The organism is Bradyrhizobium sp. C9 (assembly GCF_002532045.1).
GTDB lineage: Bacteria > Pseudomonadota > Alphaproteobacteria > Rhizobiales > Xanthobacteraceae > Bradyrhizobium.
The window spans coordinates 114,025-331,149 of sequence record NZ_NWTG01000004.1 but is presented as its reverse complement, the minus strand read 5'-3'; the positions used below and the strand labels follow the sequence as shown (position 1 = coordinate 331,149).

Below are 217,125 nucleotides of genomic sequence, written 5' to 3'. Positions count from 1 at the left end.
CGAGGTCGAGGACGAGGACCTGATCCAGCGCGAGGACATGGTCGTCACCGTGTCGCATGCGGGCTACGTCAAGCGCGTGCCGCTGTCGACCTACCGGGCGCAGCGCCGCGGCGGCAAGGGCCGCGCCGGCATGCAGACCCGCGACGAGGATTTCGTCGCGCGGTTGTTCGTGGCCTCGACCCACACGCCGGTGCTGTTCTTCTCGTCACGCGGCCAGGTCTACAAGGAGAAGGTCTGGCGGCTGCCGATGGCCGCTCCCAACGCGCGCGGCAAGGCGCTGATCAACATCCTGCCGCTGGAGCAGGGCGAGCGCATCACCACGATCATGCCGCTGCCGGAGGATGAATCCTCCTGGGGCAATCTCGACGTGATGTTCGCGACCACCAGCGGCACCGTTCGCCGCAACAAGCTGTCCGATTTCGTCGACGTCCGCCGCTCCGGCATCATCGCGATGAAGCTCGGCGAGGGCGAGGCGATCGTCGACGTGCAGATCTGCACCGAGCGCGACGACGTGCTGCTGACCGCCGCCGGCGGGCAGTGCATCCGCTTCCCGGTCACCGATGTGCGCGTCTTCACCGGCCGCACCTCGATGGGCGTGCGCGGCATCGCGCTGGCCGAGGCCGACAAGCTGATCTCGCTGGCGATTTTGCGCCATGTCGAGACCACCTCGGACGAGCGCTCGGCCTACCTGAAGATGCGCCGCGCGGTGGCCGGCGAGGCGACCGCCGAGGAGCCCGCCGATGCCGAGGGCGAGGAGACCACGAATGCGATCCAGCTGTCGCAGGAGCGCTACGCCGAGCTGTCGGCGGCCGAGCAGGTGGTGCTCACCGTCTCCGTTAATGGCTTCGGCAAGCGGACCTCGTCGTACGAGTACCGCACCACCGGCCGCGGCGGCAAAGGCATCGTCGCGATGAGCGTCAACAACCGCAACGGCAATCTGGTGGCGTCGTTCCCGGTCGAGGACGCCGACCAGATCATGCTGGTCACCGACAAGGGCCAGCTGATCCGCTGCCCGGTGGCCGACATCCGCGTCGCCGGCCGCTCGACCCAGGGCGTCATCGTGTTCGACACCGCCGAGGACGAGCATGTTGTCTCGGTCGAGCACATTCCGGAGGAAGAGAACGGCGCGAACGGGAACGGCGAGTAGGGCCGTTCCCGGACGTGGTTCGTTGCAGGCGGCTCGAGGTTGGGGCGCCACGCCAGGTTGACTGATGCTTGGGCACGCAGCGCTGCGCCCATACGTCGTTTCGCCGAGCTTCGCGAACGTGCGTCTCCGTTCGTCGAAGGGCGACCCGCTCAGGGCGTCTGGGGGACGGATAGCATTGTGAACAGAACGCTATCGCCGTCCCGTTGCGCTGTTTCGCGTGATGTCGCGTAGCCGTGCACGAGCTCCAAACCGCCTGCGGAAACATGCCATTTCCAGCGAGTCGGCTCTTTCTGCGCACTCACGATAACCTCGAGAAGGCGAACGCGGGTTTGTTTGGCCATCTTGCCGACATGCGTCTGAGTTGGCATTTGCCGATGCGCCCGATCTGGTCGCGCAGGAGCTATTTCTTCTTCCTCGGCGGCGGAGGATTGATCTCGGCGATCTTGCGCAGGCAATCGGCTTCGGTGTCATGCGGGCCGGTCACGAATGTTCCGCTGACTTTTGTGGAATACCAACCGGACGTCACGCCGAGGCGCACAGACTCTTCAGTCTTGACGTGACGAGGCGAGAGATTTTGCATGAAGCTCTTTCGGTGAGTGCGTTCGAATCTTTCTCGAACGCACGGAGGAGGCTTTCAACCACCCGGCTGGAACTTCGTCGGGTTCGCCTCGCGCTGGAAAGCCGCGCCAGTCGGCAAGCGTCGTCGTTCCTGCGCGCGATTGCAGCAAATAGCCAGCACTTTCTCGCGCGATACGGGTATTTGTCCGATCAGGCCGATCGTACCTTGTATTCGACCGCACAGTCGCCATGTCGGGAGGACAACCAGGAACGTATTTCGAATGAAGCTTCGCGTCGGATTCGAAATGCACTACGAGTTCCCGCAGCCGACGCCCATGATCATGGTGCTGGGCACGCACTTCACGCGCGCGTCCGATATCATTGTCCCCGACCACCTGACCACCACTCCCGCGGTGCCGATCACGCCGTACCGTGACGGATTCGGCAATTGGTGCAGCCGTATCGTTGCGCAGGCCGGTCCGATGCGCCTGGCGGCCGATGGCGTCGTGCGCGACAGCGGCGAGCCTGATCCGGTGTTTGCTTCGGCCGGTCAGCACGCGGTCGAGGACTTGCCGGCGGACACGCTGGTCTATCTGCTGGGCAGCCGCTATTGCGAGACCGACCGGCTTTCGGAAATCGCGTGGAAGTTGTTCGAGGGCACGCCGCCGGGCTGGCCACGGGTCCAGGCCATTTGCGATTTCGTCCATCACCACATCGTTTTCGGCTATGAGCACGCCCGCGCCACCAAGACGGCTCGGGAGGTGTTCGACGAAGGCAAGGGCGTGTGTCGCGACTACGCGCATCTCGCTATTGCCTTCTGCCGCTGCATGAACATTCCGGCGCGCTATTGCACCGGCTATCTCAGCGACATCGGGACCCCGCTGCCTTGGGCGGCCGGTGATTTCGCCGGCTGGTTCGAGGCCTATATCGGCGGCCGCTGGCATATGTTCGATCCGCGCAACAACGTGCCGAGGATCGGCCGGGTTCTGATCGCACAGGGACGGGATGCCTCCGACGTTCCGATCACCCAGACGTTTGGGCCAAACACGCTGGTTTCGTTCAAGGTCTGGACCGACGAGGTCGCGTCATGACGGATGATCCCCAAGTCCTCAGTTCGGACGAGTTCGCGTCCCTGGTTGAGGTCGGCAAGGGCGAGGCGCAACGGGAGATTCCCCAGTTGCATGGGGAGCGCCTGGTCGGTCTCGGCTACGCAGTCAGACGGCTCGGTGAACTCGGCCTGACCGCGGCCGGCGTTCGTCGTCTCGCGGCGGGCGAATAGGCCGTCCAGGTTCTCGGATGTCTGTGTCCGATTTGGGTCAATGAGCCACATCCTGGCCGGTCGAATTATCGAGTTCTCTGGTGAGGCCAGCCAGCGCATCCGCTTTGCCGACCTGAGCGAACCAGCACCACAGCTCCAGCGTCGAGGCGAGCCGGTAGAGCGCGATCGTCGCTTGCCAGTCGGGGCGGTCGAGCGCGCCATAGCCGGCGAGCAATCCTTCACGCCGCGCCGCATCTTTCGGGGTGAAGTAGTACAGCGCCTTGGCGATATCCATCAGGGGATCGCCGGCCGTCGCGTTCTCGAAATCAACGATGCCGCTAAGTTGCGGCGTGCCATCCGGCGTCACCAGCACGTTGCCGGCATGGAGATCGTAGTGGCAGAGGCGGGGCCGGTCGGCTGCGTCGAGCAGATGCGCGCGGGCAGCGATGCCGGCCCGGAGCCGCTCGGCCAGTGCAGCGTCTCCACCCCGGGCACAAAACTCGGTCAGCTTGCGGTCGAACTGCGTGGACATATAGGCGCGGTTCGTCTTGTGCGAGGTCCAGACCCCGTTCGGGCCGATATAGCCGAAGCTGTCGAGCGTGATGTCGTTGATCCTGCGCAACGCCGCGCCCATCTCGGCGAAGATCGCAAACTGTTCCTGATCGCCGAGCTCGGGATCGCGACGGCTCAGCTCGACGCCGTCGAGCTTGCTCATCAGCACGAAGCTCAGATCGATCACCGAACCGGTGTCGTCGGCGAGCAGAATGCGCGGGACGAGGATATCGACGTCGCGCAATAGCCCGTGGACGTAGACCTCCTTCGCCATCTTCCAGTGCAGCTGGGCGGGATAGACTTTGAGGATGCAGTCTGGCGCGTCGGCCAGCGCGATCTCGAGGATCGTGCTGATCTCGCCGCCGCGCAGCTCGACGACGTTGCGCACGGTCGCGCCCGGCGCGGCGCGGTTGACGATTGCCTGCGCCTGGCCGATCGAGACCGACAGCCGCGGCTTCAGCTGAAGAGGCGGATCGTCTGACATTGTCGGTTATCGTGGCCCGGATACAGCGGAACGAAATCCGGGCTTGTTGGCGATGTGGTGCAGGTTGTCCCGGATTGCGCTTCGCTTCATCCGGGCTAGGCGAGCCGTTCGATCAAATCTCGATCTCGGTGCCGAACTCCACGACCTGACCGGTCGGCACGCCGAAGAAGGCTGCCGAGCGCTCGGCGTTGCGCTGCAGGAAGGCGAACAGCGATTCACGCCACACCCACATGCCCGGAACGTCCTCGCGCGGGATGATGGTTTCACGGCCGATGTAGTAGGTCACGTCTGAGAGATCGATGCCGGGCAGCTTGCTCTGCCGGCAGGCGAGCTGCAGCCCCTCGTAGATCGTCGGATACTGCATGAAGCCGTAGTGCAGGATGATCCGGGTAATCCCCGGGCTGATCTCGATCACGTCGACGCGTTCCTCGTCGGGAATCCGCGGCCGCTCCTCGATCTGCACGGTGACCAACAGCACCCGCTCATGCAGCACGTGATTGTGTTTGACGAACTGGGTCAGCGCGAGCGGTACCCCGTTGGGAGCCGAGGCCAGGAATACGGCGGTGCCGGGCAGGCGGGCGCTGCACTTGTTGACCGCGGTCTCGATCAGATCCTCTTCGGGCTGGCGCAGCTTGGCGCGCGCCTTTTCGACCAGCTTGACGCCGCCGCGCCAGGTCATCATCAGGAACGCCACAGCCGCGGCAAGCAGCAGCGGGAACCAGCCGCCTTCAAAGAGTTTCTCGGTGTTCGCCGCAAAGAAGATCGCGTCGATGATGAAGAAGAAGCCGTTCACCGCGATCACGATGATCGGCGAATAGCCCCACTGGATCGCAACCAGCGCGGCGAGCAGTGTGGTGATCGCCATCAACAGCGACACGGCGATGCCGTAGGCGCCGGCGAGCGCGTCGGAGGTGCCGAACGCCAGCACTGCGCCGAGCGTGCCGGCCGCGAGCAGCCAGTTCACCAGAGGCACATAGATCTGCCCGATCGCGTCGCTCGTGGTGTGTTGGATATGCATGCGCGGCAGGAAGCCGAGCTGGATCGATTGCTGGGTCAGCGAGAACACGCCGGAGATGATGGCCTGCGAGGCAATCACGGTGGCGAGGGTGGCGAGCAAGACCAGTGGGTAGTGTGCCCAGTCGGGCGCGAGCTGGAAGAACGGGTTGTCGATCGAATTCGGGTCGTTGATCAATTCGCCGGCTTGGCCGAAATAGTTCAGCACCAGCGCGGGCAGGCAGATGGCGAACCAGGCGAGCCGGATCGGGAAGCGGCCGAAATGCCCCATGTCGGCGTACATCGCCTCACCGCCGGTGACCGCGAGGAATGCGGCGCCGAGGATGGCAAAGCTAACGTGGAAATCCTGGTGGATCAGGAAATCGAATGCATAGAACGGGCTCAGTGCGACCAGCACGCCGGGTGCTTTGACGATGCCGTGGATGCCGAGCGCTGCGAGCACGGCGAACCAGAACAGCATCACCGGGCCGAAGATCTTGCCGATGAAGCCGGTGCCCTGCTTCTGCATGAAGAACAGGCCGATCAGGATCACGACCGTGAGCGGCACCACCGCCGGCGTCAGCGAGGGTGCGTCGACCTTCAAGCCTTCGATCGCCGACAACACGGAAATGGCCGGCGTGATCGCTCCGTCGCCATAGAGCAGGGCCGCGCCAATCAGGCCGACGACCAGCAGATGGGCGCGCCAGGTGCCGGGCGCCGCGTTGCGTGCCGAGAGCAGCGCCAGCAGCGCGACGATGCCGCCTTCACCGCGGTTGTCCGCACGCAGTATCAGCATGGCGTATTTGACTGAAATGATGAGGATCAGCGCCCACAGGATCAGCGAGACCACTCCGAGCACTGCACTTTGCGTCAGCGGTCCGCCATGGGCGGCGGCCTTGGCGGCTTCCTTCAGGGCGTAAAGGGGGCTGGTGCCGATGTCGCCATAGACGACGCCGAGGGCACCGAGCGTGACGGCAACCGGAATCGGGCTGGTTGGAGGGTGGCCGGAAGAAACGACGGCGGGCGTACTGGTCACGGCAATCCCCTGATGGCTTGCGCCCGCCGGGTCATCCGGTTGGGCGCCTTAGACGATAGTCTGCGACGGGACGTCGCAAATTACCATTGGGTTTTGTGTGACGGACTGGGCTTACACCGAACTGACGGCGGGTTTCCGGGCCGGCGGCGCCGGAGCGGGAAGGGCAATCGCTTCGAGTTGCCGCGATGCGCGGCTACTTTGCATGGGGTTGTTTTCGAAATTTTTGGCAGCGCCGCCGATGCAAGTTGTCGGATTCGTCGTCTGCACCTGGAGCCAAACCTGGACCAGCGCCGAGTGTCCTCAAATCACCTACGGGGTGCGGTCGGCCGTGACGAGGCGGGCTTCGCGAACCACCGTCTTGTTACCCGCGCTGCGCAGGCAGGAGGCCTCGAAATTCGGCCAGGCCTGCTGCGAGCAGTCCTTGCCGACCGGGTGGACATCGAGACGATCGCTCTTGGCCAGCGGCTGCGGGGTGGAGGCTGCGACCTGCGGTGCAAAGCCCGGCAGAACGGTGAGCGCGGCGGCAATGAACGCGGCAACGGTGATAGCGGAAAGTGCCTTGATCATGACGGTCCCCATATGATCGGGCCCCCCGGGCCCGTCGTTTCGTTGTCCAATGTCTACCGGCCGCGCGTTTCCTGGCGTCTTCGCCAGGCTGGAAAATGGTTTCATCGCCGGCCGGTTTTGTTTCGTCCGCCAGCGGCCGACGAAACATTCACCCACGTAGACGCTGGCATCCCAGAACTCGTTCACTGGACGAGGTGCGATTTATTTCGTTCGACGGGTGGAACCCGGGCGGCTTGCCGGGGAGAGCCGGGCGGGTTAGGAGGGACCATGTCCCGTATCGCGCTCTATCCCGGCTCCTTCGATCCCGTCACCAACGGCCATCTGGACGTGGTCCGGCAGGCCGTCGGCCTGTGCGACCGCCTGGTCGTCGCCGTCGCCATCCACGCCGGCAAAAAGCCGCTGTTCACGACCGAGGAACGGCTGGACATGCTGCGCGAGGTGTGCGGCCCGATCGCCCAGCAGGCGGGCTGCGCCTTCGATTGCACCACCTATGACAATCTGACGGTGACGGCGGCGCGCAAGCTCGGCGCCACCATCATGATTCGCGGCCTGCGCGACGGCACCGACCTCGACTACGAGATGCAGCTCGCCGGCATGAACGAGGCGATGGCGCCCGAGGTGCATACCGTGTTCGTTCCGGCGTCGGTCGCGGTCCGCCCGATCACCGCCACACTGGTGCGCCAAATCGCCCAGATGGGCGGCGACTTCTCTGCATTCGTGCCGTCATCAGTCGCCGCTAGCCTGAAGGCCAAGTTCGCCGGCTGATGCCGGCGGCCTGCCACACCCAGAACGCCCAGAGGTCCGGAGTTTCCATGATCCGCATTCTTGCATTCGTTGCCGCGCTGCTCTTTGTCGTGCCTGCGGTCGCGCAGCCGCTGCCTGCCAATCTCGACAAGGCCAATGCGATCGTGATCGACACCACCAAGGGCCGCATCGTCATCAAGCTGCGCACCGACATCGCGCCCAAGCATGCCGAGCGGATCAAGCAGCTGGCGCGCGAGGGATTCTACAACAACGTGCCGTTCCATCGCGTGATGGATGGCTTCATGGCGCAGACCGGCGACGGCCAGAACTTCAACGGCACCGGCGGCTCGAAATATCCGAACCTGAAGCAGGAATTCTCGCAGGTCCCGTTCAAGCGCGGCATCGTCGGCATGGCCCGGCGCGGCGACTCTGTCGACAGCGCCAATTCGCAGTTCTTCATCATGTTCGCCGACGGATCGAGCCTCAATGGCCAGTACACCGTGGTCGGCGAGGTGGTGTCGGGCATGGACGTGGTCGACAAGCTGAAGAAGGCTCCCGCGGGCTCGCCCGGCGGCGCCGTCACCGATCCCGACAAGATGGTGAAGGTGCAGGTCGCATCCGACATCAAGTGATCGGCGATGGCGGCGCGCAGCAAGCCACTTGCCTGGTTCGCCGCGCCGCTGATGCTGTGGCTCGCGCTGACCGGATCGGCGGCGGCGGAGCCGGAGCAACTCAATACGATCCGGGACGTTGTTCTGGCGATCCATCGTTGCTGGCGGCCGCCGCCGGCGGACAAGGCCGGCCCGATCGACATTACCGTGATCGTCAGCTTCAACCGTGAGGGCGCGATCCTCGGGCATCCCAGGATCAGCTATGAATCGCAGGAAGCGACCGACAACGACCGGATCGCGTACCGGGTCGCGGTGATGGAGGCGTTGCAACGCTGCACGCCGATGCCATTTACCGAGAGCCTGGGCGGTGCGGTTGCGGGCCGTCCATTCGCGATCCCTTTCAGGAACAAGAAATATCCACCCCGAAGCCAGGAGAAGCGAGCATGGCTGCTACCGAAAATACTCTGATCCTCGAAACCACGCAGGGCCCGGTCACAATCGAGATGCGCCCGGATCTTGCGCCCGGTCACGTCGCGCGGATCAAGGAGCTGGTGCGCGAAGGCTTCTACGACGGCATCGTGTTCCATCGCGTGATCGATGGCTTCATGGCGCAGACCGGCTGCCCGCAGGGCACTGGCATGGGCGGCTCCGGCAAGAAGTTGAAGGCAGAGTTCAACAAGGAGCCGCATGTCCGCGGCACCGCCTCGATGGCCCGCGCCGCCAATCCGGATTCCGGCGACAGCCAGTTCTTCATTTGCTTCGACGACGCCTCCTTCCTCAACGGCCAGTACACGGTCTGGGGCAAGGTCACCGAGGGCATGGAGAACGTCGACAAGATCAAGCGCGGCGAGCCGGTGAAGGATCCGGACAAGATCGTCAAGGCGCGCATGGCCGCCGACGCGGCGTAAGTCACTCGGCGTCATTCCGGGGCACGCGGAGCGTGAACCCGGAATCTCGCGCCGCAATCTCGAGGTTCCGGGTTCGATGCTGCGCATCGCCCCGGAACGACGTGGCGGGTATGCCATGCGCACCGATCTCTTCGATTTCGAACTGCCGCCCGAGAGCATCGCGCTTCGCCCCGCGAGCCCGCGCGATTCCGCGCGGATGCTGGTGGTGCATCCGGACGGCGTGCTGCGCGACGCCACCATTGCCGACCTACCGCATTGGCTCGAGGCGGGTGATCAGATCGTGGTCAACGACACCAAGGTGATCGCGGCTCAGCTCAAGGGCCGCCGGATCGGGCGCGAGACCGAGCCGAAGATCGAGGCGACCCTGATCAAGCGGCTAGACGGCTCGCGCTGGCAGGCGCTGGTGAAGCCGGCGAAGAAGCTCAGTCCCGGCGACACCATCCGCTTCGGCAATGAGGGCAAGGTCTGCCTGCTCGGCAATCTCGATGCAGAGGTTGAGGCCAAGGGGCAGGAGGGCGAGGTGACGCTGTCATTCTCATTCCATGGTCCGGTGCTCGACCAGGCCATCGCCGATGTCGGCGCCACGCCACTGCCGCCCTACATCGCCTCCAAGCGCACGCCCGACGAGAAGGACGCCAGCGACTACCAGACCATGTTCGCCGCCAATGAAGGCGCGGTCGCAGCACCGACGGCGGGGCTGCATTTCACGCCGGCGCTGGAAGCCACGCTGAAGAGCCACGGCGTCGCGCTGCATCGCCTGACGCTGCATGTCGGGGCAGGGACTTTCCTGCCGGTCAAAGTGGACGAAACCTCCGAGCACAGGATGCATGCCGAATGGGGCTGCATCACCGCCGAGACCGCTGCTGCCTTGAACGCTGCGCGCGCAAAGGGCGGCCGGATCGTCGCGATCGGCACCACATCGCTGCGGCTGCTGGAGAGTGCCGCCAATGCCGACGGCACCATCCAGCCGTTTGCCGCGGAAACCTCGATCTTCATCACGCCGGGCTATCGTTTCCGTGCGGTTGATATTCTGCTGACGAACTTCCACCTGCCGCGCTCGACGCTGTTCATGCTGGTCTCGGCCTTCTCCGGCCTCGAGACGATGCAGAATGCCTACGCGCACGCGATCAGCGACGGCTACCGGTTCTATTCATACGGCGATGCGTGCCTGTTGTTTCGGGCGCGTGAGCCGCGCGGAGACTCAGATTTGTAGCGGCGCAGGTGGGTTATACGGCTTCGCCTAACCCACCCTACGAACCCGACAAGCCCCTCACGCCATCGCGCGCTCGGGCAACAGCTCGGCGATCTGCACCGCGTTCAGCGCAGCGCCCTTGAGCAGCTGATCTGCCGCGACGAACATCGAGATCGAGTGCCCGGAGGGATCGCTGAGATCCTTGCGGATGCGGCCGACCAGCACATCGTCCTGGCCGGAAGCGTCGATCGGCATCGGGAAGTAGTTCTTGGCGCGATCGTCGACGATCTTGACGCCCGGCGCCTGCGCCATGATCGCGCGCACCTGGTCCTCGGTGATCGGCTTCTCGCATTCGAAGGTGATCGCCTCGCAATGCGCGCGCAGCACCGGCACCCGCACGCAGGTGACGCCGACCGCGATCTTGTCGTCCTCGAAGATCTTGTGGGTCTCCTTGATGACCTTGGTCTCTTCGTCGTTGTAGCCGGTCTCCGGATCGATGGCCGTGTTGTGGTTGAACAGGTTGAAGGCGTAGGGGTGCGGCATCACCTTCGGGGTGTAGACCTGTCCGTTGAGATTGGCACGGGTGGATTCGACGAGCTCCTCCATCGCGGCAGCTCCCGCACCGCTCGCGGCCTGGTAGGTCGAGATGATCACGCGCTTGATGCGGTTCTTCCGGTGGATCGGCCACAGCGGCACCAGCGCGGTGATGGCGGCGCAGTTCGGGTTGGCGATGATGCCCTTGTGGTCGCGGATGCGGTTGGCGTTGATCTCGGGGATCACCAGCGGCACGTTCGGATCCATCCGGAAGGCCGACGAATTGTCGACCACGACGGCGCCGGACTTCACGGCAACCGGTGCGAACTTCTTCGAGATGCCGCTGCCGGCCGAGAACAGCGCGATGTCGACGCCCTCGAAGGCGCGCTCGGTCAGTTCCTCGATCACGACCGGCTTGCCGCGGAAGCTGACGGTCTTGCCGGCCGAGCGGGCGCTTGCCAGCGCCTTCAGCTTGCCGACACGGAAGCCGCGCTTGTCCATGGTGGCGATGAATTCGGCGCCGACTGCGCCGGTGACGCCGACAATCGCGACGACGGGATCGTTACTCACTTTGTCCTCCATTCGAGTTTGAGCGTGACGCACGCAACAAAAAAGCCCCGGACCTTCATCAGGCGGGGCTTCGGGTAGAGATGATGCTGTACGACCGACTACGCGCGCACGCCTCCCGAGGCCCCAGAGGGCTTGGTGGTTTTGGTGGTGCGTTTGGTCGCGGTGATCATGGTGCGGACTTATGCGGCAGAGATCGGCGTCCGTCAACGGCTTTTAGGCGAAAACTTGGCAAGGGAGAACCAGGCAAGCCCTGCGACGCCCTCAGCGCCTGCGCGCGCCGGGCGGCTCGAGGATCACCTCTTTCAGATCGCTGCCCGTCAGCACCACGATGACGAAATTGAGCTTGCCGCGTTCGCGCATCAGGCCGCCGCTGATCGCCTTGCCCGAGGTGGTGTGCTCGGCGACGCGCACCGCATCGGCGAGGCGATGCCGGAGCGCCCTGAGCACGACGAGGTTGTCGCGGTCTTCAGCGCCGAGGGAGGCCAGCGGCGAAGGCGGCTCGCCGCCGACCACTTGGCCCGTCGAGGCGTCGATCGCATGCTGCCAGATCCGGTTCTGCTGCATGGTCTTGACCCGATAGACTGCGGGATCCGACGCGCCGTCGAAGCTGATGTCGGCGGTGATCGAGCCCGAGTGCAGCGCCTCGGCAATCGCCATCGCCTTGCGCAGCGAGATCTGGGCGGATTGGAAGCTGTCGAGCTCACGGCGAACCGCATGCACATCGAGCGCGCTGTCACTGTCCTGCGGGGTGAGGGCTGCGGCAGCCGAGCTCGTGATCGCATGGGCCGGCGACGCGAAGGGAAAGGCCAGCAGAGCGGTTGCCAGCAGCCGCGTTCCCAATGCCCAATGCCTCAGTGCGCGCAATCGTCCTGTCCTCATCGTCGAACCTGTATTGACATGTGCACGCGTATGACCCGCGTTCGCAGAGCGAGGAGGCGGGTCGAGAAAGGTGCGGCCGACCTTTGTTGGTCACAGGTCGGCCGCCGAACGTTCAGACGGTGCAATGGCGGCAGCTCCGTCGTGACGGTCGAAGTTTACAAGGCGACGCAGAACCCTTGGGGGGCTGATCCGGGCTGAGCGTCTCTTTGCAACTAAACAATACGGTTTCGTTCTGTTTATTCAAGACTCATCACGGCAACGTGTAAGACGACGAAACGATCCTATAAAAACGGTCAGCGCGCCGGCCGGCGACGTGTCTTGGCGGCGTCCCGCAGCCGGTCCCGCGGTCCCACGGCACCGGCGAGGAACAGCCGGATCGAGACTTCCATCCGCGTCACGGCGGCCTTCATGTCGATCGGAATCCCGAATGTCGCCATCCGGTGGGTGTGGCCGACCACCATGTTGAGGAAGGTCTCGGCCGCTATCGTCGTGTCCTCGAGGTCGAGGGCGCCATTGTCGACCAGATGGTCGAAGAAATCCGCTGTGGTCGACACCGCTTTCGACCAACCTTCGTCGACGGCCAGCTTGGCGACCTCGGGGAAATTGATCGCCTGCGCGGTCAGGATCCGGCTGAAGGCGATCGAGTCGGCGCTGCAGTTCAGCACCAGGAGCTGGCGCCCGAGCTCGATCAACCGTTCCTCGACCGAACCGTCGCAGCTACCGCCAGCCTGCGCTTCGGCCGCCGCGGCGGCGAGCGGGGCGAGCCAGCGGGCGATCTCGCGCCTGAGCACCGCGGTGAACAGGCCGCGCTTGTCGCCATACTGTCCGTAGACGGTGGGCTTGCTGACGCGGGCTGCCTCTGCCACGGCGTCGATCGACGTCGCGTCGAAGCCGCGCTCAAGGAACAGGCGCGTCGCGACCTCGATCAGCCGCTGGTCCCGCTCGATCGCAGCATCCCTGGTCGGCCGTCCGCCGCGTGACTTGATCACGCCGCGCTTGGCCACCTTGGCCTTGGTTGCCGTCAATCCCATTGCCCATTCATCTCGTTGTGCGTTCGGACGGGTCTGTCCGGTCTATAACCCGCGCAATGCGGATTCGTCCATTCGGCGGTACCAGGAGCTGGCCGCTTTAGGGCGGCGTCGCGGTCCAGGCCTGCCCCGCGGCGGCCTTCTGGTAGCCGTGCTGGTAGAGCGCGCGCATATAGGCGGTATCGAAGCCCTGGGTCTCCGGCGCAGGATAGTCGCGCTCGATGTAGGACAGATGGAAGCCCAGCCGGTTGCGGCGGGCGAAATCATAGGTCGAGAGAATAACCGAGCGCGTCTGCGCCTGCGTGATCGCGGAAATGCTGCGCGAGGCGACGTCGATCGTCGAGTTCGACACCAGCTCGAAATTGCCCTCGAGCTTCTTGTTGACGAGGATGTAGATGCTCATGTGGCCGTTGGCGGGCCAGGCACGCTCGCGGAACAGCAGTGCGTCCGGCAGCGTCAGGACCGGCGCCGTCACGCCGCCGTCGACATGCATCTCCTGGAAGCGGCGGCCCTGGCCCTCGGCGTCGATCATGATCGGCGGAAACACCAGCGGGATGCTGGCGGAGGCCGCCATCACGTCGCGAAACAGCTGCAGCGCCTCCGGCGTTCCGACGGCAGCGATCCGTCCCATGTCCCAGATCACCGTGCGCTGGGTGTCGAGATCGGTGGTGACGATCAGGAGCTTCCGGCCCTTGGCGTTTTCGCGCGCCACCTCGCTCAGGATGCCCTGGCCGACGTAACGGGCCACCAGCTCGCGCAGCCGCTTGTTGCCGAACAGGCCGGAGCCGAACAGCACCCGCATCAGGCTCGCGTCCTGCAGCAGGCTTTCGGCGATGCCCGACGTGTAGACCTCCTTCAGCGTATCGTCGTAGCGCGGGCCGAGGAATGCAAAGGGGGCGATCAGTCCGCCGGTGCTGACACCGGAGACGACCGAGAAGCTCGGGCGGTTGCCGGCAGCGGTCCAGCCGTTGAGGACGCCGACGCCATAGGCCCCATCGGCGCCGCCGCCGGAGAGGGCGAGATAGGTTTTGATCGGGGCAACGGTATTCTTCTCGAGCCGGAATTTGGACGCCGGCTCGTCGGCGTAGCGGCGCAGCCCGTCGAGATCGAGCACCCGCGAATTGGCGGCATCCGCAACCGTGTAGGGCATACGCGGCAGCGAACTGCAGGCCGCCAGCGCGAAGGCGAGCCCGCACAGCAGCACGGCTTGCCGGATCGCATGAGCGGGCGTCATCCGATGGCGGACGCCGTCAGGCCGGGCGCTGGAGGGTGGGAACATCTCGGCCAGTCAGGTCTCGCGCGGATTGCTGTCGCGGCGGGACGACCCGCTGCCTTATTCTCGACATAAAACGATACGGTTTCGTTTTGTTTAGCGGAAGGACCGTCCCTCGGCAAGCATCCGTCCGGTCGTTGGCGTTCACGAAGTCGCGCGAAGACCGTTACCTCGACGGGTTGATCGGGCATCGGCGACACGCAATAAGCAGCCACATGACTCTTCCCAATCATTTCGAGCTGCTGGCCACTGACGGTGCTGCCCGCACCGGGCGCCTGACCACGCCGCATGGCGTCGTCCGGACACCCGCATTCATGCCGGTCGGTACCGCAGGTGCGATGAAAGGCATGCATTGGCGCGAGGTGCGCGATGCCGGCGCCGATATCGTGCTCGGCAACACCTATCACTTGATGCTGCGGCCGGGCGCGGAGCGGATCGCAGGGCTTGGCGGCCTGCAGCGCTTCACCGGGTGGGGTGGCCCGATGCTGACGGATTCCGGCGGCTTCCAGGTGATGTCGCTCTCCGAGCTGCGCAAGGTGACCGAGAAGGCCGTGACCTTCCGCTCACATATCGACGGCGCCAAGGTCGAGCTGTCGCCGGAGCGCTCGATCGAGGTGCAACGGCTGCTCGGCTCCGACATCGCAATGCAGATGGACGAGTGCGTGCGGTTGCCGGCCGAGCGCGCCGACATCGAGCGCGCGATGCAGCTGTCGCTGCGCTGGGCCGAACGCTCCAAGCGTGCCTTCGAGAGCGCGCCGGACGGCTACATGCTGTTCGGTATCGTCCAGGGCGGCGATATCCCTGATCTGCGCCACGCCAGCGCCCGCGGGCTGACCGAGGTCGGCTTTCACGGCTACGCGATCGGCGGGCTGGCGGTCGGCGAGCCGCAGGCGGTGATGCTCTCGATGATCGAGGAGACCGCGCCGGCGCTGCCGTCCGATCGGCCGCGCTATCTGATGGGCGTCGGCACGCCGGAGGACATTCTTGAGGCGGTGGCGCGCGGCGTCGACATGTTCGACTGTGTGATGCCGACACGGAACGGCCGCCACGGCATGGCGTTCACCAGGTTCGGGCAGATCAACCTGCGCAACGCCCGGCACATCGACGATCCGCGTCCGCTCGATGAGGAGAGTTCGTGGCCAGGCGCGCGCAACACTTCGCGCGCCTATCTGCACCATCTCGTACGTGCCGGCGAGACACTTGGGGCAATGCTGCTGTCCGAAATCAACGTCGCCTATTACCAGGAGCTGATGCAGGGCATCCGTGACGCGGTGGCAAACGGCACCTTCGAGGATTTCAAAACGAAAACGCGCGCCGGTTGGGCGCGCGGTGACATCGCTCCGAGGTGAGCTTATGTGATCAGTTGCACACGATCGGTTTCACCGTGTGCTTGGTCACGAACCCGTAACCGCAATTGTCGCAGGTCCAGAGATAGCTGATCAAATTGTCGAACAGGTACGCAGACGCTTCCGCCGCTACCATGGAGTCAGCACACACGGGACAGGTCGGCAGATGGCTGCCGCGCGGATCGGGCCTGGACGCTGCGGTCGACCGGACTTCAGCAAGTGCTGGCATGTGCGCCTCCCTTTGCGTTCTGAGCTGCACCTGACGAAAGTATATAGACGCACTTGTTTGACCTTGTCGCAACACAAATGCGTAGGTTTTACGTTATTTGCGCAGGTTCTAGTTTTTGCGATGCAACGAATTGGCGCCTCGGCGGTTTCTCACTTGCGCGTCATGATGCGCTGCTTCTAATGAAAGAAGACCGCATATTTCCAGCATATCCCGCAACAGGAGCCACTTGATGGACGCGCCGTCGACAACGAGTGCAGTGCAACCCGGACGCGGTCGCGTCTTCGACTCCATCGTCGATGCGATCGGCTCGACGCCGATCGTGCGGCTGCGCAGGCTGCCGCAGGCCAATGGCGTCAACGCCACGATCCTTGCCAAGCTGGAATACTTCAACCCGGCGGCCAGTGTGAAGGATCGCATCGGCGCGGCGATGATCGTGGCGATGGAGAAGGCCGGCATCATCAACGCCGACACCGTGCTGATCGAGCCGACCTCGGGCAACACCGGGATTGCGCTTGCCTACGTCGCGGCATCGCGCGGCTATCGGCTGAAGCTCGTGATGCCGGAGTCGATGTCGATCGAGCGGCGGCGGATGCTCGCCTTCCTCGGCGCCGAGATCGTGCTGACCCCGGCGGCGCAGGGCATGAAGGGCTCGATCGCGACCGCGGAAGAACTCGTGCGTACGACGCCCAACGCCGTCATGCCGCAGCAGTTCAAGAACCTCGCCAATCCCGAAATCCATCGCCGCACCACGGCGGAGGAAATCTGGAACGACACCGGCGGCAACATCGACTATTTCGTCGCTGGCGTCGGCACCGGCGGCACCATCACCGGCGTCGGGCAGGTGCTAAAGCCGCGCAAGCCGTCCTTGCGCGTCGTCGCGGTGGAGCCGGAGGAGAGCCCGGTGCTGTCGGGCGGCCAGCATACGCCGCACAAGATCCAGGGCATCGGTGCGGGCTTCATTCCTGACATCCTCGACCGCTCGGTGATCGACGAGATCGTCAAGGTCAACAGCGCGACCGCGATCGAGACCGCGCGCGCGCTGGCGCGCAACGAGGGAATTCCCGGCGGTATTTCGTCGGGGGCGGCGATCGCGGCCGCCTTGCAGATCGGCAAGCGGCCGGAGGCTGCGGGCAAGACCATCCTTGCGATTGTGCCGTCGTTCTCGGAGCGCTATCTGTCGACAGTACTGTTTGAAGGAATTTGAGACACAGGAATCCAGAACATGGCCGACCAGCCGAGACGACCGCGAACCCTGAACGATGCCCGTAGCGAAGCCGAGGCGGCATTCAAACGGGCCACTACCAAGGTCGCGGATGCGCTGCCAAAGACTGCGGCCGTCCCGGTCCCCGGCGTCCGGGAGCAGGTCACGCTGCGGATCGATCAGGACGTGCTGGCATATTTCCAGGAGGGCGGCCCGGGCTGGCAGGACCGCATCAACGCGGCGCTGCGCAAGGCCGCCGGCAAGTAACTCGCTTTCGAAGCAGAGAAGCCCGGGATGATCCCCGGGCTTTTTGGTCGAGCGGCGCGGTGTAACGCTGCGTGGCCGTCACTTTACACGCGCCGGCAGCTTTGCCCCGGGCTTCAGGTTCAGGAGGTTGCCGGTCAGAATCATGGCGGCGCCAAGCAGCGTATAGGCGTCGAGCTGCTCGGCATAGATCAGCCACCCGACGATCGCGGTGAGCGGTACCCGGACGAAATCCATCGGGATCACAACGGTCGCATCGGCATGGAGCAGGGCGCGCGCCATGCAGTAATGCGAGAAGGTGCCGCAGAATGCGATCACCGCAAGCCAGCCCCAGGTGGACAGCGGCGGCCAGGTCCAGACGTAGAGCGCAGGCCCGATGCTGGCCAGCGACTGCACCACCAGCATCCAGAAGATGATCGTCAGCGCCTGCTCGGTTCGCGTCAGCGATTTGACCACGACGATCGAGACTCCGAAGCCCATGGCAGCGGCAAGCGCGATCAGCTGCCCCGGATTGATCGCACCGGTCGCCGGTCGCACGATCACGATGACGCCGACCAGGCCAAGCACGATTGCAACGATCTTCCAGGATGTCATGCGTTCGCCGAGGAAGCCTGCCGCGAGGATCGCGGTCCAGATCGGCATCGTGAACTCGATCGCGACCACCTGACCGATCGGGATCAGTGTCAGCGCATAGAACCAGCCGAGCTGCGCGCAGAAGTGGATCAGGTTGCGCGCAATGTGCAGGTGCACGCGTGCGGTCTTCACGATCGCAAAGCCGCCATTGATGTGGACCAGCGGATACAGCATCACGAAGCCGAGCACGCCGCGCACGGCCATCAGCTGGAAGACGTTGACCTCGCGCGTCGCCTCGCGGCCAGCCACCGCCACGATCAGCATCAGCGCGAGCCAACCGGACATCCACAGTGCTGCGCGGGTCTTTGAGGGCGTGCGATCCATGATCGGAGTGTGATGAGGAGGGATTCTCGGTATCGGCGAGCCGATATGAATTTGCAACGCGCAATTCTGCCGATGCGTGGTGCGCTGGCCGCGTGATCTCTGCTAAGCAGGGCACCACTAATCACATCAGGAGGATCTGCTCATGCGCGTCTTGCAACCGGCCGAGTGGTCGAAACCCCGCGGCTTCTCGCACGGTGTCGCGTTCGACGCGCCCGGCAAATGGATCGTGCTCGCAGGGCAGACCGGTGGCGACGAGAAGAGCGAGTACGCGCCCGAGATGGCTGCCCAGGTCGGCACGGCGCTGAAGCGCATTGTCAAGCTGTTGAACGAAGCCGGCGCCGGTCCCGAGCACATCGTCCGCCTGACCTGGTACCTGACCAGCCGCAGCGAATACGAGGCCGCGGGCGCCGGTATCGGCGCGGTGTGGAAGGAGACGCTCGGACGCAATTTCCCGCCGTCCACGCTGCTCTATATCGACGGGCTGGTCGATCAACGCGCCAAGGTCGAGATCGAGGTCACCGCGTTCGTGCCTGCCGCCTAGTCTTGCGCCATTGGGAGGTGTGCGAGTGATTGCTGCGCGGGCAGCAAAAAGCCCTCGGGGATAAACCGAGGGCTTTTCTTGTCGGCGTACCGATCGACTATTTCGACAGCGTGATGTTGGCGGCGCGGAACTGATTGTCAGCCTTGATCGCGACGGACTGCCGATTGCCGCTGGTGCGCATCGAGATATTCGCATCGAACCCCGGTGCGCTCGCAGCGACCTGGAAGTTGCCACCGCCGCCGCGGCCTTGCAGGGTGCCACTGACATTGCGGCTCGACTCCGTCCACGACCCGCTGACGGAGTTGCCTTCGGCCTGCACGTCGGCCGCCAGGTTGAACTTGTAGGCGTCGCTGGCGCAGATGAGGTTCATGGTCATCCTGGGCCCGCCGACATGATAGGTCGCACGGCAACGGATCCGCTCGCTGGAGCCGTCGTCCAGGGTGACCGAGCCGCCACCCGACCAGGTACCCGCCATGCCGGCGAACGGGCCGGACTGGGCATGGCCCGCGCTGCTTGCCAAGGCGGTCACGAAAAACGCGACGGCTGCAAATGCTGGCCGCCGCGCTATGACGAACAAACTTGATACTCTGCTGATCTTACTGACGGGACGCTTCCCATCGGCCGCTGCACGGTACGCCAGCTGATGCCCCATTCCACTTCCCCGATCCGGAGTTGCCACTGAGTTGTCCGTTCGCATATGCACCATTGATCGAGACTCGCACAAGGCCTCCGCTGCCGACGGTGCCGGAGATCGCCGCGCCCTGCGCCGAGATCTTTCCGTCGACGACATTCACCGTCGAACTGGACGACGGCTCGCAGCTGCCGGTCTTGGTGACGACGGTGACGCTCCAAAGGCCGTCATAAGGCTGCTGGGCGGACACGGGAGCAGCGGTGAGGGCGGCAGCCGAAGCGACCGAAGTGACCAAAATCAGGTCGCGGATGCGGATCGAACGCATGAATCAAATCCCTGTCATTTCGTGTGATGACGCGGCTTATCCTGTCACAATGTGTTCAAAATTTGCTGCGTCGCGAGAGCCCCGGATGTTCCTGTGAACTCAAACACATCATGGTGAATTCGGTTCCGGATCAGGAACGGAGAATCTGGCTCACTCTTTCGAGTCATTGGTGTTTTGATACCGTAGTAGCGGATTAGTGCTTGCCGGGGCTGAGGTTAGGCGCCTTGGTCGCAAACTGCTCATCCTGGGGCTTGGCCGGCAGCGAGCCGTTGACCTTGCCGTAGTCGATGACCTCGCCGAGCAGACGCAGCCCGAGCGGCGCCAGCGCGCGCTCCCACAATTCGCGTGCGGTCTCGCCCTTCTTGACGAACACCCAGTCCTGCGCGGCGATAGCGCCGGCGTCCATGCGGTCGGCGAGGTGATAGATGCTGCCGCCGGCGATCGGATCGCCCTCCTTGATGGTCCATTCCACCGCTGCGATGCCGCGGTGACGCGGCAGCAGCGACGGGTGGTATCCGATGCCGCCAAGCTTGGCCACGGCAAGGGCTTCCTTGCTGACCCGGGCATGGCTGTGGGCGGTCACGATCAGGTCGGTGCCCGGCGCGATCTCGGCGGCCGTCACCAGCTTGGGATCGGCCTGGACAACGACCTCGATGCCGGCCGCCCGGGCCGCCGCCGCCAGCCGGTCCTCGCCGTCATGGACGACCACCCTGACCAGCGTGACGTGGTGCTCGCGCAGCATGTTCAAGGTCGTCACGCCGAAATGGCGGGAACCGACGAGGGTAAGGCGCATGGGATCAATTCCGTGGGGGTTACGCGGGATTTGCTTGGGCTGCCGCTATGCCGATAGCACACCGCGGTGGCCTGTTTCGTTGTCCTGCCCGTTATCAACAGGCCGGCCGGCTGGCAACCTCAGGCCGCCGGCTGCTTGCTCGCCAGCACCTTGTCGATGCGCCGGCCGTCGAGATCGACGATCTCGAAGTCCCAGCCCTGCGCCGTGGTTTTCGCTCCGGTGTCGGGGATCGCGCCGAACGCATGTAGCAGGAAGCCGGCGGCGGTCTGGTAGGGCCGCGGCGAGGGCAGCACGATGCCGAGCAGTTCGCTGAACTCGAGCGCCGGCATCCAGCCCGAGATCAGATAGGAGCCGTCGTTGCGCCTGACATAGGCGGGCTCGGCCGGACCCTCCTCGGTATGGAAGGCGCCGACGATAGCCTCGAGGATGTCGGCGCTGGTGACGACGCCCTGGAAGGTGCCGTACTCATCGTGCACGAGGCCGATATGCACCGCGGAGTCGCGCAGGATTGCGACCACGTCGCGGGCGTCGACGGTCTCCGGAATGATCGGCGCATCGCGCGTCAGCGCGCGGATATCGGGCGTCTGGCCGGCGAGGTAGACGTCGAGCACGTCCTTGGCCTGCACGATGCCGAGCGCATGATCGCGGTTGCCGTCGAACACCACGCAGCGCGAGTGACTGCTCTTTTGCAGCGTTGCCAGGATCTCGGCCGCGGGGGCGGCGAGGTCGATCAGGCTGACCTCGTGGCGCGGCGTCATGACGGCGCCGACCGGCAGATCGCCGAGCCGCATCACGCCAGCGATCATCTCCTTTTCGCCGGGCTCCAGCACGCCGGCGTTCTCGGCTTCCACCACCAGCGTCTTGATCTCGTCCTCGCTGACGCGGTCCTGCGCATCCTCGCGATGGCCCAGCAGCCACAGCAATGATTTGCCGGAGCGGTCGAGCAGCCACACCACCGGCAGCGACAGTCTTGCCATCACCGTCATCGCCGGGGCGGCCCGCACCGCGATCGCCTCCGGATCGCGCAGCGCGATCTGCTTCGGCACCAGCTCGCCGACGATCAGCGAGGCATAGGTGATCACGCCGACCACGATGCCGACACCGGCAGCGTCGGCGACGTTGGCCGGCACGCCAACCTCGAACAGCCATTGCGAAAGCCGCTGGCCCAGCGTCGCGCCCGAGAAGGCGCCCGACAGCACGCCGATCAGCGTGATGCCGATCTGCACCGTGGAGAGGAATTTTCCGGGATCGGAGGCCAGTGCGAGCGCGCGGCGCGAGCCGCTGACGCCTTTCTCGACCAGCGCGGCGAGGCGCGCCGGGCGGGAGGAGACGATCGCGAGCTCCGACATCGACAACAGACCGTTGACGACGATCAAGACCGCCACGATCGCAAGTTCCAGATATAACACGGGAGTCCCTGAGGTTTGGCGGCATCGGCCGCTCTGCGACGCCCTATATAGGCATACCGGGGCGGTTTTGCTGCGCCTTGTCGGGCATTCCTGCACAAGCAGAGGGTGCGTATGGCGCGCATGCAGCAGCAGATCGCGGCATTTTGGCGCGCCGCCGATTATGACAGCGGCGCGTTCCCTTCGCGCCAAGCCGGAGCGGTCTGACCACGCTGCTAGGCGAGTATCCGCAGCTCAGGCCTTGCAAACGTCTTGCCCGTTCCAGCCGGCTGACTCAGCATCTGCTTGGAAGCGGCTTGCAGCTGCACGCGCAGATCGGCGTGACATTGCCTCATCTGGTTGCGCAGCTCGCGACGGGAGAAGGCTGTGAGCGAGGGGTCCGCAAGCTGCTGCCAGGCGTTGCGGAGCCATTCCTGCAGCTCGCGAATGTTCTGATCCAAAATCTTCTGATCCAGAATCTTCTGATCAAGGACGCTGGGCTGGGTCATGCAGCCAAATCCCACGAAGTGATCAGTTGCAAAGTAACGCTGATTCGCGTCGCTTCACCTAGCGCTATGTTGCGCGGGCGCATGGACGGCAGGGGAGATCCGATGTGGCAGGTCCGCCGTTGTCGGGCTCAGCGCGCGTTGCCGGGGCCGGTGCGCAGGAAATCCAGCGCGATCGGCAGCGCGAGGAACAGCGCAGCCACCATCGAGAAATGGCGCGTCTGCGCTGCGGTCAGGCCGAGATCGTGTTGGGCGAGATAGGCGAGCATGATCGCGGTGTAGGCGGCGACGCAGATCGCGACGGCGATGCTCCCGAAATCGATCTTGCCGTCGGTCTCACAGTCCATGGCGACACCACGTCGTTGCGAGAGTGGTGTAGCCCGGCTCGCGTTCAGCGACTATGAGCTGGATCACGGGCGCGAGCCTGCCGACCGGCGTCGCGCGCTGCGGCGATCGGTGAGGCTTGCTCGCGGCAAGGCGCCTAGCGAGGGAGCTTGCGTTCCGGCTGGCTCTCCTGTGGAAGCTTGACCGGGACGTGGGGTGACGTGCTCACCACACGCGGGCTGCCGTCGGAGTGGGTCTGGCCGTTGAGCAATGTCTCGAGAACCAAAAAGAATTTTTCAGAAAGCATGGGCGTAGCCCTCGTCGTCTAATGTCCTTATGTCGCCGCGCGCGGCGGAAAATTCGATCAACTAAAAGCGAGTCGCGCCGCCATGGCGATGCTGCGGCGGGGGTCTACCCTGTGCAATCCGGGAGATTACCGGCGCCGAACCTTCAGGCTGCGCGCCGATGGTTGCCAAATTCCTAACGGCGGCTGGCGCAGCGCGTGATTGCGTCACACCGTTCCTTCAACGAATCGACGTTAACGAGAGCGGCATGGATCGGGACCAGGACATCGACGAGGGATTTGGGTCGGCGCTGCGCCGCAGCTACGGGCGGTTTGCCTGGTGGATTGTGCGGCTCAACCGCGTGCTTGAGCCGTCGCGCCCGGCCGAGCCACCGCGCACCCAATTGCCGCCGCGCGCCGCCGTGCCGCCACGACGATCCATCCCGCCGCGCCCGGAATAGACCTCACCGGAATACCGCCGCCTCCTGTATCGGCCGTTCGGCCAGACTGCTATGCATGCGCCATCCGCGGGCCCCGGGGGTCCGCCGTTTTTGACGATGCGGCCGCGAGGCGGCGCAAGCGACGAGAAGGGACAGACACAATGATCGAGACGGTTGGCATCATCGGCGCCGGAACCATGGGCAACGGTATCGCGCAAATCTGCGCGGCGGCGGGGCTTGCCGTGACCATGGTGGACATCTCGGACGCGGCGGTGCAACGCGGCCTGAAGACGGTCGGGTCCAGTCTCGACCGCCTGGTGTCCAAGGAGAAGATGACGGCGGCCGATCGCGACGCGACGCTCGCGCGGATCAACGCGACCACGGACAAGTCAAAGCTTGCCGCCTGCGATCTGGTGATCGAAGCGGCCACCGAGAACGAGGACCTGAAGGTCAAGATCCTGAAGGACCTCTGCGCCGGGCTGAAGCCGAGCGCGCTGGTCGCGACCAACACCTCGTCGATCTCGATCACCCGCCTTGCGGCCTCGACCGATCGTCCCGACCGCTTCATCGGGATGCACTTCTTCAATCCGGTCCCGGTGATGGCGCTGCTCGAACTGATCCGCGGCCTGCAGACCTCGGACGACACGGTCGCCAAGGCCGAAGCGTTTGCCAAGCGTGTCGGCAAGGTCGCGATCACCGCCAAGAACAGCCCGGGCTTTGCAGTAAACCGCATCCTGTGCCCGATGATCAACGAGGCGATCTTCGCGCTGCAGGAAGGTATTGCGACCGCAGAAGAGATCGATGCCGGCATGAAGCTCGGCTGCAACCATCCGATCGGCCCGCTCGCGCTGGCCGACCTGATCGGGCTCGACACCATGCTGTCGGTGATGGAGGTGTTCTACACCGGCTTCAACGATCCCAAGTACCGGCCGGCGCCGCTCTTGAAGGAGATGGTCGATGCCGGCCATCTCGGCCGCAAGACCGGGCAGGGGTTCTACAGCTACAGCAAGTGAAATCTGCGTGCGCCCGACCCCGTAGTCATCCGGGATGGATCGCGCGGACAAGCTCGCGTAACCAAAATGCCTGATCCGCCACTGAGGCGGGGGACATCAGACACGAGGCCCGGGCTCCTAGGCACACCGGGCCTCGTGTTTTTTGTATGTCCCGCGCGCATCGAGGGCGCCCTGGCTTGCGATGCGCTGCTCCGCGCGCGGGTCACACCTTCTTGAGGCGGTGAGCGGAAACCTCGCAGATCTTCCCGGCGTACCTAGATCAACGGCTAGGTGCCGATCGAGAAGGAAGCAGGCTCATGCGCAGGTCAAATTTGGCGATTCTGGCGTTCGCGGCGCTCGGCACGAGCTGGATTGTCGGCTCCGCACAGCCGGCGGCGGCCGATCCCTACGACTATCCCTGGTGCATCCAGGGCAGGGACGAGGGATATCCCGGCTATTGCGGCTACCAGACCTACGAGCAGTGCCAGGCGTCGGCGTCAGGCCGTGATGCCTATTGCGGCATCAATCCGCGCGTCGCGTTCAGCCAGCAGCGGATAGCACCGCGGCGGATCCGGTAAGCGGCGCGAGTCCATCGGCCGCGCGGCCGTCAGGCACGATGGTTGCATTGCCGATGGACGGAGAATTCCCCCTGCGTTGGAGAGCACATGGGCGAGATCATCAGGTTCATCTCGAAGTCGGAACGCGAGCGTGCGCGTCTGATTCGCGAGGCCCGAGCCAATTACGAGCGCATCTTTCCATCGGCCGATTCGGCTGACGTGGAAGGCGCCGCGATTGAGGGCGACGGCGGCGAGGCGGCGTCGAAGCCATAGCCACCAGTATTGGCCCAAGAGGACGCGGACGCTGCGATGTGGAAACGGAACTGGCGGCAGTTTTGGCAGACATTCTGGCAGACTTGGACGATCGACAAGCCGGCCGCGCTCGGCGACTGGCTCTGGCTGGTCTTGGTCGTTGAGCTCGCAGCCCTGCTGGACCGCCTGACGTTGCGGAAGCTGATTGCGCTGATCCCGGTCGTGATCCTGATCGGGGCCTATCTGCACCGGATTCCGCTTCCTCCCGAATTGATGCTGGTCGGCGACGTGCTGGCCTATATCGACGTCTTCTCAATGGTGTTCCTGATCGGCCTGTTCACGCGCGTGGCGACCGTCATGGCCGTCGTGCGGCAGGTCATCGAGTTCGCCCAAAGCCTCGCGCGGCGCGTGCCGATGGCGCTACGCCGGTTTGACACGCGTCATCGTCGCGCCAGGGACAGCGCGCGCCGCAGGCGCCTCAGCGGTGCGAGGACCGACGATGATGAGCCCGCCGTCGTCGCGGGCCTGGCGTGGGCATAGATCGGGGCGATACGGCGGTGAGCAACGCAAGTGCGCCAGCTATCGCGGCTGCCGAGCCTGTTCGTCGCTGTCGGCGGCCGCGGGATGGGCAGGGCTACCTGCAGAAGAGCTGCTCTGAGAGCCGACTTGAGCGCCGTCTTGGCTACGGCGGTGCGAGCTGGAGAGATCGGTTGGGCCATGCTGCCAGGAGCGATGAAACGCGATCCCCATCTGGAAACTCCAGATACCGAACAGCAACGCGCCGGCCGCACAGGCGGCCACGAAGGCCCAATCGCGTTTCTTCATCTGATACAACAACGCCAGCTCAAGGATGCGCCGGCCGCTGGCCCGCGCCAACCACTCCCCCAAACGCCTCGCCACCGCAATCCGCGCGAAGATGCCCCAACACTGCGGTCAAGGCGTTGCTGCGTCCGAAGCAAGACTCAACGCATAGTGATGCGATCGGGCGCGCTTGTCGATCCGCGCAGCTCACGGAGCGGTGATTATCAAATCATGCCTCCAGCAACACTCCGACCAGATCATCCCGTGTCCGCAACAATCTTGCCAAACTTTCACTAGGCCGTCGGCGCACTGAGTTCGAAGATGCAAATGAAATCGGACGAATCGCAATGACCGAACTTGAGGAGCTTCGCTACTTCGAGCATCAGTGCCTGGAGATGGCCAGGCAGTCCACGCTGCCGGATGCTCGTCGCGCGCTCCAGATCCTGGCACGCAACTACGCCTCGGCGGCCGAAATCCTCGAACGGCGCGCACAATCCGCCAACACGGCGCTCGCCCGATTGCTTCGATGCCTGAGGCTCTGACCTAAGGCCCGTCGAGGTCCTGCTGTCTGACCAGATCCGTCATCAGGACGAGCAGTTCGCGGTCCATCTGATCGCCGTCGATCTCGGACGGGTTTGCAAGCAGGCCTTCCATCTTGCGCGTCCAGTCCGGGCCGGCAGTGGCGCCGGCATAAGCCATCGACCAATCGGAGAAGCGCCGCGGCGTCGCTGGCCTGAAGGTCAGGAGGGTGACGTCGCGATGCCTCGGATCGGACTCGATGGCGCTGAATATCTCTTCGACGGCGGCCCGCTCACCTTCGAGGACTTGGCAGAAGTAACCCTCACTGAACAGCAGGACGCCGGTCACGCCGAGCCGCGCATTCTTCGAGCGTGACTGCGCGAGGACGCTGCGAATGATCTCATTCGCGGAATTGTCCTGGACGTTGCTGTTGCTACGACTGACATAGATCAGGGCATGCTCGGTGAACGACATCCTCAAATTGCCTCGGTGCGTCGAAGGACGAAGCCGGCAACGGACCTGCGGTCCGAATGAAAAGGGGCCGCGTCACGCTAACGGCCCCTACCGGCGAATTTGGAGATTTCGATCTTGATGCAATAGCCCAAGTTCCCCGCTGCTAGCGCGGTTCCCGACTAAAGGGGAATCCGGAGAAACACGGGACGGCGGGCGGCGCTGTCGGTCGCTGTCCGAGAATGAGCGCAGCGCGTCGAACTCATCACGATGTTGAACAGGCGTTCAGGAAAGTTCCGAACTTGTTCCTGCAACATGCGTGGCAGCCAGTCGTTAGCAACGGGTACTGCAAAGGAGGATGTCATGACGAAGCTTGCTTACGCGCTTGCCGCAGCGGCGGCCCTCACGATAACGGCACCGACCATTGCCAGCGCGCAGGGTGTCGGCGTCTATTTCGGCAGCAGCCCCGGCTACTACGGCGATCGATATGACGGTCCGCGCGTCTACCGTGAGCACGATCGCGGCTGGCACCACGGCTGGTATCATCACCGCGATTACTATCGCGACCGTGGCGTCGTGATCCGCGGTCGTGACTGGGACGACGACTAGCGGATGCCGAACGCATCTGCACAATCAAAGGAAGGGCCTTGCTTCGGCGGGGCCCTTCTTTGTTGGTGGCGTCGGCAAGCTCCACGCATGGATGCCGCTGCCGTACGAGCAACGTTTCATTAACCCGACTCGCCCAGGCTCATGTTGGGCCGTCTGGATGGGCCGCTATGCAGAAGGCCGCCACGACAAGCTCCGTGGCGGCCTTTTGCGTTTTAACAGTGCTGAGGGAGACGACCGATGGACTACGGCGCCTTCACCGACGCCAGCCTGAAGATGATGTACGAAGCCATCCGCGGCGCGCTCAAGGCCGACGATGAATTCGAGGCCAACGGCGAAGAGCCGAAATTCCGTGTCCGCGCGACGCCCGAATGGAAACGCCACGCCGGCAGCCTCGAGGCCGAGATGCTGAAGCGTGGGCTGCAACTCGATATCATCGACTGGACCGGCGGTCAGGGCGAGTTGCCGCTGACGGTGGACCCCTCGTGAGCGTGCAGCGGTGCCGGCATTTGCGGGGGCTGGCGGAGCGCGGACACCGCCGCGGCGGCCGCATCCAGATCGCTTACAGCGGGTCGTGGAGGCGATGAGAGACCAAAGCTCGATCTATCCCTTGGGAATGGGTTTCCCTCCCGCAGGGCCTATTGGCTTGGGACCGGCCAGGGGCGGAGGGCTTATGGATGGAAAAGGAATCTGATCCGCTTCGTTGGTAGATTTTTCCGGTCGTTTCCTGGGGCGAATCTCATCATCCGATGATGGGCAAATCCTTTCCCAGCCTGGACCATAGGCCGTGTTCAGAAAATCGATCTGATCTGTCTCGAAGGTCTGAACAATCCGCTGTCTACTGCATGCGGGGACGGTTGCGCTTCTTGCCTCTTTTCCGAGAGGACCCGTCAGCGAATAGCGCAGTGTGACCGGTGCGCCGCAGTAATTGACGACAGTCCACGTCTGCAAGGAGCCGTCCTTGGTTTTGATGGGGCTCATGAGGCAGCTTTGTGCATTTGCAGTTGCGGCAAGTACGCAAGGCACGAACCAAACCGCGACTGTCCTGGCAAGTTTCATGGGCCGGCTCCTGGCATCGCATTCTGCACACGGAAAGAAGGATGGCCACCCGCTAGCAAGTTCGCCCATGGAGTGCGGGATTTGCGCTAGAGAACGCCGGACGGGCGTGGAATCCGCCAGAGACAACACTTTTCGAGTCAGTCTGCGCATTGATCACGCACGGAGAACCACGGAAACAATCCGTGTGCTCATGTTTGCCGGATTGCTCGTGCTGTTGCCACGGCGATACAGAGATACCCGTGCAACAATGCTAATCAACCTGCATCTGAACCAGGATGGGGTTGCGTCGTGTCGGGATCTGATCATTGGAACGGTGCAAATAGTCCTTACTCGTCTGGCGAAGCGCCGCAGTTGCGCGATGAGCAACAGCTGTTCGACCGCTATCACAAGTTCGACGATGCGATCTCGCGATCGACACAGAGTGTCTCGAGAACCGTAATCTGGGATCGCTACAACCCGCCGGTTCGTTGATCTGGTCAGCCGCCGGGCGAAGCGCGATATCCATTGTTGAAGCGCTGACGCCACACCGCTGAATAGCGGCGATGGCGCCTGGCCAAAATGGGACCTGCAGCCGACTTCCTTGCCCGCGATTTCAATGGTCTCATCGGTGAATGAATTCGTCGATGAGCTTGGTCGTCGAAGATGGGCTGTAAAGTATTGAATTTGCTTGGTGAGCGCGGACGCGGGATGCGGCGGGCACGTTGGCATGTGCTCTAGAAGCAGATGCCGGGTATCCGCGGCGATCTCATCGCGCCTGATTGGGCTACTCTCCGCATAGAACGGCTGCATCTTTGTCGCGAATTTGCGGGCAATTTCGAGCGGCTGTCGCTTGAGCATTGCCAAAAGACAGGCGTTCCGTGCAGCCTTTGTGAATATCGAGACGATGGCCGTAGAAACACGGGAATCTCGGGCGGGGAGAATAGGGTAAAATGCAGATGTGCGATAAGCGCTTCGAGGAGTTTTTACGTGCAAGTCATACGAGATGGATTTTTATCGCTTCTGGCCTTGGGAGCATTGACCCTGGAAGGTCACGCGCAAACTGTGGTCGCAGCATTGGAGTGCGATTTTCCGCCAGCTTCGAGTGATGATTGGAACATGGCCGCGGCGACCCTGCAGTATTACGTTGATCCCGCAGGAGGCTGGAAGGTGGAGCAAGATTCCTTCTCCTTCGACGGCCCGACAAACATCACCATCGGTGGAAAAGATCACTCAGCTTCGCTTTCGATCACTATTTCTCGACAGTCAGGCAAAGCTACCAAGACCCTGTCGTCGGAACAGAAATCCCTTACGATAAGTGGGGAATGCAGAAAGATGGACTCTTCCGGACGCAAGTTTTAGGCGACCCACCGGCTCAAATGCTCGAGGCGGCGAGCGGAGAAGCGGCCAAACTAGTTGCAAGTCGTGATGGATCCCGCGGTCCGCATGGCGTTGCAGATGACAGGATCGACCCCGGGCGCGACATAGGCGGCGCAGCGGCGTGAGTGCAAGACGAAATCTGTAAGTCTGTCCGGAGGTCGATAAAGTCGCTTGGCTATTGAATTTAGTTTGGTGAGCGCGGAGGGACTCGAACCCTCGACCCCATGATTAAAAGAAAGATCTTCAGGCACTTTTCTTGAATGATTTCAGCGATCGCGGTTGGCAACGCACGCGCCGAATCCTGCTCGAACGTGCTGCAAAAAACGGGGGTTTGCCAACCACTACGCATCGCTTTTCCGAGCCCCCAAAACGTGCACGCGCTGCGCTTCCCAGCCGGTCTCCAGCAGCTTCATTGCCGACCGAGCAAGGCGGAATTTCGAAACCTCCTTGGCGTAGTGCCGCACCATCGCCGCCGACATGCCGACGATCGCACCGACTTGGTCCTCGGTGCAGCCGACTTCGAGGAGCATGCAGACCGCATTCTTCCGGAGCCCGTGGAACGTCCAGCGCTTCTCCTGAAGGATGGCGAGCGGCTTCGAGCCGTTGACCTCCTTTTCCATCTCCCGGCCCCACGCCGTCTTGAAGCCCTCATAGGTCCACGGTTGGCCGTCGGCCCGGAGGTGGAGGAGGACTTGCGGATTGTCCTTGTCGACCGGGTGGCCGTCGATGATGGTCCGGTACTCGGAATGGATCTGGGTCGGAATCCACGACTTGATCTTCTGGGCATAGACCTGAATTTCGGCCGCGTCGCTCTTCGGCCGGAGCATGTTCAGCACGGTTTCTTTGCGCTGACCGGTAAAGAGGCCGGAGTAGACCGCCATGTGCAGGTCGGCCCGTCCGTACTCAAAGAACAGCTCGAAGGCCTGCGGCGTCCAGGGCGAATAGGTGCCGTCGCTGTCGCGGCGCTCCGTGTGCTCGACCGGATTGTCCTTGCGGTAGCCCCGAGGGATGCCCCAACTGATGATCCTGCCTAGCGTCGAGCGGAACACGCGGCCGGCCGCGGGCGTGTCCTTGAAGGCTTTGTCCAGCACGCTCTGGATGGTGGTCGCCTCGAGGCTATCGACCGGGTCATCGCCCCAAGCGTCCTTGATCATCACCATGTAGCGATCGTACTGGTCGCGTGTGCCTTCCGAGATGTCGTCGGTGTAGGCGGCGTGCTCCTTGAACTCGACAATCAGAGAATTGAAGGTCTTGCGGATGCCGGCTTGCAGTTTCCGGCCGATGTCGTCGGCCTTGTCGACAGCAGCCCAAAAAGCCTCCGCCGGGGTTGCGGCGGGCAGGGGGTGGCGTCGATCGGTCACGTCCAAAAAGAACCAGGACCACTCGCCTGCGGCGTCCTTCGTGGCGTCCAGCCGGGGAATGTAGGCCACGCATTTCGCGAACTCGGCCGAAAGCGGTTCGCCTGGAATTCGGACACGCGGCCACTGTCGGGCAGTACGCCGAAATTTCTCGAAATAATAATAGGTTCTGCCATTCGGCTTATGAACTGGGCGAACGTGTTCAGGGAGTGCCACCGTTCCCCCTCCGACCCTTGGTCTGCCGTTCTTTTGCATTGATGAACCGTTCGGCCATATCCGATTGAGCCTGCGGCTCAGGCTGCGCGGGCGCCGGGGCCGCCGTCAATGGCTGTTCCCGGCCAAATCGCAGCTTTCTCCATTCGTCGATTTGGTCGAGATCGTACATGCCGGTGTCAGGGTCGGCTGGCGGGAAGCCGCGTTTCAGCAGGTTGGGCAGCAGTTCGTTGAACCGGTCCAATGTCAGGTGCAGCCGGCGAGCCGCCTTTTCCGGGGGCACGTCGCCTGGGTCGACCCGGAACCGGATGTCGGCGCCGCGCAGCGCGTCGGCTCCTTCTCGGCGATCAGGGGTCATGGTGCTACCTCGACCTCTACGCCGCGCTCGACCGGGTCGATGCCGGGCCGCATGTCGTGCCTCTCGCCCGAGAGGTGGCGGTGCCAGTTCAGCAGCGCGGCCGCGGTCGAGATGGTGTGGTGTTTGGCCTTCTCGGAATCGCCGGCCGCCGCTGCCGCTGCGGCCTTCTGTGCCAGGTAGCCGATCAGCCAGAACCAATCGAAGGCGGTCTTGCCGGCGTCGTGCTCGGCGGCGTAGCGGATGACCTGGTGACCGGCCTCGAGCCGGGTACCCTCGAACCAGTCTTGGACCTCCGGCGAGAACAACGCCGCCGCGGTGCGAAGCGCCCATGCGTCCATCCCCAGCGTCTCGGCATAGCCGGGGTTGCCCTTCCACCGCTCCGCGATGCGATCCATGGTCTCGGCGCGGGCGAGCAGTTGCTCTTGGGTGTACGGTGCGTTCATGCTGCCGGCCTCATTTCCTTCAGGTTGCCGACGGCGGCTTGGATCTGGTCGAGGAACGGATCCAACCGCTTGACGTCGCGGCCCCAGACCCGCGCGCACAGCCTCGGCATAGAGGTCGATGGTGTCGGCGGTGTAGCGGCGCAGAGCAGCCTTCTGCTTGTCGTACTCGCTGAACGAGCGGCGGCGGCGACCCGGCGCCGGCACATCGAGCTCCGTCTTCGGCATCTGCGCCAGCCTGGCACGGACCACAGGGTGCTGGGCGCCGGCGGCGGTGACGTTGAACAGGTTGCCGGTCTGGATGATGGCGGACTCGTCGCCGGCCCCGACATGCATCGCGATCGCGGCCAGTTGGTCGAGGGCCGGTGTCTTGTCGAAGAAGACGCAGACGTTGGCGAGCCGCGTCCCGTCCTGGGCGCAGAGCTTCACCTCGAGGGCGCCATGCCCGACGGTAGCGATGGAACGGGCCCGGGCCACCTCGATCGAGACGTCGCGACCGGCAAAGGTGATGGCCTCGCCGCGGGCGAAGGCTCCGACCTTGGCTGGGCCGAGGAGTCCGGCGCAGAACGATGCTGCCCGGCGGACGGCGCGGCGATCGCGCTCGATGCTGCCGTTGGAGAAGAACCGGCGGCGCTGCTCGGCCTCGAATTTCTGCCGCGCTCGGTGGTATTCGACCCGGTAGCTTTCGCGCTGTTCGAGCAGCAGGTCGCAGACCAGATCCAGATCTGCCGGCACCGCGGTCGGCAGTTGACGTAGCCGGCTGGCCAGCAGCCGCGCTCGCGGCATCGAGCAATCCTCGAGGCGAGCATAGCGACGGATCGCGCCCGGAGCGTAGAGCTTGCGCCTGGCGCCCGGTGTCGGGTCGTAATTGTCGTCGCAGCGCCAGTGCCGGCGGTACGGTATCGCCGCGCCGCCGCGGGTCTCGTCCTCGAAATTGAAGTGGGCGAGGTATTCCGCGATGTTCAGGAGGTGCTTCGGCTCCCATCGAAGCCCGACGGCCACAAAGGAGCGGCGCTCATGCTCCGGCAGTTCGGCGATGATCTCGTGGGCATAGGCGTCGAGCTCGTGGCATCGGGATTGCCGGCAGTGCAGCAGGTGGCCAATCTTCCGCTTCTCGATGAGCTCGGGCACCAGTTTCCTGCTGCCGAGGAGAGTCAGGACGGCGTGCGCGAAGGCGCCGAGCTCGTCGTGCTCCACAGCGCTGTCGAGGAAATACTCGATCTCGGCAGGGAAGGGTGACCGCTGGAACTGCATCAGCCGCCCCGCATCTGCTGGACACCGACAGACTCGCGCGTGGCGACCTCGCGCGCGGTGCAGGCCTTGCGCACGGTGCGGGCCGGCGCCGCGGGCGTCTGAACGAGCTCGGCCTTGCCTTCGGCCACCATCGCTTCGAAGTCCTGATCCTTCATCGAGAGGGCTCGATGCTTGAGAGCGTCTTTGACCTTCTTCAGTTGCTTGCTGGTGTCTGGCGCCACCAGGCCGCCCATGCGCGGCTCGATCAGGAAGAACGTCACGCCGGCCTTCATCTTCCGCTCGATGATCTCGACCATGCGTTCGTCGTTCTCCGCCTCCCAGGTGATGGTGACGTCGCCGGTTTCATTCAAGATTGTCAGTGCGCGAGTCATGGGAAAAGGATCTCCCCGGCTTTGGCTGTGCCGCTCGATGGGTAGGAGACAAAGCCGAGCGTCGACAGGCGAGAGAGCGCCTTCGCGAAGCCGGTGCTCCTGACGTTCTGATAGCCGGATCGCTCGGCCAAGAGTGCGCGATCCATGACCCCGGGATAGGCCGTGATCAGATGGCCGAGGATCTTCCCTGCGGTCTCGCCGAGAATTCTGATGACCTGCGCTTGGACATCTTCAGTCGTCAGAGCCGCGGGGCGAGGGCGAGCCTGCTTTAGGCCCGCGTCGGTCAGCCCAACCGTTCCGCTGTCGGGATAGGAGACCAGGCCCCCTGCAGACAGCCCAGACAAGGCCTTCGCGAACCCAGTGCTTCTCACGTTCTTGTAGCCGGCCACCATCGCGACCAACTGCCTCGGCGGTGCCAAGCCGCAGAGCCGCTGCATTTCGGCAACCGAGTTCAGTATCTTCTGCTGCACGCCGCCGATTGGCCCATCGCCGCCCGCCGCCGGCGATGGTGGAGGCGCTGCCGGCCGCACCGGTGCGCGAGCAGGGGCGTTCACGGATCGCGAGCCCGGTTTCAGCAGGGAGCGATGATTGCGCAGTTCTCGTGCGTGCGGCGGAGCGTGATCGGCGGAGCTTTGATGCTTCGATTGGACCTCTGCGACACGAGCAAGCAGATTTTGCACGCCAGCCCCGATCACCTTGAAGTCTTCGAACAAGTCGAGGAAGGGATGCAGACCGTCCCACAGCCCTTCCTGATATGCGGCGTCAATTTCCTCCCGCGAGGCAGCCGCTGGCGGCGCACCGCCCTTCGCCAACTCGGCGTTGAGGCGCGTGATCTCGGCCCGGAGCGCCGCGACGTCAGCCGTGTCCGGGTCCACCGTCTTTGCCGCCTTCGCAGCGGCATTCAGTTGCGCCAGCATCCGCTGCATGGCGGCGGGGGCAGGCGGAGTCGGCACGGCGGCCTGGCCCGCCTTGATGACCGTGGTCGCGGCATCGCCGATCATCATCTGTGTCGGCTCGATGCAAAGTGCAGGCCCAAAGGCCCAGAACTGCCGCGTCCGAAGTCTTAGCAGCCCGCGGGCTTCCTCGGAATTGGCCCGAAAGCCGAGGGCGTCGGCGGTCGACCGGCGGTCCGTCGGCTGCCCGATCCGGCCCATCAGCCAGTTGTTCACCGGGCCGGTTGCGTCCTTGTTGATGCTGGAGATCCGAGGCGTGGCCAGGACTCCTGTAAATCCGCGCTTGCGGCCGAGCGTCATGAGCGACGTCACGGCCGCCGAGCTCCCGACCAGGCCGACCTGGGGTGCATACATCTGCGCCTCGTCCAAGACGACGAGCGCGGGATGCCAAAGGTCCTTCGGTGCCGCGATGAGAGCGTCCAGAAACAGCGCGATGAATTCGCGCCGCTCGTCGATCGGGAGGCCGTTGATCTGGATGATCGCCGAAAAGCCGGTCTTCAAGATCGTTAGCGCCAGCGCCGCGGCGTTGTGGACGCTTGCCTCGCAGTCGCCATTGTCACCGCCGGCGATCAGGTACTCGAACTTTTCGCGCAGCGTGTAGAACTCGTCCTCGACGTCGATGACAATGTGCTGGACGAAGCCGTGCGTGGTCTCGAGCAGTTTGCGGATTGCTCCTGATTTGCCGGCGCCGCTATTGCCCTGGATACAGAGATGCGACCCGATCAGCTTGTCGAGCTCGAGCGTGACGTCGGTGCCGTCCGCATAGGTGCCGATGACGGCATGCAATGGCTTGGTCAAATGAGCGGTCAAACTGGTATCCCCTGAAATTCAACGAGCGGCGTGTCGCCCCGGACGTAGAGCGGGTGCTTGGGCGTGCCGCCCTTGTTGAGGCCAAGACACCACAATTTGTGCTGGTCCCGGCGCAAAGCGTCCTCGGCATCCACCGCGAAATGAACGAGGTTGCGGTGAAGGTTGCCCCAGGCGCAGACGATCTTGGCTGCTTGCTTCGCAGTGTCCCGGATCAGCGGCAGATTCCCCTTGCTCCGCGGCACGACGCCGGGCTTGAGGAGCGCGGCCGGCTCCGTTGCGCGGAAGTCGCAGACGTTCATCATGGCGAGGCCGTCGAAACCCCACTCCATCGAGAAGTCGATCACCTTGTTCATAGTGGGGTCGTCGACGTTGGCATCGGCGACCGACGGGTTCATGCCGATCCAAAGGACGAAATTGTTAGGCAGCCTTGTGCCGGCAGTGAACAGGTTCACCCACTTCCGTGTCAGCATCGGCCGATAGCAATCGTTCTCGCCCCAGAACATGGCGTCACCGGCGACGCCATCGGCGAGCCGCAGCTTGACCTTGCCGCCCGGATTGTGGAGCGCCGCGTTCATGACGTCGCACCAAACTGCGGCTGCCCGCCTTCGATCAGGGCCTTCTTCCGTGCCGCGCAGGCTTGGATCAGCGTGTCGTATTCGGGTGAGCCGATCAGGATGGCGTGCTTCGCCAGATAGGGGCCCGACCCGTGGTACCAGTTCTCGAGATCCGTAACGCTGGCAGCGCCGGCGATCGCGGGCAGCATCAGATCAAGCGCTTCCTTCCGCTTAGCGGTGATGCGACGCTCGATCTCGCGCCTGATGTTCCACTTCCAGTCGTCGCTGAAGTCCTTGTCCAGCATCCAGGTGAGGAAGCCGTCATCGGCGGCCGATAGAGGCTTGCCGCTGAACTTGCCGAAATCGAACTTGGAGAAGACGGCTGGCTCCTCGCTCCACTGGATCAGTATCTCGATCGGTTGGTGCTTCAGGAGCTCGATCACCAAGAAGCCGCAGAGATAGGCGTCGGGGAGGGCGCGGTGCGGTGGCATCGCCAGTGCCGGCATCGCCTTCGGATGGTCGAGCAGCCGCAGCGAATAGCGCAGCTCCTGCAGCTTATGGCCGTCGAGTTCGGGCCATTGCCGGAGTGCGCATTTCCATGTGTCGATCCAGCGCGCCTTGACCAGTGGGTCGAAGAACTGGCGCTCGTACTGAGCAAAATGCGCCGCGAAGATGAGTTCTTCGCCTTCATACTCCGGATCAAGTTCGACAAGCTTCCGCCAAGCCACGTTCCATGCCGGGGCGTCGGCGACGTCGGCATCGGTGAGATGGTGCACGGCGGACGACGCCGGCGGGATCGGCGCCGCTGGCTTCACGAAGGTGTGGTAGCCGGTGGTGTAGAGGTGTCCGTCGCGGATATCGTAGGCGCCGATTTCGATCACCTCGGCGTCGGGTTCTGTGCTGGTTGCTTCGACATCGCAGGGTCGGATGATCATGCTGCGCTCCATTGTCCGCGACCAACCCGCACGCCGGCGCCCAACTGGAGCACCTGCCGGATCTTGGCCTGGTAGTTCGGGTTGGCCGCGGTCTTCGGGTGAGACGCGAAGGCGCGGTAGATATCGGCGAGGGCAACGGGACCGCGTTGTGCCCGCAGCCAGTCGGCGATGGCGTCGCGCCAGGTTGTCGCCAGCGCCAGGACGATGACGCTCCGCGGCAGGCGCAGAGGCACGAACTGGCCGAAGTCTCGATCGACGGAAGCCAGCACCTCGGCATGTCGATCGCCATAGGCGCAGAGAACCGACGGCGCGCCGGAGTCGCCGGCGGTGCCACCGTCCGGCGTGCAGAAGTCGATCCGGCCGCGCGGGAAGAGAACCGCCGAGGCGCGGTCCCAGACATTCCGGAAGAACGTCGCGGTCTCGGTGCGCGCGAAGATCAGCGCGATACCGCGCCCGTGGTCTGCCATCCTCGCCATGAACCGGCCGAGCAGCCCGCGCAAATATGGCGGGTTGAGCCAGACGTCACCCTCCCACGGCAGGATCAGCCCGTTGTCGACGACCGTGTAGTGACGGCGGGCCGTCCGCCATGGCTGGCCAACCATCGCGCTCGGATCCAAATCGAAGGCTTCCCAGCCACCGAGCATGCGCAGAAGCCAGGGTGGTGTCAGCCAGTTGTCCGTCCGGCCGCGCCGCGGAGTTTGGTGGCCGCCGATGCCGGCGAAGAGAGGGGCGCTATGCATCCGCCGCCTCCTTCACTGCGCGCCGCTCGCGTCGATCGGTCCGCCGGCCGATCCTGAGAAAGCCGAATGGGAGATGGATCTCGATGTTTGGTCCGCCGAAACAGACGTGAAGCCCAAACGAAATGTGGTCCCAGCCGGAGCGCCAGAAGTAGCAGACCCAGGTTTCACCTTCCCAACCGAACTGTCGGGTGCGGCGCATTTGCTCCCAGCGAGACCAGTTCTGCTTTGCGCGTCGCGTCTTCTCTCGCTCTTCGGACGCAACCATGAACGCCACGCCGTCGTTCATGCCATCGCGATACGATGGATCGTTGACGAAGCGGTCGCGGTCGTAATCGACTTCCTGCGGGCAACTGCTGCTCACGGCGCCATCCTCACTCCTGTGGATTTCCGAATTAATCGTCGTAGTCGCCGTAGCGGTCGAGCTCTGCGCGGTCGCGTTCTTCGCGACGTTTTCTGCATGCGCCGCAGACCTCGTAGACGGGTCCGGACATGCCTTCCTCGTAGTCGCGCGTGGGAGCCAGGTCCGTTGCCGGTCCCTTGCACCAGTCGCAAGTGCCGGTTCGAGCCTCTGCCGACTGCGCGTAGTCGCGCTCCGCCTTCAGACACTCCTCGCAGAGATCATTCATCTCGCAGCCGAAGGAGTCGGTCTCGCCTTGCACGCGAGCGACGGCCGGACGATCCGGGTGCTGGTCGCACATCGTGCCGTCGGGCAGGTCGTGGCGAGATCCTGGCAGGCTTGAGATCGGGCCGGTGACGTCAGCCATGAGCCGCCTCCCGTTTCAGAGCGTCGGCGATCTCCGGGGAAACCGCGCCGCCCGTCTTGGCGAGGTACGCGGCCATGAGAGCGCCGGTGAGGTTGTCGCCCTCGAACCGACGTTCGCTCCAGTCGGTAAAATCGCCGCAAACCTCGACCGCGCTGTTCGGCCCCATGTTGAAGTCGGGGTTGTCGCAAATCAGGGTCACGCTGTAGCCTTCGTCCGCGCGCAGGGCCTCGACGAGTAACCATGCCGCTGGCGGCGCCGGCTTCCGCGCCGACCATGCCTCGACGGTGGCCTCGCAGCGGCAGTCTGTGCACTGGACTTTTGGGGTCTCGATCATCTGGCCACGCCAACCGGTCCATTGGCTGAACAGGTTCAACTTGGCCGAATGGCAAAGGGGACACGGCCCGAGTATGGTGACCTTACTCATGCCGTTTTGCCCTTCTGCTTGACCTGGGCGTAGTGCCAGTCCCGGACAGTCCGATAGGTCAGTCCGGCCAGGATCTCGGTCGCGCGCTGGCACTGCTCGAGCGTGAACATGCCAAAGTGGCAGTCGTCGCGATCGATCCCGAGGTGGTGCGCAAGGTAGCGATACAGACGCGTGCGCGCGGCTTTCTTGATCTTGTTTTCGGCTTGATGATCCTCCGGATTGTATTGGCCGGATGACAGTGCGCCCTTCCAGATCGGATCGAAGACGTTGTCGTGCAGGTTCGATCGCGCCGCTCCGGTCGCGGCATTCGCCGGCGTGCCGAGACTTTTCGTGGTGCCGGGATGGCAGCCGCAGTAAGCACCGCAGCGGTCGCACTTATAGAAGTGCTTCCAGTGAAGGTCGCGCCGGTGCGGATAGATCTCTTGTCCGGTCGTGAGCCTGGTGGTCCTGCCGCAGCAATTGGGAACGGTGTCTGTCATGCGGCCTCGCGCTGTTCTTCTTCGGGGACAAACCAGATGGTGCCAGGCACCAGCCGGATTAGCTTCGGGCGCGGCACATCATCGGGAAGGATCTCGCCCCACTTCTCGGTGAACCGCTGCGCAAGCGCCGCTTCGGCTTCCTGATCTGGCGCGCCGGGCCGGACGAGGACGGTGCCAAACAGGAATTCCTTTTTGCTTGGCCACTGATAGACGGCGCACCAAGCGCGCATTGGAGTTCCGGTCATCATGCCGCGCGCGCCTCCGGAGCATCCACGTTGGCCTTGATGACGCGCGCCGAGATCGCGACCACCTCGGGGTTCTTGTCCCAAGAGCCCATGCCGTGCAGCGACAACCAGAGCGCCGAGAAGCACGCGACAGCGTCTGTCCCGCGGTTCAGCCCAGCCCAGTAGTCGCGGTCACCGCGGCGCTCCACGCCCTCAGCAAGGGCATCAGCCTCGCTGATCGCGGTCAGCCGCTCGATTTTCGTCGCCGTGACGATCATCGTGATCCGCGAAAACCGGCGCGGCATATGGATCGAGACGATGGGCTTCGTCCAATCTCCGTCGTCCGGATTGCCGTCGGCCCAGTACCAGACGTCGGTATCGGTGATCAGGCTCGGTTTCGTCCCGGCCCAACGATGCTCCGCGCTGGTGGTCTCTCGCACCCAGAGGCGGTCGCCGACTTTGACGGATTGCCACGGTGAGGGCGGCCAAGCGAGGCGCATGCCGGTGTCATCGGGGCCGCTGACCTTGTAGCCTTCGACGCGGAGTCGCTTCGCCTTGTGACCATCCTCGTCATCATAGACGCTGAACGGTGCACCCCAGGCCAACCGCCTGGTCATGGTCTTGCCGGTCCCCGGAACTTTGATCTCTCGGAGCAGGCCCTGCACCATCGGAGCGCTGAAGATGATCGGAACGTCCTTCATTTGCCGAACACCGCCTCGCAAGCGGCACGGCACTTCGCGATGTCGAACCGATCGTCGGTTCGGACTCCGCTTTCCATGTCGATCCAGTAGCGGCCCGGCATTTGCTCGAGCTCGGACATGACGCCGCCGATGTTGTCCGGGGAGATGCCGCCGGCATACCCGACGAGCCGGTCGCCGCCGGGATGCATCGGCCAGGCCGTCGGTGCGACGCCGGCGCCGCCGCTGCGGTCGAACAGCCAGTCCACAGAGGTGTCGGTCGGGAATGCGTCGGCCCGGGTCTGCGCGATCGCGCGCATGTCGCCCCAGCCGTTGCGGAACTGAATGATCTTCGTCGGGGCCGGTTCGGCGTGATTCACCTGAATGCGGGCGAAATACCCGAGATCGACCGGAATGGTGTCGATGATTGACTCGCCCGCCATGATGCGGCGGCTGTAGTCGCCGCAGAGGTGCGCCGACATACGAAGCCCGCTCCACATGAACCGGGACAGCGCGTCACCATCGGGATAACGCGGATCGGTGCCCTGACGCTTCGGGCTGAACAAGATCCCGAACTCGACCGGATACTTCAGCGACAGGACGTGGATGTCGTGGAGCTCGGTCCAGTTGTCGATGCCGGTGAAGGTGATGAACTCGGGCTTCATGCTGCTCTCCTCGGCATTTCGCCGTATGTGGTGCCATCCAACAGTCGTCCCGCGCGCGCCTTGCCGAGGCGAGCCATCTCGTAGTTGCCCGAGGGAGCCAGTTGCGATCGATCGCGACAAACGTGTCCATCCGGTCGCAGCAAAGCTCCAGTGCTGGCGGCATGCACCCAACCGACTGGTGCCCAAGCCCCCCACTGCTTGAAGAAAAAGGCCACGCCGGCAGCGGTGCATTGATCGCGCAGCGCGCGCGCCCAATCCGGATGCATCGGACGGGCGTCCTTGCCGGACTCGCCGCCGACGATCACCCAATCAAGCTTCGGTCCGTAGGATCCGCCACACCCGTTGGAGACGAATCCATCCAAGGCGTTGTCAACGAAGGCGCCATTAATGCCCTCGCGGATGATCTGCCGAAGGTCGATGCGGCCGAGCAGCGGCTCCGCCGAGATGAAGCGAACGGCCGCCGGTGTAGCGAGGAGATCGGGTATCCGCTCGTTTGCTTCTTGCTGGCGCTCGGTCGAAACGCCTAGCCAGACGTTCTTCAATGGTGAGCGCGCTGGATCGTCGATGCCGATCCCCCTGAGCTCCGGGCGCCAGGCCCGCAGGGAATTGTCCGCGAAGAAGAGGACGCGGCGATAGAGATCCGGCCGCTGGAAGTACGCACGCATCCTGGCGGAGCGTTTCGTCAGGACCTGATAGGTGTGCTGCGGCGAAAGCGCCATGACAGCGAAGACAAGGTCAATCCAATCGTCGGGAAGGTCCTCGTGGAACAAGTCCGACATCGAATTGACGAAATAGGTCGTCGGCTTCTTCCGGCGCAACGGCTCAAAGATCGTTTCCTCTGGAGCCTGAACCATCTTGCCGGTCCAAACGACCTGCCCCTTTACCTTCTTGACGGTGCCGCGATAGCGCGCTTGGCCCATCGCGATCAGACGCCACGCGAGCCTCATGGCGTAACAATGGATGCAGCCCGGCGATTTGATGGAGCAACCGACAACCGGATTCCATGTCTTGCCGCGCGACCCGTCGACATTTCGTGCCCATTCGATATCGGTCATTGGTCGGCTGGCTCCGGAATGTCGATCGGGCAGGACTGGCCGTCGTACATCTCGGTCAAGACTTCGACGACGAGTGGCAGGAACTTGCGGTACGCATGCAGCACGGTGGTGTGATCGCGGCCGCCGAAGCTGCGACCGATCTCGTTGTGGCTGGTCGAGGTCAACAGCTTCGAGAGACACATCGCGATCTGGCGAGCGCGGGTGACGCCGTGTCGGCGGGAAGGGTGAGCGAAGCCGTTCGGGTCTATTTTGAAGGCGCGGCCGACCGCCGCCTGGATCAGGGGCATGCGCCGATGCGTGCGCGCAAATTGACGGAGCAGGGCGAGATAGCCGGCGACCGCGCGGCGTACCGCGAGGCGCTCGGCCTCGCTGCTCAACCGGACGACTTCCTCCGGGGCGCGAAGGAATTGCGACGGGATGATATCCTCGACAGTCGCAAACCCGGATAGCGGGGGCAGAAGCCGAGCACAGGGGCGCGGCAACGCCAGATAGTCGCGGCGCAACTGCGGCACCACCACCGGCATCCGCGCGCGGACCGCCCGATAGTGGGCGGCCATATCGGCCGCCGAACCGAATTCAGGGGTAGCTGCCATCACGGAACTCATCCGAACCTCCGGACCTTTCGTTTTGGGAACGATGACCGTCCACCGATCTTGCGCTTGGGCTTTGCCGGGCTCGGCCGGGGCTCGTCGGAGCCCTTCGCCGTCATCGTGGCCTTATGCTCGGCGTGGCCGCGCGCGATCCGGCGCGTCCGGGCACGTTCGCCGGTGTCGGAGCCACGCGTCGTGATCCGCTTCGTCCCGCCAGGCCCGTTGGTCCGGCGGTCGTGCTGCTCGACAGTGATGGCCTCGATATGCGTGGGATCGTTCGCCGGCGGGATTGTGTCCCATGCCTCGGTGTCGAACTTCCGTGCTTCGAGCGCCGGCCGGTGATCGAAATGCGTGTTTTCGATCCGGCCCAGCTTTTCGCCGCCGATTGTGCTGCGCCCTTCCTGATTGATCAGCACCTGCAGCTTGACATTGCAGGGTGTCGTCGGACGCTTCCATTCCGGTGGCGGGCGATCGAGGATGGTCATCGCGCGATGATCCCGTCGACCTGCTTGGTGCAAGCTGCCAAGTCGATTTCACCCGCAACGCGCTTGGTATGAGCCAGCAGGATTTCTTTCGCCTTCGCGTGGCTGGCATCGTCGAATGCGGTTTCCTTGCCGTTCTTCTCATACCAGGCGAGCGACATTTTCCCGAGCTTCGCCGGGCCGCCGTTCTCGATCGTCGAGAGCGCCTTGTGGTACGACCGAAGTTGATCGGGAGCGGACGCGGCGCCATTGCCACGGGTCGCGTCCGCTCCGTCTGCAGCCGAGCCTTGGGGAATGCTCGACTGCGCTTTGCCGTCCTGGGCGGAGGTTGGGCCGGACAGCAAATCAGGTTGGGACGAGCCACTGGCGGTGCGCTCCTGGCTCGTCCCTTCATCGGCGGGGGCTGGCTTCGCCGATGACTGCGCCGAGGTGGCAGCGTTGTCCGATCCGGCCGCGGGTTGATGTCCCGCCGCGTGGCCAGATGGATGCGCTGCCTCCGCCGCGGCGGAATCCGTGGCCGGCTTCTCACCGGCGGATTGGTGTTGGTCGCTAGCCGCTGCATTCGCGCCGGCGGCGGTATCCTTCCTCGTCAGGGGGTTGTAGTCGGGATCGGCCTGAGACGGCTTCTCCTTGGCGAACATCTCTTCGACCGTGGCTTCGCCGTTCTTGATCGACATGAACATGCCGCGCAGCGTCGCGATGTGCTCAAGACGGATATCGGCTTCGCCCTGGACGTCCAGAGCTTCAAAGATCTGATCGGGTGTGACGCCGTAAGCCGCGAAGGCCTTGATAGCCTTGTCGCGGTTCTGCGAAAGCGTAGCCGCAGTACCGGCCACAACCTCGCGCGCAGCATGATAAGCCGGGCGGTAGACGCCACGCGGAATGCCAGCGAGGATCGCGTTACGCTTGGCAATCGAACAGGCGGCGTTGCCAGTGACGGTGATCATGTCTTCGGAGAAGAGATTGCCGCTTGACGTCGAGATCCGGCGCCGCACAGTCGCGGTCGATGCCATGTTGGTCTCGAGATCGTGGAACGTGCCAACGGCCTCGACCCACTTGTCCTTCTTATTGACCGTGACGACGTGGGCTTCGATCCGGCAGTTGCCCCAACATTGGGCCGCAATCTCCGCAAGGCGAATGCTCGGACCCTCGATTGCCGCATTGGCAGTGTCCGCGGAGTCGTTGCCGCCGCGGCTCTGCTGCTTCTTCTTACGGACGAGCGCGTAAAGCGACTCCGCGGCGGTCTCCTCGTCGAGGGTCGCCAGGCTCTTGATGTTGCCGATCGCACGCGAGACGTTCCGCGGATAGGCCTTGGCGGTCGCAATCTGACCGTCGATCTCCGCGCGCAGCATCGCGGGCATGGCACTTTCTACCACTACGGCGGGCAGTGTTTGGCGTTCCTGGTCGCGCGGGTCGCCTTCGACAATCATATTCATCGTCAGTCCTCAGTGGTTCAGGTGAAAGCCCATGACGGAAAGTCGGTATCGCCCCAGACCTCGGCCGGGATCTCCGGCACCCAGTCCTGGTCAAGGCCGAACTTCTCGACGTAGAGGCGGTAGTTCTTGATGGCGTCGTCGATATCGACGGCCGCCTGGCGGAAGATCATGCTGCCGAGATCGAACTCAGCGACGACCGGTTGCGGCGCGCCCGAGGCCTTGATCAGCACCCACACCCATTTCAGTGCCTCTTCGGATCGCGGATCGCGCTCCGCCACCTTCAGCGCTGCAAACACGGACTCGAGGAAGGCTGGCGAGTAGGGACAATCGAAAATCTTGCCCTCGGCAAACAGCTTGGCGGCAACCTTCAGCGCGCGGATGTATGCTGCGGCCTGCAGGTCGTACCGCATGCGCGAGATCGCCTTCTTCGCGCCTTCTCTCAGTCGCTCCTGCAGGAAGGGCCGGAAGGACTTCAGGTCGACGACCGCGTGCGAAAGCAGATGGTCAATGCGTGCCTTCAGCCGAACGCCGTTCTCCTCGTAAAAGATAGAGACTTCGGACGCGCCGGCGGTGAAGGTGCCGCCCTCCATGACGGGTGCCAGCTTCGGCTCCCGCTGCATCCATTCCACGGCGCGCTCGATGTGCTCGATCGCCTCGCGCGGGATGATGGTCTTGCCAGCGTGCTCATTTTCGAACCGAGCCATGATCTCGTCCCAGATGGGGATAGTCTGGTCGAATTCGCGGATCGCGGTGGCGACCAATGCTTTGGTATTGCCGATCTTGGTGAGGCCAAGTTTCTTGGCGTGGTCGCGCAGGTGATCCATTGTCACGAGCGCTTTGGGATAGTCGGCCAGGGATGGCGCGATCGGGAAACGCTCGCACAGGAACTGCTTTCCCTCGAGCGCGCGGCAGTGGATCGCGCGGCCCCATTTCAGCTGAAACGTCTCTTTCTGCTCGGCGCCGTGCAAGCGGCCGTGCTGGTACTCGATCGGGTCGATCACCAGTTCCTTCAGCTTCGTGGATCCGAGCGAGGTGTCCTGGTGGTACTTGTCCTCGGGCACGCCGAAGTAGATGCCGGGCGCGAATTTCACGGGCTCGGCGGCAGCGACGTCAGCGGTGGGGACAGCGGCGTTCATGGTGATTTCCGGAGAAGAGGCCGCGCGAGCCGAAACCCGCGCGGCAAGTTGGGGAGGAGCCGTCTTCCGGTCAGGAAGTCGGCGGGGTCGCGTTCGGGTCGGTGACAGGCGGGACGTCGATCGAGGGTGGCGCGACATCGGCCTGGGTGCCGCCGGTATCGACCGACGGCGGGCTGGCCGGCGGCGTCACCGTGGTCGCTGCCGGGATCGCAGCAGTGAGGGCGGCGGCATCCTGCGCCATCTTCTGGGAGACGCCCTGGATGTTCGCGATCTGCTGAATGATCGCGGCATTGCCGTTGGCGTTGTCGGCGATGATCTGCAGCGCCGGCACGAGCGCGGTATGCAGGTCGCTGTAGCCTTTCACGAGCACGCCTACGGCGGCGTTGAGATCGTCTTGGGCAGACATCTGTTGGTCCTCTTTGTTCAGAACTCGCTCCTGTATGTGCTTCAGTTCCAGCGCCCAGGGCGGAGCAGAATCCCAGGGCGAAGAGCGGCGAGGGCGGAAGAAACGGAGAAGGCTGTCGAACATGGCGATCACTCCGCGGCTTGCTGGGCGGCACCGCGGACGTGGCCGTCTTCGATGACCACCGCGGTGGGCCGGTTGGAATTGACGGTTTCCGCGATGACGAGCAGATCCTGCTGATCGGCGAGCTGGACGAGAGCCGCCCAGGACTCGTCGTCCAGCAGCGCGGCGTGCTTGGTCGTCAGGAAGCGGAGCCGCGGCTGCAGCTTCATCGCGATTGCGACGGCAAGGCTGAGCTTCTGCGCCTGGCTGGCCTGGGCGAGCGGATGGCCGTCGAGCAGAATGGTGCCGTCTCCAAAGGACAGGCCCGGCACCGGCATCTCGGCGCGCGCGATCGCTTCCTGCTTCTCGGTTTCGCGGGCGGCGATCGCCTTGCTGAGGGCGTCAGACCGTTCCTCGAGGGCGGCGGCTTCGCCGGCTAGACGCTCCTTCTCGGTCCGAGCTCGAGCCGCGGCGGCCACCTTCGCGTTCGTGTCCCGAGCCGCGTTGATCCTGGCCTGCAATTCCTGGGTATCGACGGTCGGCGGCTCGTCGCCGGCGCTGCTAATCTCAAGGCGGATATCCGACGCCGACTGTTCATGGCCGTCGGCTTGAGAATTGAGCACTGCAATTCGCTGAGAAAGCTGTTGGATCTCAGCTTCCAGTTCCTTCACACGAGCGCGATTGGCTTCGGCCTCGCGGTCGAGACCGTCTGCGTTCGCTTTCCGAGCGGCCTGCTCAGCCCGAAACCGTCCCACCAGGCCATTCTTGGTAGCGGCTTCCGCGAGTTCCTGTACCAACGCAGCCTCGTCGACCTGCTCGGTCGGCGCGGTCTCGTCGACGACGATCGCATTGGCACGGGTGCGCAGAGCCTTGGCATCGCGATTGACCACGGTCCTGGCGTCGAAGTCCGCTTCATTGGCGTCCGCGATCGCGTCGAAATCGACCCCAGACACGAACGTCTTAAGAAGATCGAACTGTTCTTTCGGCCCCTTGTTGATGAAGTCGAGCGGGTCGCAGCTGAGGGCCCCGATTAGGGTGTTCAGGATCTGCTGCGGCTTGTCGGATCGAAAGCCATCCTCGTTCTCGATCGTAAGGCTGGTGGACCAGTCACCATCATCCTTCTTCTTGATCCGGCGAGTGACACGGTACTTCAGGCCTGTGGCGTCGCCGATATCGACAACGATGTTGCCTATCTTCGCGCCGTCGTGGACGGGATCGGCCGGTATCTTCTTCTCGCCGCCGAGCGCGGCCCAGAGCGCGTCGATGACGCTGCTCTTTCCCTGCCGGTTGCGACCGGTGAGCTCGAGCACGTTGCCTTTCGGCGTGATCCTGACCGCGCGGACGCGCAACACGTTCTCGACGTCGAGGGAAAGGATCTTGAGCGGTGAAGCCTGCGGCGCGTTCATGGGAAACCTACGGTGTGACGGTTGGGAGCGGTGTTCTGAGGAACTGCGGTTTGCCCGGCGGCAGGCCGGTGCCGTCGTCTTCGGCGTCCGCGGCCAGGTTCTCGCGGCGGACGTCTTCCAGCGTGCGTGGGCGCGTCGGAGCCGGTTGGATCGGAGCCGAGACCTTCGGCGCCGCGACCACGATTGGCCGCGGCGCCGTGGTGCCATCGGCGCGCACCGGAGTCGCGCCAGTCGGCGCCCCCGCGGGCGCGTGGCGCGCGACATCGACGGCAGACTCGGCCAGCGACTTCATGCTGTCGCCGACATTGTGGGCAGTCTCGAACAGGCGCTGGGTGTGGGCCTCGAGGAAGGCGTTCCGCTGGAGCAGCCGTTGAACCTCGGACCGGCTCGCAGTGAGATCGGCCTGAAGGTTTGACACGCGGTCGTCCGCTTGATCGAGCTCGCGCCTCAGCATCTGGATCTGGTCGCGTGCCGTGTTCAGTTCGTCGACGTCGGCCTGCCAGGCCTGGCCGATGGTCTCCATGTTGGTGCCGAGCCGGGTCAGCACCGATGGATCAAGCTCGACCCGCCGTTCGTGCTCAGCCATGGCCAATCCCCATCGCTGGGGCCGCCGTGACGATGCAGCCAAAGATCATCGCCGCGATCGCGAGGAACGCCGCAACTTCACGCGCGAAGGTTCGGACAGCATTCATCTCGAGGTCGGCTCCTTGTTCGGACGATCAGTGACAAAGGCGGCGCCCACGGGAGCGCCAAGCACCAGGCCGACGAGCAGCCCGATGCCGAAGCCCTCAACCGTGTTGCCGCCGACAAGCAGGGCAATGATCAAAGCCAGCAAAATTACAATGACCGCGCGTTCGAGCGTCATGCCGCCACCGTGCTGAGGATGATGGTGCCGTCGCGGCGCGCGAGTTCGATCGCGGTGGCCAGCCGTGGCTTGACCTGGGAATAGGGGCGGCCGTCGGCTGGCTTCCAGAGAATCTGGAAGGCGCGGGCTTCGATCTCATCCTCTGTCCCCTCGAACGTCATGCCGCACGCACGAAGGATCACGGCGTAAGCACCGGTGAGGTCGAGGTCGAAGGTGTCCGGCGTGCACCGGGTCATTCCTGGATGCGCCATGGCTACCCCCAATCCTGATTTTCAGCGGCGAGCGCGGTGTCGAAGCGGTCATCGGCCGCCACGTCCTCGGGGGTCTCGTGCCGGAAGCCAAAATCTTCGGGGTTCGCCATCAGCCGCTTGACGAAGTTGTCGTACGCGGCTCGCTCCTCCGGCGTCGCCGCGGCACGTTCCGCCGCCGGCGCGAAGATCAGGCGGGTCCAAGTCGACGGGAGGGATGCCGCGATCATGACTGCCCCCGTTCAACGCGATCGAGGCGGTCCAGCAGGGCTTCGAGGAGCTCAAAGAGGTCGTAGGACGGAGCACATGCTCCGCCTTGCAATGGAAGCGACTCCGCGCCGCTCACAATGACGGTCGGCCTGCCAGGTTGCTCCCGTGCCTCGATCGGCCTGACGCCGAGACGCTCGGCAATCTTGGCGACACCGTGCCAAGGATTGACGGCCGCCGTTTCGAACGCCGCCGGCGTAATGCGCACGATGTATGCTGGGTTCTCCGTCATGACGGCAGAGCCTCCGGCCTTGCTTCAGCGGCAGGCGCCGGGAATTGCAGGATCTTCGCGCACACCTTGGGCGTGGTCGCAGCGTGACGAGCGGCCATCCGCGCGGCCGCACCGACCTGGAGCGCGCCGAGTCCCTTGTGCGTGTCGATAGCGAGCCCGGCGATCGCCAGGCGCAATTCGTCAGCCGTAGCGCCACCGCGAGCGGCAAGCGCTCTCAGCCGCTCAATGGTCTCGATGTGCGCCCGCTCGAGATACCCGGCACGGAAGGCAAGGTCGTCGATGATGGCGGTCGGATCATGCGAAAGGTCGGTCATGCGGACCTCTCCTGGACCGCCTTCGCGATCCCGAACGCCTGCGCGGCTTCCTCGGCGCGGCCAGCCGCCTTCAGCGAGGATCCGGCGTTGAAAAGGGCAAGCAGCAGGTCGCCGCGGTCGCGGACCGCATCCCAGTAGGCGCGAGTGGAGAAAGTCGCGCAGACGACGATGCCGACGCCGGTGAAGGCAATAGCGGTGGCGACGTAGCTGAGCTCCGTCATGGCCGGCGCTCCTCACCGCAGACGTCGCAGGCCAGACGAGCTTCCGTGCAGGCCGAGCAGGGCGGTGCGATGTGACAGGCGCAATCGCCGTCGCGGACCAGCACGACGGTGCCGTCGCAGCCCGCTATCGGGCAGCGCTGCCCTTCCTCGAGGGCGGCCGGATCGGCGATTGGGGCTGTGGTGTTCAAGGCAAGTCTCCCTTGGCATCTGGAAGATAATTCCAGATGCAGAGACGTGTCAATAAAAACCTGGAAATAAATTCCAGACAGGATTATGACCGGCCTTAAGGCATCTCGAAAGCGAAAGAGGACATGAGGGGACATCCGACCGGCCGCACGCACATCAACAGCAGGCATCCGAGTGCTCCCTGCGCGCTCTACATCGTCCGCGCAGGGTGCGGTTCCCTGAAGGTCGGTATCGCGGCGGACCCGGAAAAGCGGCTGGCAGAGTTGCAGGTCGCAAACCCGAGCGAGCTCGTTCTGGTCTTCAAGTCACGCCAGTTCGAGCGAGAGATTTGCGAGCAGGTTGAGGAGCATATCCATCGCGAATTGGTGCACCACCATCTGCGCGGAGAATGGTTTGCGTGCGAGGTCGCCTTTGCAATCGAGACGTTCCATGCGTCTCTGCGATGGGTGAGAGCCCGGCGCGGAGAGCTCGGGCACCGAAAGACCGAGCAGCGATCGCGCAACCTGGGGCGCCCCCGTTTTCGTGAAATGATTGCGGGAGCGCGCTGATGGCACAAGGCGGTTACATCAGGCTCGCTCGCTCAGCGCTAGAGCACCCGTTTTTTCGGCGGGACGAGTATTCCGAATTTGAGGCGTGGGTCTGGTTGTTGAACGAGGCCGCATGGAAGCCGCGTCAGCGCCGGCTCGGCGACCACCTGGTTTCTCTTGACCGCGGGCAGGTGGCTGCATCCGTGCGCCATTTGAGCTCTGTGTGGTCGTGGAGCAAAAGCAAGGTCGAGCGATTTCTAAATCGTCTGAAAACCGAGACAATGATTTCGGTGGCGGTGTCGTCCGGAATTACTGTCATAACCGTTTGCAACTACGGGAAATATCACCCCGAGTATGATGACGTCGAGATGCCCGATAGAGCGGATTTTGAGACAGTGCCGGGACAGCACCGAGACGCGGTCGAGACAGCACCGGGACAGCGCCGGGACAATACAGAAGAAATAAAACATTCAAGAAATGAAGAAGGGGAAGATCATAGGGCGCCCGTTCCCGGGCGCGAACTGATCCCGGCCCAGGGCCTCTTTGGCGATGATCCTTCGGCCGAGGAGCAGCAGCCAAAGCGCGGGGGGCGTCGGACAGTTGGGCGGAGGACGAGGCTTCCTGCCGACTGGCAACTCCCTGAAGCGGGTTGGAAGTATGCCCGCGAGCGCGGATGGAACGATGACCACATCCGATTCCAGGCGGAGAAGTTCAAGAACTTCCACACCAGCAGAGGTAACCTGATGGCCGACTGGGATGCCGCATGGCGGACGTGGGTGGGCAACGATTATGACCGCCGATCGCCTCGAGGCGGCACGCCGACGGCGCCGAGCCGCGCCGACACCGCGATTGAGGGCATGATGACCGGTCTAACCGAGGAGGATTTCCATGCGCGAACTCGTTGAAAGGCCGCGCGGAAACCCGCCGGCTCCGCCGTCATTTTCAGGGCTCGAGCCGGCGCTGCGGGAATTAGCCGCGGCTCGCGAGGCGGCCGCCTTGGCTGACGAACCGAGCGCCGAGCTCCTGGAGCTGGTCGACCGAGCGATCGAGGCGCACGGGAAGAACAGGGCGGCGTTCGACCATGCCATCGCGCCGATACCTGCCGCCGCCGCCGTTGCCTACCTCGGCCTGCTTCTCAAGGCGTTCCCAAACGCCGGTAGCCAGGATGCTGTGGTATTCGGCCAATTCCTCCGCGACGACGTCATGTCGCTGGATCCGTCATTCGGAGCGGTCGAGATGGCTTGCCGGCGCTGGCGGCAGAAGTCCAAGTTCTTGCCGGCGATCGCAGAGATGATGGTCGAGGTAAGGGCGGCCCGCGACGAGCTCGCCGGGGTCGCCGAATTCGTTGATCGGCTTCCCGCAGTCCGCAGCACGATCGCGGCCAAGTTGGCATGCCAGGGCGTGTACACATTAGCGCGTTGACGTTCGCTATCAGGAGCTAAGCGGAAGTGCTCGGCACGGTGAGAGCATTACCGCCTTTGACCCACTTCGGACATGCGCAAGTTCGGGATTTCTGACCGGTTTAAAGGCAGCGGCGTATTTACTCAAAGTAGTGATTTACTTAAAGGAGTGGGCGTGATAATGTTCCCGTTCGGCGATTGCCGCCAGCTGCTCTCTAATTAATTTCAATAGATCGCTCCCACGTGCTCTCGCCACGTCTGGCGGACCTATGAAGAAATCATAGCCAAGGAGGATTTTCAGATGGTTCACTCGCTCCGGTATAAGACTGCCTCGATCATTTGTGGGATTTTCTTTTTTGCCCCGCTTGCCAACGTTGCCTCTGCCGCCGATCCGAAGACCGTTGTGGACACGATACTGGGCGAGGAAATCGCTACGCTCCAAAATCAGATGATGGAGATGAGCAGTGGTTGCTCAGGCAAGGGGAGCGGAGTGCCGCCAGTTAGCTGGGGAGCGTTGCAGGTCCACGGGAACACGGCTGTGAATGCATTCAGCGCTGCAAGAACGGCTTTGGCGACAGACAAGACACCGGTTGCCGTGCAACAGATCAATTCTGGTGTGAGTGCACTCGACGCATTAATCAACGGTTTGCATGATAATTGTTCTGGGGGTCCGAGCGGGGAGGATCCCCCGAGCTATGGCAAGTATGTGGCGTCCCGGGATAAGCTGAAAACGGAACTGAAGACGGCGATGCGTTTTTTATAATGTAGAGAATCGTTTGGCCCGCCGCGCGGCTGCCGTGCTCGTCAAAAGCCGCGCGGGCGGGAGCAAAAGTTGAATGTATTGCTGTCAGTCCGCACCGCTGGAGCCACCGCCGGCTTCACCGCGCAGGGAATGAGGGAAGCTTTTACCAATCCTACATGGCGACTATCCACGAACTCCCATGCGATCGAAGGTCGGGCCGGTAGTTGCGCCGTCACTACTCCAGCATCGACGACGAGGTGATCCAAGTAGTTCATCCTTTTTTTCCGGGAGCAGCAAACGTCGCCCATTGGCCTAACGCGGACGTCCCAGGACTTCCGCTTTCGAGCTGCTATTAGGGGTATAGCGGACGCCAAATGCGCACGCTTTATGAGCACGCGCCCTAGCGAGTGGACTGCATCTTCAACGCTTCGCCGATGGCCTCTCGGATGCGAGTGTCGACGGTGTCTACATAGGTCATATCGGAGGCTTGGCCAACGGCACGAAATGCGCCTTGGATTTCGACAAGTTTTTCCTGCTCCGCGATCACCGTATCGATCGTCCGTTTTCCGCCGAATTCGGTTTGGTATTTGATCAGCGCCGCTTTGCAGGCTTGCTTCACCGTGGCGCTGCGCGATGTCCGGTCGGAGCACTCAGCGAAATAGTTCAGCAGCGATCGCAACTCGGGTTCGCGCATGCGAGCGATCTCGGTGCGAGCGGCGTTGATGGTCTCTTCGGATGGTTGCTCGGCTTCAACCCGCGCGGCGACGCCAAGACTGATCAGGATAAACGCGGCGAGGGTGGATCTCGACGTTCCACCCGCGGCCGCCCTGGCGGCGGCAGCGCGAGCAGTGAAGGTGCTCGCCAAGCTCATCGATCGTAGTCTCCGGAGGAATCCGAAAGGTTTGGAGATCTTCGGCTGTCCAGACGGCAGAATGACCGCAGTCGGAACATAGGATTTGGAGGAAAGGCTCGGAAATAACGGTTTTTGCAGTGTTTTGACGCCGCATCGCTCTTCGCTCATGACGATGTATGCCGGCATCATTGAATCTTTCCGAGCAGGAGTCGACGCCACCAGATGTGGGGCTCCTAAAACTCCATGCCCACAATTCGGTGGATGCTCTCGACCAGGTCGGCGTCGAACCGGAGTTGCTTCGGCGGATTGTACTGCTCGAGCACTAGTTCCTTCCGCGAGAACGACACGAACTCTTTCGCGTAGCCGTCGAATTCGTTCTCCACGCCGGTCTTGATCTGCACGACAACCAACTGACCGCGTCGGTACGGTAGCTTCGGATTGACGTAGAGTTTGTACCCATCCTTGATTGCCGGAGACATCGAGTCTCCGCTTTGCTCAACGCTGTAGCCCTCGGCGACTGCCTCGAGGCTCGGAGGGCGTAAGATTTCCCCGACCTTTTCCCCGTTCAAAACAAATCTTCCCTCACGACCACCCGCGGCTCGACCGTAAATCGGAACGGTCTTCCGCGAAGATTTTGTTTCTATTTGTTCGCCCGTAAGGTTTGGGGTAACCATATTTTCGTCAACGGCAACAATCGTCTCATCCGAGTTATGGTTACCCGAGGTTGTCTTACCGTCGCGCAACCATTCGACACTCACGCCGAGCGCTGCAGCGAGCTGCTCCATCGCTTTACCGCGTGGTTGTTCGACCGGCTTCTGCTTCGCTGAGACCTTCTCGTAGCTGTAGATCCTCTGGATCATTGCCGCGATCGCGTCCGCGTCTTCGTTGCCGACGACGAGGCGGGCGAGATCAGGTACCGACACACCCTTCGATCTGCGAGCAGCACGCAGTCGGTGGTTCCACAGTAGAGGCGGCGTTTCCAAGGTAAGTCCTTTGCCCGGTTCCAGATTCTCCATGGTGCCAGTGTAGGAACTGGAATTATTTTCGGAATGGAATTCGGATGACTTGTCTCCGGAATTAAATTCCAGTAAATTCCAGGGGCCATGACAGATGCCTCCGTAGACACCCCGGCCGCCGATCGTCCCAAGACGGTTCCCGAAATCATCAAGTACGCCGGCGGCGCCGCGGAGATCGCGAAGGCCTCCGATGGGGCTGTCACGATCGAGGCCGTCTACAAGTGGCCGAAGATCGGCATCCCCGACCGCCATTGGGGCGTGATCCGCGGGCTCTGCGACGTCACCGCTGAAGAGCTCTATGCCGCGAACGTCGCGGCTCGGACGCCCGCCGACGCTGCGGCGCGGTGAGGGCGCCGTCATGACACCCCGCCGATCACCGTCTTCAGCGTCGCGGCCTTTCTCGACAACCTCGTTGCCTGGTCGATCAGTTCGGGCATCCGGATCGCCCAGTGCGTTTCGGTGCGTCCTGACGCGTGGAGTAGCAGCCGCTCAGAAAGGCGGTCGAGCATGACCGCGGCGCAGCTCCTCGGCACGAGGCCGGCATCGATCAGCATCTGCAGCATCGCATCGAAGCATTCTTCCGCAATCAGCATTCGTGTTCCGGCCAGGGCGGCGCGCGCCCAGTCGTCATCTTTGTCAGGCGTCTGCACGACGGCGACGCTCGAATTTTGTTTGTGAAAATAGGGAGCATTCATCATGGGAACAGCATCGCTTGCCGCTTCGATCAATGCAAACGGACACCTCCCACGTTCGTACAAACCGATTTCTACGAACGTAAGAGCCGCCAAGATCACCGCTGAAATCATTCGGGTTTGTCGCAACGCGATGACCGGCGGCAGCTTCCGAAAGACAATGGCAGCGCGCGCGAAGTGCTCGATGGGCACCGTCGACAACTGGACCGCAAGCAACCGCGTGATCGACATCGAGCACTTTCTCAATGTCTGCGCCGGGCCCGAGGGCCTCGAGTGCATCGACGCGCTCTGGGCACACATCCCGGAGGAAACGCGTGAACGCTGGCTGACACGTCAGATCCTCGAGCGCCGTCTCGCCGAGGCGGAGGCGGAAGTGAAGCGCGTGCGGCGCGAAGCTGACGAGCGGCAGATCCACATGGAGTTGAGCCGGCGCTGAGTTGCCTGCGGTCAGTCTGAGTACGAGCCGCGCGAATTCGCGGCGCAAAGTTGAAGCGAGCTCCTGCGTGTTTTCATTTTTGGCCGATCAGGCCGTCGCCGTTAGCAATCGCTGCGCATCCTGCGGCGAATGTTTGATTGGTTGGGCGCGCTGGTGGTTCGACGTCTCGAAGTGGCTGGATGGTCGCTGCGAGAAGCCCTTTGCAAAGATCCGCGAAGAACGGCGGAAGGTGGCGCGCTGATGGCTGTCGCCACCTGGTCCGAAGATCGCGTTGAACGGCTCAAGAAGCTTTGGGCGTCCGGCATATCATGCTCGCGGATTGCTGCTGAGCTCGGCGATGTCACCCGCAACGCCGTGATCGGAAAGGTCCACAGGCTTGGGCTGTCTGGCAGGGCAGATGACCGGAAAGCGAAGGCGGTCGCGGCGAAGCGAGCTCCGCGATTGGGGTCGACCACGCCGCAGCGGACCAAGGTGTTGCGTGCAGTCCTTGCCGCGCCACACATCATGGCCCCGTTGGCGACGGCGGAAGAGGCGCCGGCCGGCCACGCCAGTGCCTTCGATGGCAACGTTCCCGCCGAGCGCCGGAAAGGGTTGCTCGACCTCGAGCGCGGGGATTGCCGATGGCCGATCGGTGATCCAACCACGCCCAACTTCTTCTTTTGCGGTGATCCGGCGATATCCGATCTGCCGTACTGCGGTCCCCATTGCCGCGCGGCCTATCAGAGCGCTGGTCATCGCGAGATCCGCATCACGCCCGAGGAGCGCGCCCGGCGGGTCGCCCTGGGGCAGCGCATGGCCGCGATGAACCGCGCGAAGAGGGCGGCCGCATCATGAAGCCCGCTGCCTCGACCATCATGAAAGAGTACGCCCGCAAGGAATGCGTCGTGTCCTTGATGACGGTCGAGCATGCCGGCGGGAAGGACGTCGCCGCCATGGTGGTTGATGCACACCTTCAGGCCATCGCGGCCTATCTCATTGGGTCGATCGGCCGCCAGAAGGCCTACAACGTCTTCGCCCGTTACGCCGATGAGGTGATCAAGCCGACCCTGCCGGCTGGAGGCCCAGAATGATTGGGCTGACCAACGTCCAGGCGCAGTGCGTCGAGTTTGTAAGGCACCGGATCGATGCCTGTGGAGCCTCGCCGTCTTACCGTGAGATTGCGGACCATCTCGGCATCCGAGGCCGCGGCACAATCTCGCACTTGATCGACAGCATCGTGGAACGCGGTGCGCTTATGCGCGAGCCGGGGAAGGCACGGACGCTCAGCCTCCCAGAGCCAGGCGTCGGAGACGGCCTTGTCGTGCACCCGTTGCCCGAGGTTCGCCGCGCGCTGAAGGCCTATGCCCGCCAGCACCGGATATCGGAACGCACCGCGGCCGAGGAAGCTCTGCGCGCATACTTCATGGAGCCGACTGCACCATGAAGGACTTCTTCTTCGACCCGCTGCCGATGTTCGGCTTCGATATCTGCATCGTGGATCCGCCGACGGAATTCGAACTGTATTCGTCGAGGGGCAACAAGAAATCGGCGTCCGCGCAGTACGACATCTTGTCGTGGGACGAGCTCGGACAATTGCCGGTTGGCCACCTGGTCCGCAGCAATGGCGTCGTCGGCCTTTGGGCTTGTCCGCCGACCCTCGACAAATCGATGTGGCTGCTGAAGCGCTGGGGCGCGCTCTACAAGACCGAATTGGTTTGGCCGAAGGGGCGGGTCGGTACCGGATACCGTGCCCGCGGCATGCACGAGTCCGTGTTGGTCGGCGTCTTCGGCAACGGTGAGCAAATCCACGATCCATTCTGGGGTGTGATCAAGGGCAAGGCCCGCGGTCATAGCCAGAAGCCGCGCGAATTCTACGAAATGATCCGCGAGCGTACGCCTGGACTGGCACGCTGTGACCTTTTCTCGCGCGAGACGCATGAAGGGTTTGTCCCTTGGGGAAATGAGGTCGGCAAATACGACGACGGGCGCCGGCCCGAGCGCCGGCAGAAGGAAAAGATAATTGCCCCGACGCCGCTGTTCGACCTCCTCGAGGTCGCGGCATGAGGGCGCGCACGATCAACCATGAACAGGTGAGAGCGCTGCACGCGCAGAGCCTGACAGTTCCGCAAATCAAGGCGCACGTCGGCGGCTCGCTCGCGTATCTCCGCCTCATCATCAAGGGGAAGGTCGGGGTCAAACCCACCAACCATTCGCGGCAGTCCGCGCTGTCCCTCGCCGGCCGGCCGGCGAAGATCCCGGCATTCGACACCCCGGCGATTGTTGAGGGTCGTACGGTCTATCGCTCGACCGTGGTCGACCCGCAGTCATACAGACACGACGTTCTCAAGAGCGGGTTCAACAGTTCGAAAATCGGCAAAGCCGTCACCAAGGGGCGGTGGAGGTGCTTCCCGATCTACACCCTGACGCTCGAGGAGCGCGCGACGTGCCCGCAGTCCTGCCGGCATTGGCGTTCCTGCTACGGCAACTCGATGCAGCACGCGCACCGGCTGGCCCGCGGCGCCGCGCTCGAAGCTCGGCTGGCGCAGGAGGTGCGCGCGCTCGGCCGGAGGCATCGTCGCGGCTTCGTCGTGCGGCTGCATGTCCTGGGCGATTTCTACTCGGTCCCGTATGTCACGCTGTGGCAGCAGCTGCTCGCCGACGTGCCGCAGTTGCATGTCTTCGAGTTCTCGGCGCGCTGGGACGCCAAGCGCGACCCTATCGCCGCGGCGCTGGTGCGTCTGGTGCTGGCGAACTGGGACCGCTTCGCCATCCGCTTCTCTGACGCGCCGATTGACGAGTGCTCGACGGTGTCGGTCGAGACGCCGCTGCAGGCGCCAGCGGAAGCGATCGTTTGCCCACAGCAACTCGGCCGGACCGAGGCCTGCGCGACGTGCGGCCTCTGCTGGCAATCGAAACGTCCCATCGCGTTCATCACTCACTGACAGCAGAAGGAATCCCAATGTCGAAGCCCAACGAACCTGCACAAGCGGCCCTCGATTCCGCGAACCTCTCACGCATTCGGAACGCGCAGGCCGAAGCTGCCGCGCAGAACGAGGTCAACAACACCGCGAAGAACAAGCTGCGCGGGACCTATGCCCAGACCCAGGCGCAGGGTCTGCACAACGAAGCGGCCAAGCTCGCGCTTGAGCTCGTTGCTGGCGGTGACGAGGCCATCGACGCCTTCTGCGAGAAGGTCAGTAAGGCGGGCGTCTATGTCGGGTATCTCGGCAAGGTGTTGAGCCCGCGGCAGTTCGAACTGTTCGGCATGGCCGGCGTGGGTCCGACGCCCGAGGACGAGAGGGCGAAGCTCGAGGGCCGCGCCGCTGGCTTCCGTCTCGATAGCGAGCCGGGCTCGAAGGAAACCGACAACCCGTACGAAATCGGCTCGCTCAAGGGGCAGGCATGGCTTTCCGCCTTCCGCGATGCGCGATCGGAGCGGGACCACGTCCTGTCAATGCCGACGCCGGCGACGGAAGGCGAGAAGTCCGACGGCGGCAATGACGAAGAGGGCAAGGCCTAACACGACCCGCGGCAATTCCGCTGCAGGCAACAAAGAGGACTGAACGTGAAGAACAAGCCGTTTCTGTACGAAATGAAGTCGACCGTGAAGATGGTCGAGAGCAACGAGCAGGGCACCGTCATCGGCCGGGCCGAATTCGAGAGCCACTGCAATAGTTATCAGGTCCGGTACCGCGCCGGCGACGGCCGACAGGTTGAAGCCTGGTTCGACGAGCCGGCGATCGAGGCCGCCTGATCGTGATGAAGATCCTGGGCTTAGATATCGCGACGACAACGGGCATCACGCTGCTCGACGGTGATCGCTATGTCTGGGCCCGGGCCTTTCATTGGGAGGGCAAGACGTCCGGCTACGTCTTCCGGCATTTCCGGAAGACGCTCTACCAGATCATCAAGGACAACCAGGTCCGGCACGTCGCCGCGGAAGAGCCGCTGCGGACCGACATCGAGCTCAAGGGTAAGCCGACAGAGGAAAACCCGGAGCCGGAGCCAACCCGCCCGCCGATGAAGACATTCCAGCGCATCTATGGGCTGTGCGCCATTGCCGAGGAAGTCTGCGCCGCGCACGACGTCCCGTTCATCTACGTCAACCAGGGCACCTGGCGAAAGGCATTCACCGGGAGCGGCCGCGCGAGCAAGGACACGTCGCTCGGCTTCGCCCAATTGATCGACAGGTCGATCACCTCACTCGACGCCGCCGAGAGTCTCGGCGTGGCCTGGTGGCTACGCGGCCACCTCGACCCGCGCTTCGCAGCTCCGCGTGGCGATCTCTTCGAACCGACACTCACCCCAATCCGAAAGGAGACTCCATTTTGACCCAGACATCCTTCAAGGCCGTCGTCGAGCAAGCCGCGCTCGTCAAAGTATTGGCCAAGGTCACGCGTGTTGTGGAGAGGCGCAACACCATTCCGATCCTGAGCAACGTGCTGATTGAAGTCGAGCAGGATGCCGTCCTGCTGAAGGCGACCGATCTGGACCTTGAGGTGATCGATAGGGTGCCGGCCCAGGTCGCAGCGAAGGGAGCGACCACTGTGCCCGCCGGTCTGCTCAATGAGATCGTGCGCAAGGTGCCGGCGGGATCTCAGATCACGTTGGAACAGGATGATGCGAAGAACATCGTGACTGTGAGGGCGGGACGGTTTCGTTCGACGCTGCAGACGCTACCGCCTTCCGACTTCCCCGACGTCAAGGCCGGTGACCTGACGCATTCATTTTCGGTGAAGGGGACCGATCTCCACCGATTGATCCAGCGGGTCGAGTTTGCAATCTCCACGGAAGAGACCCGGTACTACCTCAACGGCATCTACTTGCACACTCGGCGCGAGGGCAACCGGAACACGCTGCGGGGGGTAGCAACCGATGGTCACCGCTTGGCGCGCTTCGATCTCGATTTGCCCGAGGGAGCCACGGGAATGCCGGGCATTATCGTCCCCCGGAAGACGGTCGCCGAGGTGGGCAAACTATTCGGCGGCGCCGACCAGGAAGTCCAGATCGAGCTCAGCCAGGGCAAGATTCGCTTCACCGCAGGTGATCTCACTCTGACTTCGAAGCTGATCGACGGGACCTTTCCGGACTACGATCGCGTCATTCCACAGAACAACGATCGCGTTCTGAAGGTGCCGCGCAGCGAGTTCTCGGCCGCGGCAGACCGGGTCGCGACGATCTCCAGCGAGCGCGGGCGCGCCGTGAAGGTGTCTCTCGCTGGCGGGAAGGTGACACTAACGGTCAGCAATCCGGACGCCGGCAACGCGGTCGACGAACTCGATGCCGAGTATGCTTCGGACAGCATGGAGATCGGTTTCAATAGCCGGTACCTGCACGAAGTTGTTGCCCAGGTGCAGGGTGACACGCTCGAAATCAACCTCGCCGATCCGGGCTCGCCGACGCTGTTCAAGGGCAGCGACGCGGACTCGCTCTACGTCCTCATGCCGATGAGGGTGTAGGACATGCGGATCGATGCAAAGAAGATCGAGACCGTGCTTCCCGGCATTCTGCGGAGGCACGGGGTCCGGACCTCGGATTATCACGGCGTCCAGTACGTTGGCATGTCAGAGACCATCGCGCTGGAGACAGGCGTGAAGGTGCCCAGCATGCCGCAGTCCAAGGTCGTTTCGCTCGCCGAACTCGCCCAGGATATCGCGGAGGCGCTGGCCTGATGCAGATTCAGCCACTCCAGGTCGATATCAATCACCTTCATCTTTTCTGCGGGCTTGGCGGCGGTGCCAAGGGCTTCAACAAGGGGCGTGCGAAAGTCGGCAACCTCTTCGCGCGCTTCCGCTGCATCGGCGGCATCGACAGCGACCCCGCGGCGTGCCGTGACTTCGAGAACCTGACTGGTGCTCAAGCATCGTGCATGGATCTGTTTTCGCGCGAGCAGTATCGCGATTTCCACGGGCACGAGCCGCCCCCGGGCTGGGTTGAGCGCGGTCCAGACGATATTCGTCGAGCCGCCGGCAATCAGCATCCGCACATCGTCTTCCTGTCCGCCCCCTGCAAAGGCTTCTCAGGCCTCTTGTCCGAGAAAATGTCGGGCACGCGGAAGTACCAGGCGCTGAATGGGCTGACGCTTCGCGGCGTCTGGCTGACTCTCGAGGCGCACAAGGACGATCCCGTCGAACTGTACGTCTTTGAGAACGTGCCGCGCATCGCAACGCGCGGCAGGCATCTCCTCGACCAGATCATCGCGCTGTTTCGATCATACGGCTACGCCGTCGCGGAAACGACCCATGACTGCGGCGAGATCGGGCACCTCGGGCAGAGCCGTAAGCGCTTTCTGTTAGTCGCGCGCCATGTCGCCAAGATCCCGACGTTCCTTTACGAGCCGGTCAAGCATCCGCTGCGCGGGGTCGGCGAGATCCTCGAGAAACTGCCGATCCCGGGCATCATCGCGGGTCTAGGCGGTCCAATGCACCGGATGCCGTCGCTGCAATGGAAGACGTGGGTGCGGCTTGCGTTCGTTCGCGCCGGCGCGGACTGGCGTTCGCTGAATGACCTTGCGGTGCAGGACGGCCATCTTCGCGACTTCGGCATTGTTCCGGATGAGGAGTGGCACCGGGGAGTCCTCGGTGTTCGGCGCTGGGACGAGACCTCTGGCACCGTGACGGGGCGGGCGAACCCGACGACAGGCGCATTCAGCGTCGCCGACCCGCGCGAGATCCGTGCCCAGGATTTCCACGGTCTGAGGGTGAACGACTGGAAGGGCACCGCGGCGGCTGTCACCACCCAACGGAGCCCGGGATCAAGCGCTCAATCGGTGGCTGATCCGCGCGTCGACGGTCACGAGAAGAGCGTGCAACTGGGCGTCGGGCACTGGGACCAACCGTCGTCGGTCGTGAAGGGGGACGTCTCAGTCGGGACCGGCCGCTATGCCGTCGCAGACCCTCGGCTGGAGCGAAAGGTCTTCAACTCCGCGTTCCGTATTGTGTCATGGCCGGAGACGTCGCCGGCGGTCGCCGGACCTGGTGGTGCTGGAGGTGGCTTGGCCGTCGCCGATCCGCGTCCGGCGCAGCGCGATGACTACAAGCAGACCAAGTACCGCGTCACCGGGTTCGATGAGGCGACGGGCGCTGTCATCGGCGCCTCGACCACGGGGAACGGCGCCTTCGCCGTTGCCGACCCGCGTCACCTCAACTGGCATCCGGGCGCGTCGAGTTCGAAGGAGCGCGTGACGGGCTGGAACGAGCATGCTCGGCCCGTGACCGGCTCCCAACAGGTAGCCTCGGGCGCCGGCGCCGTTGCGGATCCGCGGCCGGGCTTTGGCGCCAGCACTCACCACCATGTGCTGAAGGTCACAGGCTGGGAGCAGCATGGGGGCACCGTGACGTCCTCGACGCATCCGGCAGGCGGCGCGCTTTCGGTTGCAGACCCGAGGCTGATCGAAGGCGCGCGCAATTCCGCGCTCGGCGTGAAAGGATGGGACGAGAACGCTGGCGTCGTTGCCGGCGAGACGCACCCGACCAACGGTGCCTTTGCGGTGGCAGATCCGCGACCCGAGGCGCTGTCGGATACCAGCCGCGATGCGTACCTTACGGGCGGCCACTACGGCGTTGTGCCGTGGGATGAGCACAGCGGCGCGGTGCCGGCGCACGCAAAGAACAACAACGGCCCGTGGTCTGTTGCAGACCCACGGGAGACCGGCGAGGGGCCTGCGTCCGACCCCGCACCTTGGGACAAGCTTCCGGCTGCCAGTGACAAATTGGTCTGTGTCATCCGTGCTTTGGACGGGACATGGCACCGGCCGTTCACGACGCTCGAGCTCGCTGCGCTGCAGGGCCTCGTCGACCTCGATAATGAAGAGGAGCGGTCTGTGCTGTCGCTCGATCCGCTCGACCCGGAATGGGCCGCGCGCGTCGAGCGCATGAACAATCTGCTGGTGCTCGATGGTGCCTCAGACTCCGCGTGGCGCGAGCGCATCGGCAACATGGTCCCACCACCCGCGGCGCAGGCAATCGCTGACGTCTGCGGCACCACGCTGCTCGCCGCTTGGTCAGGCCAAACATTCATGATGGGGAGCACCCCTATTTGGGTCAGACCGGTTGCTGTCGCGCTCATGGCGTCGCGGGAGGCCTGATGCCGAAGCCGAAGCCGTTCACTTCGGAAGTAGAGCTGTGCAAGCGGTTCATCTCCTCGCTACCCGAGGGATGGACCGCTTACCCGGAGACCTGCGGCTGGGACATCCTGCTGGTGCGCAAGGCGGACGGATTCCAGATTGGCGTAGAGGCGAAGCTTCGACTGAACACCGAAGTCATCAGCCAGGCGCTTGAGGAATACGGATCGTTCTACGCCGATCATCCCGGGCCGGATTGCCGCGCCGTGCTAGTGCCGGCAGATTCACAAGGAGGCTTTGGCCGCATCTGCAAGTACATCGGCCTCACCATCATCTACGTGCGGTCTGAGGAACAAGTCGAGTCTCAGAAGTCCTATTATGGATGGAGGCCCAAGGCCTTCGAACCGGGATTGCCGGGGGATAGGCACGGCACCAATGACGACGAATGGCACGAGTGGGCACCGGCGAAGCGGCATATCCTTCCCGACTACGTGCCCGATGTCGACGCTGGCGCGCCGTCACCGGTCCAACTGACGAGTTGGAAGATCGCCGCCATCAAGATCGCGATCATTCTGCAGAAGCGCGGCTTCCTCGTCCGGGCTGATTTTAAGCACGTCAACATCGATCATCGCCGGTGGCTGCCGTCGGGCGCTGGCTGGCTCATCCTCGATCGGGGCGTCTATCGCGCCGCCGTGGATTTCCCGAACTTCAAGGCGCAGCATCCGCGTGTCTGGGATGAGATAGCTGCCGACTATGAGGCGTGGAAGCCGGCCGATCCGCTGGCGCCGCCACTTACGTCTGCGCCTGAGCCGAAGCAGGAGAGCATGCTGTGACAGATCGGGTGCGATGCTGCGTGCCGTTCTGCCGGCGCACCACAGGTCGGTTCGCTCCTCCGACGGAATGGATTTGCGGGGACCATTGGCGCGCGCTGCCCGTCGATCGGCGCCGCGTCTATGGGCGGCGCAAGCGCGCATGGCGCCGGTATCACCATGAGAACGACGGAACGGCTTGTAACCGGCTTTGGGCGAACTTGAAGCGACAAGCTATCGAGGCGGCTGCAGGCTTGGCATGACGCGAGAAGATACAGCCGAAATCAAGAAGCGCTTGAACGAGCAGCTTGAGCGTGTCCTCGACCATTTCTGGAAGGGATACAAGACGCGCGGCAAGATCGCGTATTGCGCTCCCGGCGTGAAGGGAGATCTCGGTTCTTTTCAGGTCTATCTCGGCACGGTCGGCAAGTACACGCGCGGTTCGTGGGTGCGTAGCTCGGCCAGCATCGGCGGCGACGAGATCAACCTGTTCGCCTATGGGCTGACGGGCAATCACAGGGCCGACGGTGAGGTGTTCGACCGCGCCCGCGAATTTGTCGGGCTCGATCGCGCGCGTGAGGAAACGCCAGAGGAGCGGAGGCGGCGCGAGGACAGGGCAGCCGAGGCCGCGGAGAAGCGTGCCGCAGACGAGCGGCGTGCCGCTGAGCATGTGCAGGCGCGGCAGCGGACCGCGGGCGAGATCTGGATGGAATCTGTTCCGATCGCCGGGACGCACGCCGAGGCCTATCTGCTGGCGCGCGGCATACCGGTGCCTCCCGGCGGCTGGGACGACTGCCTCCGCTTCCACGGCCGCGTTGTCTATGACCTGGACGACCGGCTGGCTTTCATGACGCTGGTCGCCCGCGTCGATGATGTCTTCGGCGATCTAACCGCTATCTGGAAAGTCCATCTCGATCCGTCGAAGCCCGCGAAGGCGCCGGTAGAGGTGGCGAAGATAGGCGCCGGCGCGGCAGCCGGCGGTGCTGTTCGGATCGGCGGGGTCGCGGCGCACATCGGCCTGGGCGAGGGCCTGGAGACCAGTCTCGCTGCGCGCGCGCTGATCAAGTATCGGCGCCCGGTCTGGGCCGGCCTCAGCACCAGCGGCGTTGCCGGGCTCGAGCCGCCGATCGAGGTGGAGAGGATCACGTCTTTCCCGGACGGCGACAAGCCGTGGCGCCGCCAGGACGGCGACCTGGTCCTCGCTGAGCCCGCCGGCCGCGCTGCGGTGCGCAAGCTTCATGAACGCATGGTGGCGATCGGCAAGCTGCACGACAGCCAGCCGGAACCGCGTATGCGTACCGACTATCTCGACATCTGGAATGCGCGGCGGCGCGTGGAGGCCTCAGCTTGACGGTTCGAATTCTCAATGGTGATTGCCGGGCGGTTGTCCGGCTTCTGCCTTCCAACTCGGTGCATGCCTGCGTCTGCTCGCCGCCGTACTTCCGCCTGCGCGATTACAAGATGGCCGGCCAGATCGGGCTCGAGAACTCGCCCGAGGCCTATATCGCGGAGCTCGTCGACCTGTTCCGGGAGATACGGCGCGTTCTGCGGGATGACGGCTCGCTCTGGATCAACATCGGCGATTGCTATGCAGGATCCGGTCGGGGCGGCAATCCGGCCGCCGCATCATCGACGTTGCTCGGCACGCTGCAGTCGCAGGAAGCGTCGATGGTGGTCCGGCAGAACTGGGAGATCGGTGCGAGCTCGAGGACAGCCGCGCAGACCGAGCGCGGCAGCCGTGTGCCGGCCGGCCTCCAAGCGAAAGCCCAGGGTGACGGCGCGATCGGTCGAGCATGGGAGCCGGCGCCCGGCGGCTTGAAGCAGAAGGACCTGATCGGCATCCCGTGGATGCTGGCCTTCGCGCTGCGTGCGGACGGTTGGTGGCTGCGCAAGGACAACATCTGGGCCAAGCCCAACGGGATGCCGGAGAGCACGCGAGACCGGTCGACCTCGGCTCATGAATACGTCTTCCACCTCACGAAGTCGGAGACCTATTACCACGGCTATGAGGACGTCAGGCTGCCGGCAGCGCCGGAGTCGGTGACCAGGCTAGCGCGTGCCATGCGCGACCGCCTCGGCGCCGAGGATGGTGGCCTTGTTGTCAGCGGTGGCGGCTACGCGCCTGACGGGCAGCCACCGCACGCCGGCGCGCGCAAGCGCGATCGCCAACGAGGGCACGGGCGGCGCCATGCGGGCTTCAACGATCGCTGGGACGGCATGTCGGTGGCTGAACAGCGCGCCAACGGCGCGGCTCTTCGGTCGGTCTGGTGGGTCGCGCCGGGCGGCTTCAATGACGAGTTCTGTACGGGGTGCCGTCGGTTCTACCCGAGTGCCGAAGTTGGGCGACTCCGCGCGGAAAAGATCGAACGCGACGGGCGCAAGGTAACGCTCCGATATTGCGAATGTGGCTCGCACGAGGACTGGTTGAACCATTTCGCGGTGATGCCGCCCGAGGTCGCCGCGGTTTGCATCCTGGCCGGCGTGCCGCCCGGCGGTACCGTGCTCGATCCGTTTGCCGGCGCCGGCACCACCGGACTGGTTGCGGACAGGCTGCAGCGTGACGCCATCCTGATCGAGTTGAACGCTGATTACGCCGAGATGGCCGCCAAACGGATCAGCGCGAGCCATCCGATGCTAACCTCGGTCGAGCTCGAGGCGGTGCCGGCATGAGCGTGCAGGTGATCTGCGGCGATTGCCGTGACGTTGTGAACCGCCTCGAGGATGAGTCGGTTGACCTGATCTTGACCGATCCGCCCTATGGATCAACGAAGCTAATATGGGACCGCTGGCCGGTTGGCTGGCCCGCCAGTGTACGGCGAGTGCTCAAAAAAACCGGTAGCATGTGGGTGTTCGGAACGCTCAAGATGTTCCTCGATCGCGCGCCCGAATTTGCAGGTTGGCGCCCAGCTCAGGACGTCGTCTGGGAAAAGCAGAACGGAAGCGGTTTCCATGCCGATCGGTTTCGTCGTGTCCACGAGTCCGCGGTCCAGTTCTACCGTGACGATGCCGCATGGGATCAGGTCTACAAGCTTCCTCAGGTGACCAACGACGCAATCGCACGGACGGTGAGGCGCCGTGGCCGTACGATACACTTGGGCGACATCGAAGAGATGGAGTATCGAACGGTTGACGGAGGCCCACGTCTCATGCGTAGCGTGATTTACGTGCGATCCGAGCATCGGCGCGCGGTGCACGCTACCCAGAAGCCCCTCGGGATCGTCGATCCGCTGCTTCTTTACTCATGTCCACCGGCCGGCGTTGTGTTGGACTGCTTTGCTGGCAGCGGAACAACGGGCATTGCCGCTGCGCGGTACGGCTGTTCCAGCATCCTGATTGAGGCAGACCAGGACATGGTCTTGGTGATGCAGCGACGCCTTTCACAGGATCAATTTCAGTTTGAGGTGCCGGCCTGATGGCTAAAGTCGGAACACTTGGTCCATCGCGAGGAGCCGCGCCCAATAGGCCGACCCAAAATGTTCGCGCTGAGGAAGCCATCATCGGAAAACTTTTGGGGTCGGCCGAGACCTTCTGGGCTGTCTCGGATCGCGTGTCGGCGGACCAGTTCACGGTGCCGCATCACCGTCTGATCTTCGCCGCGGTCGAGGACTGCTGCCTCAATGGAGCCGGCCCGACCCTGTCGCTGCTCGAGGCCAAGCTCCCGACCGAGTTCGAGGGAGTCGGCGATACAGAGGCCGTCCTTCAGATCCTGATCGAGAAGGCGGCGGACGTCAGCAGCGCGCTCGACTTCGTCGACGACGTCATTTTGGCATGGCGGGAACGCGCCCGCATACAACTCGGGAAGATCGCCACGGCGCCCGACAAGACGTTCGATCAAACGCGCCAGGAACTCGACGACATGCTCCGCATCGTCGACGACCACGACCGGGTGCGGCATGCCGTTGCGCTCGGTGAGGCTGCCGGCAGTGCGATGGCCAAGGCGGGTGAGGCCTACGAGCATCAGGGTAAGCGGGCCGTCGGCGTGCTCACCAAGATCCCGGAGTTGGACCAGGTTCTCGGGCCTATGGTTGGCGGCACGACCGTCACTCTGGCGGCACCATCGGGCCACGGCAAATCGGCCTTGATGGCGCAGATCCTACGCGACAATGCGGGACCATCGTTGGACGAGACGAGCATTTTCCCGGGCTTTTCGCTGAGCCTCGAAATGTCCGCGGAGCAGATCGCATATCGCGACATCGCGTCGCTGTCCGGCGTCTCGGTCAAGAAGCAGATCAGCGGCGACTTCAACCAGAAGGAATTCCTCGACATCCGGCGAGCGAAGGAACAGCTCGAGTCGATCAAGGTCTGGGTCCAAGACCGCAGCCGGATGACGATCAAGCAGATCGGCAACGAGTTCCGGAAGGCGAAGCGGCGGTATGGCGTGAAGCAGTTCTGCATCGACCATCTGAAGCTGGTCGAGCCGGAGCAGGAGCATTGGAACGTCGTGCGGACGGTCGAATACGCGTCGGCCTATACGAAAGATCTCGCCAAGGAGCTCGACGGCGTCGTCTGGCAACTCGCGCAGTTGACCCGTGAGGGACAGCGCGCGCCGAGTTGGAAGTTCGGTAGCGGCGACATCTACGGCGGCGGCCTGATTGTCGAAAACAGCGACATCATCATTGGCCTGAGCATTCCAAAGATTTGGCTCCGCGACAACGAGCCGGAGCCTGCCAGCGAAGAGAACCCGAAAGGGCGGGAGCAGCGCGATCGCTGGCTTCGCGAATGGGAGATTTGGAAGGAGAAGGCGGCCTTTGCCGTCTTCAAGAACCGCAGCGGCACCGGCAGCAAGTGGAAGGAAATTGACTTCAACGGACCGAGGATGCTGTTTGGAGGAAACGCTAGCCGAGAGGAGATACCATTTTGACTAATAGTCACCTCCGTCCGACCATGGCGGACCGTGGTCCGCATCGTGTGGGAGCAGGCCAACGGCCCGATCCCGCAAGGGTACGCAATGCAGCCCGGGCCTAGCTTGGGCTTTTTCGTGTCCGGCAGGACGTTGAGCCGTTAACGAATTCGTGCGACGGTTGGCGCGGCCGCAGGGTGGCAGGCCGGCCCGGGAACAGCTAACCGACTGCAATGGAAGCGCTCATCACACCGGAGGTTCTGCGCTGGGCGCGCGAGCGGTCCAAGCTCGCGCCGGAGGACGTGGCGGGAAGGCTCGGCGTGAAGCCGGACCGCCTCGATGCATGGGAGAACGGCGAGGCCAAGCCAACATTCAAGCAGGCGCAGACCCTCGCGAACGTCCTGCGAATCCCATTCGGCTACCTGTTCCTGCAGAGCCCGCCGGCGGAGCAGTTCGCGTTGCCGGATCTGCGGACCGTGGGCAACGCCGAACTGCGGCGGCCTAGTGTCGACTTTAACGACCTGGTCAACGATATCATCCGGAAGCACGAGTGGTATCGGGACTACCGGCAGCAGGAGGGCGCCGAGCCGCTGGGCTTCGTGGGCGCCTACACGATTAGGAGCGACCCGAACGAGGTCGCGCGCAGTATCGCCGAGGTACTCAAGATCGATGAGGCCATGCGGGCGGAGGCGAGCAGCTGGGAGGATTTCCTACGCCTATTCATCCGCCAGGCCGAGGCGGCGGGCGTCATGGTAATGCGCAGCGGGATAGTGGGCAACAACACTCACCGCGCGCTGTCCGTCGACGAATTCCGCGGCTTCGCCATCGCCGACAAGGTGGCGCCGCTCGTATTCATCAACGGCCGAGACGCCAAAGCCGCACAGATATTCACGCTGGCGCACGAGATAGCACACCTGTGGATTGGCGCCACCGGGATATCGAACGTCGAACTGGCGCAGAGCCAGCGGCAAGAGGCGAGGACCGAGCAGTTCTGCAACGCCGTCGCGGCCGAGGTGCTGGTGCCGGCGGAAAGCCTGCGGCGTCACTGGAATTACAAGGTAAGCATCGAGGCCAACATCGGCCATCTGGTGCGGCGCTATCGCGTGAGTTCGCTGGTGCTGCTGCGGCGGGCATCCGATCTGCTCGACGTCGACCAACGCGAAATCGACGAGATGTATCGGCGCGAGTTTGCCCGCTTCCGGCAGCGGGACAGCGGTGGCGATGAAGGCGGCGGCGACTTCTACGTCACCCTTCGCTCGCGTAACGGTTCGCTGTTCACCAGGGCTGTAATCAACGCCACGTTCGAGGGCCGCACCCTGTACCGGGATGCGGCGCGCCTGCTCGGTGTCAAGGTCCCGCTGCTGCGTGCAGTGGCCGACAAGTTGGAGCTGCGGTGATCGATGCCGAAGCCGTACTGTTTGGACAGCAACATTTTCATCCAAGCGCAGAACGGCCCCTACGCCATGGATATCGTGCCCGGATTCTGGACCTGGCTCGACAAGGAGTCAGCGTCTGGCCGGATCGTGTCATGCCGCACCGTCTACGAGGAGATGGTCGGCTTCGGCGATGAACTGGCTGTTTGGGTGAAGGACCGCGACGGCACGCCGTTCTTCCAGCCGCCGGCCGCGCCGGTTCAGGCCGCCTATCAGCCAATCGCGGAATATGTCGTCAAGACGTACCCGCAGCACAACGCCAGCGAATTCCTCAAGGGTGCCGACGCCTGGCTTATCGCCCGAGCCCAGGTGGACGGAATGATCGTCGTGACAGGCGAGCAGCTCGTCGACGCCACATCGAAGAAGCCGAAGATCCCGAATGTCTGCAAGCAGTTCGGCGTCGAGTACATCGGGCCCTACGAAATGCTGCGGCAGCTCGGCGCAAAGTTCATCACGATGTGAAGGCCGCGTTCATCGATCGGCGGCCCATTTGCCGTGATGTACGCCGAGGTCGGCATCAAGGAGAAGCTCCTACCTGCTGGACCACATCACCGGCGGTAGGTCATGGCTGCTCAGCCTCTACAAACGGATCCCGCGAAGGCGAATCGAACGACGATCGAGTGGATTGATCAGTGGCTCTGGCCGTTGACGCTGCACCTTCAACGGACTGGTGGATGACGCTCCAACTTTCTGCTTGCTTTTGTAGACAAATCACCTCCGCGAAATCTATTCGTGATTCTGCGTGGAGGATGGAATGTCTCAAGCACAGATCACGGATGTCGCGGCGGTACACGTCGACAAGGAGCGCGATCGTCGCGCCCGTGCATTCCAGCGTGATATCCGGCGGGCCAAGCCGATGCGCTCCTACGCCGGTCTCTCGTATGAAGCCCAGGTCATGCTTGAGGAAGAGCGCGCAAGCGCCCGTCGTATTGGCGAAGCGGGTATCGAGTGGGCCATGGGCTACGATACGCCGACAACCCGCCTGGTGACGGAGTATCTCCGGACAAACAAGCTGTTCCAGCAGGGGTATCAGCATGCGGCCGCGCGGGCCGCCGATCTATTGAACATTCTCGGCAAGCCGCTGACGAAGAAGGAGCAGAAGGCGGCCGCAGAGGCCGAGCGGCTCGCTAGCGGCCGGCGCAAGCACATCATTCCGGACCCGGAAAACCCGCGGCTCAACGTGATGGTCGACACCGTTCGCGCCTCGCATCTCAATCTGACCGAGTCGAAGAAGCGGGGCGCCGCGGATCCAGAGGACAAGCTGCGCCAGAGCGCCGCGGATCGGTTCCGGCGCGACTTCGATCTCGCGACATTCCACGGAGCGCGCGGTTTCGCGCTGCAAGACAAGGTCGACGGCGGAGGCGGCGGGTCGCCCTCGCACACCATCGCACTCGAGGCCAGCGGGCGTCTCAGGGAGGTCGAGCGTCGTCTCGGCGGGCGGCAGTTCGATATCCTGCTCGTCAGGATTGGACTCGAGTGCAGCAGCGAGGACGTCCGGCTGCATGGCGGCGAGGAGCACCGCACCAACAATTCCGACTTCCGGATCGCGCTGAACGCGCTCGTGAAGCATTACGAGGGCGTCGAGATCATCGACCGGACATGGGACGCCGTGCGGCGGCTCAGGACCGCTGCCGGCATGGGCTTGCGAAAGTAAGGGGCTGATCGATGTCGCTCGGACGGTTCGCTCCCAACACGCGGGAAACACCGCTGGAGACCAAGCAGCGGGTTTGGCGGGAATACGGTCTCCTGCTGCTCGACGTCGACAACGACACCATGACCTGGGACCAGCGGGAGATGGTGCGTGCGATGGGCCGGAAAATGTTCGGTCCGCGACGAGGAGATAAAAAATGAGGCGGTCGCGCATCCCATCTCTCAGCCCACGCGTCCCGACGTTGGACACCAGGAAGGTCAAGCCTCCGCCGAAGCGCGCGGATCCTCACTATCAGACTGCTGAGCATCAGCAGTGGGCGTTGCAGGTCAAGAAGCGAGCAGGTTGGCGCTGCGAATACGTCGAGAACGGCCACCGTTGCGAGCGCAGCCGTGAGAAGGGAGACCAGATGTACGCCGATCACATTCAGGATGTGCGCGATCGGCCAGAATTGGCGCTGGATCTCAGTAATGGCCGCTGCGCCTGCAACTCGCACAACACCCGGGCCGGCATCCAGGCTCGAGCAAACCGCATGAGATCGTAGGAGGGTACAATGGACATTGCGAAGATCGACGGCGCCAACATGACATTGGGCGCCCCGCCGAATTGGGACGAGGAGCGAGACGGGACGTGCTTTGCGCTGCCGATCCGCGCCGAGGTCATCAACAATTCTATGCCGTCCCTAACGTCAGCATGGAAGCCGACGGCAGAGGAGTTGGCTCGGCTGAACGCCGGCGCCCCTGTGCATCTTAGGGTCATCTCGCGGACCCATCCGCCGGTCATGCTCGAGGTCGGCGAGGTGCCGGTTGATGAGGCGGAGGCCGGCTAATGGGGCGCGAACAATCACCGCGCGCCGACCGGCTGCGTCAGCAGCGGGAAGCCCGGTACGAGGAGATGCAAGCGCTGAAACGCAAGCTCGATGCCGAGGACGCAGCGAAGACCCCGGCAGCGGCTCCAGCGGTGAAGCGATCGCCGGCAAAAAAGCGGACAGCCAAGGCAGCAAGGCGCAAGCGGGGTCCGCAAAATCGATCGTAGCCGGGGGCTATTCCTCGATCTCGTCGTCCGCAGGCATCTGCCGCAGCTTCTGGTAGGGGAATTCACCGAGTTCGGGATGCAGCCGGTCCTGCTGGATCATCGCTGCGGCCGCCATGCGCGCGGTCCCGTGGGCGTTCGGTAGCGTCATCATGGTCAGCGCGATCGGCACCCAGGTCGGAATGTCATTCCCGCCATTCGCCCATTTCGTGACCGTCGACAGGTTCTGGCACCAGACCCTTGCGAACGCCGGCACTGACATGCCTTGTTTGGCCAGTTCGGACTTGAAGTCCTCGGCCGAGATCTTGCGGTGAACAAATCGGGGTGGGGACATCTGAGAGTTCCTTTCCGGTTGGGCACAATCGCCCGGAATCGGCCGTAGCCGAGGGGGTAGCACAAAATCGATCGTAGCCGGGAGTCCCGGCCGATCAGGTGTAGTCGAGCGGATTGACCTGGCGCTTGCCGACGGTCATCACCGGCGGGATGACGCCGCCGCGCTTGATCGCGGCCAGCCATTGCGCCTCCGTTCCCGTGAAGCCCGGTGCGGCCTCCACATGGTGGCCGGCCAGCCATTTGGCCAAGGCCTCGGGCGACGGGCAGGGCGGTGATAGCGGCGTCCCGGCGCTGGTGGTCTCGTACAACTGCCAGTGCGTCCGTTCCGCTGCTGGCCAAGCCGGCATATAGCTGGCCGCAGGGTATGGCGCAGGCGCATCCGGAATGGCTTCAGCCAGCGGCACATAGCGGCCGCCGGAGTTGCGGGGGTGCTGCCAGTCTGCGGGAACGCGTCGGACTCTTCGGCTCATGACGCGGCCCCGGCAAAAGGCCACAACCATTGATCGATCCAGGCGAGGGTGGTCCGGTTGGCCTTCGTGGTGTTGCGCTTGTATAGGCTCACGATCCATCGATAGCCGTCGTGCAGTTCCTCCGCGCGCCGTCCTTCGCCGAGCTTGATCAAGGCATCGCCCCACTCGAATAGCATCGAACGACCGTCGCGCTGCGGCATGCCGTTGAGCTCCAGCATTCCGCCACCGCCGATCATCGGCGCTATTGTCCAGGTGAAGAACCGTCCTGACCGGATCGCAGTTTTCAGATCGACCGCGAAGTCTTCGCCCATGGCCGACAACAGGCGGTGGAAAGGTGCCTTCATCTCGTTGTCGATTGGATCGAAGCCGGCGCCGCGCCATTCGCCGCATCCGTGGCTTTGGAAAACGTGGCGGCATTTCGATTCATGGTGCTGGCGCGATCGGCAGACAGTGCAATAGACCGTATCGCTGTCGCAGGTGTCGCACAGCATGTTGTCGCGGAAAACCTCTTCTTGGTTGCCACACCATGCGCAGGTGCCGTGCTTGTAGTCGGATTGCGTCATATCGTTCTCCTATTGTTCAAAATCGATCGTATCCGGGGGATCAGAACAGTGAGCCTTGCGCTGGCGCCGGCGGCTCAGGCTCGAGCCGTCCGAGGTGCTCGACCGTCTCGCCTATGATCTGGTCGCGATCATCATCGATCAGCAGCCAGCCGTCATCGCCGCCGGCCGGGTCGTACACCACGAAGTCGCCGCCCCAACGCTTGAAGATGCGCGCGGCCAACAGGCGAACCCCGGCGGGGACGTCGGACTCGGCGTCGAACTCGGCGCGTGTCGCGATCTTGAGGCCGGCAGCAGCTATGATCTGCTCGGCGTTCATGTGCGAGCGGGCTCCACGCAGAGCAGGTCCCGCATCTCTGACTGCAGCTTGATGCGGCCGTCACCCATGCCGTGGTGATGCCCCGCTTGATAGGCTTGCAAGGCCTCGGGCAAGTACGCGAGCGGGAATTCTGATGAGAGATGCAGAAAGGCGTCGCCACCGGAACCGATAGCCAGGGCGCCGTGCTCGTTGAGCCAAGCATCAAACCTGGTATTGATCCGGCAGTTACCCTCAGCATCGAACGCCACGGGCTGCGCGCGGCCATCTTTGATAAGCCCTTCGGCTTTCTCTCGCCCGAAGTTTTGGTTCGAGTCCTTGCTGAACGTGTGACCATCGACTTTTGCGCCGGCCTTGACGGTGATGAGCATGGTAATTCTCCTTTCAGAATCGGCCGTAGCCGAGGGGATGACGGGAAAACGGTCGTACGCAGGGGCGCAGCCGGGCTACTGCGGTGTCCAGCCCATCCGCCCAGCATAGGCCGCGTAGTACGGCGCTAAGTGCGGCGCCACCGAGAGTTTGAAATCGGACGTTGATGCAGCCGGTCGCCAGCCGGGCCCATAACAGGCAATGCATTCCATGCGGGTGAAGTCGCTGTTTTCATCGGCGCCGATCTCCGGCTTAGCGTCGATCAGGTGCGCGTGCTCCTCGGTGCCGCAGTTTCTGCAGATGATGAAGTCGGTCATGGGGGTCTCCTCTCAAATCGGTCGCAGCCGGGGGGTGGGAAATCGGTCGTAAGCGAGAGGGCGCAGCCGGGGGGCTATCCAGGCGGCGGCCCGTCGATGACGACCAACGCCGTGTTGACCATCGTGCCGGCGGCCTTGAAGGACCCGGCGGGCAAGGCGCGGTACTCCGCTGCGATCGGTTCGAGCTTCGCCCGTTGGCGCGGGCCGTCGGCGCAGATCGCGACCAGCCGGCCGCCAGGTCTCAGAAACCGCCGCGCGTGCTCGATATGCTTGATGTCTGCTCCGCGCTCGAACGGGGGATTCATCACGACGCGGTCAAACATCCACTCGTCGGACGGTTCGAGAGTGAGGAAATCGAGTCGCACCGTCAGGTATATCCGACGATCGAGCCCGAGCGTCCGCGCCAGGACGTCGTTTATCTCAACAGCGGTAACGCTCGCGCCGCGCTCCAGTGCAGGATAGACGAGGGCCCCCGTGCCGGCGTTCGGCTCCAGCACCAGGTGGCCGGGCTGAATGTCTGCCGCCTCGATCACATCGGTCGCCAAGGTGGGCGGGGTCGCGAAGAGTTGCGGGGCTACGACGACCTGCACGCCGCCACCCCTGAGCATCGCCCGCATTGCCTCGAACGTGTCCGCGGCTGTCGGCGCCGGCAAATCGGCCGTATCCGGGAGATGGCGCAGCGATTCCGCGGGCGCAACCGGGACGACTTCCGGCACGGACTCAACCGGCGACGGCTCCGCCATGATCTCGGCGATTGTTCCCAGCGTCGCGTCAAGGTCAACAGCGGGTGGCGCGACATACTCGGCGACGAATTCGGCCGGCTCCTGCGGCTCGGGGGCTGGCACGACCTTGGGCGGGTCGACGCGCTTTGCATCCGTGATGAAAACCCCGGCGTAGGAATGTCGCTTGTTGGGGTCGCAGGTGCCGCGGAACGCATAGGCCCCGATGGCTACGCGGGTACGGTGCGCGCCGACCGTCTCGGTAGCGGCACGCGGTCGATAACCTCGATAGTCCTTCGGAACCTTGTCGTATTCATCCTGAGTCAGGCGGGCGAAGTCATCGCCGGGATAGTTGCAGAGCGGCGGGAGCTTGCTTGCCGCCTTCGCCGCGGCGACGGTCTCCTCGCTCGGCGCCTGATAGTCGCGGACGCTCTCGACTCGCCAACGCGCCAGCTTGTTGCGCGAGCCGGCCGGCGTGGTGGTGGTGATGCTTGAAACCGAACCGTTGGCGCCGCGGTTGACCTTCGTCACGGTCAGCCATTCGTCGTATCGGCCAGCATGCACTTGGCCGCCGACAGCGAAAGCGAAGCGGTCGGCCAGCGGGTTGGCGCTCGCCTCCGTTCCGATCTGCTCGGCCAGCATCGCGCGTTCATAGGCCAGGCGGTTGTCGTAATGAGCAATCCAGCGGGCTTTGCGCGGGGCTGAGCGTTCCAGGCCAGCAATCGCAAGCTCGGCTGCCGTGGCGGCCGTGATGACGTTCCCATCGATAGCCGACCAAAGGCCCATGGGGCCCTCGTACTGCGAGGCCGGCGGATCGCGCGGATAGTCGGCCAGGGGGAAAGACATTGACCAATAGCCGCCGACGTTCGCCACGGTGAGACCGGTTGAGCGCTGCTTCTCGGCGTCGGTGATGCTGGCGACAATCCGCCAAGCTTTGAGCTGACGCTCATTCTCGGCCGTCGACTTTTCCAGCTTTCGCTTGTCGGATTCGATGGTCTTGATGCGGCGATGCCGGACGGCCGGCAGTTCTTTGTATTTCGCGTGAGCGATCGCGCCGGCCGCGCGCGCGGTCCAATAGTTCGAGGTATCCCAGAGCTTGAGAGCTTTGCGCATGCCGTTGTCCATGCGCTCTTTGTCTTTGCGCGCGCTCCTCTCCGAATGGTGGCCCACAAGGATCGGCTGACCCATGTAGAAGCGCTCTGCGATCTCATCGACCGTCTTCCGCGCGCGCTCGGCGTCGGCGAGGCGCTTGTCGCTGTAGTCCTCGAAACGGTCGGCGCGCTGCTCGGCGCGATCCACCAGGCTCGTATCCTCGTCGCCGATCTCGCCAGCGAGATCAATCAGCAGGTCCTCGGCTTCCGGCGACCAGGTCGGCTTGACGAACAGTTCTTGACGCGGCGCCCACTTGAAGCCGGCGGCCTTTACGCGCGCGTACTCCTCGGCGTCGAGGCGGTGCGCGGGATAGAGGCGCAATTTGTTGTCATCGGGCGAATAGGTGGCGGTATGGTTCATGTGATCTTGCTCCTTTTCAGTTGCGCACGATTGCGCCTTGCGAAATCGGTCGTAGCTCGGGGGTGAGGGAAATCGATCGTAGCCGGGGCTATTGCGCGGTGCCGACCCGGGCAAGCGCCGCGATGTGATACTCGCTGCCTTCGGCCGCTTTCGCCTTGACGAAGGCCTCGGCCTCGTCGTCGTGGCTGACGCCGCCCGGGCTGAAAATGTCGGAGTCGCTGTCAGCCTCGATGCGCAGCAGCCCGCCAGCGTCCTCAATCAGACACCAGCCTTCGGCGCGCGCCCGATCATCCTGACCCGGAAATCCGCCAGGTGGCTGCCGCAAGTCGCGGCCGCGCTCCAGCATGGTTGCCATGACAGCTGGCAAGTGCACGTCCGATGCCTCGACGTTGAAGATGTGGCCGACGATTGACACGGCCCTGCCGTCATTCGCGGCGATCTGGAAAACATCGTCGGCGTCGGCGCCTTCGGTGTCATGATCGATCAGCAGCACCGGCGCACCGATCAGCTCGGGATTGTCGGACATGACGCGCGCGACAAGGCCCTGTTCAACCACGACGGCAAGGGGCGAGGGCGCAGCGGGGAGGCACGGCAATTTGTGGCTTTCGATGATGCACGCGCCGTCGTTGGCTTCGGTCCACGCTTCCGGCAAATCAACCGCGGGCAGCGCCCCAAGGTGCTTCAATTGGTTTGGCTTGCAATCCATCCGCAAGTCGTCGCGAACACGCTCCAGCGCCTCCGCTTCCGTGGCGTGAATGGTTGTGGTGAGCGCGCACTCGTCGCCGTCGGTGGTGCAGGTCCAAACCGTTCCGAGCGCAGGCGAGCGCGAAGGCCGTGCGCCAGCGATGGCCTTGCGATAGGACTCCGTCGCGTCATCAGCGTCCGAGACGGCGGCCGCGATCGTTCCGTCCTCGTCATCGAACATGCCGGACATCTGGCCAATCTGATGGCTGCAGGCGTCGAGCGCGCCAGCCAGGTCGCGCGCGATCTCGCGCCAATCGGGCGAAGGCGCAACCGGGGAGTTGAGCCGCATGCAAAGGGCATCGACCTCAGCGGCGCGCATAGGCGCCACGGTGCCGCCGATAGTGGCGATATCGTCCTCCGGGATCACGTTGCGGCTCACGCCGACGCTATCAGCTTGATGGCGCTGCCAGTGGCGTAGAGCGGCCAAAACGGTTGCATGCTCGCGAGCGGAGAGAAGAGGCGCAACCGGGGAATCCGGCGCGGCCGGCATCTGGCGCGGCTCCTCGCCTTCCAGGTGGATCGAATCTTCGGGCCACTCGGTGCCGTCCTGGGCGATGAATAGGGTTTGGCCGCGCTCGTCGGTCTTGGTGATGGCGCCATCCCAGCACATGCGAGTGCCCTCGCTCGAATGGTCCATTTCGAGCGTGCCATCGGCGTTGCGGCCATAGAAAAAGCACATCGCGTTGCCGGGGATCATGTCGGCGGTGGCGACGATTTCGCTACCGGTAGGCGAAAATGCGCGCTTGGTGTTGCTGTCAGTCATCTCGGAAACCTCCTATTCAGTTGCGCACTATTGCGCGGATTTGGAATCGGCCGACGCCGGGGGGGAACGTCATCCACCGTGGAAATCGGTCGTAGCCGGGACGCTACCTAAGCGCCTCGCATTGGGTGATGTGTGCGGCGATCATGTAGAACGGCCGCAACTGCCTGCAGTAGGGGCAGCGCTGTTTGCGGGGTTGAGGCTTTCGCGTCATGGCAGCGGCACCGGCCCGCGGAGGCGCGAGGCCTCAGCAAAGTGTCGGGCTTCCGCAACGCGGCCTTCCCGCAGTCCCTGCCGGAGCACGAACCGGTGGTGAGCGATCATGTTGACGTAGCCGAATGGGTGCGGGCCGTTGTAGCAATTCACCCCGCCCCAAGTGGCCTCAAGGTAAATGCGGCGCGCAAATGTCCCGCATTCGATATAGATCGTTCGGCCGACGCGGCCGGGATGGCGCCGGGCCAGGCGCATGGCTGTTGAGGCCTCGCGCCATTCGGCTTGCGAGCGCGGCGAAGGACGCGACTGCAATGCATCGCAAAGTTGATTGAACGTCGGAGCTTGCTGGCGTTTCATCGGCGCCGTCTCAAGCCGCAAGCCGAATTGCGCAGGAAGGCGCAACCGGGACACGCGCCAAAACTGGCACAAGGCATGATGTCCGCAGGATCCTGCCCGGGATCTTGAAGGAAGGCGCAACCGGGACCGGTACCGCTTCCGGAGTGATCTCCTCAACCGGTTCGGCGGGCTGCCAATCCCAATGCGGAATTTCGATCCGGGCGGCGACGTCCCAGTGGTGCGTTGTGCAGGCGTTTCGGCCGTAGCCGGTGTGAGTTGTCCGCCGCGTGCCAAACTCGACTGCACGGGCGCGCTTGCGCCATTTTCCGGCGGCGTCTGTCACGCCGTCCCAGATGATTAGCGGCGAGGTACCGGACGGGATATCGGCGTTGTCTCGCCGCGCCAGCCAACGCGCGTACTCGATTGCGTGGCGTTCGTTCAAATCGTCAGCGGACACGCCGCCAGCGGTGCGGGTGACTTTCGAGCTACGCCGCACCTTGTGCGGCTTGTCGTTTGCGGCCGGAATCCAGCGCTTTTCCGGCATCGGCCCGTGGATAGTCGGATGGACGAAAAAGTCATAGAACTGCCAAGCCATGTTGAATTGCTCCTCTTTCAGTTGCGCACAATCGCGCGGGTTCGAAACGTCGGCGGGCCAGGCCCGCGCTATTCCAGCATGTCCGCAATGAACCGCACCGCGGCGGGATAACGGCAGAAACTGCGCAGCAGCGCGGCGATTCCGCGGTCCGTGTAGAAGCCAACGGGAATCCCGTGGATGTTGTCGGGAATGAATGTCTCCGCCATCATGCGGGCACCTCGACAGGCCTATAAGCGGTGCACCAATGCGAACCGATGATGTAGCCGCAGTGGACGGCGCGGCCGTTCGCCTTGTCGCGATACATCTTGGCGATGCGCCCGCCGCCGATCTTGCCGCGCAGCTCCGCAACCGTGCTGGCGCCCCAGCGGTTGCCGTATTGGTCGACGTAGAGAGTCCAAATCCCTCGCATATCCAGAGTCCTTTTGAGTTGCGCACAATCGCGCGTTAGTCCGCTTTGGCGTTCCGTGCTGCGCAGGGCCAGGCCTGCGCAGTGTCGCAACGTCAATGAACGGGAAGCCCGGATAGCTCGGAGAGGCGGAGCGCGACCGCGTCAACCTCAGCCCGCGTCTTGCAATCCGTAATGGCCTCGCAACCGCCTTCCTTCAGGCGGCCGTAAACAGTCCAGAATTCGGCAACGTCGTCCGGCTCTCCGCCGTTGGTCCATTCTTGGCCCGTTCGCGCGTCTGTTTCCGTAGTGCAGCCGCCGGTTTCGAGCGCGACGAATTGAGACCAATCCGGCGCAGCGGTGCCGGTACAGCAATTGAAATAGACTGCGCCGTCCAGTTCGATAACAGGCATAGGCCTAGCTCCTCAGAGGCAGGAATTCAGAAAGGCGCGCTTGCCTTGGCTCAGCACGGCGCGGCGAGTCCGCTTGTCGGTTGGCTTGCGGTCGGAATCGTGGCGGCGATACTTCATGGCAATTTTCCCTTTTTCGAGTTGCGCACAATTGCGCGGTTTCCGGCGGTTGCCGATCATGCCCGGGACAAGCCCGGGCATGGGCTGCAATCGCTTAGGCCGCGATGCGAGCCGCGCCTTTGAGCTCCGCCATTTTGGCCGCGAGCGTGAAAAGGGCGCGGTTCAGTTTCACGTCTTGATCAATCCCGTTAACGGCGCGAGTCGTGACGCGACGGCGGCGGCCGTTGGCATCGAGCCCGCGAGCTGACAGCCCGCCACGGATGACGTTTTCCTGAACCACATTGAACGTAGTCCAGAGATCGGCGGCGACGTCGTCGCGGCGACGCGGCTGCAGCAACTGCGCGGGCTGAATCGGCGTATTCGTTTCGCCTTCCGCATCACCGAACCGCAGAACGTGCGCGGCTTCTGCCAGCACCTGCTTTTCGTCGCGGTCGAGTGCCAGGCGCGCCCAGTCCTGCGGCGCCGATAGAGCCTTCTGGGCCTCGCCCAGCACGCGATAGGTGCCCTCAATCACCTTGTGCGAAACATCCTGCGCGGTGCCGGTGTGGCGGACCTTGACGGATTCGACGGTGCCGACCTGCGCCACAAGGCTGTTGAGGCAACGGACACGGAAAAGCCCGGCGATCAAGTCATAGGCCGATGTCCCGTCATTGGCATTCTTGAGGAGAATTTCGCAGACGGTGTCACCGACGGTGTAGGTTGCGGCGTTGTCGAGACGGCGCAGGCGGATCAGATGCTTGGTGAAGTCGCGGCGATCATCGAGCCGGGCAACGCTCTGTTTCGCGCCGACGGGCTGGAAGCCTTCCGCCATCAGCGCGCGCAGCACGTCAAACGTCGGGATAGGCTGGAAGCGTTCGGAACGTGAATGGTGAGCGTCGACCGCGAAAACCGACGGCGCCAGCTTGCGCAATTCGTTCTCGGTGAGAGCGCGGGCGGTACCATCGAAACGGGCGGTTGAGGTGTAGACAGTCATTGCAGTTACTTCCTTTGGAGTTGCGCACAATTGCGCGGGGTTCGGCGATTTGCCGTTTATGCCGCGACGTGCACGGCATAGGCTGCAAATCGTCAGATACAGCAGGCGACGATTACAAGCGTTCCAACGAACGCCACGGCGAGGAAGAGAAGAAAGTCTTTCATCGAGTTTGCCTTTTCAGTTGCGCACGATTGCGCGGGTTGAGCCGCACCGCCTCAGCGGCGCGACAAGCTGGAGCGGCGCGCGCGGCGCCGGATCGAAAGGCGCCGAGACTTGGCGGGCGCGTAAAGGAAGGGGACGAGGGCGGCCCAGCAAGCGGTATAGATCGCTGCGAGCATGGCCAGAGTGAAAGCCGGGTTAGCGATACAAAAGGAAATGAAGGGGATCATTTCGCCGGGCCTTTGAAGTTGCGCACAATCGCGCCGTGGTGATGCGTACATGCGCAGATATCGGCGCGGCCGTCAACTGGCAAAACGCAAAATTGCGAAAAAAAGTTAGAATGGCCCGGCTTGGTATCGCAATATTGAGGCATTAGGCGCCTAGCGCGGCATTGATCCGGCCCAGCAATTCGGCGCGCTGCCGTCCAGTATCCGGCCTTATCCCGGCAATGATCGCCCAAATCTGGCGCGCGATATCCGGCCCCGCACCATTGGCCCGGTACTGCGCCAAGGTATTTTCAGACACGTAGAGCAGGCGCGCAGCTGCGGCATTCGAGAGGCTGGCGCCTTCCTGCCAGGCCCGGAATTCAGCCGCGCTGATTCTCAGTGAAGCATCAGCGGAAGAGAAGGCCCGGCTTGCTGGCTTGCGTTTGGCCGTGCCCTTGCTCGCCTTTGTATCGGTCATTGGACGCCTCAAGATTGAGTTATGCCGCAGTCATCCAGTCCGCAACTATCACGGAATTGAGATGCATCAAGCGCCGTCGGCGCCGTCATCCACTGCCAACCCGTGCGACAGCGGTTTGACAGCCGACTCAATTTGCGATTCAGAACAGGCATTCGGCGCATTGTCGCTGCAAACCAAAGCCCGCCAGGTCGCACCGCCTTGGCGGGTTTCGCATGTCAGGGGCACGGCATGGGCGAGGTAGTCGAGCTACCGCCCAGCGCGCCACGCGGAGCCCGCCGACAACGGCGCCAGCCTGCAACCGTCATTGTGCTGCCAGTCATCCGGGTTGAGCGCAGCACCATCACCAGCGCCGACGCATGGGACGCAATGCCCAGCGATAGCGCGCCGCATGGTGCGGCCTAGCTCGGCGGATCGGCGCGCGCCTGCCACGTCAACAGAACGTCACCACCTAGACAGACAGGCGAGAGAGAGCGCGGACGGTTGCCGCGCGCGGCGCGGCGCCACGGGCGCCAGCATATCGGCTGACACTGATCAGCCAGGCCGAACGCCCCGACCAATCCAGCGCCAGCGCCGACGACACGCCAGCGCGCGCCATGCCGGCCAGCCGCTCGAGGCCAAGGGGTATGGGGTCGAAAAGTCTAGGAACCGGCGGGACCCCCTACCGCACGGGGGCTCATTCGCACAATTTTTTTTGGGCCGACCGGAAATTTCGTCCAGTTCACCCAAAACGGCAAAGAAATTGGAGTTTCGGCATGGCCCGAGGTCGGCCGGCGTTCAAACCGACGAAAGCGCAGCGCACGAAGGTCGAGGAGTGGATCTCGTGCGGAATGTCCCAGGATGAATGCGCTCGAGTGCTCGGGATCTCGACGCCGACGCTGGTGAAGTCCTTCCCCGAAGAGATTGCGACCGGTGTGGCCAAGAAGCGGGCCGAAGTGGTCGGGATGCTCTTCAAGCAGGCGAAGAAGGGCAACGCCACCTGCATCAAGAAGCTCGAGGAGATGACCCGGGTGTCGGCCGCTGCTCAGGCGATCGCCGATCTCGGAAACGCCGGCGTCGAGGTACCGGCTGCACCGCCGGCGCCGGAGAAGGTCGGGAAGAAGGCGGAGCGCAAGGCCGCGGCGGAGCGAGTGGCTTCATCGGGGGCATTTCAGCCGCCTGAGCCACCGAAGATTGGCCTGGTGATCGACAATACCGCGGTCAACGAGTAGCCGGCATGCGCGGGCGGTCGTCGTACGAAGAGCGCCCTGGTCGGCGCATCGTCACCATGCGGATCATGCGTCGCCTGCCGCATTGCCCCCTTGATCGGGCCATCGGCATCCTATCGCGGTGTGGCAAGCGGCGCGCTGAGCCTCTCGTGACGGGCTGGCACAAGGATCTTCGCCGGCGCCATAGGTCTTCGCGATCGCAATGACCCTGGCTTGGTCTACGGCTTGCCCGGACTGGGAACGGAGGATCATTGCGGGCCAGAGCCTGATCCCGTTCGAGCCGCTGTTCCCGAGCGAGGCCGACGCCGCCCTCGAGGTGTTTAAGTCGCTCCGGATCTACGATCTGCCGCGACAACCGACCTTCGGCGAGGTCTGCGAGCCTTGGGTATTCGAATTCGTTCGGGCGATCTTCGGCGCCTATGACCACGGGCAGGCGAAGCGGCTGATCCGCGAATTCTTGCTGCTGATCAGCAAGAAGAACACCAAGTCGACGATCGCTGCCGGCATCATGGTCACCGCGCTGGTGCGGAACTGGCGGCACGGCGCCGAACTGCTGATCCTGGCGCCGACGATCGAGATCGCCAACAACTCGTTCGTGCCGGCGGCAGCCATGGTCCGGCTGCACCCCAAGCTGAAGGATCTGCTGCACGTCCAGGACAACTACCGGCAGATCACGCATCTGACCACCGACGCTGTCCTCAAGGTGGTCGCCGCCGATACCGATGTCGTCGGCGGCAAGAAGGCTGCCTTCGTCCTGATCGACGAGCTCTGGATCTTCGGCAAGCGCGCCAATGCCTCTGCGATGTTCCAGGAGGCGCTCGGCGGCCTGGTATCGAGGCCGGAAGGTTTTGTCATCTTCCTCACGACCCAGTCGGACGCTCCACCGACCGGCGTGTTCAAGGAGAAGCTGGACTACTTCCGCGACGTCCGAGACGGAAAGATCGTGGATCCGACCAGCCTTGGCGTGCTCTACGAATTCCCGGCCGCGCTGCTGGCCAAGAAGGCTTATCTCGATCCGTCGAACTGGCGGATCACGAACCCAAACCTCGACAAGTCCGTCAGCACCGAGTGGTTGCTGGGCGAATTGATCAAGGCCCAGCGCGGCAGCGATCTCGCGCTCAACACCTTCCTAGCCAAGCATCTCAACGTCGAGATCGGCATGAACCTGCGGGCCAACCGCTGGGCTGGTGCCGCGCATTGGCAGAAGCGAGACGACGACAGGATCACGCTTCGGCATCTCTTCAAGGTTTGCGACGTCATCGTCCCCGGCATTGACGGCGGCGGCCTCGACGACTTGTTCGGTCTCAGCCTGATGGGCCGGCACCGCGAAACGCGCGACTGGCTCCTTTGGGTCCACGCCTGGTGCCACCGCGGCGTGCTCGAGCTCAGGCAGTCGATCGCGCCGCGCCTGCTTCAATTCGAGAAGGAGGGCGATCTCACCATCGTCGACGACTCGCTGCAGGACATCTCGAAGATCGTCCGCATCATCAAGCTGGTGAAGGACCGGCGGCTCCTCGGTGGTGTCGCAGTCGACCCGGCCGGTCTCGGCGAGTTCGTCGACGCATTGGCAGACAAGGAAGTCGACATCACCGTCGACAACAAGCTGCTCATCGGCGCCCCGCAGGGGTTCGGCATGATGAACAGCATCAAGACCTGCGAACGCATGCTGGTCTCGGGAAAGCTTCGGCACGCACCGAGCTCGATGATGGATTGGTGCGTCAGCAACCTGAAGATCGAGCCGACGGCAACAGCGATCCGCGCGACGAAGCAAACCGCTGGCGACGCGAAGATCGATCCCGCGATCGCGATGTTCAACTCCGCCTATCTGATGGCGACCAACCCGAAGGCTCATGGCCGCGCAAAGCCGAGGGCCACGGTCCTTTGAGGGGTCTGAATGGGATTTTTCGATTTCTTCAGACCAGGCGGCGGTGTTCCGGTCGAGCAGCGGCGCGAGCCGCGGATCAACGCGTCCGTCGAGGTTTCGGACGTGTTCGACCTCGAGGATCCTCGCGTCTCGGAATGGCTGCGCGGCCGCGGTTATGAAAGCGAGGCAGGCGCGCCGGTTACGCCGCATAATGCGCTGAAGGTCGCGACCGCATATCGCTGTTCCGCCATCATCTGCGGTGCTCTAGCGACGCTCCCGATGGACATCAAGCGGCGCGTCGGCAAGAACCGAGTCGACGCCGAGGACGCTGCGATCTGGAGCGTCCTGAAGACCAAGCCCAACCCTTGGCAGACGCCGAGCGAATTCAAGCGCCTCATGCAGATGATGGTGCTGATGCGCGGCAACGGTTACGCGCTGATCGTCCGCGGCGCGCTCGGCAAGATCAAGTGGCTTATTCCGCTGATCGGCGCAATGCAGGTGAAGCAGAACGCCGACTTTACGCTGACGTATACCTACACACGGCCGGACGGCGGGCAGGTCACGATCGGGCAGGAAGACATCCTGCACCTTCGCGGCATGTCGCTCGACGGCATCAACGGCTTGTCCGTGCTCGGCTTCGCGCGCGAAACGCTTGGCATCTCGATCCAGTCCGAGAAGCGGCTGGCCAAGATGTACAAAAATGGCACTTCGGTTGGGACTGTCCTGTCCACCGAGGGGGAAATGGATGATCCGGATAAGGATCGCCTGAAAGCAAGCCTCGACGAGTATCGCGGTGCCGACAACGCACACAAGACCCTCATCCTCGAGGGTGGGTTGAAGTGGGAGAAGGTCGACCTCAGCAACGAGGATATCCAGTTCATCCAGAACCGCGAGATCACGGCGACCGAGATTTGCATGTTCTTCGGTGTGCCGCCGTTCATGGTCGGCCTGACGACGAAGCAGACCTCGTGGGGATCCGGCATCGAGCAGATGGGCATCGGGTTCGTTGCCTACACGCTCCAGGACTGGTTCACGATGTGGGCGGACGCGATCAAGCGCGACCTTCAGCCTGAGGACGATCCGAATCTATATGTCCGGGTCAATCCGGCCGGGCTTCTGCGGGCCGACATCAAGACGCGTGTGTTGTCGTATGCCGTTGGCCGCCAATGGGGTTGGTGGAACGCTGACGACATCCGCGAGATGGAAGACGAAAATCCGCTGCCTGACGGCATCGGGCAGACGTACCTGCAGGCTGTCAACATGCAGGATGCCAGCAAGGCGACAGATGCCTTGGCCGCGCACGATCCGAACGCTCCGACATCACCATAATCGACGAGAGGGCACATGGCTGATCTCAATCGCGCCGGCCGCGCCTATGCGCGCGACCTCATTGCCGGCGACAACATCGATCGGGACTCGGCGTGGTCGTTCACCGCCGACGACGGCAACGCGCTTCTCGGCGATGCCGGTACCGACTGGGCGAACTACGGCAAGCATCATCTCGGTATCGACACGACCGAGAACTTCGACACCAAAGACCACTGGAAGTACCCCTTCGCCAAGGATGGCAAGATCTACCGCAGTGCGTTGGTCGCGATCAGGCAGCGCTCGAGCTCGCAGAAGGACAAGGCTGTCTATGACGCCGCCGGCGCGCTGCTCGACGAAATCGACGGAGACACGGACTCGAGCCAGGCCGACGGCGGCAAGGGGCCGAACGCGTCGGTGATCGCTGTCGCTAACCGCCCGCCGCGGATTGAGGTGCAGCCGCGATCGGATCTGGCGTCGTCGGCGCCGGCGAGCCCGGATTGCTTCTCTCGCTGGAACCCCGGCATCCGCGCCGCGGCCGCCGACGAGAAGAACGTCATCGAGATCTTCGACGTCATCGGCTACGACTTTTGGACCGGTGGCGGCATCACCGACAAGTCGATCTCTGATCAACTGAAGAGCTTCGGTGGCCAGCCGGTTGAGGTGCAGATCAATTCGCCGGGCGGCGATATGTTCGAGGGCATCTCGATCTACAACCTGCTCAACCAATACCCCGGCAAGGTCACCGTGAAGGTCATGGCGTTGGCGGCGAGCGCCGCGTCCGTGATCGCCATGGCCGGCGACGAAATCCAGATCGGGCAGGGCGCCTTCATCATGATCCACAATTGCTGGGTCATGGCGATCGGCAACCGCAACGACATGCGCGAGGTCGCCGACTATCTCGAGCCTTTCGATCAGGCGCTGAGGGACATCTACGTCGCCCGCACCGGCATGAAGGCCGCCGACGTCGAGACTTATATGGACGACGAGACCTTTATCGGCGCCAAACAGGCGATCGACGAAGGTTTCGCCGATACCGTCCTGTCGCAGGACAAGATCAAGGAAGACAAGGGCGCCGCGGCGAGCTCGAAGTCGAAGATCGCAGCCCTGCATATCGAGGCGGCCCTCGTACGCCGCGGTCATGTGCCGGCGGCTCAGGCCCGCAACATGATCGTGAGCGCGTCGACCCAGGAGGGCACGCCTGCGGTGCGCGAGATCGAGAAGATCTTGACCCGGAAGGACGGCGAGCATGAAGGCATGTCCCGCGGCACGTTCCGTGCGCTCATCCGAGATTTGAAGAGCGGTACGCCGGCGGCGGCCGCTGCTCAAACCGACGTCAAGCCTGGCGCTGACGTCACCACCACCAAGCCTGGCGCTGGTGACGCGGACCTGATCGCAGCCCTCGCAGGGCTGAACCGGTCCTTGAAGTCCTAAACCCCTCACATCTGAAGGAATTGGCTATGCGCCACGTTGACCCGCGCGCGCTGCGCACTGCTGCGCCACGCGCCCTGATGCTTGGTGGTATTCGCGCCGACGGTGCGAATGTTGCCGAGCTCGTCCAGCAGCTCACCACGAATCTGGACCAGTTCAAGGCCTCCCAGAAGGAGACCTATGACAAGCTCCAGAAGACGTTCACCGACTTCAAGGCGGAGAATGACACCGCGCTGAAGGCCAAGGCGGATGTCGTCACTTCCGAGAAGGTCGATCGCGTCAATGCGGCCGTCGACGATCTCGTCAAGGCGAACAAGGAAGTCGACGCGCTCATCAAGAAGGTCCTCGCCGACATCGAGAAGCTCAGCGAGAAGCAGGCGTCGCTGACTGCACTCGGCACCGGCGGTGCCAAGGCCAGCAAGGATCCGCGAGTCTCCAACCCGAACCTGCCGGAGTACGCGAAGGCCTTCAATACGTACTTCCGCCGCGGCGAGAACGCCCTCCAGGGTGGTGCGTCGGCGCTGCGCGAGCTCGAGGTGAAGGCCGCCATGAGCATCGGCTCGGATCCGGACGGCGGCTATACCGTGCTGCCCGAGATCGAGACGATGATCGATGAAGTCGTGCAGCAGATCTCGCCGATGCGCGATCTCGCCACCGTCCGCACGATCGGAACCTCGGAATACCGCAAGCTGGTCAACCAGCACGGTACCGCTTCCGGCTGGGTCGGCGAAGTGGACTCCCGTCCGCAGACCGCCGGCTCGAACCTCAGCGAGCTGAAGTTCCCGGTCATGGAAATGTACGCCATGCCGGCGGCTTCCCAGAGCCTGCTCGACGACGCGTTTGTCGATATCGGCGCATGGATCGCGGGCGAGGTGCAGTTGGAGTTCGCCCGCCAGGAGGGCAACGCCTTCGTGGTCGGAGACGGCCAGAACAAGCCGAACGGCATTGTCGGTGGTTACCAGACTGTCGCGAACGCCGCCTATGCGTGGGGCAAGATCGGCTTCATAACCACCGGCGCCGCCGGCGCGTTCGCAGCCACCAACCCGGCCGACTGTCTGGTGGACCTTCTGCATTCGGTGAAGAGCCCGTACCGCATCAATTCGACCTTCGTGGCGAACCGCGGCACGCTCGGCGCGATCCGGAAGCTCAAGGACGGCCAGGGCAACTATCTCCTCAACATGGTCCTCCGTCAGGAAGGCTTCATCGAGGAAATCCTCGGCCGGCCGTCGGTCGAGATGCCCGACATGCCGGACATGGGCGCCAACTCTCTCTCGGTGGCATACGGCGACTTCAAGCGTGCCTATCTGATCATCGATCGGATCGGTATCCGCGTCCTGCGCGACCCGTACACCGCGAAGCCGTACGTGCTGTTCTACACGACCAAGCGCGTCGGCGGTGGCATCCAGAACTTCGAAGCGATCAAGCTCCTGAAGTTCGCGTAAGCGCCCTTCGAGCAAGATCGAGACCGCGGCTCGGCCCAGCGGGCCGGGCCGCAGCACTCCTCCACCATTTCCTCCAACTTCAGAAGGGACTAACGCTATGAAGCGTGATCTCCGGAGCAACGTTGACGTTGCTCAGACCCTTGCGCCGGCGGCCCGCGTGAACGGCACCGCCAATGGCGCGACTGTCGACCTCCAGGGCTACGAGAGCGTGATGTTTGCGTTCGAGGCGGGCGCCTGGACCGACGGCTCGCATACCCCGTCGATCCAGCACAGCGACGATGGCGCCACCTATGTCGCCGCTGCTGCCCCGGACATCCAGGGAGCATTCGCTCCGGTGACGAGCGCCGCGGGCCAGAACGCTGTTCAGCGCGTCGGCTACGTCGGCAGCAAGCGTTACGTCCGCGGATCGATCGTCACGGCCGGCGCGACCACCGGCATGCTGCAGTCGATGGCTGTCATCCGCTCGCGGGCCCGTGTGTCTCCGCTTCCGTAACCTGAAACCGTAGCGATCGGGCTCGATGCGGCGCCGTTGTCCAAACGGCGCCGCTACCTGAGACCGGGCAAAACTATGGGAGATTTGCCATGAGTGCAGTGGTTGTTACGCCGTTTCCGGGAGTCAGGGATGGTGAGACCAATCCAACCAATTTCGCCGCGGGAGACGTGATCGATGGTGATCTCGCCGACACCGCTTTGAAGTACGGGCTGGCAGTCCTGGAGGGTAGCGAAGGGGCTGACACCGCCGGGGCCGGTGATGGCGGCGGAGACGTGACCGTAATCGACGGCGAGGTCGAGATCCCGGAGAACTGGGCCAAGCTGAAGTGGTTCGCATTGAAGGCGCTGGCGGAGAAGATCTTCGGCAAGCCTGTCGCCGGCACCGACGAGGCCCGGACCATCGTCCAGGCGGAACTCGATCGGCGAGCCAATCCCCAAACTTCGGCAACCGGCGAAGTCGGCAACGCCTCCGAAGGCTCGACCGGTAGTCAGAAGGAGGCAGCCGAGGGCCAGGCGAGCGCCGGCGGCGCGCAGGCCGATGCCGGCGGCAAGACTGCCGGCACCGATGCTGCGGCCGGCACTTCCGCGGCCGGCTGACATCTGGATCGGCTGTGCCGGAGAGGCATAGATGCTGAACACCATCGTTCGAGCCGTTCCGGCAACGCTGACGGCCTTGACGCTTCGGGACACGATCAAGTCAGATCTGAAGATCAGCGGTTCGGCCGAGGATGCCTACATCGACGAAGCCATCGCGCGCGCCAGCGCGATGGTGTGCTCCTACCTCAGGGTGACGATGGCCGATGACGGCACGCGCACCTTGGCGTCCGAGGAGTTGATCCAGACGTTCTTGCTGCGTGAGCATCACCGTCATCTGACGAAGCTGGTATTGGCTCGCCGGCCTGTGACGGCGATCGCCTATATCAAGGAGAACGACGTAGATCTCACCGCCGAGCAGTACGAGCTCGAGGGCCGCAGCGGCGTCCTTACCCGGCTGCGCGGTCTCGGCTTCTATCAGGAATGCTTCTGGCGTTGCCGCGTCAAGATCGAGGTCAGGTTTACTGCAGGGTGGCTGCTGCCGGACCAGGGCGGAGCCGCCCGGACGCTGCCATATGACATCGAGTCCGCGGTCGTCGACATGGTCAAGGGGATGCGGGCGGCTCGGACCCGGGATCCGTTGCTGAAGTCCCTGGACGTCCAGGACATCGATGCCCGCGAATACTGGGTAGGAGGGCTCGCGCAGGGCGGCGGCTTGCCACCGGATATCCAGGCCAAGCTCGCGCCATATCGCTACCGATCGGTGTAGTCACGTGAGCGACCACATCGACGACCTGGACGACTCGCTCGAGAGGGAAGGTGAGGACATCGTCCTTCGCCGCGTCATTGGCGCCCACAAGGACGAGGTCACGGTACGGGCGCATGTCCGGAGCTATCGCCTGAACGCCGAGGCGATTGCGGCCGGAATCTACAAGCAGCCTTTCGTCGTGATCATCTCCATGACGCAGATCAGGGCGGAGGGTTGGCCGCAAAATGCTCCGGCTCCAGCCGCGCCCCCCTTTGACGTTGATCCCGCGATTCCGATTATCGGCGACGTCGCCATAATCAAAGGTGGCCCCAAGACGGTGAAATCGGCCGACGCGATCGCGGTCGACGGCGAAATCGTTCGCGTCAAGATGATCGTCGACGGCTAGAAATGCCTCGCATCTCGACATTTGAGCGGGATCTCAAGTTCGCAACTGCGGGGATCGCACCGGAGAACATCGCGAAGGAAATGGCCGCCTTCGCGCGCTCCGAGTTGTCGAAGGCGATCCAGGAAGGTACCGGCTCGGAGCGGTACGACAAGTACGTCAACGGCCGGCTCGACGCCGAGGAAGAGACCGTCGTTCCTCCGGGACCGATCCTGTACGTCTTCAGATGGTGGCAGGAGATCATTGAGCTAGCGCTGCAGGCCGCAGTCGATCGATCGCCCGAGAAGTCCGGCGACTACAAGAAGTCGTGGTTCATCATGACGCCCGGCGGGATCGTCGCCAACTTCGACAGCATCTCGATCAACTCGACCGTCATCTTGACGAACAACCGTGCATACAGCCGCAAGATCGATGTCGGCCACATGCGGATGTCAGTGCCACCAGGCATCATCGAAGACGTCCGGAAGATGGTCATGTCGAGGTTCGGCAACTTCGTCACGGCGAAGCGGACAATGATCACGCTGCCGGGTGGCTACATCCTCAAGGGCCGTTTCCGGCGCGGCTACCGTCCATTCGCCAGGACGAAGCTGCGCAGCGACACCGCTGCGGGAGCGCAGATGACGTATCCGGCGCTGGTGATGACGATGAAGGTCGAGTGATGGATCTACCGTACGATCCGGTGTTCGACGCGATCCGGCAGTATCTCGGATATGTCGACCTCACCACCAATCAGTTGGTCGCCGGCAACTGGGATTTCACTGTCGCGCCGCTGGTCTACGAGAATGAAGGGGATAGCTCGCCGAGCGGCGAGATCAATCCCTGGGTCCTGGTCGTTCTGAACAGCCAACTGTACGGGCAACAGTCGATCGGTGGTGGCGTAGATCAAGGCGGCAATCGCTGGGACGAAGACGGCACGCTCTGGTTCCACGTCTTCACACCGCGGGGCACAGGATCGCGCGAGGCGCGGCGGATCGCCAAGGGTCTCGCCAATATGTTCCGCGGCATGACGATGCTGAACGATCGGCTCGAGTTCAAGGACGCGGACATGGGCGCCGGCGATCCGGGGGCCGAGAACGCGAACTACTACCTCATGTCCGTCAGCATCGTCTGGGGCCTGACCGAGGCCGAATAGGAGACTCCCGCAATGGATTACGATGTCGAGAAGCCGTTCAGCACCATCAACCGCCGCTTCAAGCCGGATGATGAGCGCAGCAATGTCGTCAGCGACGGCGACCATCTGGAGCCGCACTCCATCGAGACGCTGAAGGCCCGCGGCTTCATCAAGAAACGCAGCGAGGCGGTTGCGTTGCCACCGCCGGTATCCCTTCCGCTGAACAAGCTCGAGCCGAGCCCGCCGGCACCGCCGCCGACCTCCGAGAAGTAGTCCTCAACCCCACATCGCTGACCTCACGCAAGGCGCCCCATCGGGCGCCTTTTTCATTGGGAGAACGCCGTGACCTCATCCAACCGTACGCAACTCGCTCTCGTTCGGGAGACCACGCCCGGCGTCACCCCGACGACGCCGCGCATGCGCAAGGTCAGGATGACCGGCGAGTCGCTCTCCCTGGCGCCGACCTATGTGGACTCGGAAGAGATCCGAGACGACCGCATGCTCGGCGACCCGATCAAGACGAACGAGACGACCAACGGCGGCATCAACGGTGAGATTTCTTTCCCGGATGATGGCTCGCCGCTCTCGGAGCTCCTCATGTCGGCGTTCGAAAATGCCTGGGTGAACACCCCGGCGTTCTTCAACGATGGCACCCCCGATAGTGTCGTCACCGATGCGGGCACGACGGCAAGCACCTATGCAGTGGTGTCGGGCGGGGCCGCGGTGAAGGTCGGCATGCTGGTGCGCGCGAGCGGCTTCGGCCAGGCGGCGAACAACCAGATTTTCCGAGCCACGGCATCCACGGGCACGACAATCGTCGGTGGCTCCGCCTTGGTTGCGGAGGCCGCTCCTCCCGGCACCGCTCGGCTCAAGGTGGTCGGTTTCGCCGGCGTCGCCGGCGACATCACCGCGCTGGTTGACGGTCTCGGATCCACGACGCTCGATTTCACCACGCTCGGCCTCGCCGTAGGGCAGTGGGTGAAGGTCGGTGGTACCGCGGATGCTTCGACGTTCGCGTTCCTGGTCACGGCCGGCGCCAAGGCCCGGAACGCGGCTTACGCGCGCATCGCCGCGATCGCAGCCAACAAGCTGACGTTGGACAATCTGCCGTCGGGCTGGGCGGCCGATCCAGGCACAGGCAAGACGATCTCGGTCTTCGTCAGCGACCAGATCAAGAACGGCGTCACGCCCAACACGATGACGATCGAGAAGGGCTTTCTCGGTATGCAGACGCCGGCCTTCATCACGTATCTCGGCATGCGGGTGAACACCTTCAACGTCGATATGCAGAGCGGCGATAAGCTGAAGTGGCAGGCGGTTTTCCTGGGTCTCGGCGGTGACGAGACGACCGTGACGCTCGACGCGGTACCGGACCCGGTAACGACCGGTGTCGTCATGGCAGCCAATGCGAACGTCGGCCGCCTCGGCGTCAACCAGGCGCAACTCGGCTCGCCGAACTGGGCCAAGGGCTTTTCGGTCCAGATCAACAACAATCTGCAGGCGCTGGACGCCGTCGATTCCGCCGCGCCGGTTGCGCTCGATGATGGTGAATGCACTGTCACTGGCAAGCTCACCACCTATTTTGGCAGCCTGACCGAGGTGTTGGCGTTCCGGAACGGCACCCCCCGCAACATCAACTCGCGGGTTCAGAAGAACGGCCAGGCGCTGATCTGGCAGGTCCCGCGGGCGGTTTATCGCGGCGGTGGCAATCCGCAGGCTACGGCCAAGAATACGCAGGTCATGGCCGACTTCGACTACCAAGCCTCGCAGGACGTCGCGACCAACGCGCACATCCTGCTCGATCGCTTCGAGTACGTCGAATAGGCGCCGGCGGTCGGGCCGGCCGAATTCATCTAAGGGCCGCGCATCACGTGCGGCACTGCGCAATCCCAGCGATCCGGACCGGTTGGTGCCGGTAGAGGATTGGTGTCCTCAGGATCGATGGTCACCCCCTGGCTCCCGCCAGGCTTCCCTTGCTCACCAAGGTGACACCAAGCCATGACTGAATCCCCCGAAAAGACCGTGCGTAAGTTGAAGTTGTCCTCAATGAGGGCAGATAGCCAGAAGGAGCGCGAAGGCGACTGGATACCGGCGATCGATATCGACCCATCCGGCGCCATCCGTTGGTTCGTTCGATCGACGAACTACGCCCCTTTTAAGATCGCCAGGGACGCGATCAGCGCCAAGCTTGCCCGGAAGCACGGCGATAACGTCCCCGACGATGTTCTCGCCGAAGCTCACGGCAGCCTCGCTGTCGAGCATCTTCTGCTCGGCTGGGAGGGCCTGGTCGACGACGATGAGCAGGACATTCCGTTCTCACCGGCGAAGGCGACCGAGATCCTGACCGATCCCGAGTATCGCTATGTCCGCGGCTCGATCTACGGTGCGGCGATGCGAGTTGGCCGCGAAGAGGCGGAGTTCGTTGCGGCCAAAGTAAAAAACTGAGGGCGGCCCTTCGCTACGAGTTCGAGCAGAAGGGCATTGACGACTGGCTTCTCGAATTAGCCGAAGAAGATCCTGACGCCGTAGCGCTTGCGGCGGAGGCGGAGCGGCCCAACGATACCGTAGTGCCGTTCTGGGCAGAAACCTATTGGCGTGCATGGCATGCCCTTCGGTTCGATCGGCAATACGGCGCCATGGGTGGCCAGTCGCCCATCAGCTTCCTTTCCATCGATACCTACGCGCGACGCTACGACATTCGGGGCGTCGAGTTCGAGACCTTCCTGGCGTTCGTGAGCGCCATGGATGAGGAATATCTCGAGCACGTTCAGCGCATGGCCGATCGGGAGAAGGAAGCCGAAGAAAACCGCAAGGCGTTGAGAGAGGGAGGGCACACAAATGGCGGGAGTGGCGCTGTCGTCCCTGCGAGTCACGTCTGACTTGGACGCCTCGGGTTATGTCCGGGGCGCGCAGCAGAAGGTCGACGCCGACAACAAGATGATTGCGAGCGATAAGGCTCGCAATGCGGCGCTTGCGCAGTCCGATGCTGCGCTGGCGAGGATCCCGGGCGGCATGGCCTCGGTCAGCAAATCGCTGCTCGACGGCTACGGCGCCGGCGCGCAGTTCGAGGCCATCATCCGCCGGATCGGCAACGCCGCCGATCGCGGCATGGGCCTCGACCGCGTCAACCTGCTCCTCGACGCCGCCTACCAGAAGTTCGGCCTGACCGCCGACGCTGCGTCGCTGGCCGAGAAGGGATTCGTCTCGATCGCCGGTGCTGTCACGCGATTGAACGAGGAATACTCGCTCCATGCGGAGGTCGCGACCCGCGCGGCGGCTGCTATCGAGCAACTGACCGCGGCGCAGCGGGCCCAGGCCGGGATCAACGCCCAGTTCAACATCGGCGGAGACACCAAGTCGGCTCAGGAGAGCGCGGATGCCTTCCTGGCGCAGTTCGGCGGCCTTGAGGGGATTGCTCGAGCTCAGGCGCAGGAAACCGGGAAAGCATTCTCGCAGGATCTCGATGCCGCATTGATCGCCGGCGTCGCGAAATCCGCCAAGGATTCCGCAAGCGTCTTCGACGCCAACCTGCGGCAGTTGGACGACATCGCCAGAATGCGCGCGGAACAGGCCGGCACCAATTTCCAGCAGAGCCTAACGGCCGCGCTGGGCGGCGGCGGCGCCTCGGCAACGTCGCTAGGCGCTACCTACGAGGCTTTGGCCGCGGAAGTGGCGCGCCTCGACCAGATCGAGCAGGCGCGGGCCGCGCATCTCGCGGCCAGCACGCAGCAATCGATCGCGCAGGCCTACGGCTACGACCAAGTCACCAAATCGGCGAGAGCCTCGGCCGCAGCCTTCATGGATATCGATGCCGCCGGTGCAGCCATGGCGGCCGAGTTCGATGAAGCGATCGCGGCCGAGCAGAAGATGACCGCCGCGGCGGAGCAGTTGCGCGCCAAGATCGCGCCGCTGGAGACCGAGTTCACGCGACTCGGTGCCGAAATGGCCTCCTACAAGAAGCTGCTGAACGATGGCTACATCTCGACCGGCGAGTACGAGCAGGCGCAGGTGATGCTGGCAAAGCGGCTCACCGACGTCCAGCAGCAGTTGAAGAACGCCAGTACCACGGGCCGTGTCGCGTCCGGCGAGCTCGTCAACCTCTCCTATCAGCTGAACGACGTGTTGACCGGCCTCGCGCTCGGGCAGTCCCCGTTCATGATCCTCGCCCAGCAGGGCGGCCAGGTCTTCCAAATCTTCCAGTCGTCGAAGGCCAGCATCGTGGACTTCGCGAGCGTGATCGGGTCGAAGTTCTTGAGCCTGCTCAGCGTTGGCCGTCTGGTGTGGGGCGGCATCGCCGGCGCGATCGGGCTTGGCGTTGCTGCGCTGATCTCGTTTCAGGACAAGCAGCAGGAGGTGAATCGGTCGCTCCTCGGGTCCGGCCGCGCCAGCGGCGCCACCGCGGGCAGCATTAACTCGATCGCTGATGCCGGGTCTTCCCGGTCCGGACTCTCGGTCGCTGAGGCGCGGTCATTCGCGGCGACGCTGGCAGAGACTGGCAAGATCGCCAACGACAACATCCTGCCGATCGTCCAGATGGGCAAGGACATCTCGACAATCTTCGGCGTCGACGCCACGGAAGCGGCAAAGATGCTGGCGCAGGCGTTCGCCGATCCGGTGAAGGGTGCCGAAGACCTCAATCAGCGTCTCGGCTTCCTGGATGCCGCGACGAAGCAGAACATCACGAACCTCGTCGCTCAGAACAAGACCTATGCTGCACAGGTCGTTCTTGCGGCAGGCGTGAAGTCGAGCCTGCTGGACGTCGCGAACACCGTCTCGACAACGCGGACTGCGTGGACGGCGCTTGGCAACACGGTCTCGAATGCATGGGATTCGATCGGCAAGAGCATCTACAATGTCTTGAACCCGGTGCAGACGCTCGACGCGCAACTCCAGGCGGCCCAGCGCAATCTCGAATTTCTGCAGAAGACGGGTGGCCGGACGGTCAATCCGGAGACCGGAACGCTGGGGTACATCGCTGACCCCGCTGCGGTCGCCGCCGCCCAGGCGCAGGTCGACAAGCTCACCGCCGCGCTCCAGCGCCAGAAGACCGCCGCTGACGAAGCGCGCAATGCGCAGCAATCGCTGGCGCAGCAGCAGGCTATCCGGACTGCGCTGCCGATCATCGGCCAGACGCAGGATCTCCAGAACCAACTAAAGCTGCTCCAGGATCTCGCCGCGGCTCCGGACGTCGATCAGAAGCTGGCCAAGGTCGGCCAGACCATGGACCAGCTCCAGCGGTCTATCGCGGCGACCAGCGCCGCGCTGGCGGCCCTGCCGAAGAATGCCCTCGTCGAATTCCTCGGCGCCGCGGCCAGCCCCGCGGAACGCCTTGCCGCCGGGCTCGAGCAGATCCGTACCAAGGCGGCCCAGATCAATGCTTCACCGGCCGACACCGGCCGCGCGACGTCGGCCCTCCAACTCGACATCGCGTCCAGCGTCCAGTCGGCGCGGATGTCGGCGCTCGGCCAGTCGGCCAGCGTCTTGGACAGCGTCAAGCAGAAGACGCTCGAGCTCCAGCGGGCCCAGGAAGCCGGTGCCGGGCTGACCGACAAGCAGATCAAGGACCAATTGGCGCTCTCCCGCGCACAGGCCGACGGCTCGCTCCAGATCAAGGCGCAAGCGGACGCGACCACGATTCAGACCGCGACGATCGGCATGTCCGCCGGTGCCGCGGCCGAATATACCGCCCGGATGACCGCGCTCACCGATGCGGTCCGCAACCACAAGGAACTGACCGACCAGGACAAAGCCGCGATCGATGCTCAGGCCAAGGCCTTGGGCGCCGCGGCGCAGGCGAACGCCCTGAGGCAGGTCCAGAACGACATCCGGATCGGCCGGCAGACCGCGCTGTTGTCGCCCGATGACGTTCAGATCGCACAGCAGTTGAAGACGGTCTATCCGGATGTCGCGACGGCGTTGGCTTCGGTCGAGGCGCAAGGGCTGCGCACCAATGCGGCGTTGAGCCAGGTCTCCTCGACGGTTTCCAGCGATCTAGTGACCGGGTTCACCGATGCGATCGACGGCACCAAGAGCTTCGGCCAGGCTATTTCGGACACCTCGAAGCTGGTGATCCGAGCGATCGAAGAGATGATCATCAAATTGATGGTCGTCGGTCCGCTGATGCGCAGCCTCCAGAGCTCGTTCAGCGGTCTCGGCGGCGGCGCCGACTTCGGGTCGCTCCTCGGTTCCGCTGGCGTCACCTTCGGCTCGCCCGGCACCGCCGGCAGCAACCTGTTCGGCCCGGTGGCGCCGAGCGCGCTGGGCAACATCTTCGCCCGCGGCAACATCGTGCCGTTCGCGCGCGGCGGCGTCGTCACCCGGCCGGTGCTCTTCCCGATGGCGAACGGCGGCACCGGCTTGATGGGCGAGGCCGGCCCGGAGGCCGTGATGCCGCTGCGACGCGGCCCCGACGGCCGCCTCGGTGTCACCGCCGGCGGGATCGGAGGCGCCGCGAACGACAACGCCGCCTCGGGCAATGTCGTCGTGAACATCTACAACGCGCCGTCGGGCTCGGATCCTCAAACCAGCGTCAGCCGAACCAACAACGGCACGCAAGTCGACGTCGTGTTCAAGAACGCTGTCACCGGTCTCATGGTCGACGACGCGGCAAGAAATGGCCCGATCTCTCAGGCCATTTCGTCACGCCAAAAGGGTTTCGGGAGTTAGTTCATGGCTCTTCCGTCGTGGCCCGCTGTCAACAGCCGACCGCAGAAAAGCGGTTTCCAGATCCAGAAGCGGTTCCTCGATCCGATCGCGACGGATATGGAAGGTGGCAATACCCGCGAGCGGCCGCGGCCTGGCGACAACGTCGGGACCGTCGTGCAGACGATCAGCCTCACCAACGCCGAGCACGACGTTTTCGTGGCTTGGGTGCGCGACACGCTCAACAACGGCTCCGGCAGGTTCACGGCGCCAGTTTGGCTCGGCTCCGCGTACGTCACGAAGACCTGCAAGTTCGCAAAGGGTGGCAAGCCGAGCTACGTGCCGACCTCGTCGCAGCGCATCGCCGCCACCATGACCCTCATGGTGTTTGACCTCTGATGGCGACGCATAACGAAGCGCTCCTCGAGGCCTATGCGTCGTGCCCGCCGAGCGCGCGGGTCTACCACACGCTCGAGATCTGGCAGTCATCGTTCGATGTCGCGGCGCGGGTTGTCGCGAATGTCGGCGACGACATGACATTCGGCATCGAGTTGGCCGCGCCGCGCAATGCCGGCGAGACGGTGACGTTCATCGCGTGCCCGTTCGAGTCGACGTATCCGGAACAGCGGCAGGGACAGCCGCCGCAGACCAACATCAAGATCGACAACGTCAATCGCGAGTTGCTCCCGAAGATCCGAGCGGCGCTCGGGTACCGCGAATACATCTCGGTCCTGTACCGCGAATATCTCGCCTCGGATCTCACGCAGCCGTCGTATGGCGCCGTGGAGTTCGAGCTCCGCAACGTCAAGGTGGTAGGCACCTCGATCACCGGCACCGTGATGGTGAAGAACCTGCAGAACAAACGGTTTCCGCGCCTCACGAAAAACTACGACTACATCCAGTTCCCGAGCCTGCTGCCCTCATGACGCGTTCCGAGTTTTTGGCGCCGCTCATCGGCGAGCCGTGGGCATGGCAGACGCGAAACTGCTGGGATTTTGCCTGCCACGTCGAAAAGGAACTGTTCGGGCGCGATCTTCCGCACGTCTCAGTGCCGAGCGGCTTCTCGAAGCGCTGGGTGCTGGAATCCTTCGAGGGGCATCCCGAGCGGGGCTTGTGGCGAGAAGTGCCAGAGGGGCCCGGCGGTCTTGTCGTCGCTGCGGATGGCGCGCTCGTCCTCATGGCCCACCTGCGGGTGCCGGCGCATATCGGCGTCTGGCTGCAGTCGGAGCAGCGGGTCATCCACTGCGATGAGAGGCAGGGCGTCGCCTGCGAAACCGTTCTGGCCCTGCGGCAAATGGGCTGGAAGAAGCTCACGTTTTTCGAACCAATGGAGACATGACATGCGCCGTCGTTCGTTCCTTTCAGCGCTGTTTGCAGTCCCTGTTTTTGGGCCGGCCTTGTTCAGGACGGCTCCAGCATCGCAGGCCGCGGCGCCGCGTGCTGTTGATGCAAATCTGGGTACCGTGACCGCTGGAATATTGCGTTCTGCCGATGGCAGCCTGTCCATCGATTTGGCGTCCGGCACTTTCACGATCCGAGATTCCAAGGTCCGGCGCTGACACGAAGACTTTCTGACTGACATGCATGGATCGCTGAAGCCAGTTCTGGCCCCTCGCGCGCCGGTGCCGCGGCCGCGTGACCGCCGTCGGCGTGAGCGCGGTACCCGCAATCCAGCCCTGCATCTCGTGATGCCGGGTCTCGAGGTCGCGCGCGCGCAACCGCGCTCACGCGAGACCGTGACGTCCTTCCTGCGCCGGACTAACTGGGCTTGGCGCGATCGCACCTATGGTTGGCAGTTCGCGAAGGGCCTGCCGACCATCCTCGAGATCAACGGCGAGGCGGTGCTGAGGAAGGAATGGCGTCACCGCCGGATCGGTCCCGACGACCAGGTCCGCTTCCTCAGCTTCCCGCGCGGTGGCGGGCAGGGCGGGAATGCCGTCAAGCAGATCATCGGCATCGTCGCCCTGGTGGCGGTGTCCGCATTCGCGCTTTGGGCGCCGGTCGGCCTGTTCGGTCTCACCGCCGGCAGCTTCGGCGCCACGGCCCTCGGCGCCGGTCTCGCCATCGGCGGCACACTGCTCGTCAATGCCCTGATCCTGCCGAAGGCTGGCGCGACCAACTCGCCGAACGCGACGCCGGACCAGATCTATTCGGTGACGGCGCAGGGCAACGTCGCGAAACTGGGGCAGCCGCTGCCGGTTTGGTACGGCCGCCTGAAGGCGTTCCCCGACTTCGCGGCGACGCCATGGGCCGAATTCGTCGGCAACGACCAATACCTCAACCTGCTGCTGTCGGTCTCGATGGGCAGCATGTCCTACGAGAAGATCTACGTCGACGACACGATCTTCTGGGATCCGGTCAGCGGTGTTTCGGCGTCATTCGCCGGCGCGCAGGTGGCGTTCTACGAGCCAGGCGCGACTGTCACGCTATTTCCAACCAACGTCGACCAGTCGATCGAGGTCAACGGTCAGCAACTGCCTTCAGGAACCGGTACGTCAGGCGGTCAATACGATGCCATGGGTGCGCCGCTACCGCCCTCGGCCACGGCACCAGGCGCCTGGGCCGGGCCGTTTGTCGCCAACCCTGCCGGCACGCTTTCTCAGTCGATCGCCGTGGACTTCGCGTTCCCGGCCGGCTGCTTCACCATCAGCGGCAAGGACAACTCGATCGGGTACTCGAACGTCGGGCTTACGGCCGAATATGCCACCTGCGACGACGCCGGCAACCAAACCGGTCCGTTCGTTACGCTGTTCTCGCAGTCGTTTCAGTACGCATCGCAGGCGCCAGTCCGCAACAGCGTGAAGGTAGACGTCGTCCCGGGGCGGTACCTGGTCCGCTTCAGGCGCGAGGACGCCGAGCTCGCCGGCACCGGTGGCTCCAACTCGGTGATCTGGGCCGGTCTGAGATCATTCCTGAAAGGCAACAATTCGTTCCCGGACGTCTCGACCATTGCGATCCGGATTAAGGCGTCACAGTCGACGCAGGGCTCGTACAAGTTCGGCGTGCTGGCAACCCGGAAACTGCAGGTCTGGAACGGATCCGCCTTCGTGTTGCAAGCCACGAGGAATCCGGGCTGGGCCTTCTTCGACAGTGTCACGAGCACCCAATACGGTTCGGGTCTCGGCATTTCGAAAGTCGATTTCAACGCCGTCGTGAACTTTGCGGCAGGCTGCACCAGCCGAGGCGACACGTTCGATTTCCGCTTCGACTCCGCTGTCGCGGTGCCGGACGCCTTCGACAAGATCCTTGCCGTTGCGCGCGCAAAGCACTTCTGGCTGGGGGATACCGTCTCCATCGTTCGCGATGAGTGGCGCGATGTCCCGACAATGCTCCTCACCGATCGCGAGATCGTGCGGGACTCGATCGCGATCGACTTCACGATGCTCGGCGAGGAGGATCCGGATGCGGTCATCCTCGAATATGTCGACGAGAACACCTGGCTGGCGGCGCAAGTCCAGTACCCGCCGAACAGCGACACTTTCACCTCGCTCAACGCCACCACGATCCGAATTGACGGCATCGTCAATCGCCTGCAGGCCTTCCGCGAGTGCGCGTTCACCTATTTGCAGTCGTTCTATCGCCGCGAGAACGTCACCATCGGCGTCGAGTACGAGGGCAGGGCGATCACCCTCGGCTCCGTGATCCGTGTGCAGTCCGAGCTGCCGCAGGCATATGGATATGGTGGTGCGGTCGTCGCCGTCGCCGGCAATGCCCTAACGCTGGATCCGGCGCCGAACTGGGATAGCGGACCGTTCTACATCCGGTTGCGCATGCCGAACGGCAAGTTCTTCGGTCCCGTCGTGTGCTCCGAGGGCGCCAACCCTGCGATCGCGAACCTCGACCCGACCAGCCTGGCGGCGGCACAAACGGCGCAGTCGACCACATTGGCCGCGGTTCTGGCGCGAGAGGATGGTGGTGAGCCCCCATCCTTCGAACTCGGCACTGGCGAGAGCGCGTCGAAGCTCTGCCTGGTTCTGAACGGAACGCCGAATGGTGACACCTGCTCGCTCAGTCTGGTTGTTGATGACGAGCGCGTCCATGCGACCGATCTCGGCACGCCGCCAACCCTGCCGAGCCCGCAGTATCCGTCCAATGCCAAGGTTCCGCTGGTTTACGGCCTCAACGCATACATCAGCCAGGGCACCGCCGAGCCGCGGCTATTCGCTAGCTGGTTTCCGACCGAAGGCGCCATCTACTACGTTGCCGGCATCACCTACGACGGCGGCAAGAATTGGACCCAGGTCTACGAGGGCGCCGAGAACCAGTTCGACGTCATCGTCAGCCTGGCGGCCGCGACGCTTCGGGTGCAGGCCGTCAACGCGACAATGCGCGGCGCCTATTCGACCGTCGATCTCGATGCTCCGACGGTCAAGCTGTCGCCTGGTCTCGTGACGCTCGAGTCGTTTAACGAGGCCCTGAAGAAGCAGGTCACCGACGTCACCGATCAACTAAACCAGGCGATCAACGACGCGCTGCAGGTGATCACGGGCATCGTCGCCAATCAGGATGCACGCAACTGGCTGGATAAGAAGGAAGTTAGGTCTGAACTGTCATCCAGATCGGCTGCCGCGTTCGCCAGCATCAGCAGCCTCCAGCAGGTGATGACGGAGGCGGACGCTGCGCTGGCGACCAGCATCGACACGGTGCAAACGCAGTTGGGGCCGGGCTTTTCGAGCGCACAGACGGTGGCGAAGTCGTTCACAGATCTCGATACGAGCCTGGCCTCATATCAAAGCCAGGTTGCTGCAACGTTCGGTCCCAGCTTCTCGACGGTCAATACGGTCTCAAACGCGGTCGCGACGCTGAATGGCTATGCCGCCGCACAGTACGGCGTGACGTTGAATGTCAACGGCTATGCGACCGGCTTCAACTTGATCAATGGCGGCGCTGGCGTCTCGAGCTTCATCGTCGTCGCAGACAAATTCCAGATCCAGTTGCCGGGTTACAACGGCGGAGCCCCTCAGCCTGTCTTTACGGTCGGCACCATCGCCGGCGTCGCGTCGCTCGGGTTCACCGGCAATATGTATCTCGACGGCACCGTTACCGCGCGCATGATGAATATCGGGACTCTAAGCGCCATCACGGGAAACGTCGGAACGCTGACGGCCGGCATCATCCAGAGCTCGGATGGCAAAGTTGTCTTCAATCTCACGACCGGCACGCTCACAATTTCGGAGTGACGCCGCGTGGCCGTTAGGATCTACATCGACGCCACGAGGGTCACCGTATCCAAGCCAGGGTACGACGCGCAGTTTCCGCCCGCTGTCGATTACAAGTATCTGTCGCTTGATAGCCGGCTGAACCAAGGCAGGCCGCTAGAGGTCGGACTCATTCCCGCCTACACGTTCCTGAGCGGTGCCAAGGTGTTTTACTCAGGAACGTACCCAACGCCGCCGGCCGTCGACATCGTTCCATATAGCCTCACCTCGGGGATAGCAGGGTATGGCCAGGCTCTCGTCATGAGGGACGCGAACAGTTCGACTGCGATCCAGCGATCACCCTATGCCATACTCTGCGAGAGGAATGGTTTCACGCCAGCTGATTCAGGTCTGGTATTCGCCAGGTACTCGCAGATGCACGGGCGCGTGTACAATCTGTACTATATCGCCTGGAAGGTCTGGTAAGTGACCCGCCGTTTTTTGATGGGGGCGAACCCGACCCTCGGTCAGTACGGAGTGTGGCTGTCAATCCCTGGGGCGGATGTCGCCACGGCGACGGCTGCCGCCAGCTTCCTGCTCAAGTCTGACATCAAGAACGAGCAGGTAATTTACTCGGGAAGCATCTATTTGCCACCGCTCCGCGGAGACGTCGCGATACCTTACCCGGCGACGTTGCCGCAGAACCCTTTCGTTGCGTTCCGAACTTACATCGACTCTGGTCTTGTCTCGTACCCATACCGGCTTGATATGGCGATACCGCGCGACCTCACCATCAGCGGCGTCCTTTGGTACGAAATCTCGAACGGCTTCCGAATCTACAACAACCAAATGATCTTCAACAATGCGGTCAGCGAAGCTTACGGCATCTACGTTGACTACATGATCTTCAACCGGAGCCTCGGATGATCCAGCGCGTGCTCATGGTGGGAGGCGCCAATGCCAAGCTCGTCGTCAGCAAGCCGGGCATCGACGCATCGGTCGCGAACCTTGATCAGACTGTGTTTGATTCTCGGTGGTCCGGCCATCAGTTCTATTTGAGTGGAACGCTGGACAGCATCAACAATAGCATCGCGACGCAGTCCTTCGGAGAAACATTGCCGGAGGTGCCATTCATGCTCGGATACTGTGATCCGAGCATTTTGCTCAATCCCGGTGCGCAGTACCTCCAGTGCGAAGCTTATCGGGGTGGTGGCACTGATTTCTGGATTTTCGCAGCGGTCTCCGCTTCTGCCATTCAGTTCCGGTTTAAGTTCGGCAATCAGCAGGGCCGCCTGTATTACTCCCTTTTTAGAAGGATCGCGGGATGACTGGGGTGACGCTCGACAATACGTGGGCTGTTCCTGGGTTCGTTCCGGGCGGTGCGTCGGTGCCAGCGACCACCGGCGGCGCCGAGCCGGTCACCCTCGAGGAGCCGGAGGCGCTAAACAAGACGAAGACGCTCGTCAGGCATGATGCCAATGGCTTCATCACACAGATCATTCTTCAAGCCGCTCGACCGATGGACGAAATTTCGAAGTCGTTCACCGAGGCCGGCATCGACCACATTCTTTACGACGGCCCAGTGGACATCAAAGAGGCCTATGTCGATCTAACGAAGGAGCGGCCAGAGGTTTTGCCGAAACCGGAAGTGATCATCACGGGCGAGATCCGGCCGATCAAGGCGGACGGAGTCGATACGCTTCACCTCACCGTGCAGCCGGAGAAGTTCACGGTCTATGTCTGGTACGACAACAAGCTGGTCCACCAGGAGGACGTCACGGACGGCAAAATCGAGTTCGCGAGCGACCAAGTCGGGACATTCCGGGTGACGGTCGTCCCAGGCCAGCCCTACAAGGTCGGCGCTTTCGAGGTGGGGGCGCAATGAAGATCAGCATCTCTCCGCTCGTCCAGGAGAAGAAGCGGGCGGAACGCAGGATCAACACGTTCCTGATGGTCGACGGTCACGACGTCGCGCATGCCCGGAAGCACATGCTGGCGCTGTCCGTCCAAGGCGGAGCGGCGCCGACCGCAGAGTTTGAAGAGGCAGCCAAGATCGAGGGGAAGACCGTGCAGGAGCTCGCGGCCACCATCCTGGCAAAGCCTGACGACCTCATGGTCAAAGAGAACAAGCGCAGGAGCCTCATAGTTGCGGCTCGGAACGCGCAGACCTTGGACGAGCTGAACAAGATCCTAGAGGACAACAACGTCCCGGCTCACTACGAGGACCAACGGCTGGCGCTCCTGCCTTAGCCCGATGCTCCGGGGCCGTCGTTCGCTCCAACCTAGAAAACATAGTGAAGCTTTGATCGAGAGGTTCTCGAGATGACGGCGCTTGCCAGCTATTCAACCGGGACGGTTTCCGTTGCCGCCAACGGAACCACTGTGACCGGGGCAGCGACGATTTGGTCGAGCACGAACGTGAGGCCCGGCGACGTTCTCCAGATTGGAAATTTCCACACGATCATCACGGACGTTACAGATCCGACCCATCTCGTCATCACGCCGTGGGGTGGAGGCGCACAGGCCAACGTGGCCTATGTCATTTGGCAAATATCTCTCCAGCGGATTGTCGGTGCGCAGGCCATGTCTGACGTGTCAACGCTCGTCGCGGCGTTGAACACTGATGGCTTCTACATCTTTGTTGCTTCATCTCTTACTGCGCCGGACCCGTCCTACGGCAAAGACGGTCAGTACGGATTCCAGGCCAGCACCGGTAAGCTTTGGGTGAAAACCGAAGGCGCGTGGTCGTTCCTCGGAATCTACAAGGGCTTCGCATTCAGGGGCAATTACGATTCTGGCGTTAACTACTCGGTTAACGATGTGGTCTCGTCCGGGGGCAGTGCGTACATCTATGGTTACGGCACACCAACGGCCGGCAACGCTCCGCCAAATCCAGCTTACTGGACCCTGTTGGCTGGCAAGGGAGACAAGGGCGACAAGGGCGATAGAGGTTCTGGATACGGAGGCACCTCGGACTGGTCGCTGACAATCGGGCTAGGAAATCACGACTTCCAGACGCAAGCGGGGCTAGCCTACACGAATGGCGCGCGTATTCGCCTCACGGCCGATCCAGCGAACTGGATGGAAGGCATCGGGTATTACGTCTCCGCCACAGGTGCGATGACGGTAGTCGTTGATAAGATCGCCGGTGCAGGAACATTTGAGTTCTGGAATATCAACGTCGCTGGTGAACCGGGGGTAGGCTATGGCGGCACCTCGACCACGTCCCTGACAATTGGGACAGGAAATCAGAATTTCTCTACCCAGGCAGAGCTTGCCTACAAGAACGGTGCTCGCGCTCGCATCACCGCCGATTCAGGAGATTACTCGAATTGGATGGAAGGCGTTGCGTACTACAACCCCGTTAGCGGTGCGATGACGGTGGTCGCCGACAAGTTCAGCGGCGCGGGAACGTTTGCTAGTTGGAATATAAACGTCGCTGGTCAGCCCGGTGCCGGTGACGTGTCATCGGTCAACTATGCGTCCGAATATGCTGCGAACACGCCGCTGGTCCGCGTCAACATCGGAGCCCAGACCGATTGCAACAAAGATTTTTCGCACCTCTTGCGGTACCACGGAAAAAACATCGTCGTCACTGGCGACAGCCTCAGCTTCAACGCCTATGATTTTCCTATTCCGGGCGGTTCACCCGTTAACGCTTATGACTTCTATCCGGGGATGATGTCATGGTCGTTCATGTTGAGGGACTTCGCGCATAGGCTTGATCCTGCCTGGGAGCATGCGGACAATCTGGATTGGATTTTGGACGTCGATGCAGGGACGCCAGCGCCGGCATACTCGCAAGCGGCATATGTCACGCCGTTCAATTCGAGATATGTCGGCATCAACGCAACGAAGTCCACCGACCGTGCATGGTTCATGCATCGATTTAATAGCGTCGACAGCAGCGGCAAGGCATTTCTGCACTGGCTCAACAACCCAAACGCGGGCTCGAACAATCAACGTTGTCAGCTATCCTATTCGCTCTACCCGTACACGACTGAGGTAGACGTTGCTCTGTTGACCAACCAAGCGACGACAAGCTGGGCTGGTTTTCAGACCCACCAGACAGAAATCGATTGCGGTGCGAACAACCAGCACCCGGTCAAGATCATCCTGAAGAATTTCAGCAATGCGGATGGCTCGGCCCTCACCGGGAACATGACGATGTTCATCCAGGGAATTAGTTCGAAGTTGACCAACTTCCAGCTAACCGGGCATGGGGGCTACACGACTGCGCAGATCAATGCGGAATACGCGGCTCGCATCGGTAACTACAACCCCGATCTGCTGATCATCATCACGGGTGCAAACGACCGTGCGAGCAAGACGAAAGAGCAGTTCGCGGCCGATCTGACGAGTCTCATCAACAACACCAGAGCGACGAACCCGCATTGTGAGATCGTCGTGATGGCACCAACGCCAAACAGCGCGGCGGGTTATGGGCCTACCGATGTCCTGAACGGATCGACAATGCGGGATTTCCTCGCCTTGGAGCGGGTTACTGCGGAAAGTCTGAATTGTCTGTTCTTCGATACGCAAGCGCTGTTCGCAACGCTCGATCCTGCATACTGGCGTTATGACAACATCCACATGACGAAGCGTGGCAATAAGGTTCTCTTTGACGCGCTGGTTCAGAGGCATTTCAGCGGTGGCCGCGAGCAGCGGCTCGATCCCCGATACTATGACCCGATGTATACTTCGGTCGCCACGACCCAGGCCGTCAACTTCAACGATAAGCGGAGAGAGGTGATCCACGGCTCATGCGCGCTGACGTACTCCCAATCAACGGGACTGTTTACCATCAGCGACTTGAAGGACAATTTCGATGCGCTCGACTCGGTTGCGACAACTTCGTTTCCCTATGAGGTTGTCTGCAAGTTTCGGTACCGCGTCAAATCGTTGTTCGATAATCCGGGCGTGATCCGCGCGTCGTTCGACCACTCCGGTAGTTCGGGGCAATGGTTTCAGGCGCGCGTGAGCACTGTCGGAGACAATTCGATTACGTTCTATCTTTGGAATATGGTGGGCGGCAGCATCGCTACCGCCGCGCAGATGGACGGCGCGACATTTTCGTTGCGGTGGTGATTGTCACAGGGTTTCTGTCTAGTTACCCCAACCCGACACGTCACCTTCACCTATAGACCGGAGCGCTTCTTGGCGCTCCGGAAGGCTCATCCGCCTATATTTGATGAGCCAATCGATCAGCACGACTATCTTTAGCATTGCGATTGCGGCCCCGACTGAGACCAAGACCCATATGCCAGCGCTCATGGGATCTTCCAGCGAACGCATTGCGGTTCCGACAGCGCCTTGCCGTCGAAGGGTTCGCAAATAAAGTGCGGCGTGCGCGGGCCTAGCAGGTCAGGGTAGTAGCTCGAAATCAGCTTCAGCCCGATGAACAGTGCAATGAACGCACCGTAAAAAGCGAAGTTCTTGGTCCTGGTGACCACAAGCAGCCCTCTACGCTGCCCCAGGCTGGTGCCGGGGTGGGTTGAAACTCAGCAGTAGAGGTGCTGACCCCAGGTATTGGCACATCTTGCGCCAGGAGCTACCCGGCGCGGTCGACGGCGTATTTGCTGGGCCCCCCCGGCATGGGGCCGGTAGCCTCTACTACGGTGATCCGCCATTCCGAGGTTTCAAGCTCAAAACGGCGCGCCTATTAGGCACAGAAATACCGACGAAACAACAGATGGGACCTCGATCGACAGGGCGCAGGGACCAGTGACCCGGCCCTCGCTAGCCCCTGTCGACGGCGATGCGTTTCAAGACACCGCACACGCGAACTATCCTCGACGCAACCTGAAGTAAAGCCGGCAAATTGGCTGACCGGCCATTCGGGTTCGGACTGAGTCCTGACGCCACCGCGGCCTGAACAGCCGTCTGACCCACGTAAGCCGCCGATTTCGGCGGCTTTTTTCGTACCACAAGGAGAAACGAGATGACGATCGCAGCTCTCGTAGCGGCGAAACCCTTGCGCTTGGGCGCGCAGGGCGACGTTGTGAAGCAGGTCCAGCTTGCGCTGAGATCTATTGGTTACGCGCTCAACGGTACCGGGTGGTTTGGACCGGCAACCGATACCGCCGTCGAGGCTTTCCAGAAGCGGGCAGGCCTTACGGTTGACGGCGAGGTCGGCCCCCTGACGGCGGCGGCTCTGGATACCGCTCTGGCGAACAAGGTTCCGGTTCCGGCTCCGGCAACCGAGATCGGCCGCCCGCTTTGGCTCGAAGCCGGCATCAAGCTGATTGGGACCAAGGAGGGGGCTGGCTCCAAAGACAACCCCGTCATCATCCAGTGGGCGAAGGACGAGGGCGGCGATATCGCAGCCGAATATACCCACGACTCGATCCCGTGGTGTGCGCTCTTCGCCAACCACATCCTGACCAAGGTCGGTCTCAAGGGCACCGAGACCCTGTGGGCGCTCGATTTCGCCGGCCACTGGCCAGCCGTGAAGCTCGCCGGGCCTGCCGTCGGCGCCTTCGCTCCGATGAAGCGGAGCGGCGGGGGCCACATCACGGTCGTGGTCGGCAAGGATCAGCATGGCAACGTCATGGGGCTTGGCGGCAACCAGTCGGACGCCGTCAACATCGAGCCCTTCGCGACGTCGCGGCTCAACCAAGGCTTTTGGTGGCCGAAGGACGTTGCGCCGCCGCCAGCGAGTCAGATCGGTTTCAGTCATCTGCCGATCGTTCGCAGCGACGGCCGTGTGTCCACGAACGAGGCCTGAAGGCCATGGACCAGGACCGTCACGCCGGTCTCGATCCGGCTTTCGACTTGTCGCCGTTCCAGTATTTCCTCGACTTCCTGCTGGTGCCGTGGGCGGTCTGCTCGTTGGTCGCCTTCGCGGTCCTGGGCGGGCTACGGTTTTCCGCGATCGCCGGCTGGCTCACAGCCGGAGCCGTCACTTGGACGCTCGCGGAATACTGGATCCACCGCGCGATCTTCCACGGCAACAATCGCTTCGCGCCGATGCACGACATGCACCATCGGCTTCCCCGCGACATGATCGGGATCTCGAGCATCGGCACCTTCTCGGCATTTGCAGCGGCGTGGCTGATCGTAACGGCGATTGTCGGCGAGGATCGCTCGTCGGTCTTCGTCGCGGGCGTGATGATTGGCTACCTGGCCTACTGCGGCATCCATGTCCGTTTTCATCATCACGGACCGAAGGCGAGGCTGTCATGGTACGTCGCCTTCATGAACGAACACCACTCCGGTCATCATCGGGGCGGGAAGGGTAATTTCGGCGTCACGACGCCGGTCTGGGACTTCGTGTTCGGCACCTATCGCCGGGCATCTTGAAGAACGCCGCGCGACGGTAATCGCGCATTTCCACATCGAAAAGGTGAAACATGAACCGCATCTACAGCGCGGCTTTTGCCGTGCCGATTCTGCTCGCGCCGAGTCTCGCACTGGCAGGCTCCTTCAACTCGACCTTTTTCGCCGACGCCGGGCCTGCCTTCGACCCGACCGGCACCCTGATCGTCGCACTGCTCGGCCTGGTGCTGGCTACCATCGTTCTGCCGCGGAGCGTGCGGCCGTTCGCACTGGGGTTCGCCGTGCTCGTCGGCGCCTCGCTCGCGATCGATGTCGCCTTTGCCGCGGATGCGGCGGCGCCGGAGACCGTCGCGCAGGCGACCAGCGAGACCACCAAGGTGACGTGGGCATACGGCGCCACGATCGCGCAGTGGGCCGGCGCGATCGGCACGCTGATCTTTGCGTTCGTGACCTGGCTTCTCCGGAAGCTACCGGCTCAGGTCTACGCCATCGTGGTGTCGGTCCGCGCCGATCAGTTGCTCCAGAAGGGTATCGACTACGCCATCAACATGGTGCAGGGCGCGACGAAGGATAAGGCGCTCACGGTCGACGTGCACAACGCCGTGCTCGCCCAGGCTCTCCAGTACGTCATCGACCACTCGCCGGACTGGCTGACCTCCTGGATGGGCGGGCCCGACGCCATCGCCCAGAAGATCATCGCGCGTCTGAACTTGGCGCCGGACGCCGTTCCGGACGTCAACGCCGCGGTCTCGAGCGTTACCAAGACCTAAGGCGGCATCATGTTCAGCGGGGCAACACTCGCCGCCGTTCTGACCGCGCTGCAGCCGCTCCTGGAGGCGTTCTTCAACGCCTTCGGGAGCTCGCTGAACGATTACTTGGCGCGGCAGCGGGCCGACCAGAACGCCAAGGATCTCGGTGCGGCTCAGGCCACCGTCCAGCAGCAGAACGCCACCATTGAGGCTCAGCAGGCCGAGCTCGAGGCGCAAGCCAACGCCCCGAAGTCGGTCGACGACGCCATCAAGCGGCTCGAGGAGGGATCAGCGTGACGTTCACCTGCACCGGCTGGGCCTTCATTGCGGTCCAGCTTACCTGCACGATGCCCGATCCGGCGCCGACGGTTGTCTGTCCGTCGGTCCGGGCATGGTCTCAGGACGTCCAGAAACAGGTCGCCGCCGAGATGAGGGCGGCGCCGAACAGCGCGCTCGCCGCGGTAGCCGTTCAGGCGATCGGTGACCGCGACGTCGCCCGGGCTTGCTCGCGGCGCAAGAAGGCGGGGAAGCGTTGATGGGCGCCGCCGGCACGCCGGAGATCGTTGCCCAAACCCTCGCGGGCTGGGGACCAGCTGGCGCCGTGATCGCGGTGTTGCTGACAACCATTCCCGTCTTGGCTGGGGCCATCGTTGTGCTCTTCAAAGCGAACAACCGTCTCCATATCGAGCGGAAGGAAGAGCTCGCGCGGTTCAGCAAACTGGTCGAGGCCAACAACGCGGCGCTGACCAAGGTCGCTGAATCGACCGAGGAGCGGAACCGCGTCACCGAGGCGCTTGCCGAGGCCATCAAAGTGCAGGCCACGGCATTCGAGATGGTGAACCAGAGGATCGAGTTCTACCACGAAGGCAACATCGAGAAGCTGAAGGATCTGATCAGCGCATTTGCAGCGCACGCTGAAGCAATCCGAGTCCTCACCGGGTCGGTGACCCTCGCGAGGGACAGCAGCGCGGCAGCCGCTACTGCGGCTACGGAACTGAAGGTCAAGATTGACAGCATTGCCTCGAAGATTGATGGGGCCCTTTTGCGGAGGCCGCGATGAGCTTCCTCCGAAACATATTGCGTCAATTCCGTCTCATCGAACCGTTCGATGAAGAGGAGATCGAAAAAGCGTCTGCCGAAAATGCATTGCATGACCTCGATGCCACGATGCGCCGCCTCGATACCGCAGATCGAGAAATCAGCCAGGCCCAAGACCGGTTGCGTGAAGCAGTAATCCTTTCGCGTTCTTCGAGCGAGTCCGCGCAGGCATCGCCACGGCACGACGAGATTGCGCAGCTCGTCCATCACATGCGGTCATTCGGCCAGAGGCAGGGAAATTGAAATGTTGAAATTGCTCGAGGGAGCGAACGGCACGCTGGCGTTCCTGCTGATCTTTGCCTGCTTCATGTTAGGCATCTACATGGCCCGCGAGATCCTGGAGAACGGCGTCAAGCGCGTCCGCCTTCAGGCCGCGATTTCCCTGTTCGTCGCTTTCGCACCAGAGGCGGCGTCTCGGATATGGATCTGGTGGTGGCGTCATCTCGACAACGGCGGGGTGGACGCGGATTCGATGCTGCACAGCCCGGTGCTGCTTGTCACCGCACTGGTCCAGATCCTCGGCGTCGCCTGTGTCATTCGGGTGTTTGCACCCGATCGCTGGGGCAGGCGAGTCTGGATATTCACCACCATCGTTGCGGCCGCGATCGCGGTCACACTTTCCCTCGTCGCCTAGGCCGCAGCAATGGACTTGATGGTCACGATTGCCGCTGCCGCCGGCGTCGTCGCTGTGCTCGCCGGATTCGTGATGGTGAATATCGCAAAGTCGGTCGACGAGACGAACATGGGCTTCGGTGTCGCATTCATCGGGCTCCTGGTCGTGGCGCTTTGCTTCATCCTCGCGTCAATCCCTCAATAACCTCGCGGAGGCACCATGACTCGGCTCACGCCGAAGCTGCTCAGCTTCGACGAATACAAGGCGCTGGGCGACAAAGCCGTCGTTGACGGCTTCTGGCGCAATGACCGACGCATCTTTCTGCCCGGCATGGGCTGGTACTGCGACTGGCAACTGGAGGAGGGACGCGGCTTTCAGCTTTCGGTCACTACAATCGCGACTGGCGCGGAAAGCGCCCACCGATTTGCGTGGTTTGCCCGAACGGCTCGATGTGGAACATCGACCACAAGTCATCGAACGGCGATGGCTGGCAGGTCACGGGCGAATGGCCGAACATCACCTGCGCGCCGTCGATCATCGCAGACGACTACCACGGCTTCCTGCGCAATGGTGAATTCACGGCCGATCTGGACGGTAAGACCTGGCGGGTGCCGAATATCGGCCCGGACTACGGCCGGAAAAGCTGATGGGCGCGATCGGCAAGAAGCTCAGGTCGGCATCCGGCGCCGATGGATATCGCGCGATCCTGCATTGGTGTCCTGGTTGCGATGAGGTGCACGGCATCAAAATCGCCGGACCGGGGGCGTCGTGGTCGTTCAATGGCGACTACGAGCGCCCGACGTTCAACCCTTCCGTCCTGATCTGGACGAACCATGATGGCCAGAAGCGCTTGCCTGAAGGTCAGCGACGGACCGAGTGCCACTATTTCATCCGTGATGGTCGAATCGAGTTCTGTGCGGATAGCCCGCACAAGCTATCCGGTCAGACCGTCGAACTGTCGGACTGGCCGTACGCGCCCGGCACCTACGGCGGCGTCGACGAGTAGGGAGAACTGATCCAGCGCATGCCCGCGCTGCGATAGACCGTCGTCGGCCCTCCAAGTTGCGACGGTGACCAAGGGTTGTCGCGGAGAAATCCGCGGCTTCCCGAACTTGCGACCCAAAACGCAACTTGCCCGGCTGTCCCGAAAGGGATGGCCGGGCTTTTTGCGTTTCTGGACCTTGCTCCGTATCAGTCCGGATATGATCAGCGAGCGGTCAAGACTATGTACGGTTGCATGAGCGACATCGCGATTTCCGCGCCGAGGCGCACGTCACTGTTTCCGGCCGCGATGATCTCGCTGGTAGCCGTGAGCCTGCTCATGCTCGCATATTGGATCGGCGCCCTCATCGGACAAACCGCCGGCGGCTGAAAATCAATTCCGCACCGCAAATTGCAGTGAGCGTCGAGCCCTGCCATACTGCCCGTTTTAGGGAGTATTGCGTGAAAGTATTGGGATACGAGCCTGCTGAGCTCCTGCGTCTGCTGAAGCTGCGGCGCGAGATAATAGGGCTTACGGAGCAACATCGCCGGCCGGAGGAGGTTCTCGCGATGTGGAAACTGCGCCGGGCTGCTGAAGAACTGCGGAGCCGACCGATCCGGAACGATCGGCCGCCAAGCTAGGCGAGCGCGCGGAAATGACAGTCAGCAAGTACGAGTTTCAGGTTGAGCTGCGGCGTTTAGTCGACAAGTACCTCACGCCTGCCGCAACACCCGAGGATTTCGTCCTGATCACCACGGTGTCGGAGGAAGAGCTTCACCGACGCGACATGCAAGGTCAGAAGTTCCCCGAGAAGGACTGGGAGAGATACGACGAAGACCAGGTCGACGAGCCCCCAGATTGATCAACACTTCGACAATAGAGCGAAGACCTGTGCTGACTAAACGATCCAGTCTTCGGAGGGCAGCTCTTTCCAAGCTGTTTTTCCTCTGCCAATGTCGTAGTTGAACGCAAGATCGAGTTCTTGCAATTCCAGACCAAAGTCGATCGGGTCTCGCAGCGCGATGGAGGCGTTGAAGTACTCATACGGCATCGTGCAGGCCTGCCACAGCATGTGCAGATAGACCCGCTCAACGTAAACGGTGGTATCGAACAAGCCGGTGCGAAACATCCGAAACAAGTTCTTCGGTCCACCAGCTTGGACGTGAGAGACGCAGATCCGCCCCGCAACCTGGTGTCCATCAATCGGTTCGGAAATCGCTGAGAGCCGTACCTGCGGAGACGAATCTCCAAATTGAATTACGCTGGCTGCGAGTTCGAGGCTGACAGAGGTCACCTTGAGTTCTTTAAGAGCGGTCAAATGAAGCATGAACAACCCCAGGTTCCACCGATCAACCTAGACGGGGCGTAATGGACTGACAAGCTGTGCGCTACCCGAACTGATCAGCTACGCGGCGATAGGCGGGGTGCGCCCGGTTCTTGACCTTCACCCAATCGCAGAGCTTCGGCCGGTACCCGCGGTCGCGGCGCTTCGAGACGATCCCTTCCAGGTCCATACCACAGGCGGCCTCGAACAGCTGCGGACCGATCTCGCCGCGCTCGAACCGCGCCACGAAGATGCCCTCAGGTCGGCGATCGAGCAGCTTGGCCAGTTTCGACTTGCGCTGGTCGAGCGGCAGGCGCCGCAGGTCCTCGCCATCGAGCGCGATGATGTCGAATGCGTAGAGCTGGGCGTCGTCGTTGTATCTGCCGGAGTGCAGCCAGTCGAATTGCGAGATTCCGCGGACATCGAGCACGCAGATCTCGCCATCGATTACGAACTGCTTGTTCCTGATCTTCCGGGCCGCCTCGACGATCATGGGGTAGCGATAAGTCAGATCAAGGCCGGCTTTCGAGCGCACCTGCACCACGTCGCCGTCGCGGATTACGCGCCCGCGGTAGCCGTCGTATTTGACCTCGTGGATCCAATCGGGGCCGGTCGGAACTACCTGTTTCGGGACCGGCTTGCAGAACTCGAACTGTTTGATCATAGCCGGCATCTATGCAGCGCTGGGCCAAATGCGAGTCTTGGCTCAAAGGAGGGACCTCAATCCGACCCGTTGGCTTGGCACCGTACATTGTTCGCGATATCGTGTTCTTTTTGGCGGCGCTCAAATTGGAGGCGCTATATGGACGTTCTAATTCTACTTGGGGTTTCGATCTGTATTTATTTCATACCAACCTTCGTCGCTTCTGAACGTAAACATCAGAATTTTGCGGCAATAGTGATCGTCAACATCTTCCTAGGCTGGACTTTCATCGGCTGGGTTGCTGCACTTGTCTGGGCCTTTACTCAGGTTTCGGCTAAGGGACCGGAGGTTCAACTCGGCGCTTTGCCGCCTCCATTGCCGGCCGCCGCGAGGCTAGCGGGGCCAGCCTTCGAACCCGATGGCGTGCTTGCTAGCGTACCCTATCGCGTAGCGGACGACGGATCGATAGAAGCCGTGATGCAAGGCATGATGGTGAGATTTGGGGATTTCGATAAGTTTACAAACGCGGTTAATCGTAGTTCGTAGCGAGATACTAATTGCGAATTCCAGAATCGTCGTCCTCGACGAAGCCGGGCGGCAAAATCGGATGCGTGAACCCGTCTGCCGGATTACAATCCGGACAGATCATGCCGGCGCCGGCACCGCAATATTCGCAACCGGTGTCAGCGCTCCACGGCCGATCGGGATGGTTCTCGCAGACCCAGCGGGCACCGCGGCAGCGCTTGCAGGTCGGCGCCGGCGTCAATCTGGCCTCTCGAATTCGAACGGCTCGACCAACCGGCCTGTTTCCGTGATGCGCGTATAGGTGCCACTTTCGTGCATCTTCTCCAGCCAGCCGGCATCCTTCGCGTATTGCATCCCCGCCGTGTATTGCGCTGGGGTCGCGCGATCTCGGTCGATGAAGGGATAATTGAGCACCTCGGTGTAGATGCGGCCGTCCTGGATCGGCTTGAATTCCTGGGCATACTTGATCAGCCGTCGCGCAGCCTTTTCGGGGTCCGACCAAGGCAGATCTTCCTTCATCTTCCTCATCGTGCGATCCGGTCCCGCCTCTGCGCGGCAGTGATGTGAGGTACGTGGGCCAGGTTGTCGGCGAGTACGTGGCTGTCGAACTCAACGCCGCAGGGGCAGCGCATCTTGGAAGACGGGATTTGAGACGGCAGCTTTTCGCCGCGCGCCCACATCGCGTATTTCCGTTCTGTCCAATCACGCTGATCTCGCCATTCCTGCAGATTGGTCTCGGTGAGGACACCGGCCAGATCGCGCCAGGCGACCTCAAAGCGAGCTCGAGCTTGCTCGAAGTCGACGGCGGTGCCGTCGCGCTCGGCGTGTTGGGGAGCACCCGGATAAAACCCGCACGACCACGCCCACTGATCGGATTCGTGAGGGACGCCGGCGCGGGCGGCGATCCATCCGATGCAGACGTCGGTGTAGTAGACGTGCCAGCCGGTGCGCTCCTCCATCGGCCGACGCGTCAATCCGGAGGCATCTGGCGAAATTTTTTCGGTCATGATGCCGCAGTGAATGCAGTGTGCTCCGCTGGAGTCAAATCGTCCATATGTTGAGGGAGTTACCCGAGACGCCATACTGCCCATGGCGGCCTGGAACGGACGCCTCGCTCAGCGATTGTGTGGAGCAGGGGACTTGACGGATTCGCGAACTTCTGCGCATACCGCTGCCCCATCAAATCCGCCGGCAAATGATTTGCCCGCGCTCTTAGGACCGAAGCCCGTGTTGCGCATAGCTGCACATATCGTCGCCGCCGCCATCGAACGACCGTTTACCCGGTCGAGCGATTGGGCGTGCATGCGCGTGACGAAGCAAGGTTCGAATTATCTGCTCGGTACGTCCGGGCTACCCACACCAGCAAGAGCGTAACCGGCGGCAGGAATCGTCCTCCGCCACACCAGGCGGAGAAGGGCGATGTCCCGGACCAACACCACCACAGGACTCGAGAACCGCGCCCAGCAGAGGATCTTTGCCTCGCCGGTAGCGCTCGCCTTCGTGCGGACCGTTGTCGCCCGCCGCGGTGTCACCGAGGCCCAGGCTCGCAAGATCTACCTCGATTACCTAAACCGAGCGCAGCCGCATCGTCGCGGCGCGCGCACGGCTGCATGACGTGAATTTCGAATACGGGATGGTCGCCCCCGCAAGGACATAAGGCGATCTCGCTGACCGGTACCGGTCTCCTTCAGTGGAGCGGCAAACGGTGGTTTCAGGCAGCGATGTTTTTTCTATTGGCCGGGCCTGTTCCGGCCGTTTGTGAATTTACTCTCGCCGGCGTGGCGCAGCGGTAGCGCAGCGCACTCGTAACGCGAAGGTCGCCAGTTCAAATCTGGCCGCCGGCACCACGCCCGCATAGCTCAGCGGTAGCAGCGCTCGCATTGTAGGCGAGAGGTCGCAGGTTCGATCCCATGCTGCGGGCACCAACGATCCGGGCTTGTTCTAATCGGCCGAGAGGTGCTAGTTTTCGTCACGCCGATGGCTGCAACCCACCGGCGTGACGCCTCAGTTGTCAGAACCAGTTCGTTTAGAACACGTACTGGCAGGCTGTGATCCACGTCAGCACGATAACGAGGACCAAGACGGCATTGCCGGTTTTGCCGGCGATGCCGAACGGTCCGATCGTCAACCGCACTTCTTCGGCAAACATTTTCGCTCCTTTCTGCAGCCGAACATTTCGTCGGCGTAGCGGGTGTCATTTAACACGCGGGCGATACTGAGGCACCCATTTCGGGGCGTAACCCACACCGGGAAATACGCATTACACGAACCCGTGACGACGATATCGCTCACAGCTTTCACGTGAAGCTTTCACGTGAGCCGCCGTAGATCAGTTGGCAGATCGCGTTCTTGGTAAGGACGAGGCCGCGCGTTCGATCCGCGCCGGTGGCACCATCAATGCGGCCGTGGCGGAACGGCAGACGCGCTGGTCTCAGGAACCAGTTCTTCGGAGTGAAGGTTCGAGTCCTTCCGGCCGCACCAAGACAATGGAATTCCATTGTAACGACAATGCCCCGGTGGCGGAATGTGGTAGACGCCGCTGCCTCAAAAGCAGCTTCATTGCCGGTTCGAATCCGGCCTGGGGCACCAAGATCATGCGCGCTTAGCTCAGCGGTAGAGCGCCTGTCCTACACACAGGATGTCGGCCGTTCGATCCGGTCAGCGCGCACCATTAACCCGGAGATCGGCCGCTCGGGTGAACCCGAGCGACGTAGTCGTCAGAGAGTCGATACCGGTTCGCGTCCGTAGCTCAGTGGTAGAGCGCGACCCCGACATGGTCGATACCGGTGGTTCAATTCCATCCGGACGCACCAACTTCAACGCTCTTGTAGCACAGTGGCAGTGCGTCCGCTCGATAAGCGGTTGACGCAGGTTCGATTCCTGACTGGAGCACCAAAAAACGAGGAGGCCGACATGACGGTTGTTCTGACGACGCTGATGGGTGGCCTGCTGGCGGCGACGCTGCCGATCGGCGTGCATGTCCTCTCTGCCGAGAGCCAGGCCGCCCTCGCGCGCACGAAGGCGAAGAGCGACGCCATCACGGCGCGCCACGCGAAATCGGAGCGGCTGGCCGCCGCAACCGATCTGCCGGGCTCGTAGCTCGATTGGCAGAGCAGCAGACTTTTAATCTGAAGGGTACGGGTTCGAGTCCCGCGGAGCCCACCATGGGCCACTAGCTCAACGGTCAGAGCGTCCGCCTCTTAAGCGGAAGGTTCGCGGTTCGAGTCCGCGGTGGCCCACCATCTAATTAAGGCGACGGAGTGGCCCTTCAGGCAGACCAAGAGATTACCCGTTTCTCGTTTTTGCAGATTGCGCATTCAGCGTCGCGACGCATAAACCCACCGGTTCCTGCCAATTCTCTCGTCTTATGGTTGGCATGCTGTCGAACCGAAAGTCCGAGGCGATCGGCAATACAGTCGTCGCAAACGGGGTTCGGTGATTGGCTTTGAATGAATGAGCCAACGTCCTGCAGAACTGTCATGTCGGTATCCTCCTGCGCGAAGGATACAACTGCGCTGGCTCACTTTGGAATAGGCAGTCGCTTATTTCGACCAGCACCAAAATTTGCGGCCGTGGCGAAATTCGGTAGACGCATCGTCTTGAGGAGGCGACGGGAAACCATGTCGGTTCGACTCCGGCCGGCCGCACCAATCTTCGATCTCTCCGGGGCGCCGGATCAAGCGCGTTCACCGCGCGGCGCAAAGCCTACGGGAAGAATTGGCCACAGGCGTGAGCCTGCGAGACGGTTCAAGAGGCCGACCGATGAGCAAGGTAGCCGCCGGCGTCCCGGAGAGATCAATGCCCCTGTACCCATCTGGGAAGGGACCGCACTGTCGATGCGGGAAGGCGAGTTCGATCCTCGTCAGGGGCGCCATCGGTGTGTAGCGCAGCCAGGTCAGCGTACTTCCCTCGGACGGAAGGGGCCGCAGGTTCAAATCCTGCCACACCGACCATTTCGGGCGCATAGCTCAGCGGTAGAGCCGGCCGCTCATAACGGCTTGGTCGTCAATTCGAATCTGGCTGCGCCTACCATCAACCGAGAAAGGAGGTCGACGATGTTTGCCGCAAATCCGGCGCTGGTGTTGAACGCCGACTTCCAGCCGCTGTCCTATTTCCCGCTGTCGCTGTTCGGCTGGGAAGACGCCGTCAAGGCGGTGGTGCGCGGATCTCACGTCGTGGTCGCGGAATACGACCAGGTCATCCGGAGCCCGTCGACCGAGATGCCGCTGCCGTCGGTGATCGCGCTGCGCGAATACGTCCGGCGGCCGAGCCGGGTTGCCTTCACGCGGTTCAACGTCTTCCTCCGCGATCGCTTCCGCTGCCAGTATTGCGGCGAGCAGCACCTCCGCGGGGAGCTGACGTTCGACCACGTCATCCCGCGCGCCGACGGCGGCGAGACGTCCTGGACGAACATCGTCGCGGCGTGCAGCCCCTGCAACATGCGGAAGGACCGCTTCCGCGTGAAGCCGTTGCGGGCGCCGTTCGAGCCGACGCAGTTCGATCTGCTCGCGGCCCAGCGGCTCTTCCCGCCGAACTTCTTGCACGAGTCCTGGACAGACTATCTGTACTGGGATGTCGAGCTCGAGAAGTGATTGCCGGCGGCAGCACGCCCTGCCGCCGGTTCGGTTTTCCCCTTAGCTCAGTGGAGTCAGAGCGCGGCCGTCCGAAGGCCGAGGCCGCTGGTTCGAGTCCAGCAGGGGAAGCCAGTTTGGACGGTCCCGTCGGAATGGTCTGACAGCGGTCTTGAAAACCGTGGCTCGCGCGAGCGATGGGGGTTCGATTCCTCGGCCGTCCGCCAATGACTCAGTTCGGCCATGAACGATATTTAGTCGTCGGGCTAACGGGGTCTTACGATCGCGCCGGAGGCGGTCAATGACGATCTCTCGACGTGGATTTCTCGGTGCCGCGCTTGGACTGTTCGGTGGTGCTGCAGCGGCGCGGCCGACTCCGGCTACGTCCGGTTTCACTTTCACTGCCGACGAGTTCGTGATCGCGCCTCCGGTGCCGCAAGCTATTTTCGCGGCCGGAGAGGTTGGCGGATTCGTCGTGCCAGAGCCGATCGCGGAAACGCTGCGCGGCTGGATGACGCGGGACGAGGTCCTAAGTCAGGAGTACGCGATCGACATGAATTCTGTCCACGGCGGATGTACCCGGGACATGCCTGAGGAGTTGAAAGCCTCGGCACCATTTCGCGGGGTGGAGCAAGCCCGGTAGCTCGCTAGGCTCATAACCTGGAGGCCGCACGTTCAAATCGTGCCCCCGCAACCAATCTTGAGGAGATCGCCATGGACGCGCTGCTTCAGTTCTTCGCCTACGAGCATCTTCCGCCGCATCTACAGTCGGTGAGCAAGCCGTTTGGTGACATGGCCAGGAAACTGGCGGCCGAACTGCCGGCTAACCCGGAGAGCACAACGGCATTGCGCAAGCTCCTCGAGGCGAAGGACTGCGCGGTCCGCGCCGTTCTCTTCAAGCCTCTGCCGTCTTACGTCATGGATTGACGTCTCCGATTCTCATCTTTGGGTAACGCCAAGTCTGGGGACTGAGCGGGCCTGTAAAGCCTGCGCCTATGCGCCTGCCTGGTTCGATTCCAGGGTTACCCACCAATTCGCGGACAAAAGATTACGGTAGTCGGTCGGTGTGCCACACCGGCAGCGCGGGTTCGACTCCCGCTGTCCGCACCATCAACTTGCGCATTTGCGCAAACTCGCAATTTGCCCGGATAGCTCAGCGGTAGAGCGGCACGTTGAAGGCGTGCGCGTCAGTGGTTCGATTCCATTTCCGGGCACCAATATCGCCGAAGCTGTCAATCAGATCGGCCAAACTGACAACCGTATCGGCGAAAACGTCAACCTGATCGCCGAAACTGTAAACCTATCGGGGCACGCGCTGGGTCCGCGGGCATGCTTTGCAAGCAAGCTGAGCTCGGTTCAATCCCGAGGTGCTCCACCATCATCACCAGCACCGCCTGCCGATTTGCGGTCGACCTGCCGGTCGGTGCTGGACCTGCATATTCCCGTCGAGCCATCTCGGTGAGGGCGCCCGGCTGTTAACCGGGGAAGGCACGTTCGAATCGTGCGGCGGGAGCCAGTTCAGTCCATCAGTGCGCGTCGCAGATCGTGGAGAAGCGCCAAAGTCATCGGTGTTAGGCGATCCCGGGATTTCTCCATATGCATATGCAGGGCTTCGGGAAACTCGTTGTGATCGAGCGCTCCGTTGTTCCGAAGCGTGAGAATGAGCACCTGGAATGCCGCGGTGGTCGCCGCAATATGCGCAGCAAGAACTTCGCCTTCTGGTGAAAGCTTGTCTGCCATATGGAACCTCCTGTTGAGGACCGTAGCTTATCGGGGACATGCTGCCATCGTCTAGCGGCTAGGACGCCCGCCTCTCGAGCGGAGAACGCCGGTTCGAGTCCGGTTGGCAGTGCCAATTCGAAGCGGGCCCCGTGAGGTACGTGGTGGAGAGCCGGTCAGTGCCGGCAACTTCTTCGGCCGCGCGCGGATCTGCGCAGCGCTGGACGTGATCTCGCGGCGGACCGGAGCGATCGGCCGGTCTCAGGCGATTGCCGCCCGTAGCGAGACGAGAAGTCGAGGGGAAACCTCGGCGAGGCAGAATTTCGCCCACGTAACCGGCTGTGCCTACGAAGCACAAGTACCGTAACTGGAGCATGCAGGTTCGACTCCTGCCGTGGGCGCCATCATCAACGGGGCATAGCGCAGCCCGGGAGCGCGGCGGTTTTGGGTACCGCAGGTCGCAGGTTCGAATCCTGCTGCCCCGACCAAAGACAATCGGCGGTGGATAACTGCCGACAAAATCGGCGCGGCGAATCTTCGCTGTGCCATCTATCCGTTGAGGCTCAACTTTTGGGCGAGCCCCAGGCTTTCGGTTTTCACTGTTAATGAAACCCCCGATCGCCGTTCTTACGTTCGCCCTTCAAAGTATCGGACGAGCCCCAGAAGTGTCGGTTACCCTTCAGGAGGTAGAGGTCGCTGGTTCAAATCCAGTCGTTGCCGAAAGGTGACGTAGCTCAGCCTAGTAGAGCGCTAAAACCCGATCTTCGCCATCATGTTCGTCCGGTCTCTTTCGAAGGGTTCATCGACAGACCAGTTTGCTGGGGCCGAGCCCCACGAGTTTCGGTTATCCTCCAGAAGCCGCCGGCCAGGAAACCGGCAACCGATCGCAAGATCGGTGCACCGATCTCAAATTGACGCTCGGCCCTTGCAAACTGGTCCGTCCTTTCGAGGTTGATCCACTAGAACGAGCCCCAGGACTTCGGTTATCGCACCTTGAAAATGTGAACCAACACCGATCTCCGCTCTCACGTTCGTTCTAGTTGATCGGCCTCGCCAACCCTGAGGAGGCCAATCATGAAGTACGCCGATATCGTCTCAAAGCCGGTACCGCAGATCGAGGCGCTCAATGAGCGCCAGGTGCAGAACAATGCCGGTGGTTTCGTTTTCGCGATCGATGACTGGGCACGGCTCGACCGTTTCCTGATCCTCGGCAGCGATGCGCCGACGTATTACCAGACGGCGCCGGCGCTCACCCGCGAGAACGCCAAGGTCGTTGACCGCTGCTTTGCTGCGGATGCGGCACGCACCGTCGCCCGAACGGTCGAAATCTCGGACGAGGGCCGGGCGCCGAAGAACGATCCTGCCATCTTCGTGCTGGCGATCGGCGCCGCGCATCCCGACCAGGCCGTGCGCAAGCTGGCGTTGGCCGCGGTACCGCGCGTCTGCCGCACCGCGACGCATCTGTTCCAGTTCGTGAAGGCTGCGCGCGCGCTCGGCCGCGGCTGGGGTCGGTCACTGAAGACGGCGATCGCGAACTGGTACAACTCGAAGTCCCTGGATGACGTCGCGTACCAGGCGATCAAGTACCGCGAGCGCGAGAGCTACTCGCACAAGCGCTTGCTCCAGACCGCTCACCCGGCGGCTTTGGAGTCGCCGGCGCGCATCGCCCTGTATCGTTGGATGCGTGGGCTCGACCCGCATGGTGACCTGCCGACCATCGTGCAGGCGCATCTCAAGGCCATGAGCTCGGGCACCAGCAAGAAGGACCTGCTCGATCTCATCGCGGCCGCAAGGCTGCCTTGGGAGGCGATCCCGAGCGAGTACAACGCCGATCCGGACGCATGGCGCGCCATGCTGCCGACGCTTGGACTTGGCGCGCTGGTCCGCAATCTCGGCAACATGACTCGGCTCGGCACCATCGCCCCGCTGTCGTTGGCCGAGGCGCTCGTGGTCGAGCGGTTGGGCGACGAGGGAGCAATCCGGAAGTCGCGCCTGCACCCGTTCTCGATCCTGCTGGCCATGGCGGTTTACTCGTCGGATCGGAGCGTTCGCGGATCCGGCTCCTGGGTTCCGTCCAGGGCTGTGATCGATGCGCTCGACGGCGCCTTCTACAAGGCGTTTGCGAACGTGAAGGCGAGCGGGAAGCGGGTGCTCATCGCGCTCGACGTGTCTGGTTCGATGACGGCGCCGATCATGGGATCTCCGATCTCGTGCCGGGATGCCACCGCGGCGCTGGCGCTGGTGACCATGGCAACGGAGAGGCAGACCCATGTGGTTGGCTTCACCTCGGCCGGACACTCCCAGCGACACTTCGGCGGCCGCTGGGGAGGGGGCGAGGCGGGTCTGACGCCGTTGGCCATCTCGCCGCGTCAGCGTCTTACGGACGCCGTGCGGGCTGTCTCCAACCTGCCGTTTGGCGGCACGGACTGCGCGCTCCCGATGCTTTACGCGCTGGAGAAGGGACTCGAGGTCGACGCGTTCTTTGTCTACACCGACAACGAAACCTGGGCCGGTGGGGTGCACCCGGTGCAGGCGCTGAAGCAGTACCGCCAGAAGACCGGTATCCCGGCCAAGCTGGTGGTTGTCGGCATGACGTCGACCGGGTTCTCGATCGCGGACCAGAGCGATGCCGGCATGCTTGATGTTGTCGGCTTCGACGCCGGCGCGCCGGCGGTGATGGCCGACTTCATCCGCTGACGACAATCGAGCGGGGCGCACGCGCCTCGCTCCACCATTGGGGATTAGCTTAGCCAGGCCCAAAGCACCGCGCTCTGAACGCGGCATCGGCGGTTCAAATCCGTCATCCCCTGCCAATTCGTTCCAGTGCCGAGAGGGGCTATCGGCCGGTCTGCAAAACCGTGCACGGCGGTTCGAATCCGCCCTGGAACTCCAACGCCAAAATCGAAGATCATTCTTCAGATCTTTCGCACGCCGGTGGAAAGGGCGCATCCGTCAACGGGATAGGCGCGGGCCTTCTAAGCCCGGAATCGGGGTTCGAGTCCTCGTGCGCTCGCCACAGTGTAAGCTTCGGACGATTCGCCAACAGATTGCAGGAGGTTGCTGTGGACCCTTGGGCGTTTGGCTGGACACATGTGCTAACCATCGTCGGCTTCTGCGTGACTATCGGCATTGCATACTTTGGCTTCCGCACATTCGACCGATGGAAGCGGGAGAAGATTGAGGAGAAACGGATCGATATCGCAATACAAGCGCTCGAGCTCGCCTATGAGGTTCAGGAGGCATTCTCGATCATCCGCAGTTCCGGTACCTTCGGGTCGGAGTATGCGGATATGCCGCGGCGGGAAGGAGAGAACGACGCCTCGTACAGCGCTCGTGGTTCATTTTACGCGATCCTCAAGAGAGTTCAGAATCACGATGATCTGTTCGAGAGGCTAGCGAAGTTTCGGCCCCGATATATAGCGTTATTTGGCGTCGAGGCGGCGGACTTTTTTCAGGCAGCTCGCGAGGCCAGAGCCTTCGTGGTCGTGTCCGCCCAGGAGCTATGCTACCGACCATTCATCGGGCCGAATGCGCAGGACCGGCGGACGCGCATGGAGTGCGACGTGTGGGAGGGGATGGCCGAAGTTTACCAGCAAGAGATCAAAGACGCGAACCGAGTTGATGTGCGGGTGAAAACGTTCGTCGACGCGATCGAGAAGGCTTGCCGCCCGATCATCGATCGAACGCTTGGTTCCGAACGAGATCACGCCGAATTGGAAGGCTAGCGCGCTCCGGGGTCGCCTAGCTCAACTGGACAGAGCGCCGGGCTCCTATCCCGGAGGTTGCCGGTTCGACTCCGGCGGCGATCGCCACGCGGTCAATGCGAGGCGGCCATTGAGACCAAGTAGATTGCGCGCGCAACCGCCACGGCACCGGCGAGATCGAATACGATGCCGAGAAGCTTCGGCTTCCACGGGGTGCTGATGTGTTTGATGAACTGGCCCGGTACGGCGCCGCGAACGATTTCAGTGCGCGTCGGCCTGCAGATCCATTCGCCGATGCCGCCGAGCAGCAGCCCTGAAATACATTCCGGCTGGGTTCTGTTGGTTAATGGCTGCGATGAGGATCGCGACGCCTGCGGCCGCCATCAAGCTCCACCAATTCGTGAATTTCTTCAGTTCATCCATGGGTAATCCGACTTGTCGCGCTGGCTGCAAAGCCAGCCTTGTATCAGCTTTTGGAGAGGTGGCCGAGCGGTAAGGCAGCGCTTTGCTAAGGCGCCGAGTCCTTCGGGACGCGCAGGTTCGATCCCTGTCCTCTCCGCCAATTCAAAGATCGCACTTCCAGCCGTCGCCCTCGCTGTTTCCGTCGCGCAGGATCGGCTGAAAGACCGGGTCGTCAAATTTCTCGCGTTTGGTCATGCGGGCGATACAGCGCCAATCGCCAGGCGCAACTAGTGAGTTGACGATCCACTGCACGTACCGGTTCTGATAGCCGAAGTACAAGCAGCCAAGCGGCTCTCTCGATGCGGAATTCTGCGGATCTTTCCTCGCGTTGAACATGCATTCGTCGCGAGTAGCATATGGACCAGCCCAAACCCAAACGAGCTTTCCGCTTTCTTTGTTGGTGGCATATGGCTCCCAATGGAGAGGTGGAGCGGGCCCCTCCGCATCAACGAATACATATGCGAACAACCAAAGGATGCCGCCTACGAAAAGCCAATAGAGCGCCTTCATCTTCACTCCGCGCGGGCTTTGGTCAAAAGCGGATTACCAGGCTCTCGTCTTCGCCAATCGACTACGCGAACAGAAAAAAGGCGGCGAGCAATCCTGCACCAACCGTCGCCCAGAACGTCGCTGCAAACCAGTCCTCGGTAAACGACCGCTTAGCGCCCTTGCTGATGACCACGTAGAGCGTGGCGGCAGCCGCCACCAGAATCGCGAGTAGAACGTACTTCATACAAAAACTCCCCTTACAGCGATACACGCGCCGATAGGGGACTAGGCTAACCGCTACGCCGGCAAATCTTGAGCCGAATTCGAGCTCTCTCCACGTTTTTCTTTGCGGGCTTGGCGTACTGGGGTGCGCGCCTGGCTTCCACCCAGGAGGTAGGAGTTCGATTCTCCTAGCCCGCGCCATAAACTGGAATGGGGCGGCCGGCATAGACCTCGGGCGCCAGCTCGATCGGATTGCCTTGCCAGAGCGGCGCGCAGGCGTCGTGGTGCTGGCGCATCGCCGCGATGTACCGTTCCCGGATCGGATTGAATTCCGCCTCGGTGATCGTCTGCGATCGGCAGGCGGCCTCGAATTCGGCTCTGGCCGCCTCCTTTGCTGCGGCGAGTTCGTCGATCGACATCTTCATCTGCTCCCTTCGTCTACCGGTCAGGATATCACCCTTTCAAGGTGAGGAAACGGGTTCGACTCCCGTAGGGAGCGCCATGTCCAGCTTGGCCCTCGACTTTCGGGTTGACGGAATGGAGCTTGAGCTTCAATCTGGGGTAGTATCTTTCTCCCGATATTGGGTTAGCACTCTCATGAGACATCCTTCGAGATTGACCTCAGCAATTGGAACACTTGCAGTGGCGTTCCTGGGACTGGGCGAGGCCAGGGCTGACAGTGTTGTTGCGCCGTTCACGCACAACAGCCCTATGCTCGACCATGCTTCAGTGATCGGAAGTCATCAAGATATTCATACCCTTATCACGCCGATCCCAAACGGATTTAAGATCCATGCGAGGTATTCGAACGGCAGTGGGAGCGGGGCGTTCATGTGCTCGAGAACGTATTTTCGCACCGCGGATCACCATTTGATCGTCGGATCGATCCAGCCTTTTTTGGTCCCGTTTGGTAACTCAACTGCGGTACGAGACGCCGAAAACTTGGTTGTGCTGCCCGCGGCCGTTATCAGCACGGTGGCTTTCGTGGAGATCGAGCAGCTTTCAGCCGGCGACGATTGCTTGGCAAAAGCCAAGAGCGAGTAGCGCCGAGCAGGGGTGCGACGCGGCGCTAGGCAATAACCTGCGCCAGGCTTGTCGCTGAAGCACGTTCTTCGTTCATCGGCTATTCCCTTCTGGGCGCGTAGCCAAGCTGGCCAAGGCATCGGATTTTGATTCCGAGACCACAGGTTCGAGTCCTGTCGCGCCTGCCATGTTACTCGCGGGGCCTCGGTAGCGAAGGGGCCGGCTCTCATAAGCCTGGACTGGCGGGTTCGACCCCCGTACCCGCGACCAAGTGTCGACCCCCGGGTTGTATTGTCTCACGGGTTGAAACTCGTGCAGTATGTCCGCGTTTTCGAAATGGGAGGCTTTTCATGCTTAGCGGGTACGAATGGGAGAATTCTCTAATTGCACGGTTGGGAAATTGGATTTGGACGAAAGCTATTGATCCCGTCCTCTGTAAAATTGCAGGCGATGAGTTGTCCGCGTTCCGGACCATCCGCGGCATCATTCAAATTATCATCTCGGTGGCAGTACTCCTGCTGCCGCTAAGCTTATTTTTCAATGCCGGCCATGTTTTGACTGCGTCGGGGTTGCTGTTCGATATTGCGGGCGTGCTGCGACTATTTTTGCTGGAAGAGATTGATTCTGCGCTCGATCACTATCGTGAGACTCGACCCGACAACTTGCCATCTGTCGCAATGCGCGAGCTTATCATGCCGGAAGCGTCTGGCCCCTATCTTGAAAATGGCTCAGCGATCCAGCGCTTCTACTATCAAAAGCGTGGGGTGTTTTTTCTATTCGTCGGCTTTGCGCTTCAGCTGATTGGCGATCTCGTCGGCTAAGATGGAGTTCTGGTCATGTCGAAAGACCGAGAGCGGCTTGTCGACCTTCTCCATCGCAGCCGCAGTGCAGGAGGGACAAGCGAAGCGGAGATCATTCGAGCGATCGCTGAGTATGACGCGCTAGTCGCAACCAGCAAGCTCCCACGCTATGCGCTCATCTCGACAGCCCTGGCTGCAATATCGGCTCTTGCCTCGGCTGCTGCGGCTTGGTTCGCGTATGCAGCGCTTCACATTCCAGCACACTGATCCTTCTTTGCGCATTGCCGCTTTGGTTCAATGGTAGGACGCTAAATCAGATCGAACCGATCTTTGAAATCCCATGCATCAGACCCTTCTGTCAGGGTAAACTCCCTAACGCCGTCGACGCGATCGGACGGAACGATAAACAGGTTCTCCACTGTCAGATCGACCAAAATGAAAACGTCCACCGTGCCGCCGATATACTCGGCCTTGCGCATCTGACCTTCCGTTTTCCGGGCAAGGGTGCGGCCCGTGATGACAGATGGCGGTGACGCTGTTGACGATTTGATTTCGCATCGGCGAAATCGTCCGCCGGCTTGCACAAGCAAGTCGGTGCCTGTGGTCGGGACAGTTGGCGGCGATGCCTTCGAGCCGCGGGCGACATCAACGCCTCATACCGATCGGCAGGCAGCTCGGTCCTCAGCCGCTCCTCGAGACGATAGCCTCGGGTAGTAGAGACGCCGATCGAGCGGCTTGCCGGCGCCGAGAACATGCCGGATAGGCGCGCCGTCTTGTAGCGCTCGTATGTCGATGCGGTCGACGCGGTTGCTGTGTTCATTTTCCCCTGCGGTAGCTTAGAGGCCCAAAGCGATCGGCTGTGGACCGGTGATCGCCAGTTCGAATCTGGCCCCAGGGACCAAATATGGGAGTGTCGTCTAGTGGTAAGGCACCGGCTTCCAACACCGGTTACGTGGGTTCGATTCCTACCGCTCCTGCCAATTCACCTTCGGCCGCGCGCAGCGAAGCCCATGCTTGTTCGAGCAGCGGCGCCGGCGCCTTTGTCAGGATCTCGAGCGTGGCGCGCTTCTCCGGCAGATACTTGGTCGCGAATCCGGGGTCATGCTTCGCGATCGACGACGTATTGCTGATGAGGTCGGCGCATTTGACCCCCTGCGTTTCCGGGCTTGCCGCGGCGAGGCGGCGCCGGTCAATTTCTCCTCGGCTCGCCCGGTTCAAGCCATACCCCGGCGGCGTGTCCGTGAGGTCGAGCACCATCAGCGCGACGGCCGAGCCGAACTTCGCGCAGATTTCGGGCAGGGTGGCGTCGGTGTCCTCGACGGTGTCATGCAGCCAGGCAGCCGCGATCGCGGTCTCTGACAAGCCGGCGCGCTCCACGATACTGGCGACTTCCTCGAGGTGAAGGAAGTACGGTTCGCCGGTGTAGTTCCGTTTTTGTTGCGCGTGTTTTTCCCGCGCGAACTCGCGGGCCTTTTCGATCAAGTTCATATTTCCTCCGATGCCCGCTGCTGCCGCTGGGCGGCCAGATATTCGCGGGCCAAAGACCTGGACGCTTCGTCGCCAGGCCCCCCCATGTTTATGGCGACCCAGCCGGCTGGGATACGGTCTGCAAAGCCGGACAAGCGACGGCTCCCGCCCACGCATCCACGGAACCAAAACGCCAAAAATCGAAGGTTATTCTTCAGATCCATTGCACGCGGAAAAAGGGCGCATCTGTTGGCCTGGAACAAGATGGCGGCCTTCACCTGTACTGTCCTATATTTAGCGCAACTCTGATACAAATGGGTCATATGACAAAAGCATCATATCCTTTCGTCCAGTTGGGACGCACATTTCACGAACTCACCAAGCATGCGCGCGAGAGCGATGCTTTCGACTTGAACCAAGCTTTCTTCTCTGGCTCTCGTCTGCAATGGGACGATCTTCTGAAAGGCTATCGCACTGTCATCTTGTCCGAGGCGGGATCGGGCAAGACCGAGGAAATACGGCAGACCGCGAATCGTCTCCGTGCCGAAGGAAAGAAAGCGTTCTTTCTACGGCTCGAACACATTCCCGGCGATTTCGAGGAGGCGTTTGAGGTCGGCACCTTCGATGAATTCGAAGAGTGGCTGTCCTCCACCGACGAAGGTTGGCTACTTTTGGACTCCGTCGATGAAGCGCGGCTTCGCAACCCCGGGGATTTTGAGCGGGCTGTTCGCAAGCTTGGCCGTCGCATTCAGGCGGCGAGCACGCGAGCGCACATCGTTCTGACGGGACGCACAAGTGCGTGGCGCGCCAAAACCGATCTGGAATCTTGCGAGCGTCACCTACCCATCGCCCCTGAGACCACGAAGGTCGCTGCGGCCGATCCGTCCGTCGACACCTCGCTAGAGGATTTGCTCGATCTGGATGCCCTCGGCACGGAAGATTCGAAAGAAAAGGAAGCGCCTGCGGGTTTTCGAATTGTCGCTCTCGACGATCTCTCAACGGGCCAGATCGAAGCCTTTGCGCTAGGGCGCGGCGTGAGCGATACGCAGGCATTCCTTGAGGACATCGAACGTGCCGATGCGGAATCCTTTACGACGAGACCGCAAGATCTCGAGGAGCTCGTCGAGTTTTGGACCAAAGAACACCGCATCGGTACCCGCCTCGAGCTGATGCACAATAGTGTTCAGCGTAGGCTAGAGGAGCGCGACCAGAATCATCGTGAGGCCCGGCCGCTCGCGGCGAAGCGTGCACGTAAGGGAGCGAGGTTGCTTGCTGCGGCGTCGATTTTGGGAAAGGAGCCAACCATCCAGGTGCCGGACGGGTCTCATAACAGCAGGGGCATCGCCGTTCAGCTGGTCCTGCCCGATTGGGACGACGTCGACCAGCAAACGCTTCTCTCGCGGCCTATATTCGACGAAGCGATCTATGGAACTGTCCGGTTTCACCACCGCTCAGTTCGGGAATTCCTAACAGCCGAGTGGCTGTCTTGCCTGCTTGAGCGATCAGCCTCACGCCGTGAAATTGAAGCCCTCCTTTTTCGGGAACAATACGGCGTGGAAGTAATCGTGCCAACCATGCGACCGGTGCTTCCTTGGCTTGCCATCCTTGACGAGCGCATCCGTGAACGCGTTCTGAGGGTTGCGCCCGAAGTGCTCTTCGAGGGTGGCGACCCAAGCGCCCTGCCGCTCGCAACGCGCAAGGCCATCCTCGCCGATGTGTGCAAGGAGCTCGCGTCCGGGAAGTCCGGCCGCAGTGCTCTCGACTATGCCGCAGTGCAGCGCTTCGCGAGCCCCGAATTGGTCGAGGATATCCGTGCTCATCTCAAGACATATGCTGCGAATGCAGAGATCGTCAGCTTTCTCATAAGGATGGTCTGGCTGGGACGCCTTGGTGCGCTCAAGGGCGAAGCAAAAGCCCTAGCGATTTCCCCGAGCACGGCACAATACACGCGAACCGCAGCGATACGCGCGACCCGTGAGGTTGCAACGCCCCAAGACCTGGACGACCTTCGAACCAGCTTCCTGAATGAGGCGCCCGTGCTCAACCGCGATTGGCTCAGCGAGCTCGTTGCCGCGCCTGACCCGACGCCCGAAACAGTCGCGTGGCTTCTTGAGGCCTTGAGCAAAGCAGGCTCGAAGGAACGTTTTTCCGTCGACTCTCTGACGGATGCTGTCGCCCGAGTTGTCGAAGCCGCGCCCGCCGAGCTTCTGCCTAGCCTTGCTGAGGGCCTCAATCTTTTGCTGGAATCCCCTCCGTTCATCGAGCGAGGCTTTTGCGACGTATCGAAGAAGAATGCGTGGCTCCTCAAGGCTGCTTCGATCGCCGCCGAGAGGCTCATCCGGGAAAGACGGGTAGAAGCGCTCGAAAGGCCCACGCTCGGCATCCTTCATAAGTTCAGGGCGATCAAGGATTGGGATGACGATCTTCGCGACCTGAAGGCCGAGTTCGGAAAGCTGGTGCCCGCGTGGTTGGAGCTCAACCGGGCGGCATTCTGGTATGACGTGCACAGCTTGCGCGAGAGCATCCGCTATACGAAGCATGAGCGCCGCCTGACGTACTTCTGGCAGGCTGCAACGCTGGGCGCTTATTGGGAATTTGGGGTGGATGACTTCGACTATGCAGCCGGGGCTATTCGCGCAGAAGCGGATCAAGACGACAAGCTAGTTGCTCTCACGCTCGCGTTTGCAATCTACGCGAAAGGCAATCGGCCGCCGATGTGGCTCGACCTGCTTAGCGAGCTTGTGCGGAGCAATTCCGAGCTTGAAGAGCGTCTTGAGGAGCTTCTCAACCCTCCCGTCAGCGAGCACGACCGCGAAGAAACGAAGTGGAAGAAGCGCGCCGCCGCGAGGGAGAAAAAGGAACGAGACGACCGCGCGAAATCCAGGGAATTTATCCTCTCGCATGTCGAGTTCGTCCGCGCGCCGCAGTTGAAGACCCCGACCGACATCTCAAACGCTCAGTGGTACTTGCACGAGTACCTCCGCGAGAAAGCCGAGCGGGCCAACCGATGGACTGTCGGCCGTTGGCGCGAACTAATTCCCGAGTTCGGCGAAGAGGTTGCGCAAGCCTATCGCGAGGGGGTGACAACCTACTGGCGCAGGTATCGACCGGTGCTCCGCTCCGAAGGCGCGCCAACAAACTCGACGCCGATCTTTGTCATCTTTGGTCTTGCGGGTTTGGATGTCGAAGCGGCGGAAACACCTGATTGGCCGTCAAACCTATCCAAAGACGAGGTGCTTATTGCGTGCCGCTACGCTGCCCATGAACTGAATGGCTTTCCTCCGTGGTTTCCGAAGCTGTTCGAAGCCTATCCTGAGATTGTTGGCGACTTCCTTTTGAATGAAATCAGACAGGAGGTGTTGTCCGAAAAGCCGGATGAAGAGTCGCACTATCTGTTAAGCGATGTGAGCTGGTCGGGACAATGGGCGTGGGAGCAACTGGCACCAGCCATTCTGGAATTCCTTCGCACTAACGTCGTCCGCAGTCTCTTCAATCTCGGCAAGCTGCTGGCCGTCGTTCAGGGCAGCACCTCGGTTTCCGACGAGGACCTGGCTGCGCTCGCGCAGCTCAAAGCCCAGCAGGCCACCGATGCCGATGTTGCGGCGATATGGTACGCAGTCTGGGTCGGCGTAGACCCGGAGCAAGCGATACCGGCGGTCGCAACACACCTTGCGTCCATTACGGATGCTAAGGCGCAGACAGCGTTCGCGATGACCTTCGTTACACGGATTCTGGGCGGGCACCGTTCGGAGTCAACGGGCATTCGGCGACGACACGCCACGGCAACGCACTTGAAGGAACTGTTTCTCCTGATGCAGCGCTATATCCGCGAGGACGAAGATATCGATCGATCCGGCGGTGGCGTGTATTCCCCAGGGTTGCGCGACAATGCTCAGAACGCCCGCAACGCCCTATTCAGTCAACTGAAGCAGATCCCCGGCAAGGAGGCATATGTGGCCCTCGCTGAGATCGCAGCCCAGCATCCGAATGCCCCATCCCGGCCGTGGCTTGCATCCCACGCGCAGTCTAAAGCCGAGCAGGATGCAGACCTGACGCCGTGGTCGCCGGCGCAAGTAAGAGACTTCCACGAACATCTCGATCGCAATCCGACAAACCACCGGGAGCTCGCCAATCTCGCAATCATGCGTCTCCTCGATCTCAAGGACGATCTTGAAAACGGCGACGACAGCGTCGCAAAGGTCCTCCAACGCGTTCAGGAAGAGACCGAGATGCGCAACTATCTCGCGCACGAACTCCGCGGAAAGGCGCAAGGCCGATACACTATTACGCAGGAAGAGGAGTTTGCTGACGACAAACGTCCTGATTTGCGGTTCCACGGCGCTGGTTTTGATGCGCCGGTGCCAGCCGAGCTCAAGCTGGCGGAGCGTTGGACGGGACCGCAGCTGTTCGAGCGGCTTGAGAACCAGCTTTCGGGCGATTACCTGCGCGACAATCGCTCCGCGCACGGCATTTTCGCTATGGTGAACCGCACCAAGGGACGGAGATGGCAACTTCCATCAGGAGACCTGGTCGAGTTCGAAGAGCTGCTTGAGGCGCTTCGCGCTCACTGGAAATCCATCGCCAACAAGCATCCCCATGTCGAGGACATCACGGTTATCGGCATCGACCTGTCGAAAAGGCTTGATTGAGCGTCCAACCGATCTTCGTGTCCCAGTTTAGATGGCTATAGAGGATTAGATAACCAGGCTTTGCGGGATGGATGCGTCCCGCTAGATCCGGATGTCGACGACGTGCTCGAGCGAGAGCGAACGGCCTCGCGCGCGGCAGCTGTCCTCCGTCTGATCGATTAAGTAAGCGCCGTAGACGGCGAGCGCCTGGTCAAGCGTCAGAAGGTTGTTGGCCAGATCGGCGACGGTCCTAATCGGTGAGATCCAGGTGCGATCAGCGCGCTCCTGCTCGATGGCATCGGTCGCGTATTCCATAATCGCGATCGCAGCCTCCTCGGCCGTCAGGTGATCTTTTAGACGGCGTGCGAGCTCGAACGCGCGCTCGTCTGATACCGGTTGGCCCATGGCCTAGCCTCCGTTCATTTCGGCGATTGTGGTGATGACGTAGCCGCCGGCGGTGAACGCCGCGGGAATACCGACCGTGAGGATCACGATGACGATGAGCACGGCGCCGACGGTCGCCAGGATGCCGGCCGGCTGGAACCACGTCTTGGCGAGGCAGTAGGCCGCGATGAACAAAAGGACCACGCCGGTCCAAAAGAGTTGGCTGTTCATTTGCCCGGCTCCTGCATGAGCTCTTCGCAGATCCAGACCATTGCCGCGGTGACGCTGCGAAACTTCATCCATTCCCGCGGGTGCGGATTGTTGGGATTCCAACGCTCATCGATCACCTGCACGTCGCCCGGGGCACCACGGATGCGGAATGCCCGCTCACGGTCGCCGTCGTTGGCGCTGGTGGCCCCCTCGGGATGCGCGGCTTGCCATGCCGACGCGTAGCCAGGGCACTGCTTCGCGTAAACGTCCCAGTGGCCTGGATTGCGGTAGCCGATCGAAAACCCGAGCGGGAAGAACGGCTGAGCCTGGTCGAAGAAGTGCCTCTCCGCCGTCTGCTGCCGTGCTCGGGTCTCGGCGCCATTCATCTTCTCGTCAAGCGTCAGCGTCATGTCGAACCTTTCTGTTGGCGATGACCCGGAAAAGCGCGATCGCGATCCGACCGCGTTCCGTGATTTCGAAGCAAAGGGGTTTGCGGCCGCACTTCGCCGCGGCGCCGGCGATCAGCAGCGGCCGGATCAGGGACGAGCCGAGTTCGGCCCAGGTCCGCGTGTTGCCGTTGCGGCAGAGGCCGGAGTCCCGGCCGATCTCGAGCGCCGTCATCTCGCGATCGGCGGCGAGGAGCAGGGCCAGGATCGTGGCCTCGCGTGGCTTGAGGACGTAGCGGTTCATGCCGCTCCCCCGTCGACGAGGGCGCCGTTGCCGACCCGCAGCGGAACGGCCCATGAACGGGGGTTTGCCAACTCGGAGGCGGAAATTGCCAACCGCTCCTCAGTCGAGCAGCGCGCCGATTTGGGAAAGTGGTTTGTTTGTCGGTGGTTAGCTGGTGAGCGCGGAGGGACTCGAACCCTCGACCCCATGATTAAAAGTCACGTGCTCTACCGCCTGAGCTACGCGCTCACTCACCTGAACATCGGATCCGGACGATAGGCCTTGAGCCGCTCCGGATCATGCTCCAGCCCGCGCTGTGTAGGGGGCAGGGCCCATCGGGTCAATAGCCGAGGGGCGGTCAATTGTGCACCGTTGCGGCGAATTTGCCGTTCCGATGCCTGTGTTTAGGGCCGTTTCTTGAAGTAGCTCAGCTGTCGTGGCGGATTTCCGAGCCGACCGGCTGCGACGGGGCGGCGACCGAGGGCAGGCTGACCGGGCGGAGCCCGATCAGTTCCGCCGTCCGGATCGCGCTGTTGCGCCAGAATGCGAACTCGTTGATCCGCGAATTCTCCAGGATCGCGATGGAAACGGCGGCAAGGAACGGCAGGCTTTGCAGCACCAGCACGCCGGCGAAGATGTAGATCTCGCGCACCTGCTTGGTGCCGTTGGTGACGACGAGCACGATGGCGCCGATCAGCAGCAGCACGCCGATCACGGCCTCCCAGAACGCCTGGAATTCGATCGACATCCGCGACAGGCCGCCCTTCGAGGTGCGGGCGAAGGCGAGATGCTCGGTGATCAGGCCCTGCGCCACCGCGCGCGACACCGTCCACTGCACGCTCATCGCCGCGATCATGGCGCCCAGCATCTGGGCCGCCTTGATGTTCACCCGCAGCCGGTAGAGCACCACGAAGTGCATCAGCGAGACGATGAAGGAGGCAATGATCGGAAGGGTCAGGATCTTGTCGGGGATCGCGATGTCGGCGAAGGCCACGATCGGCACCCAGATCAGATTGAGGATCGCGACCACGACGCCAAGGCTTTCGGCCCCGAGCCAGTTGAGCCAGCCGAGCGAGAATTCGCGGCGCTGGTCCGGCGTCAGCCGGCTGGCGCCGGGCAGGAAGCGCCGCCAGTGCTTCTTGACGATCTGGAAGCCGCCATAGGCCCAGCGGTGGCGCTGCTTCTTGAACGCCTCATAGGTGTCGGGCAGCAGGCCTTCGCCGTAACGCACATTGGTGTAGTGCGTCAGCCAGCCCTGCTGCTGGATCGAGAGGCCGAGATCGGTGTCCTCGCAGATCGTGTCAGAGGACCAGCCGCCGGCCTTGTCCATCGCGGCGCGGCGGATCAGGCACATCGTGCCGTGCACGATGATGGCGTTGAACTCGTTGCGCTGGACCATGCCGATATCGAAGAAGCCGGCATACTCGCCGTTCATGATGTAGTGCATCAGTGAGCGGTCGCCGTCGCGATGCTCCTGCGGTGCCTGCACCAGGCCGACGCGCGGATCGGCGAACGCCGGCACCAGGTCCTTGAGCCAGTCCGGATGCACGACATAGTCGGCGTCGATGATGCCGATGATCTCGGCGTCCGCCGCCGTCCGCTCCATCGCAATCCGCAGCGCGCCGGCCTTGAATCCCTGCACCTTCTCGGCATTGATGAACTTGAAGCGCTCGCCGAGCATCCGGCAGTGATCCTGGATCGGCCGCCAGAAGTCGGGATCGGGGGTGTTGTTGATGATGCAGACGCACTCGAAATTCGGATAGTCGAGCCGCGACACCGCATCGAGCGTCTGCTTCAGCATCTCGACCGGTTCAAAATAGGCCGGGATGTGGATCGAGACCTTCGGAAACTTGACGTCCTCGCCCATCGTGGCGGGCGCGAGCGGCTCGCTCTTGCCGATCAGCCGGCGCGGGCCGCGTCCGAACGCCACCGCTGCGATCTCCTCGATCCGCGCCATCGCGATCAGGACCAGCGGAACCAGCAGCACGAGGCCGAGGCTGAGCGCAAAGGCCGAACCCCAGACGAAGTAGTGCGTGGTCCAGTACGAGAACACGGTCGCAACCCAGGCGCCGACGCCGTTAGCTGCGGCCGACAGCAGCAGCGCCTGCATCACGGTCGGCTGGTCCAGCCGCAGGATCGGCAGCGACATGAAGAGGCCAACCAGCACGGCGACCAGTGCGATCTTCCAGTAGTTCAGATCGGTGACCGGGCCGGTCCAGGCGAACTTGGCCTCGCGGTCGGCATTGAGGACGCCCCAGTAGGGACCGACGCCGCCTTCGAAGAACTTCCACGGCTGATCGATGGCTTCAACGATGTTGTAGTCCATGCCGATCGCTTCGGCGCGCGCGACGAAATTGCGCAGCACGGTGGCCTGCTGGAACGGGCCGGGCTCGGCGCTGCGCAGATTGTAGCCCTGGCTCGGCCAGCCGAATTCGGCGATCAGGATGCGCTTGCCGGGGAACGAGTCGCGCAACAGATTGTAGCGGTCGACCGCCTGATCCACCGCCTGCTTGTCGGTGAAATTTTCCCAGTACGGCAGCACGTGCGCGGCGATGAAGTCGGACGAGTTGGCGAGCTGCGGATGGTCGCGCCAGATGTTCCAGATTTCACCGGTCGTGACGGGAACACTGACCGACTTCTTGACGCGCTGGATCACCTTGATCAGCCGGTGGACGTTGCTTTCGGCGATCGCCCATTTGACGGCTTCGGACCGCTTGTCTTCAGGCTGCGTTTCCGCGTCGTGCAGGCGTTGCGCCTCCTCGCGGAGGATCCGTTCGGACTCCTCGGGTGGCACGCCGATTTCCGGAACCGAGCCGAGGTTCTCCAGCGGGACCTGCTCGCCGCGGAATACGGTTTCGTTGCCGACCACGATGCCGATGACGTTGCTGTTGCGCTTGGCCAGGTTGATCGCGGCTTCGATCTCGCGATTGTTGCGGTTGGCGTCCTTGTCGATCCAGGCGCCGACCGTGACCTTCATGCCGAACTCGGCGGCGACCGGCGGCACCAGCTCGTTGCCTTCGGTCGACGAATAGAGGCGGACCGCCTTTGTAAGCGTCGAGAGCTTTCGCAGGTCGGTGCGCACCTTCTCGGTGTCGGCGGCAACATCTGCGACGGTGTGGCCGGACTCGAACGGGGCGTAGGACAGGCTCGGCAACGTGCCACGGAAATCGGGCGCCGACTGCTTCTCCTGGAAGAGACCCCACAGGGCGGCGTGGGCAGCGGTGACAAGCAACAGGACGGCGACGACGGCGCGCATCGCGGTTAAACCATACGGGGCCTGAGATTGAGGACTAAGCGAACCCGTCCCCTGGGTTCGACCAACATAGCGGCGGAGGGAAAGATATCTCCGCCATCCGATTTAACAACTGGTATGCCGCAATGGCGTTTTAAGGGCGCAAGCCGTTCCAGCCGCGAAAAAAATCGCGGCCGGACCCGATCGCATGATGCGGCTATTTCGACGCCGGCGCCGGTGTCGCCGACGGGGTCGGCGCCGGCGAGGGCGAGGCGGCCGGCGCTGGCGCGGCATTGCCGGCCGTCGACGGCGCCGGGGTGGGCGCGGCGGCGGCTGCCGCGGCCTGCGGCTGGGCACCCGGGTTGATCCAGCAGGCGTGGATGCGGCCGTCGAGGCTGCCGCGCACCTTGTCGTCGATCTGGGCGCCGAACCGGGTCAGGCAGCGGAATGCGGCCTGGACGTGGCCGCCGGGGCAGCCGAACCGATCGTAGAGGTCGAGGTGGCGGAACGCGGTGTCGAGGTCGTCGTTCCACATCAGGCGGACCACGCGGCGGCCGAGCCAGACGCATTCCGGGTTGCCGGCCGGGCCGTTGATGGCCTGCTGGGCCTCGACGAACTCCTCGACCTTGCGTTGGTTGGCCTCCCGCACGGCGTTGGCATTGGCGTCGGGCTGGCCAGGCTGCTGTTTGGCCTGGTCAGGCGGATTCGGCGTGCCGCTCTGGGCGAACGCGCCGCCGGCTCCGTTCAGGAGCGCGAGCGCTGTGACGAGGCCCGTTACAGCAAGATGACGCAAAGCAGTGTTCTTCAACTCAAGCAGCCGTCGACGCATGCATTCCCCGATATGTTCCGGCCCCTGCGGGATCATCCTAACGGCTCGCGTGATGCCGTCCAAATAGGTCTCCAGTGCGGCGGAGACTCTGGCGAAATCTGATGACTGGAATTTGGTATTTTGTCCAGCAAACTCACAACTTTATCGACCCAGCGCAAAACTGTCGCAGGACAACCATGGTATTGACCGATTCCTGGACTTGGCAGACGGGCTGTGACCGGCTAATTCGACGGTCCCCCGGAGGATGGAACCGATTTCGCTTCGTACGCCGCTGGCGCTTCTCCTGATCTCGCTCGCCGTGATTGCATCTGTGTGGTGGTGGCTCGCCACGCCGATCACGCTCGCGCGTGCGCCGATCGATCCTGCCGCAAAGTTGCAATGCGTGTCCTACACGCCGTTCCGCGGCGCCCAGACGCCGCTCGATCCGACCACCCAGATTCCGGTTGAGCAGATCGAGCAGGACCTTGCCGATCTCGCCAAGGTCACCGACTGCGTGCGGACCTATTCGATCGAGAACGGCCTCGACCAGGTGCCCGGCGTCGCGGCCAAGGTCGGCCTGAAGGTGATGCAGGGCATCTGGCTCAGCAGCAACCGCTTCAAGAACTTGCAGCAGATCGCGATCGCGGTCCGGCTCGCCAAGGAATATCCCGGTGTCGTCACTTCGCTGATCGTCGGCAACGAGGTGCTGCTGCGCGGCGAGATGACCGCCACCGATCTTGCCGGCAACATCCGCGCGGTGAAGGCGGCGGCGGGCAATCTGCCGGTCACCTATGCCGACGTCTGGGAATACTGGCTGAAGAACCGCGAAATCTATGACGCGGTCGATTTCGTCACCATTCACATCCTGCCGTATTGGGAGGACATCCCGGTCAAGGCGAAGTACGCCGCGGCGCATGTCGACGACATCCGCAAGCGGATGGCGGTGACGTTCCCGGGCAAGGAGATCCTGATCGGCGAGACCGGCTGGCCGAGCGCGGGACGGATGCGGGAGGGCGCCTTGCCGTCGCGCACCAACCAGGCGCGGGTGGTGTCCGAGATCCTCGATCTCGCCAAGCGCGAGGGTTTTCGGGTCAACCTGATCGAAGCCTATGACCAGCCCTGGAAGCGCAAGCTCGAGGGCACCGTCGGCGGCAACTGGGGCCTGTTCGATGCCGTCAAGCGGCAGGTCAAGTATCCACCCGGCGTTGCGATCAGCAACTATCCGGCCTGGAAGCTGCAGATGGCGGGCGGCATGGCACTGTCGATCGCCACCTTCCTCGCGGCCTGGCTGACCCTGCGCCGCCGGCCCTGGACGCCGCGGCCGTCGGCCTGGATCGCGGTCGCGATTTCGGCAACGACGGCAGGGACGCTGCTCGGGATCGCCGGCGACAAGATGTATTACGAGAGTTACGGCGTCGGCGGCTGGCTGCATTGGGGCGTGTTGCTCGCGGCCGCGATCGCCTCGCCCTTGCTGACAGCACATGCGCTGATCGCCGGGCGCTCGCTGCCGACCTTCCTGGAGCTGGTCGGGCCGCGCGACTATCGCGGCAAGGGCGCGATCGGCGCGCTGCTGGCGATCGTGCTGGTCGCCACCACAGTGATCGCCGCCGAAACCGCGCTCGGCTTCGCGTTCGATCCGCGCTACCGCGATTTCCCGTATGCCTCGCTGACCATGGCGGTGGTGCCGTTCGCGCTGCTGACCATGCTCAACCGCCCGAAGGAAGGCATCCGGCCGCTCGCGGAATCCGTGTTCGCCGGTCTGCTCGCGATCGCCGCGCTGTTCACGATCTACAGCGAGGGCACGATCAACTGGCAGTCGGACTGGACCTGCGTGATGTACCTCTTGTTCGCCGCTACGCTGTGGCGGGCGCGGGCCGCGCAAAACCCATGATGAACAGCCCGATCGCGAGCCCCGACAGCACGACGTTGTAGAGCACGATCCCGAGCCCGGCTGCGATCAAGCCGACGGTGAGCAGCACGATCGACGGCCGCGTCAGGTTCAGCACCGCAATCACCAGCGCGGTGATCCCGAACACCGAGTTCTTGAACAGCACGGTCGACAGCGCGCGCGCCTTGCAGAGCATGGTCTGCGCGCCGGCGTCGCAGGCCAGTGCAACCGGCGAGAATTCGATCGCGAGATAGCGCACGTACAGCGCGTAACCGACGGTGACGAAGCCCACGACCATCAGGAACTGGACCTGATAGGGGGAGAGGCGGAACGGAGGTTTTGTCATCGCGGCACTATGGTCGGGAACGGGGGCTGGGACAAGGCTCGGCAAGAAGCAGCGAAATCGGTTGAGAATTTGGCTGCAATCCGTTGCCGGGCATAGTTATTGGCTGTTTCGTCGGAACATCGAGGAGATCGTCGTTCCTTCCGGCTTCTTTTCCTCGGCAACCGGCTGCGGCGGTGGTGGGGCGGTGCGCCTCGGCGCGACCCGCCGGTGCGGCACAGCCGGTCTGGCGCCGGCGGGCGGCTCGTTCAGGGCCAGCCGCTGGCCGTCATAGATCGCCGTCTCGCAGGTTCGCTGGACCGGGCTGAGGCCGGCGCAGATCTTGGCGGCGGTCCCGGCGTCGTTCAGCGGCCCGGCCACCAGGCGCAACTGCATGCCGAGCCCGTTGCTGCTCTCCTTGATGACGATGATCGGCCGCAGCGCGGCCAGCGGCGCGTTGGCCTTCGACTTCAACAGGCCGCGCCACAGCGCGCGCAGCCCATTGACCGAATTTGCCGTGCCGAGATCGACGCCGAACTCGGTGCGCTGGATCTGCGCCTTCGGCGCATCCTCTTCGACTTCGGAGTCCGGATCCGATGTGATCACCAGCGGCGGGATCGGAGCGGCGCTGACGTCGCTCGCGGTCGGCGGCTTGGGCGCGTCGGTTGCCTTGTTCGGCGCAGGATCGCGCGATGCCATCAGCGGCTTGTCCGCAACCGGACTGGCCGATGGCGCTGGCGCGGCCGGCTTTATTTCGTCGGTACTGGCCGCGGCAGCAGCGGCGCTCATCGGACTGGCAACGGATGGGGCGGGGGCAGAAGTCGGCGGCGAACCTTCGGAGGCGGACGGCTTCTCTGCGGCAATCGGCGGTCTGCTCGCAGCGGCCGCCGGCTTCTTTTCGGCCGCCATGGGCTTCTCGGCCGCAGCAACTGGCTTCTCGACCGGCGCCTTGCTGTCGATGGATGCTACCACCTTGTCGGTAGCGACCGGCTTGTCCGATGCGGCAGGCGGCGTCGTGGCGACGGCGGCAACGGCCGGTGCCGCCGCGATGGGCGTCGAATTGGCTGAAGCGGACGGCGCAGCTGGCGCCGCTGCCGGATTGGGCGGTGGTGCCGGCACGGCTGCTACCGGTTGTTTCGCGATTGTGCCGGTCACGGAGTCAAGACCCTGTTCCAGCGTGGTGACGCGCGAATATAGCCGGTCGCGGTCGCCGTTGAGCGTATCGATCGCGGATGCCAGCCGCCGTGTCTCGTTGTGGCTCTCCTTCGCCAGCGTCTGCAACTGTTGGGCCTGGCGCGCGATATCGGATGCGGCGACCTGGTCGCGCCGCAGCGTCAGCGCCGACTGGTTGGCCATCACGGCGATGGTGACGGCGCCGACCGCCGCCACGCCCCACGAGCCGAGCCGCCACAGCATGCGGCGATCGAAGGCATCCTCCTCGGCCAAAAAGCCGGTGGTGCTCTCGGTGTCGAAATCCGCCGCCAGATTGTCGGGATCTTTGGCCAAAGCCCGCTTGGCCCTCCTCAAGGCCCGCCGAATCACGAGGCAAAGATTAACAGGAAATGGACCGGGAACTTGAATCTGAGGGGCCGCGGAGGCGAATCGGTTTCTTCTGTCGGGGAAAACAATTAAAGACGCCTCGAAGGAAGCCGTTGCGCAGCGGACTGCGCGAATCGTCGAGGATGCCGAATGACTGCGCGATCGAGCCTGACAGTGGTGCTTGCGGCCGGCGAGGGCACGCGGATGCGCTCGTCGCTGCCGAAGGTGCTGCACCCGGTGGCCGGGCAGTCGCTGCTGGCGCATGTGCTCGATGCGGCCGCCGCCGGTGAGGGATCGCAGCTCGCGGTCGTGATCGGCCCCGACCACGACGCGGTCGCCGCCGAGGCGCGCCGGGTGCGGCCCGACGCGCAGATCTTCGTGCAGCGCGAGCGGCTCGGCACCGCACATGCAGTGCTGGCGGCGCGCGAGGCGCTCGCCCGCGGCGCCGACGACCTCTTGGTCGCGTTCGGCGATACGCCGCTGATCTCGGCCGAGACCTTTGCGCGGATGCGCGCACCGCTGCGTGACGGCGCTGCGCTCGCGGTGCTCGGTTTCCACGCCGCCGACCCGACCGGCTACGGCCGCCTGGTGACCGAAAGCGGCAAGCTGGTTGCGATCCGCGAACATGCCGATGCCAGCGCCGAGGAGCGCAAGATCACGCTGTGCAACGCCGGCGTGATGGCATTCGACGGCAGCAAGGCGCTCGCGATCATCGAGAAGATCGGCAACGCCAACGCCAAGGGCGAATATTATCTGACCGATGCCGTCGGCATCGTCAGGGAATTGGGACTGGAGGCCGTCGTGATCGAGACCAGCGAAGATGAAGTGCGCGGCATCAACACCAAGGCGCAGCTCGCCGAGGCCGAGGCCGTGATGCAGGTGCGGTTGCGCAAGCAGGCGCTCGAGGCCGGCGTGACCTTGATCGCGCCGGACACCGTCTATCTCGCCGCCGACACCAAATTCGGCAAGGACGTCGTGATCGAGCCGTTCGTGGTGATCGGACCGGGCGTTTCGATCGACGACGGCGCCGTGATCCACTCCTTCTCGCACATCGTCGAGGCCCGCATCGGCAAGAAGGTGTCGGTCGGTCCCTATGCCCGGCTGCGGCCCGGCACCTCGCTCGGCGACGGCGCGCGGATCGGCAATTTCGTCGAGACCAAGGCCGCGACGCTGGAGGCCGGCGTCAAGGTCAACCATCTCTCCTATGTCGGCGACGCCCATGTCGGCGCCAATTCCAATCTCGGCGCCGGCACCATCACCTGCAACTACGACGGCTTCCTCAAGCACAAGACGCTGATCGGCGAGGGCGCCTTCGTCGGCACCAACACCTCGCTGGTCGCGCCGGTCACGATCGGCAAGGGCGCCTATATCGGCTCGGGCTCCGTCATCACCAAGAACGTCCCCGACGACGCGATGGCGCTCGAGCGCAGCGAACAGTCGATCCGCGAAGGCGGCGCCGCCCGCTATCGCGCGGCGAAGCTGAAGGCGAAGGCCGCGAAGGGGAAGTGAGGGGTTGGCGTGATTGTCGTCATGCAGGCGCAACGGCTTCGCCATTGTGCTGGCAGAACGGTGATAGATTTGAGCACGCAATCTCCCCTCGTCGTCCTGGCGAAAGCCAGGACCCATAACCACCACATGTGATTGTGAGAGGGATTGGGGCCCCAGCGTCGCGCAGCATTGACGTAAGGGGTAATGGGTCCTGGCTTTCGCCAGGACGACAGTGAGTGTGTTGCACGATATGTGAGCTACCGTGCTATTGCGACATCTCGCCTTGCGCGCCGCGGTTCACGCTGCACTCCTCGTCTGGCCTTGCTCGCTGCTGTTCGGCTGAACCGGTCCGAGCAGGATGCGCCGCTGCATCTCGTCAAAGGCGAGATCGGCGTTCTTCTCTCGCGTGACCAGCGACAGCAGGATCGCGACCGCGAACGATAGCGGCATGCTGATGATCGCTGGATTGCGCAGCGACACGAACCACCATTGATGCTCGATCGCGGCCAGCGGCTTGCCGAGAATATCGACCTGGATGGTCGGCGACAGATAGATCAGCACCAGCGAACTCAGCGTGCCGACGAGGATGCTCGCCACGGCCGCAGGCGTCGTGAAGCGGCGCCAGGTGATGGCGAGCACCAGCGATGGGAAATTGGCGGCGCAGGCGATCGAGAACGCAAGGCCCGCCATGAAGGCGACGTTCTGGCCCTCGAACGCGATGCCGAGAAAGATGGCGAAGATCGCGATCATGACTGTTGCGATACGCGCGACCTTGAGCTGCTCGGCCTCCGAAGCGGTGCCGTTGCGGATCACGTTGGTCCAGACGTCGTGGCAGAGCGTGGCGACGCCCGACAGCGTCAGCCCGGCGACGACGGCAAGCATGGTCGCGAACGCGACCGCACAGATGAAGCCGAAGAAGGCGTTGCCGCCGACCGTGAGCGCGAGCAGGGGCGCTGCCATGTTGCCGCCGCCTCCGGCCTTCGCCACCGCGTCGGCGCCGACCAGCACCATGGCGCCGAAACCGATGATGAAGACCATGAGATGAAAGACGCCGATCAGGCCGGTGGCATAGAGGATCGACAGCCGCGCGGCCTTGGCATCCTTCACCGTATAGGCCCGCATCAGCACATGCGGCATCGCGGCGGTCCCGAACATCAGGCCGAGCCCGAGCGAGATGGCATCCCATTGGCCCGAGACCACCTTCGATCCCGGCTGCAGAACCTTGGTGCCGTACTTCTCGGACGCTGCGGCGAACAGCTTAAGCGGGTTCATCTCGAAATGGGTCAACACGAGGAAGGCGAGCAGGATGCCGCCGCCCATCAGCAGCGCGGCCTTCACCACCTGCACCCAGGTCGTCGCCAACATGCCGCCAAACAGCACATAGACCAGCATGACGCTGCCGACCACGACGACCGACCAGGTGTAGGGCAGGCCGAACAGCAGCTTGATCAGCGATCCCGTCGCGACCATCTGGGCGATCAGGTAGAACAGAATGACGGCAAGCGTCCCGACGGCGCCGGCGAGGCGCACCGGGCGCTGGCGCAGCCGATAGGCCACGACATCGGCGAAAGTGAAGCGGCCGACGTTGCGCAGCGGTTCGACGATCAGGAACAGAATGATCGGCCAGCCGACCAGCCATCCGATCGAATAGATCATGCCGTCGAAGCCGTTCGAGGTGACGATGCCGGCAATGCCGAGCAGGGCGGCGGCGCTCAGGAAGTCACCGGCGAGGGCCCAGCCGTTCTGCCACGGCGTGACCTGGCCGCCGGCGGCGAAGAAGTGTTCGGTGGTGCGCGTGCGCCGCGCGGCCCAATAGGTGATCGCCAAGGTCAATGCCATGAAGGCGAAGAAGAACCCGATCGAAAGCGTGCTGCTGCCCATCTTGCTCTGCTCCCTCAGCGAAGATCGCGGACGCCGGCATCGAGCACCCGGTTCGCCCACAGCACGTAGACCAGGCAGAGCGCGAACGAGGAGATGATGACGAGCGGGCCGAGCACAATGCAGAGCGACAGGCCAGGCACCAGGATGGTGCCGAGCAGCGGCTTGTCGAACGCGAACAGCCCCATGAAGCCGAAATAGATCACGATCATCGCGGCACTGAGCACCAGCGCGACGATCAGCCGCTTTTTGGCCAGCTTCTTGGTCAAGGCGGCGCTGACGCTCGGCGCCGGATCGGGTTTGCCGGGAATAACCACGTTCATGCTTGCCCCCTCTAAAGATTCAGCGCGCGCGACCTTGCGCCAATCGAACGAGCTTCAGCCGGGCCCCGAGGGAAGGGAACTATGGATTTTTGCAATCTGCCGTGCGCGGCTGCGGCAGGGCATCGCCCAGCGTGACCTGCATGTCGGGGTCCTGCTTCAGGGTATTCTTCAGAAACGCGCGGACCGCACGGATGCGCGGGGCAAATTGCAGGTCGCTGTGGACGTTGAGCCAGACCTCGCGAAAGGTGCCGGCGAGGGCGGGCAGCACGGGGATCAGGTCGGGCCGGTCGTTGGTGGCAAAGCTCGGCAGCATCACGATGCCGAGGCCGCCGGCCGCGGCGTTCATCTGTGCGATCATGCTGTTGGAGTGGAAGGCGATCTTCGGCTCCTCGATGACGTCGGCAAGCCAGCGCACCGAATCGACCTGGATCAGATCCTCGATGTAGGAAACGAACCAATGGTCGGCGAGGTCGCGAAGGCTTGCAGGCATGCCGTGATGGTCGAGATAGCTCTGGCTTGCGAACAGCCCGAGCCGAAACTTGCCGATGCGCTCGGAGATCAGGCCCGGGCCCGGTGGCCGGAAAAACGATACGAACAGATCGGCTTCGCGCTTGTGCACGTAGACCGTCTGCGCTGACGTGACGAGTTCGACGGAGAGTTGCGGCGCGGTGCGCCGCAATTTCGCAAAGCGTTGCGCCAGATAGAGCGAGGCGATCCCCTCCATGGTGGCGAGCCGCACGGTCCCGATCAGTCCCTGGGTGTCGCTGGCGCTGGCCTCCTCACGAATGGCGATCACCGCGCTCTCGACCCGCTCGGCATGACGCAGCAAGCGCTCGCCGACTTCGTTGAGCTTGAGCCCGGTGCGGTGGCGTTCGAACACCGCGATCCCGAGGGAAGCTTCCATCTGGGCGATCCGCCGGCTCACGGTGGAATGATCCAGCCGCAGCCGCTTTGCTGTCTGGCTCAAATTTCCGGCGCGAGCGGCGCAGAGAAAGACCCGGAGATCGTCCCAGTTGATCGTATCGAACATGACCTGCCTCCGGATTTACGGCCCCTGTCAGGAAAGCAATTCCCGTTCCAACGCGCCGACGGCTCCGATCCTTCGCAACCGACCTTGCGACAATTCCCATGCATGCCGGGAAGGCCGGGATGATACCGCTTCACCTCCCTGGTCCTAGCCGGAATTTTCGTCATGCTCCCTCGTTTCAAGGCTGCTGCCGTCCACGCCGCGCCCGTCTTCCTCGACAGCCGGGCGACCACCGAAAAGGCGGTCGCCATCATGCGCGAGGCGGCCAGGGCCGGCGCCGAGCTGATCGCGTTTCCCGAAACCTACATTCCCGCCTTTCCGGTCTGGGCCGCGCTGTGGCCGCCGATCGACAATCACGATCTGTTCGTGCGGATGGCGGAGCAGTCGGTGCTGGTGGACGGACCGGAAGTGGCGCGGCTGTGCGCCGAAGCGCGCGGCCTCGGCGTCACCGTCTCGATCGGCATCAGCGAGCGCTCGATCGTCAGCGTTGGGGGCCTCTGGAACTCGAACCTGTTGATCGGCGAGACCGGCGAAATCCTGGTCCATCACCGCAAGCTGGTTCCGACCTTCTATGAGAAGCTGGTGTGGTCGTCGGGCGATGGCGCAGGCCTCAAGGTCGCGGAGACGCGGCAGGGCCGGATCGGTGGGCTGATCTGCGGCGAGAATACCAATCCGTTGGCCCGCTTCGCGCTGATGGCGCAGGGCGAACAGGTGCACATCTCGAGCTGGCCGCCGATGTGGCCCACAAGGCGCCCGGCAGGCGGCGGCAATTTCGACAACGTCGCCGCCAACCGCATCCGCGCCAGCGCCCACTGCTTCGAAGCCAAGGTCTTCGGGATCGTCACCGCCGGCTACATGGACCCGCCGATGCGGGCCTTCCTGATTGAACGCGACAGGACCATCGCGGACGTGATCGACCAGACGCCTCGCGCGGCGAGCTTCTTCGTCGATCCGACCGGTGGCGTCTTTGGCGATGAATTGCAGGACCAGGAAGGGATCGCCTACGCGGAGATCGATCTCAATCGCTGCGTCGAACCGAAGCAGTTTCACGACGTGGTCGGCTACTACAACCGCTTCGACGTCTTTGGCGTCACGGTCGACCGCAGCCGGCTGACCCCGGCACGCTTTCGCGATGGCGAACAGCCGATGCCGAAAGCGCAGGACGAGGCAATTCCGTCCGTCGACGCTGACGCCGTATCGAATGGGCAGAGGCGCGAACACCGGAGCTGACCAAGAGCTGGATATCAGACATCGCAGTGCCCGGCGCTTTTGATCGGCGCGGAAACGAGCACCGTTGCCAATGCGGAAATCTATGGCTACGTTTTGCCCTAGGTTAGTCCCCAAGCGCTCGTTCGATCGGCCGGACGCTCATGCCCAAATTCCTTCGCATCGGAGTCCATCAGTCGAACGTGTCCGGATACACGTCGAAGGCATGGTGCATTCGACGGACTGGCTCGACGGTCTTCCTGAAATGGGGCGCCGTGGAGGTTCAGGGCGCTGGAGCCGGACGCAAGGTCTACTGGACGTTTCCACCGCAGGAAAAAACCGTCCGTTGCCGTACGGTGCCGCGCGCCCAGGACTACACCAAGGCGGCCATCGCGCGGCGACGCAGCCATAGCTATGAACCGCTGGCGGGAAATATTGCGAACCGGCGCCGGACCGCGGACCGAGGCTCGGAGCTCAAACAGGCGCTCGCCACGATCCTCTTTGTCGACATCGTCCGGTCCACCGAAAAGGCCGCGCGGCTGGGTGACTCGCGCTGGGCAACGGTGATGAATCACTACTACGCCGCCGTTCGCCGCGAGCTGAAGGCCTTGCGCGGCAAGGAGGTCGTGACGACGGGAGACGGCGTGCTGGCGACGTTCCGCGCGCCCGCTGCCGGAATCAATTGCGCGACCGCGATCGTCAAGGCCGTGCGGACGCTCGGGCTCGAGATCAGGGTCGGACTGCACGCGGGTGAATACAAGGTGAGCGGCGCGGAGGTGATAGGTCTAGCGTTTCACATCGGTGCGCGCGTCGCCGCCAAGGCACGTGCCGGCGAGGTGCTGGTCTCGAGCGCGGTCAAGGACCTGATGCCAGGATCAGCCATCCAGTTCAAGGATCGCGGCGCGCACCAGCTCAAGGGCGTGCCGGAGCGATGGCGGCTCTACCGGGTCGAACATTGAGGTGTCCTGCCCGACATCGGTGTTCCGATCGACGTGGACGCGACGCCGCCATGTCCGTGCGCTCTAGCCCTTGCGGGTCGAGATGCTCTCCCGAATCCGTTCCAGCCAGCCGATGATGGCGCCGAGCGCCTGATCGCCTTTGCCGAGAAGGCCCGCCAACTCGCGCTCCGCACTGCCGCGCCGCGTGGCGTCGGGTTCGGGCAACGGCGGAAGAATGTGGGAGTAGTAGGTCTTGTCGAGCAGCCGGTGCAGCAGCCGTTCGCCCGGGAATGGTTCGTTGTTGTTCAGGGCGCGGGCCCCCTTCAGGATGGTCCGGATATCATATTGCGTGGGGCTGATGTCCGGCACCTGCTTGGGGAGTTTGAGCAGCGTGTACACCGCGATACGCGCGGTGCGGACCGAACTGTCCATCGTGAAGATGATGTCGTTCGACGTTTCCACGAACTGGCCCATCAGGCCGAGATTGGTGCAGCCCGCGGGGACCGGATGCGGCCGGTCGCCCGCCGCGCGAGGCATGAACATCGCGGTGATGTACGGCATCAAGGCGAGGCGGGCCTTGGTGTTCGCCACTACGGCGTCCAGCTTGTCCTCGATGCCGAGGTGATAGCAAAGCTCCGCCAGGATTTCGCGGCCGGTGCAGGCCGGCATCGGCTTCTTGACGTAGTTGCCCTCCTTGTCCATCAGCAACGCATAGACCCAGACGACCAGGACGTCCTTGGGCTGGGTCGGAAAGTGTGGCTGCCGGTTGCAGGTGAAGCTGAGCACCCAATTGGAGTCGGTGAAGGTGATGATCCCGCCGGTCACCGTCTTGCCGGAATAGGGATCGTTGACCGAAAGCTCCTTCAGGCGGTCGACGAAGGGCGACGGCTTGCAAGTGAGGGTGACCGACTCCCACATCGATTTGTCGACATTGCCGTAGAACTTTTCGGGCTTGCCGAAGATCGGCGATTTCTTCGCCAGGTTCGTCCACAGCGTCCAGTCGCTGGCTTCGCCCGGATCATGCTTGCCGCGCGCAAGAACCGGGGCGTGGTCCATGTCGCCGTAGGCGGTGCCCTCAGTCATCGATCCCGTGAGCGCAAAGACGAGGTCTTTCGGACCGACCGGAATCCTGGTGTCGGCGCCGCCCACCTTGGCGTGGATCGCAGTCACCGTGCGAGCATCGCCGTCGACTTTGATGTCGAGATCGTGGACACGCGTGTCGAACTGTATCTTGACGCCGCGCTCGCGCAGATGGGTCACCAGCGGACGGACGAAGCTGTCGAACTGGTTGTACTTCGGGAAGATCAGCGCCGACATGTCGGTCAGCCCGTCGATCGCATCGAGGAAGCGATGCATGTAGAGCTTCATTTCGAGCAGGCTCTGCCAGTTCTCGAAGGCAAACATCGAGCGCCAGAGGAACCAGAAATTGGTCTCGAGGAAGCCCGAGCTGAAATATTGCTCGATAGTGATGTCGTCGAGATCCTCCTTACGCTTCAGGAGCAGGCGGATCAATTCCCATTGCTGCGGTTTCGACAGGCCGAGCGTCGAGAAGTCGCGGATCTGGCCGCGCTTGTGCATCAGCCGCGCCTTGGAAAAGTTCGGATCGTTGTCGTTGACGAGCCGGTATTCGTCGAGAACGCTGTATCCCTCGGGCAATTCGAGCGCCTGCACGTCCTGGAACATGTCCCAGAGATTGTCGTAGTTCCAGTTCATCTCGCGGCCGCCGCGGATGATGTAACCGTTCTCGGGATCGCCGGCGCCGTCGAGCGAACCGCCCTCGATGTGCATCGTGTCGAGGACGGTGATGTCCTCGCCCTTCATGCTGCCGTCGCGGATCATGTAGAAAGCCGCGGCCAGTCCCGCGATGCCGCTGCCGAGATCCAGGCCTTGCGGGCTTCGACCGGCCCCTTTGGCACGGGACGGTTGCGCATGTATGCGCCCATCATGTCCGGCGGCGGCAGCGTGTTGTGGCTGCTGTTGTGCCAGTAGCGCCTGGACGCGTCGGTTTCGACCTCGAAGGAATTGGGAGAGGTGCTGGAAGATGCGACGTCAGTCATGGCGGCCTCGCTGGAACGCGTTCAGTTGACCCTGACTGTAGCGGTCCGACCTGTCAATTTCATGGCCCCCGGGAGGTATTCGCGGAAGCTGCAACCAGTGCGCGATGCGTCATTGCGGCAATCAGGCATCCCTGAACCGAACGCGTTCCCGTCGCGCCAGATTGTCTGCACGTCCGCGTTTGGACCGTCGTCAGGGCTTCGTCGCGGCTAGCGCGCACCGAGGATGCGCTGCCATAGCGTGCCGCCGAGTACCTTCCAGCCGAGACAAAAGTACAGCACGATCAGCGCGAACAGCAGCAGGGCGGGGCCGCCGGTCAGGCTGAAGCCGTCCTTGGTGGTCTGGCCGGTGGCGGCGCCTATGGTGTAGCCGCCGCCGAAGAACACGGTGATGAAATCGAGGAAGCCGGCAAGGCCGCGGCGCCAGAACGGTTTTGCGAGGGGCGGTGGCTGTTCGGTCGACATCAAAGATTGCTCTCTGGCCGCTGTTGGTGCTGCTCAAGCACTTGCGCAGGAGAACTGGCACGGATCTCACGTCCGCGCAGTTTCCGGGTTTTGAACAGTCCCATGATTGCGGGCGGCCCGGCAAAGCCGGCCACCACCAAAACGACGGCCCAGACGCGCGTCAGATCGCTTAATCCGGCCATGCCTGCCGATATGACAAAGCCAGCGGCTGCGGCCACCCATTGCGATGAGGCGAAATCCTTCTCCTTGTCGATCGGCAGGGCCGCCCAAAGTCTCAGCACCCCTGCGCCAACCAAGACCCAACCGCTAGACAGGACCCCCGTGTAAATATACGCCGCTTCGTGCCCCTCGAAAGGAAGCCAATTCTTCAAGGTGTTTCCGTGGAACGAGAACCAAAGCAATTGGCTGTCCTTAAAGCCAAAAAACAAATTCACCACGCCGATCGCCAGCGTGAATAGCCCAAACAGAAAGCCGGACGTTCCGCTCAATTTGGCCGCTCTCGACGCACTCAGATCGGTTGATTGCGTCAATAGTCGGCGTCCGCACAGAAGCGCCGAGAGAACGATCACCGCCAATACAATTCTTGATTCCACGCCCGTGACTCGCCTTGCGACGCACGTGTCGCCAATCAATTCTGGACTAGCGGCCCTTCGTCACGCTGCCTTGAAACTATCTCCACCGTGTCGTTGCGGCGAGAAGAATTTCGAATGTGTCGGCAGTCTTGCCGAGAAGCCGCGCCGCCGCTCAGGTGAAGGCGACCTCGATCCGGTTGTCGGCCTTCGCGGTGATGCGGCAGGCCCGCGACAGTGCGTCGGCGGCAATCGCGAGCTTGAACTGGTCGGGAATGCCCGAGGTCGACAGCACCTCGATCGTCGCGGTGTCGCGCGACAGCCCGCGCACCGTGCAGTCGATCGTAGAATGGCCGGCATTGAAGCTGATCGTGCCGGCCTTGAAGACGCGCCGCGCGGTCGGCGCAACCGACGGCGCCCGCTCGACCCAGGCCAGCGCCCGATTGCGGCCGGCCTGCTTGGCGCCGTACATCGCAAGGTCGGCGTTGCGCAGCATGTCGTCGAAGCAGTTGCCGGGCGACAGCACCGCGCCGCCGAGGCTGCAGGTGACGCCGATCGTTCCGGCCGGCGTCTCGATCCGCGTTCCCGCGATGGCGGCGCGCACCTTCTCGAGCACGCCCATTGCCTGGTCGAGCCTGGTGTGCGGCAGCAGGATGCCGAATTCCTCGCCGCCGAGCCGGCCGACCACGTCGGAGCCGCGCACCGCGCCGCGCGCGGCATCCGCCACCGCCGCCAGCACCATGTCGCCGACCGCACGTCCATAGGTGTCGTTGACCTGCTTGAAGTGATCGACATCGAGCACCGCACAGGAGAGCGGGCTGACATGGCGCGTCGCCAGCGCGGTCAGCCGTTCGCCTTCACCGCGGAAGGCGCGCCGTGAGGAGCAGCCGGTGAGGCCGTCCTGCATCGACAGGTTCCGCAGCTTCAATTCGTCGACCGCGATCGCGGCGAGATCGACCAGCATGCTGGTCTCCTCGGCGCCGAAGTCATCGCGCGGCCGTGTGTCGATTGCGCACAGGCTGCCGATCACGGTGCCGGACAGCTTGAGCTGTGCGCCAGCATAGAAGCGGACGAACGGCGCTCCACGCACGAAGATGTTGTCTGCGAAACGCGCGTCGCGCAGCATGTCGGGGACGACCAGCGGCTCGTCCAGCGTGATGGTCACATTGCACGGCGCCGGGCGCCGGTCGGTTTCGCGCAGGTCCAGCCCGTCGGAGGCCTTGAACCATTGCCGGTGGCCGTCGATGAAGGTCATCGTCGACATCGGTACGCGGAACATTTTGCGGCATAGCGAGGTCAGGCGATCAAAGGCCAGCTCGCGCGGCGTGTCGAGGATGTCGAGTTCCGCGAGCGTATCGAGGCGACTCGCCTCGCGATCATGCGCAGTGTGCATCGGGCTACCTCCGGCGGCGGCACCCTCGCCGAAAGGCGTTAATGGTGCGTTGACGCAGCCAACGGCGTTTGCCGTCCGCGGTTTCATCGCTCTTAGCGGGCGACGAGGCAAAACACGTCATGCGCAACCAGGCCGCGACCGTTCTGATTGGCGTCCTTTGCAGCGTGGTGACGTATTTCAGCGCCGCACGACTGTACCAATGGGCCGAGACCGGACAGCTCGCGATGATGTCGCGGAAGACATTCGACGAGCCTGAGTTCATTTCCTGGGGCGACGACCGGATCGGCTTCGTGCTGCTGTTTGCGCTCTATCTGTTTTTCCTCAAGACCGGACTACACGGCATGCTGGTCACGTGCCGCGACGTCTGGCTGCGTGGCCGGGGTTGGGAACCATGATCGATTATCTGGTCCAGGCACTGGTCGAAGCGATCTTCACAAAGACCGGTCGCGGGCTGTGGGGTCTCCTCGGTCTGCGGCCGCACGACGTCGTGTCGATGATCAGCGGAATGATATTCTGGGCCTTCGTGAGCATATTCGCTTACGCCAAGATGCATGGGTAAGAGCTCAATGCCGGCAGGCGGCGCCCACCGACGCGCGCTCTTGCCAAAATAGTTAGCCCCGATTAACCAGCCTTCCGCATCAACCTTGCCGTTTAAGACTGTCGCAATCGGCAATAATTATTGAGTATCTTGCGACCGGCGATTCCCGTTAAGGGACCGTGTCGCCGCTTTGGCAAATTTTCGGCGATTTTTGGGGACATTGAACCGCATGTGCGGCATCGTCGGCATTCTTGGACGCGCTCCGGTCGCGGAGCAACTGGTGGATTCGCTGAAGCGGCTGGAGTATCGCGGCTATGATTCGGCCGGTGTCGCCACGCTGGAGAACGGCTCGCTGGCGCGGCGCCGCGCCGAGGGCAAGCTGAAGAACCTCGAGGCTCGGCTGCAGGCCAAGCCGCTCGGCGGCCACACCGGCATCGGCCACACCCGCTGGGCCACCCACGGCAGGCCGACCGAGAACAACGCACATCCGCACGCCACCGAACGCGTCGCCGTGGTGCATAACGGCATCATCGAGAATTTCCGCGAGCTGCGCGATCACCTCGAAGCCAAGGGCGCGGTGTTCTCGACCGAGACCGACACCGAGGTCGTGGTGCATCTGGTCGACGATCTGCTCAAGGGCGGCGTCGCGCCGGTCGAGGCGGTGAGGGCGGTGCTGTCGCAGCTGCGCGGCGCGTTTGCGCTCGGCTTCATCTTCGCCGGCCAGGACGATCTGATGATCGGCGCCCGCAACGGCCCGCCGCTCGCGGTCGGCCACGGCGAGGGCGAGATGTATCTCGGCTCCGATGCGATCGCACTCGGGCCGTTCACCGATACGATCAGCTATCTCGAGGACGGCGACTGGGTGGTGCTGACCCGCAAGGGCGCCACGATCTTCGACAAGGACAACGCCATCGTCCACCGCGAGGCGATCAAGCACACGACGGCGACCGCTTTGGTCGACAAGGCGAACTATCGCCACTTCATGGCGAAGGAGATCCACGAGCAGCCGGAAGTGGTCGGGCACACGCTCGCGCGCTACGTCGACATGGCGACCGAGCGCGTCGCCCTGCCGGTCAAGCTGCCGTTCGATTTCAAGGATATCCAGCGCATCTCGATCACGGCCTGCGGCACCGCGAGCTATGCCGGATTTGTCGCAAAATACTGGCTGGAACGGCTGGCGCGCGTTCCCGTCGAGCTCGATGTCGCCTCCGAATTCCGCTACCGCGAGGCGCCGTTGCGCAAGGGCGACCTTGCGATCTTCATCTCGCAGTCGGGCGAGACCGCCGACACGCTGGCGGCGCTGCGCTACGCCAAGTCGCAGGGCGCGCACACGCTCTCGGTCGTCAACGTGCCGACCTCGACGATCGCGCGCGAGAGCGAGACCGTGCTGCAGACGCTGGCCGGTCCCGAGATCGGCGTTGCCTCGACCAAGGCGTTCACCTGCCAGCTGATGGTGCTGGCCTCGCTCGCGGTTGCCGCCGGCAAGGCGCGCGGCGAGCTCTCCGATGCCGACGAGGCCAAGCTGGTGCATGGCCTTGTCGAAATTCCGCGTCTGATGTCGGAAGCGCTCACCTCAGAGCTGCAGATCGAGAAGCTGGCGCGCGAGATCTCCAAGTCGCGCGACGTGCTCTATCTCGGCCGCGGCACCAGCTATCCGCTGGCGCTGGAAGGCGCGCTGAAGCTGAAGGAAATCTCCTACATCCATGCCGAGGGCTATGCCGCCGGCGAGCTCAAGCATGGGCCGATCGCGCTGATCGACGAGCACATGCCGGTGGTGGTGATCGCGCCGTACGACAAGGTGTTCGAGAAGACCGTCTCCAACATGCAGGAGGTCGCCGCCCGCGGCGGCAAGATCATCCTGATGACCGACGCCAAGGGCGCCGCGGAGGCGACCATTCAGTCGCTGGTGACGATCGTGATGCCGGACATGGGGGCGACCTTCGCGCCGATGGTCTATGCCGTTCCGGTGCAGCTGCTCGCCTATCACACTGCCGTTGTCATGGGCACCGACGTCGATCAGCCCCGGAATCTGGCCAAATCGGTCACGGTCGAATAGCCGCAAGCCGGGCCGTCACACGGCCCCTTCAAAAATGCGTCAGAATGGCTTAGCTGGGTGGTGGGCAACGGCCGCTTCGATGCCGCTTCGACGACCTTGGAACCGCAATGACCTCCAACCAAGTGCCTCCCGTCACGGGTGAATTGCCCCCGGATGCCCCGCGCGGGCTGATGGCGCGTTTCCGCAACTATTTCCTGACCGGTCTGGTGGTGGCCGGACCGGTTGCGATCACGCTCTATCTGACCTGGTGGTTCGTGAACTGGGTCGACAATCTGGTCCGGCCGTTCGTACCTACGGCTTACCGGCCGGAAACCTATCTGCCGTTCGGGCTGCCCGGTTCCGGCCTGATCGTTGCCGTCATCGCGCTGACGCTGCTCGGCTTCCTCACTGCCAACCTGATCGGGCGAACCCTGGTCGATCTCGGCGAGCGGCTGCTCGGCCGGATCCCCGCGGTGCGCGCGATCTATCGCGGCCTGAAGCAGGTGTTCGAGACGCTGTTCTCCGGCAACGGATCGAGCTTCCGCCGCGTCGGCCTGGTTGAGTTTCCCTCGCCCGGGATGTGGTCGATCGTGCTGATCTCGCAGGCGCCGAGCGCCGAGCTCGCCTCCAGCTTCCCCGGCGAGGAGGAGCATATCTCGGTGTTCCTGCCGTGTGCGCCGAACCCGACCACCGGCTTCTTCTTCTACGTGCCGAAGAGCAAGATCATCGAGATCGAGATGAGCACCGAGGATGCCGCGACGCTGATCATGTCGGCCGGCGTGGTGCAGCCCGGCACCAACGATCAAAAGCGCGCTGCGGCGCTTGCCGGCATGGCCAATGCCGCGCGCATCGCCAACCAGGCCTCGTTGCAACCGGCCACGCAGCCCGCGCCGGCGAAGGTGGAGTAGGGCGAGTCACCCCGCGCCGATCAGCGGCACGGCTTCGTCGCGTTCATAGAGATAGAGCAGGCAGCGCAGCGCTTCGCCGCGTTCGCCCTTCAGCTTCGGATCGTCCTTCATGATCCGCAGCGCCTCGTCGCGGGCCTGGGTGATGAGCTGGCCGTGCACCTCGGAGCGCGCGATGCGATAGCCGGGCAGGCCGCTCTGGCGGATGCCGAGCACGTCGCCTTCGCCGCGGAGCTTCAGATCTTCTTCGGCGATCCGGAAGCCGTCCGTGGTCTCGCGGATCACCTTCAGCCGCGCCTTCGACATCTCGCCGAGCGGCTCCTTGTACAGCAAGAGGCAGGTCGAGGCCTCCGAGCCGCGGCCGATGCGGCCGCGCAGCTGGTGCAATTGCGCAAGGCCAAAGCGTTCGGCGTTCTCGATCACCATGATGGTCGCCGCCGGCACGTCGACGCCAACCTCGACCACCGTGGTCGCGACCAGCAAGCCGATCTCGTGCGCGGCGAATTGCGCCATCACGCGATCCTTCTCCGTGCCCTTCATCTGGCCGTGCACCAGGCCGACGCGATCGCCGAACCGCCGCTGCAGGCTCTCGAAGCGTTCGGTCGCGTTGGTGAGATGCTCGGTGCCTTCGGCCTCGGATTCATCGACCAGCGGGCAGATCCAGTAGACCAGCTTGCCGGCACTGAGCGCGCGGCCGACGCCGTCCATGACATCCTCGATCCGGCTCATCGGCACCGCGCGGGTGTCGATCGGCTGGCGGCCGGCCGGCTTCTCGCGCAGCTCCGACACGTCCATGTCGCCAAAATAAGTCAGCACCAGCGTGCGCGGGATCGGCGTCGCGCTCAGCACCAGCACGTCGACGGCCTCGCCCTTGGAGGTCAGCGCGAGGCGTTCGCGCACGCCGAAGCGATGCTGCTCGTCGACCACGGCGAGCGCCAGCGCCTTGTAGATCACGTCGTCCTGGATCAGCGCGTGGGTACCGACCAGGAGATCGATCTCGCCGGCTTCGAGCCGCGCCAACAGTTCGCGGCGCTCCTTGCCTTTCTCGCGGCCGGTCAGGATCGCGACGCGCATACCGGCGCTCTCGGCGAGCGGCGCGATCGTCTTGATATGCTGGCGCGCCAATATCTCGGTCGGCGCCATCAGCGCGGCCTGCTTGCCGGCTTCCGCGACAGCGGCGGCGGCCAGCAGCGCCACCACGGTCTTGCCGGAACCGACATCGCCCTGAACGAGGCGCAGCATCCGCACCGGCTGGCGCAGATCCTCGATAATCGCCGCGACCGCCTGCTGCTGTGACTTGGTCAGCGCATAGGGCAGGGCATCGATGATCCGGTTGCGCAGGTGACCGTCGCCGGCGTTGCGGACGCCGGCGGGGCGGCGCAGCGTGGCGCGGATCAGCGCCAGTGCGAGCTGGCCGGCGAGCAGTTCGTCGAACGCAAGGCGCGACCAGAACGGGCCGTCTGGCAGGATGTCGGTCAGCTCGACCGGAACATGGACGCGTGTCAGTGCCTCCCGGATCGGCGGGAAGTTGCAGCGGCGCAGCACCTGGGGACTGATCCACTCCGGCAGGTCCGGCAGCTTGGTCAGCGCCTGCGCAATGGCGCGGCGGAGCGAGCCGATCGCCAGCCCCTCGGTCAGCGGATAGACCGGATCGATGCCGGAGAGTTTTGCAAAGCCGGCTTCATCGATGACGCGGTCGGGATGCACGATCTGCGGGATGCCGTCATACATCGCCAGCGTGCCGGAGACGTAGCGCTTCTCGCCGACCGGCAGCAGCTTCTCGACATAACCGGGCTGGGCTCGGAAGAAGGTCAGGACGACATCACCGGTGTCGTCGCTGGCATAGACGAGATAGGGCGCGCGCGAATTGCGCGGCGGCGGAGGGCGATGGCGATCGACCGTAACCTCGAGCGTCACCATGGTTCCGACCGCGGCGTCGCGGATCTTCGGCCGCGCACGCCGATCGATCACACTCGCCGGCAAATGCAGCAGCAGATCGACCAGCCGCGGTGTCTCGCTGCGGTCGAGCAGATAGCGCAGCAGCTTGTCCTGCTTCGGGCCGACACCCTGCAGGGTGGTGACCTGGGCAAACAGCGGATTGAGCAGGCTGGGGCGCATCGGTGCCTTTACACACGACTCACGGCATACGCGCAAGGAAACCTCAAAACGCGGCAAAAGAGGGCTGACATCGGCCCCCGCCGTCGCTATATCAAGCCCGCCCGGCACGTCCGGGCTTTTGGCGTTTGATGGATTTTGGGACATGACGGGATCGACACGATCGAGCCACGGGCTCGATGACCGCCGCAAGCGGCTTTTGTTTCGCTGCTGGCATCGCGGCACCCGGGAGATGGACCTGATCCTCGGCCGCTTTGCCGATGCGACCATCGCGGACCTCTCCGATCAGGAGCTGCGCGAGCTCGAGCATTTGATCGAGGTGCCGGACCCCGACCTCTATGCCGCGCTGACCGGCGACAAGGTGCTGGCAGCGGAGCATCAGACCGCGTTGTTTGCCCGCATCAAGGCGTTCCGGGTCGCGGATCCCAGCGCATGAAGCAGCCGATGAAATCGCCGGCCGCGATGCTCGCGCCCGGCCGGGTGCTGACCATCGCCAATGTTGCCGAGGGCGCCGAGGGGCTGGTCATCTCCGACCTGGCGCGCGCCATCGCCGCGCAGCCGAAGCGGCCGGCGGTCAGTCTCGCGGTGGTGTGCCGCGACGGCGCGCGGATGCAACAGCTCGCCCGCGCGCTGGAATTCTTTGCGCCCGATATCGCCGTCATGCAGGTTCCGGCCTGGGACTGCCAGCCCTACGACCGCGTCTCGCCGCATTCCGGCATTTTGGCGCAGCGGCTCACCGCGCTGGCAAAGCTGTCGCGGCTGGTCGGCTCCGACAAGCCGCTGATTGTGCTGACCACCGTGAACGCGGCCGTGCAGCGGGTGCCGGCGCGCGAGCAGGTTGCGGCGCAGGCGCTGTCGGTTGCGCCCGGCAACGTGGTGCCGATGGATTCGGTCGTGGCCTGGCTCGAGCACAATGGCTACACCCGCTCGTCCACGGTGCGCGAGCCCGGCGAATATGCCGTGCGCGGCGGCATCCTCGACCTGTTTCCGGCCGGCCTCGACCAGCCGGTGCGCTTCGACTTCTTCGGCGACTCCCTCGAATCGATCCGCACCTTCGATGCCGAGACCCAGCGCACGCATCTGGACATGCGCGGGCTCGACTTGGTGCCGGTCTCTGAATTCCAGCTCACCACTGAAACCATCCGCCGTTTCCGCATGGGCTATGTCGCAGCTTTCGGCGCGCCGGAGCGCGACGACCAGCTCTATGAAGCGGTCTCCGAGGGACGGCGCCATCCTGGCATGGAGCACTGGCTGCCGCTGTTCCAGGAGCGGATGGATACGCTGTTCGACTATCTCGACGGCGCCACGATCGCGATCGAGCCGCAGGGCGAGGACGCCGCGCGCGAGCGCTTCACGCAGATTGCCGACTACTACGACGCGCGGCGTGAGGCGCTGGAGCATCCCGGCAGCGGCGCGATCTACAAGCCGCTGCCGCCGGACAAGTTGTATCTGACCGAGGCCGAATGGACCAGGCTGCTCGGCGATGCACCGCTGGCGCGGCTGACGCCGTTCGCGGTGCCGGAAGGCTCGCCCGGCGTGTTCGACGCCGGCGCGCGGCAAGGCCGCAATTTCGCGCCGGAGCGCGCCGACGGCAATGTCAACGTGTTCGAGGCCGTTGTCGGCCATATCGGCGCGCTGCAGTCGCAGCGCAAAAAGGTCATCGTCGCGCTGTGGAGCGAGGGCTCGCGCGACCGCATGGGCGCGATGCTGCGCGACCACAAGCTGCTCAACACCACCAGCGTCAACACCTGGCGGATCGTGCAGGCGACGCCGCGCAACGAGACCATGCTGGCCGTGCTCGGCATGGAGTCCGGCTTCGAGACCGACGAATTCGCGGTCATCAGCGAACAGGACATTCTCGGCGACCGCCTGGTGCGGCCGCGCAAGGCGAGCCGCAAGCTCGACAATTTCATCTCCGAGGTGACGAGCCTTGCGACCGGCGATCTCGTCGTTCATGTCGAGCACGGCATCGGCCGCTTCGTCGGGCTGCAGACGCTGGAAGTCTCCGGCGCGCCGCACGACTGTCTCGAGCTGCACTATGCGGCGGAGACCAAGCTGTTCCTGCCGGTCGAGAACATCGAGCTGCTGTCGCGCTACGGCTCCGACAGCGCCAATGTCGAGCTCGATCGTCTGGGTGGCGGCGGCTGGCAGGCACGCAAGGCGAAGCTCAAGAACCGCATTCGCCAGATCGCCGGCGAATTGATCAAGATCGCGGCCGAGCGGCAGCTGCACGAGGCGCCGAAATTCCCGCTGCAGCCGCACGTCTATGACGAGTTCTGCGCGCGCTTCCCCTATGAGGAGACCGAGGATCAGCTAGGGGCCATCACCTCGACCCTGAAGGACCTCGAGATCGGCCGCCCGATGGACCGCCTGATCTGCGGCGACGTCGGCTTTGGCAAGACCGAGGTGGCGTTGCGCGCGGCGTTCGCCGTGGCGCTCGAAGGCCGGCAGGTCGCGGTCGTGGTGCCGACCACGCTGCTGGCGCGGCAGCACTCGCGCACCTTCACCGAGCGCTTCAAGGGTTTCCCGGTCAATGTGGCGCAGGCCTCGCGGCTGGTGTCGACCAAGGAGTTGAACCAGGTCAAGAAGGGGCTCGCCGACGGCAATGTCGACATCGTGGTCGGCACCCACGCGCTGCTCGGCAAGGCGATCAAGTTCAAGGACCTTGGCCTTTTGATCGTCGACGAGGAGCAGCATTTCGGCGTCAGCCACAAGGAGCGGCTGAAGCAGCTCCGCGCCCAGGTCCACGTGCTGACGCTGTCGGCAACGCCGATCCCGCGCACGCTGCAACTGGCGCTGACCGGCGTGCGCGAGCTCTCGATCATTGCCTCGCCGCCCGTCGACCGCCTCGCGGTCCGCACCTTCGTCGCGCCGCACGATCCCTTGATGATCCGCGAGGCGCTGCTGCGCGAGCGCTACCGCGGCGGCCAGGCGTTCTATGTCGTGCCGCGCATCGAGGACCTCGCCGGCGTCAAGGATTTCCTCGACAAGAACGTGCCGGAGATGAAGGTCGCGGTCGCCCACGGCCAGATGCCGCCGACCGTGATCGAGGACATCATGTCCGCGTTCTACGACGGCAAATACGACATCCTGCTCTCGACCACGATCGTCGAGTCCGGCCTCGACATCCCGAACGCCAATACCCTGATCGTGCACCGCGCCGACATGTTCGGCCTTGCCCAGCTCTATCAGCTGCGCGGCCGCGTCGGCCGTTCCAAGCTGCGCGCCTATGCGCTGTTCACGCTGCCGGCGCAGCAGAAGATCACGGCGCAGGCGGAACGGCGGCTGAAGGTGCTGCAGTCGCTGGAGACGCTGGGCGCCGGTTTCCAGCTCGCCTCGCACGATCTCGACATCCGCGGCGCCGGCAATCTGTTGGGCGAAGAGCAGTCCGGCCACATCAAGGAAGTCGGCTTCGAGCTGTACCAGTCGATGCTGGAGGAGGCGATCGTCAACCTCAAGGCCGGCGTCGCCGAGCCGGCTGCCGATCGCTGGTCGCCGCAGATCACGATCGGCATGCCGGTGTTGATCCCCGAGGACTACGTCAACGATCTCAGCGTGCGGCTGTCGCTCTATCGGCGCCTCGCCGATCTCGAGACCGACGACGAGATCGACAGTTTCGCCGCCGAGATGCGCGACCGCTTCGGCGTACTGCCCGATGAGGTGCGCTATCTGTTCAAGGTCGCCGCGATCAAGGCCTACTGCCGCAGGGCCAATGTCGGCAAGGTCGATGCCGGCCCGAAGGGCGCTGTGATCGCGTTCCGCGACAACAGCTTCGCGCATCCGGAGCGGCTGGTGACGTTCATCCGCCAGCACGGCCAGGCCGCAAAGGTGCGGCCGGACATGAAGGTCGTGTTCTTCCAGGAATGGGATACGCCGGAAGAACGGCTCGCCGGCACCACCGAGATCCTGCGCCAGCTCGCCAATCTCGCGGAGAGCAAGAAGGCGGCGTGAGGTTCACGCGCCCCGGAGGACACGGCTGTCGCATCGGGGCGAGGGTAATCGGCGTTCCCGCAGACTTGTCATGGCCGCGCTTGTCGCGGTCATGACTGTTCGGAAACGTCCAGAAACATTTGGAGCGCGCGGATCGCTCGCAGCTCGCGGGCGCAACTGTTCCACATTGTGAACAACAGGCGAGGAACATTGGACTTTTGCCGACGCGACCTTGACGGCTTTTGCGCGAATTGTAAGCTGGTCGTGTATTTAGTTCAGACCGGTGTTTATATTTTGGATGACGTAGTAACTTGAATCTGGTTCGCGTCCTGCCAGCATTTCAACTGCTCTCCAAAACTCAGTGATCAAGAGCTCGCGCCAAGTGAATTGGCGAGGGCCAGCGGGCGTTTGCGTCGACTGTTGGGCCATCGGCAAGGCTCGGCCGCCGGGGCGAATAGCCTGGCAGACTTATTGGATTTCGAGATCAATTTTTTCCGGGGAGGGGCTATGGGCGTGTTCGTTTCCAGCGGAAGCACGGTTTCTGTTTCCAATACGCAAAGCGGCAATACGGTCCAGGACGGCGGCACGCTCTATGTGCTGAATGGCGGGTATATCAGCAGCACCCTCGATGTTGGCACCGTCGTTGTGTCCTCCGGCGGCACCGATTTCGGCGACACCGTATCCTACGACTCAAATGGTGCCGCACAGTTGTACGTCCTCGGCACCATGATCAGCGCCGTCATCAGCGGCGGCAACGCCGTGCTCGGCTTCAGTTATGTCCCATCGTACACGTCCGGTGCTGGAATCGCGATCAACACCACGATCAGTGGCGGCAGGCTGACAATCGACAGTGGTTCGGTCGCGAGCAACACCACGGTCGACACCGGCGGCAGTCTGACCTTTTTCGGCGGCACGGCAAGCAACACCACCCTCAATGGCGGAAGGCAGGACATCTATGGCGGCACCGCGATCAACACGACGGTTGTGAGCGGAGGATACCAGTACATCTCAAACGACTACAACAACAACCCTGGCGCCTACGGCAGTGCCGTCGTGTCCAACACCACGGTGGTGGGCAGCAGTTCCGAACAGATCGTTGGATTTCTCGGGGCCGGCAGCGCGGTCAGCACCATCATCGACGGTGCCACCCAGTACATCGGCTATGCCGCGTTCGGAACCGCCGGTATTGGTTACGCCAGCAATACCACCGTCACCGACGGTGGCATCCAGTACATTGCGCCATACGGCTACGTTGAAACCGGCACCGCCGTCAGCACGACGGTCACCGGCAGCGGCAGCATCCAGTATGTCGGCGAAGGCCAATTCTGCGGAAGCGCAACGGCGATCTCCACCACGCTGATCGCGGGCGGTGAACAGATCGTGTGGGGCGGCGGCGTGTACAGCCCCGTCGCCAGCAGCACCGTGATCAGCTCCGGCGGTGCCCAGATCGTTTCATCCGGCGGCATCGCAAGAACCACGGTGATCAGCGCCGGCGGCACCGAGACCGTCATGGCGGGCGGTACTGCAAGCAGCACAGTGATCAGTTCCGGTGGCACCGAAGTCGTTTCGTCCGGCGGCACCGCAAGCGGCATCACCGTTGATAGCGGCGGCACCTTGATTCTCATCACCGGCGCCAATGTCACGAACGTCACCAGCAATGGCGGCACAGTCGTTATCGAAAGCGCCCCTGTGACCGTAAGCAGCGGATCGTCCTACACCGTGTCGAGCGGCCAAACCGACACCGGCGATACCGTCCTCAGCGGCGGTTCGATGTTCGTTGCCTCGGGCGGGACAGCCGTCAGCACCACCGTCAGCGGCGGCGGGCTTCTGACCATCAGCAAGGGCGGCAACGACACGGGTACGACCGACTCTTCCGGCGGCACCGAAGTGGTCGCCGGCAACGATGCGAATGCCGTCGTTGCAAGCGGCGCGACGATGTTCGTCAGCAGCGGCGGCGCGGCCAGCGGAACGCTCGTCTCCGGGGGAACGCTCGACGTGCTGGCTGGTGGATTTGCCGCCGGGACGACGGTCTCGTCGGGCGGCACTCTGAATGTCACGGGGACCACGTCCAATACGGTCGCGGTGCTGAGCGGCGGCATCGAGAACGTCTCGTCGGGCGGCATCATCCAGGGCACCATCAGCGGCACGGCTGGTACGGGCACGTTCGTCGCAGCCGGCGCGACGCTCAACGTTCTGGCCGGAGGCTCGGCCAGCATGATCAACGTGTCCGGCACGCTCAATGTGCAGGGCAAGATCACCAGCAACGTCACCATTCAGAACGGTGGCCACGAGATCGTCTCGGCGGGAGGCTCCGTCACCGGCGTCACAGGTTCGGGCACCGCAATTTTCGGGCTGGTCGACGTTCTCTCCGGAGCTTCCTTCGAATATGCGACCGTGTTCGCGGGGGGCGACCTGAATGTCTCGTCCGGCGCGACGGCGGACCATATCTCCGTCTCGAGCGGCGGCATCTTCAACGTCGGCGGTACGGTTCTGAGCAATGTCGCGGTCTTTGCCGGCGGCATCGAGAACGTGTTCTCCGGAGGTGTGGTCACTGGCGTGACCAGCTCCGGGACCGGGATTTCGGGCGGCACGGTGAACGTGTCGTCGGGAGGCGCGATCGACCACACGACCGTCATCAGCGGCGGCGTCTTGAACGTTCGGTCCGGAGCGACGGCGCACAATGTTGCGGTCTCCAGCGGCGGCACGTTCAATGTGGCTGGGGCGGTGACCAGCAACGTCGCGGTCTTTGCCGGAGGCAATGAGATCGTTTCCTCTGGTGGGTCGACCGGTCCGGTGACGATTTCGGGCGGCGTGGTCGAGTTGCAGGCCGGCAGCGTCGCGGGCGGCGTCACCTTCAGCGGCTCCGGCGGACAGCTCAAGGTCGATGGCACATCTTTGGCCGGCACCACCATCAGCGGTCTGGTGCTGGGCGACAGCATCGATTTGGCTGGCCTCAATTTCGTATCCGGCGGATCGGCGACCTTGCTCGCAGGCAACATCCTGCATGTCACCGAGGGGGCTTCTTCCTTTGATCTACAGCTTGATCAAACCCCTGGCGTGCGGTTCAGCGTCAGCGCCGATTCCGGCACCGGCACGCTGGTCACGACGCGTGCCGATATCGCACCGGTCACGTCAGCGCCCAATGTACAGGCAACGGTCGGCCAGACCTCTGTGGCGGCATCCACTCTCTTCACCGTGTCGGACGCCGACAGCGATCCGATCACCCAGTACGCGTTCTGGGACACCGGCGGAAACGGCCACTTTGTGGTGAACGGTGTCGTCCAGGCCGCCAACACCGAGATCGATGTCTCGGCGGCGAACCTGTCACAGGTGAGCTATGTGTTCGGCCCCGGCGGCTCGCCGTCGGATACGCTCTTCGTGCGGGCCAATGACGGCAGCGAGTGGAGCGCCTGGCAGAGCTTCACGGCCACCGCCACCAACCAGGCGCCGACCGTCTCGGTCGCCAACGTCGTGACGGTCTCGGGGCAGACCTTTGCGGCTTCGAGCCTGTTCAGCGCGACGGACGCCGACGGCGATGCCATCACGAAATATGCGCTGTGGGATTCCAACACCAACGGGCATTGGAGCGTCAACGGAGCTACGCAGGCCGCGAATACCGAGATCGACATCACTGCGGCGCAACTTTCCCAGACCACCTATCAGGCCGGCTCTGGCACCGACCAGCTCTGGATCCGGGCGTATGATGGCATTGCGTGGGGGGCGTGGCAGTCCTTCAATGCGACCGGCGAGAGCGCCGGCAATGCCACCATCGCAGCGGGCGCGACCCTGGAATTGCCGGGGGCGTCGAACGCCACCGTGGCGTTCCAGGGCTCGACGGGGACGCTCAAGCTCGACAGTTCCGCGAGCTTTAGCGGCACGGTCGCCGGGATGACCGGCTCGGACGCGATCGATTTCGCGAACATCAGTTTCGCGAACGTTCAGACCCCGAGCTTCAGTGGAAACGCATCGGGCGGAACGCTCACTGTGACGGACGGCACCGTCACGGCGAACATTGCGCTGCTCGGCAACTACATGGCCTCGACCTTCACGACCTCGAGCGACGGCCATGGCGGGACCCTGGTTGTCGATCCGCCGGCGACGCAGGTCAGCCAGCTGGCGCAGCCGCAGCATGCGTAAGGCCTGAAGACAGGGCATGCGGAGCGCCGAGCTAAGGTGGCTTCGCCTGCCGGCAATGCCTGCGCGGCGATTGCAGCAACCGACAAGCGGCATAGGGCTTGTTACGACACCGCACGCTCCGGCGTGCCGAACAGGCGCCCGAGCAGCGACAGCGCGGAGTCGCCGGGGAGCAGCGTTGCGACGCTGACGGCGGGCTCGGCCCTGGTGTCGCGGCGGCCGTTCTGGGTGTGGCGCATTACGCTCGCCAATCGCCGCGTGATCGCCTGGGCGTTGCGCATGTCGGTGCCGGCGAACGCCACGACCAGCGACCGCTCGTCGTGCACGGCGCCGAAATCGGCCTGGCGCATCAGCCGGCTGATGATCCGCGCGCCATCGAATTGCGCACGCGGCTGCGTGTTGTCGAAGGTGAACCGGGCAACCGAGAGCGCGCCGCCGCGCTCGGCGGTATGGTAGACGGCGGTCGCGAAGTCGCGCTCGAACGCGGCCTTGGTGAGCAGACCGGTGCGGGGATCGATCAGGCCCTTGGCGTCGATCGCCTTGAGCATGCGGCCGAGCCGCGCCTCGAAGGCATGCTGGCGGATCATCGGCAACACCGTGTCGCCGACGCGCGTCGGCCCGGCCGTGACGATCTCGAGATTGGGCAGCTCGTAACGCGGCGTCAGCTCGCCGGAGGCGACGATCACCGGCAACGGACGGAAGCGAACATCCTCGGTCAGCACCGTCAGGAACGCATCCATCACGCGCGGGGTGAAGCCTTCGGCCAGCACGATGCCGTCGATGTCCCGGTTGGAGAGATGTTTTGCGGCCGCCTCGATGCTCAGCGCACCAACCACGCCGGCGCGTTCGCCGAGCGCAACCGACAGGGCCGGGTAGGCGCCGCCGCGGCCGATCAGGAGCGCGGTGGCCTCTCCGACCGGATCGATATCCGATAAAGCGATCGGCGCCGGGGGCACCAGGCGGCGCATCACGGTCGCATGCAGGGCGCGAACGCGTAAACACGCATTGAGCCGGGCGACCAGGCGATCCGGCATGCCCTTGTGCTGGAAGAACGCGATGACCGTATCGGGCAAAGTGGTCGCGGGGTCGACGGCGATCAGCGGCAGGTAAGGCGCGCGGGCGGCAGCGCGCTTGGCGAGGCCGGACAGGGTGACGAAGTCGACGCCCTCGGTGGCTGCGATGATCGCTGCCGGCTTGACCTGTTCGATGGCGCGTCCGACCTCGTGCCAGTCGGTGACCACGACCGGAAACAGTTTCGTCTCATCGAGGACCGCGGCAAACGGTGGCTTTGCCGCCGCCGATACGATGAGGACCGGACCTTGTTGAGACATTCGAACGCTCGAAACCAATGCTTAAGATCAGCAAACGGCTGCGATGCTAGTTGGCATGGCTTAATGCGGCGTCAACACAATGCTAAGACTAACGCAATGATAAGATTTTACGGCGTTCCAGTGCCGCTGCGGTCGCGAAATGCTTCGACCATCAACGGGTTAAGCCCAAGTTCTGTCAGGGCGTCACGGGCCCGCGCATTGTCCTGAGCCCGTCCGGCCAGCCGGTGGCCGCTGAGGCGGTCGGGCAGTGCCGTCAACATTGCACCCTGGCCGAGACGGCGCGACCACTCCTGCAACTCCCCGGCCAGGAAGCGGTAGCCGCCGACCGTCATGACCCCCGACGGCGGGGCGGTGATGTTGATGGCGCCGGTCGCGCGGTCGACCCGCGCGGCATATTCGGTGTCGACGTAATCGCGCGGCGGCGGCGCAATCAGGGTGTCGCCCGGGGGCGGCGGCGGCGCATAGGCGGCGACCGGCACCATCGGGCCGCGCAGGCCCAGCGTGCCCTTCGGCGTCAGCAGGATCTCGCCGGCGATCGATGCGCCGGGAGCCTCGCGCGGCGCGCTGTGCGGACCGGGCTTGATCGGGGCCGGCGATCCGTCCTCGGTGTTGCGGCGGGCGCCGAACAGCCCGGCCTCGCCGAACAGATAGACGTCGGTCAAGCTCACCCGCCGCGAGGTCCAGTGCGCGCTGGAGGCAACCTGCTCCGGCGTTCGCCAGAGGCCGATCGCGGTTCGCAGGGTGGGCAGGCGCTCCGACAGGCCGCACTCGTCGAGCCGCAGCACGAGCTGCGCCGGCGCGATCAGCGTGTCGCAGCCGTGATCGTTGAACTGGGTCTCGAACGCTTCCTCGTCGAACGGGTGATGCATGACGAGCGTTCCGCCTGACAGCAGCCAGGCCACCAGCGACGAACAGATGCCGGCAAACGACATCGGCGCGAATGCCGACATGATGGTCGCACCCTGGGCCAGGTCGCTCTCCAACGACATCGCGAGCCCGCCGGCGATCAGGCCGAAATGCGCGCGCGGCACCGGACGAAAACCTTCGCTGGTGACGTCGAAGGAGATCAGCGCCGGCTTGCGGCCGTCCTGGATCATCGGGCGCGAGGTCCGGGAGTCCTGCAGGATCGCGTCATCGAGCGACGCCATGCCTTCGGGCAGATCGGTGCCGAACCCGCAGACATGGCGGATCGAAAAAGCTTCCGCCGCAGCGTTCATGGCGATGTCGGCGTAGGACACGCCGTCGATCTTGCCGCAGGTGACGATCGCGCGCGCCGCGGTGCGGTTGAGGACGGACGTCAGCTCGGCCTGCCGCCACAATAGCGGCAACGGCGCCACCACAAGGCCAACCCGATGGGCGGCGAGCACCGTCAGGGCGAATTCGATCGTCGAGGGAAGCTGAACCGCGATCACGGTATTGGCCGGCAATCCGCTCTCGACGAAGTGGGCGGCGATCGCCGAGATCGCGCGATCGGCCTGGGCATAGGTCAGGCGCTTGCGGGTCTGTCCGGTGACGCGTTGCTTGTTGATCGGGTCGACCAGCGCCAGCGCCTCGGGCTGCCGCGCCAAAGTGCGCTTGAACAACGTATCGAGCGTGGGCGAGGTGATCGACTGGTTCACAGGTTCAACGTCGGTTGCATCGCTTCGATCGGACCAGGTCATGCCGCGTCGGGTCGCAAATCACTTGGTAGCTCAGCTCGGCAGCTCAATTGGATTGCGCGCCGGGCTTCTGCCACCAGGTCTCCGGCAGGTAGCCCGTCAACGCCGTGGCCGAAGGCCGTTCTATCCGATTCCAGCGCGCGATCCATTGCTCTCCCATGTTAAATAGGGGGATAGCGTAGAAGCCCGACATCAGGGCGCGGTCCAGCGCCCGCACCGCCGAGACGAAGGCCGGCCGCTCCCGCGCCGCGAGCAGCGCGGCGATCGTGGCGTCGATGGCCGGATCCTTGGCGCCCATGTAGTTGCGGGTGCCCGGCACGTCGGCGGCCTGGCTGCCCCAGTAGAACCACTGCTCGTTGCCCGGCGACAACGACTGGTCCCAGCGAATCGGGATCATGTCGAAATCGTAGGCGACCCGGCGCTGCTCGAACTGCACCGCGTCGACCACCCGGACCGCGGCGTCGATGCCGGCCCGTTTCAGGTCGCGCTGATAGGCGAGGGCGATCCGCTCATGCTCGCGTGTCGTCACCAGGATCTCGATCCGGAGCGGCGTCCCGGTCGCGCGCTGCTTCAGCACCGTGCCGTCGAGCGCGTAGCCGGCGTCCGACAGCAGCTTGAGCGCGTCGCGCAGGACGGTGCGGTCGCGGCCCGAGCCGTCGGTGATAGGGAGGCGATAGCGGCCGTCGAGGATGTCGGGTGCGATATGTGACAGATACGGCTTGAGGAGTTCGCGCTCGCGGTCATCGGCGGGGCGGCCGTAGGCGGACAAGTCCGAGCCGGCGAAATAACCGCCGGCGCGCGAGTAGAGTCCGAAATAGTAATTGCGGTTGATCCATTCGAAATCGAACAGCATCAGCAGCGCCTCGCGCACCCTGACGTCGGCGAACTTCGGCCGCCTGGTGTTGAACACCAGGAACTCGGACGGATCGGGCGTGCCGATCTTGATCGTGTCGCGGACCACTTCGCCGCTTCTCGCGGCGGGAAAGTCGTAGCCGTCATGCCAGCGCAGCGGCTCCGGCTCGGTCCTGAAGTCATAGAGGCCGCGCTTGAACGCCTCGAACTGGCCGTTGGCGTCGCGGTAGTAATCGAGCCTGATCTCGTCGAAATTCCAGAGCCCGCGGTTCACCGGCAGGTCGCGCCCCCAGTAATCCGGATTGCGGGTGAAGGTCACGCTGGTGCCGGGCCTGACCGCCGTCACGCGATACGGGCCGGAGCCGATCGGCGGCGCCAACGTGGTCTCCTCGAATTTGGAGACGTCGGTGGCGTGGCGCGGCAGGATCGGCATCAGTCCGAGGATCAGTGGCAATTCGCGGTCGGCGACGCCACCGAAGTCGAACCGCACCGTGAGCGGGTCGAGCACCTCGGCCTTTGCGACTTTCGAATAATACTGGTGATGCAGCGGACGGCCGTGATCGCGCAGCAGCTCGAGCGAGAACACCACGTCGTCGGCCGTGACCTCGTGCCCGTCGGAGAAGCGCGCGCGCGGGTCGAGGCGGAATGTCACATAGCTTCTGGCATCGTCGGTCTCGACGCTGCGGGCGAGCAGGCCGTACAGCGTAAAGGGCTCGTCATTGTTCCGCACCAGCAGGCTTTCGTAGACATAGCCGCGCTCGTAGGCGTAGCCCCGGAGCTGCTGCACGGCGAGACCCCTGACAATCAGGGGATTGAGGCTGTCGAAGGTGCCCTCCCGGGGGCTCAGGACCAGTCGGCCACCCTTTGGGGCGTCAGGATTGGCGTAGGGCAGATGGCTGAAGCCGGCGGGCAGCGCGGGCGCGCCATGCATCGCGATGGCGTGGCTCTCGGTGGCGGCCGCAGGCGCAAGTGCGGTCGTCAGCAAACCCAGGGCCGATGTCAGCACGAGCCGGATGGCAGCCAAAGCGGTGCGCCAAACGTGACCGGGAACACGTACAGGAGGCGCCGGATTTGATTCGCGAAACGTCACGCCCGAAGGTTTATCACAGGGCGCTGAAACTCGCCGTGACAGGTGCGCAAATGCGCTTGTCGGCATTGATCTTTCCGCGCGCCGCTGTATTGAAGGCGTGCAATTCGAGGGCGGGAACGCCTGTCACGTATCCGCCTCAATTGACTAGGAGACAGCCGCCCAAACGGCTATGTGTCGGCGCCTGCAGCGGTTTCGGGCGCTGCCGTTCAGAAAGGGTTTTCCGCAATGAATTTCCGTATCTTGGCCGCCCCGGTCCGGCCGCATGGGCGAATTGTTGCCCTGATGGCGGCGACGGCATTCTCTGCAGCGCTCCTGGTTCCTGCCGCTCGGGCCCAGCAGCCGGCAGCGCCGGCGCCCGCGGCACCGAAGGCAGCGCCCAAGGCGGCACCCAAGGCAGCTCCGAAGGCGCCGGCTCCGGCAGCCCAGGCGCCGGCCGCTCCAGCACCGGCCGCAGGTCAGGCGCCCGCCGCGGCCGCCCAGCCGCCCCAGGATCAGCAGATCCAGCTGATCTACGCCCCCTGGACCAAGTTCTGCCTCAAGGGCCAGGAAGCCAACGCCAAGCAGGTTTGCTTCACCGGCAAGGACGGCCGCATCGAGTCGGGCCAGCCGGTGATCGCCGCCGTGATCATCGAGCCGGAAGGCGAGCCGAAGAAGATCCTGCGCGTCACGCTGCCGCTCGGCATGCAGCTCGTGCACGGCACCCGCATCATCGTCGACGGCAACCCGCCGCAGCAGGCGCCCTATGTGATCTGCTTCCAGAACGGCTGCATGTCCGACTATGAAGCAACCCCCGAGCTGATCGCCAACATGAAGAAGGGCCAGAACCTCGTGGTCCAGGCGATCAATTCGAACGGCGCGCCGCTGACCTTGCCGCTGCCGCTCAACACCGAATTCGCCAAGGCCTATGACGGCCCGCCGACCGATCCGAAGGTGTTCGAGGAAAACTCGAAGAAGCTGCAGGAAGAGTTGCAGAAGCGCGCCGAAGAACAGCGCAAGAAGCTGGAAGGCGCGGGCGGTGGTGCCGCTCCGGCGGCTCCGGCCAACCCGGCGGCCAAGTAACAACGTCGAGCGCGCGTTCAAGAAGTCGCGAGATCGTCGCAAGCAAAAGGCGCCCGCAAGGGCGCCTTTTTTGTCATGCGAAACAGACTGGCTGATGGCAGCCTGCCGCGCTGGTGATCGCGCAGGTCGTGTGCGATGGTCGCTCAAGGCAAATCGATCGCGCCAAGCCGCATCGGCGTTGCCTTGTCCGGACAAGTCCGGCGTCGAAGCACAATCATAAATCTGTCACGGGAGGCCGGACGAAAGCGCGGAACGCGCCTTCGATGCGCAAATGCGCGCGTGGTTCGCTGCGAACCCTGGCCACTGGGCGGACGCGTGATGGCGCGATGCGACCGGACCTCGCCTGGGCCGCAAGCCGTCCGTCGTTCGCAATCATGGAAGTCTCCCAATGTCCCAGCGAGTCAGCACGCAGCGGCGGGAACCGCTATCCCGGCCGTCGGAGCAGCCGCGCGGCCGTGCTTCGGTCGATGCCGGCGGGCGCCTCAACCAGGACAACGCCCCCGGCGGCTTTCATCCGGGCATCGTTCATCTCGCGCTGGCGATGGGCGGCTTCGCGATCGGCATCGCCGAATTCGCGACCATGAGCCTGCTGCCGTTCTTCGCCCATGACCTGCACATCAGCGAGCCGCAGGCCGGCCACGCCATCAGCGCCTACGCGCTCGGCGTCGTGGTGGGTGCGCCTGTGATCGCCGTGCTGTCGGCGCGCATGACGCGGCGGACGCTGCTGATCGCGCTGATGGGGTTCTTTGCGCTGATGAACGGCCTCTCCGGGCTCGCGCCCGACTACCACACCATGCTGGTGTTGCGCTTCCTCGCCGGGCTGCCGCACGGCGCCTATTTCGGCATCGCCATGCTGGTCGCGGCATCGCTGGTCCCGATCGACAAGCGTACGGTGGCGGTCGGCCGCGTGCTGCTCGGCCTCACCATCGCAACGACGATCGGCGTGCCGCTGGCAAATGGCGTGGGGCAGGCGATCGGCTGGCGCTGGGCATTCGCGATCGTTGCAGGCCTCGCGCTGCTGACGTCCGTCCTGGTTCTGATCTTCGCGCCGCGTGACGTCGCCGACCGCAAGGCGAGCCCGTTGCGCGAGCTCTCGGCGCTCGGGCGCAAGCATGTCTGGCTGACGCTCGGGATCGGCGCAATCGGTTTCGGCGGACTGTTCTCGGTCTACACGTATCTGGCGTCGACCATGCTGGCGGTGACGCACACCTCGCCCGCGCTGGTGCCCGTCACGCTCTGCGTGTTCGGCGCCGGCCTCACCGCCGGCAACATCATCGTGCCGCGCTTCGCCGACCGCGCGCTGATGGCAACCGCGGGCGGGCTCTTGCTGTGGTCGGCGGCGACGCTGGCGCTGTATCCGCTCGCAGCCGCGAATTTCTGGACGCTGAGCGCCGACGTGTTCCTGATCGGGCTGGGCGGTGCGCTCGCCACCGTGCTGCAGACCCGGCTGATGGATGTCGCGGGCGAAGCGCAGAGCCTCGCCGCGGCGCTCAACCATTCCGCCTTCAACGTCGCCAATGCGCTGGGGCCATGGCTCGGCGGAATGGCCGTCGCAGCCGGTTACGGCTGGACCTCGACCGGGTTCGTCGGTGCCGGTCTGGCGCTTGCGGGTTTTGCGGTTTGGGCGATCGCGGCGGCGCTGGCCGCGCGTGGGGGGGTATGAGCAGGCTGCAAGCCGCGCCGTCGCGTTCGTCGCCGGACAGGCGCCGCGCGTCAGTTCAGCGACGGGTTGCGCGGACGGTAGCCGCCCGATTTGTCCTTCACGAAGATCTCCGCCACCTGAGAGTGCCGGATCGGTTCGCCGGAATCGTCGGGCAGCAGGTTCTGCTCAGACACATAGGCGACGTACTCGGTCTCCGAGTTTTCCGCGAGCAGGTGATAGAACGGCTGGTCCTTGTGCGGCCGCATGTCCTCGGGGATCGACAGCCACCATTCCTCGGTGTTGTTGAACTCCGGGTCGATATCAAAAATCACGCCCCGGAAGGAGAACACCCGGTGACGGACGATCTGCCCGATCTGAAACTTGGCGGTGCGCGCTTTGATCATGGTTCGTCGATAGACCAACATTGTGGCCGATGCTAGGGGCTAAGCCTCGAATTAACCCTCGCTTTACCGATTCCAGCCCTGCAAAAACGACCCGAAATCCGGCCGAGAAACTACTTTCAGAATGATCGATATCCTCAATCTGGCGTTGCCATATTTCGGCTTGATCTTCATCGGCTACGCGTGCGGAAAAGCCAAGGGTTTGCCCGAGAGCGGGCTCGCCTGGATGAATTTCTTCCTGCTTTACGTTTCGTTGCCGGCGCTGCTGTTCGGGATCATGTCGAAGACACCGTTCGCCGAGCTGAACAACCCGCCCTTCCTGATCGCCACCACGCTCGGAACCGTGATCGCGTTCTTCCTGGCGATGGTCGCGGGCAAACTGATCGGCGGGCTGTCGCTGCGCGAGGCGACGCTAGCGGGCCTGTCGGGCGCCTATGGCAACATCGGCTACATGGGGCCTGGGCTGGCGCTCGCCGTGCTCGGCACCAAGGCGGCGGCCCCGACCGCGCTGATCTTCTGCTGCGACAGCATCTTTCTGTTCTCGATCGTGCCGCTCCTGATCGAACTCACCGACCGCGACCATCCCTCGCTGCTGCACGCGTTCGGCGTGGTGCTCAAGCAGATCGTGCAGAACCCGCTGATCATGTCTGCGGTGTTCGGCGCGCTGGTCGCCGCGTTTCACATCCCGATCCCGGTCGCGCTCGACCGCACCATCCAGTTCCTGCAAAACGCCGCCGCACCGACGGCGCTGTTCGTGCTCGGCATCACCGTGGCGCTGCGGCCGTTCGAGCGAGTGCCGTGGGAGGTGCCGGGCGTGGTCGCGATCAAGCTTCTGATCCATCCGCTGCTGGCCTTCGGACTGATGCTGCTGTTCGGTCCGTTCGCGCAGCCCTGGGCCGCGACCGCGGTGCTGATGGCCTCGCTGCCGCCGGCGCTCAACGTGTTCGTGATCGCACGGCAGAACGAGACGTGGATCGAGCCGGCATCGGTCGCGGTGCTGATCGGCACCTTTGCCTCGGTGATCACGCTGACCAGCGTGATGTGGTTCATCCAGAGCGGACGGCTGGTATTTCCCTAAGACGAGCAGGGGCTACCGCCGCCAGGACGGGGCGAGGCCCTCGCGCATCGCCAGCCGCCGCAGCGGGCCGAAGGCGCCGAGCAGATGCAGGCCCGCGGCACGCGCGGTTTGTACGCCGAGGAAATCGCTGAGCAGCGACCGGTTGGCGATGTCGATCGCCCAGGTCCGGCTGGCGACATCGGGACGCCGCGCCGCCTGATAGCGCGACAGCACGTTCGGCGCGCCGGGATCCTCGCCGCGGCGGATTGCCTGGCCTGTGATCTCGGCGATATCGGCGGCATCGCGCAGTCCCATGTTGAGCCCCTGCGCGCCGATCGGCGGCAGCACATGGGCGGATTCGCCGACCAGCGCGATCCGGTCCTTGGCGAATTGCCGGGGCCGCTCGATGGCGAGGGGAAACACGTGACGGCCGCCCTGGACCTCGACGCGGCCGAGAATCGAATGCGACTGCCGCTCGGCCGCTTCGGATAATTCATCATCGCCAAGCGCCTTCAGCCGTTCAGCCTCCTTCGGCGCCGAGACCCAGACCACGCTGCTGCGGTTGCCGCTGAGCGGCACGAACACGCAGGGGCCGTGCTCGGTGTGAAACTCGGTCGAGATGTTGTTGTGCGGTCGGCTGTGGGTGATGTTGAAGGTGAGGGCGGATTGGCCGAGTTCGCGGCTGACCACCTCGATGCCGGCGGCCTCGCGCGAGAGTGAATTGCGTCCGTCGGCGCCGACCACGAGCCGGGCCGATAACGTCTGGCCCTGTCGCGTCACCACGGTGACCGCGGCATCATCTGGTTGCACCGAGGCGGCCTCGTCGTCGAACCGCGTCAGTGCGGCCATCTCGCCGGCGCGCTCCTCGAGCGCCGCCACCAGCGAGCGATTGTCGATGTTGAAGCCGAACTGCTCGCGGCCGATCTCCTCGGAGGAGAACCGCACCTCCGGCGCGCGGATCAGGCGGCCGGTGTCGTCGACGAGGCGCATGGTCTTGAGCGCGGCCGCCTTGTCGCTGCAGCGCCGCCAGACATCGAGCCGCTCCAGGATCTCGGTCGAGGCGCCGAGCAGCGCGGTGGTCCGGTTGTCGGCATACGGGGCGCGGCGCGCCAACAGCGCGGTGCGCGCGCCGGCGTCGGCGAGGGCGATCGCAGCCGTCAATCCGGCCGGACCGCCGCCAATTACGATAACGTCATAATCCTGCGAGCTGTCGGTCATATCAGGACATTTGACATGCCTGGCCCGATTTTCAAGCCATCGGTAACCACTGAATCCTTGCAATGGTTTGCGCGGCGGAACGCCGCAAGACTGCATATGCAAAGGGGGCCGATTCCTGATAGCACTTCGGCCGATGGAGCACTCGAGCCAGCCGGATGCGTTGCCAGAACGGATGCGGACCGCCGCATTCTCCGTTCATATTTTCACGGCGCTCGGCGCCGGGGTCGCGCTGCTGGCGATGCTTGAGGCGGTGCGCGAGCACTGGGCCAACATGTTCGCCTGGCTCGGGGTCGCGCTGATCATCGACGGCATCGACGGCCCGCTGGCGCGCCGGCTCGACGTGGTGCGGCTGCAGCCGAACTGGTCGGGCGAGGTGCTCGACCTCGTGGTCGATTTCGTCACCTATGTGTTCGTGCCGGCCTATGCGATCACCGCAAGCGGCATGCTGCTGCCGCTGGCCGCGCCAATCCTCGGCATCGGCATCGTGGTGTCCAGCGCGCTGTATTTCGCCGACCGCCGCATGAAGGCCGACGACAACCATTTCCGCGGCTTCCCGGCGCTGTGGAATGCGGCGGCGTTCTACCTGTTCCTGCTGCATTTGCCGCCGGTGCTGTCGACAATCGTGGTCGCGCTCCTGATCGTGCTGACCTTTGCGCCGTTCCATGTGCTGCATCCGTTCCGCGTGGTGCGGCTGCGCTGGCTGACGCTGTGGCTGCTCGGCGCCTGGGCACTGCTCGGCATGTACACGCTCGCCAATGATTTCGTGGTCGGCGCCCCGATCACCTTCGGTCTCTGCGCCATCGCCGTCTACATCGTCGGCAGCGACACCTTGATCCGCCGGATGAAAGCCTTCAGAGCATGATGCAATTGATCACCAGCCCGGAAGCCTGGGCGGCGCTGTTGACCCTGACTGCGCTCGAGATCGTGCTTGGCATCGACAACGTCATCTTCCTCTCGGTGCTGGTCTCGCGGATTCCGCAGCCGCAGGCCAACCGCGCGCGGCAGATCGGCCTGCTGCTGGCGCTGGTGTTCCGCATCATCCTGCTCAGCGTCCTGGTCTGGCTGATCGGGCTGACGCAGCCGGTGATCACCATCGAGAGCGTCGCGCTGTCGTGGCGCGACATCATCCTGATCGGCGGCGGCCTGTTCCTGATTGCGAAGGCGACCCACGAGATCCACGCCGAGGTCGAGGCGCGTGACGCCGAGGAGAACGACAAGCCAAGCCCGAACGCATTCTTCTGGGTGATCGTGCAGATCATCATCATCGACCTGGTGTTCTCGCTGGATTCGATCATCACCGCGATCGGCATGGCGCAGGACATCGAGATCATGATCGCGGCGGTCGTGATCGCGTGCATCATCATGTACGTCTCGTCGGGACCGGTGGCGCGGTTTGTCGCGGAACATCCGACCACCAAGATGCTGGCGTTGGCGTTCCTGGTGCTGATCGGCGTGGCGCTGGTGGCCGACGGCTTCAAATTCCACATCCCGCGCGGCTACATCTATTTCGCCATCGCATTCTCGGCGGCGGTCGAGATGTTCAACGTGCTGGCCAAACGCAACCGCAAGAAGCCGGCGCGGTAGGCATGATCCGGAAAAGTGCGAAGCGGTTTTCCGAAAAGATCATGCATCCAATCCCCGGTTCCGGCCGGTTGGTTGACAAGCCGGTGCCGATGGCATTCGCTCGGCTGACGCTGAGATCTGAGGGAGCGACGACATGACCAAGGCTGTGCGGGTGCACAAGGTGGGGGGCCCTGAGGTCCTGACTTATGAGGATGTCGAGGTGGGGGCGCCGGGGACCGGCGAGGTCCGCATCCGCCAGCATGCGGTCGGGCTGAACTTCATCGACGTCTATTTCCGCACCGGCCTCTACAAGGCGCCCGGCCTGCCGTTCATCGCCGGCAACGAGGCCGCCGGCGAGGTCCTGGCGGTCGGCCCGGGGGTGACCAATTTCCACCCCGGCGATCGCGTCGCCTACTACTACAACCTCGGCGGTTACGCCTCCGAGCGCGTGATCCCGGCGGACAAGCTCGTCAAACTGCCCGACCACATCACTTACGAGCAGGGCGCCGTCCTGATGCTCAAGGGCCTCACGGTCTGGTACCTCCTGCACAAGACCTTCAAGGTCGAGCAGGGCCATCGGGTGCTGATCCACGCCGCGGCCGGCGGCATCGGGCTGCTGGCCTGCCAGTGGGCGCACGCACTCGGCGCGCATGTCATCGGCACCGTCGGCTCGAAGGCGAAGGCCGATATCGCGCTCGCCAATGGCTGCGACCACGTCATCCTCTACAACGAGGAGAACTTCGTCGAACGCGTCAAGCAGATCAGCCGCGGCGAACTTTGCGACGTCGTCTATGACGGCGTCGGCAAGACCACCTTCCCGGGATCGCTATCGTGCCTGCGGCCACGCGGCCTGTTCGTCTCGTTCGGCAACGCCTCGGGTCCGGTGCCGCCGTTCCCGCTCGCCGAGCTCAACAACCACGGTTCGCTGTTTGCGACGCGGCCGAAGCTCAACGACTATGTCGGCACCCGCAAGGAATTGCTCGAAGGCGCCGACACGCTGTTTGCCGCTGTGATCAACGGCAAGCTGCACGTGCCGATCAACCATGCCTATGCGCTCAAGGACGTCGCCAAGGCGCATATCGACCTGGAGAGCCGGGCGACCACGGGTGCCGCGATCTTGCGGCCGTAGAGAGATCGTCATTCCGGGGCGATGCGCGAGCATCGAACCCGGAATCTCGAGGTTCCGGGTTCATCGCTAACGCGATGCCCCGGAACGACAGTCGAGATGGCTACGCCACCCGCCGCGCCGCACCGACCTTCGTCAGCACCCCATCCAGACAATCGATCATTGCCGATATCTCCTCCCGCGTGACGTTGAGCGCCGGCATGAAGCGCAGCGTGTCCGGTTGCGGGGAGTTGACCAGCACGCCGGCTGCGAACGCCTCGGCGACGATGGCCGCGCCGATCGGCATCTTGAGATCGAGCGCGAGCAGGAGGCCGCGGCCTCTGATCTCGCCGAGCCCGTGCCGCGCCGACAGCCGCTGCAATTCGCGCTCGAGCAGCAGACCGGCATCGACCACCGATTTCAGGAAGTCGGGCTGGCTGATCTGATCGAGCACGACAAGCCCCGCGGCGCACATCAGGGGATTGCCGTTGAAGGTGCCGCCCTGATCGCCGTGATCGAAGCAGGAGGCATGCTCGGTCGCGAGCAGCGCTGCGAGCGGCACGCCGCCACCGATGCCCTTGCCGAGCGTCATGATGTCGGGCTCGATTCCGGCGTGCTCATGGCCGAACAGCTTTCCGGTGCGGCCGATGCCGGTCTGGATCTCGTCGACGATCAAGAGCAGCCCACGCTGCTGGGTCAGCGCCCGCAGCTCTTGCAGGAACGCGTCGGTCGCCGGCCACACGCCGGCTTCGCCCTGGATCGGCTCCAGCATCACCGCGACCGTCGATGGCGAAATCAACTTCCGCACCGACTCGATGTCGTTCAGCTTGGCCTTTCGAAAGCCCGAGACCTTTGGTTCGAACAGCGGTTCGAACGCCTTCTTGCCCGACGCCGACATGGTCGCGAGCGTGCGGCCGTGGAAGCCGCCTTCGAAGGTGATGATCTCGTGCGCGCCACCCTTGTACTTGGCGCCGAATTTCCGTGCGAGCTTGATCGCGCCCTCATTGGCCTCGGCGCCGGAATTGGCGAAGAACACCTGGTCGAAGCAGCTCTTGTCGACCAGCATCTTCGCCAGTTTCAGGCTCTGCTCGTTGTAGAACGCCGGGCTCGGCGTCAGTAGCCGCTTGGCCTGCGCGGCCAGCGCATCGGCAACGATGACCGGCGAGTGGCCGAGCGGATTCACGGCCCAGCCCTGCACGAAATCGAGATAGCGGTTGCGGTTGGCGTCCCACAAATACGAGCCTGCGCCGCGCACGAACACGACCTCGGGGCGGGCGGTGATGTCCATCAGCGCGTCGAACGGATGGGCGGCGTTGGTCATATCGATCTCCTCTGGGGTCGGTGTGGGAATTGGGGGCAGGCCGAAAAGCAAGAAGGCCGCGCTTTGCGGGCGCGGCCTTCTCGAAAACCTTGGCTGATTTTAGCTTATCAGCGATGGCGTCGGACACGGCGCAGCCCAGCATCGTCGCGGGTGCGACGACGGCAGATGGCGCGGCGGTGGGTCCGGTTCAGCTTCATGGCGCAGGGCCATACAGCCGAACGGGCGCTGGTGTCAAGCGGCAGGTATCGCGCGTACGTCGCTCGCGGAGCGTGTTAAGCTGCGATGAAGCAATCCTGCAGGTGGCGCCGTGATCAAGCTGGTTGGCTCTGCACCTACGCGACCGACGACCGCAAGTTGTTCGGCCTCGTCGTGGTCGAGAGCGAGGCGGTCATCGATGCCTATGTGCGCAATGCAGGCATCGGCACTTCGGTCCGCATCCACCGCGTGCTTCGCACGCTGGACCCGGCGCTCGCCGCTGCGCCGACTGCCAATTAGGCGCGTTCAGAATCCGGCGACGCTGCCGTGCAGGTCGTATTCGTCGGCGCGCTCGATCTTGGCGGTGACGATCTCGCCGACCTTGAGCGGGCGGCGGCTGGTGAGATAGACGGCGCCGTCGATCTCCGGTGCGTCGGCCTTTGAACGACCTTTCGCGACCGTCGGGCCGACCTCATCGATGATCACCTGCTGGCGGGTGCCGACCTTGCGCTTCAGGCGCTTGGCCGAAATCCTCTGCTGCCGCGCCATCAGCGCGTTCCAGCGTTCCTGCTTGACCTCGTCGGACACCGCATTGCCGATCGCGTTCGAGGAGGCGCCGGCGACCGGCTCGTATTTGAAGCAACCGAGGCGGTCGATCCCGGCTTCATCGAGCCAGTCGAGCAGGTAGGCGAAATCGGCATCGGTCTCGCCGGGGAAGCCGACGATGAAGGTCGAGCGCAGCGTCAGCTCCGGGCATTGCTCGCGCCACTTCTGGATCCGCGCCAGCGTCTTCTCCTGCGCCGCCGGGCGCTTCATCGCACGCAGCACGTCGGGGCTCGCATGCTGGAACGGGATGTCGAGATAGGGCAGCACCTTGCCCTCGGTCATCAGGCCGATGACCTCGTCGACATGCGGGTAGGGGTAGACGTATTGCAGCCGCACCCAGGCGCCAAGCTCACCGAGCTCCTTGGCGAGGTCGTAGAATTTCGCACGCACGGCGCGATCCTGCCACGGGCTCTCGGCGTATTTCAGATCGACGCCATAGGCCGAGGTGTCCTGCGAGATGACCAGCAATTCCTTGACGCCGGCCTTCACCAGCTTCTCGGCCTCGCGCAGCACGTCATTGGCCGGCCGCGACACCAGATCGCCGCGCAGCTTCGGGATGATGCAGAAGCTGCAGCGGTTGTTGCAGCCTTCGGAAATCTTCAAGTAAGCGTAGTGGCGCGGCGTCAGCTTGACGCCCTGCGGCGGCACCAAATCGAGATGCGGATTGTGCGCCGGCGGCAGCGCGCGGTGCACGGCGTCCAGCACGCTCTCATATTGCTGCGGGCCGGTGATCGACAGCACGCCGGGATAGGCGCTCTCGATCTGCTCGGGTTCAGCGCCCATGCAGCCGGTCACGATGACCTTGCCGTTCTCGGCCATGGCCTCGCCGATCGCCGCAAGCGATTCCTGCTTGGCGCTGTCGAGGAAGCCGCAGGTGTTGACGATGACGATGTCGGCGCCGTCATGCTTGCGCGCGAGCTCATAGCCCTCCGCGCGCAGCCGCGTGATGATGCGCTCGGAATCGACCAGCGCCTTGGGGCAGCCGAGACTGACGAATGAGATATGGGGCGCTCTTTCCATGGGGTCGCCTGGAGCCTGATCTGAATTGTTCGGATATGCGGTCTAACTAATTGCTCTGATGGGAAAATTCAACCGTTACGCAGGTTCCCGCGACGGTAAAGCGAAGCAGTGAGTGAGATCGACCAGTAGGGGCAGAACGCGTCAACCCAGCGGTTCGGCTCCAAACTGCCGCCAAAGATTTGGATAGCGTCGGGCCAGATGCTCCGGGTCTTCCCGGAAAGGTTCGCCGGAAGGCCCAGGTCCTCCCAATCCAGCCTCCCGCTCGGAATAGTCGCGCACGTCGCCTTTGCCGCCTTTTTCGGCGAAGACTCGCCTCGCAACAGAGTAGATTTCTTCGAACTCCCACGTGCCATCAGGACCGGGTCGCACTTTGAGTTGTGCCAAGCTGTCAGGATCGGCCAGCGCAAGCTCGTACACGTCGCGTCCACGCGATACGAGCCAACGTCGGAAGTATTCGAAACCATCGTCAGAGCAGCCGCCGTGAATCACGTATGCCGCCCCCCAAAGATCCCAAGTGTATGCCTTGTTGAGATAGCGCCGAAATGCCACCTCGAACGACTTGATTTCTTCGGAAGTGTGCCCACGCAACTCCGTGCCTAGGGCGTCTATGTGGGTAGCCGGATCAACGCCGTGTTGCATGGCGCGCCCCATGATTCCCCAGAACTGATCGGCAGGCATCTCGGGGGCGATCATAGGCACCACCAATGGTTGCTCTGTACGCTAATTGAACCATCCTTACGGCTCAACCCCCAAGGTCTGCAACGGGTCGCGACACGCATCGTCTGAATTGAGCGCGTGAGTGGTGCTTCGCATCTCACCTTGATGAGCAGGCGCCCTGATCGGTGAATCGATAGTCCCGGCGACAGCCGCCTCCAGGCGACATTCTTCTGTACGAAGTACGCGGCTCAAAGAGTTTACATTCGTTGTCTCAGGATCACCCCAAGGACACGACGCTCACCTTTCGGCGCGGCGGCCTCTTGCATATCTCTGAATCTACCTGATTGATGGGCAGGAACTAGTCCCAATTGCCGAGAATTACAACCCTTTCCCGGGGCTTCCGGCATGATATGGATGCTGGTTGCCGGGCCTTAAGAGTTGTCGATGAGCGCTGAGTCGTCTCCCAAGATCGTCATAGTCGACGAGAGCCCGATCCGTGCGGCCATCCTGGAGGAGGGGCTGCGGGAGGCCGGTTATACGGACGTGGTCCATATCAGCGAGATGCAGAGCCTGCTGTCGCGGATCTATGCACTCGATCCCGAGATCATCGTCATCGACCTCGAGAACCCCAGCCGCGACGTGCTGGAACAGATGTTCCAGGTCAGCCGTGCCGTCCGCCGCCCGATCGCGATGTTCGTCGACCAGAGCGACGCCGCCTCGATCCAGGCCTCGGTTGAGGCGGGGGTCTCCGCCTACATCGTCGACGGCCTCAAGAAGGAGCGGATGAAGCCGATCCTCGATCTCTGCGTGTCCCGCTTCAATGCCTTCGCCAAGCTGCAGGACGAGCTCGACCGCACCAAGCATGCGCTGGAGGAGCGCAAGGTGATCGACCGCGCCAAGGGCATCCTGATGAAGGTGAAGGGACTAACCGAAGAGGAAGCCTACGTGCTGATGCGCTCGACCGCGATGCGCGAGAAGAAGAAGATCGGCGAGATCGCGCAATCGATCCTGACGGCGTCGGAGCTGTTGAAATGACCACACCCCTGCACATCGGATTCATTCCGCTGGTGGATGCCGCCGCCCTGATCGTCGCGGTCGACAAGGGGTTTGCCGCAGCCGAAGGGCTCGACGTCACCCTGGTGCGCGAAGTGTCGTGGTCGAACGTCCGCGACAAGCTCAATATCGGCCTGTTCGACGCGGCCCATCTGCTGGCGCCGGTCGCGATCGCCTCGAGTCTTGGGCTCGGCCACGTCAGGGTGCCGATCGCAGCACCGTTCAATCTCGGGCTCAATGGCAACGCCATTACCGTATCGCCGGCGCTGCATGCCGCGCTGATGGAGGAGATCGACGGCGACCGGTTCGATCCGTTGGCGACCGCGCGGGCGCTCGCGCGCGTGGTTGCAGAACGGCGGAAGAGCGGGGCTGAGCCGCTGACATTCGGCATGACCTTCCCGTTCTCGACCCACAATTATCAATTGCGGTTCTGGATGGCCGCCGGCGGCGTCGATCCCGACGAGGACGTGCAGCTCGTGGTGTTGCCGCCGCCCTACATGGTGGACAGTCTCGCCAACGGCCATGTCGACGCGTTCTGCGTCGGCGCGCCCTGGAATTCGATCGCGGTCGATCTCGGCGTCGGTCACATCCTGCACTTCGTCTCGGACATCCTGCTCAGCGCGGTGGAGAAGGTGCTGGCGGTGCGCCAGAGCTGGTCGGAGAAGAACGCCGATGTCGTGGCCGCGCTGGTGCGCGCGCATCTGCGCGCCGCCGAGTTTATCGAGCAGCCGGAGAACCGGCCCGAGGTCGCGCGGATGCTGGCGCAGCCCGAGCGGCTCGGCGTCGATGCCAGCGTCATCCAGCGCACGCTCGATGGGCGGCTGAAGATCTCGCCTGACGGCACCATGCGCGAAAGCAACCGCTATCTGCTGGTCGGGCGCGAGGCGGCGGCGCGGCCGGACCCGGGGCAGGCGGCCTGGCTCTACGCGCAGATGGTTCGCTGGGGCCAGACGCCGTACCGGCCGGAGGCCCTGAAGGCCGCCATGGCGGTGTTCAGGCCCGATCTCTACGACGCAGCGTCCGGGCGCGCGGCCAATACCTCCAACGCAATCGGCGCGTTCGCGGGTCCGCCCTTCGATCCGAACGACGTTCCCGGCCATCTGGCGGCCTTCAAGATCGGGCGCTGGAAGCCCTGAGCGCGACGCAGCGGCTCCTCCGGGCTACTGTGCATGGGGTTGTTTTCCAGTTTTTGGTAATTGCCGGACCGGCGCGGGTTCCCGACGCCTCGAATTGCAACGAATAAGATTCTCGGCCGAACCCGAACGAAAGAATATTCCTCTGGGAACCGGGTTCCCTAAGGCGACAGCATCGCTATTTCTGCCGCCCGCTTGAATCCGTGCGCGAACGATATTCCATATGCCCGAGAATGGGGCGTTGGAGATCGACCATGCGCGAGCTATCGGCGGAAGCCCGCCTGCACTTTTACGCGCGACACATTTCAAGGAAGTCCGGGACCGGAATTCACACTGCGGCGCTCTACAGCGCCTTCGCGGTGATCGCCGCCATCGTGTTCGGCACGCTGTCCGTCCACCCGTTCTGAGCTACCCAGAAAATTGAAAAGCCGCCGTCTGATGGCCTCAGGCGGCGGCTTTGTGTTGGCTGGAGACTGACGGCTCAGTAGCCGTAGCCGTGACCATATCCGTACCCACCACCGCCGCAGGTGTTGCAGGTCGGCTGCACCGGCGCGTAGTAGGAATAGCCCGGCGAGACCATCTGCGTGCGTTCCTGGGTGGCGTATTGCGGCGCGATGCGCTCATAAGCGACGCCTTCGGGCGCGACCATCACGGTCTTCGGCACCATCACGGTACGATACTGCGCCGGCGTGCGATGCGCGATGACGCGGCCCGGCGACACCATCACGGTTTCCTGCACGGTGCGATACTGCGGCGGCACGGTCTGCACCTGATAGCAGGTCGTGCAGGGCTGCGGCGGCGGCGTATAGCAGCTGTAGCAGCCGGCAGAGGCGGCACTGGTGAAGGCGGCCGTGGCCACCGCAGCAATTGCGAGGGAGAGGCTGGTGCGGAACATGCTTTCGTACCCAATTTTCCTGAGAGGACAATCAAAGGCTCGGAAGCTGCACCTAGCAATCAAAACGGCAAGTTTGGGTTTAAGAAGAGTCTTAACGGAATCTAAAAGAGTCGGCGCGACGGCCGGCCCTTTTCAGTCGATGCGTTGGCGGATCAGTGCGCGGTCTTGAACGGCGCGACCGTGATGCCGGCCTTGCTCAGCGCCTCGCGCAGGCCGCGCGCAATCTCGACGGCGCCATGGGTGTCGCCATGGATGCAGACGGTATCGGTCTGCATCTTGATCACTTTGCCGGTGACCGAGACGACCGCGCCATCCTGCACCATCCGCACCACGCGCTCGGCGATCGCCTTGGGATCGTGCAGCACCGCGCCGGGTTTCTTGCGCGACACCAGATTGCCGTCGTCCTCGTAGGCACGGTCGGCAAACACTTCATGCGCCATCCGCAGATTGGCGGCTTCACCGGCGCGCACCAGCTTCGAGTTGGCGAGCACCACGAAGATGAGATTGCGGTCGACCGCCTTGATCGCATTGGCGATCGCGCGTGCGGTCATGTCGTCCTCGCAGGCGACGTTGGAAATCGCGCCATGTGCCTTGACATGGGTGACCTTGTGGCCGGCCGCTGTCGCGATCGCCTGCAGGGCGCCGATCTGATAGGCGATCAGGTTCTCGATCTCGGAGGATGTCAGCCCCGGCATCGGGCGCCGGCCGAAACCATGCAGGTCGCGGTAGCCGGGATGCGCGCCGACGCTGACGCCGCGCGCCTTCGCAAGCTCGACCGTCTTGCGCATGATGTCGGCGTCCCCGGCATGGAAGCCGCAGGCGACGTTGACCGAGGTCGCAAGCTCGATCATCGCCGCATCATTGCCCATTTCCCAGGGGCCAAAGCTTTCGCCGAGATCGCAGTTGAGGTCGATGGTTGCAGTCATGACGATCGATCCGTTTGTTGTTCGTACTTGCTCTTTTGTTTGGGCATCATCTGATCGGAAAACCGCTTCGCACTTTTCCGGATGATGCTCTAGGGTAGCGCAACTTGCCAGGTCGACACATCGACGGCGTTGACCGCCTGACCTGCGACGTTCGCATCCCGCAGCGCCTCGATGTTGAGACCGAAATCGTCGATGCCGCGGAGGCGATCGGGCAGGGAATGCAGCAGCGCGTGGAACTTGATCGCCTCGGCCTGCGCTTCCGCCATCGTCACGGCCTTGAAGCGGAACGGCCGGCCGGCCGAGGTCTGCGCGAAGCGGCCAAGATCGGCGGTGATCACGGTTGCGATCTTCGGATAACCGCCGCTGGTGCCGCGGTCCGGCATCAGCACGATCGGCTGGCCGTTGCCGGGCACCTGGATGCTGCCGTTGACGGTGCCGTCGGAGACGATGTTGTGGCCGTCGCGGTGCTTGATGACAGCGCCTTCGAGCCGGTAGCCCATGCGGTCGCTGGTGGCCGAGATCTTCCACTCGCTGTCGAGGAACAGCTGCTTGTTTTCTTCAGTGAACTCGTCGTCCTGCGGGCCGAACACGATGCGGATCGGCGCATCGGTGGCTGCCGGCAATTCGATGCGGCGCTCGGCGCCGCTGCTCGCAGCCTTCGTCTTCAACTCGTCGCCGCTTTGCAGCGGCCGCGGGTAGGGGCTGCCGAGCCCGGCCCGGGCGTTGACGGCGAGGCTGCCGAACATCGGCTCGCCCTCGATGCCGTGCTCGATCGCCAGATAGCTGAACGAGCCGCCGCGCGCAAAGCCGAGATTGAGCGTCTCGCCTTCGGCGAGCGTTGCCGAACTGTCGAAGGCGACCGGCCGGCCACCGATGTCAGCATTGCGCGATGCGCCGGCGAGCCCGATGCGCACGGCACCGCCGCGCGCGGTGAAGGTGGCGCCGAACGGGCCGATCTCGACCACGGCGGCGAACGGTTCATTGCCGACCAGCGTATTGGCGGCCGCCAGCGAAAGCCGGTCCATCGCGCCGCTCGGCGTCAGGCCGTAGCGCTGCGAACCCGGACGTCCGCCGTCCTGTACCGAGCTTGCCGGGCCGATCGAGGTGACGACGAGCTTGCTCATGGCGTCACCAGTTCTGCGACGAATTCGCCCGCCTCGGCGGCGCGGTCCTGTTCGGCAAAGGTCTTGGCATCCACCGCCGTGAAGGTGACGGCATCGCCCGGCTCCAGCAGGAAGGTCGGATCGCGATGCAATTGGTAGGTTCGCACCGGGGTGCGGCCGAGCAGGTGCCAACCGCTCGGGCCGGCCAGGCACTGCACGCCGGTCTGGATGCCGCCGATCGAAATGGTGCCGGCCGGGGTCACGAGCCGCGGCTCCTTGCGCCTCGGCAGATGCAGGGACTTGTCCAGCCCGCTGAGATAGGACCAGCCGGGCGTGAAGCCGATCATGGCGACGCGATAGTCGCCGGCGGCGTGGCGCGCGACGATGTCATCGGGCGTGGTCTGGAGCGCCTTGGCCACATCCTCGAGATCGATGCCGTGCTCGCCGCCATAGGTGATGGGGATCCGCCAGCGCCGCGTTCCGACCTCAGACGGCGGTGCCTTGGCGGCGCGCGCCAGCAGCTGCTCGCCGAGCGCATCGAAGGTGACCTGCACGGGATCGTAATGCACCAGCAGCGAGCGGTAGGTCGGCACGGTCTCGGTGATGCCGGCGATCGGCTCGGCGGCTATCACGCGGTCGAGCGCGAGCACCCGCCGGTTGGCGGCATCATCGATGGTGCGGCTGAATTCCACCGTGATGGCGCTGTCGCCACTCGGCAAAAGGCGGGGAGGATTTATGGGTTCGGCCATCGGCTCAAGCAGATTGGATCGGCCATCAAGCTAGCGTGTTTCGATTCAAAACGGAATTCGCTTCGTGCAAAATGATGCAGCAACTTCAATAAATTAATCGGCATGCCGGCGATAAATTTGGATGATCGCAGGTTTTTCGCGGAGCCCTTGACGCAGGGCCTTCGCCCGGCAACATGCGCCGGTCTTTTCCTCCCATCGGAGCAAGCTTTCCAGATGTCACTGTCCACTGAGGCGATCGCGACGCTGTCGCACGTGTCCACCGCCACCATCACCACGGTCCTGCTCAAGAAGGGCCTGCGCAACATCTGGATGCGCGGCACCAAGCCCTTGAAGCCGGGGCAGAAGCGGTTGGTCGGACCGGCCTTCACACTCCGCTTCGTGCCGGCCCGCGAAGATCTGGCGACGCCGGAATCCTGGTCGTCGCCGATCTCGACGCGTACCGCGATCGAGGCGATGCCGGCGGGCTGCATTGCCGTGGTCGATGCCATGGGCATCACCGATGCCGGCATTTTCGGCGACATCCTCTGCGCCCGCATGGTCAAGCGCGGGGTGACGGCGCTGATCACCGATGGCGTCGTCCGTGACGTCGAGGGCGTGCTCGGCACCGGCCTGCCGGTTTGGTGCGACGGCTACGCCGCGCCGCCGTCGGTTGCAGGCCTGACCTTCGTCGGCTGGGGCGAACCGATCGGCTGCGGCGGCGTTGCCGTGTTTCCGAACGACGTGGTGGTGGCCGACCAGGACGGCGCGGTGCTGATCCCGCAGGCGTTCCTCGACCAGGTGCTTGCCGAGGGACCCGAGCAGGAGCGGATGGAAGCCTGGATCGTCAACGAGGTGAACAACGGCGCCCAGCTGCCCGGCCTGTATCCGATGAACGCCGAGACCAAGGCGCGCTACGCCGCATCCAAGAAATAACGTCAAGAGAGGGAGGTAACCCCATGGATATCCACGTTTCCGGCTCGCGGCCCACCCGCCGCGCGCCGAAGGAGAACTTCACCGGCAGCGTGCTGCAGGACCCGATCAACATGGCGCCGGCGCCGGCCCGGCTGAATGCCTCGCGCGTGTCGTTCGAGCCTGGTGCACGCACCGCCTGGCACACCCATCCGCTTGGGCAGACGCTGTACGTGATCTCAGGCATCGGCCGCGTGCAGGCCAAAGGCGGCCCGATCCGCGAAATCCGCCCGGGCGACGTCGTCTGGATCCCACCGAACGAGAAGCACTGGCACGGCGCCTCGCCTGATAACAGCATGACCCATATCGCCATGCAGGAGGCGCTCGACGGCGTGTTCTCGACCTGGATGGAGCATGTCACCGACGAGGAATACAGCGGCAAGGTCGGTTGAGCCGTCATTGCTTGCCCAAAGAAAAAGCCCCGCTCTCAAGCGGGGCTTTTTGCTTTCACGACACGGCGTCGATCAATTCACCCGCGTCCAGGTCTGGCCGCCGCAGAACATGCCGCCGAACGCGCAGCCCTGAACGCGCAGCGTATCGGGGCTCTTCAGCGCGATGGTGGAATCGTAGGTGCTGCCGCTGTTCGGATCGAAGATGCGGCCGCTCCATTTGTCCTTGCCCGGCTTCATGTTGATCAGAACCTGCTCGCCCTTGGCGTTCGACTTCTTGTCGACCGAATAACCGCAGAGATTGGCGCCGCATTGCTCGATGCGGACCTTGCCTTCCTTCTCCTCGGTCAGCCAGACGCCGAGCGGCGAGTTGGCTTGTTGCACCGGGTTCGCTGCCGGCTTGGGCGCAGGCGATGCGGCGCCGACCGTTGGCGCTGGCTTTGCCGTCGCCGGCGTGGCGCTCTGCTGCACAACTGGCGGCTCGGGTGGCGGCGGTGCGGTCGCTGCCGTGGCCGGGGCAACGCTCGTGTTCGCGGGCTCCGTCGTTGTTGCTGTCGGCGCCGTCGCCTGATCAACGGCCGCCGGAGAGGGTGAGGCAGCGGCCGCGGGGGGCGCCGCGGGCGGAGACGGGGGATCCGTCCTGGCGTCCTTACGCTTGGCGCGCTTGGTGCTGCGGCCGGTATTGTCATAGACGCCGGGGATCGAGACCGTTCCACGATCGGGATCGATCCGAATGGTACGGCCGCCATAGTCGAACGTGTATTGCGCCTGCGCTGTCGCCGTGCTCGCCAGCACGAGCGTGGCGATCGCCAGAAGCTTTCTCATTTCGACCTCCAGTGCAGGGAATCCCGTTCGCGAGGCTATTTGGTGGCCGCCTCGCTGAACGTGCCCCAAATTACGGTCAGAACATGAGTCGTATCCTCGCGCGCTAGGTTCAAATCACCGGATTGCGATCTGATTTCAGGCCGTACGCATCAATTTGCGGCATGCGCGCAGCAAACCTGGCGCAGGCTATTCAAACCACGCGGCGTAGATCTTCGCGTAGCTGCCGTCTTCGCGCGCGATGTGGAGCCACTGGTCGACGAACGCCTTCAGTGCGACGTCGCGCTGCATCCAGTAGGCCTTTTCCGCGAAGTCGAACGGCTTGTCGGGATGCACGGCGCAGAGCACGCCGGGATGCAGCTTCTGCTGATAGCGCGTCTCGGACGCGTCGGTCATCATCAGGTCGGCATCACCCTTGGCGATCTCGTCGAAGATCTTGGTGTTGTCGTTGAACACACGGATGTCGGCGGCCTTCACATTGGCGCGCGCGAAACGCTCGTTGGTGCCGCCGGGATTGACGATGACGCGGGTGCCGGGCTTGTCGATCTCGGCGATCGTCTCAAACTTGCCCTTGTCGGCGCAGCGTGCGATCGGCGTCTTGCCCTCACGCATGATCGGCGTCGAGAACAGGCCCTTCTTCTGTCGGTCGAAGGTGATGGAGACGCCGCCCATCGCGATGTCGAAATTGTCGGCCTCGAAATCCCTGGTCATCTGCGGCCACGATGTGGGCACGAACTCGACCTTGACGCCGAGCGCCTTGCCGAGCGATTGCGCCATGTCGACGTCGAAGCCGCGAAACGCCTTCGTCTCCTTGTCGAGCGCCGTGAAGGGCAGGTAGTCGCCGGTCATGCCGACGCGCAGCGTGCCGCGCTTGACGATCTCATCGAGCCGGGATGACGCCGGCTGCGCCTGCGCGGCAGAAATGAGCAAAGCGAGAGCGAGGCCGGCCAGCGCGCGAAACATCAGACGTCTCCGTCAATTCCGATGACATGTCGTTGCGGACCATTTAGACCAGATGAGACTTTCGGGCCAGTACAGGGGCGCAACAGTGACCATCTCGCTCCACGAAGCATCCGTCGGCGTCTATGTGCCCTATCTGCGCAATCTTGCCGCGCTGCTCGATCATGCCGAGGCGCATGCCGGCGCTCGCAGGATCGATCCAGCCGTCCTGCTCGACATGCGGCTTTCACCGAACATGTACAGCCTTCGCCAGCAGGTCGGGGAGGCGAACCGGCATGTCGTCCTGAGCTGTGCGTTGCTGGCGGGGTGCGCGCCGCCGGTCTTGGTCGACGCGGCGCCCGGCATCGCCGGGTTGAAGGCGCAGATTGCGGCCACGATTGATTTTGCCCAGGGCCTGCCGCCGGAGGTGATCGATGCTGCCTGCGACAGGGACGTCATCTTCACGTTCCGAAGCGGTGCGACCCAGCCGTTCACCGGCAAGTCGCTGATCCTGACCTTCAGCGTCCCGCAGTTCTTCTTCCATGTCGCCACGGCCTACGACATCCTGCGCCATGCCGGCGTCGATCTCGCGAAGAAGGATTTTCTGGGACCCCCGAGGAGCTAGAGCGTTTTCGAGCGAAGTCGAGGCCGGCTCGCGTGAAGACAACGCGTCAAGACAAGAATCTAGAGCTTCGGTTCTGATTCAAACAGACCGAAACTCTAGGCCTCGTTGCGGTCTCTGCGCGCCTGAACGGCGGCAGCCGTGCGGCTGACGATCTCGTGCTTGAAATGCTCGAAGCGCTGCCGCGCTTCGGCCTCACGATCGTCGACGAATTTGATCGCGGCGTCCCTGTCCATCGGGCCATTGACCAGCGGGTTCGATCCTTCGCCGACGGTCTCATCGACATAGTATTGGGCGCCGTCCTCGCGCACCGTCCAGCGGAAGCGCAGTGCCGCCATCGGGCCTGGTCCGGACTTGGAATAGCCATTGGCCTCGATCGGTTGGGGCGGCTGGATCGGCTCCGGTTCGCTCGGCTCCGGTGCGACCGCAACGGGTTCGACCGGTTCGGGTTCTTCGAGCTCGGCCTGCTCGATCTTCGGCTCGACCTGCTCAATCGGCGCCGGCTCGACCGCCGGCGGCTCGGCCACGATGGAAACCGCCTCGACCGAAACGTCTGTGACAGACGATGGCAGGGGCGGTGGCATCGCGATCGAGATCGGCGCCTCCTCGGCAGGGTCCGATGCCTTGTCCTTGTCGGTCGACTTGTCGTCGGACGGTTTGGACTTTTCGGGAGGCGTCGTCGTCTGATCGAGAATGCTCGCGATTGCGGCGAGCGCATTGTCGGTCGGGTCACTCACGGTTCGGTCTCCCAGGCATGACGCCGGCGGAATCGTGCCGGCGCCTCTTCTATCTACCTGATCTGACTACCCTTTGTCAGCCCGGCGCTTCGTTCCAGGTTCGCTAGGCGCAAACCGGCGGGCGCCGGTCCTTCCAGGGACGAACCTGCTCGAGTTGACCGGCCAGGCGGAACAGCAGTCCTTCCTCGCCAAGCTTGGCCGCGAACATCATGCCCAGCGGCAATCCGGCCTTGTTCCAGGCCAGCGGCATCGACATTGCCGGCTGCCCGGACATGTTGAACATCGAGGTGCCCGGCATGTAGCGGCGCAGCGCCGGCGCGATGTGGCTCAGGTCTTCGGACATGGTGTTCAGCTCGCCAATGCGGAGCGGCGGCGCGCACAGGGTCGGGCTGAGGAAGATGTCGCAGCCCTCGAAGAAGGTCGCGAGCCCGCGCGAGATCTGGAACGCCGCAAGCTGCGCGGCGACGTAGTCGGCGGGGGTCATCTTGACCGAGTTCTGGCCGCTGGCGAGCGTCAGCCGCTCGACATCGTCCGACGTCAGCGTGCGCCCGACGCGCTGTTCGAGCAGGCGGATGGTCAGCGCGGTGTTGGCGCCGACGATGGTCGTCATGACCGCGGCAGGGTCGGCGGCGAGCGGCGGTGCGCGCTCCTCGACATGGTGGCCGAGGCCCTCAAGCAGCTTGGCAATGTCGCGAACCGCCGCGGCGATCTCGGGATCAACAGCATCGCCATAGGGTGACTTGTCGGTGAAGCTGATGCGCAGATGGCCGGGGTCGCGGCCGACCTCCTGGGAAAACGGCCGTTCCGGTGGCGGCGCGACATAGAGGCTCGACGGTTCCGGGCCATGGATCGCATCCATCATGACCGCGCTGTCGCGGACGCTGATGCTCAGCACATGGCCGACCGAGAAGCCGCCCCAGCCTTCACCGCGATCGGGACCGCACGGGTTGCGCGCCCGCGTCGGCTTCATGCCGAACACGCCGGAGGCGGAGGCGGGGATCCGGATCGAGCCGCCGCCGTCGCTGGCATGCGCGACGGGCAGGATGCGCGCCGCGACCGCAGCCCCCGCGCCGCCGGACGAACCGCCGGCGGAATGGTCGAGATTCCAGGGATTGCGGGTCGGGCCGAACAGGCGGGATTCCGTGGTCGGCATCAGACCGAATTCCGGGCTCGCGCTCTTGCCGAAAATTGCGAGACCGGCATCAAGGAAGCGCTGGGCCAGCGTTCCATTGTGATCAGCGACGAAGTCCTTCAGCAGGCTGGCGCCCGACGTGGTGCGGGTGCCCTCGAGCAGGTCGAGATCCTTCAGCAGGAACGGCACGCCGGTGAAGGGGCCGTCAGGCAACCCCTTGGCGATCTGGCGCTCGGCGTAGTCGTAGTGCTTGACGACGACCGCGTTGATCTTCGGATCGACGGCGGCCGTGCGCGCAATCGCCTCGTCGAGCAGCTCCTTTGCCGTGACGTCCTTGTTGCGGACGAGCTCGGCGAGACCGACCGCATCGTAGTTGCCGAATTCCTTGAAAGCCATGTGCATGCTCCGCATCGCCGGGCCGACCTCGCGGGATCGGCCGCGGCGCCAACGAGAAAGGCTGAAAGCTCAGCCGAGGACGTCCTGATTGATCACGTTCTGGCGCAGCGGATTGCCGTCCAGCACGCTCAGGATATTGCGCGCGGTCTGCTCGCTCATGCGATCGACGGCCTCGACGGTCACGCCCGCGACGTGCGGTGCCATGATCACGTTCGGCAAGGCGTGCAGGGGTTGGCCGACCGGCGGAGGCTCGACCTCGAACACGTCGAGACCGGCGCCGGCGAGTTTGCCCGACACCAGCGCGTCGTGCAGCGCCTTCTCGTCCACGATGCCGCCGCGGGCGGTGTTGATGAGGTAGGCGGTCGGCTTCATCAGCCGGATCCGCGCCGCGTTGAACAGGCCGACCGTCTCGGGCGACTTCGGGCAGTGGATCGTGACGAAATCCGCCCGCGGCAACGCCGCCTCTAAGCTCGGCACCGCCTCACAGCCGGCAGCGGTGATCTCGCTCGCAGGCTTGTAGGGATCGTAGACCAGCACGTTCATTTCCATCGCGAGGCAGCGCTTGGCGGTGCGGGTGCCGATGCGGCCGAAGCCGACGATCAGGACCGTCTTGCCGTAGAGGTCGAACGGCAGCACGCCGAGCCGGCTCGCCCAGGTGCCTTCCTTGACCATCGCGTGCATTTCCTGTGCGCGCTTGGCCAGGGTCAGCATCATGAACACGGCGTGCTCTGCGACCGACGGCGAGTTCGCGGTGCCTGCGACCATCAGCGGCACCTTGCGGCGGGACAGCGCCGGCACATCGACGGCGTCGTAGCCGACGCCGATCCGGGTCACCACCAGCATGCCCTTGGACGCTTCGAGCTCCGCCTCGCCGAAGCGGGTCGCGCCGAGCGCCACGCCATGGACCGGCGCATGCTGCTCCAGCATCACCTGGAAGTCCTTGGCCGAAATCAGGTTGGGAAATTCGACGAGTTCTACATCATCCCGTTCATTGAGGAGCACCCGCGCCCCCGGAGACAGAGTCTGGGTGATGAAAATCTTCTTCTTGTTGGTAGCCATTTCCTGCCCTTGAGGTTTCTTGTGCGCCGTCAAAGCACGGCGCCGGTCACCTCGTTTAGCAAATGCATATTGTTGAGGTCCACAGCCAATCGGAGCGGGCTGCCATCCTGCGCGCCGGCATTGGGATTGACCCGGCCGCAGAGCTGGGAGCCCTCCAGCGTGAAGTAGACCAGCGTCTCCATGCCCATCGGCTCGGTGACGTCGAGCATTGCGTCGAACGGCTCAATGCCGGGCTCGGCATGCGGCCGCGCCTCCATGATATGCTCGGGCCGCAGGCCCAGCAGCAGCTTGTCGGTGCGGGAAAGGCCCTGGTAGCGGACGGCGCGCGCCGGCGGCAGCGGGAAGGAGAGGCGGTCGGTCAGCCGCACGTTGAGCTTGCCGCCGACGTCCTCGAGCCGGCACGGCACGAAATTCATCGCGGGCGAGCCGATGAAGCTGGCGACGAACCGGGTCGCCGGCTTGTGATAGAGCTCGTTGGGGGTGCCGATCTGCTCGATCTTGCCGTGGTTCATCACCACCACGCGGTCGGCCAGCGTCATCGCCTCGACCTGGTCGTGGGTGACGTAGACGGTCGTGGTGCGGACTTTCTGGTGCACCTTCTTGATCTCGATCCGCATCTGCACGCGCAGCTTGGCATCGAGATTGGACAACGGCTCGTCGAACAGGAACACCTTCGGGTTGCGGACGATCGCGCGTCCCATCGCGACGCGCTGGCGCTGGCCGCCGGAGAGCTGCTTCGGCTTGCGGTCGATCAGGTCGGTGATGTCGAGCATGCGGGCGGCTTCCGTCACCCGGCTCTTGATCTCGGCCTTTGGGTAGTGCTTCAGCCGCAGCCCGAACGACATGTTCTCGGCGACGGTCATGTGCGGATAGAGCGCGTAGTTCTGGAACACCATCGCGATGTCGCGGTCCTTCGGCGGCACGTCGTTGACGACATCGCCGCCGATCATGATGTCTCCGTCGGAGATGTCCTCGAGGCCGGCGATCATCCGCAACGTCGTCGACTTGCCGCAGCCGCTCGGCCCGACCAGCACCACGAACTCATGGTCGGCGATATCGAGGTCGATGCCGCGCACCGCTTCGACCTCGTCGTAACGTTTCACCACCTTGCGCAAACTGACGTCGGCCATGAATCCTACCCTTATCCTACCTTTGTCGTGTTCAACCCTTTGTCGCACCGGCGGTCAGGCCGGCAATGTAGTAGTCCATTAGGAAGGCGTAGATGATCAGCGGCGGCGCGGCGCCGAGCAGGGCGCCGGTCATGATCTGCCCCCAGTTGAAGACGTCACCCTTGATCAGGGTAGTGATGATGCCGACCGGCAGCACCAGCTGATCGGTCGATGTGGTGAACACCAGCGGATAGAGGAACTGGGCCCAGGAGACGGTGAAGGCGAAGATCGTCGCCGCGATCAGGCCGGGCAGGGCGACGGGGATGAAGATCCGGGTCAGGGTCTGGAACCAGCTGGCGCCGTCGATGATCGCGGCCTCGTCGAGCTCCTTCGGGATCGAGGCGAAATAGCCGATCATGATCCAGGTGCAGAACGGTACCGTCAGCGTCGGGTAGATGAACAGCAGCACGTACCAGCGATTGACCAGCTGGATGCCGGTCCAGTCGCCGAACACGGCGAACATCTTGAACAGCGGAATGAACAGCAGGCTGTCCGGAATGAGATAGGTAAGGAAGACGCCCGTCGCGAGCGTCGCCGAGCCCCAGAACTTCATTCGCGCCAGCGCAAAGGCAGCCGGCACGCTGATCAGCATCGTGATCGTGACCACGATGATCGAGACCCAGGCCGAATTCCAGAAGAAGCGCAGGAACTGATTGGAGGTCAGCAATTCAATGTAGTTGGAGAGCGTCGGACGATGCACCCACCACGGGTTGGTCGCCGCGGAAATCTCCGCGCTGCTCTTCAGCGAAGTAATCAACATGTAGAACGGCGGCACCAGCGAGAAGATCGCAAACAGCGTCAGGAAGAAGTAGGACCAGCGCAGCGCCCAGGTCCGGTCGCGGCTCATGCTGCCGTATTTGACCTTGCGGGTCGGTCCGGACTTGTCGATCGTGACCGTGCTCATCAGGATTCATTCCCGCGTTTGGTGATGTCGCGCAGGATGAAGATCGCCGCGACCGCGAGGATCGGCACCATGAACAGCGAGACGCTGGCCCCGAGCGGAATGTCGCTGCCCTCGATGCCGACGCGGAACGCCCAGGTGGCGAAGATGTGGGTGTGATCGAGCGGCCCGCCTGCGGTCAGGATACGCACGATGTCGAAATTGGCGAAGGTCACGATCAGCGAGAACAGCGTCGTGATCGCGATGATGTTGCGCATCATCGGCAGGGTCACGTACCAGATGCGCTGCCACCAATTGGCGCCGTCGATCGCGGCCGCCTCATAGAGCTGCTCGGGCACCGATTTCAGCGCCGCCAGATACATGATCATGAAGAACGGCGCACCGTACCAGACATTGACCAGGATCACCGAGAAGCGCGCCCACATCGCATCGCCGGTCCACGGGATCGGGCCGAGGCCAAAGAACGAAAGCGTGTAGTTGAACGCGCTGTAGGACGGGTCGAACAGCCATAGCCAGGCCAGCGTGCTCATCGCCGGCGGGATCACCCATGGCACCAGCAGCATGCCGCGCCATTTGCGCTGCTTGTTGGCGGGGACGTTGTGCACGAAATGCGCGACGATGAAGCCGATCAGTGCCTTGAAGACAACCGCCGAGATCGCAAAAATGCAGGATTGCTTGACCACCAGCCAAAATGTTTCGCGCTTGAACAGGAACTCGAAATTGCCGAAGCCGACGAACTTCGTCATCGCCTTGTTCAGTGTCGCAAGATGCAACGAGTAGAGGGCTGGGTAGAGCACGAGAACCGCGATCAGCAGGATTAGCGGCAGCGTCATCAGGAACGCGGCCATCGACTTGCGCCGCAGCGCGTTGCGCAGGCCGGTGCGCTTTCGCCCTGTCTGGGCCGCAGCGGTGCGGCTGGATTGAAATGCGACATCAACCATGACGCAGGTTCCTCGCGCGGGTTGGTTGCACGGCTCGCCGGTTCGGCGGTTGGGCTACAAAGACGAGACCTCGCGCGGCCAGCACGATCGGCGGCCGCGCACGAACTCGTCCGTTCGTCAGCTTCGCATGAAGCCTTCGCACTCGCCCTCGGCCCAGGCGAGCGTCTTTTCCATGGTTTCACCCTGGTAATAGCGCAGGCACATCTTGGTCAGGGTGGCCTGGAAGTAGATCTGCTGCGCGACTTTTGGCGGCGCAGGCGAAGCCGCGATCGACAGTGTCTGGTGCTTGTAGGGGTTCGGGTAATGATAGAGCGTGCCCTTCGGCGGCCCTTGCTCTTCCCAGACCTTCAAGGTCGTGAGCTTCTCATAGGCCGGCAGATCGTAGCCGCCGCTCGCCACCACCATCTTCTCGATCGATGCAGGCTGCGACAGGAAGGACAGCAGGCTCTTGGCCGCCTCCTTGTTCTTCGAGAACGACCAGATCGACCAGAAGAACGGCAGATAGGGCGCGAAGCGTCCCTTCGGCCCGGCCGGGAACCCGTGGGTCCAGCATTGCTCCGCGACTTGCGGCGCATCGCGCTTGGCGACCGCCCACGCGCTCGGTGGGTTCATGATCATCGCGCCCTTGCCCGCGACCAACCACTTGTTGTTGGAAGCATCATCCCATGCGGCAACGTCGGGCGGCAGGAACGCCAGCAGCTTCTTGTAGAATTCGAGCGACTGGCGCACCGCGTCGGTCTTGACGGTGAGATTGCCCTTGGCGTCGACCAGGTGCGCGCCGAACGACTGGAAGATCGCGCCGGCGGTGTCGACATTGTCGCTGGTCTCGCCGAGACCGATGCCGAACGGGAAGCCGGCCTTGTGGCAGGCTTCGGCCGCCTTGAGGAACGTATCGAGGGTCCAGTTGTCCGCCTTCGGCGGGCTTCCGGCCGGATACATCTCCTGGACGTCGATATTGGCGTATTTCTTCATCAGGTCGATGCGCGAGCAGGGGCCCTTGATCTGGCTGCCGACGCTGGCGGGAACGCCGAGCCACTTGCCGTCGGCCTGGCCGAGATATTTCACCGTGCCGTTGACGTCGCCGTTCAGCTTGATGAGCGGGTCCATGATGTCGTTGACCGGTTCCAGCAGTTCGGCATTGGATTGCGGCCACCAGGTCGGCATCTGGAAGATATCGTGACCGGATTTCGCCTGCGCCTCGGCGGCGATGGTGACGATGTTCTTGTTGCCCTGGCTGGTGATGTAGTCGAGCTGGACCTCGACCTTTTCCTTGGCGGCCCATTCATTGACGAGCTCGGTGGAGGCACTGTTCGCACCCGGCACCCAGTGATCCCAGAAGCCCATCGAGAGCTTGCCGGCTGCATAGGCGCCACGCACGTAGGGGGCTGTAATGAGCGCCGCCGATGACAGCGCTGTCGCTGCAACGAATTCTCGGCGCGAAAGCTTCTTCCGTGACATGGCATTCCCTCCCTGGTAGCCGACGGACAAAAGGCTTTTTTGAATCCCGTTGTTGTTTTTGTGCGTCGCGTTCGCGCGACGTCGCGGGATTTCGTTCACACTGATCAGAACAGAATTGCCGGCTGCTGTCGAGAAACGAGATGCCTGTGCCAAGTAGTACTAACGTTGTGGTCAAATCGCAGGCAGGGTCACCGGCATCACTGCAGATGCCCGTGGTTTGCCGCGCTTCCGATGATCATGCTGCGACGCACGCGGAGGTTGGCGCAGCGATGCGCGCAGACGGTGCGCGATTGAGCCGCAGGTTCTCCGCCATGCCGGATCGAGCCATGTTCCGTCATGTTGATGGCGAGCGCGACCGATAGACTTGCCGAAGCCGGAAACGATAAAGTCCGGATTCGTCGAACCTGCCCGCCGCGTCAGTCCTGCAGTCCACCATCGATCACGGAGACCCGATCATGCTCATTCCGGTAGCGAAGCTGCGAGCACAATGGAGATTGTGCGCCGCGGTTGGGGCCGCCACCGTCACGCTGCTTGCAGTGCCTCATATGGTCGATGCGCAGATCGTGCAGGGAGTCGAAAACGGCGCGCGTGAAGGCAACAAGGCCGCCGGACCGGTTGGCGGTGTTCTGGGCGGAGCAATCGGCGGCGTCGTCGGGGTCGTGACCGGCGTGACCGGGGTCTTGACCGGCAACAACAACGCCAACCCCAATGCCGGTAACGGCAAGAATGCGCAGGCGCCCGCGTCCGGCGACAAGCAGGGCGCCAAGGCCGCCAAGTCGGCCAAGGCCGCCGCCAAGGACAAGGGTGCGAAGGCGCCGACCGTGCTGACCCAGGCAGGCGCGCCGCAGCTCACGGCCGAACAGATCGTCGCCAACAGCGACGCCAACATCGATCGGATCAAGAAGGAGCTCAACCTGACGCCTGAGCAGGAGAAGAATTGGGCCGGCTTCAACAGCGCGATGCACTATCTCGGCCACAATGGCGCCGACCGCCTCAACCTGCGCATCGCACGCGCGCAGCGCGATCCGCCTGACGATATCATCGAGCAGATGCGCAACGAGGCCCAGTTCCTCAATGACCGCGCAGTCGATCAGCGCGGCGTCGCCGACGCCGCCGAGCCGCTCTATGCGAGCCTCGACGACAAGCAGAAACAAATCTTCATCAACGAAATGGTCCGCCTCAGCCACGAACGCGGGCTCGATTGAGCCCCATCGACGGCGAAGTGGGGACGAATAGCCGGGCCACCAGGCCCTGGGGTAGGTTAAAGGCGCAGCACCCGGCTATTCTGCCGCAGCGGCGCGGCCCGGTTAATTCGTCATTCAATGTTGAAGAAAAACGGACCAGATCACGCCCGAGTGATGGCCGAGTCGGGGCCTTGTCGGGAACCGTTTCGCTGACATGAAAAACTGGCCGGCACCTGCGCCGGCCAATTGTTGAGCAGCGGGATAATCCGGCGAAGACAGGTTCAGCCCTTCGGGAAGTTCAGCTCCACCCCGACGCCGTCGGGATCGTAGAGGAATATCTGGGTGTCGCCGGTGCGCGGCACGATCTGCTCGCGGAAGCTGACGTTCTTGGCCTGCAGGCGCTTGCGCACGGCGTCGACGTCGGTGGCGGCGAAGGCAATATGATCGAGCCGGCCGGTGTCTTCATATTTCTTCTCGGTGCCGCGCACCACGATTCCGTCGCGCGGCTTGCGGGTGCCCATTAAATGGACAGTGGCCTGGCCGCCGGAATAGAGCCAGTAGCCGGGGAAATCGAGCGGCGGGCGTTCACCGTTCTCGAGCCCGAGCACATCGCAATAGAACGCCTTTGTCTTCTCCAGGTCCTGTGGCTCGATCGTGAAATGCTGTAGTCCACCCAACGGCATGGTTCTCCTCCCTGAGAAATCGAGTTAAACGAAGCTGAGGTCGGCATCGACACCGAGCATCCAGGCGCCGACGGTCTCGAAATGACTGAAGCGGCCCTGCAATTGCTGGGTCACGGTGTGGATGTCGCGGAAGCGTCGCTCCAGCGGATGGCCGTCGAAGATCGCGGTCGCGCCGGCCGTGTTGTAGGCGAAGTCGACGGCTTCCCGGGCCTTGTGGATGGCGTGCGTTGCCGCCATCCGGATCGTCATGCGCTGCGCGACCGTGATGCTGTGCCCGGCAACCAGATCCTGCCAGATATCCGCCATCGACTGCAGCAGGAAGGCACGGGCGGCGCGCAGATTGACCTCGGCCTGGGCGAGGCCGGATTGCACCACGGCATTGTCGCGCAACGTCTTCTTCATGCCGCGCGGCACCTTGTTACGGGCGACGTCGACGAAATTGTCCAGCGCGCTGCGCGCGATGCCGCAGGCAACCGCGGCGAAGCCGACCTGGTAGCAAGTGTGGTTGCTCATCCGGTACAGCGGACCATTCTCGCGGCATTCGCGATCGAATTCGCGGGTGATCGAATGGTCCGCACGGACGAAGACATCGTCGAGCGCGAACTGGTCGCTGGCGGTGCCGCGTAGCCCGACCGTGTTCCAGATGTCGGTCCATTCGACGTCTTCGGTCCGCACCAGCATGGTGCGCTCGACCTGCTCGCCATTGGCGTCGCGGCGGGGCGAGCCGTCCGCGGCATAGACCGGGCAGTGGGCGCCGAGCCAGGTGGCGTGCCGCCCGCCTGATGCAAACGACCAGACCCCGGTGACGCGGTAGCCGCCAGCGCACTCGACCGCCTTGACCTTCGGGCCGGGTCCCCAGGCCAGCACGGCGCGCGGGTCGCCGAACATCTCCTGCGCGACCGGCAGGTCGAGATAGGCCGCCGACATCGCGCAGCCGCCGGCCTGGCTCAGGCACCACGCGGTCGAGGCATCGGCCTTGGCGATGGTCTCGATGACATGGAAGAAGGTGACGGGATCGGTTTCGATCCCCTTGGTCGCGCGCGGCAGCAAGAGGCGAAACAGCCGCGCCTCGTGCAGCCGGTCGAGTAGATCGGGTGGCAGGCGGCGCGTCGTCTCGATCGCGTCGGAGGCCGCCGCAACAGCGTCCCTGACCGCCTCGGCGCGGGCGATCACCTCGCGATCACCGGCAAGATCGGCTGAAGTCACGCTCATGCTGGCCTCCCTCAGGCGCGCCGGATCGTTGCGGACGCTGCGACGTCAGCCGCCGCGTTGAGTTCCTTGTCGATCTGCTCGATCGACTTGCCCCGGGTCTCGAGCCCGAAGAACAGATAGACGGCACCCGCCATCAGGAACCAGCATCCGAGATAGACGAAGGCGGTCGGGATCTGGGTGAGCGGCACATCCGGCTTGAGGTAGTTGTTCGAGCCGACGATCAGGGCAAGCCCGACCGGTCCGATGATCTTGCCGATGCCGCCGAAGCCATAGGCCGATCCCATGCCCGTGGTGCGCAGATGCGACGGCCAGACCTCCGCGGCATAGGGGCCGACGATCGCAAAACCGCCGTCGGCGAAGAAGAAGGTGGCGCCGAGCAACAGCCAGAATGCCGACATGCCGAACAGCGTCGCATCGTAGTGATAGCCGGCGATGATGGTCAGCGCGCCGGCGCCGAAGCCGAGCAGGCCGCCGGCGATGCGCCGTCCCAGCAGTTCCGAGAAATACGAGAACGAGATGCGGCCGAGGAAGCCGGTGACGCTGAGCAGGATCATCATCTTGGCGGCCTCCTGCGGCGTGACCTTCAAGAGCAGCACGAACAGCGCGGGCGCCCACAGCGTGATGCCGTAGACGCCGGTCTGTGCGCCGGCATTGCCGAGCCAGGAGACGATCAGGCTGCGCGGATATTTGAACAGGTCGAACCAGCTTGTCTTGACGATCGGGCCGGCGTCGGCCGCGCTCGGCAAGGGCAGCTCCGACGGCGGCACCTGCAGCGCCCAAGCCAGCGACTTGCGGGCTTCGTCATAGCGTCCCTGCCGGCACAACCAGCGCGGCGACTCCGGAACCCAGAGCCGGATCAGCAGCACCATCACCGATGGCAGCACGCCGATCGCAAACAGCAGCCGCCACTGATCGGTGCCCATGATCGCGCCCAGCACCGCGCCGAGGCCGACGCCGAGCGGAATCACGCAGGTGACGAGCCCGCCGACCCAGCCGCGCTTATGCGAGGGCATGAACTCCTGCACCAGCGGCAGGTCGACACAATAGAGGCCGCCGACGCCGGTGCCGACGAAGAAGCGCAGGATCGCGAGGTAAACCCAGCCATTGTCGGGCGTGAAATAGAGCAGGCCGGTTGCGATCGAGAAGTTCAGGACGGTGCCGATGAAGACGACGCGGCGTCCGACCCGGTCGGCCAGCCAGCCCCACAGATAGGCGCCGAGGATGGCGCCGATGCCGGAACTCATCAGCACGGTGGCGGACTGGCCAAAAGTCAGTTTCCACGGCCCGATCAGGAACGCGAGCACAAAGCCGATCAGGAAGTAGTCGAAGAATTCCAGCGCATCGCCGATGATGGCCGCCGCAAGGATCTTGATCTGGTTGCCGGTCAGAGTCGTCCGGCGATCGAGAATCTCGAACATGGCGCGTCTCCCCATTGGCGCCTGTTCGTTGTTGTTGGGAGCGTGCGCTGCGCCGGCGCATCGCCCATAGGGTGAGGCTATCCTCGCGCCGTCGCGGACGGCAAGCCCGCACCGACGCGGGGCTCATCTGCAAGGGCGCGGTACGCAATCCGGCTTACCGCTGCGCACAAATCGTGGTGCGAAAGCCTGATGCAAGGCGCGGGAGCCGTTGACTCCGGCAATGCCGATCGCCCACGTTTGCGTGAAGGAAGCAGGGGGAGGCCGGGTGGACGAAAAGCGCAAGCATCCGCGAACCGAGGTCAATGAACCCGGCTATGTCTCGTCGGGCGGCTCGGTCATGCATTGCACGATCGTGAACATATCGCCGGAAGGGGCCGCCATCGAGGTCGAGAATCCGGCCTTCGTTCCGCATAGATTCCGCCTGGTGATGGCCCGTGACGCCTCGGTCGTCTATGACTGCCAGGTGATCTGGAGCAAAAAGACGCGGATTGGAGTGAGTTTCGTGACTGCCGCCTGAGCGCGGCAACCTCGTGGGGGTGCCATGACCGACCGTGCTGAGCTGGGGCGGGTCTGGCTGCTGGAACAGCAGGTGATACGCCGATGACTCCGGAACCCGCAACGATCTGCCTCGGCTGCTGGCAAAACCTGCATATGCCGATCCCGCTGCGCGGTCCGTTGTCGGCGCCGTTCCGCCTGTTCGGTGTCCGGCCGAGCCGCATGAACCCGAACACCTGCACGATCTGCGAGATGGCGTTCTCGAAGATCATGAAGGCGCGCGCCGTGACCATCGACGCCACCCTCCTGTTCGCCGATCTGCGCGGCTACACCACGCTGACGCAGACCATCGCGCCGGCCGGGCTGACCTCGCTGCTCGATGCATTCTACGACGACTGCGCCGCCGCGATCTGGCGCTATGACGGCATTCTCAACAAGACGATCGGCGATGCCGTGTTCGCGATCTTCAATTTTCCGGTGCGGCGGGACGATCATGCGGTGCAGGCCTTGCAGGCGGCGCGCGAGATCCAGCGCCGTTTCCAGGAAAGGCGCGACGCCCTGGCGCAGGCGATCGGCGCCGGCGACATCGAGCTCGGCATCGGGATTGGAATGGACAGCGGTGACACCAATTTCGGAGAGTTCGGCCAGACCCATCGCGACCTGACGGCGGTCGGCACGGTGGTCAATCGCGCGGCACGCGCGCAGGCGGCGGCGAAGTCCGGCGAGATCCTGGTCACGACGGCGGTCCGGGATCGAACGGGCGACATGATCACGGCCGCCGGGTCGGACTACACGCTGAAGGGCTTCGACCGGCCCGTCACGCTATTTCCGGCGTGAATTGACGCGACGCAAAAAGACGGCTCCAGCACGGAACACCGCGCCGAAGCCGTCGGGATGGTCGTTTGCCGATTACGAACGGCGCTTCAACGCGAGGCTGGCAACTTCGTTCCTGTCGTCAGCAGATTTTTTCGGGCCGGTTTCAGCGCCACATACCGCGCATCCGGGCGCCGATATCGATCGGCGGCGCGCGGCTGGCGGAGGAGGCCTGCGCGGTCGCGGCGCGCGGCCAGCCGGTTCGCTCGAACATCGGCAGCAGCCGTTCCGGGATGAACCGGGTGCGCGAGGCGTACATGTGCCGGTCGCCCTTGGCGGCCTGGCCGTGGACGAAAAAGCGCTGCGGCACCATCAGATGCAGATCGTCCTTGGCGCGGGTCATCGCGACATAGAGCAGGCGGCGCTCCTCCTCGAGCTCGGCCGAGGTGCCGGCGCCGAGATCGGAGGGCATGCAGCCGTCGACGACGTTGAGCACGTAGACGGATTTCCATTCCTGCCCCTTGGCGGAGTGGATGGTCGACAGGATCAGATAATCCTCATCGAGCAGCGGCACGCCGGCCTGGTCGCTGGTCGCGTCGGGTGGATCGAGCGTGAGTTCGGTAAGGAAGCGTTCGCGCGACGGATAGCCGGCGGCGATCTGCTCGAGCTGAATGAGGTCGGCGCGGCGGACCTCGCTGTCCTCGTGGATGCGATCGAGATGCGGCTCGTACCAGAGGCGCGCGCGTTCGATGTCGACCGGCCATTCCGAGTAGCGGAGGTTCTCGATCGCCTCGACGAACAGCCGCCAGTCGGCGCCGGCGCGGGGCGGGGCGGGCAGTGCGACCAGCGCTGCGATCGGATCGGCGGCTTCTGCCATGCGGTCGAGCACGCGCTGCGCCGAGGCCGGGCCGACGCCGGGCAACAGATGCAGGATGCGAAAGCCGGTGACCCGGTCGCGCGGATTGGCGGTGAAACGCAGCAGCGCCAGCATGTCCTTGACGTGCGCGGCGTCGAGGAATTTGAGGCCGCCGAATTTCACGAACGGAATGTTGCGGCGGGTCAGCTCGACCTCCAGCGGGCCGCTGTGCGAGGAGGTGCGGAACAGCACCGCCTGATGCTTCAACAGCGCGCCTTCCTCACGGTTGGCCAGCACCTGCTCGACGATGTAGCGGGCTTGATCGGCTTCGTCGCGGATCGTGACGAGCAGCGGCCTGCGGGTCGAGGTCCGGTCGGTCCAGAGGTTCTTGGTGAAGCGTTCCTTGGCGAGCGAGATCACGCCATTGGCGGCCGCCAGGATCGGCTGCGTCGAGCGATAGTTGCGGTCGAGCGTGACGATCTCGGCGGCCGGGCTGAACTGCGCCGGGAAGTCGAGGATGTTGCGCACGGTGGCGGCGCGGAACGAGTAGATCGACTGCGCGTCGTCGCCGACGACCGTGAGCCCGCGTCCCGCCGGCTTGAGCGCGAGCAGGATGGAGGATTGCAGGCGGTTGGTGTCCTGATACTCGTCGACCATCACATGGTCGAAGCGGCCGCCGATCTCCTCCGCGAGCGCCGTATCCGTCACCATCTGCGCCCAGTAGAGCAGGAGGTCGTCGTAATCGAGCACGTTCTGCCGCTGCTTGGCTTCGACATAGGCCGCGAACAATTGCTTCAACTCGTTGGCCCAGCCGGCGCACCACGGGAAGAACTGGCCCAGCACGGCCTCGATCGGCATCTCCGCGTTGACGCAGCGCGAATAGATCGCAAGGCAGGTGCCTTTGGTGGGAAACCGGCTTTCGGTGCGGGAGAACCCGAGATCGTGGCGGACCAGGTTCATCAAGTCGGCGGAGTCCTCACGGTCATGGATCGTGAAGGCCGGGTCGAGCGCGATGCGCTCGGCGAATTCGCGGAGCAGCCGCGCACCGATGCCGTGGAAGGTACCGGCCCAATTCAGCGCATCGGTCATGATCGAGGCGCGATCGCCGAGCACGCGCCGCGCGATGCGCTCGACGCGGCCCGTCATCTCGGCGGCGGCGCGTCGCGAAAAGGTCATCAACAGGATGCGGCGCGGATCGGCGCCCGCGACGATCAGATGCGCGACGCGATGGGCGAGCGTATTGGTCTTGCCGGAGCCTGCGCCCGCGATCACCAGCAACGGGGGGCCGACGATGCCATCCCTGCCGACCCCGTGCTCGACGGCGCGGCGCTGCTCGGAATTGAGCGCATCGAGATAGGCTGTGTTGGCAAGCTCAGGCACGAATCACCCCCACGAAACGCTAACAGACATTGCGATTCCGTGGAGCCGGCGCACCGGCGTGGGAGCAGAGAAATTAGATTGACATTAGCGCGCCGCGGAGCACAACCGCGCCATGGCTGACGTTTCCAAATCCGACACGCCGCTGAAGGCGACATTCAAGGTGCGACTGAACGGCGAGACGGTGACGCTCGCGACCGTCGGCCAGGCTTACCGCTTCATCAACAATCTCAGCGCCGTCGAATGGATGGAGTTCCGCTCACTGCATGACGACGCGCTGGTCGCGCTGGAGCGCGCGGCCGGTAACGCCATGCTGACGGTGCAAGCAACCTCCGCGCTGCGGATGCTGTTCGTCCGCGCCAAATTGCTTTGAAAAGAAATGGGCCGCCTTGGCCCTCCGAAGGCGGCCCGAGTGTGCGGCCGAAGCGCATTGCGCTCCCAGCCGTCGCGTGTACCGCCGTTACCTTGTTTGCGGCCATAACGATCGGGCCTTACGAAAGGCGCGCCGATTCGGCTGTAGCGGCAACATCACAATCAGCGGCCGACATCGTCGACGAGGCGGTCATACACAAGGGCAGAGCGCATGTTCATCGTTGCGATCCTCAGATAGCTGGGCTCGCGCATCGCGTTGTTGAACATCATGATCGCCGTCTTCCAGTAGCCGCGCTCGCGCTGATCGGCGCTCAGTGCTGACAGGTAGTCCGCCGCGTCGCCGACGGTTGCGAGTGTTCGCCCGTCCTTCAGCGTGATCGGGAACGCAAGCGGCGACCGCTTCTCCAGCTCCAGCACGAAAGGCTCCCCCCCCCAAAAGGCAAACAGCAATAACAGAACAGACCTGGCTGCGCCGCTATATCAAAGCCTTAAGGGAGTGTCTGGCTCGGTCGGGGTGGGCGGTTCAGAACGAATCCGCCAGCGCGATCTCCGCCCGGAGGGCATCGATGCGCCGCTCGGCTTCCTCCGACGTCAGGTCGCGCGCGTACTGGTTCGGCTGATAGGCTTCCTCGGCCAGGGTCCGCAACCGCAGTGCCTGGGCCCGCGACATCAGTCCGCCAAGCCGCTCCGCAACCCCGCCAAATCTCACCGCTGCCATGCTCATCGCTCACCTCACTTGCCGGATCGTGACTTGACAATATGTTCTATTTTTGTTCTAACAAACCATGGACAACAAGATCAATGAAATTCGTCGCAGGATCAGCACTTTGCGAGCTGAGATGACGCTGGTCGAGGCGTCGATCCGGGACCAGGTTAACCGCGATCTGGATTGCAGCGAAGCGTCCTACCGGCTGATGGCAATGCGCGCCGAAGTGGCCGAGCTCGTCGGCCACTGGAAGGCCGCCGGCGGCGGCGAGCGCCTCCCCACGGTTCGGGAGCGGCTGAGCCGAAGCTTCGCGGATCGGCCGGTCGCAACCGCCAAGCCGGCCGCCGTCAAATCGGACAAGGGCAAGGCCAAGCCGGGCCAGAGCAACGCGCGGACTTGATCGGTCCGAATCTGGTTTCGAAGCGGGAACCCTAGCCAAGGGTGGGCATTTTCTTGTGGTGAGAGCCAACACCATAGCATCGCCCAGCGCCATGATCGCCGATCCGACCGCGCCACCGCGGGCATCGATGAATGACGATCGCAGTCCGCTGCTGACGCTGATCTCCTGCATCAGCTGCATCAGGACGATGCGGCTTGAGAGCAGCTCTCCGGGCAGCGAGGGTAAGGACATCCTTCAATACCGCTGCGAACAATGCAGCCGGATCGAACGGGTGCAATTGGTGCGGCGAACCTGGCCCGCGGACCGCTGATCCTTCGAAATGTTTGGACGTCGTCAGGCATGTAGTTCCTGATGCGCCCGGCAGCCTTGTCCCTGTTCGGCGGCCCGCATGCCGGACACGCCGATCGGTTGCATTTGATCGTTATGCCCTCCCGATCCGAGCAGCCTATCCGGACCAAGCAAAGAGTTGCCATGCCGGTCGGAACTTTTGGTTCCATCGGCGATTAAGCTACTCGGTTTGCGTCACAAATTGCGGTTTTGGCGTTTTCCCGCTTGAATCAATCAAGGGCAGTCATTCTTATGGTCAGACTGGCTTCTCCGAGTCCCAGGATTCGTGGCCAGCGCGTAGGGGAAATTCCATGACCGATCTCGGTTCGCCGCCTCGTCCCCGTGCTGATACCCGCCGCACCCAATCATCGAACGGAAGCCTCGATTCCTCGCACGACCTGCTGCAATCGCTGCAGGCGATGCGCGGCGGCGACTTCTCGGTTCGGATGCGCGGCGACTATCTCGGTATCGACGGCAAGATCGCGGACGCCTTCAACGAAATCGCAGCCGCCAACGAGCGCATGGCGCAGCAATTGGCGCGCGTCGGACAGGTCGTCGGCCGCGAAGGACAGACCCGCCAACGCGTCAATTTCGGCCTCGCCAGCGGCGCCTGGGCCGATATGGAAAGCTCGGTCAATACCCTGATCGACGATTTGCTGTGGCCGACCCGCGAAGTCACCCGCGCGGTTGCCGCGGTGGCGCAGGGCGATCTGCTG

At 63.6% G+C, this 217,125-nt stretch carries 254 protein-coding genes, 35 tRNA genes and 1 pseudogene (2 of these 290 cut by a window edge); 166 read left to right on the top strand and 124 right to left on the bottom strand.

All coding sequences use genetic code 11. The annotated features are described in order from the left end of the window. On the top strand, positions 1-1,147 hold the 3' end of the coding sequence (gene gyrA / locus CO675_RS12210; RefSeq protein WP_097672147.1) for a DNA gyrase subunit A. 1,580 nt of this gene lie to the left of the window's left edge; 1,147 of the gene's 2,727 nt are visible here — the last part of the coding sequence; its start codon lies beyond the left edge, outside the window; it ends in the stop codon at positions 1,145-1,147. A 400-nt stretch (positions 1,148-1,547) separates the two neighbouring features. Here the strand turns inward: gyrA and CO675_RS12200 are convergent, their stop codons facing one another. Then, complete coding sequence (locus tag CO675_RS12200; RefSeq protein WP_092114072.1) at positions 1,548-1,727, bottom strand: hypothetical protein; 180 nt, start codon at positions 1,725-1,727, stop codon at positions 1,548-1,550. A 259-nt stretch (positions 1,728-1,986) separates the two neighbouring features. Between CO675_RS12200 and CO675_RS12195 the strand changes: the two genes are divergently transcribed. Both CO675_RS12195 and CO675_RS12190 read left to right on the top strand, forming a co-directional pair. Then, complete coding sequence (locus CO675_RS12195) at positions 1,987-2,796, top strand: transglutaminase-like domain-containing protein (protein WP_097672145.1); 810 nt, start codon at positions 1,987-1,989, stop codon at positions 2,794-2,796. Continuing rightward, positions 2,793-2,984 carry a hypothetical protein gene (locus CO675_RS12190; RefSeq protein ID WP_097672144.1) on the top strand — a complete coding sequence of 64 codons (192 nt, stop codon included), beginning with the start codon at positions 2,793-2,795 and terminating at the stop codon, positions 2,982-2,984. The genes CO675_RS12195 and CO675_RS12190 overlap by 4 nt, the downstream gene beginning before the upstream one ends. A 37-nt stretch (positions 2,985-3,021) precedes the next feature. Here the strand turns inward: CO675_RS12190 and CO675_RS12185 are convergent, their stop codons facing one another. The 3 genes from CO675_RS12185 to CO675_RS12175 form a co-directional block, all read right to left on the bottom strand. Next, positions 3,022-3,999 (bottom strand): phosphotransferase family protein, encoded by a 978-nt coding sequence (locus tag CO675_RS12185; RefSeq protein ID WP_097672143.1) that lies wholly within the window; start codon positions 3,997-3,999, stop codon positions 3,022-3,024. 112 nt (positions 4,000-4,111) lie between these two features. Next, positions 4,112-5,977, bottom strand: a complete 1,866-nt coding sequence (locus CO675_RS12180) for a potassium transporter Kup (protein ID WP_097672286.1) — start codon at positions 5,975-5,977, stop codon at positions 4,112-4,114. Between the two features lie 360 nt (positions 5,978-6,337). Next, a complete protein-coding gene (locus tag CO675_RS12175) occupies positions 6,338-6,595 on the bottom strand; it encodes a hypothetical protein (RefSeq protein WP_097672285.1) in 258 nt (85 codons plus the stop codon). 267 nt (positions 6,596-6,862) lie between these two features. Between CO675_RS12175 and coaD the strand changes: the two genes are divergently transcribed. From coaD to queA, 5 genes are all read left to right on the top strand, one after another. Next, entirely contained in the window at positions 6,863-7,360 is a 498-nt protein-coding gene (coaD, locus tag CO675_RS12170; RefSeq protein ID WP_097672142.1) for a pantetheine-phosphate adenylyltransferase, read from the top strand. Positions 7,361-7,407: 47 nt separating this feature from the next. Then, positions 7,408-7,971, top strand: a complete 564-nt coding sequence (locus tag CO675_RS12165) for a peptidylprolyl isomerase (RefSeq protein WP_097672141.1) — start codon at positions 7,408-7,410, stop codon at positions 7,969-7,971. Between the two features lie 6 nt (positions 7,972-7,977). Further along, the gene (locus CO675_RS12160; protein ID WP_097672140.1) at positions 7,978-8,418 is read left to right on the top strand and encodes a UCP034077 family protein; all 441 of its coding nucleotides are present in this window, start codon (positions 7,978-7,980) and stop codon (positions 8,416-8,418) included. Beyond that, positions 8,394-8,858 carry a peptidylprolyl isomerase gene (locus CO675_RS12155; RefSeq protein ID WP_016846097.1) on the top strand — a complete coding sequence of 155 codons (465 nt, stop codon included), beginning with the start codon at positions 8,394-8,396 and terminating at the stop codon, positions 8,856-8,858. The genes CO675_RS12160 and CO675_RS12155 overlap by 25 nt, the downstream gene beginning before the upstream one ends. A gap of 115 nt (positions 8,859-8,973) precedes the next feature. Next, positions 8,974-10,071 (top strand): tRNA preQ1(34) S-adenosylmethionine ribosyltransferase-isomerase QueA, encoded by a 1,098-nt coding sequence (gene queA / locus CO675_RS12150; protein ID WP_097672139.1) that lies wholly within the window; start codon positions 8,974-8,976, stop codon positions 10,069-10,071. A 57-nt stretch (positions 10,072-10,128) separates the two neighbouring features. Here queA and CO675_RS12145 read toward each other — a convergent pair whose 3' ends face one another. The 4 genes from CO675_RS12145 to CO675_RS12130 all read right to left on the bottom strand — a co-directional run bounded on the left by CO675_RS12145 (position 10,129) and on the right by CO675_RS12130 (position 14,295). Then, a complete protein-coding gene (locus tag CO675_RS12145) occupies positions 10,129-11,166 on the bottom strand; it encodes an aspartate-semialdehyde dehydrogenase (protein WP_097672138.1) in 1,038 nt (345 codons plus the stop codon). Positions 11,167-11,415: 249 nt separating this feature from the next. Further along, positions 11,416-12,018, bottom strand: a complete 603-nt coding sequence (locus tag CO675_RS12140) for a PepSY domain-containing protein (protein ID WP_245452727.1) — start codon at positions 12,016-12,018, stop codon at positions 11,416-11,418. A gap of 308 nt (positions 12,019-12,326) precedes the next feature. Next, the gene (locus CO675_RS12135; RefSeq protein ID WP_097672136.1) at positions 12,327-13,064 is read right to left on the bottom strand and encodes a TetR/AcrR family transcriptional regulator; all 738 of its coding nucleotides are present in this window, start codon (positions 13,062-13,064) and stop codon (positions 12,327-12,329) included. 97 nt (positions 13,065-13,161) lie between these two features. Further along, positions 13,162-14,295, bottom strand: coding sequence for a patatin-like phospholipase family protein (locus tag CO675_RS12130; RefSeq protein WP_097672135.1), 1,134 nt, complete (start codon positions 14,293-14,295; stop codon positions 13,162-13,164). A gap of 254 nt (positions 14,296-14,549) precedes the next feature. Between CO675_RS12130 and tgt the strand changes: the two genes are divergently transcribed. After that, a complete protein-coding gene (gene tgt / locus CO675_RS12125) occupies positions 14,550-15,683 on the top strand; it encodes a tRNA guanosine(34) transglycosylase Tgt (RefSeq protein WP_097672134.1) in 1,134 nt (377 codons plus the stop codon). Between the two features lie 10 nt (positions 15,684-15,693). Here the strand turns inward: tgt and CO675_RS12120 are convergent, their stop codons facing one another. After that, positions 15,694-15,909 (bottom strand): hypothetical protein, encoded by a 216-nt coding sequence (locus tag CO675_RS12120; RefSeq protein WP_097672133.1) that lies wholly within the window; start codon positions 15,907-15,909, stop codon positions 15,694-15,696. A gap of 229 nt (positions 15,910-16,138) precedes the next feature. Here CO675_RS12120 and cysK point away from each other — a divergent pair, with 229 nt between their 5' ends. Together cysK and CO675_RS12110 are read left to right on the top strand one after the other, a co-directional pair. Next, the gene (gene cysK, locus CO675_RS12115; RefSeq protein ID WP_097672132.1) at positions 16,139-17,113 is read left to right on the top strand and encodes a cysteine synthase A; all 975 of its coding nucleotides are present in this window, start codon (positions 16,139-16,141) and stop codon (positions 17,111-17,113) included. An 18-nt stretch (positions 17,114-17,131) separates the two neighbouring features. Beyond that, on the top strand, positions 17,132-17,377 hold the full coding sequence (locus CO675_RS12110; protein WP_092114100.1) for a BrnA antitoxin family protein: 246 nt from the start codon (positions 17,132-17,134) through the stop codon (positions 17,375-17,377). Positions 17,378-17,455: 78 nt separating this feature from the next. Here the strand turns inward: CO675_RS12110 and CO675_RS12105 are convergent, their stop codons facing one another. Beyond that, the gene (locus CO675_RS12105) at positions 17,456-18,331 is read right to left on the bottom strand and encodes a DMT family transporter (RefSeq protein ID WP_097672131.1); all 876 of its coding nucleotides are present in this window, start codon (positions 18,329-18,331) and stop codon (positions 17,456-17,458) included. Between the two features lie 142 nt (positions 18,332-18,473). On the opposite strand from CO675_RS12105, the gene CO675_RS12100 reads away from it, so the two are divergent. Then, positions 18,474-18,872: a RidA family protein gene (locus CO675_RS12100; protein WP_097672130.1), complete on the top strand. Its 399-nt coding sequence runs from the start codon at positions 18,474-18,476 to the stop codon at positions 18,870-18,872. Between the two features lie 97 nt (positions 18,873-18,969). Here the strand turns inward: CO675_RS12100 and CO675_RS12095 are convergent, their stop codons facing one another. The 6 genes from CO675_RS12095 to CO675_RS12070 all read right to left on the bottom strand — a co-directional run bounded on the left by CO675_RS12095 (position 18,970) and on the right by CO675_RS12070 (position 22,859). Next, complete coding sequence (locus CO675_RS12095) at positions 18,970-19,524, bottom strand: hypothetical protein (protein ID WP_198964573.1); 555 nt, start codon at positions 19,522-19,524, stop codon at positions 18,970-18,972. Continuing rightward, entirely contained in the window at positions 19,469-19,828 is a 360-nt protein-coding gene (locus CO675_RS12090; RefSeq protein WP_245452726.1) for a hypothetical protein, read from the bottom strand. Before CO675_RS12090 ends, CO675_RS12095 begins: the two co-directional genes overlap by 56 nt. Before the next feature lie 193 nt (positions 19,829-20,021). Then, complete coding sequence (locus tag CO675_RS12085) at positions 20,022-20,621, bottom strand: formyltransferase family protein (protein WP_097672129.1); 600 nt, start codon at positions 20,619-20,621, stop codon at positions 20,022-20,024. 119 nt (positions 20,622-20,740) lie between these two features. Further along, complete coding sequence (locus CO675_RS12080; RefSeq protein ID WP_097672128.1) at positions 20,741-22,030, bottom strand: hemolysin family protein; 1,290 nt, start codon at positions 22,028-22,030, stop codon at positions 20,741-20,743. 212 nt (positions 22,031-22,242) lie between these two features. Continuing rightward, complete coding sequence (locus tag CO675_RS12075) at positions 22,243-22,515, bottom strand: hypothetical protein (protein WP_097672127.1); 273 nt, start codon at positions 22,513-22,515, stop codon at positions 22,243-22,245. Positions 22,516-22,643: 128 nt separating this feature from the next. Further along, positions 22,644-22,859, bottom strand: coding sequence for a hypothetical protein (locus CO675_RS12070; protein WP_097672126.1), 216 nt, complete (start codon positions 22,857-22,859; stop codon positions 22,644-22,646). A gap of 529 nt (positions 22,860-23,388) precedes the next feature. Here CO675_RS12070 and CO675_RS12065 point away from each other — a divergent pair. The 5 genes from CO675_RS12065 to CO675_RS12050 all read left to right on the top strand — a co-directional run bounded on the left by CO675_RS12065 (position 23,389) and on the right by CO675_RS12050 (position 25,900). Next, positions 23,389-23,580, top strand: coding sequence for a hypothetical protein (locus CO675_RS12065; RefSeq protein WP_097672125.1), 192 nt, complete (start codon positions 23,389-23,391; stop codon positions 23,578-23,580). Between the two features lie 62 nt (positions 23,581-23,642). Further along, entirely contained in the window at positions 23,643-24,572 is a 930-nt protein-coding gene (locus CO675_RS12060; protein WP_349644020.1) for a 3-hydroxybutyryl-CoA dehydrogenase, read from the top strand. Positions 24,573-24,868: 296 nt separating this feature from the next. After that, the gene (locus CO675_RS12055) at positions 24,869-25,129 is read left to right on the top strand and encodes a DUF3551 domain-containing protein (protein WP_097672123.1); all 261 of its coding nucleotides are present in this window, start codon (positions 24,869-24,871) and stop codon (positions 25,127-25,129) included. Between the two features lie 87 nt (positions 25,130-25,216). After that, the gene (locus CO675_RS40935) at positions 25,217-25,381 is read left to right on the top strand and encodes a hypothetical protein (RefSeq protein ID WP_198964572.1); all 165 of its coding nucleotides are present in this window, start codon (positions 25,217-25,219) and stop codon (positions 25,379-25,381) included. Between the two features lie 36 nt (positions 25,382-25,417). Beyond that, positions 25,418-25,900: a hypothetical protein gene (locus tag CO675_RS12050; protein ID WP_097672122.1), complete on the top strand. Its 483-nt coding sequence runs from the start codon at positions 25,418-25,420 to the stop codon at positions 25,898-25,900. 39 nt (positions 25,901-25,939) lie between these two features. Here CO675_RS12050 and CO675_RS12045 read toward each other — a convergent pair whose 3' ends face one another. After that, positions 25,940-26,236: a hypothetical protein gene (locus CO675_RS12045; RefSeq protein ID WP_143278989.1), complete on the bottom strand. Its 297-nt coding sequence runs from the start codon at positions 26,234-26,236 to the stop codon at positions 25,940-25,942. A gap of 272 nt (positions 26,237-26,508) precedes the next feature. Between CO675_RS12045 and CO675_RS12040 the strand changes: the two genes are divergently transcribed. Continuing rightward, the gene (locus CO675_RS12040; protein WP_097672120.1) at positions 26,509-26,703 is read left to right on the top strand and encodes a hypothetical protein; all 195 of its coding nucleotides are present in this window, start codon (positions 26,509-26,511) and stop codon (positions 26,701-26,703) included. Between the two features lies 1 nt (position 26,704). On the opposite strand, the gene CO675_RS12035 is transcribed toward CO675_RS12040, so the two are convergent. After that, entirely contained in the window at positions 26,705-27,154 is a 450-nt protein-coding gene (locus CO675_RS12035) for a BLUF domain-containing protein (RefSeq protein ID WP_097672119.1), read from the bottom strand. Positions 27,155-27,493: 339 nt separating this feature from the next. Between CO675_RS12035 and CO675_RS12030 the strand changes: the two genes are divergently transcribed. The 3 genes from CO675_RS12030 (at position 27,494) to CO675_RS39905 (ending at position 30,133) form a co-directional block, all read left to right on the top strand. Beyond that, the gene (locus CO675_RS12030) at positions 27,494-27,739 is read left to right on the top strand and encodes a hypothetical protein (protein ID WP_198964571.1); all 246 of its coding nucleotides are present in this window, start codon (positions 27,494-27,496) and stop codon (positions 27,737-27,739) included. 237 nt (positions 27,740-27,976) lie between these two features. Continuing rightward, on the top strand, positions 27,977-28,225 hold the full coding sequence (locus tag CO675_RS12025; RefSeq protein WP_097672118.1) for a hypothetical protein: 249 nt from the start codon (positions 27,977-27,979) through the stop codon (positions 28,223-28,225). 1,536 nt (positions 28,226-29,761) lie between these two features. After that, positions 29,762-30,133, top strand: coding sequence for a hypothetical protein (locus CO675_RS39905; protein ID WP_143278987.1), 372 nt, complete (start codon positions 29,762-29,764; stop codon positions 30,131-30,133). A gap of 359 nt (positions 30,134-30,492) precedes the next feature. Here CO675_RS39905 and CO675_RS12020 read toward each other — a convergent pair whose 3' ends face one another. The 30 genes from CO675_RS12020 to CO675_RS39900 form a co-directional block, all read right to left on the bottom strand. After that, entirely contained in the window at positions 30,493-31,581 is a 1,089-nt protein-coding gene (locus tag CO675_RS12020) for a site-specific integrase (RefSeq protein ID WP_097672117.1), read from the bottom strand. Between the two features lie 130 nt (positions 31,582-31,711). Beyond that, positions 31,712-32,080: a hypothetical protein gene (locus CO675_RS12015; protein ID WP_097672116.1), complete on the bottom strand. Its 369-nt coding sequence runs from the start codon at positions 32,078-32,080 to the stop codon at positions 31,712-31,714. Then, positions 32,077-33,774, bottom strand: coding sequence for a hypothetical protein (locus CO675_RS12010; protein WP_097672115.1), 1,698 nt, complete (start codon positions 33,772-33,774; stop codon positions 32,077-32,079). Before CO675_RS12010 ends, CO675_RS12015 begins: the two co-directional genes overlap by 4 nt. After that, positions 33,774-34,070, bottom strand: a complete 297-nt coding sequence (locus CO675_RS12005; protein WP_143278986.1) for a hypothetical protein — start codon at positions 34,068-34,070, stop codon at positions 33,774-33,776. The genes CO675_RS12010 and CO675_RS12005 overlap by 1 nt, the downstream gene beginning before the upstream one ends. Positions 34,071-34,141: 71 nt before the next feature. Further along, on the bottom strand, positions 34,142-35,908 hold the full coding sequence (locus tag CO675_RS12000) for a helicase HerA domain-containing protein (protein ID WP_158231230.1): 1,767 nt from the start codon (positions 35,906-35,908) through the stop codon (positions 34,142-34,144). Continuing rightward, positions 35,905-36,483, bottom strand: a complete 579-nt coding sequence (locus CO675_RS11995; RefSeq protein ID WP_097672112.1) for a DUF1643 domain-containing protein — start codon at positions 36,481-36,483, stop codon at positions 35,905-35,907. Before CO675_RS11995 ends, CO675_RS12000 begins: the two co-directional genes overlap by 4 nt. Further along, on the bottom strand, positions 36,480-37,397 hold the full coding sequence (locus CO675_RS11990; RefSeq protein ID WP_158231229.1) for a 3'-5' exonuclease: 918 nt from the start codon (positions 37,395-37,397) through the stop codon (positions 36,480-36,482). The genes CO675_RS11995 and CO675_RS11990 overlap by 4 nt, the downstream gene beginning before the upstream one ends. After that, on the bottom strand, positions 37,394-38,137 hold the full coding sequence (locus CO675_RS11985) for a DNA N-6-adenine-methyltransferase (RefSeq protein WP_097672110.1): 744 nt from the start codon (positions 38,135-38,137) through the stop codon (positions 37,394-37,396). The genes CO675_RS11990 and CO675_RS11985 overlap by 4 nt, the downstream gene beginning before the upstream one ends. Then, on the bottom strand, positions 38,130-38,498 hold the full coding sequence (locus CO675_RS11980; RefSeq protein WP_097672109.1) for a hypothetical protein: 369 nt from the start codon (positions 38,496-38,498) through the stop codon (positions 38,130-38,132). Before CO675_RS11980 ends, CO675_RS11985 begins: the two co-directional genes overlap by 8 nt. A 31-nt stretch (positions 38,499-38,529) precedes the next feature. After that, complete coding sequence (locus CO675_RS11975; protein ID WP_097672108.1) at positions 38,530-38,901, bottom strand: hypothetical protein; 372 nt, start codon at positions 38,899-38,901, stop codon at positions 38,530-38,532. Beyond that, positions 38,894-39,325, bottom strand: coding sequence for a hypothetical protein (locus tag CO675_RS11970; RefSeq protein ID WP_097672107.1), 432 nt, complete (start codon positions 39,323-39,325; stop codon positions 38,894-38,896). Before CO675_RS11970 ends, CO675_RS11975 begins: the two co-directional genes overlap by 8 nt. Beyond that, the gene (locus CO675_RS11965; protein ID WP_097672106.1) at positions 39,322-39,804 is read right to left on the bottom strand and encodes a zinc-finger-containing protein; all 483 of its coding nucleotides are present in this window, start codon (positions 39,802-39,804) and stop codon (positions 39,322-39,324) included. The genes CO675_RS11970 and CO675_RS11965 overlap by 4 nt, the downstream gene beginning before the upstream one ends. Continuing rightward, on the bottom strand, positions 39,801-40,052 hold the full coding sequence (locus CO675_RS11960; protein WP_097672105.1) for a hypothetical protein: 252 nt from the start codon (positions 40,050-40,052) through the stop codon (positions 39,801-39,803). The genes CO675_RS11965 and CO675_RS11960 overlap by 4 nt, the downstream gene beginning before the upstream one ends. Then, positions 40,049-40,696: a hypothetical protein gene (locus CO675_RS11955; RefSeq protein ID WP_143278984.1), complete on the bottom strand. Its 648-nt coding sequence runs from the start codon at positions 40,694-40,696 to the stop codon at positions 40,049-40,051. Before CO675_RS11955 ends, CO675_RS11960 begins: the two co-directional genes overlap by 4 nt. Positions 40,697-40,725: 29 nt before the next feature. Then, positions 40,726-41,370: a beta/alpha barrel domain-containing protein gene (locus tag CO675_RS11950; RefSeq protein WP_097672103.1), complete on the bottom strand. Its 645-nt coding sequence runs from the start codon at positions 41,368-41,370 to the stop codon at positions 40,726-40,728. Next, on the bottom strand, positions 41,367-42,425 hold the full coding sequence (locus CO675_RS11945) for a phage Gp37/Gp68 family protein (RefSeq protein ID WP_097672102.1): 1,059 nt from the start codon (positions 42,423-42,425) through the stop codon (positions 41,367-41,369). The genes CO675_RS11950 and CO675_RS11945 overlap by 4 nt, the downstream gene beginning before the upstream one ends. Then, positions 42,422-43,030: a helix-turn-helix domain-containing protein gene (locus tag CO675_RS41990; protein ID WP_097672101.1), complete on the bottom strand. Its 609-nt coding sequence runs from the start codon at positions 43,028-43,030 to the stop codon at positions 42,422-42,424. Before CO675_RS41990 ends, CO675_RS11945 begins: the two co-directional genes overlap by 4 nt. Beyond that, positions 43,027-43,500 (bottom strand): hypothetical protein, encoded by a 474-nt coding sequence (locus CO675_RS11935; protein ID WP_097672100.1) that lies wholly within the window; start codon positions 43,498-43,500, stop codon positions 43,027-43,029. Before CO675_RS11935 ends, CO675_RS41990 begins: the two co-directional genes overlap by 4 nt. Continuing rightward, on the bottom strand, positions 43,497-44,933 hold the full coding sequence (locus tag CO675_RS40930; protein WP_198964570.1) for a hypothetical protein: 1,437 nt from the start codon (positions 44,931-44,933) through the stop codon (positions 43,497-43,499). The genes CO675_RS11935 and CO675_RS40930 overlap by 4 nt, the downstream gene beginning before the upstream one ends. A 17-nt stretch (positions 44,934-44,950) precedes the next feature. After that, positions 44,951-46,207, bottom strand: a complete 1,257-nt coding sequence (locus CO675_RS11925) for a PD-(D/E)XK nuclease-like domain-containing protein (protein ID WP_097672099.1) — start codon at positions 46,205-46,207, stop codon at positions 44,951-44,953. Next, a complete protein-coding gene (locus CO675_RS11920; protein WP_097672098.1) occupies positions 46,140-46,475 on the bottom strand; it encodes a hypothetical protein in 336 nt (111 codons plus the stop codon). The genes CO675_RS11925 and CO675_RS11920 overlap by 68 nt, the downstream gene beginning before the upstream one ends. A gap of 128 nt (positions 46,476-46,603) precedes the next feature. Then, the gene (locus tag CO675_RS11915) at positions 46,604-47,980 is read right to left on the bottom strand and encodes an AAA family ATPase (RefSeq protein ID WP_158231228.1); all 1,377 of its coding nucleotides are present in this window, start codon (positions 47,978-47,980) and stop codon (positions 46,604-46,606) included. A 7-nt stretch (positions 47,981-47,987) separates the two neighbouring features. Then, entirely contained in the window at positions 47,988-48,566 is a 579-nt protein-coding gene (locus CO675_RS40530) for a hypothetical protein (RefSeq protein ID WP_158231227.1), read from the bottom strand. A 102-nt stretch (positions 48,567-48,668) separates the two neighbouring features. Next, positions 48,669-48,845 (bottom strand): hypothetical protein, encoded by a 177-nt coding sequence (locus CO675_RS40525; protein WP_158231226.1) that lies wholly within the window; start codon positions 48,843-48,845, stop codon positions 48,669-48,671. Then, positions 48,842-49,096, bottom strand: coding sequence for a hypothetical protein (locus tag CO675_RS11905; protein ID WP_143278983.1), 255 nt, complete (start codon positions 49,094-49,096; stop codon positions 48,842-48,844). The genes CO675_RS40525 and CO675_RS11905 overlap by 4 nt, the downstream gene beginning before the upstream one ends. Positions 49,097-49,098: 2 nt before the next feature. After that, positions 49,099-49,323 carry a hypothetical protein gene (locus tag CO675_RS11900; RefSeq protein ID WP_097672094.1) on the bottom strand — a complete coding sequence of 75 codons (225 nt, stop codon included), beginning with the start codon at positions 49,321-49,323 and terminating at the stop codon, positions 49,099-49,101. Next, positions 49,320-49,592: a hypothetical protein gene (locus CO675_RS11895; protein WP_097672093.1), complete on the bottom strand. Its 273-nt coding sequence runs from the start codon at positions 49,590-49,592 to the stop codon at positions 49,320-49,322. Before CO675_RS11895 ends, CO675_RS11900 begins: the two co-directional genes overlap by 4 nt. Next, entirely contained in the window at positions 49,589-49,906 is a 318-nt protein-coding gene (locus CO675_RS11890; protein WP_097672092.1) for a hypothetical protein, read from the bottom strand. The genes CO675_RS11895 and CO675_RS11890 overlap by 4 nt, the downstream gene beginning before the upstream one ends. Further along, entirely contained in the window at positions 49,903-50,127 is a 225-nt protein-coding gene (locus CO675_RS11885; protein ID WP_097672091.1) for a hypothetical protein, read from the bottom strand. Before CO675_RS11885 ends, CO675_RS11890 begins: the two co-directional genes overlap by 4 nt. After that, positions 50,124-50,315 carry a hypothetical protein gene (locus CO675_RS39900; RefSeq protein ID WP_143278981.1) on the bottom strand — a complete coding sequence of 64 codons (192 nt, stop codon included), beginning with the start codon at positions 50,313-50,315 and terminating at the stop codon, positions 50,124-50,126. Before CO675_RS39900 ends, CO675_RS11885 begins: the two co-directional genes overlap by 4 nt. Positions 50,316-50,438: 123 nt before the next feature. Between CO675_RS39900 and CO675_RS11880 the strand changes: the two genes are divergently transcribed. From CO675_RS11880 to CO675_RS11865, 4 genes are all read left to right on the top strand, one after another. Further along, positions 50,439-50,861: a GIY-YIG nuclease family protein gene (locus CO675_RS11880; RefSeq protein ID WP_097672090.1), complete on the top strand. Its 423-nt coding sequence runs from the start codon at positions 50,439-50,441 to the stop codon at positions 50,859-50,861. Next, on the top strand, positions 50,861-51,745 hold the full coding sequence (locus tag CO675_RS11875; protein WP_097672089.1) for a hypothetical protein: 885 nt from the start codon (positions 50,861-50,863) through the stop codon (positions 51,743-51,745). Before CO675_RS11880 ends, CO675_RS11875 begins: the two co-directional genes overlap by 1 nt. Then, positions 51,729-52,262, top strand: a complete 534-nt coding sequence (locus CO675_RS11870) for a hypothetical protein (protein WP_097672088.1) — start codon at positions 51,729-51,731, stop codon at positions 52,260-52,262. The genes CO675_RS11875 and CO675_RS11870 overlap by 17 nt, the downstream gene beginning before the upstream one ends. Positions 52,263-52,541: 279 nt before the next feature. Continuing rightward, complete coding sequence (locus tag CO675_RS11865; RefSeq protein ID WP_097672087.1) at positions 52,542-53,003, top strand: hypothetical protein; 462 nt, start codon at positions 52,542-52,544, stop codon at positions 53,001-53,003. Between the two features lie 379 nt (positions 53,004-53,382). On the opposite strand, the gene CO675_RS11860 is transcribed toward CO675_RS11865, so the two are convergent. Both CO675_RS11860 and CO675_RS11855 read right to left on the bottom strand, forming a co-directional pair. Then, positions 53,383-54,024 (bottom strand): hypothetical protein, encoded by a 642-nt coding sequence (locus CO675_RS11860; RefSeq protein WP_143278979.1) that lies wholly within the window; start codon positions 54,022-54,024, stop codon positions 53,383-53,385. 44 nt (positions 54,025-54,068) lie between these two features. Further along, positions 54,069-54,851 (bottom strand): S24 family peptidase, encoded by a 783-nt coding sequence (locus CO675_RS11855; protein ID WP_158231225.1) that lies wholly within the window; start codon positions 54,849-54,851, stop codon positions 54,069-54,071. Between the two features lie 87 nt (positions 54,852-54,938). Here CO675_RS11855 and CO675_RS11850 point away from each other — a divergent pair, with 87 nt between their 5' ends. Beyond that, positions 54,939-55,199, top strand: a complete 261-nt coding sequence (locus CO675_RS11850; protein WP_097672084.1) for a hypothetical protein — start codon at positions 54,939-54,941, stop codon at positions 55,197-55,199. Between the two features lie 8 nt (positions 55,200-55,207). On the opposite strand, the gene CO675_RS39895 is transcribed toward CO675_RS11850, so the two are convergent. Beyond that, positions 55,208-55,774 carry a hypothetical protein gene (locus CO675_RS39895; protein WP_143278976.1) on the bottom strand — a complete coding sequence of 189 codons (567 nt, stop codon included), beginning with the start codon at positions 55,772-55,774 and terminating at the stop codon, positions 55,208-55,210. On the opposite strand from CO675_RS39895, the gene CO675_RS11840 reads away from it, so the two are divergent. From CO675_RS11840 to CO675_RS11725, 24 genes are all read left to right on the top strand, one after another. Beyond that, entirely contained in the window at positions 55,764-55,979 is a 216-nt protein-coding gene (locus CO675_RS11840) for a hypothetical protein (RefSeq protein ID WP_143278974.1), read from the top strand. The two genes, CO675_RS39895 and CO675_RS11840, sit on opposite strands and share 11 nt — an antisense overlap. Positions 55,980-56,046: 67 nt before the next feature. After that, a complete protein-coding gene (locus tag CO675_RS40520) occupies positions 56,047-56,220 on the top strand; it encodes a hypothetical protein (protein WP_158231224.1) in 174 nt (57 codons plus the stop codon). Next, positions 56,220-56,813, top strand: coding sequence for a GcrA family cell cycle regulator (locus tag CO675_RS11835; protein ID WP_097672081.1), 594 nt, complete (start codon positions 56,220-56,222; stop codon positions 56,811-56,813). The genes CO675_RS40520 and CO675_RS11835 overlap by 1 nt, the downstream gene beginning before the upstream one ends. Then, a complete protein-coding gene (locus CO675_RS11830) occupies positions 56,810-57,049 on the top strand; it encodes a hypothetical protein (protein WP_097672080.1) in 240 nt (79 codons plus the stop codon). Before CO675_RS11835 ends, CO675_RS11830 begins: the two co-directional genes overlap by 4 nt. Continuing rightward, positions 57,046-57,402: a LexA family protein gene (locus CO675_RS11825; RefSeq protein ID WP_097672079.1), complete on the top strand. Its 357-nt coding sequence runs from the start codon at positions 57,046-57,048 to the stop codon at positions 57,400-57,402. The genes CO675_RS11830 and CO675_RS11825 overlap by 4 nt, the downstream gene beginning before the upstream one ends. Continuing rightward, entirely contained in the window at positions 57,399-58,022 is a 624-nt protein-coding gene (locus CO675_RS11820) for an MT-A70 family methyltransferase (protein WP_097672078.1), read from the top strand. The genes CO675_RS11825 and CO675_RS11820 overlap by 4 nt, the downstream gene beginning before the upstream one ends. Then, entirely contained in the window at positions 58,019-58,900 is an 882-nt protein-coding gene (locus tag CO675_RS11815) for a hypothetical protein (RefSeq protein WP_097672077.1), read from the top strand. The genes CO675_RS11820 and CO675_RS11815 overlap by 4 nt, the downstream gene beginning before the upstream one ends. Before the next feature lie 17 nt (positions 58,901-58,917). Continuing rightward, positions 58,918-59,478 (top strand): hypothetical protein, encoded by a 561-nt coding sequence (locus tag CO675_RS11810; RefSeq protein ID WP_097672076.1) that lies wholly within the window; start codon positions 58,918-58,920, stop codon positions 59,476-59,478. A gap of 45 nt (positions 59,479-59,523) precedes the next feature. After that, a complete protein-coding gene (locus CO675_RS11805) occupies positions 59,524-59,712 on the top strand; it encodes a hypothetical protein (protein WP_097672075.1) in 189 nt (62 codons plus the stop codon). A gap of 2 nt (positions 59,713-59,714) precedes the next feature. Further along, the gene (locus CO675_RS11800) at positions 59,715-60,290 is read left to right on the top strand and encodes a RuvC family protein (RefSeq protein WP_143278972.1); all 576 of its coding nucleotides are present in this window, start codon (positions 59,715-59,717) and stop codon (positions 60,288-60,290) included. Further along, positions 60,287-61,417: a DNA polymerase III subunit beta gene (gene dnaN / locus CO675_RS11795; protein ID WP_097672073.1), complete on the top strand. Its 1,131-nt coding sequence runs from the start codon at positions 60,287-60,289 to the stop codon at positions 61,415-61,417. Before CO675_RS11800 ends, dnaN begins: the two co-directional genes overlap by 4 nt. 3 nt (positions 61,418-61,420) lie before the next feature. After that, positions 61,421-61,630, top strand: a complete 210-nt coding sequence (locus CO675_RS39890; protein WP_143278971.1) for a hypothetical protein — start codon at positions 61,421-61,423, stop codon at positions 61,628-61,630. After that, the gene (locus CO675_RS41395) at positions 61,630-64,044 is read left to right on the top strand and encodes a DNA cytosine methyltransferase (RefSeq protein ID WP_143278969.1); all 2,415 of its coding nucleotides are present in this window, start codon (positions 61,630-61,632) and stop codon (positions 64,042-64,044) included. The genes CO675_RS39890 and CO675_RS41395 overlap by 1 nt, the downstream gene beginning before the upstream one ends. Next, positions 64,044-64,853 carry a hypothetical protein gene (locus CO675_RS11775; RefSeq protein ID WP_097672070.1) on the top strand — a complete coding sequence of 270 codons (810 nt, stop codon included), beginning with the start codon at positions 64,044-64,046 and terminating at the stop codon, positions 64,851-64,853. Before CO675_RS41395 ends, CO675_RS11775 begins: the two co-directional genes overlap by 1 nt. 235 nt (positions 64,854-65,088) lie before the next feature. Next, positions 65,089-66,180: a DUF7146 domain-containing protein gene (locus CO675_RS11770; RefSeq protein WP_097672069.1), complete on the top strand. Its 1,092-nt coding sequence runs from the start codon at positions 65,089-65,091 to the stop codon at positions 66,178-66,180. Beyond that, the gene (locus CO675_RS11765) at positions 66,177-67,499 is read left to right on the top strand and encodes a DNA-methyltransferase (protein ID WP_158231223.1); all 1,323 of its coding nucleotides are present in this window, start codon (positions 66,177-66,179) and stop codon (positions 67,497-67,499) included. Before CO675_RS11770 ends, CO675_RS11765 begins: the two co-directional genes overlap by 4 nt. Further along, positions 67,496-68,242, top strand: coding sequence for a DNA-methyltransferase (locus CO675_RS11760; RefSeq protein WP_097672067.1), 747 nt, complete (start codon positions 67,496-67,498; stop codon positions 68,240-68,242). Before CO675_RS11765 ends, CO675_RS11760 begins: the two co-directional genes overlap by 4 nt. Then, positions 68,242-69,690: a DnaB-like helicase C-terminal domain-containing protein gene (locus tag CO675_RS11755; protein WP_097672066.1), complete on the top strand. Its 1,449-nt coding sequence runs from the start codon at positions 68,242-68,244 to the stop codon at positions 69,688-69,690. The genes CO675_RS11760 and CO675_RS11755 overlap by 1 nt, the downstream gene beginning before the upstream one ends. Positions 69,691-69,902: 212 nt before the next feature. Continuing rightward, a complete protein-coding gene (locus CO675_RS11750) occupies positions 69,903-71,066 on the top strand; it encodes an ImmA/IrrE family metallo-endopeptidase (protein WP_097672065.1) in 1,164 nt (387 codons plus the stop codon). 21 nt (positions 71,067-71,087) lie between these two features. After that, the gene (locus CO675_RS11745; RefSeq protein WP_158231222.1) at positions 71,088-71,564 is read left to right on the top strand and encodes a DUF4411 family protein; all 477 of its coding nucleotides are present in this window, start codon (positions 71,088-71,090) and stop codon (positions 71,562-71,564) included. 292 nt (positions 71,565-71,856) lie between these two features. Beyond that, positions 71,857-72,756, top strand: coding sequence for a hypothetical protein (locus tag CO675_RS11740; protein ID WP_097672063.1), 900 nt, complete (start codon positions 71,857-71,859; stop codon positions 72,754-72,756). Positions 72,757-72,767: 11 nt separating this feature from the next. Beyond that, positions 72,768-72,953 (top strand): hypothetical protein, encoded by a 186-nt coding sequence (locus CO675_RS11735; protein WP_097672062.1) that lies wholly within the window; start codon positions 72,768-72,770, stop codon positions 72,951-72,953. A gap of 41 nt (positions 72,954-72,994) precedes the next feature. Then, positions 72,995-73,294 (top strand): HNH endonuclease, encoded by a 300-nt coding sequence (locus CO675_RS11730; RefSeq protein WP_097672061.1) that lies wholly within the window; start codon positions 72,995-72,997, stop codon positions 73,292-73,294. A 9-nt stretch (positions 73,295-73,303) separates the two neighbouring features. Beyond that, a complete protein-coding gene (locus tag CO675_RS11725) occupies positions 73,304-73,579 on the top strand; it encodes a hypothetical protein (RefSeq protein ID WP_097672060.1) in 276 nt (91 codons plus the stop codon). A 213-nt stretch (positions 73,580-73,792) separates the two neighbouring features. On the opposite strand, the gene CO675_RS11720 is transcribed toward CO675_RS11725, so the two are convergent. From CO675_RS11720 to CO675_RS11660, 16 genes are all read right to left on the bottom strand, one after another. Next, positions 73,793-74,116 (bottom strand): hypothetical protein, encoded by a 324-nt coding sequence (locus CO675_RS11720; protein ID WP_097672059.1) that lies wholly within the window; start codon positions 74,114-74,116, stop codon positions 73,793-73,795. Between the two features lie 94 nt (positions 74,117-74,210). After that, positions 74,211-74,585, bottom strand: coding sequence for a hypothetical protein (locus CO675_RS39880; protein ID WP_143278966.1), 375 nt, complete (start codon positions 74,583-74,585; stop codon positions 74,211-74,213). Continuing rightward, positions 74,582-75,148 (bottom strand): hypothetical protein, encoded by a 567-nt coding sequence (locus CO675_RS11715; protein ID WP_097672058.1) that lies wholly within the window; start codon positions 75,146-75,148, stop codon positions 74,582-74,584. Before CO675_RS11715 ends, CO675_RS39880 begins: the two co-directional genes overlap by 4 nt. 40 nt (positions 75,149-75,188) lie before the next feature. Beyond that, positions 75,189-75,464 carry a hypothetical protein gene (locus CO675_RS11710; RefSeq protein ID WP_097672057.1) on the bottom strand — a complete coding sequence of 92 codons (276 nt, stop codon included), beginning with the start codon at positions 75,462-75,464 and terminating at the stop codon, positions 75,189-75,191. Further along, the gene (locus CO675_RS11705) at positions 75,461-75,832 is read right to left on the bottom strand and encodes a hypothetical protein (RefSeq protein WP_097672056.1); all 372 of its coding nucleotides are present in this window, start codon (positions 75,830-75,832) and stop codon (positions 75,461-75,463) included. The genes CO675_RS11710 and CO675_RS11705 overlap by 4 nt, the downstream gene beginning before the upstream one ends. Positions 75,833-75,907: 75 nt before the next feature. Beyond that, positions 75,908-76,147 carry a hypothetical protein gene (locus CO675_RS11700; RefSeq protein WP_097672055.1) on the bottom strand — a complete coding sequence of 80 codons (240 nt, stop codon included), beginning with the start codon at positions 76,145-76,147 and terminating at the stop codon, positions 75,908-75,910. 74 nt (positions 76,148-76,221) lie between these two features. Next, a complete protein-coding gene (locus tag CO675_RS11695) occupies positions 76,222-78,378 on the bottom strand; it encodes a DUF3560 domain-containing protein (protein WP_097672054.1) in 2,157 nt (718 codons plus the stop codon). An 88-nt stretch (positions 78,379-78,466) separates the two neighbouring features. After that, the gene (locus tag CO675_RS11690; protein WP_097672053.1) at positions 78,467-79,885 is read right to left on the bottom strand and encodes a hypothetical protein; all 1,419 of its coding nucleotides are present in this window, start codon (positions 79,883-79,885) and stop codon (positions 78,467-78,469) included. Positions 79,886-80,092: 207 nt separating this feature from the next. Beyond that, positions 80,093-80,452, bottom strand: coding sequence for a hypothetical protein (locus CO675_RS11685; RefSeq protein WP_097672052.1), 360 nt, complete (start codon positions 80,450-80,452; stop codon positions 80,093-80,095). 10 nt (positions 80,453-80,462) lie between these two features. Next, positions 80,463-81,026: a hypothetical protein gene (locus CO675_RS11680; protein ID WP_097672051.1), complete on the bottom strand. Its 564-nt coding sequence runs from the start codon at positions 81,024-81,026 to the stop codon at positions 80,463-80,465. A gap of 68 nt (positions 81,027-81,094) precedes the next feature. Beyond that, positions 81,095-81,235, bottom strand: coding sequence for a hypothetical protein (locus CO675_RS40515; RefSeq protein WP_158231221.1), 141 nt, complete (start codon positions 81,233-81,235; stop codon positions 81,095-81,097). Then, positions 81,232-81,435 (bottom strand): hypothetical protein, encoded by a 204-nt coding sequence (locus CO675_RS11675; protein WP_097672050.1) that lies wholly within the window; start codon positions 81,433-81,435, stop codon positions 81,232-81,234. Before CO675_RS11675 ends, CO675_RS40515 begins: the two co-directional genes overlap by 4 nt. A gap of 92 nt (positions 81,436-81,527) precedes the next feature. Further along, positions 81,528-81,824: a hypothetical protein gene (locus tag CO675_RS11670; RefSeq protein WP_097672049.1), complete on the bottom strand. Its 297-nt coding sequence runs from the start codon at positions 81,822-81,824 to the stop codon at positions 81,528-81,530. A 12-nt stretch (positions 81,825-81,836) separates the two neighbouring features. Further along, positions 81,837-82,001, bottom strand: coding sequence for a hypothetical protein (locus CO675_RS40510; protein WP_158231220.1), 165 nt, complete (start codon positions 81,999-82,001; stop codon positions 81,837-81,839). 34 nt (positions 82,002-82,035) lie between these two features. After that, complete coding sequence (locus CO675_RS11665; RefSeq protein ID WP_097672048.1) at positions 82,036-82,914, bottom strand: DUF932 domain-containing protein; 879 nt, start codon at positions 82,912-82,914, stop codon at positions 82,036-82,038. A gap of 531 nt (positions 82,915-83,445) precedes the next feature. Continuing rightward, positions 83,446-83,757, bottom strand: a complete 312-nt coding sequence (locus tag CO675_RS11660) for a hypothetical protein (RefSeq protein WP_097672047.1) — start codon at positions 83,755-83,757, stop codon at positions 83,446-83,448. 827 nt (positions 83,758-84,584) lie between these two features. On the opposite strand from CO675_RS11660, the gene CO675_RS11655 reads away from it, so the two are divergent. The 27 genes from CO675_RS11655 to CO675_RS11530 all read left to right on the top strand — a co-directional run bounded on the left by CO675_RS11655 (position 84,585) and on the right by CO675_RS11530 (position 111,160). Then, the gene (locus CO675_RS11655; protein WP_143278965.1) at positions 84,585-84,965 is read left to right on the top strand and encodes a hypothetical protein; all 381 of its coding nucleotides are present in this window, start codon (positions 84,585-84,587) and stop codon (positions 84,963-84,965) included. Between the two features lie 199 nt (positions 84,966-85,164). Continuing rightward, positions 85,165-86,847, top strand: coding sequence for a terminase large subunit (locus CO675_RS11650; RefSeq protein WP_198964569.1), 1,683 nt, complete (start codon positions 85,165-85,167; stop codon positions 86,845-86,847). A 9-nt stretch (positions 86,848-86,856) separates the two neighbouring features. Continuing rightward, a complete protein-coding gene (locus CO675_RS11645; RefSeq protein ID WP_097672045.1) occupies positions 86,857-88,155 on the top strand; it encodes a phage portal protein in 1,299 nt (432 codons plus the stop codon). Positions 88,156-88,170: 15 nt separating this feature from the next. Then, positions 88,171-89,565 carry a head maturation protease, ClpP-related gene (locus CO675_RS11640; protein ID WP_097672044.1) on the top strand — a complete coding sequence of 465 codons (1,395 nt, stop codon included), beginning with the start codon at positions 88,171-88,173 and terminating at the stop codon, positions 89,563-89,565. A 26-nt stretch (positions 89,566-89,591) separates the two neighbouring features. Continuing rightward, a complete protein-coding gene (locus CO675_RS11635) occupies positions 89,592-91,004 on the top strand; it encodes a phage major capsid protein (RefSeq protein ID WP_245452724.1) in 1,413 nt (470 codons plus the stop codon). A gap of 97 nt (positions 91,005-91,101) precedes the next feature. After that, positions 91,102-91,497 (top strand): hypothetical protein, encoded by a 396-nt coding sequence (locus CO675_RS11630; RefSeq protein ID WP_097672043.1) that lies wholly within the window; start codon positions 91,102-91,104, stop codon positions 91,495-91,497. A gap of 89 nt (positions 91,498-91,586) precedes the next feature. Further along, entirely contained in the window at positions 91,587-92,093 is a 507-nt protein-coding gene (locus CO675_RS11625; protein ID WP_143278963.1) for a hypothetical protein, read from the top strand. 31 nt (positions 92,094-92,124) lie between these two features. Next, positions 92,125-92,799: a hypothetical protein gene (locus CO675_RS11620; protein WP_097672041.1), complete on the top strand. Its 675-nt coding sequence runs from the start codon at positions 92,125-92,127 to the stop codon at positions 92,797-92,799. A 4-nt stretch (positions 92,800-92,803) separates the two neighbouring features. Beyond that, the gene (locus tag CO675_RS11615; protein ID WP_097672040.1) at positions 92,804-93,184 is read left to right on the top strand and encodes a hypothetical protein; all 381 of its coding nucleotides are present in this window, start codon (positions 92,804-92,806) and stop codon (positions 93,182-93,184) included. Between the two features lie 2 nt (positions 93,185-93,186). Continuing rightward, positions 93,187-93,840 (top strand): hypothetical protein, encoded by a 654-nt coding sequence (locus tag CO675_RS11610; RefSeq protein WP_097672039.1) that lies wholly within the window; start codon positions 93,187-93,189, stop codon positions 93,838-93,840. Then, positions 93,840-94,313, top strand: a complete 474-nt coding sequence (locus tag CO675_RS11605) for a phage tail terminator-like protein (RefSeq protein WP_097672038.1) — start codon at positions 93,840-93,842, stop codon at positions 94,311-94,313. The genes CO675_RS11610 and CO675_RS11605 overlap by 1 nt, the downstream gene beginning before the upstream one ends. A 12-nt stretch (positions 94,314-94,325) precedes the next feature. Then, positions 94,326-94,565: a hypothetical protein gene (locus tag CO675_RS11600; protein ID WP_097672037.1), complete on the top strand. Its 240-nt coding sequence runs from the start codon at positions 94,326-94,328 to the stop codon at positions 94,563-94,565. A 69-nt stretch (positions 94,566-94,634) separates the two neighbouring features. Beyond that, positions 94,635-96,116 carry a phage tail tube protein gene (locus CO675_RS11595; RefSeq protein WP_097672036.1) on the top strand — a complete coding sequence of 494 codons (1,482 nt, stop codon included), beginning with the start codon at positions 94,635-94,637 and terminating at the stop codon, positions 96,114-96,116. 174 nt (positions 96,117-96,290) lie between these two features. Continuing rightward, positions 96,291-96,737: a phage-derived protein YdaY family protein gene (locus CO675_RS11590; RefSeq protein WP_143278962.1), complete on the top strand. Its 447-nt coding sequence runs from the start codon at positions 96,291-96,293 to the stop codon at positions 96,735-96,737. Further along, positions 96,734-97,171: a phage tail assembly chaperone gene (locus CO675_RS11585; RefSeq protein ID WP_502693379.1), complete on the top strand. Its 438-nt coding sequence runs from the start codon at positions 96,734-96,736 to the stop codon at positions 97,169-97,171. Before CO675_RS11590 ends, CO675_RS11585 begins: the two co-directional genes overlap by 4 nt. Position 97,172: 1 nt before the next feature. Continuing rightward, on the top strand, positions 97,173-100,958 hold the full coding sequence (locus CO675_RS41985; RefSeq protein ID WP_158231219.1) for a phage tail length tape measure family protein: 3,786 nt from the start codon (positions 97,173-97,175) through the stop codon (positions 100,956-100,958). A 3-nt stretch (positions 100,959-100,961) separates the two neighbouring features. Continuing rightward, positions 100,962-101,333 (top strand): hypothetical protein, encoded by a 372-nt coding sequence (locus CO675_RS11575; RefSeq protein ID WP_097672032.1) that lies wholly within the window; start codon positions 100,962-100,964, stop codon positions 101,331-101,333. Beyond that, positions 101,333-101,860, top strand: a complete 528-nt coding sequence (locus CO675_RS11570; protein ID WP_097672031.1) for a DUF1833 family protein — start codon at positions 101,333-101,335, stop codon at positions 101,858-101,860. Before CO675_RS11575 ends, CO675_RS11570 begins: the two co-directional genes overlap by 1 nt. Further along, positions 101,857-102,273: a hypothetical protein gene (locus tag CO675_RS11565; protein WP_097672030.1), complete on the top strand. Its 417-nt coding sequence runs from the start codon at positions 101,857-101,859 to the stop codon at positions 102,271-102,273. The genes CO675_RS11570 and CO675_RS11565 overlap by 4 nt, the downstream gene beginning before the upstream one ends. A gap of 1 nt (position 102,274) precedes the next feature. Next, the gene (locus CO675_RS39875) at positions 102,275-102,493 is read left to right on the top strand and encodes a hypothetical protein (RefSeq protein ID WP_143278959.1); all 219 of its coding nucleotides are present in this window, start codon (positions 102,275-102,277) and stop codon (positions 102,491-102,493) included. Positions 102,494-102,514: 21 nt separating this feature from the next. Then, the gene (locus CO675_RS11560; protein WP_097672029.1) at positions 102,515-106,114 is read left to right on the top strand and encodes a host specificity factor TipJ family phage tail protein; all 3,600 of its coding nucleotides are present in this window, start codon (positions 102,515-102,517) and stop codon (positions 106,112-106,114) included. A gap of 6 nt (positions 106,115-106,120) precedes the next feature. Next, positions 106,121-106,558 (top strand): hypothetical protein, encoded by a 438-nt coding sequence (locus tag CO675_RS11555; protein ID WP_097672028.1) that lies wholly within the window; start codon positions 106,121-106,123, stop codon positions 106,556-106,558. Next, complete coding sequence (locus CO675_RS11550) at positions 106,559-106,999, top strand: hypothetical protein (protein WP_143278957.1); 441 nt, start codon at positions 106,559-106,561, stop codon at positions 106,997-106,999. Then, entirely contained in the window at positions 106,996-107,400 is a 405-nt protein-coding gene (locus CO675_RS11545) for a hypothetical protein (protein WP_097672026.1), read from the top strand. Before CO675_RS11550 ends, CO675_RS11545 begins: the two co-directional genes overlap by 4 nt. Further along, positions 107,397-107,957: a hypothetical protein gene (locus CO675_RS11540; protein WP_097672025.1), complete on the top strand. Its 561-nt coding sequence runs from the start codon at positions 107,397-107,399 to the stop codon at positions 107,955-107,957. Before CO675_RS11545 ends, CO675_RS11540 begins: the two co-directional genes overlap by 4 nt. Continuing rightward, positions 107,954-108,322, top strand: coding sequence for a hypothetical protein (locus CO675_RS11535; protein ID WP_097672024.1), 369 nt, complete (start codon positions 107,954-107,956; stop codon positions 108,320-108,322). Before CO675_RS11540 ends, CO675_RS11535 begins: the two co-directional genes overlap by 4 nt. A gap of 72 nt (positions 108,323-108,394) precedes the next feature. Continuing rightward, positions 108,395-111,160 (top strand): SGNH/GDSL hydrolase family protein, encoded by a 2,766-nt coding sequence (locus CO675_RS11530; protein ID WP_097672023.1) that lies wholly within the window; start codon positions 108,395-108,397, stop codon positions 111,158-111,160. 182 nt (positions 111,161-111,342) lie between these two features. On the opposite strand, the gene CO675_RS39870 is transcribed toward CO675_RS11530, so the two are convergent. Continuing rightward, positions 111,343-111,525 carry a hypothetical protein gene (locus CO675_RS39870; protein ID WP_143278956.1) on the bottom strand — a complete coding sequence of 61 codons (183 nt, stop codon included), beginning with the start codon at positions 111,523-111,525 and terminating at the stop codon, positions 111,343-111,345. A 527-nt stretch (positions 111,526-112,052) separates the two neighbouring features. On the opposite strand from CO675_RS39870, the gene CO675_RS11520 reads away from it, so the two are divergent. The 13 genes from CO675_RS11520 (at position 112,053) to CO675_RS11465 (ending at position 117,654) form a co-directional block, all read left to right on the top strand. Then, positions 112,053-112,799: an NlpC/P60 family protein gene (locus CO675_RS11520; RefSeq protein WP_158231218.1), complete on the top strand. Its 747-nt coding sequence runs from the start codon at positions 112,053-112,055 to the stop codon at positions 112,797-112,799. 5 nt (positions 112,800-112,804) lie between these two features. Beyond that, the gene (locus tag CO675_RS11515; RefSeq protein ID WP_097672020.1) at positions 112,805-113,374 is read left to right on the top strand and encodes a sterol desaturase family protein; all 570 of its coding nucleotides are present in this window, start codon (positions 112,805-112,807) and stop codon (positions 113,372-113,374) included. 50 nt (positions 113,375-113,424) lie between these two features. Continuing rightward, complete coding sequence (locus tag CO675_RS11510) at positions 113,425-114,120, top strand: hypothetical protein (protein WP_097672019.1); 696 nt, start codon at positions 113,425-113,427, stop codon at positions 114,118-114,120. 9 nt (positions 114,121-114,129) lie between these two features. Continuing rightward, positions 114,130-114,396: a hypothetical protein gene (locus tag CO675_RS11505; RefSeq protein WP_097672018.1), complete on the top strand. Its 267-nt coding sequence runs from the start codon at positions 114,130-114,132 to the stop codon at positions 114,394-114,396. Further along, positions 114,393-114,635 carry a hypothetical protein gene (locus CO675_RS11500; protein WP_097672017.1) on the top strand — a complete coding sequence of 81 codons (243 nt, stop codon included), beginning with the start codon at positions 114,393-114,395 and terminating at the stop codon, positions 114,633-114,635. Before CO675_RS11505 ends, CO675_RS11500 begins: the two co-directional genes overlap by 4 nt. Continuing rightward, positions 114,635-115,159 (top strand): hypothetical protein, encoded by a 525-nt coding sequence (locus CO675_RS11495; RefSeq protein WP_097672016.1) that lies wholly within the window; start codon positions 114,635-114,637, stop codon positions 115,157-115,159. Before CO675_RS11500 ends, CO675_RS11495 begins: the two co-directional genes overlap by 1 nt. After that, positions 115,156-115,440 carry a hypothetical protein gene (locus tag CO675_RS11490; protein WP_097672015.1) on the top strand — a complete coding sequence of 95 codons (285 nt, stop codon included), beginning with the start codon at positions 115,156-115,158 and terminating at the stop codon, positions 115,438-115,440. The genes CO675_RS11495 and CO675_RS11490 overlap by 4 nt, the downstream gene beginning before the upstream one ends. A 1-nt stretch (position 115,441) precedes the next feature. Beyond that, on the top strand, positions 115,442-115,831 hold the full coding sequence (locus CO675_RS11485; RefSeq protein WP_097672014.1) for a hypothetical protein: 390 nt from the start codon (positions 115,442-115,444) through the stop codon (positions 115,829-115,831). Between the two features lie 9 nt (positions 115,832-115,840). Continuing rightward, positions 115,841-116,014, top strand: coding sequence for a hypothetical protein (locus CO675_RS40505; RefSeq protein WP_158231217.1), 174 nt, complete (start codon positions 115,841-115,843; stop codon positions 116,012-116,014). 245 nt (positions 116,015-116,259) lie between these two features. Continuing rightward, positions 116,260-116,457: a hypothetical protein gene (locus tag CO675_RS11480; protein WP_097672013.1), complete on the top strand. Its 198-nt coding sequence runs from the start codon at positions 116,260-116,262 to the stop codon at positions 116,455-116,457. Beyond that, entirely contained in the window at positions 116,457-116,816 is a 360-nt protein-coding gene (locus tag CO675_RS11475) for a ubiquitination-like system serine protease family protein (protein WP_097672012.1), read from the top strand. The genes CO675_RS11480 and CO675_RS11475 overlap by 1 nt, the downstream gene beginning before the upstream one ends. Positions 116,817-117,047: 231 nt before the next feature. Next, a complete protein-coding gene (locus CO675_RS41735; RefSeq protein ID WP_283808103.1) occupies positions 117,048-117,182 on the top strand; it encodes a hypothetical protein in 135 nt (44 codons plus the stop codon). 265 nt (positions 117,183-117,447) lie between these two features. Further along, positions 117,448-117,654, top strand: coding sequence for a hypothetical protein (locus CO675_RS11465; protein ID WP_097672010.1), 207 nt, complete (start codon positions 117,448-117,450; stop codon positions 117,652-117,654). Positions 117,655-117,690: 36 nt separating this feature from the next. Here the strand turns inward: CO675_RS11465 and CO675_RS11460 are convergent, their stop codons facing one another. Then, a complete protein-coding gene (locus tag CO675_RS11460) occupies positions 117,691-118,119 on the bottom strand; it encodes a hypothetical protein (protein WP_143278954.1) in 429 nt (142 codons plus the stop codon). A 61-nt stretch (positions 118,120-118,180) separates the two neighbouring features. Then, entirely contained in the window at positions 118,181-118,780 is a 600-nt protein-coding gene (locus CO675_RS11455; RefSeq protein WP_097672008.1) for an ATP-dependent DNA ligase, read from the bottom strand. A 138-nt stretch (positions 118,781-118,918) separates the two neighbouring features. On the opposite strand from CO675_RS11455, the gene CO675_RS11450 reads away from it, so the two are divergent. Further along, positions 118,919-119,305 (top strand): superinfection immunity protein, encoded by a 387-nt coding sequence (locus CO675_RS11450; protein WP_097672007.1) that lies wholly within the window; start codon positions 118,919-118,921, stop codon positions 119,303-119,305. A gap of 216 nt (positions 119,306-119,521) precedes the next feature. Here CO675_RS11450 and CO675_RS11440 read toward each other — a convergent pair whose 3' ends face one another. Both CO675_RS11440 and CO675_RS11435 read right to left on the bottom strand, forming a co-directional pair. After that, a complete protein-coding gene (locus tag CO675_RS11440; protein WP_245452723.1) occupies positions 119,522-119,812 on the bottom strand; it encodes a hypothetical protein in 291 nt (96 codons plus the stop codon). Further along, positions 119,809-120,291 (bottom strand): hypothetical protein, encoded by a 483-nt coding sequence (locus tag CO675_RS11435; protein ID WP_245452722.1) that lies wholly within the window; start codon positions 120,289-120,291, stop codon positions 119,809-119,811. The genes CO675_RS11440 and CO675_RS11435 overlap by 4 nt, the downstream gene beginning before the upstream one ends. 412 nt (positions 120,292-120,703) lie before the next feature. On the opposite strand from CO675_RS11435, the gene CO675_RS11430 reads away from it, so the two are divergent. From CO675_RS11430 to CO675_RS11420, 3 genes are all read left to right on the top strand, one after another. Beyond that, positions 120,704-120,898 (top strand): hypothetical protein, encoded by a 195-nt coding sequence (locus tag CO675_RS11430; protein ID WP_097672004.1) that lies wholly within the window; start codon positions 120,704-120,706, stop codon positions 120,896-120,898. Between the two features lie 158 nt (positions 120,899-121,056). After that, positions 121,057-121,131 (top strand) — tRNA-Thr (locus CO675_RS11425). Between the two features lies 1 nt (position 121,132). Then, positions 121,133-121,209, top strand: a tRNA-Thr gene (locus CO675_RS11420). Between the two features lie 101 nt (positions 121,210-121,310). Here CO675_RS11420 and CO675_RS41730 read toward each other — a convergent pair. Beyond that, positions 121,311-121,433, bottom strand: a complete 123-nt coding sequence (locus CO675_RS41730) for a hypothetical protein (RefSeq protein WP_283808102.1) — start codon at positions 121,431-121,433, stop codon at positions 121,311-121,313. A gap of 169 nt (positions 121,434-121,602) precedes the next feature. On the opposite strand from CO675_RS41730, the gene CO675_RS11415 reads away from it, so the two are divergent. The 24 genes from CO675_RS11415 (at position 121,603) to CO675_RS40485 (ending at position 125,371) form a co-directional block, all read left to right on the top strand. Next, positions 121,603-121,678, top strand: a tRNA-Thr gene (locus tag CO675_RS11415). Between the two features lie 5 nt (positions 121,679-121,683). After that, positions 121,684-121,765, top strand: a tRNA-Leu gene (locus CO675_RS11410). Positions 121,766-121,794: 29 nt separating this feature from the next. Next, positions 121,795-121,873 (top strand) — tRNA-Leu (locus tag CO675_RS11405). A 7-nt stretch (positions 121,874-121,880) separates the two neighbouring features. Further along, positions 121,881-121,955, top strand: a tRNA-Val gene (locus tag CO675_RS11400). 67 nt (positions 121,956-122,022) lie between these two features. Next, positions 122,023-122,097: transfer RNA gene (locus CO675_RS11395), tRNA-Val, on the top strand. A gap of 8 nt (positions 122,098-122,105) precedes the next feature. Continuing rightward, positions 122,106-122,179 (top strand) — tRNA-Ile (locus tag CO675_RS11390). 18 nt (positions 122,180-122,197) lie between these two features. Continuing rightward, positions 122,198-122,383, top strand: a complete 186-nt coding sequence (locus CO675_RS11385; RefSeq protein WP_097672003.1) for a hypothetical protein — start codon at positions 122,198-122,200, stop codon at positions 122,381-122,383. After that, a tRNA-Lys gene (locus tag CO675_RS11380) sits at positions 122,374-122,449 on the top strand. Before CO675_RS11385 ends, CO675_RS11380 begins: the two co-directional genes overlap by 10 nt. 1 nt (position 122,450) lies before the next feature. Beyond that, positions 122,451-122,526 (top strand) — tRNA-Lys (locus CO675_RS11375). Between the two features lie 324 nt (positions 122,527-122,850). Continuing rightward, a tRNA-Leu gene (locus CO675_RS11365) sits at positions 122,851-122,934 on the top strand. Positions 122,935-123,084: 150 nt separating this feature from the next. After that, positions 123,085-123,158, top strand: a tRNA-Asp gene (locus CO675_RS11360). Position 123,159: 1 nt separating this feature from the next. After that, positions 123,160-123,237: transfer RNA gene (locus CO675_RS11355), tRNA-Pro, on the top strand. Between the two features lie 4 nt (positions 123,238-123,241). Further along, a tRNA-Ile gene (locus CO675_RS11350) sits at positions 123,242-123,316 on the top strand. A 23-nt stretch (positions 123,317-123,339) separates the two neighbouring features. Next, a complete protein-coding gene (locus CO675_RS11345) occupies positions 123,340-123,876 on the top strand; it encodes an HNH endonuclease (RefSeq protein WP_097672001.1) in 537 nt (178 codons plus the stop codon). A gap of 36 nt (positions 123,877-123,912) precedes the next feature. Next, positions 123,913-123,990 (top strand) — tRNA-Arg (locus tag CO675_RS11340). 4 nt (positions 123,991-123,994) lie between these two features. After that, positions 123,995-124,082: transfer RNA gene (locus CO675_RS40500), tRNA-Ser, on the top strand. A 74-nt stretch (positions 124,083-124,156) separates the two neighbouring features. Then, on the top strand, positions 124,157-124,498 hold the full coding sequence (locus CO675_RS11335; RefSeq protein WP_097672000.1) for a hypothetical protein: 342 nt from the start codon (positions 124,157-124,159) through the stop codon (positions 124,496-124,498). Next, positions 124,475-124,552: transfer RNA gene (locus CO675_RS11330), tRNA-Met, on the top strand. Before CO675_RS11335 ends, CO675_RS11330 begins: the two co-directional genes overlap by 24 nt. A gap of 17 nt (positions 124,553-124,569) precedes the next feature. Next, positions 124,570-124,782: a hypothetical protein gene (locus CO675_RS11325; RefSeq protein WP_097671999.1), complete on the top strand. Its 213-nt coding sequence runs from the start codon at positions 124,570-124,572 to the stop codon at positions 124,780-124,782. 20 nt (positions 124,783-124,802) lie between these two features. Further along, a tRNA-Tyr gene (locus CO675_RS40495) sits at positions 124,803-124,887 on the top strand. Positions 124,888-124,891: 4 nt separating this feature from the next. Further along, positions 124,892-124,965, top strand: a tRNA-Gly gene (locus CO675_RS11320). 32 nt (positions 124,966-124,997) lie between these two features. Beyond that, positions 124,998-125,072: transfer RNA gene (locus CO675_RS11315), tRNA-Phe, on the top strand. A gap of 88 nt (positions 125,073-125,160) precedes the next feature. Continuing rightward, positions 125,161-125,233 (top strand) — tRNA-Ala (locus CO675_RS40490). 62 nt (positions 125,234-125,295) lie between these two features. Then, positions 125,296-125,371: transfer RNA gene (locus tag CO675_RS40485), tRNA-Asn, on the top strand. Between the two features lie 2 nt (positions 125,372-125,373). Here the strand turns inward: CO675_RS40485 and CO675_RS39865 are convergent. Then, positions 125,374-125,595, bottom strand: coding sequence for a hypothetical protein (locus tag CO675_RS39865; RefSeq protein ID WP_143278953.1), 222 nt, complete (start codon positions 125,593-125,595; stop codon positions 125,374-125,376). Between the two features lie 40 nt (positions 125,596-125,635). Between CO675_RS39865 and CO675_RS11310 the strand changes: the two genes are divergently transcribed. From CO675_RS11310 to CO675_RS11275, 8 genes are all read left to right on the top strand, one after another. After that, positions 125,636-125,710, top strand: a tRNA-Glu gene (locus CO675_RS11310). Between the two features lie 189 nt (positions 125,711-125,899). Continuing rightward, positions 125,900-125,978 (top strand) — tRNA-OTHER (locus CO675_RS40480). A 7-nt stretch (positions 125,979-125,985) separates the two neighbouring features. Beyond that, positions 125,986-126,062, top strand: a tRNA-Pro gene (locus CO675_RS11305). A 586-nt stretch (positions 126,063-126,648) separates the two neighbouring features. Then, positions 126,649-128,271, top strand: coding sequence for a TROVE domain-containing protein (locus tag CO675_RS11300; RefSeq protein WP_097671998.1), 1,623 nt, complete (start codon positions 126,649-126,651; stop codon positions 128,269-128,271). A gap of 120 nt (positions 128,272-128,391) precedes the next feature. Next, positions 128,392-128,466, top strand: a tRNA-Cys gene (locus CO675_RS11290). A gap of 49 nt (positions 128,467-128,515) precedes the next feature. Next, positions 128,516-128,590, top strand: a tRNA-Arg gene (locus CO675_RS11285). A 46-nt stretch (positions 128,591-128,636) separates the two neighbouring features. Next, positions 128,637-129,299 carry a hypothetical protein gene (locus CO675_RS11280; RefSeq protein WP_097671997.1) on the top strand — a complete coding sequence of 221 codons (663 nt, stop codon included), beginning with the start codon at positions 128,637-128,639 and terminating at the stop codon, positions 129,297-129,299. A 10-nt stretch (positions 129,300-129,309) separates the two neighbouring features. Beyond that, positions 129,310-129,386 (top strand) — tRNA-Arg (locus CO675_RS11275). 153 nt (positions 129,387-129,539) lie between these two features. Here CO675_RS11275 and CO675_RS40475 read toward each other — a convergent pair. Beyond that, entirely contained in the window at positions 129,540-129,701 is a 162-nt protein-coding gene (locus tag CO675_RS40475) for a hypothetical protein (RefSeq protein ID WP_158231216.1), read from the bottom strand. A gap of 52 nt (positions 129,702-129,753) precedes the next feature. On the opposite strand from CO675_RS40475, the gene CO675_RS11270 reads away from it, so the two are divergent. Next, a tRNA-Ser gene (locus tag CO675_RS11270) sits at positions 129,754-129,840 on the top strand. A gap of 2 nt (positions 129,841-129,842) precedes the next feature. Here CO675_RS11270 and CO675_RS39860 read toward each other — a convergent pair. Together CO675_RS39860 and CO675_RS40470 are read right to left on the bottom strand one after the other, a co-directional pair. After that, entirely contained in the window at positions 129,843-130,250 is a 408-nt protein-coding gene (locus CO675_RS39860; protein ID WP_143278951.1) for a hypothetical protein, read from the bottom strand. A gap of 61 nt (positions 130,251-130,311) precedes the next feature. Then, on the bottom strand, positions 130,312-130,473 hold the full coding sequence (locus CO675_RS40470; protein WP_158231215.1) for a hypothetical protein: 162 nt from the start codon (positions 130,471-130,473) through the stop codon (positions 130,312-130,314). Between the two features lie 104 nt (positions 130,474-130,577). Here CO675_RS40470 and CO675_RS11265 point away from each other — a divergent pair. After that, a tRNA-Gly gene (locus CO675_RS11265) sits at positions 130,578-130,652 on the top strand. Here CO675_RS11265 and CO675_RS11260 read toward each other — a convergent pair. Beyond that, on the bottom strand, positions 130,640-130,870 hold the full coding sequence (locus CO675_RS11260) for a hypothetical protein (protein ID WP_143278949.1): 231 nt from the start codon (positions 130,868-130,870) through the stop codon (positions 130,640-130,642). The two genes, CO675_RS11265 and CO675_RS11260, sit on opposite strands and share 13 nt — an antisense overlap. 8 nt (positions 130,871-130,878) lie before the next feature. Between CO675_RS11260 and CO675_RS11255 the strand changes: the two genes are divergently transcribed. The 4 genes from CO675_RS11255 to CO675_RS11240 all read left to right on the top strand — a co-directional run bounded on the left by CO675_RS11255 (position 130,879) and on the right by CO675_RS11240 (position 132,295). Beyond that, positions 130,879-130,953, top strand: a tRNA-Glu gene (locus CO675_RS11255). A gap of 140 nt (positions 130,954-131,093) precedes the next feature. Further along, a complete protein-coding gene (locus CO675_RS11250; protein WP_097671995.1) occupies positions 131,094-131,495 on the top strand; it encodes a hypothetical protein in 402 nt (133 codons plus the stop codon). A gap of 91 nt (positions 131,496-131,586) precedes the next feature. Further along, a tRNA-Gln gene (locus tag CO675_RS11245) sits at positions 131,587-131,662 on the top strand. A 162-nt stretch (positions 131,663-131,824) separates the two neighbouring features. Beyond that, entirely contained in the window at positions 131,825-132,295 is a 471-nt protein-coding gene (locus CO675_RS11240) for a hypothetical protein (RefSeq protein ID WP_143278947.1), read from the top strand. Positions 132,296-132,582: 287 nt separating this feature from the next. On the opposite strand, the gene CO675_RS40465 is transcribed toward CO675_RS11240, so the two are convergent. Further along, a complete protein-coding gene (locus tag CO675_RS40465; RefSeq protein WP_158231214.1) occupies positions 132,583-132,753 on the bottom strand; it encodes a hypothetical protein in 171 nt (56 codons plus the stop codon). 345 nt (positions 132,754-133,098) lie between these two features. Between CO675_RS40465 and CO675_RS11235 the strand changes: the two genes are divergently transcribed. Further along, positions 133,099-133,175 (top strand) — tRNA-His (locus CO675_RS11235). A 5-nt stretch (positions 133,176-133,180) separates the two neighbouring features. Beyond that, positions 133,181-133,254: transfer RNA gene (locus tag CO675_RS11230), tRNA-Trp, on the top strand. On the opposite strand, the gene CO675_RS11225 is transcribed toward CO675_RS11230, so the two are convergent. Further along, positions 133,223-133,762, bottom strand: a complete 540-nt coding sequence (locus CO675_RS11225; RefSeq protein WP_158231213.1) for an HD domain-containing protein — start codon at positions 133,760-133,762, stop codon at positions 133,223-133,225. The genes CO675_RS11230 and CO675_RS11225 overlap by 32 nt on opposite strands. Before the next feature lie 302 nt (positions 133,763-134,064). On the opposite strand from CO675_RS11225, the gene hyoA reads away from it, so the two are divergent. Then, complete coding sequence (gene hyoA, locus CO675_RS11220; protein WP_097671992.1) at positions 134,065-138,390, top strand: NACHT domain-containing antiphage protein HyoA; 4,326 nt, start codon at positions 134,065-134,067, stop codon at positions 138,388-138,390. An 81-nt stretch (positions 138,391-138,471) separates the two neighbouring features. On the opposite strand, the gene CO675_RS11215 is transcribed toward hyoA, so the two are convergent. From CO675_RS11215 to CO675_RS11185, 7 genes are all read right to left on the bottom strand, one after another. Beyond that, on the bottom strand, positions 138,472-138,774 hold the full coding sequence (locus tag CO675_RS11215; protein WP_097671991.1) for a hypothetical protein: 303 nt from the start codon (positions 138,772-138,774) through the stop codon (positions 138,472-138,474). A gap of 3 nt (positions 138,775-138,777) precedes the next feature. Beyond that, positions 138,778-138,984 (bottom strand): hypothetical protein, encoded by a 207-nt coding sequence (locus tag CO675_RS11210; RefSeq protein ID WP_097671990.1) that lies wholly within the window; start codon positions 138,982-138,984, stop codon positions 138,778-138,780. Further along, on the bottom strand, positions 138,981-139,373 hold the full coding sequence (locus CO675_RS11205; RefSeq protein WP_097671989.1) for a hypothetical protein: 393 nt from the start codon (positions 139,371-139,373) through the stop codon (positions 138,981-138,983). Before CO675_RS11205 ends, CO675_RS11210 begins: the two co-directional genes overlap by 4 nt. Beyond that, complete coding sequence (locus CO675_RS11200; RefSeq protein ID WP_097671988.1) at positions 139,357-139,653, bottom strand: hypothetical protein; 297 nt, start codon at positions 139,651-139,653, stop codon at positions 139,357-139,359. The genes CO675_RS11205 and CO675_RS11200 overlap by 17 nt, the downstream gene beginning before the upstream one ends. 152 nt (positions 139,654-139,805) lie before the next feature. Further along, positions 139,806-139,881: transfer RNA gene (locus CO675_RS11195), tRNA-Lys, on the bottom strand. 178 nt (positions 139,882-140,059) lie between these two features. Then, a complete protein-coding gene (locus tag CO675_RS11190; RefSeq protein WP_097671987.1) occupies positions 140,060-142,888 on the bottom strand; it encodes a glycosyltransferase in 2,829 nt (942 codons plus the stop codon). Positions 142,889-143,081: 193 nt separating this feature from the next. Continuing rightward, the gene (locus CO675_RS11185) at positions 143,082-143,693 is read right to left on the bottom strand and encodes a beta-1-3, beta-1-6-glucan biosynthesis protein (protein WP_097672279.1); all 612 of its coding nucleotides are present in this window, start codon (positions 143,691-143,693) and stop codon (positions 143,082-143,084) included. Between the two features lie 244 nt (positions 143,694-143,937). Between CO675_RS11185 and CO675_RS11180 the strand changes: the two genes are divergently transcribed. Beyond that, positions 143,938-145,563, top strand: a complete 1,626-nt coding sequence (locus CO675_RS11180; RefSeq protein WP_097671986.1) for a glycoside hydrolase family 17 protein — start codon at positions 143,938-143,940, stop codon at positions 145,561-145,563. On the opposite strand, the gene CO675_RS11175 is transcribed toward CO675_RS11180, so the two are convergent. Further along, positions 145,526-145,906 (bottom strand): hypothetical protein, encoded by a 381-nt coding sequence (locus tag CO675_RS11175; protein WP_097671985.1) that lies wholly within the window; start codon positions 145,904-145,906, stop codon positions 145,526-145,528. The genes CO675_RS11180 and CO675_RS11175 overlap by 38 nt on opposite strands. A gap of 96 nt (positions 145,907-146,002) precedes the next feature. Beyond that, positions 146,003-147,388, bottom strand: a complete 1,386-nt coding sequence (locus CO675_RS11170) for a hypothetical protein (protein ID WP_097671984.1) — start codon at positions 147,386-147,388, stop codon at positions 146,003-146,005. Positions 147,389-147,571: 183 nt separating this feature from the next. Between CO675_RS11170 and glmU the strand changes: the two genes are divergently transcribed. Beyond that, on the top strand, positions 147,572-148,930 hold the full coding sequence (gene glmU / locus CO675_RS11165) for a bifunctional UDP-N-acetylglucosamine diphosphorylase/glucosamine-1-phosphate N-acetyltransferase GlmU (protein ID WP_097671983.1): 1,359 nt from the start codon (positions 147,572-147,574) through the stop codon (positions 148,928-148,930). 276 nt (positions 148,931-149,206) lie between these two features. Here glmU and CO675_RS11160 read toward each other — a convergent pair whose 3' ends face one another. The 3 genes from CO675_RS11160 to CO675_RS11150 all read right to left on the bottom strand — a co-directional run bounded on the left by CO675_RS11160 (position 149,207) and on the right by CO675_RS11150 (position 152,140). Beyond that, entirely contained in the window at positions 149,207-150,790 is a 1,584-nt protein-coding gene (locus CO675_RS11160) for a solute symporter family protein (RefSeq protein WP_097671982.1), read from the bottom strand. A gap of 14 nt (positions 150,791-150,804) precedes the next feature. After that, positions 150,805-151,110 (bottom strand): DUF485 domain-containing protein, encoded by a 306-nt coding sequence (locus CO675_RS11155; RefSeq protein ID WP_097671981.1) that lies wholly within the window; start codon positions 151,108-151,110, stop codon positions 150,805-150,807. Positions 151,111-151,189: 79 nt separating this feature from the next. Then, a complete protein-coding gene (locus CO675_RS11150; RefSeq protein ID WP_097671980.1) occupies positions 151,190-152,140 on the bottom strand; it encodes a LysR family transcriptional regulator in 951 nt (316 codons plus the stop codon). A 162-nt stretch (positions 152,141-152,302) separates the two neighbouring features. Here CO675_RS11150 and CO675_RS11145 point away from each other — a divergent pair, with 162 nt between their 5' ends. Both CO675_RS11145 and CO675_RS11140 read left to right on the top strand, forming a co-directional pair. Then, positions 152,303-153,367 (top strand): carbon-nitrogen hydrolase family protein, encoded by a 1,065-nt coding sequence (locus CO675_RS11145; RefSeq protein WP_097671979.1) that lies wholly within the window; start codon positions 152,303-152,305, stop codon positions 153,365-153,367. Between the two features lie 140 nt (positions 153,368-153,507). After that, positions 153,508-154,302 (top strand): adenylate/guanylate cyclase domain-containing protein, encoded by a 795-nt coding sequence (locus CO675_RS11140; protein ID WP_097671978.1) that lies wholly within the window; start codon positions 153,508-153,510, stop codon positions 154,300-154,302. A gap of 63 nt (positions 154,303-154,365) precedes the next feature. Here the strand turns inward: CO675_RS11140 and CO675_RS11135 are convergent. The 4 genes and pseudogenes from CO675_RS11135 to CO675_RS11120 all read right to left on the bottom strand — a co-directional run bounded on the left by CO675_RS11135 (position 154,366) and on the right by CO675_RS11120 (position 158,762). Continuing rightward, a pseudogene (locus CO675_RS11135) lies at positions 154,366-156,338 on the bottom strand (oleate hydratase). Between the two features lie 207 nt (positions 156,339-156,545). Next, a complete protein-coding gene (locus tag CO675_RS11130) occupies positions 156,546-156,800 on the bottom strand; it encodes a hypothetical protein (RefSeq protein ID WP_097671977.1) in 255 nt (84 codons plus the stop codon). Next, positions 156,800-157,393, bottom strand: coding sequence for a hypothetical protein (locus CO675_RS11125; protein ID WP_143278945.1), 594 nt, complete (start codon positions 157,391-157,393; stop codon positions 156,800-156,802). The genes CO675_RS11130 and CO675_RS11125 overlap by 1 nt, the downstream gene beginning before the upstream one ends. Positions 157,394-157,544: 151 nt before the next feature. After that, positions 157,545-158,762: a GGDEF domain-containing protein gene (locus tag CO675_RS11120; protein ID WP_097671975.1), complete on the bottom strand. Its 1,218-nt coding sequence runs from the start codon at positions 158,760-158,762 to the stop codon at positions 157,545-157,547. Positions 158,763-158,881: 119 nt separating this feature from the next. On the opposite strand from CO675_RS11120, the gene CO675_RS11115 reads away from it, so the two are divergent. The 4 genes from CO675_RS11115 to CO675_RS11105 all read left to right on the top strand — a co-directional run bounded on the left by CO675_RS11115 (position 158,882) and on the right by CO675_RS11105 (position 162,243). Next, positions 158,882-159,157 (top strand): hypothetical protein, encoded by a 276-nt coding sequence (locus CO675_RS11115; protein ID WP_097671974.1) that lies wholly within the window; start codon positions 158,882-158,884, stop codon positions 159,155-159,157. Continuing rightward, entirely contained in the window at positions 159,154-159,321 is a 168-nt protein-coding gene (locus tag CO675_RS40460; RefSeq protein WP_158231212.1) for a hypothetical protein, read from the top strand. The genes CO675_RS11115 and CO675_RS40460 overlap by 4 nt, the downstream gene beginning before the upstream one ends. 208 nt (positions 159,322-159,529) lie before the next feature. Then, the gene (gene glmS, locus CO675_RS11110; protein ID WP_097671973.1) at positions 159,530-161,356 is read left to right on the top strand and encodes a glutamine--fructose-6-phosphate transaminase (isomerizing); all 1,827 of its coding nucleotides are present in this window, start codon (positions 159,530-159,532) and stop codon (positions 161,354-161,356) included. 107 nt (positions 161,357-161,463) lie between these two features. Beyond that, positions 161,464-162,243, top strand: a complete 780-nt coding sequence (locus CO675_RS11105) for a DUF502 domain-containing protein (protein WP_097671972.1) — start codon at positions 161,464-161,466, stop codon at positions 162,241-162,243. A gap of 6 nt (positions 162,244-162,249) precedes the next feature. On the opposite strand, the gene recG is transcribed toward CO675_RS11105, so the two are convergent. After that, positions 162,250-164,358: an ATP-dependent DNA helicase RecG gene (recG, locus tag CO675_RS11100; protein WP_097671971.1), complete on the bottom strand. Its 2,109-nt coding sequence runs from the start codon at positions 164,356-164,358 to the stop codon at positions 162,250-162,252. A gap of 142 nt (positions 164,359-164,500) precedes the next feature. On the opposite strand from recG, the gene CO675_RS11095 reads away from it, so the two are divergent. The 3 genes from CO675_RS11095 to CO675_RS11085 all read left to right on the top strand — a co-directional run bounded on the left by CO675_RS11095 (position 164,501) and on the right by CO675_RS11085 (position 172,422). Further along, positions 164,501-164,791 carry an FAD assembly factor SdhE gene (locus tag CO675_RS11095; protein WP_097671970.1) on the top strand — a complete coding sequence of 97 codons (291 nt, stop codon included), beginning with the start codon at positions 164,501-164,503 and terminating at the stop codon, positions 164,789-164,791. Further along, a complete protein-coding gene (gene mfd, locus CO675_RS11090) occupies positions 164,788-168,306 on the top strand; it encodes a transcription-repair coupling factor (protein WP_097671969.1) in 3,519 nt (1,172 codons plus the stop codon). Before CO675_RS11095 ends, mfd begins: the two co-directional genes overlap by 4 nt. Before the next feature lie 486 nt (positions 168,307-168,792). Then, on the top strand, positions 168,793-172,422 hold the full coding sequence (locus CO675_RS11085) for an AIDA repeat-containing protein (protein WP_097671968.1): 3,630 nt from the start codon (positions 168,793-168,795) through the stop codon (positions 172,420-172,422). Positions 172,423-172,523: 101 nt separating this feature from the next. Here CO675_RS11085 and CO675_RS11080 read toward each other — a convergent pair whose 3' ends face one another. The 3 genes from CO675_RS11080 to CO675_RS11070 all read right to left on the bottom strand — a co-directional run bounded on the left by CO675_RS11080 (position 172,524) and on the right by CO675_RS11070 (position 177,191). Beyond that, entirely contained in the window at positions 172,524-173,750 is a 1,227-nt protein-coding gene (locus tag CO675_RS11080) for a hypothetical protein (protein ID WP_097671967.1), read from the bottom strand. 107 nt (positions 173,751-173,857) lie between these two features. After that, positions 173,858-175,411 carry an AMP-binding protein gene (locus CO675_RS11075; protein WP_097671966.1) on the bottom strand — a complete coding sequence of 518 codons (1,554 nt, stop codon included), beginning with the start codon at positions 175,409-175,411 and terminating at the stop codon, positions 173,858-173,860. A 43-nt stretch (positions 175,412-175,454) separates the two neighbouring features. Beyond that, positions 175,455-177,191 carry an extracellular solute-binding protein gene (locus tag CO675_RS11070; protein ID WP_198964584.1) on the bottom strand — a complete coding sequence of 579 codons (1,737 nt, stop codon included), beginning with the start codon at positions 177,189-177,191 and terminating at the stop codon, positions 175,455-175,457. 384 nt (positions 177,192-177,575) lie between these two features. On the opposite strand from CO675_RS11070, the gene CO675_RS11065 reads away from it, so the two are divergent. After that, the gene (locus CO675_RS11065; RefSeq protein WP_097671964.1) at positions 177,576-178,409 is read left to right on the top strand and encodes an invasion associated locus B family protein; all 834 of its coding nucleotides are present in this window, start codon (positions 177,576-177,578) and stop codon (positions 178,407-178,409) included. A 388-nt stretch (positions 178,410-178,797) separates the two neighbouring features. Next, entirely contained in the window at positions 178,798-180,072 is a 1,275-nt protein-coding gene (locus CO675_RS11060; protein ID WP_198964568.1) for an MFS transporter, read from the top strand. 50 nt (positions 180,073-180,122) lie between these two features. On the opposite strand, the gene hspQ is transcribed toward CO675_RS11060, so the two are convergent. Then, entirely contained in the window at positions 180,123-180,455 is a 333-nt protein-coding gene (gene hspQ / locus CO675_RS11055) for a heat shock protein HspQ (protein WP_024584048.1), read from the bottom strand. A 121-nt stretch (positions 180,456-180,576) separates the two neighbouring features. On the opposite strand from hspQ, the gene CO675_RS11050 reads away from it, so the two are divergent. Further along, complete coding sequence (locus CO675_RS11050) at positions 180,577-181,530, top strand: AEC family transporter (protein ID WP_097671963.1); 954 nt, start codon at positions 180,577-180,579, stop codon at positions 181,528-181,530. Positions 181,531-181,542: 12 nt separating this feature from the next. Here CO675_RS11050 and CO675_RS11045 read toward each other — a convergent pair whose 3' ends face one another. After that, positions 181,543-182,727 (bottom strand): UbiH/UbiF family hydroxylase, encoded by a 1,185-nt coding sequence (locus CO675_RS11045; RefSeq protein ID WP_097671962.1) that lies wholly within the window; start codon positions 182,725-182,727, stop codon positions 181,543-181,545. A gap of 133 nt (positions 182,728-182,860) precedes the next feature. Here CO675_RS11045 and pcsA point away from each other — a divergent pair, with 133 nt between their 5' ends. From pcsA to CO675_RS11030, 3 genes are all read left to right on the top strand, one after another. Then, positions 182,861-183,589 carry a phosphatidylcholine synthase gene (gene pcsA / locus CO675_RS11040; RefSeq protein ID WP_097671961.1) on the top strand — a complete coding sequence of 243 codons (729 nt, stop codon included), beginning with the start codon at positions 182,861-182,863 and terminating at the stop codon, positions 183,587-183,589. Continuing rightward, entirely contained in the window at positions 183,586-184,311 is a 726-nt protein-coding gene (locus tag CO675_RS11035) for a TerC family protein (RefSeq protein ID WP_097671960.1), read from the top strand. Before pcsA ends, CO675_RS11035 begins: the two co-directional genes overlap by 4 nt. Before the next feature lie 133 nt (positions 184,312-184,444). Beyond that, complete coding sequence (locus CO675_RS11030; RefSeq protein ID WP_097671959.1) at positions 184,445-185,419, top strand: quinone oxidoreductase family protein; 975 nt, start codon at positions 184,445-184,447, stop codon at positions 185,417-185,419. A 100-nt stretch (positions 185,420-185,519) separates the two neighbouring features. On the opposite strand, the gene CO675_RS11025 is transcribed toward CO675_RS11030, so the two are convergent. Beyond that, positions 185,520-186,716 carry an acetylornithine transaminase gene (locus CO675_RS11025; RefSeq protein ID WP_097671958.1) on the bottom strand — a complete coding sequence of 399 codons (1,197 nt, stop codon included), beginning with the start codon at positions 186,714-186,716 and terminating at the stop codon, positions 185,520-185,522. Positions 186,717-186,998: 282 nt separating this feature from the next. On the opposite strand from CO675_RS11025, the gene CO675_RS11020 reads away from it, so the two are divergent. Next, positions 186,999-187,211, top strand: coding sequence for a hypothetical protein (locus CO675_RS11020; RefSeq protein WP_097671957.1), 213 nt, complete (start codon positions 186,999-187,001; stop codon positions 187,209-187,211). Between the two features lie 6 nt (positions 187,212-187,217). On the opposite strand, the gene rimO is transcribed toward CO675_RS11020, so the two are convergent. Continuing rightward, positions 187,218-188,537: a 30S ribosomal protein S12 methylthiotransferase RimO gene (rimO, locus tag CO675_RS11015; RefSeq protein WP_097671956.1), complete on the bottom strand. Its 1,320-nt coding sequence runs from the start codon at positions 188,535-188,537 to the stop codon at positions 187,218-187,220. A 141-nt stretch (positions 188,538-188,678) separates the two neighbouring features. Further along, positions 188,679-189,230, bottom strand: a complete 552-nt coding sequence (locus tag CO675_RS11010; RefSeq protein WP_097671955.1) for a DUF4240 domain-containing protein — start codon at positions 189,228-189,230, stop codon at positions 188,679-188,681. 408 nt (positions 189,231-189,638) lie between these two features. Here CO675_RS11010 and CO675_RS11005 point away from each other — a divergent pair, with 408 nt between their 5' ends. From CO675_RS11005 to CO675_RS10995, 3 genes are all read left to right on the top strand, one after another. Further along, positions 189,639-190,229 (top strand): ANTAR domain-containing response regulator, encoded by a 591-nt coding sequence (locus CO675_RS11005; protein ID WP_028332037.1) that lies wholly within the window; start codon positions 189,639-189,641, stop codon positions 190,227-190,229. Continuing rightward, positions 190,226-191,383, top strand: a complete 1,158-nt coding sequence (locus tag CO675_RS11000; RefSeq protein WP_097671954.1) for a CmpA/NrtA family ABC transporter substrate-binding protein — start codon at positions 190,226-190,228, stop codon at positions 191,381-191,383. Before CO675_RS11005 ends, CO675_RS11000 begins: the two co-directional genes overlap by 4 nt. A 251-nt stretch (positions 191,384-191,634) precedes the next feature. Then, complete coding sequence (locus tag CO675_RS10995) at positions 191,635-191,787, top strand: hypothetical protein (protein WP_171947587.1); 153 nt, start codon at positions 191,635-191,637, stop codon at positions 191,785-191,787. 74 nt (positions 191,788-191,861) lie between these two features. Here the strand turns inward: CO675_RS10995 and CO675_RS10990 are convergent, their stop codons facing one another. The 4 genes from CO675_RS10990 to pxpB form a co-directional block, all read right to left on the bottom strand. Continuing rightward, positions 191,862-192,275: a hypothetical protein gene (locus CO675_RS10990; RefSeq protein WP_097671953.1), complete on the bottom strand. Its 414-nt coding sequence runs from the start codon at positions 192,273-192,275 to the stop codon at positions 191,862-191,864. A 152-nt stretch (positions 192,276-192,427) separates the two neighbouring features. Next, the gene (locus CO675_RS10985; protein ID WP_092114433.1) at positions 192,428-193,201 is read right to left on the bottom strand and encodes a LamB/YcsF family protein; all 774 of its coding nucleotides are present in this window, start codon (positions 193,199-193,201) and stop codon (positions 192,428-192,430) included. Between the two features lie 89 nt (positions 193,202-193,290). Further along, a complete protein-coding gene (locus tag CO675_RS10980) occupies positions 193,291-194,325 on the bottom strand; it encodes a 5-oxoprolinase subunit C family protein (RefSeq protein ID WP_097671952.1) in 1,035 nt (344 codons plus the stop codon). Continuing rightward, positions 194,322-195,053: a 5-oxoprolinase subunit PxpB gene (gene pxpB / locus CO675_RS10975; protein ID WP_097671951.1), complete on the bottom strand. Its 732-nt coding sequence runs from the start codon at positions 195,051-195,053 to the stop codon at positions 194,322-194,324. The genes CO675_RS10980 and pxpB overlap by 4 nt, the downstream gene beginning before the upstream one ends. Before the next feature lie 213 nt (positions 195,054-195,266). Here pxpB and CO675_RS10970 point away from each other — a divergent pair, with 213 nt between their 5' ends. Together CO675_RS10970 and CO675_RS10965 are read left to right on the top strand one after the other, a co-directional pair. After that, positions 195,267-195,965 (top strand): ribonuclease activity regulator RraA, encoded by a 699-nt coding sequence (locus CO675_RS10970; RefSeq protein ID WP_097671950.1) that lies wholly within the window; start codon positions 195,267-195,269, stop codon positions 195,963-195,965. A gap of 23 nt (positions 195,966-195,988) precedes the next feature. Next, positions 195,989-196,393, top strand: a complete 405-nt coding sequence (locus CO675_RS10965) for a (R)-mandelonitrile lyase (RefSeq protein ID WP_097671949.1) — start codon at positions 195,989-195,991, stop codon at positions 196,391-196,393. 72 nt (positions 196,394-196,465) lie between these two features. On the opposite strand, the gene CO675_RS10960 is transcribed toward CO675_RS10965, so the two are convergent. Together CO675_RS10960 and CO675_RS10955 are read right to left on the bottom strand one after the other, a co-directional pair. Beyond that, the gene (locus tag CO675_RS10960; RefSeq protein WP_097671948.1) at positions 196,466-197,215 is read right to left on the bottom strand and encodes a DUF2147 domain-containing protein; all 750 of its coding nucleotides are present in this window, start codon (positions 197,213-197,215) and stop codon (positions 196,466-196,468) included. A gap of 186 nt (positions 197,216-197,401) precedes the next feature. Then, positions 197,402-198,175 (bottom strand): transporter substrate-binding domain-containing protein, encoded by a 774-nt coding sequence (locus CO675_RS10955; RefSeq protein WP_097671947.1) that lies wholly within the window; start codon positions 198,173-198,175, stop codon positions 197,402-197,404. Between the two features lie 85 nt (positions 198,176-198,260). On the opposite strand from CO675_RS10955, the gene CO675_RS10950 reads away from it, so the two are divergent. Further along, positions 198,261-198,776 carry a DUF1993 domain-containing protein gene (locus CO675_RS10950; RefSeq protein WP_245452721.1) on the top strand — a complete coding sequence of 172 codons (516 nt, stop codon included), beginning with the start codon at positions 198,261-198,263 and terminating at the stop codon, positions 198,774-198,776. A gap of 95 nt (positions 198,777-198,871) precedes the next feature. Here CO675_RS10950 and CO675_RS10945 read toward each other — a convergent pair whose 3' ends face one another. The 7 genes from CO675_RS10945 to CO675_RS10915 all read right to left on the bottom strand — a co-directional run bounded on the left by CO675_RS10945 (position 198,872) and on the right by CO675_RS10915 (position 206,566). Then, positions 198,872-199,510: a hypothetical protein gene (locus CO675_RS10945; protein WP_097671945.1), complete on the bottom strand. Its 639-nt coding sequence runs from the start codon at positions 199,508-199,510 to the stop codon at positions 198,872-198,874. A gap of 103 nt (positions 199,511-199,613) precedes the next feature. Beyond that, positions 199,614-201,038, bottom strand: coding sequence for an amidase (locus CO675_RS10940; RefSeq protein WP_097671944.1), 1,425 nt, complete (start codon positions 201,036-201,038; stop codon positions 199,614-199,616). 69 nt (positions 201,039-201,107) lie between these two features. Beyond that, positions 201,108-202,097, bottom strand: a complete 990-nt coding sequence (locus CO675_RS10935; RefSeq protein ID WP_097671943.1) for a hydroxyacid dehydrogenase — start codon at positions 202,095-202,097, stop codon at positions 201,108-201,110. 29 nt (positions 202,098-202,126) lie between these two features. Continuing rightward, positions 202,127-203,227 (bottom strand): ABC transporter ATP-binding protein, encoded by a 1,101-nt coding sequence (locus CO675_RS10930; RefSeq protein ID WP_097671942.1) that lies wholly within the window; start codon positions 203,225-203,227, stop codon positions 202,127-202,129. A 31-nt stretch (positions 203,228-203,258) separates the two neighbouring features. Next, positions 203,259-204,170 carry a carbohydrate ABC transporter permease gene (locus CO675_RS10925; protein ID WP_097671941.1) on the bottom strand — a complete coding sequence of 304 codons (912 nt, stop codon included), beginning with the start codon at positions 204,168-204,170 and terminating at the stop codon, positions 203,259-203,261. Continuing rightward, positions 204,170-205,108 (bottom strand): carbohydrate ABC transporter permease, encoded by a 939-nt coding sequence (locus tag CO675_RS10920; protein ID WP_097671940.1) that lies wholly within the window; start codon positions 205,106-205,108, stop codon positions 204,170-204,172. Before CO675_RS10920 ends, CO675_RS10925 begins: the two co-directional genes overlap by 1 nt. Positions 205,109-205,225: 117 nt before the next feature. Then, positions 205,226-206,566, bottom strand: coding sequence for an ABC transporter substrate-binding protein (locus CO675_RS10915; RefSeq protein WP_097671939.1), 1,341 nt, complete (start codon positions 206,564-206,566; stop codon positions 205,226-205,228). Positions 206,567-207,021: 455 nt separating this feature from the next. On the opposite strand from CO675_RS10915, the gene CO675_RS10910 reads away from it, so the two are divergent. Then, positions 207,022-207,771, top strand: coding sequence for a Spy/CpxP family protein refolding chaperone (locus tag CO675_RS10910; protein WP_502693375.1), 750 nt, complete (start codon positions 207,022-207,024; stop codon positions 207,769-207,771). A 260-nt stretch (positions 207,772-208,031) separates the two neighbouring features. Here CO675_RS10910 and CO675_RS10905 read toward each other — a convergent pair whose 3' ends face one another. From CO675_RS10905 to CO675_RS10895, 3 genes are read right to left on the bottom strand one after another with little or no spacing between them, the layout of a single operon-like run. Next, positions 208,032-208,433 carry a VOC family protein gene (locus CO675_RS10905; protein WP_097671937.1) on the bottom strand — a complete coding sequence of 134 codons (402 nt, stop codon included), beginning with the start codon at positions 208,431-208,433 and terminating at the stop codon, positions 208,032-208,034. A gap of 24 nt (positions 208,434-208,457) precedes the next feature. Next, a complete protein-coding gene (locus CO675_RS10900; protein ID WP_097671936.1) occupies positions 208,458-209,645 on the bottom strand; it encodes an acyl-CoA dehydrogenase family protein in 1,188 nt (395 codons plus the stop codon). Positions 209,646-209,656: 11 nt separating this feature from the next. Then, the gene (locus CO675_RS10895) at positions 209,657-211,063 is read right to left on the bottom strand and encodes an MFS transporter (protein WP_097671935.1); all 1,407 of its coding nucleotides are present in this window, start codon (positions 211,061-211,063) and stop codon (positions 209,657-209,659) included. A 220-nt stretch (positions 211,064-211,283) separates the two neighbouring features. Here CO675_RS10895 and CO675_RS10890 point away from each other — a divergent pair, with 220 nt between their 5' ends. Then, positions 211,284-211,580 (top strand): PilZ domain-containing protein, encoded by a 297-nt coding sequence (locus tag CO675_RS10890; RefSeq protein WP_245452720.1) that lies wholly within the window; start codon positions 211,284-211,286, stop codon positions 211,578-211,580. Positions 211,581-211,663: 83 nt separating this feature from the next. Then, positions 211,664-212,395 (top strand): adenylate/guanylate cyclase domain-containing protein, encoded by a 732-nt coding sequence (locus tag CO675_RS10885; RefSeq protein ID WP_097671933.1) that lies wholly within the window; start codon positions 211,664-211,666, stop codon positions 212,393-212,395. 142 nt (positions 212,396-212,537) lie between these two features. Here CO675_RS10885 and CO675_RS10880 read toward each other — a convergent pair whose 3' ends face one another. Continuing rightward, the gene (locus CO675_RS10880; protein ID WP_097671932.1) at positions 212,538-214,607 is read right to left on the bottom strand and encodes an ATP-dependent helicase; all 2,070 of its coding nucleotides are present in this window, start codon (positions 214,605-214,607) and stop codon (positions 212,538-212,540) included. Positions 214,608-214,719: 112 nt separating this feature from the next. On the opposite strand from CO675_RS10880, the gene CO675_RS10875 reads away from it, so the two are divergent. After that, the gene (locus CO675_RS10875; RefSeq protein WP_097671931.1) at positions 214,720-214,977 is read left to right on the top strand and encodes a hypothetical protein; all 258 of its coding nucleotides are present in this window, start codon (positions 214,720-214,722) and stop codon (positions 214,975-214,977) included. Between the two features lie 161 nt (positions 214,978-215,138). Here CO675_RS10875 and CO675_RS10870 read toward each other — a convergent pair whose 3' ends face one another. Continuing rightward, entirely contained in the window at positions 215,139-215,393 is a 255-nt protein-coding gene (locus tag CO675_RS10870; protein ID WP_097671930.1) for a hypothetical protein, read from the bottom strand. A gap of 106 nt (positions 215,394-215,499) precedes the next feature. Continuing rightward, complete coding sequence (locus tag CO675_RS10865; RefSeq protein WP_229166414.1) at positions 215,500-215,700, bottom strand: DUF3072 domain-containing protein; 201 nt, start codon at positions 215,698-215,700, stop codon at positions 215,500-215,502. A 61-nt stretch (positions 215,701-215,761) separates the two neighbouring features. Between CO675_RS10865 and CO675_RS10860 the strand changes: the two genes are divergently transcribed. From CO675_RS10860 to CO675_RS10850, 3 genes are all read left to right on the top strand, one after another. Further along, positions 215,762-216,082 carry a hypothetical protein gene (locus CO675_RS10860; RefSeq protein WP_097671929.1) on the top strand — a complete coding sequence of 107 codons (321 nt, stop codon included), beginning with the start codon at positions 215,762-215,764 and terminating at the stop codon, positions 216,080-216,082. A 91-nt stretch (positions 216,083-216,173) separates the two neighbouring features. Further along, positions 216,174-216,392: a hypothetical protein gene (locus CO675_RS10855; RefSeq protein WP_097671928.1), complete on the top strand. Its 219-nt coding sequence runs from the start codon at positions 216,174-216,176 to the stop codon at positions 216,390-216,392. Between the two features lie 328 nt (positions 216,393-216,720). Further along, positions 216,721-217,125, top strand: the 5' portion of a protein-coding gene (locus CO675_RS10850) for a HAMP domain-containing protein (protein WP_502693374.1). It continues 5,880 nt past the right edge of the window; the window shows 405 of its 6,285 coding nt (coding positions 1-405); the start codon lies at positions 216,721-216,723; its stop codon lies off the right edge, out of view.

Coding starts and splice junctions, on each gene's coding strand:
- CO675_RS11985 (WP_097672110.1), bottom strand. CDS start 38,137: ATGCATAGCGCCCCTCTCTTCGCCGGCATCGGCGGCCACCAAACTCCG.
- CO675_RS11820 (WP_097672078.1), top strand. CDS start 57,399: ATGAAGGACTTCTTCTTCGACCCGCTGCCGATGTTCGGCTTCGATATC.
- CO675_RS11645 (WP_097672045.1), top strand. CDS start 86,857: ATGGGATTTTTCGATTTCTTCAGACCAGGCGGCGGTGTTCCGGTCGAG.
- pcsA (WP_097671961.1), top strand. CDS start 182,861: ATGGAGCACTCGAGCCAGCCGGATGCGTTGCCAGAACGGATGCGGACC.
- CO675_RS11260 (WP_143278949.1), bottom strand. CDS start 130,870: ATGTCGATCGACGAACTCGCCGCAGCAAAGGAGGCGGCCAGAGCCGAA.
- CO675_RS11335 (WP_097672000.1), top strand. CDS start 124,157: ATGACGATCTCTCGACGTGGATTTCTCGGTGCCGCGCTTGGACTGTTC.
- CO675_RS40515 (WP_158231221.1), bottom strand. CDS start 81,235: ATGATGGCGGAGACATTCATTCCCGACAACATCCACGGGATTCCCGTT.
- CO675_RS12040 (WP_097672120.1), top strand. CDS start 26,509: ATGACCGAACTTGAGGAGCTTCGCTACTTCGAGCATCAGTGCCTGGAG.
- CO675_RS40525 (WP_158231226.1), bottom strand. CDS start 48,845: ATGACGCTCGAACGCGCGGTCATTGTAATTTTGCTGGCTTTGATCATT.
- CO675_RS11750 (WP_097672065.1), top strand. CDS start 69,903: ATGGAAGCGCTCATCACACCGGAGGTTCTGCGCTGGGCGCGCGAGCGG.
- CO675_RS11570 (WP_097672031.1), top strand. CDS start 101,333: ATGGCGACGCATAACGAAGCGCTCCTCGAGGCCTATGCGTCGTGCCCG.
- CO675_RS11070 (WP_198964584.1), bottom strand. CDS start 177,191: ATGCATGGCGCGCCCGCGCTGCCCGCCGGCTTCAGCCATCTGCCCTAC.
- CO675_RS11240 (WP_143278947.1), top strand. CDS start 131,825: ATGCTTAGCGGGTACGAATGGGAGAATTCTCTAATTGCACGGTTGGGA.
- CO675_RS11080 (WP_097671967.1), bottom strand. CDS start 173,750: ATGTCTCAACAAGGTCCGGTCCTCATCGTATCGGCGGCGGCAAAGCCA.
- CO675_RS12130 (WP_097672135.1), bottom strand. CDS start 14,295: ATGACGCCCGCTCATGCGATCCGGCAAGCCGTGCTGCTGTGCGGGCTC.
- CO675_RS11200 (WP_097671988.1), bottom strand. CDS start 139,653: ATGAACCGCTACGTCCTCAAGCCACGCGAGGCCACGATCCTGGCCCTG.
- CO675_RS11735 (WP_097672062.1), top strand. CDS start 72,768: ATGTCGCTCGGACGGTTCGCTCCCAACACGCGGGAAACACCGCTGGAG.
- CO675_RS10935 (WP_097671943.1), bottom strand. CDS start 202,097: ATGGCTACCAACAAGAAGAAGATTTTCATCACCCAGACTCTGTCTCCG.
- CO675_RS40475 (WP_158231216.1), bottom strand. CDS start 129,701: ATGGATGAACTGAAGAAATTCACGAATTGGTGGAGCTTGATGGCGGCC.
- CO675_RS11695 (WP_097672054.1), bottom strand. CDS start 78,378: ATGAACCATACCGCCACCTATTCGCCCGATGACAACAAATTGCGCCTC.
- CO675_RS10925 (WP_097671941.1), bottom strand. CDS start 204,170: ATGAGCACGGTCACGATCGACAAGTCCGGACCGACCCGCAAGGTCAAA.
- CO675_RS11965 (WP_097672106.1), bottom strand. CDS start 39,804: ATGACAGACACCGTTCCCAATTGCTGCGGCAGGACCACCAGGCTCACG.
- CO675_RS11345 (WP_097672001.1), top strand. CDS start 123,340: ATGTTTGCCGCAAATCCGGCGCTGGTGTTGAACGCCGACTTCCAGCCG.
- CO675_RS41395 (WP_143278969.1), top strand. CDS start 61,630: ATGCAGATTCAGCCACTCCAGGTCGATATCAATCACCTTCATCTTTTC.
- CO675_RS11655 (WP_143278965.1), top strand. CDS start 84,585: ATGTCCCAGGATGAATGCGCTCGAGTGCTCGGGATCTCGACGCCGACG.
- CO675_RS11740 (WP_097672063.1), top strand. CDS start 71,857: ATGTCTCAAGCACAGATCACGGATGTCGCGGCGGTACACGTCGACAAG.
- CO675_RS10910 (WP_502693375.1), top strand. CDS start 207,022: ATGCTCATTCCGGTAGCGAAGCTGCGAGCACAATGGAGATTGTGCGCC.
- CO675_RS11035 (WP_097671960.1), top strand. CDS start 183,586: ATGATGCAATTGATCACCAGCCCGGAAGCCTGGGCGGCGCTGTTGACC.
- CO675_RS10895 (WP_097671935.1), bottom strand. CDS start 211,063: ATGTTCGAGATTCTCGATCGCCGGACGACTCTGACCGGCAACCAGATC.
- CO675_RS11920 (WP_097672098.1), bottom strand. CDS start 46,475: ATGTCTGCCCAAGACGATCTCAACGCCGCCGTAGGCGTGCTCGTGAAA.
- CO675_RS11020 (WP_097671957.1), top strand. CDS start 186,999: ATGAAGCAATCCTGCAGGTGGCGCCGTGATCAAGCTGGTTGGCTCTGC.
- CO675_RS11915 (WP_158231228.1), bottom strand. CDS start 47,980: ATGAACGCGCCGCAGGCTTCACCGCTCAAGATCCTTTCCCTCGACGTC.
- CO675_RS12085 (WP_097672129.1), bottom strand. CDS start 20,621: ATGCGCCTTACCCTCGTCGGTTCCCGCCATTTCGGCGTGACGACCTTG.
- CO675_RS11955 (WP_143278984.1), bottom strand. CDS start 40,696: ATGGTGCAGGGCCTGCTCCGAGAGATCAAAGTTCCGGGGACCGGCAAG.
- queA (WP_097672139.1), top strand. CDS start 8,974: ATGCGCACCGATCTCTTCGATTTCGAACTGCCGCCCGAGAGCATCGCG.
- CO675_RS11960 (WP_097672105.1), bottom strand. CDS start 40,052: ATGATGACCGGAACTCCAATGCGCGCTTGGTGCGCCGTCTATCAGTGG.
- CO675_RS40470 (WP_158231215.1), bottom strand. CDS start 130,473: ATGAAGTACGTTCTACTCGCGATTCTGGTGGCGGCTGCCGCCACGCTC.
- CO675_RS11925 (WP_097672099.1), bottom strand. CDS start 46,207: ATGTCGCGCCACCCTCGATCGACGTCCCGCCTGTCACCGACCCGAACG.
- CO675_RS10980 (WP_097671952.1), bottom strand. CDS start 194,325: ATGAGCAAGCTCGTCGTCACCTCGATCGGCCCGGCAAGCTCGGTACAG.
- CO675_RS11575 (WP_097672032.1), top strand. CDS start 100,962: ATGGCTCTTCCGTCGTGGCCCGCTGTCAACAGCCGACCGCAGAAAAGC.
- CO675_RS11860 (WP_143278979.1), bottom strand. CDS start 54,024: ATGATGCCGGCATACATCGTCATGAGCGAAGAGCGATGCGGCGTCAAA.
- CO675_RS10855 (WP_097671928.1), top strand. CDS start 216,174: ATGATCGCCGATCCGACCGCGCCACCGCGGGCATCGATGAATGACGAT.
- CO675_RS11140 (WP_097671978.1), top strand. CDS start 153,508: ATGCCCAAATTCCTTCGCATCGGAGTCCATCAGTCGAACGTGTCCGGA.
- CO675_RS41990 (WP_097672101.1), bottom strand. CDS start 43,030: ATGAGTTCCGTGATGGCAGCTACCCCTGAATTCGGTTCGGCGGCCGAT.
- CO675_RS11085 (WP_097671968.1), top strand. CDS start 168,793: ATGGGCGTGTTCGTTTCCAGCGGAAGCACGGTTTCTGTTTCCAATACG.
- CO675_RS11155 (WP_097671981.1), bottom strand. CDS start 151,110: ATGAACGTGGTTATTCCCGGCAAACCCGATCCGGCGCCGAGCGTCAGC.
- CO675_RS11660 (WP_097672047.1), bottom strand. CDS start 83,757: ATGACCGATACAAAGGCGAGCAAGGGCACGGCCAAACGCAAGCCAGCA.
- CO675_RS11770 (WP_097672069.1), top strand. CDS start 65,089: ATGACGCGAGAAGATACAGCCGAAATCAAGAAGCGCTTGAACGAGCAG.
- CO675_RS12035 (WP_097672119.1), bottom strand. CDS start 27,154: ATGTCGTTCACCGAGCATGCCCTGATCTATGTCAGTCGTAGCAACAGC.
- CO675_RS12120 (WP_097672133.1), bottom strand. CDS start 15,909: ATGCCAGCACTTGCTGAAGTCCGGTCGACCGCAGCGTCCAGGCCCGAT.
- CO675_RS39860 (WP_143278951.1), bottom strand. CDS start 130,250: ATGAAGGCGCTCTATTGGCTTTTCGTAGGCGGCATCCTTTGGTTGTTC.
- CO675_RS11975 (WP_097672108.1), bottom strand. CDS start 38,901: ATGGCTGACGTCACCGGCCCGATCTCAAGCCTGCCAGGATCTCGCCAC.
- CO675_RS12185 (WP_097672143.1), bottom strand. CDS start 3,999: ATGTCAGACGATCCGCCTCTTCAGCTGAAGCCGCGGCTGTCGGTCTCG.
- CO675_RS12105 (WP_097672131.1), bottom strand. CDS start 18,331: ATGGATCGCACGCCCTCAAAGACCCGCGCAGCACTGTGGATGTCCGGT.
- CO675_RS41730 (WP_283808102.1), bottom strand. CDS start 121,433: ATGTTTGCCGAAGAAGTGCGGTTGACGATCGGACCGTTCGGCATCGCC.
- CO675_RS10990 (WP_097671953.1), bottom strand. CDS start 192,275: ATGTTCCGCACCAGCCTCTCCCTCGCAATTGCTGCGGTGGCCACGGCC.
- CO675_RS40505 (WP_158231217.1), top strand. CDS start 115,841: ATGGACTTGATGGTCACGATTGCCGCTGCCGCCGGCGTCGTCGCTGTG.
- CO675_RS11050 (WP_097671963.1), top strand. CDS start 180,577: ATGATCGATATCCTCAATCTGGCGTTGCCATATTTCGGCTTGATCTTC.
- CO675_RS11710 (WP_097672057.1), bottom strand. CDS start 75,464: ATGAACGCCGAGCAGATCATAGCTGCTGCCGGCCTCAAGATCGCGACA.
- CO675_RS11300 (WP_097671998.1), top strand. CDS start 126,649: ATGAAGTACGCCGATATCGTCTCAAAGCCGGTACCGCAGATCGAGGCG.
- glmU (WP_097671983.1), top strand. CDS start 147,572: ATGACTGCGCGATCGAGCCTGACAGTGGTGCTTGCGGCCGGCGAGGGC.
- CO675_RS11440 (WP_245452723.1), bottom strand. CDS start 119,812: ATGAGGAAGATGAAGGAAGATCTGCCTTGGTCGGACCCCGAAAAGGCT.
- CO675_RS39865 (WP_143278953.1), bottom strand. CDS start 125,595: ATGGCAGACAAGCTTTCACCAGAAGGCGAAGTTCTTGCTGCGCATATT.
- CO675_RS11815 (WP_097672077.1), top strand. CDS start 58,019: ATGAGGGCGCGCACGATCAACCATGAACAGGTGAGAGCGCTGCACGCG.
- CO675_RS11885 (WP_097672091.1), bottom strand. CDS start 50,127: ATGACGGAGCTCAGCTACGTCGCCACCGCTATTGCCTTCACCGGCGTC.
- CO675_RS12160 (WP_097672140.1), top strand. CDS start 7,978: ATGGCGGCGCGCAGCAAGCCACTTGCCTGGTTCGCCGCGCCGCTGATG.
- CO675_RS11515 (WP_097672020.1), top strand. CDS start 112,805: ATGGACCAGGACCGTCACGCCGGTCTCGATCCGGCTTTCGACTTGTCG.
- CO675_RS11725 (WP_097672060.1), top strand. CDS start 73,304: ATGGACATTGCGAAGATCGACGGCGCCAACATGACATTGGGCGCCCCG.
- CO675_RS12195 (WP_097672145.1), top strand. CDS start 1,987: ATGAAGCTTCGCGTCGGATTCGAAATGCACTACGAGTTCCCGCAGCCG.
- CO675_RS11640 (WP_097672044.1), top strand. CDS start 88,171: ATGGCTGATCTCAATCGCGCCGGCCGCGCCTATGCGCGCGACCTCATT.
- CO675_RS11810 (WP_097672076.1), top strand. CDS start 58,918: ATGTCGAAGCCCAACGAACCTGCACAAGCGGCCCTCGATTCCGCGAAC.
- CO675_RS12145 (WP_097672138.1), bottom strand. CDS start 11,166: ATGGAGGACAAAGTGAGTAACGATCCCGTCGTCGCGATTGTCGGCGTC.
- CO675_RS11990 (WP_158231229.1), bottom strand. CDS start 37,397: ATGATCATCCGACCCTGCGATGTCGAAGCAACCAGCACAGAACCCGAC.
- CO675_RS11685 (WP_097672052.1), bottom strand. CDS start 80,452: ATGAAACGCCAGCAAGCTCCGACGTTCAATCAACTTTGCGATGCATTG.
- CO675_RS11670 (WP_097672049.1), bottom strand. CDS start 81,824: ATGCCTGTTATCGAACTGGACGGCGCAGTCTATTTCAATTGCTGTACC.
- CO675_RS11700 (WP_097672055.1), bottom strand. CDS start 76,147: ATGACCGACTTCATCATCTGCAGAAACTGCGGCACCGAGGAGCACGCG.
- hyoA (WP_097671992.1), top strand. CDS start 134,065: ATGACAAAAGCATCATATCCTTTCGTCCAGTTGGGACGCACATTTCAC.
- CO675_RS12055 (WP_097672123.1), top strand. CDS start 24,869: ATGCGCAGGTCAAATTTGGCGATTCTGGCGTTCGCGGCGCTCGGCACG.
- CO675_RS10875 (WP_097671931.1), top strand. CDS start 214,720: ATGGCTGACGTTTCCAAATCCGACACGCCGCTGAAGGCGACATTCAAG.
- CO675_RS12070 (WP_097672126.1), bottom strand. CDS start 22,859: ATGGACTGTGAGACCGACGGCAAGATCGATTTCGGGAGCATCGCCGTC.
- CO675_RS11630 (WP_097672043.1), top strand. CDS start 91,102: ATGAAGCGTGATCTCCGGAGCAACGTTGACGTTGCTCAGACCCTTGCG.
- CO675_RS10900 (WP_097671936.1), bottom strand. CDS start 209,645: ATGAGCGTGACTTCAGCCGATCTTGCCGGTGATCGCGAGGTGATCGCC.
- CO675_RS11950 (WP_097672103.1), bottom strand. CDS start 41,370: ATGAAGCCCGAGTTCATCACCTTCACCGGCATCGACAACTGGACCGAG.
- rimO (WP_097671956.1), bottom strand. CDS start 188,537: ATGGAAAGAGCGCCCCATATCTCATTCGTCAGTCTCGGCTGCCCCAAG.
- CO675_RS11215 (WP_097671991.1), bottom strand. CDS start 138,774: ATGGGCCAACCGGTATCAGACGAGCGCGCGTTCGAGCTCGCACGCCGT.
- glmS (WP_097671973.1), top strand. CDS start 159,530: ATGTGCGGCATCGTCGGCATTCTTGGACGCGCTCCGGTCGCGGAGCAA.
- CO675_RS10995 (WP_171947587.1), top strand. CDS start 191,635: ATGCGCGAGCTATCGGCGGAAGCCCGCCTGCACTTTTACGCGCGACAC.
- CO675_RS11475 (WP_097672012.1), top strand. CDS start 116,457: ATGGGCGCGATCGGCAAGAAGCTCAGGTCGGCATCCGGCGCCGATGGA.
- CO675_RS11830 (WP_097672080.1), top strand. CDS start 56,810: ATGAAGCCCGCTGCCTCGACCATCATGAAAGAGTACGCCCGCAAGGAA.
- CO675_RS11900 (WP_097672094.1), bottom strand. CDS start 49,323: ATGATCGCGGCATCCCTCCCGTCGACTTGGACCCGCCTGATCTTCGCG.
- CO675_RS11145 (WP_097671979.1), top strand. CDS start 152,303: ATGCTCCCTCGTTTCAAGGCTGCTGCCGTCCACGCCGCGCCCGTCTTC.
- CO675_RS11095 (WP_097671970.1), top strand. CDS start 164,501: ATGACGGGATCGACACGATCGAGCCACGGGCTCGATGACCGCCGCAAG.
- CO675_RS11465 (WP_097672010.1), top strand. CDS start 117,448: ATGACAGTCAGCAAGTACGAGTTTCAGGTTGAGCTGCGGCGTTTAGTC.
- CO675_RS11650 (WP_198964569.1), top strand. CDS start 85,165: ATGACCCTGGCTTGGTCTACGGCTTGCCCGGACTGGGAACGGAGGATC.
- CO675_RS11680 (WP_097672051.1), bottom strand. CDS start 81,026: ATGGCTTGGCAGTTCTATGACTTTTTCGTCCATCCGACTATCCACGGG.
- CO675_RS11625 (WP_143278963.1), top strand. CDS start 91,587: ATGAGTGCAGTGGTTGTTACGCCGTTTCCGGGAGTCAGGGATGGTGAG.
- CO675_RS12190 (WP_097672144.1), top strand. CDS start 2,793: ATGACGGATGATCCCCAAGTCCTCAGTTCGGACGAGTTCGCGTCCCTG.
- CO675_RS11635 (WP_245452724.1), top strand. CDS start 89,592: ATGCGCCACGTTGACCCGCGCGCGCTGCGCACTGCTGCGCCACGCGCC.
- CO675_RS11600 (WP_097672037.1), top strand. CDS start 94,326: ATGGATTACGATGTCGAGAAGCCGTTCAGCACCATCAACCGCCGCTTC.
- CO675_RS11705 (WP_097672056.1), bottom strand. CDS start 75,832: ATGCTCATCACCGTCAAGGCCGGCGCAAAAGTCGATGGTCACACGTTC.
- CO675_RS11455 (WP_097672008.1), bottom strand. CDS start 118,780: ATGATCAAACAGTTCGAGTTCTGCAAGCCGGTCCCGAAACAGGTAGTT.
- CO675_RS11590 (WP_143278962.1), top strand. CDS start 96,291: ATGACTGAATCCCCCGAAAAGACCGTGCGTAAGTTGAAGTTGTCCTCA.
- CO675_RS11865 (WP_097672087.1), top strand. CDS start 52,542: ATGGTTCACTCGCTCCGGTATAAGACTGCCTCGATCATTTGTGGGATT.
- CO675_RS10960 (WP_097671948.1), bottom strand. CDS start 197,215: ATGAGAAAGCTTCTGGCGATCGCCACGCTCGTGCTGGCGAGCACGGCG.
- CO675_RS11850 (WP_097672084.1), top strand. CDS start 54,939: ATGACAGATGCCTCCGTAGACACCCCGGCCGCCGATCGTCCCAAGACG.
- CO675_RS11025 (WP_097671958.1), bottom strand. CDS start 186,716: ATGACCAACGCCGCCCATCCGTTCGACGCGCTGATGGACATCACCGCC.
- CO675_RS10920 (WP_097671940.1), bottom strand. CDS start 205,108: ATGGTTGATGTCGCATTTCAATCCAGCCGCACCGCTGCGGCCCAGACA.
- CO675_RS11185 (WP_097672279.1), bottom strand. CDS start 143,693: ATGCGTCGACGGCTGCTTGAGTTGAAGAACACTGCTTTGCGTCATCTT.
- CO675_RS12135 (WP_097672136.1), bottom strand. CDS start 13,064: ATGGGATTGACGGCAACCAAGGCCAAGGTGGCCAAGCGCGGCGTGATC.
- CO675_RS12095 (WP_198964573.1), bottom strand. CDS start 19,524: ATGGGGCATCAGCTGGCGTACCGTGCAGCGGCCGATGGGAAGCGTCCC.
- CO675_RS12015 (WP_097672116.1), bottom strand. CDS start 32,080: ATGACCCCTGATCGCCGAGAAGGAGCCGACGCGCTGCGCGGCGCCGAC.
- CO675_RS11935 (WP_097672100.1), bottom strand. CDS start 43,500: ATGACCATCCTCGATCGCCCGCCACCGGAATGGAAGCGTCCGACGACA.
- CO675_RS10915 (WP_097671939.1), bottom strand. CDS start 206,566: ATGTCACGGAAGAAGCTTTCGCGCCGAGAATTCGTTGCAGCGACAGCG.
- CO675_RS11490 (WP_097672015.1), top strand. CDS start 115,156: ATGAGCTTCCTCCGAAACATATTGCGTCAATTCCGTCTCATCGAACCG.
- coaD (WP_097672142.1), top strand. CDS start 6,863: ATGTCCCGTATCGCGCTCTATCCCGGCTCCTTCGATCCCGTCACCAAC.
- CO675_RS11005 (WP_028332037.1), top strand. CDS start 189,639: ATGAGCGCTGAGTCGTCTCCCAAGATCGTCATAGTCGACGAGAGCCCG.
- CO675_RS12075 (WP_097672127.1), bottom strand. CDS start 22,515: ATGACCCAGCCCAGCGTCCTTGATCAGAAGATTCTGGATCAGAAGATT.
- CO675_RS10865 (WP_229166414.1), bottom strand. CDS start 215,700: ATGAGCATGGCAGCGGTGAGATTTGGCGGGGTTGCGGAGCGGCTTGGC.
- CO675_RS11775 (WP_097672070.1), top strand. CDS start 64,044: ATGCCGAAGCCGAAGCCGTTCACTTCGGAAGTAGAGCTGTGCAAGCGG.
- CO675_RS10970 (WP_097671950.1), top strand. CDS start 195,267: ATGTCACTGTCCACTGAGGCGATCGCGACGCTGTCGCACGTGTCCACC.
- CO675_RS40465 (WP_158231214.1), bottom strand. CDS start 132,753: ATGCGCAAGGCCGAGTATATCGGCGGCACGGTGGACGTTTTCATTTTG.
- CO675_RS11890 (WP_097672092.1), bottom strand. CDS start 49,906: ATGACCGACCTTTCGCATGATCCGACCGCCATCATCGACGACCTTGCC.
- CO675_RS11045 (WP_097671962.1), bottom strand. CDS start 182,727: ATGACCGACAGCTCGCAGGATTATGACGTTATCGTAATTGGCGGCGGT.
- CO675_RS11510 (WP_097672019.1), top strand. CDS start 113,425: ATGAACCGCATCTACAGCGCGGCTTTTGCCGTGCCGATTCTGCTCGCG.
- CO675_RS11905 (WP_143278983.1), bottom strand. CDS start 49,096: ATGGCGCATCCAGGAATGACCCGGTGCACGCCGGACACCTTCGACCTC.
- CO675_RS11970 (WP_097672107.1), bottom strand. CDS start 39,325: ATGAGTAAGGTCACCATACTCGGGCCGTGTCCCCTTTGCCATTCGGCC.
- CO675_RS12050 (WP_097672122.1), top strand. CDS start 25,418: ATGTGGAAACGGAACTGGCGGCAGTTTTGGCAGACATTCTGGCAGACT.
- CO675_RS11825 (WP_097672079.1), top strand. CDS start 57,046: ATGATTGGGCTGACCAACGTCCAGGCGCAGTGCGTCGAGTTTGTAAGG.
- CO675_RS11945 (WP_097672102.1), bottom strand. CDS start 42,425: ATGACCGATATCGAATGGGCACGAAATGTCGACGGGTCGCGCGGCAAG.
- CO675_RS11875 (WP_097672089.1), top strand. CDS start 50,861: ATGGCACAAGGCGGTTACATCAGGCTCGCTCGCTCAGCGCTAGAGCAC.
- CO675_RS39875 (WP_143278959.1), top strand. CDS start 102,275: ATGCGCCGTCGTTCGTTCCTTTCAGCGCTGTTTGCAGTCCCTGTTTTT.
- CO675_RS11535 (WP_097672024.1), top strand. CDS start 107,954: ATGAAGATCAGCATCTCTCCGCTCGTCCAGGAGAAGAAGCGGGCGGAA.
- CO675_RS10930 (WP_097671942.1), bottom strand. CDS start 203,227: ATGGCCGACGTCAGTTTGCGCAAGGTGGTGAAACGTTACGACGAGGTC.
- CO675_RS11565 (WP_097672030.1), top strand. CDS start 101,857: ATGACGCGTTCCGAGTTTTTGGCGCCGCTCATCGGCGAGCCGTGGGCA.
- CO675_RS11030 (WP_097671959.1), top strand. CDS start 184,445: ATGACCAAGGCTGTGCGGGTGCACAAGGTGGGGGGCCCTGAGGTCCTG.
- CO675_RS11870 (WP_097672088.1), top strand. CDS start 51,729: ATGCGCGAACTCGTTGAAAGGCCGCGCGGAAACCCGCCGGCTCCGCCG.
- CO675_RS12025 (WP_097672118.1), top strand. CDS start 27,977: ATGGACTACGGCGCCTTCACCGACGCCAGCCTGAAGATGATGTACGAA.
- CO675_RS11760 (WP_097672067.1), top strand. CDS start 67,496: ATGAGCGTGCAGGTGATCTGCGGCGATTGCCGTGACGTTGTGAACCGC.
- CO675_RS12065 (WP_097672125.1), top strand. CDS start 23,389: ATGGATCGGGACCAGGACATCGACGAGGGATTTGGGTCGGCGCTGCGC.
- CO675_RS11065 (WP_097671964.1), top strand. CDS start 177,576: ATGAATTTCCGTATCTTGGCCGCCCCGGTCCGGCCGCATGGGCGAATT.
- CO675_RS11480 (WP_097672013.1), top strand. CDS start 116,260: ATGTGGAACATCGACCACAAGTCATCGAACGGCGATGGCTGGCAGGTC.
- CO675_RS40460 (WP_158231212.1), top strand. CDS start 159,154: ATGATCGATTATCTGGTCCAGGCACTGGTCGAAGCGATCTTCACAAAG.
- tgt (WP_097672134.1), top strand. CDS start 14,550: ATGACTCTTCCCAATCATTTCGAGCTGCTGGCCACTGACGGTGCTGCC.
- CO675_RS11610 (WP_097672039.1), top strand. CDS start 93,187: ATGCCTCGCATCTCGACATTTGAGCGGGATCTCAAGTTCGCAACTGCG.
- CO675_RS40935 (WP_198964572.1), top strand. CDS start 25,217: ATGGGCGAGATCATCAGGTTCATCTCGAAGTCGGAACGCGAGCGTGCG.
- CO675_RS11325 (WP_097671999.1), top strand. CDS start 124,570: ATGGACGCGCTGCTTCAGTTCTTCGCCTACGAGCATCTTCCGCCGCAT.
- CO675_RS11545 (WP_097672026.1), top strand. CDS start 106,996: ATGATCCAGCGCGTGCTCATGGTGGGAGGCGCCAATGCCAAGCTCGTC.
- CO675_RS11880 (WP_097672090.1), top strand. CDS start 50,439: ATGAGGGGACATCCGACCGGCCGCACGCACATCAACAGCAGGCATCCG.
- CO675_RS11430 (WP_097672004.1), top strand. CDS start 120,704: ATGTCCCGGACCAACACCACCACAGGACTCGAGAACCGCGCCCAGCAG.
- CO675_RS11120 (WP_097671975.1), bottom strand. CDS start 158,762: ATGCACACTGCGCATGATCGCGAGGCGAGTCGCCTCGATACGCTCGCG.
- CO675_RS11435 (WP_245452722.1), bottom strand. CDS start 120,291: ATGACCGAAAAAATTTCGCCAGATGCCTCCGGATTGACGCGTCGGCCG.
- CO675_RS11010 (WP_097671955.1), bottom strand. CDS start 189,230: ATGATCGCCCCCGAGATGCCTGCCGATCAGTTCTGGGGAATCATGGGG.
- CO675_RS11485 (WP_097672014.1), top strand. CDS start 115,442: ATGTTGAAATTGCTCGAGGGAGCGAACGGCACGCTGGCGTTCCTGCTG.
- CO675_RS11150 (WP_097671980.1), bottom strand. CDS start 152,140: ATGTTCGATACGATCAACTGGGACGATCTCCGGGTCTTTCTCTGCGCC.
- CO675_RS11130 (WP_097671977.1), bottom strand. CDS start 156,800: ATGTCGACCGAACAGCCACCGCCCCTCGCAAAACCGTTCTGGCGCCGC.
- CO675_RS12100 (WP_097672130.1), top strand. CDS start 18,474: ATGCGCGTCTTGCAACCGGCCGAGTGGTCGAAACCCCGCGGCTTCTCG.
- CO675_RS12090 (WP_245452726.1), bottom strand. CDS start 19,828: ATGCGTTCGATCCGCATCCGCGACCTGATTTTGGTCACTTCGGTCGCT.
- CO675_RS10885 (WP_097671933.1), top strand. CDS start 211,664: ATGACTCCGGAACCCGCAACGATCTGCCTCGGCTGCTGGCAAAACCTG.
- CO675_RS11620 (WP_097672041.1), top strand. CDS start 92,125: ATGCTGAACACCATCGTTCGAGCCGTTCCGGCAACGCTGACGGCCTTG.
- CO675_RS11210 (WP_097671990.1), bottom strand. CDS start 138,984: ATGAACAGCCAACTCTTTTGGACCGGCGTGGTCCTTTTGTTCATCGCG.
- CO675_RS12200 (WP_092114072.1), bottom strand. CDS start 1,727: ATGCAAAATCTCTCGCCTCGTCACGTCAAGACTGAAGAGTCTGTGCGC.
- CO675_RS40530 (WP_158231227.1), bottom strand. CDS start 48,566: ATGGCTGAGCACGAACGGCGGGTCGAGCTTGATCCATCGGTGCTGACC.
- CO675_RS39890 (WP_143278971.1), top strand. CDS start 61,421: ATGCGGATCGATGCAAAGAAGATCGAGACCGTGCTTCCCGGCATTCTG.
- CO675_RS12010 (WP_097672115.1), bottom strand. CDS start 33,774: ATGCAGTTCCAGCGGTCACCCTTCCCTGCCGAGATCGAGTATTTCCTC.
- CO675_RS40930 (WP_198964570.1), bottom strand. CDS start 44,933: ATGAATATGATTGTCGAAGGCGACCCGCGCGACCAGGAACGCCAAACA.
- CO675_RS39895 (WP_143278976.1), bottom strand. CDS start 55,774: ATGTCGATCACGCGGTTGCTTGCGGTCCAGTTGTCGACGGTGCCCATC.
- CO675_RS12005 (WP_143278986.1), bottom strand. CDS start 34,070: ATGGTCGAGATCATCGAGCGGAAGATGAAGGCCGGCGTGACGTTCTTC.
- CO675_RS12155 (WP_016846097.1), top strand. CDS start 8,394: ATGGCTGCTACCGAAAATACTCTGATCCTCGAAACCACGCAGGGCCCG.
- CO675_RS11995 (WP_097672112.1), bottom strand. CDS start 36,483: ATGAACGCGGCGCTCCACAATCCGGGCGGCAAGGTCAAGCTGCGGCTC.
- CO675_RS11690 (WP_097672053.1), bottom strand. CDS start 79,885: ATGACTGACAGCAACACCAAGCGCGCATTTTCGCCTACCGGTAGCGAA.
- CO675_RS11530 (WP_097672023.1), top strand. CDS start 108,395: ATGACGGCGCTTGCCAGCTATTCAACCGGGACGGTTTCCGTTGCCGCC.
- CO675_RS10985 (WP_092114433.1), bottom strand. CDS start 193,201: ATGACTGCAACCATCGACCTCAACTGCGATCTCGGCGAAAGCTTTGGC.
- CO675_RS11715 (WP_097672058.1), bottom strand. CDS start 75,148: ATGACGCAATCCGACTACAAGCACGGCACCTGCGCATGGTGTGGCAAC.
- CO675_RS11450 (WP_097672007.1), top strand. CDS start 118,919: ATGGACGTTCTAATTCTACTTGGGGTTTCGATCTGTATTTATTTCATA.
- CO675_RS11225 (WP_158231213.1), bottom strand. CDS start 133,762: ATGAACTTGATCGAAAAGGCCCGCGAGTTCGCGCGGGAAAAACACGCG.
- CO675_RS11720 (WP_097672059.1), bottom strand. CDS start 74,116: ATGTCCCCACCCCGATTTGTTCACCGCAAGATCTCGGCCGAGGACTTC.
- cysK (WP_097672132.1), top strand. CDS start 16,139: ATGGACGCGCCGTCGACAACGAGTGCAGTGCAACCCGGACGCGGTCGC.
- CO675_RS12110 (WP_092114100.1), top strand. CDS start 17,132: ATGGCCGACCAGCCGAGACGACCGCGAACCCTGAACGATGCCCGTAGC.
- CO675_RS10890 (WP_245452720.1), top strand. CDS start 211,284: ATGCCGATCGCCCACGTTTGCGTGAAGGAAGCAGGGGGAGGCCGGGTG.
- pxpB (WP_097671951.1), bottom strand. CDS start 195,053: ATGGCCGAACCCATAAATCCTCCCCGCCTTTTGCCGAGTGGCGACAGC.
- CO675_RS11495 (WP_097672016.1), top strand. CDS start 114,635: ATGGGCGCCGCCGGCACGCCGGAGATCGTTGCCCAAACCCTCGCGGGC.
- CO675_RS11605 (WP_097672038.1), top strand. CDS start 93,840: ATGGATCTACCGTACGATCCGGTGTTCGACGCGATCCGGCAGTATCTC.
- CO675_RS11560 (WP_097672029.1), top strand. CDS start 102,515: ATGCATGGATCGCTGAAGCCAGTTCTGGCCCCTCGCGCGCCGGTGCCG.
- CO675_RS10860 (WP_097671929.1), top strand. CDS start 215,762: ATGGACAACAAGATCAATGAAATTCGTCGCAGGATCAGCACTTTGCGA.
- CO675_RS11000 (WP_097671954.1), top strand. CDS start 190,226: ATGACCACACCCCTGCACATCGGATTCATTCCGCTGGTGGATGCCGCC.
- CO675_RS11115 (WP_097671974.1), top strand. CDS start 158,882: ATGCGCAACCAGGCCGCGACCGTTCTGATTGGCGTCCTTTGCAGCGTG.
- CO675_RS11105 (WP_097671972.1), top strand. CDS start 161,464: ATGACCTCCAACCAAGTGCCTCCCGTCACGGGTGAATTGCCCCCGGAT.
- CO675_RS11540 (WP_097672025.1), top strand. CDS start 107,397: ATGACTGGGGTGACGCTCGACAATACGTGGGCTGTTCCTGGGTTCGTT.
- CO675_RS11665 (WP_097672048.1), bottom strand. CDS start 82,914: ATGACTGTCTACACCTCAACCGCCCGTTTCGATGGTACCGCCCGCGCT.
- CO675_RS10905 (WP_097671937.1), bottom strand. CDS start 208,433: ATGCCGTTGGGTGGACTACAGCATTTCACGATCGAGCCACAGGACCTG.
- CO675_RS11180 (WP_097671986.1), top strand. CDS start 143,938: ATGGAACCGATTTCGCTTCGTACGCCGCTGGCGCTTCTCCTGATCTCG.
- CO675_RS12030 (WP_198964571.1), top strand. CDS start 27,494: ATGACGAAGCTTGCTTACGCGCTTGCCGCAGCGGCGGCCCTCACGATA.
- CO675_RS11175 (WP_097671985.1), bottom strand. CDS start 145,906: ATGACAAAACCTCCGTTCCGCCTCTCCCCCTATCAGGTCCAGTTCCTG.
- CO675_RS11060 (WP_198964568.1), top strand. CDS start 178,798: ATGTCCCAGCGAGTCAGCACGCAGCGGCGGGAACCGCTATCCCGGCCG.
- CO675_RS11460 (WP_143278954.1), bottom strand. CDS start 118,119: ATGCTTCATTTGACCGCTCTTAAAGAACTCAAGGTGACCTCTGTCAGC.
- CO675_RS11505 (WP_097672018.1), top strand. CDS start 114,130: ATGTTCAGCGGGGCAACACTCGCCGCCGTTCTGACCGCGCTGCAGCCG.
- CO675_RS11675 (WP_097672050.1), bottom strand. CDS start 81,435: ATGCGAGGGATTTGGACTCTCTACGTCGACCAATACGGCAACCGCTGG.
- recG (WP_097671971.1), bottom strand. CDS start 164,358: ATGCGCCCCAGCCTGCTCAATCCGCTGTTTGCCCAGGTCACCACCCTG.
- CO675_RS12175 (WP_097672285.1), bottom strand. CDS start 6,595: ATGATCAAGGCACTTTCCGCTATCACCGTTGCCGCGTTCATTGCCGCC.
- CO675_RS41735 (WP_283808103.1), top strand. CDS start 117,048: ATGAGCGACATCGCGATTTCCGCGCCGAGGCGCACGTCACTGTTTCCG.
- CO675_RS11190 (WP_097671987.1), bottom strand. CDS start 142,888: ATGCGCGCCGTCGTCGCCGTCCTGTTGCTTGTCACCGCTGCCCACGCC.
- CO675_RS10965 (WP_097671949.1), top strand. CDS start 195,989: ATGGATATCCACGTTTCCGGCTCGCGGCCCACCCGCCGCGCGCCGAAG.
- CO675_RS11895 (WP_097672093.1), bottom strand. CDS start 49,592: ATGACGGAGAACCCAGCATACATCGTGCGCATTACGCCGGCGGCGTTC.
- CO675_RS40510 (WP_158231220.1), bottom strand. CDS start 82,001: ATGATCGGCAACCGCCGGAAACCGCGCAATTGTGCGCAACTCGAAAAA.
- hspQ (WP_024584048.1), bottom strand. CDS start 180,455: ATGATCAAAGCGCGCACCGCCAAGTTTCAGATCGGGCAGATCGTCCGT.
- CO675_RS11075 (WP_097671966.1), bottom strand. CDS start 175,411: ATGACCTGGTCCGATCGAAGCGATGCAACCGACGTTGAACCTGTGAAC.
- CO675_RS10940 (WP_097671944.1), bottom strand. CDS start 201,038: ATGGCTTTCAAGGAATTCGGCAACTACGATGCGGTCGGTCTCGCCGAG.
- CO675_RS39880 (WP_143278966.1), bottom strand. CDS start 74,585: ATGAGCCGAAGAGTCCGACGCGTTCCCGCAGACTGGCAGCACCCCCGC.
- CO675_RS12165 (WP_097672141.1), top strand. CDS start 7,408: ATGATCCGCATTCTTGCATTCGTTGCCGCGCTGCTCTTTGTCGTGCCT.
- CO675_RS11205 (WP_097671989.1), bottom strand. CDS start 139,373: ATGACGCTGACGCTTGACGAGAAGATGAATGGCGCCGAGACCCGAGCA.
- CO675_RS11160 (WP_097671982.1), bottom strand. CDS start 150,790: ATGGGCAGCAGCACGCTTTCGATCGGGTTCTTCTTCGCCTTCATGGCA.
- CO675_RS10955 (WP_097671947.1), bottom strand. CDS start 198,175: ATGTTTCGCGCGCTGGCCGGCCTCGCTCTCGCTTTGCTCATTTCTGCC.
- CO675_RS11835 (WP_097672081.1), top strand. CDS start 56,220: ATGGCTGTCGCCACCTGGTCCGAAGATCGCGTTGAACGGCTCAAGAAG.
- CO675_RS11755 (WP_097672066.1), top strand. CDS start 68,242: ATGGCTAAAGTCGGAACACTTGGTCCATCGCGAGGAGCCGCGCCCAAT.
- CO675_RS11855 (WP_158231225.1), bottom strand. CDS start 54,851: ATGGAGAATCTGGAACCGGGCAAAGGACTTACCTTGGAAACGCCGCCT.
- mfd (WP_097671969.1), top strand. CDS start 164,788: ATGAAGCAGCCGATGAAATCGCCGGCCGCGATGCTCGCGCCCGGCCGG.
- CO675_RS11385 (WP_097672003.1), top strand. CDS start 122,198: ATGACGGTTGTTCTGACGACGCTGATGGGTGGCCTGCTGGCGGCGACG.